The following is a 225,774-nucleotide window of genomic DNA, read 5'->3' as shown; positions in this document are numbered from 1 at the left end:
GTCCATCTCTCTCATCTGGGTTGTCCTCGGAACGCTTCTCGGTACAATACTCATCGGTCTGGCCATCACTCTGACTGCAGACATCGGCATCGAACATGGCTTGTCTTTTCCCGTATACATGCGGGCTCCCTTCGGTATCGTCGGCACCCATTTTCCATCCGTCATCCGCGGTGTGGCTGCATCGATGTGGTTTGGAATCAATACCTACTTCGGATCCACAGCCATTAACGGCATTTTAAACATTTTATTCAGCTTTGATAACTGGTTTATTTGCTATATTCTGTTTGCTTTATTCCAGCTTTTTAATACCGCACTTGGAATCAAGGCTGTTGAAAAATTTGCGGATCTTGCCGCGCCGATCATTATTTTGATCGGGGTATGGATGTACTTCAACCTTACAGGTACTGCAGGGGAACAGGGCAAGGATATCTGGGCATGGGTGGAAAGCCCGGTGACCGGTGGGGCGGCTTTCACGGCTTTTGTCATCGTTGTGGTCAGTAATATGGGATATTGGGCGACGCTGGCGGCGGATATTTCTTCCATATCCAGGTTCATCAAAGCTCCAAAATATGAGAGGAACTGGTTCAAGCGGAATAAAGGGGCCATGGTCGGAAGTCTCGTCGGTCTGCCTCTAACCCAGACGTTTATCGTTGTGCTGGGTGCTGTCTCGTACATTGCGGTTTCCAATTTTGACCCGGTCGTTGCCCTGCAGGAATCAGCGAGCGGACTTGTCCTTGGGATTCTCCTTCTCATGATCGTACTGGCTCAGTGGTCGACAAACGTGAGTGCGAATATTGTTCCGGCTGCAACGATCTTTTCCAACGTCGGCGGCCCGAAACTGCCTTTCTGGGCAGGGGTGTTCTTAGCGGGGCTTGTCGGAACGGTCATACAGCCGTGGAGTATTTTTAATTTGCTGATTCCCGTCCTCTTAATAGCGGCGGCGATTCTATCTGTGATTGTCGGGATCATCTTTGCTGATTACTATCTACTAAGAAGACGCCGGATGAATGTCACGGATCTGTATAAGAGCGGCGGTCAGTATACCTACGACGGCGGGGTGAACTGGGCTGGTATGATTTCCTGGATCATTGGCAGCGTATTCGCCTATCTATTCAGTACATGGTCCTTCTTCGTAGGATTTGGGATCGGAGCGCTCTGTTACTACCTGCTTGCCAAGCACTGGTATTTTAAAAAGCATCCGCAGGCTGAGATCGAGAACCCGAGTGATGATGAGTACTTGGGAATCACAGTTGGACGAGACTGGATCATTGGGGAAGGATTTGTAGAAGAGAAGCTTGGAAAACGAACAGGGACAGAGGATTTAACACAAAAAGCAGATGTTTAAAGGAGGAATACTATGTCAGACCATCGTGAATTTCATGCAGAAAGGGAAAAAATCGACTTTTTATTGGAACAGGGGTATGTCATAAAAGCTGTAACAGAAAATTTAAGCGGAGCTTTCCTCGAGTTTATGTACAAAGGCAGTGATCCGGACCAGCCTGAGGTGGAGAGGCTTCATATTCTTCATCCGGATTCAAGAAAATATTTTTCAACGATATTATTTCAACAGCAGAAGAAACAGGAAATGAAGTAGGGGGCAGGCTCCCTGCTTTTTTTTCTGTCTTTTTTATTCGTTCCTGTTAAAATAGAGGGAGACGGTTTTTTTATGAAGAATAATGACAGCGCTTACAGAATCGATCAGGGAAGATTTTCTGACCGACGGGGGAATGTAAGTGTGTTCAAACCCTTACTATCCAATGATTCAGCCTCTATGTGAGATTATCTTACAAGATGTTCGATTATCACGGCCTTTTGGTATACGTTAAAAAGAGGGGGGCGTTGTATGAAAGATTCCATGTCTATTGAAAACATTCTGAAACGAGACCATTTTTCATCGGCAAGAGTCATATCGGGACATGCTGGACTTTCGAAATCAGTGAAATGGGTGCATGTCTTTGAAATGACGGAAGTAAGAGAAAACCTCAAGGGTGGAGAGCTTATTCTTTCTACAGGATTTGGATGGAAAAATGATGACCGATTGCTGCTGGGTCTGCTTCAGCAGCTGGTTGAACGGAACGTCGCCGGCATCTGCATCGAACTCGGTACGTTTATTCAGGAGTTGTCAGAGGATGCTCTGGCTTTTGCAGATGCGCACGACTTCCCTGTCATCGTTTTCGAGAAAGAGGTTTCCTTTATTGAAATCACCCGGGAGATCCATGCCGATTTGATCAACCATCAGTATGAACGGATTTCCAGCCTCGAGGATTACGCCCAGCGCCTGAATAAACGCCTGCTGTCCATTGATAACTATTTTGATATTCTTAAGAATCTCCAGCAGTATGTGAACTGCCAATTGATCTATGTCACGAAAGATCACACGGTGGTCACGGTGCCACAGCTTAGAAATAAGGAGAGGGAGGAGGCGCTTGCTGAATTGAATGCCCCGCCCGCTCAGCGGAAACGGTGGCTGCTGCAGCAGCCTGTCCAAGTGCTGGAACGGGAGTTTGCTGTCATTTATTTATTATGTGGAAGACGGGAGCTCGGAGAATTCGAATCGCTCCTTCTCGACCGCACAGCCACGGCTCTTGCTCAGTACCTTCTCCGGGAATTGTATACAGAGGAGAAACGAAAGGCGAAGGAAACTGAATGGCTGATGGGCTGGCTGGAAGGAGAACATACCAAAGAGGAAATCGAAAGCCGTCTTCCCCGCTACAAAATTCAGCTGCCTTCATCCGGGGCTGCGGCTGTGACCATTCAAATGAACATGGCCGACGAACGGCGCACCAATCCGGATGTTACGTACTTGAACATGCTTGTGCAGAATATTTTTGATCAGAATGGGTTTTACGTTTTTCCAGTGCAGCGCCGTCAGCTGGTTACGTACATCCTCTTGAACCGAAAAAAGGAGGAGGACTGGAAGATCCGCATGAAGTCGGGTGTGGACAGATTGAAAAAAATCAGCATGCTGAATGATCCGTCGGTGGCTTCTTTCCAAATTGCGGTCGGAAAATATATACGACGCCTGGATCAGGTCAGTGAAAGTTACCAGACCGCACTGGAAACGCTGACGCTGCAAAGCAATCTTCCACCTGAACAGCACAGATATTTTTATGATGATATGCACATGTACCGGCTCATCTCCCTTGTACATAAACACAGCAACCTCAACGGGCTGGTCGATGAATATTTAGAGCCGATTATACAGTATGACCAAAAACATAATACGAAGCTTCTGGAAACCTTACGGGTGTATCTTGCCTGCAATGGTTCCAAGAAAGAAACGGCAGACAAAGTTTTTGTTGTCCGACAGACGCTTTATCACCGGCTCGAGAAGCTGGAAATGCTGCTCGGAGCGGACTTCATGGACTGTGAAAAACGTCAGGTGATCGAATTTGCGCTTGTCGCTCATGAATACCAGCAGGCTCTCCATGCCTGACCTCCATACAAGCGTGTTGTCATTATGTGTAAGCGTTCGGAGGACGGTTTAACACAATGTCTAATGAAACCTGTTCTTTAATGTTGGATAATTAAGATAATTCAAATAATTATCCAGGAATGGGGAGGTTTTTCCATGACAAAAGCGGATGTGCAGAATGATATGTTCGTAAAGGACGAAAAGTATGTATGGCACTCCATGAAGCCTTACAAGCCTGAAAATACAATGATCGCGAAAAGTGCCAAAGGTTCATGGATTACGGATGTGCAAGGCAGTCGCTTTCTGGATGCGATGTCAGGTTTGTGGTGTGTGAACATCGGATATGGCCGTGAAGAACTGGCAGAGGCCGCCTATAATCAGATGAAGGAATTGTCCTACATGCCGATGACCGAAAGCCACGAGCCTGCCGTAAATCTGGCTGAAAAAATCAATGACATGCTCGGGGGAGACTATGTCGTCTTCTTTTCCAATAGTGGGTCCGAAGCGAATGAAATGGCGTTCAAAATGACACGGCAGTATCACCAGCAGAAGGGAGATCATTACCGGTCCAAATTCATCTCCCGTTACCGCGCGTATCATGGGAACTCGACAAGCTCTCTCTCTGCTACAGGTCAGGCGCAGCGGAAATATAAATATGAACCGCTGGGATCAGGTTTTCTTCATGTAGCTCCGCCTGATGAATACCGCAGTCAGCATAGTGAAGCGGACCGCTGGGGAGCGGAGGATATCGATAAGGTTATGACCTGGGAGTACAACGAAACCATTGCCGGAGTGATTATGGAACCGATTATCACAGGGGGAGGCGTCATCGTTCCGCCGGAAAATTATATGAAGGAAGTAAAGTCCATCTGCGAAAAACACGGGGCTTTAATGATTGTGGATGAAGTCATCTGCGGCTTTGGACGGACCGGTCAGCCGTTCGGATTTATGAATTACGGGGTGCAGCCTGATATCGTCACGATGGCCAAGGGCATGACCAGTGCCTACCTGCCCTTGTCAGCAACCGCTGTGAAAAGAGAAATCTATGAAGCCTTCTGCGGAGAGGAGACTTACGACTTCTTCCGGCATATCAATACATTTGGAGGCAGCCCTGCTTCCTGCGCCGTTGCCCTGAAAAACATTGAAATAATGGAGAGGGAACAGCTTTTCCAACGTTCCAGACAGCTGGGGGATCACTTGAAAAACGAATTGCAAACACGTCTGCAGGGGCATAAGTATGTAGGAGATGTCAGAGGCAGAGGGCTGCTGATTGGAATCGAGCTCGTCACCGATAAAAAAACGAAAGAGCCGCTGGCTGTGGAAAAAGTCAATACCGTCATCCGCCGGTGTAAGGACAAAGGCATCATTATCGGGAAGAATGGGATGACGGTAGCCGGTTACAATAACATATTAACACTGGCACCGCCGTTATCGATTGAAGAGGAGGATGTCACCTTCCTGATCCATACACTGGTCGAGGCTATCTACACCCTTTAGAGAATGACAGGAGGTTTTCAGCGTGCGTATTGGAATCCCGAAGGAAATGAAAAATAATGAAAACCGGGTCGCTATGACACCGGCAGGGGCCGTTACACTGATTCAGCAGGGCCATGAGGTATTTGTGGAAACAAAAGCCGGGGAAGGTTCCGGTTTTTCGGATGCTGATTATAAGCAGGTCGGTGCGACGATTGTCGGTTCAGCTTCAGAAGCCTGGGGGCAGCAGATGGTTTTGAAAGTAAAAGAACCGCTGGCGGAGGAGTATGGGTTTTTTTATGAAGGACTCATTCTTTTTACCTACCTGCACCTGGCTGCGGATGAAGAATTGACAAAAGCGCTGGCCGATAAGAAAGTGACGGCTATCGCCTATGAAACGGTGCAGACCGATAACGGCTCCCTGCCGCTTTTGACGCCGATGAGTGAAGTGGCAGGGAGGATGGCAGCTCAAAAAGGCGCACAATTTTTAGAGCGTCCGCTCGGGGGGACCGGAATCCTTCTTGGTGGCGTGCCCGGGGTGAAACGTGGAAAAGTGACCATCATCGGCGGCGGGGTCGTCGGTACAAATGCGGCTAAAATTGCCGTCGGTCTCGGAGCGGAAGTCACCATCATCGATTTAAGTCCTGAGCGTCTCCGGCAGCTGGATGATATTTTTGGATGGCAGATCAATACACTCGTTTCCAATCCGTTGAATATCAGCGAAGCCGTAGAGGAATCCGATCTTGTGATCGGTGCCGTCCTTATTCCGGGAGCAAAGGCGCCGAAACTCGTTACAGAAGCGATGGTGAAAACGATGAAGAAAGGCAGCGTGCTTGTGGATGTAGCTGTCGATCAAGGGGGGATCGTCGAAACGGTGGATCATGTAACCACTCATGATGATCCCGTCTATATCAAACATGGCGTCGTCCATTATGCAGTAGGAAACATGCCGGGGGCTGTGCCTCAGACCTCTACCGTCGCACTTACAAATGTGACGATTCCGTATGCTCTGCAGATCGCTGGTCAAGGGTGGCGGAAAGCCTGTCTGGACAGTCCGGCTCTACGTAAAGGCCTGAACGTTGTCAATGGCCTTGTTACTTATAAGCAGGTAGCCGAAGCTCATCAAATGGATTTTACAGACGTCCAGAAAGTCCTGGACGGTAAAACGACCCTGCCTAAATAAGAACCAAAATTTTGGTTCTTTCTGGTTGTCGAGATGATCTCGACAGCCTTTTTGCTTTCTGCAGGCTTTTTGTATTTCAGCATCCAGGGTATAGTAAGGGGAGAAAATCAAGGAGGTTATTTGTATGAAAGCAGCATGGTTTGAAGCATTCGGTGCACCGGAAGAGGTGCTGCAGACAGGGGAGTACGCTGCTCCTGAACCCGGACATGGAGAAGTATTGATACGAATGAAAACTTCAGGAGTGAATCCTTCTGATACAAAAAAACGACAAGGTTCTTTTCAAAACTTACTGGATGGTGGACCAGTCATCCCTAACAGTGACGGGGCGGGTGTAATCGAAGCTGTCGGACCAGGCGTCTCCCACGCGAGGATCGGGGAACGAGTATGGGTGTACCAGGCCCAGTTTCAACGACAGTATGGAACAGCAGCGGAATATTGTGCGGTGGAAAGCCGGAGAGCTGTAAAACTGCCGGAAGAGGTCAGCTTTGAAACAGGGGCCTGCCTCGGTATTCCTGTCATGACCGCCCACCGCAGCGTTTTTGCTGATGGACCGGTAGAAGGAGAAGTCCTGTTCATTACGGGGGGAGCCGGTCGTGTCGGCTACTATGCGATCCAATGGGCCAAGCTTGCCGGCGCGGTCGTCATTACGACGGCGAGTAATGAAGAATCCAGCCACTACTGCCGTGAAGCAGGAGCGGATTTTATTGTCAATCATACGTCTGATGATATGGTTGAACAGGTGCTGGACTTTACCGGAGGCCGGAAAGTGGACCGTGTCATTGATGTGGAATTTGGAGCGAATCTGGAGAGCGTGCTGGACATCATCCGAGTCGGAGGTGTAATTGCCACATATTCCTCAACGGTCGTCCCGGAGCCTGTTCTTCCGTTCAAGCGTATGATGTTCATGAACTTAACGATCCGTATGATCATCGTTTATGACATGCCGGAAGAAGCGAAGCAGGAGGCCATTGAGGATATTGATGAAGCACTGCGGTCCGATCTGCTTCTCCACCGTATTGATAAAATCTACCCGTTGGAAGACATTGCAGAAGCCAATGCGGTTATTGACAGTGGAGAAGGTTACGGCTGTGTCATCGTCAACATAGAAGATTAACGGGTCATGTCTACCTCTGGTTCTTCGTGAATAGGCTGATAACAGGAAGCCCCATTTCACTTGAAGGAGACATGCACGATGGAAATCATGATGGATTTCACCCCCTATATTGGTCTGGCCGTCGTTTTGTACGCCATCCGTCAGACCCGCCGGGTGTCCAATCGATTTATTCCGATAATTGCCGTCCTTCTCGGTATCGGTTTTTCGCTTTGGGAAAATGGTCTGAATCCTGATGCTGTCATTACAGGGCTGAAGTATGCACTGCTCGGTATTGGTACTGTGGCAGGAATTAAATACTTTCTGGAAAAGAAAGAAAAGGACACGGCTCAGAAATAAGGATAGAAGCAGACGCAGGAGCGCGTCTGCTTCTTTTTACGGCATAAAAAAGACAGGCAGGAGAGCCTGTCTGCATGAGGGGAGAGGGTGTCATTCGTTTTATTGTTCCCTGCGGCGCACGACTAAAGCGGTTCCACCAAGTACAGAAAGAGTCATCCCCAACAACGCATATGTAGCGTACGGTGCTGAAGTGTCAGGCAGTTCCCCGCCTTCCTCTTCACTGGACATCGTTTCTTCTTCTTCTTCGGCTGCATCCTCATCTCCGGAGGACATGTCATCGGAAGATTCCTCTGAACTGTCGGAGGAACTATAATCGGAGTCCTCACATGGAACACCATCACCGTCTCCATCTAAACGCTCTGGATCATTTTCGGCGGAGTAGCCTTTTTCATCCCAGTATTCTTTTGCTTCTTCTTCAGAAGCAAAATCAGGGCAGTCTTTATCACCGTCATGATTATCGGCACTTACGGCTCCAAAACTACTGAAAATCAAACCTATGGCAAACAGACCTGCAAGCAGCTTTTTCAATAGAAAAACCCCTTTTAGATAGATTCACCATCTCCCTGTAATTTTTTTCTCTCTATATAGAGGTCATTCCTCAAAAAACGCAGAGGTAAACCATTATTTAACAATATTGTAAATGAATCTTCACACTAATGAAAAAAATTGGACGTGAATTAGATAAAGTTACCAGATATGAGTCCTTTGATTGATTGAGGGGTATGATAAACTATACTAAGATTTTAATAGGAATGAGAATTCATTCCTTGGTTAAGGAGAGAAACACCGATGCCCACAAACAGAACGAAGAGAGAAGATATTTTAGACAGCGCCTTGAAATTGTTTGCTGAACGCGGCTTCGATGCTACGACGATTCCGATGATTGCCGGGGATGCTCGTGTAGGCGCAGGAACGATTTACCGTTATTTTGAGAACAAGGAAGTTCTTGTGAATACGCTTTTCCAGCATTATGTCCAGGCATTCAAAGGAATGCTGGAGGAGGAATATCCTCAAGAAAGCTCGAGCAGGGAGCAGTTTCATCATTTGTTTCAACGGATGGTCCAATTCACAAATGAGCACGAACATGCGCTTTATTTTATTAAGACGCACAACGGAGCTTATTTCCTGAATGAGTCCAGCCGGAAACAGTTCAGCTGTCTTTGGAAGATTCTCCGGGATTTTCTGGACAAGGGAAAAGAGCGGGGAGAAATCCGCCAGCTGCCGTCGCTCGCTTTGATTGCTATTATTTTCGGCGGCTTTTTAGAACTTGAACAATTGATCAGATCCGAAGAGTTGGAAGCCAGCCGGGATTTACTTCATGGAGTTGAAGAAAGCTGCTGGGATGCTGTGCGTCATCATCATTGATGGGGCATTTCTTTCACACAAAACGGAATGAATGTTCATTCCGTAATTTTAACAAGAGGTGAATCATTGTGAATAAAACAAATACAATACCACGACCGAAGGAATACGGGCCGCTTGGAAACCTGCCATTGCTGAATAAAGACAAACCCATCCAGTCGTTCATGAGTATGGCGGAGGAGTACGGGTCCATTTTTCAGTTTCAATTTCCAGGAAGAGTGAGCACATTTATCTCCAGTGCGTCTTTAGCGGATGAGATCCTTGACGAAAACCGGTTCGACAAGCATGTGGGTCCTGCCCTGCAAAAAGTGAGGGCTTTTGGCGGGGATGGATTGTTTACGAGTGGAACCGGCGAGCCCAACTGGAAAAAAGCGCATAACATCCTCCTTCCGAGCTTCAGTCAGCAGGCCATGAAAGGTTACCACGATAAAATGGTCGACATCGCTGTTCAGCTGGTACAGAAGTGGTCACGGCTGAATGCAGGGGAAGCGGTTCAAGTTCCTGATGATATGACGAGACTGACGCTTGATACCATCGGCCTGTGTGGATTCAACTTCCGATTCAACAGTTTCTACAGGGAAGATATGCATCCGTTCGTGGAGAAAATGGTCCGCGCTCTGGATGAATCGATGAGTCAGTCCCAGCGTCTTGGCATTCAGGATAAGCTGATGGTCCGGTCGAAACGCCAGTATAAAGAAGATATTGATTATATGTTCCAGCTGGTAGACGGTTTAATTGCTGAGCGGAAAGAGGCAGGTGATCAGGGAGAAGATGATCTTCTATCCCATATGCTCAAAGGGGTGGATCCTGAAACAGGTGAGGGTCTTTCCGATGAAAACATCCGTTTCCAGATCATTACGTTCCTCATCGCCGGACACGAAACGACGAGCGGGCTTTTGTCGTTTGCCCTCTACTTTTTAATGAAGCACCCTGAGAAAAGGAAGAAAGCTCAGGCGGAAGTAGATGAAGTGCTTGGTCAGGATACGCCATCCTTTAAACAGGTGAAACAGCTGAAATATGTACGGATGGTACTGAATGAAGCGCTTCGTCTCTGGCCCACCGCGCCCGCATTTTCTGTCTACGCCAAGGAAGATACAACACTTGGCGGTCAATATGAAGTGGAAAAAGGGGATGCCTTCACCCTGCTGATTCCTGAGCTGCATAGGGATAAAGCGGCGTGGGGGGAAGATGTAGAAGCCTTCCGACCGGAGCGTTTTGAAGATCCATCGGCGGTGCCGGCCCATGCTTTCAAGCCGTTCGGAAACGGACAGAGAGCCTGCATCGGTCAACAGTTCGCCCTTCATGAAGCTGTCCTTGTCCTCGGCATGGTGCTTCAGCATTTTGATCTTGTGGATAATACAAATTATGAACTCGATGTAAAAGAAACACTGACACTGAAGCCTGACGGACTAACATTGCAAGTGAAGACCAGAAAAGAGGCGTCCATCTTCCAAAAGCCGGCAGAGGAAGCTCCGAAGTCCCAGGTGGAGGATCCGGAATTGGTCTCAAATGCGCATGGCACTCCTTTGTATATCCTGTATGGATCGAACCTTGGAACTGCAGAGGGAACAGCACGGGAAATCGCCGAAAAAGGAGCTTCTCTTGGATTCAAAACCGTTACAGCACCATTGGATGACTATGTGGGTGCCGTTCCGAAGGACGGGGCCGTGTTATTTATCTCCGCTTCTTATAACGGCCACCCGCCTGATAATGCCCGTCAGTTCATGGAATGGATTCCAACACTTGAATCAGAAGATTTGTCCGGTGTCACGTATGCGGTCTTCGGCTGTGGGGATCGAAACTGGGCGGCTACGTATCAGCGGATCCCTCAGCGGATCGACGAAGAAATGAAAGCCAAAGGTGCAGGACGTCTTCTTTCCCGCGGAGAAGGAGATGCCAGTGAAGATTTTGACGGTGATTTGGAAATGTGGCAGGAAACCCTTTGGAATGAACTCGCTTCCTTCTATGAATTGGAAGTGAAAGAGACTTCCGAGCAGTCCAGTTCTATTGCTATGGACTATGTGAGCGGGACGAGTTATACGCCGATTGGTCAGTCTTACGGGGCATTTACGGCGGAAGTATTGGAGAACCGTGAGCTTCACCAGGCTGGGGCCCGGAGTACAAGACACGTGGAACTTCTGCTTCCAGAAGGGACTGTGTATCAAGAAGGAGACCACATCGGTGTTGTCCCAGAGAACCATGAAGACCTCGTGGACAGAGTAGTGGACCGTTTTTCACTGAAAAAAGAAGCCTTTGTCGTTCTGAAGGAAGGGGCGGGAAAAGCGAAGCATCTGCCATCAGGTCAGCCGGTCCAGCTTAGAGAATTGTTATCTTCGTACGTTGAACTTCAGGAACCGGCGACTCGGGCCCAGCTGCGTGCCCTTGCGGCAAGTAATCCGTGTCCTCCTCATAAACAGGAACTCGAGCGCCTGACAGAAGGAGAGGCCTATAAAAAAGAAATCCTTGCCAAGCGACGGACGATGCTCGAACTGTTGGAGGAATATGATTCCTGCCTCATGGAATTTGAGCAGTTCCTGGCTCTTCTCCCACCGCTTCGGGTGCGCTATTATTCCATTTCAAGCTCACCGACGGCAGGGAAAGAGCGCGTAAGCTTGACTGTCAGTGTCGTGAAGGGAGCAGCCTGGAGTGGTAAAGGAGAGTACAAAGGTGTGGCGTCCAATTACCTGGCTTCCCTTGACACTGCTGATAAGATCGCCTGCTTTATCCGGACGCCGGAAACAGCTTTCCACCTTCCAGAGGACAGCCGGACTCCAGTCATTATGGTCGGACCTGGAACAGGAATTGCTCCTTTCCGAGGGTTCATTCAGCAGAGAACACACCTGCAGAATGAAGGAAAAGAACTGGGAGAAGCCCATGTTTACTTTGGGTGCCGCCATCCGAAGCAGGACTTCCTTTATGAAGACGAGCTGAAGGAAGCGGAAGCACTGAATTTGATTACGTTAAACACCGCTTTTTCCCGCTGTGAAGAACTGCCGAAGAGGTATGTTCAGCACGTCATGGATGAGGATAAGGACAAGCTGATTCCCCTGTTGGAACAGGGCGCCCATCTCTATATTTGTGGGGATGGAAGCCGTATGGCTCCTGAAGTACTGGAAACCCTGAAGAACAGCTTTCAGGAAGTCAAAGACGCAGATGAAAAGGCTGCAGCTGACTGGATCGATCAACTCGAGAAAGAGGGCAGACTGGCTAAAGATGTATGGGCGGGAGCCTGAAAATAAAAAAAGGATGAGGCTGGAAAGCCTCATCCTTTTTAGTTTGTCTGCATCTGTTTCTTTTTACGTGCTTTTTCTTTTTCAATCTGCTTACTGCGTAGCTGACCGCAGGCCGCATCGATATCTGTTCCGTGTTCCGTACGAACCCCGCATTTGATCCCGCGGTCCATCAATGTCTGATAGAACGTCAGAATAGCTTCCTTTTCACTTCGCTCGTAAGGGTGGTCGGCGACCGGGTTGTAGGGGATTAAGTTGACATAGGACAAGTGACGCTTATCCTTCAACAGAGCGGCAAGTTCTTCGGCTTCTTTTTTATGATCGTTCACATCACGAAGCAGAATATATTCGAACGTAATTCTGCGGTTGGTTTTCTCCAGATAGTAATCAATGGCCGGCATCAGCTTTTCAAGCGGATAGGCCCGGTTGATTTTCATAATCTGTGTGCGCAGTTCATTGTTCGGTGCATGAATGGATAAGGCAAGGTTGACTTGAATGCCTTCATCCGCAAACTCGTACATTTTTGGTGCGATTCCACTGGTGGATACCGTAATATGGCGGGCACCGATGGAAAGTCCTTTTTTATCATTCACGACGTTCAGGAAATCCATCAGGTTGTCATAGTTATCAAACGGTTCTCCGATTCCCATGACTACGATGTGGCTGACGCGCTCATCTTTACCCTGCTTATCAAGATGATGCTGGACCTGCATAATCTGCTCCACAATCTCTCCGCTTGTCAGGTCACGGCTTTTACGAAGAATACCACTGGCGCAGAACGAACAGCCGATGTTACAGCCGACTTGTGTCGTTACACAGACGGATAGGCCGTAGTTGAACCGCATCAATACGGTTTCAATAACGTTTCCATCATCCAGTTTGAATAGGAATTTAATTGTACCGTCCTGAGACTCCTGTTTTATTTCCTCGGTCAAAGTTTCGATCGTAAAATGCTCAGCCAAAAGGTCGATACAGGACTGGTTGACGTTTTTCATCTGCGAGAATTCTGTTACACGCTTTTGGTACAGCCAGTCCCACACCTGCTTGGAACGGAACTTCTTTTCCCCATGCTCCTCAAGCCAGCTGGTCAGCTGTTCAAACGTCAATCCGTAAATGGATTGTTTCATATATACGCTCCTCTTTAAAAAAAATCACTATTTCCATCATAAGCGATTTTAACAGGAAGGACAACATCCAAGCCAATGTTATAATTTTGCAAAAATCCCGGCTTCTTCAGGTGTACACGCCACAGCTTTTCTGCGGACATTCATGAGCATCGGTTTATTCTCTTCTGTTAACCGAACGTCTGGATTGCAGGGTTGGAAGAAAAGGACCGCTCGTGTTTATTCGTCTACGTCGATCAGGAGGGTGCGGTTTTTAAATCCGCCTTTTTCCGTGCGGCGGTGCTGACGGATATGTTCGATTTCTTCGATGGTCGCTCCATGTGAATAGGTTAATTCATGAATGACCTCCATCATGTCTGCAAGTTTCGTGAGGGATTTACGGTTTTCTTTTGCGTGGGCATAGTCATCGACGACTTCGAGAAGCTTCTTTTTCAATGTTTCCTTATATTCTTGATCGGCCAGCTGCCTCGTTCGAATCGTTTTTCCTGAACCCTTCAGTTCCTGAGGGGTATGATCGCGGACGAGTCTGTTTTTCTTTTCCACGTCTTCCACTCTCCTTTCACCTATACCTGTCCATACCTTTTTTTCTGGACAGAGAAACAACCGGCGCTTCTTTTGTTATGACCATAAAGGAATCAGAGGCCCCAATGATGGCTCTGGAAGGGTTTGAATGATTGTGATGTCAGGACGGTTTTCTTCTATATAAGCTCTGTTAAAGTCTGTTGTTGATATTTTAAACGAGTACTAAATCGTCTCCGTCTGGAATTAGGGGTCCGGTCCGTTATTTACTCAGAGCATGGGATGGCAGGGAAAACCGTCCGCTTTCCGCGGGGAACGATGAGCCTCCTCGAACTTCGTTCTCCGGGGTCTCCCCTTGTTCCTTTTTCCCGCAGGAGTCTACCTGTTTTCCCTGCCATCCCTTTCGTAGTGGTGTAACGGACTTCGGTTATGTCCTTTCTAACTCCCCTTCTTTGAAGAGGCGGCCTTGGAATGGCGGGACTCCTGTGGGATGAAGGTACATCGTGAGACCCCGGAAGGCGCAGCCTGAGGAGGCTCACGGTACCCCACGGAAAGGGAGTCATTCCCAAGGCCGCCTCCTACAAATCCCATGACAGAAAGGGGTGATCTGAGCTCACATGTTACATAACAACACCAAGCAATAACAGAGTCTCTTTATAAAGAAAGGGCTGAGCAGGAGACACACGTTTTTAGAAAAGCTGTGGTAGAGTAGAAGGTGTTTCTGAATAAACCCCGGGTTGTATAAGGGGAATCAGAAAGTGCATGATAAAACAAACCCCTTCTTATTAAAGGAGATGAAGCTGATGGAATTTAAAGTTCAATGGAATGGAGATATGGCGTTCTCAGGAGATACTCCCTCCGGCCACACGGTCGACATGGATGCTGGAGAGGACTCCGGCGGGAAGAACGGCGGTGCCAGACCGACCGAATTATTAATGAACGCAGTCGCTGGCTGCACGGGTATTGATATCATTTCCATCTTAAAGAAAATGCGTCTTCCAATTGAAGATTTCCATATGGATGTCAGTGGTGACAGAGCCGATGAACACCCACGTAAATTTACGAGCATGCACATCCATTATGATTTGAAAGGCGACCTTCCTGAGGAAAAAGTCGTCCGCGCGATTCAATTGTCCAAAGATAAATACTGCTCAGTTTCCCACTCCATCAGTGCGGAATTGACGGCAAGCTATTCGATCAATGGCGTCAAAGGTACGAAGGAATTATAAAATGGAAAAACCTCTCAGGACAGCTTCCTGAGAGGTTTTTCTATGAGGACGCCTTCAGTAGGCGGAGGACGGACTGATGACAATGGAACTTATAACTCGCGTGCTTGGCATCATCCTGACTCATCAGCCATTGGATAAGGGTTCCGTCAATCATACTGCGGATACTGATGGCGGACTGTTCGACATCCTCGACGTGAAAGACGCCTTCTTCCAGTCCCTGCGTAATGATTTCACGTCCGATGGACCAGCAGTTTTCATAAAATTGCTGGTTGATCTGCCTGTAGCGTTCCTGGTGCTTCATTTGAGACAGATAATCGAGGTAGACGCTGTAAAACGTTTTATTTTCTTCAGGACTGACAAACACCTGATCTATATAAGCTTCGAGTTTTTCCAAGGCTGTTTCTTTTCGTTCAATAGAAGCGGCTTCTTTTTCATAGATGCGTGTTGTAATCCACTCCAACAAGTGGGAAAAGACATCCACTTTATTTTTAAAGTAATAATTGGTCACGCCTTTACTCACTTCCGCATAATCCGCGATATCCTGTAGCGTAACAGAATCATAGCCTTTGGCAGCCACTGCTTCAAAAGCGGCCTTCAAAATCTGTTGTCGTCGCTGCTCTGCTTTCTTAGCCATAAGCTTACCTCCTATACTAACCATCTATTATACAAGAAGAAGGCAGGACATGAAAATATTTTTTCTGACCGGATAGAATAATTTGACCAGTCAGTATAAAATGCCTTACGATAGAGTTGGATCACATGAAAAGGTGAAAGGAGAGGTTACACATGAGCGAAGCATTTAAGGCTTTTGTAGTGAATAAAACAGAAGATGATTTTACAGCGGACATTCAGTCACTGACATTGAATGACCTGCCTGAAGGGGACGTCACCATTCAGGTGCATTACTCAAGCGTCAACTATAAGGACGGGCTGGCAAGTACTCCGAACGGGAAGATCGTCCAGTCTTATCCGTTTGTTCCCGGAATCGACTTGGCCGGGACGGTCGTATCATCTGCTGATTCCCGCTATGAGGAAGGACAGAAAGTCATCGTAACCAGCTATGAACTTGGAGTATCTCATTATGGTGGATACAGTGAATATGCGCGTGTTCCTGGGGACTGGATCATTCCGCTTCCGGAAAATTTAAGCCTGTCAGAAGCCATGGTCTTCGGTACGGCTGGATTTACAGCAGCCTTGTCCGTTCATAAGCTTGAAGAAGCAGGTGTGAAACCGGAAGATGGTTCCATTCTTGTATCTGGAGCGACCGGCGGTGTGGGCAGTATGGCTGTCGCTATGCTGAAAAAACGTGGGTATCATGTGACCGCAAGCACAGGAAAAGCCTCCGAGCATGATTATTTGAAGCACCTCGGTGCAGAGGATATCATTCCACGCGAAGAGCTTTCCCCGGAAAAAGTACGGGCATTGAGCAAACAGCGCTGGGCCGGGGCCGTCGATCCTGTCGGTGGTAAGACGCTTGCGACCATTTTAAGTGAAACAAAATACGGTGGTGCTGTTGCGGTGAGTGGTTTGACAGCGGGTACAAGCGTTCCGACGACTGTATTCCCGTTCATTCTGCGCAGTGTCAATCTTCTGGGTATCGATTCTGTGTATTGCCCGATTGAAACACGAAAAACCATCTGGAACCGGATCGCTGATGATCTGAAGCCGGAGGGCCTTGATGAAATGAAAAATGAGATCACATTCGATCAGCTGCCACAGACGCTTTCTGATATCCTTGAAGGAAAAACACGTGGACGTACGATTGTGAAGGTAACAGAAGAATAAACGAAGGAGAGCCCGGTTCATGAACCGGGCTTTTTTTATCTGGAGGAAATGAAAGTATATAGTTCACTTCTTATTAAAAACTAAGGTTTCGAGCTTAAACGTGACAGGTTTTTAAGAAACGATGATACTGGAATGGATGACAGGCGTACCTCAGTAGGATCTGCATACATGTATTGAGCGTCATTTCAGAAAAGGTGAAACCTTTGAAGCATAGGGGGAGAGCTGTACGGCTTATGTACACTTTCAGTTTGTAGAGATAACCCGGCATTCCTGGATTTGTCACGGGCCGGGACGGGTACAGGATTACAAGTGAACAGCTTCCGGAGTGTGCATATCATCAGGCTGACAAAGGGCAGACGAAAGGGAGAGAAGCTGTCATGTCTGAACCCGGGTAGGGCGTTGACTATCGGGAAGCTGTAAAGAACGATCCGTATGAAAGGAGGAGGTCGTCTGCTTTTTCTTTTACTCTGTGTTTATGCAGCGGTCATATGGATCAGTTTCGAAAAAACAGTGAGAAAAGGTAAAAAGCGCAGGTGGATAGGGGCAGGAATTGCTCTTCTATTCCTGCTTGTGTTTCCTCTTGCTCCACTGTTCGCTGAAGCGCGTCCGTCGGAGCATGGACTCTCGACGGCGTTTACTGTATTCCTCGTTCATCTGGTTCCAGCCCTTGGAGGCACAGCCTTAACCATTACGGGATTTTTTACGTCCGATGACAACTAAGGGAGGATGTATGCCTGAAATCATTCACTACCAATTCATAAAGGCTCCGGTTTCGCAGGTGTTTGACGCGGCACGGAGCGTTGATCTGCATACGAAGAGCATGACGCAGACAAAAGAAAAAGCGGTCGGAGGTGTAACCGCAGGGTTGATGAAGGAAGGGGACACCGTCACCTGGGAAGCCATTCACTTCGGCGTCCGGCAGCGTTTGACGGCACGGATTGTTTCCATGCAGACGCCCCATCGGTTTGTCGATGTGATGGATAAAGGTGTTTTCCATTCCTTCACCCATACCCATGATTTCATTGAAAAAGGTGAAGGGACGCTGATGGTGGATACGTTTGTTTATCAATCGCCCCTTGGTATCCTGGGACGGCTCGCTGACCGGCTGTTTTTGGAGAAGTATATGACAAGGATGCTGAAAAATCGGGCAGTGGTTTTAAAAAATGAGCTTGAAAAAGACGGATGACATGAGGTCATCCGTCTTTTTCAGGCTGTAGAGAAAGAGAATATATGGTATCTGCTTCGCTTCCGAATGAAACATTTACGGCCACGTTCCGCTTATCGGCTCGTGCCGTTCCCGCAGGCGTCACCACCGAACACTCCTCGTGACCTAACCAAGTGAATGTTAAAATTAGTTCCCAGGGTGTCTGGGTGGAAGGGAGTCTTTTTTTGGTTCCGGAACAAGCGCCGTTCATTTTCTCCTCCGAAAACGGTCGGCCGAGGCCGCGTAGAGTTTGTCCCGAGGAGTCTTGGATGTTCGTCCGCAGAAAGTGAAGGTGCGGAACTCCTGCAGATACTGGAAAAACAAAAGGGCTCTCTACAAGCTGAGACGGATGACTCCAAGTCATCCGTCTTTATTTTGAATAAAACCCCGTGGGTGACAGCGGATGGTTGTTAGTATTTCCTCTTTTCCCATTCTTCGCTGGAAAAGGAGAGGGGAGTTCCATTCATTTCAGCCCCATGGATATACCATCCGCGGTTGTTGACGGAGGTATCCGTTTCGTAGGTGAACCGGACATATTTCGTTTCTGCCGGAATGGTAAGAGATTTTTCCTCCCATGCCTGGCTTCGGCCTGTAAGGGACAACACTTCTTCCCAGCTGCTACCGTCTGTGGAGGTTTCTATTTTTCCGAAATCGTAACCGCTCTCGATTTGGTGCCATGTGGAGAACGAAAGGGTCCGGTCTTTATAGAGGTTGACTTCAGCGGTCATGGAACGGGATAACTGGTCACCATAGCCGGCGAACCACGTCTCCTTCTTCGATTTTGGTGCTGTTACCGGGATAGCATCGGCAACGGTGCGGGCGAAGATCCGGCGGGTAGGAGAGGTGGAAACCGTCTCCCTGGTCGGATGGACCCGGTTGGTTAATAGAATCGCAATCGTCTCGTTTTCTGGATTTACAACGATGGATGTTCCTGTATATCCGGTGTGGCCATAGCTGGATGGAGAAGAGAGAGCATCCATAAACCATCCCTGCTGGAGTTCCCAGCCAAGTCCGTGATCATCGCCGGGGAACTGTGGAATCCGGTTCTCTGTCAGCAGATCAACGGTTTCAGGTTCAAGAATCCGTGTGCCCCCGTACTTGCCGTCGTTTAAAAACATATGGGCAAAAACTGCTAAATCGGAAGCGGTTGAAAAGACTCCGGCATGGCCGGCAACGCCGTCCAGAGACCATGCACTTTCATCATGGACCTCCCCCCATACCAGTCCCCGGTTTGTCCATGGCTGGTATTCCGTTGCAGCAATACGGTTCTTCAACTGTTCCGGTGGATTGTACATGGTGTCACTCATTCCAAGCGGGGCTGTAATTTCCTGTTGGACATAGGCATCCAGTTTCATGCCGGACAGCCGCTCCACGAGCGCGCCGAGGGTAATCATGTTGAGGTCACTGTAGGTGTATGTAGAGCCCGGAGTATTTTCCAACGGGTATTGAAAAACATGCTGGAGGCGGTCGTTACGATCACCTTCTACTTGATAGAGGGGGATCCATGGCTTAAATCCAGAGGTATGGGTCATGAGCTGTTCGATGGTAACTTCTTCTTTTCCATTGGCTGCGAATTCAGGGATGTGTTTGGCCACAGGGTCATCCAGATTGAATTTTCCCTGCTCGTAAAGCTTCATTGCTGCTGTTGTCGTGAAGATTTTGCTGATGGAAGCCAGGTCAAAAATAGTGTCTTTGGTCATGGTGATGGGGTGGTTTGTTTCTGTCCGGTCTGCATCTACATAGCGGACCGCATACCCGTAAGAGCTTTCTTTGACGATGTGTCCGCGTCTGGCAACGAAGGCTACGGCTCCGGGCATGACATCATTGTCGACAGCGGTCTGCAAAACGTTATCCATATGCTTTAGTGGTTCTGTTCTCATTCCTGCACCTCGAATCGATCCTGGATGTAATACGGGAAGCGACGGAAATTGGCGGTCCCATGAGTGGTTATTGGACGGAGATTTTCCCTGCTGATACGGGTTGGCTTTTGGCGGATTTTCTATACTCGCTCCCGGGGCGGCACCGACAGCCCCGGAACATAATGAAGCACCGAGGACGGTTGTGAGCAGAATTGATAGCGTTTTCTTTTTCATTGCATACCTCCTTAATTTTCCATTGTCTCTTTCATCATAAAAGACATTCATATAGATGTCTATACCACTTTCGGCATGATTGTTGAAAATATTGGCAGATAGAACAGACTATAGGCCTCTTTGCAACAGGGGGTCTTTTCAGCTAATTATCAGAAAAATCATCATTTTAGGAAAGTATGAAAAACCCTTTTATGGCAGTCTTTATGAAAGAAATATAGGACTAATTGATAATGATAATGGTTATCAATTAGTGTTGACAATGAAAATCATTATCAACTAAGATGGCATTGGATCAACAACACGACGTTAAAGGAGTTGGAAACATGAGTGTACATACAGAAATTTCAAATCATCAGCTGTTGGAACAGCAGGAGAAGAGAGAATCGAACGCCCGGTCCTATCCGCGACGCATTCCACTGGCGATCAAGGAAGCGGAAGGCATTCATATCACAGATGTGGAAGGACGGAGATACATCGATTGTCTGGCCGGCGCGGGAACGCTTGCTCTCGGTCACAATCACCCTGTGGTGACTGCGGCGATGGAGAAAGTCCTTCATGACCGCCTGCCTTTACATACATTGGACATTACCACCGAAGTTAAAGAAAGCTTTGTCGATGAGCTGTTTATGAGTCTGCCGGAATCTTTCCGTGAAAGGGCGAAAGTGCAGTTCTGCGGTCCGACAGGAGGAGACGCGGTTGAAGCAGCGCTCAAGCTTGCTAAGACCGTGACAGGAAGGCAGAGTATTTTAACCTTCCAGGGAGGATACCATGGCTCCACACACGGGACGATGTCCATCAGCGGCAATCTCGCTCCGAAGCAGCGGGTGCAGGGACTTGTTCCTGATACCCATTTCCTTCCTTACCCCTATGATTACCGCTGTCCATTCGGCAGAGGTGGCGAAGAGGGAGCTGAGCTGAGTGCTGCCTATATCGAACAACTCCTGGATGACCCGGAAAGTGGAATCCTTCCTCCAGCTGCAATGATTTTTGAAACAGTTCAGGGGGAAGGAGGATCGATCCCGGCCCCGGTTGAATGGATCCAGGAGATGAGGAGGATTACGAAGGAACGGGGAATTCCGCTGATTATCGATGAAGTTCAAACAGGCATCGGCCGTACGGGAAAACTGTTCTCGTTTGAACATGCAGGGATTGTTCCGGATGCTTTCGTCCTGTCCAAAGCGATTGGAGGGAGCCTTCCTCTTTCTGTTCTCATCTATGACCGTGATTTGGATGCTTGGGAACCGGGCGCACACATTGGAACCTTCCGGGGCAACCAAATGGCGATGGCGGCAGGGACCGCAACTTTGAAATATGTGAAAAATCATCGGATTCCAGATCATGCCGAGCAGATGGGAAGGATTTTGATGCAGGCTTTATATGATATCCAAAAGGAATACCCTCAGCTGGGGGATGTCCGAGGCCGCGGGTTGATGATCGGAGCTGAAATCGTAGACCCAGCAGGTAAGGAATCTAAGCGGGGCAGCTTCCCGGGGGATGGCAGGCTTGCCAGCCGTATTCAAAAGGAATGTTTTGATCGAGGACTCATTTTAGAGGTAGGAGGTCGTCACGGCGCTGTCGTCCGTTTTCTGCCGCCGCTGATTATTACGAAAGAACAGGTGGAGGAAGTTACGGATATCTTCCGTAAAGCTGTTGAGGCAGCAGTGAAAGGATATGTCCATGAGGGCTGAATCGAGGAAACAGACTGATCTTTTTGAATCCTTTTTCCTTCACCAGGAGGAAGAGAGTCTCCAGGCATTTCAAAGTCAGGTGGAGACGGTCATGCAAACATTTACGGAAACATTCAAGCAGGCGGATCATCCCTTCTCCGGCGCACAACCGGAGGAAATCCGCAGGCAGATCGAGGCCGTCATGGATATAACAGAAGAAGCACGCCCTTTCCAGGATGTGCTGAAGGAAGCAGTTCAGCCTGTCATCCGCGACAGCCTGCATGTCTCCCATGAAAAAAGTATGGCACACCTGCACTGTCCCCCACTCCTTACGGGAATTGCCGGTGAACTGCTGATCGGAGCTTTGAATCAATCGATGGACTCGTGGGACCAGAGCCCTGCCGCTACTTATGTAGAGGAGGCCATGATCCGGTATTGGACATCCAGGGCAGGCTACGGCAATCAGGCGGATGGCGTTTTTACCAGTGGAGGAACTCAATCCAATTACATGGGACTGCTGCTGGCGCGTGATGCTTTCTGCAGGAAACAGTGGAACCATAACGTTCAAAAACAGGGGCTGCCGGAAGGCTTTAAGAAGCTGAGGATCCTTTGTTCAGAGGAAGCTCACTTTTCCGTGAAAAAGTCTGCGGCACAGCTTGGTCTTGGAGAGAACGCTGTCGTTTCCGTACCAGTCGACGGAGAGCACCGGATGAACGGTTCTGCTCTACGGCAGATCATAATGGAAATGGAAGAACAGGAACTGCTTCCTTTTGCCGTTTTTGCTACTTCCGGAACAACAGATTTTGGAAGCCTTGACCCATTGGAGGAACTGGCAGACATCTGCAGGGAAAATGACATCTGGTTTCACGTTGATGCCGCTTATGGAGGAGGGCTCCTTCTCAGCAGTCACCGTCATAAACTGGCCGGTCTGGAGCAGGCGGATTCCATGACCCTCGATTTTCATAAATGGTTATACCAGCCAATAAGCAGCGGTGTGTTTCTACTGAAGGATTCCAATCATTTCAAATGGATTTCCCATCATGCCGATTATTTGAACCCGGAACAGGATGAACAGGAAGGCGTTCTGAACCTCGTCAACAAGAGTGTCCAGACGACCCGGCGCTTTGATGCATTGAAAATTTTTCTGACGTTAAAAACGCTCGGCACAGATTTGATCGGCAGTATGATCGACCAGACGATTGAAACAGCCCGGCTGGCGGCGCAGGAAATGACAAGGCGGTCCGCTTTTTATCCGGCAAATCCAGAACCACAGTTGTCGGCCGTCGTCTTTCAGTACAGACCGGATGATGGTGATGGGGACGTGGATCGCTTGAACCGGAAACTGCAGCAGGCGTTATTTCAGGACGGAAGAGCGGTGGTGGCGAAAACGAAGGTCCATGGAGAAACCCATCTTAAGCTTACAATTTTAAATCCGAGAACGTCGATTGATGATGTGAAGGACGTCCTTGATCGTGTCGAACAAACAGCAGCACAGCAGATGACAGGAGGGATCCACCTTGATAAGAGCTGAAGAAAAAGCAGAGCAGGCTTCGATGCAGAGTTTTCTCAATTGTTATTTAAGAGAAACACAGGAATATGAACGAATCGATACAGAAGATCATCCATTCCGGGAAGAGGGGCAGACCGTGCTTCGTCTGTCTCTTGGCAGACAGGACATTCACCTATACGTAAACGTGGACTACTGGTCCTTGACAGGCCGACACCTTTTCCGATTTCCGGCTTTTTACAAAACAGGCCGAACCGGAGAATACCAAACACTGGATTACGTGACGATGACGACACTGATTGTCAAGGAATGGCTCATCGGCAACGGCCGGGAATGGTCTGAGGACGAACTGGTGCTGAGGGTTCTGCTCAGCTGCAAAAAAATTAAAGGCTATATCAAAAAGCGTGAGGGGGATCGGGAACAGCTTTCTGATGAGTTCTTTACATTTATAGAAGCCGAACAGTCGCTCCTTTTTGGTCATCTTCTGCACCCCACTCCAAAAAGTAAGCAGGGGTTGACAGATGGAGAGGATGACCTTTATACCCCGGAATTGAAAGGCCGCTTCCGGCTTCACTATTTCAGCGCAGACCCATCCATCGTCACCCAGGATTCCAGTCTTTCCAAACCGGCTGTCGAGTGGATCAAAATAGATGCCCTCAAAGGGGAGCAGGCAGAAAGAATGACAGAAGAATGGGAGAAAGGGCGGTACCTGATTCCGCTTCATCCGCTGCAGGCTGCTAAGGTTCTCCAAGAAAAAGAGGTTGAGGAACTGCTGAATAAAGGGCTGTTAACGGACCTCGGGCCGGCAGGTGAACCGTTCACGGCTACTTCTTCCTTCCGGACGCTGTACAATGAATCCTCCCGGTTTATGTATAAGTTCTCGGTACCTGTGAAAATTACAAACTCCCTCCGTGTCAATCAACCGAAGGAACTGGCGCGTGGCGTGGAAGTATCGAGACTGCTGGATACAGAGCTTGGAAGCTGGATGAGGGAGAAGTACCCGGATTTTCATATTATTAAAGACCCTGCCTCTGTGAACGTGGTGACAGGCTCAGAGGTTTCCGGTTTTGAAGTAGTCCTCAGGGAAAATCCGTTTTACGACGATGAGGCTCAGGTTACAGCGGCTGCTGCTCTCGTTCAAGATCATGCCTATGGTGAAAAAGCAAGGCTGGCGTCGATCATTCACGGTCTCGCAGAAAAGGAAAAGCGGACACTGGAAGAAGTCAGTATGGATTGGTTTGACCGTTATTTATCCATGAGCCTTGATCCGGTGCTGTGGCTGCTGTCCAATTACGGGATTGCACTCGAAGCCCACCAGCAGAATTCCCTTGTACGTCTGAAGGAGGGGTATCCTTCTCAGTTCTATTACAGGGACAATCAGGGGTATTACTTCAGTCGTTCTTATGGTGCAAAACTGTCCAACCTGCTTCCATCCCTGAATGAGGAAAGTGACACCATTTGTGACGATGAGGTGGCTGAAGAGCGGCTCCGCTATTACTTTTTCTTTAATCATTTATATGGAATCATTAACGGATTCGGGGTGAACGGTCTTGTAGAGGAGGAAAAGCTGATAGATCTGCTGCAAAGCCGTTTGGCCGCATGGCTGCCGATGAACGTTGTTCGAACCCTGCTGGAAGAAGAGCAGCTTCCATGTAAGGCCAACCTGTTAACACGTTTGTATGATATGGACGAGCTTGTTGGTCCGATGGAATCCCAGTCTGTGTATACGAACGTGCATAACCCATTGGCTGCAAAGGTGGGCGCGCATCATGAGGTTTGATTATGAATTCTATGATCCTGCCATCGCGCGCTCGCTGGCATTCAGACAGGTGCAGGAAGAGGACGGCCCGCTCATTCATACATGGATGAACGAGGAGCATGTGCATCCATTCTGGCAGCTGAACCTCCCTTGGCCGGAATTTTACACCCATTTTCAGAAGGCAGGGAATGATCCTCACCAAACGCTTTATATCGGATGTATGAACGGTACTCCTATGAGTTACTGGGAAGCTTACTGGGTGAAGGGAGACGTGGTGGAGGGCTGTTATAATCCATCTCCCTATGATCAGGGCATCCACCTTCTGATCGGCGAAAAGGATTTTCTTGGCCGGGGGTACGCCCTGCCGTTATTAAAAGCCATGGTGCAGTTTCAATTCAGGCACCAGAATACAACAAAGGTCGTGGCTGAGCCGGACATCCGCAATGAAAAAATGATTCATGTTTTTAAGGCGTGTGGATTCAGGCCGGTGGCACCGATTACGCTCCCTGATAAAGAAGCCCTCTTGATGTTTTGTGAGCGGGAAGAGTTCGAAAGGAGATGGAAAGATGAAGCCTTCCTACGTATATGATGTGATCGGAGTGGGTCTTGGCCCGTTCAATTTAGGGATGGCGGCGCTGCTTGACCCTGTTGAGGACGTCTCTGCCCTCTTTTTCGAAAAGGAAGAGGAATTCAACTGGCATCCGAACATGCTGATTGAAGGCACGACCCTTCAAGTCCCTTTCTTTGCCGATCTTGTCAGCATGGCGGATGTCCGGAGTGAGTACAGCTTCCTTCATTACCTGCAGGAGCATCAGCGGCTCTACCATTTTTATTTTTTGGAGAAATTCCATATCCCCCGGAAAGAATACAACGCCTACTGCCGCTGGGTAAGTGGATGCCTCACGTCCTGCCGCTTCGGCCGAACCGTTACCCGTGTGGACGTAGTAGAAAAGGAATCCGGCGCTGTATATGAAGTAGGCGTCCTTCAAGAGCAGACGGGGGCGGAGGAGGTGTACTACGCAGAGAATGTGGTGATCGGAATTGGTACACAGCCATACATCCCGCCTGCTTTTCAGGAAACTCTCGGAGATACGGTTTTTCACACGTCCAAGTATTTAGAGAAAAACATCCGTCCGGATCAGTCGATCGCTGTCCTTGGATCCGGTCAGAGCTCCGCAGAGGTGTTTCTTGATCTGGCCCGCAGCCAGCAGGATTCAGAAGGAAGTCTGCAGTGGTATACAAGATCGAACGGCTTCTTTCCTATGGAATACTCCAAGCTCGGTCTTGAATACTTCTCCCCCGATTATATCGATTTTTTCTATGAACTGCCGCAGGAAAAGAAGGATGCGCTTCTGAAGGATCAAGGGCTGTTGTATAAAGGAATCAGTGCTGAAACCATTGCGGATATTTATGATCATTTATATGAACGGACGATTGGAGGAGCGTCCCCGGACATCCACCTTCAGGCGATGACAGAACTAACATCCATCCATTGGGAAAACGGACGGTGGACACTGAGTGGTGTTCATAGGCTTAAGGAAGACACGGTAGAGGCAGAAGCTGATGTGGTCGTGTTAGGCACGGGTTATCAGCCGGCGGTACCTACTTTTCTCCAGTCGATTCAAGACAAGGTCTTATGGGATGAACAGGGGCGTTTTCAGATTGAGAAAACCTATGAATTGAAAACGACGATCAAGACACAGGGGAGTCTTTTTGTTCAGAATGGTGAACTTCACTCCCACGGGGTGGGGGCTCCTGATCTTGGTCTTGGCGCGCATCGGAATGCAGTCATTATCAACAGAATTGCCGGCCGGGACGTGTATCCGGTACAGGTCGAAAATGTGTTCCAGACGTTTGGAGCAGTCAGGAAGCCGGAACATTCAAGCATGAAGAAATGAGGGATGAACATGTATAAACAAGCGGAAGTTTCCAATAGTTTCAACGAAGCGGACTGGAAAGCGGTCAATCGGAAGCTGATGGCCAAGATGCTGGCCGAATATATGTATGAAGATATGATCCGTCCGGAATTGATTGCGGAGAATGGGAAGACGAAGAAATTTGATCTCCACGCTTTGGGCGGAAAAGTGTATACGTTTGAAGCCGTCAGCCGTCTGTTTGACAGCTGGGACGTGAAGGACGCATCCATAACCGTCAGACACGGCCTAGAAGTAGAAGAACCGGACGATGCAGTTCAGCTTCTGATTGACCTTAAAGATGCGATTGGCATGAAGCCGGAAACGACCGGGCATTTGATCAAGGAACTACAGGCGACATTAATGGCGGACGTTTACTTGAAAAGAAAGACGGACCGGACATCCCGTGATCTGATCGATCTCGATTATGCGGAACTGGAAGGATATATGGAAGGCCACCCGTGGATTACCTACAATAAAGGCCGGATTGGCTTTGGCTATGATGACTACTTGAGGTATGCGCCGGAACATCAGGAAGAAATCCTTCTATCCTGGATTGCTGTGCATCACAGTCTCGCTGAATTCCAGGCTGTGGATGGACTTTCCTACAAAGATCTGCTGGAAAAAGAATTGAGCCAGGAAGAAAGAGAGCGGTTTGCCGCCGTTGTGAAACAAGAAGGGAAGAATCCAGACGAATATTATTTTCTCCCTGTCCATGAATGGCAGTGGAAAAACACCATTGTCCTGCATTTCCCAGGCGAGCTGGCACGAAAGACCATGATCCCGCTCGGTGATGGTCAGGACAAATACCTTCCACAGCAGTCCATCCGTACGTTCGTCAACCGAAGCGAAAAGGATAAGCACCACGTGAAGCTTCCAATGAGTATTTTGAACACACTGGTCTACCGTGGTCTTCCTGCCGAACGGACACGGATTGCCCCGAAGGTGACGGCCCTTATCAAGGGGATGTATGAGAAGGATGATTTTCTTAAGCGGGAGTGCCGGGTGATTCTTCCTGGAGAGAACGCCAGTATCAATGTAGACCAGCCCCACTTCGCGTCTGTGAAAAACGCCCCGTATCAATACCTGGAAATGCTCGGGACAATCTGGCGTGAAAGTATTTATACATATGTGGAAGAGGGGGAGCAGCCCATTACACTTGCAGCGCTGCTTCATAAAGACCATCAAGGCACCCCTTACGTGCAGGCGCTGATTGAAGCGTCAGGCATGGATCCGGAAGCATGGATGCGTCAATTTTATAAAGTGATCATGGATCCACTGCTTCACTTCCTATATCAATACGGGACGGTTTTCAGTCCGCACGGGCAGAATACCATTCTTGTCCTGAAAGACTACAAGCCTCACCGCCTGGCGGTCAAGGATTTTGTCGATGATGTCAATGTGACGGATCAGCCGTTCGAAGAATTGAAGGACCTCTCTGAGGAAATGAAGGAAGTGCTCCGCAGTGAACCGCCCGAAGGATTGACGCAATTTATTTTTACAGGATTGTTTATCTGTCACCTCCGCTACTTAAGCGACGTGCTGGAAACGCATGAGCTGTTGACAGAGGATGTGTTCTGGGGCCTTCTGGCAGAGGCGATCCAGGATTATCAACGGAAGTTTCCGCAGCTGGAGGATCGGTTTGCATTGTTTGATTTCTTCAAGCCGACGATGACCAAGCTGTGCCTGAATCGAAACCGTATGGTTGATTACGGATATGAAGATGGTGAAGACCGTCCTCATGCATCGGAATTCGGTCAGGTAACGAACGCCCTGGCAGCCTTCAAGAATGAAATGGAACAGATAACCTGACGGAAAGAGGGATCATGGTGGAACTTGTCGTACAAAAATATGGAGGCACATCCCTGCAGACAACGAAGCGGATGACTGATGCGGCAGATCGGATTATCAAGGAAGTGAAAAGAGGCCGTCAAGTCGTTGTCGTTGTTTCTGCTATGGGCAGAACGACAGACAACTTGACCGCTCTTGCCGGACAAGTTTCCTCCCGTCCTGCAGCAAGAGAAATGGATCTTCTCCTTTCTACAGGGGAGCAGGTGTCGTGTGCATTAATGGCGATGGCACTGAAGGCCGGGGGAGTGGAGGTCGAAGCGCTGACTGGAGCACAGGCCGGAATTAAAACGGATTCCAGCTACGGTGAAGCCCTTGTGAAAGACGTCGACCCTGAACCCATAAGGCATAGACTCAGGGAAGGAAAGGTGGTCATTGTCAGCGGTTTTCAAGGCTGTCCCGGAGGCCATGAAGTGGCAACCCTCGGGCGTGGAGGATCGGATACGACAGCAGCGGTGCTGGCTGGTGTCCTGAAAGCGGACCGCTGTGAAATTTTCACGGATGTGGACGGCGTTTATACCGCAGATCCAGGAACAATCACAGGAGCGCAGAAATATGAACAGTTGGATTACGAAAGCTTGTCTGCCCTTGCAGAGCTCGGCGCATCCGTTGTCCACCCGAGAGCTGCGGCTGCAGCGGAAGCCTGGCAGATCCCTTTGGTTGTCCGTTCAAGCTTTACGGAGCAGGAAGGGACGACCATTCTTCCAAGGACCTTGAGTCCCCATTCTTTTCCTGTGATAGGAGTGACTTATGAAACAGGACTATCCCACTTCTCTATCCATAGTGGGATAGATGTGAGGGAATTGCAGAGAGAATGGAAGAAAGATTTGCGTCCTTGCAAAGCGGTTCAAAAAATAAAAAACCGTCTATACAGAATTCTTGTACGTGATGAAGATGCATATGATACAAAATCCTGGCTCAACCAATTCGGTGGAAGACCGGAGGGGATAGTTCCTGAATATTATGACGGGAGGGCCCTCGTGCATGTCATTTTCAGATCCGAGGAAGACAAGCAGAAAGTACGCTCGCTTATGAGGAATCTTCCATGTCTTCAAGATGGTTTTGTTGTAGAAATTCAGCCGCATGTCTGGACGATTGATGTTCCTGAGAGTCACAGGATAGAAGTCTGTCAGGTCCTTCACGATCGTTGTATGGAAAAGGAGACAGCACGTACATCAGCTGTTCATTAAAAAAATCCGGTCTCCGTGGTGAGACCGGATTTTTTAGGACAGGCTTTCACAGACCCGTCCATCCTTGTCGGACCCATCCAGACGATGGGGATCCTGTTCAGGTCCGCCGGCGTCTTCATAAAAGGTCTGGGCTTCTTCTTGTGTATGAAAGTCCGAGCAGTCCTTGTCGTCCCCTTCGGGCGGGGCTTTGTGGCTGGAAGAGCTGCTTTCATTCTGTCCGTCTTCAAAACCTTCTGCAAATCCGTCCTCTGTCACGTATCCTGGGAGACTCCAAATCCCCTTTTTATGGTCGGAGGCTTCCTGCTCCGCATCCTTCAACTTCCCGGCATGCGTATAAGGAGGGTCATAGACATAGGCATAACGGGCAAGGCCTTTTTCCAGCAGAAGTTGATTAAAAGAGGTATCCTCGACCCATATGTAGGCAAGCAGCCGGTCGTACTTGTCACGCTCGGGGCCGTCAAACTCCAGCTGAACTTCTTTTCCCGACAATGTTTCCTTCGCGAATTGACTCGCTTCTTTTCCATAGGGCTGCACAGGTTTGCCGGGATGGACGGTCTCAGGTGTGTCCACCAGCAGCAGGCGCACCGTTTCTTCTTTGCCGTTCCACTCTATATGCAGCGTGTCCCCGTCGACAACGCGGGTGACGACGGCCGTTTCAAGCTCGCCGGACGTCGTTTCTACCGCCTGGCATCCAGCAAGGAAAAGAAAAGTGACAACGAGCATGAGAGGTTTGATCCATGAATGTTTATCGAGCATAAGATGTTCTCCTTCCCCGGTCATCCTCTGGTTTTTTTCTACTTTTCTTTAGACGCTCCTTCAATGGACGGGAAGACCTGAATGTGGACGGCCGGGATTCGTACATAAAGAAAAAAAACCGAGGGAGACGTTAGTGACGCCTCCGTCCGTTTTCTTTATGCTTGATTCTTTCTTCTGCATGCTCCTCGTTCATTTCTGTAAGAAGAAATACGAGGCGGTCGCGTTCCTTGTTGGATAGTTCATCATAACGGTCGAGTTCCGATTGGATATAGCGGATCGTGTGGTGTCCATCCTTCGGTTTCTTGACGAAATAGGTGGTAATGGAACCGGTAAGCATCCCGATCAAACCGATCCCTATGACCATCAGGAAAATGGCGACGAGCCTGCCGGAAAGTGTGGAAGGGGCGATGTCTCCGTAGCCGACGGTGGTGACTGTCACAATCGACCACCACAAACCGTCGGCATAAGAGTCAATATTTTCCTCCGCATGCCGGATAATGACGGAAGAGGCAAACAGCATGACGGATGAGAACAGGAGGACACGGTCCAGTCCGTTTGTCCTTAGGATTTTAAGCAGGTGGGGGAAGTGCCGCCGGACAATGAGCAGCATTCGCAAAAGACGGAACAGCCTTGCCACACGGGCAAGCTGAAAAATGCTCTCTAAAGGAATGGCGGCAATGACTTCAAGCGGATGCTTTTTTATGTAATGCAGTTTATCCTTTGAACGCAGGATCCGGATGGTAACGTCGACGAAAAACAGCAGCCAGACAAACCGGTCCAGAAAGATGGCAGCCGGATGGTCCGACCATAAATACATGACGGATAGTAGTGCAAGTGTGAGTAAAACGGTTTCGTAGATGACGGCCCATTTTTTTACCATCAGTAGAATCCCTCCCTGAATGCGTGTACGTCCTCCTATCTATTATAAATCGGTCTGCCGAGTTGACAACCTGCCTGTTTCTTCGAGAAACTGGGACTATATGAAAAGAAGGAGAGATACATATGGCATTTGTCATTACACAGCCCTGTGAAGGCGAACAGGCAGGAGAGTGTGTCAGTGTCTGCCCGGTCGACTGTATTGAACAGGGGGAGGACCAGTACTATATCAATCCCGATATCTGCATCGACTGCGGAGCCTGCGTGTCGGTGTGCCCGGTGGATGCGATCGTTGAAGAGTATGAGATGAGGCCGGAGGAAGAACCATATCTTGCAAAGGCCGAAGCCTTCTTCGGTGTCGACTGACGCAGGGAAGCTGGTAAAATAAGTATTGTTAGTAAGCAGGAAAACCGGGTAGACAAAGAGAAGTAATGATATAATCTTTTAATCTTTGTACAGGAGTTGATTGGATGCTGATGTCGGCTTATCCGCCCGAAAAATCATTCGAGGACAGGTATGCTTTAATTGACCACCTGAGAAATCTCGGCTACACCGAAGACCTGCTTGGAAAGAAAACGGTGGAGATGACGCTGCCTGAACTGCAGCAGATCTACATCAATCTGGAGTATCAAAGAGAAGAGCGTGCGTAGGAAAAGCTGAGGGACCTGTGCAGGGTCTGTCGTTGCGTTTTGGTTTTAAGTTATATTGAAATAGAAAAACCGGAGCGGGGAGCTCCGGTTTCAGGGGAGACATATACAGGTAGAGTTCGTTTTATGCCTCGATGCCATTATAACCTTTTCTATATTAAAAAAACAAATATCCACTGTCAGTCAGTGATGAACGAACCAGAAGGTGGTGAATACCTCTGGTTCTTTTTTGTAGAGTGGAGAACAGACGTCCGTTCTCCATCATCGATTAATAATAAAACGATGCACCTACGATAATCAACAGGATGAACAATACGACGATTAGAACGAACGTGCTGCCATATCCGCCACCGCCGTAACCGTAGCCACCATAACCACAGCCCATGCTTTTCACCACCTTTTTTTCAGCTATATCACAAACTATGTAGAAAAGGGGCAGGAGGGCAGGGCGGATGTCCGGGGGCGGCCGGGTTAAAGGTCAGGCAGCCGTCTGTTCACCAGCCGTAAAAGCCTCAGCGCTAGCGGAAGACCTAAGGCATAGACCGTGCAGATTTTTATGAAGTTAAAAGGGAGAACGACAAAAACGACAGCCGTGCGAAAGTCACGGGCAAACGGATTGAAGGCGGTAAACCCCTCTACATAAACAGACTCACTCACACCGATAAGGCTCATCACCACAGGCAGAATGAAATAATAATGAAGATACATCCAACATAGGAAAAGAAGGACCGATACCATCAGGCTGAACGGGTCGACCTTCTTCTTTTTTTTTGAAAAAAGCCCCCATCAATCCGACAATCAGCGATCCGGAAAGGAAATTGGCGAGCTGTCCGACGGGAAGTCCGGCGTAACTTCCATGAAGGAGGTAGTCGGCAGCGTTTTTCAACAGCTGTATGATGATCCCCGCCCCTGAACCGAAGACCAGCGCACCAATAAGGGCTGGAATGTCACTGAAATCCATCGTCAGAAATACGGGAAAAAAGGGGAGCGGGAATTTCAAGTAGTAGAGCACAATACGGATGGAAGCGAGCATTGCTGTGCCGCTCATTTTTGACAATGACATAAGGGAATTCCTTTCTATACAGATGTTTATTCATATCGGGATTTCATACCCCGGGTCACATGAAATAAACATGCGGTTTCTTTTCTTTTTTCTCTCTTCAGGCCCGCCATGGAGATAAAAAAGAAAAAAAGAAAGTCTTTCTAATCGGGCGAAGTCAATCATCTCAACGGTGTAAGCGCTTTACGAATTCATTGAATAATTGGAGTGTTCAGAAAATTTAACGAAAACCTGTTGACCTTCTGTGAAAATCCGTTTAGAGTAGTCCTCAATCAACCACATCGATTACACCCAATCGTCCGGTTGGTTCATGTGGAAGCCCTGAACTTGGACCCTGTATAAGTGGAATATTCACCTTCTTAGAGGGTCCACATTTTCTTTATCATTCTTTAACTATTTCAAACATTAAATAATAAAAGAAAGGAGTGCTGAGGATGAGCAGCCAATGGATTTATATGAGCGGCGAGTACGTGAAGAAAGAAGAGGCCGTCGTTTCTGTCTATGATCATGGTTTCTTATATGGAGATGGGGTGTTCGAAGGCATTCGCGTTTATGAAGGCAACATTTTCAAGCTCGATGAGCATTTAAACCGCCTTTATGATTCAGCGAAATCGATCATGCTCCAAATTCCATATGAAAAGGAGGAGCTTGAGGAAATTATCGCAGAGACGGTCCGCCGCAACCAGCTGGAAACGGCTTATATCCGGGTTGTCGTTTCAAGAGGATCAGGCAATCTTGGTCTTGACCCATCCAGCTGTGCAAATCCGCGTCTGGTTGTCATTGCTGAAGCACTCGCTTTATTTCCAAAAGAACTTTACGAGCGGGGAGTCCGGCTTGCTTCCGTATCAAGCAGAAGAAACCGGCCGGATGTCCTTCCACCGCAGGTGAAGTCTTTAAACTACTTAAATAACATTCTTGTAAAAATGGAAGCGAATCAGGCGGGCGTGGATGAAGCGCTCATGCTGAATGATCAGGGGTATGTAACGGAAGGCTCCGCCGATAACATTTTTATTGTTAAGAACGGGACCATCTTTACACCACCAACCTATCTTGGTGCTCTCGAAGGAATTACAAGAAATGCCATCATGGATCTCGCAGAAGCGAAGGGGTATACCGTGAAGGAGCAGCCTTTTACACGCCACGACGTGTATGTCGCGGATGAGGTGTTCCTCACTGGAACCGCTGCAGAAGTCATCGCCGTCGTCGAAGTTGATCAGAGGCAGGTAGGAAATGGGAAACCGGGTGTTGTGACCAACCATCTCTTGTCCGAGTTCAGACAGGTAACAACAACAGATGGTTACAAGGTATACGGCAAGAATCAGGCGCACGTAAGCTGATGCAGCGCATTTTGACAACTGAATCAACCTAAAACAATGATAGGAAAAAGGGATAAGGCCTTGTATTCACAGAGAGCCGGGGTTGCTGGAAGCCCGGAAATACATCTTATTCTGACATCATCCTTGAGTGTCCCCGCTGAACGGTATGCTTAGTAGGCCGGACCAGGTGTATCACTGCACCTGTTACCAAAAGGAGTTATGACGACTCCATGAGGTGAAGCTTTTGAGAGCTTCATGAACGAGGGTGGTACCGTGGAAGTAAAGAGAGACCTTTTCACCCCTCACGTTCCTGCATCATTCTGGTGGTGCATGAACTTGAGGAGGAGAAGGTCTCTTTTTTATTCGACAAAGAGCAGGTGGAACAGCGGAAAATCCGCTTTATTCTTCACAACTACTGCAGGAGGGATGAAAAAAATGAAAGCACAGGCAAGTGCGGAACAAAAGACCGCAGTGAAAACAGGGGCCGATTTACTTGTAGAGGCATTGATTGGCCAGAGTGTTGATACGTTGTTCGGTTATCCAGGAGGAGCTGTGCTGCCGATTTACGATGCCATTTACCGGGCGGAAGGCAGCTTTGATCACGTGCTTCCAAGGCATGAACAAGGGGCCATCCATGCAGCTGAAGGCTACGCCCGTGTTTCCGGCCGTGCTGGAGTTGTTATCGGCACATCAGGACCAGGGGCAACGAACCTTGTGACCGGTATTGCCGATGCCATGATGGATTCGATCCCACTCGTCATCTTCACCGGACAGGTGGCGAAAGGGGTCATTGGTACAGATGCCTTCCAGGAATCGGACATCATGGGAATCACTACACCAATCACGAAGCATAACTACCAAGTTCAGAATATTGAAGATCTTCCGAGAATTGTGAATGAGGCCTTCCACATAGCTACGACTGGACGACCGGGTCCTGTCGTCGTGGATATTCCGAAAGACATCAGTTCAACCGTCTTTGAGAAAGACATCAACAAGGAGTTTCATCTTCCGGGATATCAGCCGACGACGAAACCGAATCCGATGCAGATCAATAAGCTGCATGAAGCCCTTCTTGCAGCTGAAAAGCCGGTCGTTCTGGCCGGATCCGGCGTTATCCACGCCAAGGCTTCTGAAGAGCTCAGGACATTTGTAAGAAATTACGAGCTTCCGGTCACCTCGACTCTGCTGGGTCTTGGAAGTTATCCCGGCAGCGACCGTCTTTCCCTTGGCATGGCCGGGATGCACGGAACTTATGCAGCAAATATGGCCCTGTACGAATGCGATCTGCTCATCAACTTCGGCTCACGCTTTGATGACAGACTGACAGGTAATCTGAAACATTTTGCACCACATGCCAAAGTGGCGCATATCGATATCGACCCTGCAGAAATCGGTAAAAACGTGGAAACCCATATCCCGATCGTATCGGACGCGAAAGCGGCCCTTACATCGCTGAATGAAAAAGCCGTGCAGAACCTGGATCACCATGATTGGATGATGAAAGCAGAAAAGAACAAACAGGATTTCCCTTTGTGGCATGACCAGCCGGAGGCAGAGATCGTCCCCCAGTGGCTGCTCCAGAAAGTCTATGAATATACCAAAGGGGAAGCGGTTGTAACGACAGATGTCGGGCAGCATCAAATGTGGGCGGCCCAGTATTACCAGTTCGACGAGCCGAACCGCTGGGTTACTTCCGGGGGGCTTGGAACGATGGGGTACGGTTTTCCAGCGGCGATCGGTGCTCAGCTGGCAGATCGGAAATCCACCTGTGTGGCGGTTGTCGGCGATGGCGGTTTCCAAATGACGCTGCAGGAACTGTCTGTTCTCCAGGAGCGGCGGCTTCCAGTCAAAGTTTTGATCGTCAACAATCAGGCGCTCGGAATGGTAAGGCAGTGGCAGGAGAAGTTTTACAGTGGACGCTACTCCGAGTCGATCATGGATGTCCAGCCTGATTTTGTAAAACTGGCGGAGAGCTACCAAGTACCTGGATATAAAATTGAAACCCAGGGACAGCTGGAGGATGTACTTCCGGAAGTTCTGAACAATGATCAGCCGGCCCTTATCGACTGCCGGGTTCTGCAGAAAGAGAACGTCTATCCAATGATTGCACCTGGAAAAGGAATCCACGAGATGATTGGGGTGAAACGATGAAACGCATCGTGACAGCAACGGTTCATAACCGGAGCGGTGTCCTGAACCGGGTCACCGGCCTCCTCGCTAAGCGGCAGTTCAATATTGAAAGCATATCTGTCGGCCGCACAGAAACCGAAGGAGTATCCAAAATGACCTTCGTCGTCGAGGTGGAGGATGAGAGGAAGCTGGAGCAGCTGACGAAACAGTTGAACAAACAAATCGATGTCCTGAAAGTATCGGACATCACGGATAAAGCCATCGTAGCGAGAGAACTGGCGATGGTGAAGGTCATCAGCAACCCTCAGATCCGCAATGAAATCCAAAGCATTATTGAGCCATTCCGGGCGTCGATCATTGATGTGAGCAAGGAAAGTGTCACGGTTCAGGTGACTGGTAAATCCGACAAGGTTGATGCTCTTATCGATCTGCTCCGCCCTTATGGAATAAAAGAATCAGCAAGAACCGGGCTGACCGCCTTTACACGAGGCCACCAGCCCCAGGTAGCAGAATTCAAATCTTACTCCCTATTAAAATGATGAAAGGATGGATGAAACATGGCACATGTATACTACCACAATGATATTAAAGATGAGGTTCTAAAAAATAAGAAAGTAGCTGTCATCGGATACGGCTCCCAGGGTCATGCCCACGCATTAAACCTGAAAGAGAGCGGTCATGATGTCGTTGTTGGTCTTCGTAAAGGGAAATCATGGGATAAAGCAGTGGAAGACGGTGTGGAAGTGAAGACCGTTCCGGAGGCTGTAGAAGGTGCTGATGTCGTTATGATCCTTCTTCCGGATGAGTATCAGCCGAAAGTGTACGAAGAACAGATCAAACCGAATCTGAAATCCGGTGCAGCGCTTGCTTTCGCTCACGGATTCAACGTTCATTTCAATCAGGTTGTCCCTCCATCCGATGTGGATGTATTCCTCGTAGCTCCGAAAGGTCCGGGACATCTTGTCCGCCGTACATTTGAAGAAGGAGCAGGGGTGCCGGCCCTGATCGGTGTAGAGCAGGATGTAACAGGGGAAGCCAAAGAGGTTGCTCTCGCCTATGCGAAAGGAATCGGCGGCGGCCGTGCAGGTGTATTGGAAACATCCTTCCAGGAAGAAACCGAAACAGACTTGTTCGGTGAGCAGGCTGTCCTGTGCGGTGGTTTGACCAGCCTTGTTAAGGCAGGCTTTGAAACATTGACAGAAGCTGGTTACCAGCCGGAAGTGGCCTACTTCGAATGTCTTCACGAATTGAAACTGATTGTAGACCTTATGTATGAAGGCGGTCTGGAAGGCATGCGTTATTCCATTTCTGATACCGCTCAGTGGGGTGACTTCGTCTCCGGTCCACGCGTCGTTGATGAAACTACGAAAGCCCGCATGAAAGAAGTGCTGACAGATATTCAGACTGGTAAATTTGCGAAAGGCTGGATTCTTGAAAACCAAGTGAACCGTCCTGAGTTCACGGCGATCAACGCGAAGGAAAGTCAGCATCAAATCGAAAAGGTGGGTAGAGAGCTCCGCGAATTAATGCCGTTCGTCAAGAAGTCCCAGTCCAAAGAAAAGGATGTGGTCACTCATGGCTCACGTTAATGTCTTTGACACGACCCTGCGTGATGGAGAGCAGTCCGCCGGGGTCAACTTGAACCGTTTGGAAAAAGTGGAAATTGCCAAGCAGCTGGAGAGACTTGGTGTAGACATTATGGAAGCAGGATTCCCTGCTTCCTCCCAGGCGGATTTTGATGCAGTCAAAGAGATTGCCGATACGGTACGCGGTTGTTCAGTAACAGGACTGGCGCGGGCGAATAAGCGCGATATCGATATCGCGTGGGAAGCATTGAAAGGCGGAGCGGAACCGAGACTCCACGTCTTTCTTGCCACCTCCCCGATTCATATGACACATAAATTGAAAAAAACGCCGGATGAGGTTGTAGAAACCGCCGTCAGCATGGTCCGCTACGCCCGTGAGAAATTCCCTTATGTTCAGTTCTCCGCAGAGGATGCGCTGCGCTCGGACCGGGATTTTCTCGTTCACATCATTGAACAAGTCATTGATGCGGGGGCTTCAGTAATCAATCTGCCGGATACGGTCGGTTTCACGACACCGGATGAAATCGGCAGCCTTTTCCGGTATGTAAGGGAGCAGGTGCCGAACATTGATCAAGCGGTCCTCTCTACGCATAACCACGATGATTTGGGGATGGCTGTCAGCAACTCCCTGGCAGCCGTCGAAAACGGGGCCGGCCAGATCGAAGGCACCATTAACGGTATCGGAGAACGTGCCGGAAACGCCGCTTTAGAGGAGATTGCCGTCGCCTTTCAGATCAGGCAGGACCGCTACGATTTCCAAACGGGTCTGGTTCTTAAGGAAATTAAGCGGACGAGTGATCTTGTCAGCCGCTTGACCGGGATGCAGGTGCCGGGGAACAAGGCGGTTGTCGGACGTAATGCCTTTGCCCATGAGTCCGGTATTCACCAAGACGGTGTCCTGAAAGAAGCTACGACGTACGAAATCATTACACCGGCTATGGTGGGTATTGATTCCAACCGGATGGTTCTTGGCAAACACTCCGGCCGGCACGCGTTCAAGCAGAAAGCGGAAGAGCTGGGCTTTGAATTGAACGAAACGAAGCTGAAAGAAGCGTTCGCATCTTTCAAAGATTTGACCGGCAAGAAAAAAGAGGTCACCGATGATGATCTTTTTGCGATTCTTACCGATACGCAGACCGAAAACGAAGACCAGCCGAAGTACGAATTGAAAGCCTTCCAGGTCCAGTACGGCAGCATCAACCGCCCGACCGCTACGGTTCTTTTAACGAAACCGGATGGAGAAGAAGCGGAAAAAGCCAATACCGGCGAAGGAAGTGTCGAAGCGATTTACAACACACTGGATGATTTGATTGATGCAGATGTTCATCTACAGGATTATCAACTCAGCTCCATTGGAAGAGGACGCGATGCACTGGCAGAGGTTCACGTCCAGCTGACCGTCAACGGGGTAAAAGCCTCCGGCCGTGGATCGGCGCAGGATGTGCTGGAAGCTTCCGCCCACGCATTTTTAAACGCGGTCAATCGTACACTTTATCAGCATAAACGTCATGAAGGCTACGAAAAAGTGCAGGTATAACAAAAGGGGGATGTACATGGAGAAACATATCGTTTTACTGCCGGGCGACGGCATCGGTCCGGAAGTAACAAAAGCAGCCAGACAGGTGCTGCAGGCGGTCGCCGACCGTTACCAGCATACCTTTACATTTGAAAGTCATGACATTGGAGGAGCAGCCATCGACCAGCACGGGACGCCGCTCCCGGATGATACGGTCCAGGCGGCTAAAAAAGCCGACGCCATTTTCCTTGGAGCTGTCGGAGGTCCGAAATGGGATCAGCTGCCCGGTCATATGCGGCCGGAAAAAGGGCTGCTGGGTATCCGCAAACAGCTTGGATTGTTTGCCAACCTCCGTCCTGTCCAGGCATTTCATCAGCTGCTCCATGCTTCCCCTTTGAAAAAGGAAGTCGTTGAAAACAGTGACCTGTTGATTGTCCGGGAGCTGACCGGCGGTTTGTATTTCGGACAGCCGAGTGAGCGCAGGAACAACGGACAGGAAGTCGTGGATACGCTGGCTTATGAGCGCCATGAAATTGAAAGAATCGTCGATCAGGCGTTTCAAAGCGCGCGGGTCAGAAGAAAACACCTGACATCGGTGGATAAAGCCAATGTCCTGGAATCCAGCCGGATGTGGCGGGAAATCGTCGAAGAGAAAAAAGCGGATTATCCGGACGTGACTGTTGAGCATATGCTCGTGGATGCCGCAGCGATGAAGCTTGTGACGAACCCCTCGTATTTTGATGTGATCGTTACGGAGAACATGTTCGGAGACATCTTAAGCGACGAAGCCTCTGTCTTAACCGGATCTCTGGGTATGCTTCCATCAGCAAGCTTGAACGAAAAGAGTGTCGGTCTTTACGAACCTGTCCACGGTTCAGCTCCGGACATTGCCGGGCAGAATAAAGCTAATCCGATTGCAAGCATTCTCTCCACAGCCATGATGCTGAAACACTCCTTTGGTATGGAAGAGGAAGCCGAACAAGTGGAAGCCGCTGTTGCCGGGGTGCTGCAGGAAGGGTATCACACCGCAGACATCGATTTGAAAAGTGGTGTGAAAGTCAGCGGAAGTGAACTGGCAGCTAAAATTGTCGACCAGATCAGCACGAGTGATGCAACAGAAAATATTATGCGCTGCTATGTATGAGCGGTACAACAAAGAAAAGAAGGGAGCGGAACGGAATGAGTCAACCAAAAACCATAGTTGAAAAAATTTGGGATCAGCATGTCGTCCACGAAGAAGAAGGGAAGCCGAATCTTCTCTATATCGACCTGCATCTGGTTCATGAAGTGACCTCTCCCCAGGCGTTTGAAGGGCTCCGCATGAGCGGAAGGAAGGTGAGGCGGCCGGATCGTACGTTTGCAACGATGGATCACAACGTGCCGACCATCCACCGCAATGTCATCAAGGATGAAGTTTCCAAGAAACAGATGGAAACACTCGAGACAAATTGTAAGGAATTTGGAGTCCGGCTGGCGGATATCAACCACCCGGACCAGGGCATTGTCCATGTCATTGGTCCGGAGCTTGGGTTAACCCAGCCGGGAAAAACAATCGTCTGTGGAGATAGTCATACCTCTACACACGGGGCTTTTGGCGCCCTCGCATTTGGAATCGGCACGAGTGAAGTGGAGCACGTGCTGGCCACTCAATCTCTCTGGCAGGCCAAGCCGAAAACCCTTCAGGTTCATGTGGAGGGAGTATTGGGAACAGGAGTGACAGCCAAGGACTTGATTCTGGCGATCATCGGTAAATACGGCGTCCGTTTCGGTACCGGCCATGTCATTGAATACACGGGCGAAGCGGTCCGTAACCTGACGATGGAAGAACGGATGACGGTCTGTAACATGTCGATTGAAGCGGGCGCACGTGCCGGTTTGATTTCACCGGACGAGACCACTGTCGAGTATCTCCGCGGGAAGCGTTACGTGCCTGAGGGAGAAGATTTTGAAGAAGTCAAGGAGCAGTGGCTGTCGCTGGCATCGGATGAAGGGGCGGAATACGACCAGACCCTTACCATCCATGCAGATGAAATTGAGCCTCAGGTGACATGGGGGACCAACCCTTCTCAGTGTGTTCCTGTCGGTGGACGTGTCCCCGATCCGGAGCAGGTGGAGGATGACCGTGACGGCATTGAACGGGCGATCGATTATATGGGCCTTGAAGCGAATCAGGCGATTGAGTCCATACCTGTTGAACACGTGTTTATCGGATCTTGTACAAACTCCCGTTTGAGCGATCTGCGCCGGGCGGCTGAAATCGTCCGTGGCGGCCGTGTCCATGATGGGGTCAGAGCTCTCGTTGTACCGGGGTCCAAGTCAGTGAAAGATGCAGCAGAAGCCGAAGGTCTGGACACGATCTTCCTGACTGCCGGATTTGAATGGCGCGATGCCGGCTGCAGCATGTGTCTGGCGATGAACGATGATATCGTTCCGCCGGGTGAGCGCTGTGCCTCAACGTCCAACCGTAACTTTGAAGGGCGTCAGGGGAATGGGGCGCGCACCCATCTTGTCAGTCCGGAAATGGCAGCGGCAGCAGCTCTTGAAGGCCGTTTTGTAGACGTCAGAAAATATGCCAGTACGGTAGGAGGGTGAACAGATGGAACCATTAAAACAGCACAAAGGTCTGGTCTACCCATTGAATCGATCGAATGTCGATACCGATCAGATCATTCCAAAACAGTTCTTGAAACGGATTGAACGGCAGGGGTTTGGTCAGTTCCTCTTCTACAACTGGCGGTTTGATGAAGACGGGGCTCCGCGGGAGGACTTTTCCCTGAACAAGCCGAAGTATGACGGTGCTTCGGTTTTAGCAGGAGGAGAGAACTTCGGATGCGGCTCCTCCAGGGAACACGCCCCATGGGCGATCCAGGATTATGGTTTCCGTGTCGTCATCGCTCCGAGCTTTGCTGATATCTTTTATAACAACTGCTTCAAAAACGGGATCCTTCCTATTCAACTGCCGAAGCCTGTCGTTGATCAGTTGATGGAAAAGGCGGAAACCGAGGCTTATGAAGTGGCCGTGGATCTGGAAGCGCAGACGATTGATGGCGGCGGTTTCGAAGTGGCATTCGATATTCAGCCCTATCATAAGGAAATGTTGTTGAACGGCTGGGATGAAATTGCCGTTACACTGACGTACGAAGACAAAATCGACCAATTTGAGGAAAAACAAAAAGGAGTGAAGACGTTGGGGATTTCTTAACGCTGGCTAAAGTAATGGATGCACAGGAACAGCTGCAGGAGGTTGTGCACCGCACGCCACTGCAGACGTCAACGACCTTTAATGAACGGACAGGGCAGCACGTCTATTTGAAGATGGAAAATCAGCAGAAAACCGGCGCGTTTAAAGTCAGGGGAGCTTCCTATAAGGTCGCCTGCCTGACGGAAGAGGAAGCCGCATGCGGAGTCATTGCTGCCTCAGCAGGCAACCATGCCCAGGGAGTGGCGGTTGCTGCAGCGAAGCGGGGAATTACGGCGCAAATCTTCATGCCGGAAGGAACACCACAGGCGAAGGTGGAAGCAACAGAAGGCTACGGGGCAACCGTTGTCCTCACAGGGGAATCCTTTCAGGAAGCTTATCAGGCCGCACGGATCGAGCAGGAACGATCCGGCGCGACGTTCCTTCATCCCTTTGATGATTATGAAGTGATGGCTGGGCAAGCTACGGTGGCTGTGGAAATGCTTCAGCAGCAGCCGGATCTTGAACGCCTTTTCGTACCAATTGGAGGCGGCGGTTTGATCAGCGGTGTTGCTTTTGCTGCGAAACAGCTGAAGCCGGATATTACGGTGATCGGCGTTCAGTCAGCCAAAGCACCGTCCACCTACAATGCACTTTATAAGAAAGGACCGGCAAAACTGACGTCTGTTTCCACAATCGCAGATGGCATTGCCGTGAAAGAGCATGGAAGGTTAACGTTTACGTGTATCCAGAAATACGTGGACCAGGTCATCACCGTGGAAGAACATGAAATCGCCCAGGCGATGCTTCTGCTGCTTGAACGAGAGAAAACCCTTGTAGAGGGGGCTGGTGCCACAGCACTGGCAGGCCTTCTAAAGACATGTCACTCCTTTGAACAGCAGCAGTGCGGCGTTGTTTTGAGCGGCGGGAACATGGATCTCTCCCGGCTGCCACTGGTCCGAAAGCTGGCCAACCCAAAAAAGGTTGTCATCGCATAAGGTGACAGGATTAAACCAGAAGAAAACCGGCAGCGGTTTCTTCTGGTTTTTGTATGTTGAGTAAAGAAGCAGAGGCGGATGGTTCGTGTGAGGGGGGAGGGGATGGTACAATACTCGTGAATCCATTACATAAGAGGTGAAAATGATGAATCAATTTTTACAATATAACCCGACGCGACTGTACTTCGGGAAGGGGCAGATTGAGCAGATGGCTCAGGAAATCACAAAAGGTTCGAAAGTCCTTGTCGTTTACGGCGGTGGGAGCATTAAGCGGAACGGTGTGTACGATGAAGCTGTCGGCATGTTGAAATCTCTTGATGCGGACATGTATGAACTGTCCGGTGTGGAGCCCAATCCGCGTTTAACGACAGTGAAGAAAGGTGTAGAGATCTGTAAGCAGGAAGGCATCGATTTCCTTCTCGCTGTCGGCGGTGGCAGTGTGATTGACTGTACAAAAGCGATTGCCGCGGGTGCGAAATACGAAGGAGACGCCTGGGATCTCATTACCGGCAGTGCTGCTGTCGAAAAGGCCCTTCCGTTTGGTACCGTCCTTACGCTGGCAGCAACTGGATCGGAGATGAATGCGGTATCTGTCATCACAAACTGGCAGACAAGAGATAAACTTGGCTGGGGATCCCCGCACGTATTCCCGACGTTCTCGATCCTTGATCCTTCCTATACGTTTTCTGTACCGGAACACCAGACTGTGTACGGCATTGTCGATAGTATGTCTCACGCGTTGGAGCACTATTTCCACCGCACTCCCAATACACCGATGATCGACGGGTTTATCGAATCGCTGCTCCGAACAGCTGTTGAATATGGACCTAAACTGATGGAAAATCAGCAGTCCTATGAGTACCGCGAAACAATGATGTATATAAGTACGACAGCTTTCAATGGTACGCTGTCCAATGGAACCGACGGCGGCGACTGGGCCACACACCGCATCGAGCACGCGCTCTCTGCGGTATATGATATTCCCCATGGCGGCGGTCTCGCCATCCTGTTCCCGAACTGGCTGGAACACGTCCTCGATGAAGATCCAAGCCGCGTGAAGCAGCTGGCCGTCAACGTTTTTGGTATTGATCCTGAAGGTAAAGACGATAAGCAGACAGCCCAAGAAGGAGCGGCTGCCTTAAGAGGTTTCTGGAACTCTCTAGGCGCCCCGTCCACCTTGAAAGATTACGATATTGATGGTCAGGATTTCGACTCCATTGTTGAAAAAACGTTCATCAAGCCGGGTGTCGGCACGTATAAGGAATTGGACAAGGAAAGTGTCCGCGACATCTTGAACCGATCCCTGTAAATAGAAAAGCCCTGAGAGGAATGCAAACCTCTCAGGGCTTTTTTTGATAGAGGGAGAAACCGTTGTCAGTTTTTACCTCATATTCATAGATTAGTTAGAAAATTTACATGCCGGTTACATTTCAATTAAATCTACGTATTTTGTCTGGGTATTCAATGATTTCAAGATATAATTGTAAGCAATTGCAGAAAAATGTCGAAATTAATCAACTGAACAAGGAGACATTCGATTGAAAAAGCTTACAATTATACTGACACTTATCCTTCTAGCTGCCAATTTCTCTAGTACCCCCGTGTATGGGGAGGCTAAACCCGATTCTCCTGATATTCTTAGTGAATCAGCCATTGTTATGGAAGCAAACACCGGGAAGGTCATTTACGAGAAGGACGCTGACCGTAAGATGTATCCCGCTAGTCTGACTAAAATCGCCACTGCGATTTATGCGTTGGAAAACGGAGACCCGGAAGATCTGGTGACGGTAAGTGAAGAAGCGGGAAACACAGGCGGATCGAGTGTTTTCCTGATGGAAGGGGAGCAGGTTTCTCTGAAAAAGCTTGTACAAGGACTGCTGATCAACTCAGGGAATGATGCCGGGACGGCTATAGCTGAGCATATGAGCGGCAGTGTAGACAGCTTTTCTGAAGATTTGAGTGTCTTCCTACAAGAAAAAGTCGGAACGGAGAAAACCCATTTCACCAATCCGCACGGTCTTTATGATGGACAGCATATGACAACAGCAAGAGATCTCGCTTTAATCACTCAGTATGCGATGCAGAATGAAACGTTCATGGAGATTTTCGGTACAAAAACCATGGACTGGACGGGAGAATCATGGGAGACCACCTTGTATACCCATCACAAATTGTTCCGGGAAGATCCTTACGAAGGCATCACGGGTGGGAAAACCGGTTTTGTTCCACAGGCCGGATTTACGCTGGCAACCACGGCGGCCCGTGAGGATACGAACCTCATTGCCATAACCATGAAAACGCCGAATCAGGACCAGGTCTATACCGATACTAAAGAACTACTGGACTACGGATTCGAAAACTATGAAACGTCCTTCGTTCAAAAAGAGGAAATTCTTGGCGGCAGAGCGGATGAGTATATGCTACCTGAAGAGATTCCTTATACTCATTTAAAAGAAGAGGAAGCAGAAGTCTCTGTAAATGATAACGGGAAAGTGACGATCAACAGTGAGGATGGGACTCCACTGACTTCCTATCAGCTGGAAGAGAAGGCAGAAGTAACGAACGTTCCGAAACCTGCCGCTGTTGAGGAAGAAGAGGATTCATGGACAGATTACCTGAACTATTTGATCATCCCTCCGAAATTCTGGGCGTTGGAAGTCCTTCATTTCTAAGGCTGATGAATACGAAGGATATCCTATTTCAGGGAAACTAAAAAGAAGGGTGACAGGAACATTCCTGTCACCCTTCTTTTTAGTTTTTATAGCGGTCGATGGTTTCCTGAAGCCGGCGGGCGATGGTCTGCGTGGAGCCCGTTAACTCCTCTTTTTTTAGGGTCAGCGAAGCCCGGCTTTCATCCATTTCGAGCGCTTCTGCGAATAATCCCCCAAGTCCGCGGGCGCGGCGGTCCACTTCAAGCATCACCTCGACATGGGTTTCCTGAAGAAAGAAAACGGCCTCCAGTTCATCTAAGTAGGAGCGGTAGTTTCCACCAGGTGCGAATTCGAACTCCTGGACATATCCGTGCCGCTTGGAATACTCCATTTCGACTTTTCTTAAGCGGAAGCCGAGCTGGTTTTCCAATGCATCCAGAATGGTTCCAATGTAAGGGTGCGGAGCGATAGTGACTGGATCACGGTCTTCCGGATCAAGTGCTCTTGGAATATCCAGTCCGGTTTCAAACCATATCGGAAGCCGTCGTCCCAGAGAAGCCGGTACATGAAAAGGGATGGTGATGGAAAAAGGAATTTCCTTTTTCTCTCCCTCTTGAATCGTGATGGGTCCGGATACTGCGTATTTCTGCAGGGACACGTTTTCTTTCACTTTACGGTCATCCACCTCGCGGACAGCCTCCGTCATTAAAAAGATATGAATGGCATCAATGGACTGTTCCACGTCTCCCCCTTGGATAACAACCTTCCCGTGAACGTCTTCCCCCGGGATGAATTGATCCTTTTCCAACTGTGTATCCACTTTGGCGGCTCCGACACCGACACTTGCTAAAAACTTCTTGAACATACGATCTCCTCCTTTTTTAATGTATACGGATGAAAAGAAGAAATGGGTTCAAAAAATATGAATCCTTCTTTTTATAGGTGTAAAGGCTCCTTTATGAGGGGGATGATGAACGCTTTACTAGGATAATAGTTTCAGGTTGGTGCCGGGAGGGAATGATGTTCTTTCAGAGGCTTTTATTCTTCATCAGGGTAAAATGTTTTTGTGCAAAAAGGTGAAGAATTTCTATATTTGGCCGATAGTAGAGTATAAGGACCAGGTAGAAAGGGAGAGGTTAGTGTTACATAAAAAAAATCGAACGATGTTGTTGTTTTCAGCAGTAGGCTTGGCTTTGATGTTTTTGATTCATCTCATTCACAGAAACAGGATGCACCATTGGTCAGCTGCGGATTTCAGTGCCTATACGCCGTATTTGTATACGTACATGGTGGTGCCGTTGCTGCTGTTTATATTATCTTCCGTATTCTATTACAAAAATAAAACCCATCAGGCGCTGCCGTGGATAAACGCGCTGCTTTTCACGTTTATCAGCATCGGCATGATCACGAATGGGGAAGGTATGGTCGTCTACCATTTTTCCATCTTTTTAGTTGTTGCTCTTGCTGCTTTTTATGACCGGGTGGAGCTGCTTGGATTGATGACGATCATTTTTGCTTTGTTTCACTTCGGGGCTATGTTTACAGGGACGGAGTTTTTCTATGGAACATCGAATTATACGTGGTTTATGTTTGCGCTGCATGGGGTTTACCTCCTGCTGACAAGCGCAGGGACAAGCTATCAGATTGTGTTGAAAAACCGGCATGTCAAAGAATTGAAAACATTGTCGGATGACAAGCAGGAAGAAACCAAACGATTAATGGAACAGCTTCAAACCGTTGGCGCCGCCCTCCAGGAAACCGTTCAGCTGTTAAACCGTTCTTCAGAAAGCTCCACCCATTCGTATCAAGAGTTGGAAGATTTGATGGAACGACGCCATGAAAACACCGATCTTCAGGTCAAAGAAGCAGTGAAGAATGCTGACGACCTTTCGCATATGCATAAGGCGGTAGGAAATATGAACCAGAACCTCCATATGGTTCTCGACCAAGCAGGACAGACGGCCCGGGTTACCGAAGTAGGTGAACAGTCGCTGGAGCAGATTGTTGGTCAATTGCATCAGACCGAATCAAGCATTCATCAAACGAATGAGACCGTCCAGTTATTAAGCACATCGTCAGAGAATATTTCACAGGTTACGAAAGACATCGCATCCATTACAGAAAATACAAGGATGCTTGCCTTGAATGCTTCCATTGAAGCTGCGCGGGCCGGCGAACATGGGAAGGGCTTCAGTGTAGTGGCAGCCGAGGTACAACGCTTGTCTCAACAGTCGGAAGCATCGACAAGGAAGATCTTTGCAATCGTGGAAACGATCCAGCATTACGTTGATCAAGCTGATCAGCATTCCAGTGAAGGTATGGATCGCATGGCTGCGAGCAGGAAGCATCTGGAAGAGATGGAGACGAACTTCAAAGATATTCTGAATCAGTCGCAGCACGTAAAGAGTGAAGCAGAGGAAATACAAGTTTTTGGTGAAAACTTGACCAAAACCGCGGATGGTTTATCCCATTCGTTTGAAGATCTCTTATCCTTTATAAAAGAAGGGAAAGTTCAGAATGATCATATCAGAGAGGTTTCAAAAGGACAGCTGAAAACCATCCAAACCATGGGACAGGAAGTCCAGCAGCTCTCAGGTATGATCCTGGACATTCAGCACATTACCGAAGAGATGGATGTCAGCCGGTTGGCAGGTTACAAAAAACGTCTGCCTGCGTTGAAAGATGTCAGCTGACTGGTTTGCTCGGACCCGGCACATGGATGCCGGGTTTTTTTCGTCGATCGTCACGGGTCAGCGGTTAGTTTACCGTGCTCTGCTTTTGATTTGTAAGCCGGTCGAGAGAAGGTGGGGCAGCAGAAAGTCATGGGTAACCGTATAAAGCAGCAGCCGGATTATGATTTCTTCTTTTTCATAGGACCATCATGAATAACGCGGTGTTTTTTCTGAAAGGTGAGAGAGGATTTCCGGAAACGGGCGTGGAAATAAAGGAAGCAGAAGAGAGGAGTGAAAATCCATGGGATATGAATTGAAAACAAAGCAGAATGACCGCAGTGTCATTGAATTTATTGAAGAGGTGGAGTCAGAGAAGAGGAAAGAAGATGCCTATCGTCTCCTCGATATCTTCACAGAAACCAGCGGATATGAAGCAAAGATGTGGGGGACAAGCATCATTGGTTTCGGGTCTTACCATTATAAGTACCCCACCGGCCATGAAGGAGATGCGCCGCTCGTCGGTTTTTCTCCCAGAAAAGCGCGGCACAGTCTATATTTCGCTACAGGGGATGAAAAAAGAGCTGAACTGCTTGAACAGTTGGGAAAGCATAAGTCAGGAAAAGCCTGTGTGTATGTCAATAAACTGGATGATATCGATACGGATGTGCTGAAAGAGCTGATCCGTCAATCGATCACGTTCCTGAAACAGACGTATCCGGATGAATAAAAAATGCCTCTCCCATGAAAAGGGAGAGGCATTTTTTTATTGGTGCTTATTATTGAACAGTTCCAGGAAGGCGTGATACATCTCCGTTCCTTGAACCGTTAAGAGTGATACGGCTGTTAAGGAAAACATGCCGATCATAATCATTCTAAACCAGAACATCATTGGTTCCCCCTTTACTTTTTTGAAGTTGGTGCCTCAAAAAGTAAAGGATGATAAGTAGTTGGATTGATAAAAAACCGTGGTCAGCCATGTGGACCTGCTCGTATCCCACGCAGAAACCATAACGGAAGTCGGGTAAATCTTGAGATCCGGCCGGGCAGCTCCGGAGGGAAGGACCCCGTCATTGGCAGCAGGGTCCTCTTCAAACGAAGGGCCTTCCGCCGTTACCGTCTGGCTTTCCTGAATATCTGCTTTTACCGGCATGTGGGACATGTCCGGATGGGAAAGCAGGAGACACAGGCCTGCCATCCATAACAGTGTGAACAACGGCTGTTTCTTCATCAAGAAAGCCCTCCTTTCCGTTTCAGGATAATCCTATTATACAAAAGGCGTTTTTATGTGCAACTGTTTTGTTTAATCATAAAGCTGGTCGAGGCTTTCGTTCATATCTTCGGCTTCATTTCGATAATAAAAGAAGAACCCTGTCCAGATGCCGGCATAGATGATGAGGAACACAGCTGTGAATATAAGAAAGCTTCCTAAGTTCAAGGACAGCCAGCCGGCGTAAATCGCCAGTGGGAAATAGCCGATGGTCACTGTGATAAAGTGAAGAATCGTCTGTTGGAGCAGAGTGAGCGGCTCGATTTCAAAGTACAGGGGACTGACAGCAAACAACCATCCGGCAGCCATGGCGGCCAGGGAATTTTTTACGAAGGCAGCGCTGTCGAGCGTCGGGGTGTTACCAAAAAAGATCAGGGTATAAACGATGATCGTGGATAAGAAAGCTCCGAAGAAAATACCACCTGCACTTCTGATAAGAAATGTTTTCATCTGCTGTCCCTCCTGTTCATATTCAGCATCTCCTTGATTCTCCCCACATAGTGCCTGGATGCGTATTCCTTTTCTCCTGATTTGAAATACACGCAGAGGGTGCCGTTAAAAGAAGGCTCAAAGCGGCTCATTTCATAGATATTGGCGAGAACAGACTTGGAGATCCTTACAAACCGCTGGGATGGGAGGGAGCGTTCCAGTTCATAGAGTTTGTCCTTAACCTTGAAGGATGCGTCTTTGGTATAAGCGAACACGGCCTCATCCTCAGACCGGAAAAATTGAATATGTTCCGGCTTTAAAATGTGCTGGCTTTCCCCGCTTTTCCCGACAACAAACGCCTGCTTTTTTTCGTGGAGGAAATCAAGGATCTCCTTCACGGTGTCATCAACGTGACTGCAGTGAATCGTAATGCTCGTTTCCGGATGGTTTTCATCGACATCAATGTTCACTTTCATGGCTCACCAATCCCTCCTGACGTTTTGGATCTGTTTCTAGTATACGCGTGGTTTCCCAGTTCTGTAATCATCATACGGTCCAGCCGCTGTTTTGGAAAGGTGAGGGGTGGATAGGAAAAGGTGACATGCAAAAAGGTCCGCTCTCAGGAGCGGACCGGGCTTTGTATGTACTGCCACCCGAGAAGAGCCATTTCCAGGGCGATTCGCTGATCGGATCGGAGGAAGTGGGAACCAAGGATTTCTTCGAGTTTCTGAATTCTGTGGTAGAGCGTCTGCCGCACGATGAAAAGACGTTCAGCGGTATCCTTCTTTGATCCATAGCTTTCCAGATAGGCACGGAGTGTCTCAAGAAGATCGGTATCATGCGCCTCGTCATAGGCAAGCACATCCCCCAGTGTATCTTGAATGAATGATTCAAGGCGGCCTCGTTTATCGTCCTCTATGATCAGCCGCCACGGGTGGAGTTTCTCATAGAAGGGAATCTCAAGCTGAAAAGCGGCCTGGATGTGGGCGGCTTCTTGTGCACAGCGCATGGCAGGAGTGATTTCTGATAGATTTGTAAACAAAGGCCCGCAGCTGATGGTATGATACATACTGCGCACTTTTTCCTTCATTGCCTGCAAGGACTTGAACAGACGTTCCGGAACTTGTTCCTTTCGTTCATCCAGAAGCAGGAGGACGAGTTCATCACGATTCTGCACGGTCAGAGGGTGAAAGCCTTCTTGTTGAAAAAAAGATTGGAAAATGTCCCGCTGGTAGGGGATGCTGTCATCATATCCGGTCAACAAACACGGAATGCCCCAGGCCCCGCGGCTTCCCATGGTTTTCTTAAGATAGGGCACCGCCTCTTTTTCAGTCATGGAGCCTTCGAGCCAGCGGCTGACCCAGTTTTCCTGGCGGGGCATGAGCCTTGAGGACTGAAGGATCAGCTGGTTGATATCTTTGGAGATATCGATAAACCGGACCTCCTGATTAAACACGAGAACGGGAAGGTCATGGTCGTCTGCCAGCTGCAGGAGTGGGGATGGAAGATGGGTGATGTAATCGCCGAGTTCTATGCAGAGACAGGTCACTTTTTTTTCGATAAGCTGTTCAAGGAAGGAACGGGCATGCTGCAATTCCTTTCCCCATCCGATTCCTGTCGTCATGACACATTCGCTGCCATGCAGCAGGTGTTTCACTTTCGTCAATTCAAGAATGTGCGCCCAGGAAACGGCCTTCTGGAGCCCGCCGCGGCCGGCCAGGATGGACGCATGCTTGAACTGGGGGCGCTTCAGCATATCGTGAACCGTAAACATCATCGTGGACATAGAAAGAATCAGCCTCCTGTATGTTTTTACATCATGTACATGGGTTGATGCTGAGAATTGCCCTGATGTCTAATGTGTTCCTTACTATTCCATGCTAGGATTAATAATAATCTTCCAATTCAAATATATCTGAAAATTATGGATCGGAAAAGGGTTATATGGCGAAATAGGTTGTAGGTAATAGATAAAGGAGGATCTATATGAAACAAAAAAAACCGTTTGAGGAGGACCCTCGGTACCGGGTGGCGGACAGGGAAGCGCTGATCGGCGTTGGTCTTGTCATCCTCAACTTTCTCATGTGGTTCGGCTCAGCGTACGGACTGGGATCAAAGCCGGTATCCGAGTTCAATTACATTTTCGGTCTTCCGGACTGGTTCTTTTACAGCTGTGTTGTAACCACTGTGGTTATCACTCTTCTCGTTATTCTGGCTGTGAAATATTTTTATAAGGAAGTTCCGCTGGATGAGGAGGATGAATCATGAACTGGGCTGTTGTCGTACCTCTTTTAGTTTTTCTCGTTATTATTTTCTGTATCGGTTTTTACGCTTCGAATCATTTGAAGACGACATCCAATTTCCTGCAGGAATATTTCCTTGGCAGCCGGCAGCTGGGCGGTTTTATCCTTGCGATGACAATGATTGCTACATACGGCAGCGCGAGCAGCTTTATCGGCGGACCTGGAGTTGCCTATACGATGGGACTCGGCTGGGTGCTTCTGTCCATGACACAGCTTGCTACAGGATATTTCGTCTTATCGGTGCTTGGTAAGAAATTCGCCATTATGGCAAGGAAGATCAAAGCTGTCACCCTGATCGATTTCCTGAAGGAACGCTATCAGAATAAGTGGGTCGTCATTTTGTCAGCGATCAGCATTATCCTGTTTCTGTTTTCAGCTATGGCGGCCCAGTGGGTGGGCGGTGCCCGGCTGATTGAATCGCTGACGGGGCTTTCCTATACAGCAGCCTTATTCATTTTTGCGGTATCGGTCCTTGTCTACGTCATTATCGGAGGCTTCCGCGCCGTAGCGATTACCGATACCGTCCAGGGCGTTGTCATGTTCTTCGGGACGCTGGTCATTTTGATAGGTACCATCATTGCAGGAGGCGGAATCGGTCCGATTATATCTGACCTGGCAGCAGAGAATCCGAATCTGATTTCGCCGTATGGTGCTGATCAGTCTCTCACACCGCTCTATGTATCATCCTTCTGGATTTTAGTAGGTGTTGGTGTCGTCGGTCTGCCCCAGGTGGCTGTCCGTGCCATGTCTTATAAAAGTTCAAAAGGGATGCACAGGGCCCTGTTGATCGGAACCGTTGTCGTAGGGTTCATTATGCTCGGCATGCACTTGACGGGGGTATTTGCCCGGTCCGTGCTTCCAGGCATAGAAGTGGGAGATACGGTCATGCCGAGAATTGCGATGGAAGTGCTGCCGGCCTGGCTTGCCGGAATCGTTCTGGCCGCACCGATGGCCGCGATCATGTCAACGGTCGACTCCCTGCTGCTGCTGGTCAGCTCCGCTGTCGTTAAGGATGTGTACTTGAATTATGTGAAGCCGGAGGCAGACGACCGCACGATTAAGAAAATCAGTATCGGTGTCACGACCGTCATCGGTCTGCTCGTATTTGCCATGGCCGTTAACCCGCCCGAACTGCTGATCTGGTTGAATTTATTCTCCTTCGGTGGATTGGAGGCGGCCTTTATCTGGCCGGTGATTATGGGCCTGTATTGGAAAAAAGGCAATGCAGGCGGAGCGATGGCCTCGATTATTACCGGGGTCGGAAGCTATATTATATTCCATTCATTCATGCCGAATGCTTTTGGAATGCATACGGTTGCTATGCCGGTGCTGTTGTCGTTCGCTGCCTATGTCCTTGTCAGTCTCATCACGATGAAACATCATGCCAAGGTTCAGGATGAAGTCATTACCAAACTATGGAGTGCATAGAGGAGTGGATGAAATGATCTTGATTGATGAAAAAGCACGTGTGGAGCGCGATACAAAAGAAGTGGTCGATTTGACGCAGGCGCTTGTAAGGATACCAAGTGTCTACCGTCCGGGGGTAAAGGATGGGAACGAAGAAAAAACCGCTCACTTTGCTGCTGCGTATCTGGAGCGGATGGGACTTGAAGTCCATGTAGAGGAGGCAGCGCCGGGGCGTCCGAATGTCATCGGAATTTATGATACCGGAAAGCCGGGGAAAACCTTGTTGTTTGAGGGTCATACCGACGTCGTTACAGAAGGGGATCCTGCTCGCTGGTCATATGATCCGTTCGGGGCTGAAATCGTCGAAGGCCGGATGTATGGCAGAGGCACCAATGACACAAAAGGCAACCTGGCCTGCGCCATCACCGCAGTTCACTCTTTGATTAAGGACAAAGAAGCGCTGACTGGAAAAATCATTCTCTGTATTCCATGTGATGAAGAAGGCATGATGATCGGCATCAAGCATTTTATTGAAAATGGGTGGGCGAGCGGTGTGGATGGCGCTGTCATTTGTGAACCGGAGGAAAACCAGCTTTGTACCGCTCAAAAAGGAGCGATGAGGATCCAGATTGATGCTTACGGCCGGCAGGCGCATGGAGCGATGCCGCTCTCAGGCTTAAACCCGAATACAAGAATGGCACAAATCATTGTCGCTCTGGACCAGCTTGAGCAGAGAGAAAAGGAGAGAACCGGCAGACATGAACTGCTGGGATGGCCGAGCATTACGCCGACGATCCTGCAGGCACCGGTATCCGGGGAGCCTCAGATCAATGTTGTGCCTGAACAGTGCAGAACAACGCTGGATATCCGCACGATTCCAGGACAGGATCATGAGGCGTTAAAGCAGGATATTCAGCAGATTCTCGACCGGACGATGGAAGGGGATGCCGGGTTTCATGCAGAAATGGAAGTGCTGGAGGAACGTCCGTGGACGAAGACCGACCGGCAGGATCCTGTCGTGACCGCAGTGGCGGAAGCTTACAAAAAAGTAACAGGAAAAGAGCCGGTGTACAACGGCGTGCCCGGGGCCACCGACGGAACGTTTCTACACCTTGCCGGCATCCCGATTTTGACCACGGGTGGAGGAGACCGGGAAGTTCCACACCAAGTGGATGAATACATTGACATCTGTGACCTTGTTGAAACGACCCAGTTGTACCGTCAGACGGCGCTTGAATTTCTTGAGGAGCCGAAAGAGTCATGAAGCTTGCAGTCATGGCGGGGGACGGCATAGGTCCGGAAGTGATGAATGAAGCGCTTAAAGTGTTGAATACCCTGTCTTCTCTGGATTCGGGGTTTCAACTGGAAATGGAAGAGCTGCCATGGAGCAGTGCCTACTATATGGAAACCGGTCGGATGATGCCTGAAGGGGCCCTTGATTATTTACAGCATTTCGATGCGATCTTATTTGGAGCCATCGGAGACGCCCGGGTACCAGATGAAGTGACCATCTGGGATTTGATCATGCCGATCCGTAAGCAGTTTCAGCAGTACGTCAACGTACGGCCGGTGAAACAATTGAAAGGGGTTGCTTCTCCGCTGTACACGAGAGACCCGATTGATTTCGTCGTCTTCCGCGAGAATGCGGAAGGAGAATACTCTCACATGGGCGGCCGTATGTATGATCGGACGGATCAGGAGATGGCGGTACAGACGACGGTCATGACGAAGGCCGGGATTCGGAGACTGAGCGACTATGGTTTTGCCTACGCGAGAAAGCATGGAAAGAAGACCGTTACAAGCGCCACGAAATCCAATGCCATCATTCATACGATGAAGCTGTGGGACGATGTCGTCCGCGAAGTTGGACAGCAGTACCCGGATATTCAGCTCTCCTCTGTTTATATTGATGCGCTGGCGGCCTACTTTATTAACCGTCCGGAATCTTTTGAAGTCGTTATTGCATCCAATCTATTCGGGGATATATTAACAGATCTCGGGGCAGGACTTGTGGGCGGCCTCGGCTTATCACCTTCAGCAAACTTGAATCCGGAAGGCCGTTTCCCATCCATGTTTGAACCCATCCACGGGTCAGCCCCGGATATATCAGGAAAAGGCATGGCCAACCCAGTTGCCCAGATCTGGTCGGCGGCATTAATGCTGGAACATAACGGACGGCCTGATTTAAGCGATATGGTAATGAATGGGATGGAGTCTGTTCTTGCGGAACAGGACATACGTACACCCGACCTTGGTGGAAAATCAAGTACGGCAGATATGGGGGATGCCATCATTCGTGCCATTCATGCCCAAACCTAAAGGAGGAATGTTGAGGTGAGAGTCAAAGATAGACATTTCATTGTAACCGGTGCTTCCGGAGGAATGGGAAAGGCGGTCATTTCCAGATTGATGGACGAAGGGGCGTCTGTAACCGCTGTGGACCTCCGCTGTCGGGACATGGAAGATTTGAAGGATAGGGCCTTTCAGTTTGTTGAGGCGGATTTGACGAAGGAAGAAGACGTGAAGCGTGTGGTGGATTCGGCAGCTGCATATTCTGAGCGGATCGATGGCATCGTCAACGCTGCCGGGATGGCCCAGGCTGCAGCTCCTCTTGAGGAAGTCACGACGGAATTCTGGGATGCCATTATGAATGTCAATGCCAAAGCGGCCTTTCTCATGTGCCGGGCCGCTGTTCCTTATCTGAAAAAACAGCAGGGCGGAGTTATTGTGAATGTTGCCTCCATTGCCGTTGAACGGGTGAGACCCGGCCTCAGTGCCTACATTGCTTCCAAAGGAGCTGTGACGGCTTTTTCGAAAGCGCTTGCTATTGAGCTTGCTCCTCACAGCATCCGGGTCAACGTCATTCACCCCGGTCCGTCTGATACCGGCATGCTCGGGGAATTTGTCCAGCCCGGAGAGAATATGGATGATACAAAGAGGGAGGTGTTTCAGCAGTCTGTCCCACTCGGGAAGCTGATCGACCCTGATGATATTGCCCATGCCGTCGTATACCTCGTTTCTGATGAAGCACGTATGACGACCGGCGGTGTTTTTTCCATTGATGGCGGCCGCGGATTATAAAGGGGGAAATGAATGTGCGCATACTTAAGAACTTAATCAATGGTGTCTGGTCAGAACCTTCTGCCGGTGCACGGATGGATATACATAATCCTTCGACTGGAGAAGTGATCGCCGATGCTCCCGCAAGCAGCAAAGAGGATATTGATCTGGCCGTATCGGCAGCAAGAAATGCTTTTAGTGCAGGAGACTGGCCGTTGGTCAAGCCCTATGAACGTGGACAGATGCTTATGAGAGTGGCTGAAGTAATCAGGGAGAATAAAGAGTCGCTCGCCCGTCTAGAGACGATTGATACGGGAAAGCCGATTTCACAGGGAAGGGCGGATGTGGAGGCAGCGGCCCGTTATTTTGAGTTTTATGGGGGAGCCGCCGACAAAATCCACGGGGAAACGATTCCGATTGAACCGGGGGTGCTTGACTACACCCTTCGTGAGCCTGTGGGCGTCACGGCTCACATCATTCCTTGGAACTATCCGCTTCAAGTGGCCTCGAGAAGCTGCGCAGCCGCTTTAGCTGCAGGCAATACGGTCGTCATGAAGCCGGCGGAACAGACGCCTCTGACTGCTGTAGAGCTTGGGATGATTCTCCAGCAGGCAGGCTTTCCTGAAGGAGTCGTGAATATCGTCCTTGGAGAAGGACACACCGCAGGGGCGTCCCTTGCTTCTCATAATGATATCAACCACGTGACTTTCACAGGATCGGTGCCGACGGGGACGAAGGTGATGAAAGCTGCCGCAGAAAATATCGTCCCTGTGACCCTTGAGCTTGGAGGGAAATCTCCGAACATCGTATTTCCGGATGCCCCGCTGGACGAAGCGGTCGAATGGGTGGTCAAATCGATCATTCAAAATGCCGGCCAGACATGCTCCGCAGGTTCCCGCCTGCTCGTTCATGCGGACTGCAGAGCTTCGTTCGTAGAGAAGGTGATCCATCGAATGAACCATTTGAGCTTGGGACCTGGAGAAAGCGACCCGGATATCGGTCCGATTTTATCCGAGCAGCAGTGCAGGCGGATTGAGGATTTTATGAAGAAGGTGGAGGCAGATGGGGGGACGTTTCTGCTTGGTGGTACACGTGCGCACGTCTCAGAGGCACCTGGAGGCTGTTATTTCAAGCCGACGATTATCGACGGTCTGCGGCCTGAAAGTGAGATAGCCCGAGAGGAAGTGTTCGGCCCTGTCCTCTCTGTGTTCACCTTTGAAACGGATGAGGAAGCGGCTGATCTTGCCAACAGCACCGAGTATGGACTTGTCACGGGTATTTGGACGAAAGATGTATCCCGTGCCCATAAGCTGGCGGAAAAAGTGAAGGCTGGTCAGATTTTCATTAATAATTACGGTGCCGGCGGTGGGATACAGATGCCTTTTGGGGGTTACGGCAAGAGTGGTTTTGGCAGAGAGAAGGGGCTGGAAGCTTTAAGAAACTATACACAACTGAAAAACATCGCCTTGAAAATGTAAGGGCTCTGTATAGCCCGCTCTTCAAGCACGCATGCTAACAAAAATGCAGAGGAGGCGTGCCGCATGAAGGATACACCTTATCATTACGATGGAAGTGTTCAATCAAAGGAAAAGTATGAGCAGCCGGAGGAAGTTGTGATTCCAAAGGACGTCAGCCGTCATCTCTCCGGTAATCCATATGTGAATCAAGAGGACGAATCGTTGTAAGAAGAAACTTCATAAAGCTGGCCCCAGCCTGTAGAAAGCTTCTGTTTTCCTACAGGCTGTTTTTTTATGCCTTGGAGTGATCATTCCGCTCTTCTTTCCATAATTTATTGCTTCTCGGTTGTAGTAAGTTTCCTTCTTTGCTGCACACTAATGAGCATCAGAGAATGGAAAGGAACGATGAACCATGGCTGAAGTGCTGTATATCACCGCCCACCCTCATGATGAAACTGCTTCTTACAGCATGAGTGTCGGCAAGGCATTTATCGAGCAGTATAAAACCGCAAACCCAGAAGATACGGTTACCCCGATTGATTTGTACAAGGAGTCCATCCCTCACATCGATGCGGATATTTTCAGTGGCTGGGGGAAGCTGCAGTCCGGAGGTGAACTCACCCCGGATGAGGAGAGAAAAGTGTCCCGCTTGAAGGAATTAAGTGATCAGTTTACGAGCGCTGATAAATATGTCTTTGTAACACCGATGTGGAATTTCTTTTTTCCACCGGTTATGAAAGCTTATATTGATTCCGTAGCAGTGGCAGGGAAAGCTTTCCAATACACAGAGGAAGGTCCTGTTGGTCTGCTGACGGATAAGAAAGCCTTCCATATCCAGGCGTGTGGTGGTATTTATTCTGAAGGCCCGGCTGCAGGAATGGAAATGGGGCATCGGTACCTCAAGACTGTCATGCAGTTTTTCGGTATTCCCTCGATTGAAGGGTTGTTCGTTGAAGGGCATGCGGCTATGCCTGACAAAGCCGGGGAAATAAAGTCGACAGCTGAAGCGAAAGCCAAGGATGCCGCAGAAACATTCTAAACCTTCAAGATCCGCTTGACAGGCGGGTCTTTTTTTGTGAAAAAATGACAGAATATTGTTTTAATTATGGGTGAAATGGGAAAATAATACATGTTATATCTTTAAATCATGTCACGAAGCTCAGCAGCCGACGCTTAAGGGAGTTTATTATTTTGAGGAGGAACGCAATGGCTACAAACAACCGGGCGGTAGCGTACACCGGAAATGGCGGCGTAACGGTCAAGGAAATCGAATTCCCCGAACTTGTCCTGAAAGATGGACCGGGTGTGAATCCGAAGAATGTCGGGCGCAAGTGTGAACATGGAGTCATTTTAAAAGTCGTCTCCACCAACATCTGTGGAAGTGACCAGCATATGGTCCGCGGACGGACGACGGCACCGGAAGGACTCGTGCTCGGCCACGAGATTACAGGAGAAGTCATTGAAACAGGAAGAGATGTCGAGTTTGTCAAAAAAGGGGATTTGGTATCTGTACCTTTTAACATTGCGTGCGGAAGGTGCCGCAATTGTATTGAAGGGAAAACCCACATCTGCCTGCATGTGAATCCCGACCGACCTGGTTCGGCGTACGGTTATGTCGACATGGGGGGATGGGTAGGCGGCCAGGCGGAATATGTGATGGTGCCTTACGCAGATTTTCAGGTTCTCAAGTTTCCGGATAAAGACGAAGCGATGGAGAAAATCCTTGATTTAACGATGCTCTCGGACATTTTTCCGACGGGATTTCACGGCGCCTATAAAGCGGGTGTGAAAATGGGTTCCACTGTATATATCGCCGGCGCGGGTCCTGTCGGCCTGGCTGCTGCTCACTCCGCCCAGCTTCTCGGTGCGTCCGCTGTCATCGTCGGTGACTTGATTGACGAACGGCTGGCGCAGGCGGAGAGCTTCGGCTGTGAAACGATCAACGTTGGTAATCATGACAATATCTCTGAACAAATCGAACAGATCCTCGGTGTCCCTGAAGTGGATGCGGCTGTAGACTGTGTCGGTTTTGAAGCTCACGGCCACAACCATCAGGAAGCACCGGCAGCGGTCTTGAACTCCATTATGGACGCAACAAAAGCAGGGGGCGGACTCGGGATTCCCGGTCTTTATGTAACAGAGGATCCCGGGGCCTCTGAGGAAGATGCACGGCGTGGACTGCTTAAGCTCGATTTCGGGCTAGGTTGGGCCAAAGCGCAGTCGTTTGCGACCGGGCAGACGCCTGTCATGCAGTATCATCACGGATTGATGATGTCGATATTGAAAGGAAAAGCCGACATTGCGAAAGCGGTCAATGCCACCGTCATTGGTCTGGATGAAGCCCCGCGCGGCTATGAGGAGTTTGATGGGGGAGCCGCTAAGAAATTCGTACTGGATCCCCATAATCTGATCCGTACGTAAAAATGAAAACGCATCCCTCAGTGGAGAGGGATGCGTTTTTTTTGAGAGAAAAAAGCTGGACATCTGTTCTGCAGCTGTCAGGATCCGACTTTGCGGTACTCTTCCGCCATCGGAAGCTCCTTTCCTTGTGTGAATCCGCTGATGATGACGACAAGACCGATGTTGCAGATCAGGCCGAGGATGCCTGGGTTAATATCCAGCGGTGTAGTCGGTGCGACGAGCTGGAAATAATAGTTCACGACTGTACCGGTGATCAACCCTGTAATGACCGCGGGTTCTGTGACTTTTTTCGAATAGAGCGCTCCGTATACGCCCGGGGCGAACTGGACGATCGATCCATATGCACCGAGCAGGAGGGCAATCAATCCCTGGCCTCCAAAAACAGTAATCACATAGGCGAGTCCACCAATGACAAACACACCGATCCGCATGATTAAAAGGGTGGTTTTGGAGGAAAGATCACGCTTGATATTCTTTACAAACCCGTCGGTAAATTCGAGGGAAGCACTGTGAGTGATGGCATCGGCTGTACTCATGGCTGCTGCCAGGGCACCGGCTCCGACAAGGCCGTACACCCAGCCTGGCAGGGTAAGGACCGTCGTGATCAAATAAGGGAGAATTTCGTCGGGTGATCCGATTTGGGACGGATCAATGACATTGACAGCTGAAAATCCGACAAACAACAAAGGAATCAAGAACAGGGCGAATACAGGATAGACGAGTACCGTCTTCTTTATCGTCCGCGCTTTTGTGGCATAGGATTTAGAAAATAAATGCGGCCACATAAGAAAGCCGATGGTGGAAACGAGAATCGTCGTCGTATAAGCCATCGCATTCATCGTCGATCCTTCGGCACCGATCTGAAGGAAGCCCGGAGCGGTCTCTGTTAAATTCCTGAACATATCAGGAACACTGCTGTGCAGCTGATTCACAATCGTCAATCCGACCGTCCAGGAAATGACGATCATGAGCATGCCCTGGAAAACATCTGACCAGGCGGCAGCCCGCAGACCGCCGGTCGCCACATAGACGACGACAATGCCGTAGGACAGCAAGGCACCGAGCCAGAAAGGAATACGGCCCTCAGTCATAATGCTGAAGATATAGGCCATGCCTTTCATCTGAGTCGCCAGATACTGGATCGAAGCGAGCAGAGCGATGATTCCGATCATCATGGCCAGTATGCGGCTGGAATAACGCAGCTGCATGAAGCCGGCGACGGTATAAATGTTATGTTTCCGTCCGATCCGGCCGATTTTCGGACCGATAATATACCACGGTAAAATAGCAAAAGCGGTGTAGGTGATGATATAAAGCGCTGGAGCCCCCCGGGAGAAAGCCCACCCTGGAGCCCCGAGGAAGGAGAAGGCACTGAAAACGGCTCCTCCCATTAAGAACCACATGACGAAAAGACCGAGATTTCCTTTAGCTGTCGTGAATTCTTCCAGAGACTGCTTATCCTGATTGCGGCCGGCAAGCACACCGATCAATAAAGCGATCACGAGATAAGCAATCATCATAATCATTGCAATCTGCCACTGAGCCATTTACTGGACCCCCTTTTCGTCTTTGTCCGGATCCAGACGGTAAAGGAATAGTACAATGACAAAGGTGATCAAGATCCAGAAAATCACCCAGAATACCGAGAAGGGGAGGCCCATAATGAAGGGGGTCTCCCGGTTCCCGATGGTGAAAAGCGGGAAAACCATCAACAGGAAAGGAATGCTTAATGAAAGGCAGTAAATTTTTATAAAACGTTGTTTACTCAATAGACGTCCTCCTTTTGCAATGTATATACGGTTTTTCCATTCAGGATGGTGTTTTCCACCTGTATGCCGGGAAGCTCGTAAACAGGACAATTCATAATGGAACGATCGAGGATAATAAGGTCGGCCGCTTTTCCTGGTTCCAACGTTCCTTTCCTGTGTTCTTCATGCGAGGCGTAAGCGCCGCCCCACGTATAAGCCCGGATCACTTCCTCAAGTGGAGAGGCCTGGTTTTCTCCTATGATCCGGCCGCTTTTACTGCGCCTGGTAACCGCTGCATACAGACCGTAAAAAGGATTTGGAGTGGTAATCGGACTGTCGGAACCAACGGCGTATGGAATGTGCTGATCCGTATAGCTTTTTAATGGGAACATATGGTTGATGCGTTCTCCGTAATCATGCTCATAGCCGTCGCCGAATTCATAGAGGAACGAAGGATTCGGAATTGGAACCGCTCTGGTATTTCGAATCCGTCCGACGAGGTCGGAAGGTGCAATTCCTGCATGCTCGATCCGGTGGCGCGGGGAGGATGCTGGTGCATGATCGAGCGCTCGCTCAATGGTGTGCAGCATCATATCCACGGCTTCATCGCCCATCGCATGAGCGGTGATCTGCCAGCCGCGATGGTGGGCCTCCAGAAGTGGTCCGTCCAGTTGATCCTGGGAGAGGTATAACATTCCTCTGTCTTCGGGGTCGCTGTTATAGGGGTCTCTTGTTCGGCAGGTAGGACCGCTGCTGCTCCCATCGATAAACAGTTTCGCGGGTCCAATTTTGAACCATTCATCCCCAAGGCCTGTTGAAATGCCGCTTTCCAGTCCTGCGCGGACCATTTCCGGAGCGTTGGACAGGGAACCGTACAGTGCATAGATGCGCTGCTTCACGATGCCTTTCTGGACAGCCTGCTGTAAATAGCGGATATGCTTCGTCCCATAACCGCCGGCGTCATGAACACTTGTAATGCCGTAGGATAAAAAGTCCTGAGAAGCAAGCGCCAGTCCGTGAAGTACCTCTTCTTCGCTGTAATCGGCGTGCTGAAAGACAGTCATATGAGCGGCTTCCAGCAGCAGGCCGCTCAACTGTCCGTCGATTTTGTGGTAAGACCCGCCCGCCGGGTCTGGAGTGGAATCCTCGATTCCTGCCATCTCCAGGGCTTTGCTATTTACGCAGGAGATATGCCCGCACGTCCGCACGACTATGATCGGATGGGAGGTGGACACTTTGTCCAAGTCCCACCTCGTTAGATGCCGGTTCTCAGCCAGTTCGTTTTGATTGTAGCCCCATCCCCGCACCCAGTGACCATCCGGGGTGTTTCCAGCCCTTTCTTTCAGTGCCTTCAGAACGTCAGGAATCGTCGGGGGTTTTTTACAATTGACACCGAGAGCATTTGTTCCGTAAAGCTCGAGGTGGGCATGAGCGTCAATGAATCCGGGCATGAGCGTTCTGCCCTTCAGGTCGACAACCTCTGTATGGGCGCCGGCGGTTTTCATGATTTCGTCGTTCGTTCCCGTTGTGAGGATGCTATCCCCCTGGACGGCCAGGGCCTCATACACTTGGAAATGTTCGTCCGCTGTGACAATTTCTCCGTTCATAAAAATTTTGTCTGCCTGCATACGTGCCACCTTTCTAAGCTCCGGAAATTTCCACCGCTGTATGATAAAGCAGCTCCACACCTTTTTGTAAATCTTCCATTTCTGCGTATTCCAGCGGGTTGTGGCTGATCCCTTTTTCACAGCGGACGAAGATCATGCCGTAATCACTGATATAGGACATAAACAAGGCGTCGTGAAACGGACCGCTCATGAGGGTTGGAGATTGATAACCAAGCTCATCATCGTGTTTTTTCATAATCTCTTTAATCCAGTCCGCGCAGTAACGGGGATCACTCTTGGTATCTTCTGTAATGGAGTACTCGAGGTTGTGTTCTTTACTCGTTTTCTCAATTAATTGATAGAGTTTTTCTTCCAGGCGGTTTCTCGCGTCCAGGTCGATGTCCCTCAAATCAATGGTGAACTCGACCTTTTCGGCAATGATGTTTCTTGAATTCGGGAAATTCTGGATGCTTCCGACCGTTCCTACGGTATTTGGTGTTCCTTCCCTGCGGACAAGTTCATTGAATTCTTTTGTAATGATGGCAGCCCCGAGCATGGCATCCTGTCGTAAATGCATCGGTACAGATCCGGCATGTCCGGCGAAGCCTTCCAGAGTCACCGTAAGCCAGATCGGCCCGGAGATGGCTGACACGATGCCTACAGGCTTATCCTTTGATTCAAGGACAGGCCCCTGTTCAATATGAAGCTCTAAAAAGGCTTCAATATCGCCCGGCTTGTAGACGGGACTTTCCGATACATCCGGTTCGACACCGAATTCCCTTAAAGCTTCGAGCCGGGTCATCCCGGTTTTATCTTTCCGGAGTATCTCCCCTTCCTCGAGCTGGCCGATGAGGCCGCGTACACCAAATACACCTTTGTTGAATCGGGAACCTTCTTCATCAGCAAAGCAGATCACTTCTATCGTGCGAACCGGCTTTATGTTTTGCTCTTTCATTGTATGTACAACTTCAATGGCCCCAAGAGCTCCGGCGGTCCCGTCAAAACGGCCCCCGTACGGCTGGGAATCAATGTGGGACCCCATCATGAGAATAGGCTGATCAGGCTCGGTGCCCTCCATACGACCGATCAGATTGCCGAAACCATCAATCCTTGTCGTCAGCCCGGCTTCTTCCATCCATCCTTGTACGACATCAACCGCTTTCCGGTCATCCTTGGAATGGGCGAGCCGGTTGACGCCCGTTTCTCCAATTTTTCCGATCTCCGCAAGTGTCATGAGATGGTCTTTATACCTGTCCTGATTGATCTGCAACAATCATCGCCTCCTTTGTTTTTATCACTATATCAACATCTGAATTGTCTGACAATTAACATAACGTAAAACGATGTTGGATAATGGTGGAAGTTGTGGCTGTTCTTTTTGTCAGGCATAAAAAAACCCTCCGGCAGGTCCGGAGGGGAAAGGATCAAAAGGTGAGCGTCTCGCCATCCTCAGGGATGTGAATAGACGGATAACCGCTCGTATAAGACTTCAACTCTTCTCTCGTTAACAGGCAGTGGTTCAGGGATTCCATGTGCACAGCGAGAATCTCAGACTCCGGTGCCGCCTGGGCGGCAGCTGTGACATCTTCTTTCGTCATCGTTATCGGCCCGCCCTCTAAAAATTGAGCGGCACCCGCGTTCACGACGATCACATCAGGACGGCGGGAGGACAGCGTCTGTTCGACTTCTTCATACCAGACCGTGTCCCCGGCAATATAAAGACTTTTTTCACCTTCTGCTTCAAAAAGGAGACCGGACACCTTTCCTGTCATAGCTGTCATTTCTTCCGACCCGTGCCGTCCCGGGGTACAGGTAATGCGGATCCCTTCCATATCCACGCCATTTTGGAAGGAGTGGACGTGGGTGAATCCGGCGTCCTGCACCGCACTCACATCTTCTTCATTTTGAGCGAACAGGGGCGTTTGCTTGGGGAGAACGTCCTTTGCTTCCTCATCAAAATGATCAGGATGAAGATGAGTGATGAAGACAGCGTCCACATCGGTCAGACTTTGGGCATCGACAGGCAGGGGGGCGGTCGGGTTCCTTAAATCCTGATGGGGCGTATCCGGGAAAGCCGGCATGGCTCCCTGTGAGGAAAGGAATGGATCGATTAAAAAGGTTTTTCCTCCATAGCTCACCAGTAATGTTGCATTTCGAATCAGCTTGATTTTCATAAAGGCTTCCTCCTTTTATCTCTGTTGACAATAGCGTACTATGAAGGGAAATAGGAGTACACCTTATTAATCAAGTGTTTGGCTGAAAAGAGTTGAAATATGAAAGGAAGGCAGAAGTCATGGACAAAACGGATGAGAAAATTATAGAAGAGCTGAAGAAAGATGGCCGGATGACGATGAAGGAGCTGGGCGCACATGTCCATCTCACAGGACAGGCCGCAGCATCAAGAGTCTTGAAATTAGAAGACGAAGGGCTGATTGAATCCTATACCGTCCGCGTGAACGAAAAGAAGATGGGCTATCCTGTCCACTGCTTTTTGAATATCTACACAGACAGCCTGAATCATCAGCCTTATTTTACATTTCTCGAGAACCATCCATCATTCGTCAGGAATAATTATAAAATCAGCGGGGAGGGGTGCTATTTATTGGAATGCCGTTTTCCTTCCAATGAGGTCCTGGATGAATGGCTGGTAGAACTCAATCAACGGGTGAGCTATAAATTATCCATTGTCATCCGTAGCTAGAGGAGCATTCAATGGAGAACCCCCTGTCTTTCAACTCCCTGCAGATAAGGGAAAGGAAGTCTTGATCCAGTCCCATCTCAGCAGCCTGACGGTAGGTCAGAAGGAGAAGGGGATCCGACAAGGTCTTGATCGACGAAGCGTTCAGGTGAACGAAGTGGTTTTTGTTATCGTCGCTGCTTTCCATAGGACGCGGGGGTGTTTTACTCATGGTTATGCCTCCTGAGCGGAGCCGGTTGCACTACTCACTCCCTGTGATTCAAGTGCCCACATTAAAAATCACAGTTCATCGTGTCTCGTTTATTTTATTTTGATACGTATACCCTTCCTTTCACAAAAGGAAACGACCTGAACCGCAGAATCTGTTTCTTATAATCGTCGTTGTTTATACTCTATTATTACCACAAAATGACTGATTTTGTAATAGGAAGAAAGACCATAATGTACAGGTTTGTACATGTTTTGTACATCTTCTTTTACATAGGGGTGACAATTTTCATAGACAAATCTGTTAGGAAATGTCGATAATAGAACAAAGGGATGCAAGAAGGAAAAGAGGGATAAGAGTGTTTGTGATCATTCAGGAATTTTTTATTAATATCTGCATCGTCATTGCCCTCGTTTTTATGTATCTGCAGTTTCGATGGACGAAGCTGCTGCCTGCGGTTTCAAAACAGAACAGTCAGTGGATCGACGGGGTGGCAGGCGGATTGCTTGGCATGCTGCTGATGTACTTTTCCATACAAGTGACTGAGCAGACGATTATCGATCTTCGTCACCTCCCGGTCATCCTTCTGATTCTATACATAGGCATCCGCCCGGCTTTGTTGAGTGCTGTCATTATTGCTTCCGGACGTTTGTTATACGGGGTCAATCTTTCTTCAATGGCCGCTGTCATCTTAATGATTTTCTTGTTCATCGGTTATATGTGGCTGTACCGGAAGCTTCATCACAGGGAGAGTCCGCTCAAATCCTCCTTTCAAATGCTGCTCTGGTCGAACATCGTCTTTTCGATTGTCATTTCCTTGGTGGTCAGAGACTGGGGCACACTGCAGTTTCTCATTCCCATCTACTGGCTGATTTCATTTATCGGTGGGATGCTGGCTTCCTACCTCGTCCATTACCTGCGGAGGTCTCATTATCTTTTTAAAACGTATGAAGAGCAGTCATCCGTCGATTATTTGACGGGATTATATAATGTAAGGGAGTTTGACCGCCTCTGGAACGATAGTGTGAGGAACGCCGTGGAAAAAGAGGAAGCGTTGACCCTGCTTGCCATCGACATTGATTTCTTTAAGCGCGTGAACGACACCTATGGGCACGCGGCGGGTGATGAAGTGCTGCGCCAGCTGGGGAGCACCTTGAATGAAATAACCCGATCCTTTGATATCGTATCCAGAAACGGTGGAGAAGAGTTCACCGTTATCCTTTTGGACTGCAGCAACGAAGCCGGCAGGGCGAAAGCAGAGAAAATTCGGCGGACGGTGGAACATCAAGCGTTTCTCCTGCCTGATGGAGAAAAGATTTCCATTACGGTCTCTATTGGGGTGAGTACATATCCTGACCATGTGTCGACAGCGAAGGAACTATTGGAAAAAGCGGATGAGTCCTTATATGAGGCGAAACACTCGGGGAGAAATAAAGTCATATCTGCATGAAAAAGGATGCCTGTGAGTCAGGCATCCTTTGGCTGTAGAAAAAGCCTGTGTCAACCTGTTAGAGTTGACCATTTGTCATGTAAAGGGTCACATTCCGCTTATCGGTGGATGAATGCCGCGGGCACGCCCTCAGCTGACTTGGTCAGGAAGGTCGCCTCCCCAAGTGGATCTTCGGCCCGTGCTGTTCCCGCAGGCATCACCACTGAACGCTCCTCGTTCCGACGCTAGAATAGAGAGAAGAGAGACTGTGCCCTATGCAGGTTCGCAGATTCAAAAGAACGGCATGGGCTGCGCTATGGCCGCTTGCGTGGAAAACAAAAAGGGAAAGAACAGGCGCCGATGATGGCTGCCTGCTGGAATATGAAAAAGATTGTCCTCCATCCAACAAGGGTGAGCGGGGTAAAGGAGAGTCTTTATCGATGTTAAAGAACTCCCAAGGAGCGGTGCCCCTTCCACTCCTGCGGAAGAACGAGTGGTCCGAGATCGCCGAGCGTGGGTTTTGCGAGGAAGCTCGGGCCCTCGTCCGCGGAAAGGGAAGGGGCTTTCGCTCCTGGCGGTAAGAAAGAAAAAAGCTTGTAAAGAAACAGGGGTTTCTCTACAAGCTGAGGATGCCTGTGAGTCAGGCATCCTTTTTATTTTGTTATTTGTTCTAAACGATTTAACAGGTCATCAAGCTCCTGGGAGATTTTGAGGAGTTCTTCATAGCTGCGTCCATCTTCATAGGCTTCATACATTTCAGCCCGGATGCCTTCGATCTTTTCATTCAGGTTTGACAAAAACGTTGTATTCAGCATATGACACCTGCCCAAAGAGACCTTCCACTATAGTGGAAGGTCTGATTCATAGTGATAGATTATACAGAAGGTTACAAACTTCTACAAATTTTATGTCCCTTTGATCTGTTTTTTATCGGCTTTATACATCAGCCAAAGGGCGGCGGTTAGAAGGGCGAATGCTGTGATACGCTCTCCGTCCAGGGGAATTCGAAGCCCGCCGAACCATCCGAAGTGATCGATCAGCATTCCGGTGCCGAGCTGTCCGATGATGGTGGCAATGTTGGTGGCCATGACACCGATCTGTGGAACAGCGAGGACGGTCAGAAACATGTAACCGACACCGAACCACACGGCGCTCAGCTGCCAGGCGGGAGCCTCCAGAATTTTCATAACGTCGCCGCCGCCAAAGAAAAGGACGAGCAGAGCAAGCATGAGAGCCCCTGTTATAAAAGTGAAAAAGGTCGTTTCATACGTGCCGGATTTTCTGCTTAATGCTCCATTGATGGAGCTTTGTGAACTGAGTAGTGTGCCTCCCGCCACGGAGGCTGCGAGAATGAACAGGCCCATAAGAACCCTCCTTTAATAAATGAGAAACAGTGAAATGGTCATCAGGACGACAGCAAAGATTTTTTCTTTAGGAACAGGAGCAGCCCGGCTTCCGAGCCATCCTCTCGATTCAATCAGCAGACTCATAAGCAGCTGTCCGACAATGACGCTGATCATGGCCGCGCCGACACCTACAACGGGGATGGCAAAAATTAAAACCGTCAGATAGATGATACCCAGCAGTCCACCGGTCATCTGCCACCGGGGTGCTTCGGCTGCGGCAGAAAGTCTTCCTTTACCAAAAAAGAGTACAATAAGTCCAAGAATGATGGAGCCGGCGGCGAAATTATAAAAGCTGCTTTCCAGCTTTCCGATGGTTTGTCCCAGTTCTCCATAAACAGCTCCTTCGATACTGAGGAAAATGCCTGCCATCAGAGCAATGAAATAAATCCAGATTTTCATAGGAAAAGTTCCTCCTTTGAACTCATATCTACATATCTAAAATTATCGATATATCGGTGGTAAAAAAAGAGCTTACAGCTCTCTTTTTATAAATTCCGCGACTTCCTCAATTTTTTCCTCACGTCTCCGGTAATAGGTCCATTTGCCATGGCGTTCGGATTCCAGCAGGCCGGCATGCTGCATCATCGCCAGGTAGTGGGAGACGGTTGACTGCGAAAGGGCGGCTTTTTCCTGAATATCTCCGACGCAGACGCCGCCTTTTTCATTGATGTTCTTAGATAGATGAGCGGTCGGCTTATCAAAGTGTTTTTCAGGATTTTTCAACCACATAAGCATATCCAATCTTGTCTGGTTGGCTAATACTTTGAAGATATCGATGTAATTTTTCATAGGCCTATATTAATCGAGGATTATCGATATGTCAACGACCGTGCCTTTCAACAGATCTCTTATCATAGAGAAGTGGCATGTTTCTATTTCTTCTACATACCCTACTAGTAACAAGACTAGACGAGGAGTGATCACAAATGGGTTTCACATATGGGAAAACAGAACTGATCCACGAGCTGCAGGAGCTTTTTGCAAGGCATAACGTTCGTTCCGTTGAGGTGAAAGAACCGGGAACCTTATTTTTAGTAGAGGCCGATGGCTCCCTTTCCATCGGTGTGAGGGCCGCCATCACGTCATTTGAAGAGAAACCAGGCGCCAAAGGCAGTCGGTTTAAAGTGATCCAGGGGAAGAAAAAAACCTGAACCCAGTTATGAAAGGGGTTCAGGTTTCTTTTTATTTGGCTTTTTTCCAATAGGCTGCTTCCTTACTTGAACGAAGAGGTGGGAATGTATCACCGCTGCTGAGTTCGATATGTTTTTCATCTTCTGTAACGTTATTGTTCTTGCGGCCATCGGCTAAACCATCAAATTCATACGTACCTGCTTCCGGAGCTTTTTCGCCTGTCTTATAACGATCTGCCATGTGTATACATCCTTTCCATTTAATGATTTCCTGTGCGCACATTAGCTCTATAGCCGGGTTTTCTTCCTGTTAAACTAACTTGGATAAAAATGGGTATTATGTCGTATGTGCATCATTGAGTGCGTGATGATTGACATATTCAACGAAGACGATTAGTATGATGATTGTTATATAGTATGTATAGCAACATTATGAATTCAAATTAAATAGGCAGAAGGCCTGAATAGATGCTGGAGGGATTTTAATGACAAAAGTATTGTTTGTTAAAGCGAATTCTAGACCAATTGAACAATCCGTGAGTGTGAAGCTTTATCACACGTTCCTGGACCATTATAAAGAGAATCATCCGGATCACGAAATTGAAGAGCTGGATCTGTTTGAAGAAAATCTCGGGTACTACAATACCGATAAAATCAACGGTATGTTCAAACTGTCTCAAGGGATGGAACTGACTCCGAACGAAGAAGCCGCCACGAAGACGGTCAATGGGTATTTAAACCAGTTCCTGGAAGCGGACAAAGTCGTTTTCGCTTTCCCATTGTGGAACTTTACGATACCGGCTGTTCTTCACACGTACTTTGATTATCTGGCTCAGGCAGGTAAAACGTTCCGTTATACAGCGGAAGGACCTGTTGGGCTGCTTCCTGATAAAAAAGTGGCTGTTTTGAACGCCCGGGGCGGTGTTTATTCCGAAGGACCCGCTCAATCCGCTGAGATGGCCGTTAACTACGTGGAAAACATTCTTGGTTTCTGGGGCATTTCAGACATTACGACGCTCGTCATTGAAGGGCATAACCAATTCCCGGACAAGGCGGAAAGCATCATTGAAGAAGGGCTGGAGAAAGCAGAAAAAGTGGCTGTCTCCTTTTAATTCTCCCACGCATCCCATAAATTGGGGTGCGTTTTTTCAAGCATAATGGTTGCTAAAGATGAGGATAACCTCTAATCTTAGCGTAGACTTTTTAAAAGGGAGGGTACACCATGAATATCCAGAAAGGAATTCATATCAGCGGCATTCTTCAGTTGAATGAATTTAAGCAGTGCCACGCTTTTCATTTTAAACGGATGAAGATATGGACGCTGTTCAGCACATTGGTACTGTTTACCGTTTTGTTTTATGGATCCGTAGAAGGAGCCTGGTGGCAGAAGGGACTGGTCTCTATGGGATATGCTTTGATCCCGGCTGCTTTTGTCTTTCTGATCATGATGTTTGTCCTCCATCTCCGCTCTACAGGTGTTTACAAAGCTGATTATTATGCCAAAAATGCATGGACCTATACCATTGATGATAGAGGGATTACCGAAAAGATTAAAAAACAGAGTCACTGCTATTTATGGAAAGAAATTGCGACGTTGAATGAAGTGTCCACAATGTTTGTTCTTTATACAAAGGATAAGCAGACCATCATTCTGCCGAAGCGCTATTTCGCTTCCGAAGAACAGCAGCAGGAATTTAAGGAACTCGCAGCTCATCATCTCAGCAAACAGCCCTATAAACGCTGGATTCCAGCTTCTACGTAAACGCAGAGCCTTTGCTCTGCGTTTTTTTATAGTAATGGATGGCCTGTTTGTTGAAAAACGTGTAGAGGGTGGAACATCTGTATACATTCGAGGGATATTCCGTAAGCTCCTGGTTCCTGTGCTAAACTGGAGAAAGCAGGAAAACAGGGAGGAGTTGAAAGAGATGGAGGAAATCCGCAACATTTATTGTGTAGGGCGCAATTATAAAAAGCATGCAGAAGAGCTTGGCAATCAGGTGCCGTCCGTGCCGCTCATTTTCATGAAGCCGACCCACGCGTTACATACAACGGAGGGAGAAATCCACCTTCCATTTGAGCAGGGGGAGATCCACTTTGAAGGAGAGCTGGTTGTAAAAATGAGAGAGGACTACCATCCGGATAAACCGCTCGATGCTATGCTCGACGGCATCGCCCTCGGCATTGATTTCACAGCGAGGGATGTACAGTCGAAACTGAAGGAAAAAGGGCATCCGTGGACAATGGCGAAAGGCTTTCCTGGATCAGCTGTAGTCAGCCGGTTTGTGCCTTTCCCAGGGGAAGAGGCGTTTCGTAAGGCGGCCTTCTCCCTTTTTAAAAACGGAAGAATCGTTCAGAATGGGGAGCCGGAACGAATGATTTTTTCCCTGCGGGAGCTTATTGACGTGATCGGAGGTCGTCTCGGGCTCGGCAGGGGAGATATCATTTTCACGGGTACACCGGAAGGAGTGGGGCCTGCTGCGCGTGGGGATGTTTTCACATTTGAGATGGAGTCCGGCAGTCAATCGTATGCCTTTGGACCTCTTCATATCCAGTAAAGAACAGAGAAAAGTATAGGTCTTTTCTGGGAGCGACCCCCGTTTATATGAAAAGAATCTCTTGGACATGTTCTTACATACATGGGAAACAAGAAGAAAAAGAAACGATCAAAAAAGCTGCCGATCAATGACCCGGCAGCTTGGAAAGCGGAGCCATCAGGCTCCGCTTATTTTTATTCATTCTTTGAAGCTGCTTTCCTGTCCAATCACTCAGTCGCATTGGATTTGGTTTAGTTTTTCCGTCAACTTCATATTTTCACCGTAATCGACAGGGCAGTCAATCAGTACAGGCCTGTTTAAAGAAATGGCATGTTGAAGGGTTTCTGTAAGAGCATCACCTTTCTCTACTGTTAGAGACTCAAAACCGAATGCTTCTGCCAGTTTGGAGAAATCCGGGTTTCCGAAACCGATATGGGAAGAGCGGTCGAATTTCTTCTTCTGATGCCATTCAATCAATCCGTAGCCTTCATCACGCCATAACAGAATGATGATAGGGAGCTGGAGTCTAACTGCCGTTTCCATTTCTGCTTCTGTCATCAAAAGAGAGCCATCCCCGCACACGGCCACTACTGTTTTGTTCGGGTGAGCCAGCTTCGCACCGACAGCACCGGGAACAGCTACCCCCATGGAAGCAAGTCCGTTGGAGATGAGACACGTGTTCGGAAGGGCGGCCGGATAGAGGCGGGACATCCACATTTTATGGGCGCCCACGTCGGAAATAACGATGTCCTCATCGTTCAAAGTCCGGCGCAGATCGGAGATGATTTTCTGCGGTTTCAAGGGATAGGAGTCATCATCTTTATGAGCGTTCATATCTTCAAGCATCTGACTGCGCACATGTTCGGCCCATGAAAGGTCCCGTTCCTGACTTGAGAGGGATGTATTCAGCTGAGCCAGGTTTTTACGGATGTCCCCAACGACATTCACCTTGACCGGATAGTGGGAATCGATTTCAGCCGTTGCCGTATCGATATGGAGGACGGGAGTACGGCCGGAAGGGTTCCAGCTTTCCGGAGGAGTCTCTGCCATATCAAAGCCGATCGTGATAATTAAATCAGCTTTGCTGAATCCGCACGTAATGTAATCAGTTCCGCTACCTGCTGCAAAGAGGTTGTGTTCATGCTTCCAAGAGAGTGCTCCTTTGCCCATAAAGGAATGGACAACAGGAATAGAGGCTTTTTCGGCCAACTCTTGGAGTTCTTCAGATGCTCCTGCCCTGGTCACTCCATTTCCGGCTAAGATGAGTGGAAACCGTGCTTCTTTTATGATTTCCGCTGCTTCCTGGATCACGGACGTTTCTGCTACCGGCAGAGTGGAGCGGCTGATTGACAGGGGAGCTCCCTCTACTTCGGTTTCGGCAATATCTTCGGGAAGATCGATGTGGGTCGCGCCCGGTTTTTCCTCCGCTGCCACTTTGTACGCTTTCCGTACGGCCTCCGGAATCATTTCACCTGTTTTGACCTGGGCATTCCATTTGGTCACAGGTTCATAAATATCGACAAGGTCATAGTACTGATGGGACTCTTTATGCTGACGATCAAGGCCCGCCTGACCGGTAATCGCAATCAGTGGGCAGCGGTCCATGTTTGCGTTGGCCACTCCTGTTAATAGATTGGCAGCACCTGGCCCGAGCGTGGCGAGGCAGACACCAGGTTTTCCAGTCAAACGTCCATACGTACTTGCCATAAAAGCGGAACTCGTTTCGTGTCTTGCTGTGACGAATTGAATGGATGAGTCTAAAACAGCATCCATCACATCAATATTTTCTTCCCCCGGGACGCCGAACATGTACTCGACGCCTTCCTTTTCCAAGCATTGAATCAGTAGTTGAGCTGCATTCATCGTCCTATTCCTCCTGTCCTTATTATCTTGTGTAAACGTTCCCTGTGAGCAGAAACTCAAACAAGAACTGGGATCACATTCCAGTTTTGATGAACGTGGAGGGCTGGTAAACCGCGCCATGACAGGTTTTTTAATCCTGTCATGACATCTGTGACAAACATGCGTTTAGATTGTCTTGAGATATGGGTTGTAACCGCTTTATCATAAGGTTACAGAAGAAACACACGAAAGAGACGAGGAGGAAACAAAATGAGTGAAAAGCAGCAAGCTGGTTTCCGTGCCCGGGTACAGAAGTTTGGCAGCTTTCTAAGTAGTATGATCATGCCGAACATCGGCGCATTTATTGCATGGGGACTTATTACCGCTTTATTTATACCAGATGGATGGTTTCCAAATGAAGATTTAGCCGAAATGGTCGGCCCGATGATTACGTATCTCCTTCCATTATTGATCGGTTTCACAGGTGGACGTCTTGTCCACGGTCTGCGCGGAGGAGTGGTCGGTGCGACAGCGACGATGGGGGTTATCGTCGGAGCAGACATTCCGATGTTCCTTGGTGCCATGGTGATTGGTCCATTCAGTGGCCTTGTCATCAAATATGTAGACAAACTGTTTGAAGGAAAAGTGAAATCCGGTTTTGAAATGTTGATCAACAACTTTACGGCCGGTATTGCCGCAGGTATTCTTGCTATCATTGGTTATTATGTGGTCGGTCCGGTAATGGCAGGACTGACAAATATTCTCGGAAGTGCGGTAGAGTTCCTGATTGGTGCCGGACTGCTTCCACTGGTCAACGTCTTTATTGAACCAGCGAAGATTTTGTTCCTGAACAACGCCATCAACCACGGCATCCTGAGTCCGATTGCAGTGGATCAAACGCAGGATCTTGGAAAATCGATTCTCTTCCTGCTTGAGTCCAACCCAGGACCTGGACTTGGTGTCTTGTTAGCCTTTACGATCTTTGGAAAAGGGGTTTCCCGCCAGACAGCACCTGGTGCTGCGATCATCCACTTCTTCGGTGGGATCCATGAAATCTACTTCCCGTACATTCTGTCCAAGCCGGCTCTGCTTCTAGCCGTTATTGCTGGTGGTGTATCAGGTACAGCAACCTTTGCCGCTCTTGGTGTCGGACTGACAGCTACACCGTCTCCGGGTAGTATCATCGCCATCGGGACGTTGACAGCACGTGGAGATCTGCTGGGAGTAATTGCAGGTGTATTGATTGCCGCTCTTGCTTCCTTCCTTGTCGCTTCCTTGATTCTGAAGCTGAGCAAGAAAGAGGAGGAAGACGATTTGAACCAGGCGACTGCGCAGATGGAACAGATGAAAGGGAAGAAGAGTTCTGTTTCCGGCCAGTTGACGAAGGACGAAGAAGCAAATGAAGCTTTTACAGAGGAAGCTCCTTCTGGAAATACAGAAGAAGTTCCATCTGTACGTGAAGGGGATATTGACCGGATCATCTTTGCCTGTGACGCCGGCATGGGATCCAGTGCAATGGGAGCTTCCCTTCTTAAGAACAAATTCAAAAAAGCAGGAATTAACATTGATGTGACAAACATGGCAATCAATGACCTGCCATCGGATGTGGATATTGTCATCACGCACAAAGATTTGACAGAACGCGCCATGCAGCGTGTTCCGGGAGCGCACCACATTTCCGTGGATAACTTCCTGAACAGCCCGCGCTATGATGAGCTTGTCAATGAACTGCAAAATGATGAGAAGCCTGAAGAATCCCAGGAAAAAGCGCAGCCTGCGCCATCTGGAAATACCGGAGAAGTCCCAGCCGTGGATGAAAAGGAAATTGACCGGATCATCTTCGCCTGTGACGCCGGTATGGGGTCCAGTGCAATGGGAGCTTCCCTTCTTAAGAACAAATTCAAAAAAGCAGGGATTAACATTGATGTGACAAACATGGCGATCAATGACCTGCCATCGGATGTGGATATCGTCATCACACACAAAGATTTGACGGAGCGTGCGATGCAGCGTGTACCAGGAGCCCACCACATTTCCGTGGACAACTTCCTGAACAGCCCGCGCTATGATGAATTGGTCAATGAATTGAAAGAAGACGAATAAGCACGAAAAAAAGGAAGCCCATGAGGCTTCCTTTTTTGTTTGGTCAAAATATATTATATCTCGTGCCTTTATGTGATAGACCATTTCCGTCCTACCGCAGGCATTCACCGATAAGCGGCAAGCGCCTGATCCAACTGTCGGAGTTTTGGGAGAATGTTTTCTTTTTTAATTTTGTCACAGCCATCGTGACGAGAGTGGGTTTACTTTCTGTTGAAAACCCTTACGAACCTGGCTAAGATGGAAATATAGCAAATAAACTAATTAAATGTTGTCAATGAGGGAGGTGAGGCAGATGTATGTGACAGCCCGCGAAAGAAAGATTTTAGAGCAGCTTTTTTCAGAGCAAGAGACCGTGACGATCAAACAGGTGGCTGAGGATCTCGGTATAAGCACCAGAACCGTCCATCGTGACTTAAAGGGAATTGAAAGTGTTCTTGAGGAGTACGGGCTCCGTTTATCCAAACAATCTGGAGGATTACTTATTCTTGAAGGCCCATTTGAAAACAGGCAGCAGTTTAAACGGGAACTGCATCAGCAGGAAACGGTCGACTATACGCCTGAAGAACGTCAGGTGCTCATTTTATCCAAACTGCTGGAATCAAGAGAGCCTGTAAAATTGTCCGCGCTGGCCACTGACCTTGGAGTGACGGTGGCAACCGCCAGTCATGATTTAGATAAAGTGGAAAGCTATTTAGCGGATTTTGAATTGACGCTCGTCCGCAGGCGGGGCTATGGAGTGGAAGTGAGCGGCCCTGAATCGGGTATCCGTAAAGCCATCAGTTCGCTGCTTATGAAGCATTTGAATGAACTGGATTTGTTTTCGCTCCTTCAGCAGAATATGCAGGCCGATAAAAAGCCGGTATCCTCTATATCCGGTCAGCTGCTGGATTTTGTGCAGCCGGACAAGCTGACTCGAATTGAAACCCATGTGGAACAATTGAGGAATAACCTGCATTACCCGCTGGCAGACAGCGCCTATATCGCTCTCGTTATCCACCTTGGTCTTGCGATCGAGCGGATTCAATACGGAGAAATGATTCATATGGAAGAAGAACAGTTGGATAAGCTTCGTCATTCCAAAGAGTTCGGATTTGCGAGGGAGCTGACACGGTTGCTGGCGGATGCGTTTCAACTGGACATTCCGGAAGCGGAGACAGGTTTCATTACGATGCACTTGATGGGAGCCAAAGCGCGTTACGACCGTCATTCTGTACTTGAGGAGTCAAGTATGAGCATTGCTGTACAAACGAAACAGCTGATTACAGAAGTTACAAATCGAACCGGCATCCATTTTCACGAGTCCGACCGCCTGCTGCATGACCTTGTAGCTCACTTGAAGCCGAGCTTATACAGGCTGAAGCACCAAATGGGGATTGAGAATACGTTTACCGAACAGATGGTGGAAGATTACCCGGAGCTTTTCGTCCATATCGAAGAAAGTCTTGCTGAAGTTTTTCCTGATCTTTTCTTTCCGAAAGAAGAAGTGGCCTTTGTTGTCATGCATTTCGCCTCCGCTCTCTTAAAGCTGGAAGGCAGAAGGGGACTGGATGTCCTTGTTGTCTGCTCAAGCGGAATCGGGACGGCTAAGATCCTCGCCGCTAAGCTTCAAAAGCGGTTCAATGAAATCGAATCCGTTGAGCATCGCTCGCTTTTTGAATTGAAGGATATGATGAAGGAAGATTATGACCTGATCGTTTCTACGATTGAGCTTCCGGATATAGACGATTATGTAAGGGTAAGTCCTGTTCTGCCGCAGAAGGATGTTCATAAGCTGGAGCACACCATCCGTCGTATCCAGGTGTTTCGTCATTTGAAAGAAGCGAAAAAGGATCCGAAACCCTCGGTGACCCGGGTGGACTTCCGACAGGTGAAACACAGGCTGAAAAGCTGGAGGAGCTTTGCCGATGTGATTGATCATCTGCTGAACAGGCTCCGCGTCCTGGAGGCAGATGGTTATGGTATGCCCCGTGTATTGACAGCGATGACGGAACGCCTGGCCGCAGACGGTTTCATTCCAAACGGTCCTGATGTTCTTGAAGCCTTGCTGGATCGGGAGCAGAAAGGCGGGCTCGCCATCCCCGGCACAGCTCTTGCATTGTACCATACACGCAGTGAGTCGGTGAAAGAGCCTTCCTTTACAATCCACTTCACTCATGAGCCGGTGAAGGCTGTCGATATGGGTGGGGAACCCGCTGACGTACACACCATTCTGCTTATGCTCGCACCGGCGGATATGAGCAGAGAGGGTCTCGAAACATTGAGTTACTTAAGTTCGCTGATTGTTGAGGAGGAAGAATGTGTGGCTGTTCTGGAATCCAGAGAGGAAGACACCATCGTCAATTACCTCAGCACAAAGCTTTATGAATATTTACAAACTAAACAATAAGAGGAGAATGAATCATGTCTAACAACATTTTGACAAAAGAAAACATTGAACTGAACCAAACACTGGCGACAAAGGAAGAAGCGATCCGTTATGTAGGCGGTATTTTAAATGGCCAGGGGTATGTAGAGGCGTCCTATATTGATGAAATGCTGAAACGTGAAGAGCTGACTTCCACTTACATGGGTAACTTTGTAGCGATCCCCCATGGTACGGAGGATGCGAAGAAAGTGGTACTTGAAACAGGCATCAGTGTGGTGACGGTACCAGAAGGGGTGGATTTCGGAGGCGGAAACATCGTGAAGCTGTTGATCGGTATTGCTGGTAAAGGCGATGAGCACCTTGAAATTCTTTCTCAAATTGCGATTGTATGTTCGGAAGAAGAAAACGTACAAAAGTTAATTGAAGCGGAAAGCAAGGAAGAAGTCATTCAAATGTTCAGCGAGGTGGAATAACATGAAGGCCGTTCATTTTGGAGCAGGAAACATCGGCAGAGGATTTATCGGAGCTCTGCTGGACCAGTCAGGATTTGAAACGATTTTCGTCGATGTCAATGAAACGCTGATCAATCAGTTGAATGAACGCCGGAGTTACACGGTGGAGCTTGCCGGATCAGCTGAATCCCTGGAAGTGCAACACGTTTCCGGTTTGAACAGTATCCAGCAGGAAGCGGCCGTTATTGAAGCGATTGCTGAAGCGGATCTGGTTACGACAGCGGTCGGCCCCCACATTCTCTCTGTCATCGCAGGCCTCTTAGCTAAAGGCTTGAAGCAGCGCAGCCAGAACAACGGTGGTCCCGTAAATGTGATCGCCTGTGAGAACATGATTGGTGGTAGTGAATCATTGAAAGCCTCGGTTCTGGAGCATTTAGAGGGGGATGAAGCGGACGCTGTTCTTGCAGAAACAGGTTTCCCGAACGCAGCGGTCGACCGTATCGTTCCTGATCAGGCCAACGAAGATCCGCTTGCCGTCAAAGTAGAACCCTACTATGAGTGGGTTGTGGAAACGCCGGCAATCAAAGGGGAGCGCCCGGCTGTCGAAGGCATTACGTATGTGAGTGATCTAACGCCGTATATTGAACGGAAATTGTTCACCGTTAACACAGGGCATGCGGTTCCTGCTTATCTCGGCTATTATTATGGTCATAAGACGATTATGGAAGCGATGAATGATCCAAAAGTGAAGGATGTTCTTCGTGGTACGCTCGCTGAAACAGGGGCCGTTCTCATAGAGAAGTACGGTTTTGACAAAGAAACACATCAAGCATATGCCGATAAAATCATCGAGCGCTTCGAAAACCCGGATCTATCTGATGAAGTGACCCGCGTCGGGCGTGCGCCGAAAAGGAAGCTTGGACCGAAAGACCGTTTGATTCGTCCAGCCTTTGAGTATGCTGAACGTATGAACGAAGAGCCGTCCCACCTGGCAGAAGTCATTGCTGCGGCCCTCTTGTATGATTATAAGGAGGATCCGGAAGCAGCTGAAATCCAGGAAGAATTGAAAAACGAAGGACTTCAAGCCACATTGGTCCGCGTTTCAGGTCTGGACGCCGGTCATCCGCTCGTCCAGCTCGTAGAAGAGAAATACAATCAAATGAAAGCATAAAACCAACCCCCGTCCAGTACGAAAGCCTGGCGGGGGTTTTCCTTATATCCGGTCCCTGCGCTCCTCATCAGTAATGAGCGGGCAGGTCGGACAACATTTGCTTTTATCCGCATCATGGAGCATATATTTCATGCAGCAGTGCCGGCGGACATAGGTTTGTTTTCCCTCTTCAGAGGTGTACCAGCGGAATTTGAAGTAGAGCGGATTGCGCTCATTTTCATGAAAAAGCTCGTTTGATGTGAACCATCGGAATACTTTTTCCAGCTGATCCGGATCCACCCCTTCTTTTTCAAGCGCACACATGCGTTGATGCAGGTTGTGGGAAACGATGGAACGCATATGGGCCGCCTTGCACTTGGAAACGTGGGCGGCTGTCTGGAACAACGGCTGCAGATGATGTACGATGAACGTACGAATCTGTGCTTTCACATACGCCTCGGATACATCTGCGACTTTATGGACGCAGTCTTCCGCAAGGATGTAATTCATGACGTTCTTTTCTTTCTGTTGAATCCCATAATGCTCCGGGTGTCCATCAAACAAAATGCCATGACGGACGATGGATTCAAACAGGCCCATCGTAAGAACCGAGTACATTTTTCCAAATAACAGCCCGGCAACAGACAGATTCGGGGCTTCAAGATTGTCCGCCTGAGCGGTCAACAGACGCTCAAGGTTTTCTTTATTTTCAATCAGGTCGGTGACGTTATGTGAGACATGTCCGGCATGCCGGCTCCCGATATAGATGCGATGGTTATTTTGAATATTTTGGAATGCAGTCTTCATAAATATGACTCCTACATGTGATTTTATAGTGATAATCATTATCAAGTATAAAATATTTTCTGTCTTTGGACAACAGGTAGAGCATAACCAGAGGGGGAAGTAGAGTATTCTAACGTTACAGGCAGTATGGGGAGATTATTCCCTATTGTTTGAGGGAATAGACCCCGGTACATAAAATGAACCCCGGCAAGAGGTGACAGAAATGAGAAAAATGCGTAAACTTCAACATCAAGAAAAAGCGTCGTTATCTGTGCTCCATCAGCTTCTTCAAGCCATCATACGTGAGCATGTTTTTGCTTATGAATGGAAGAATGGGGACAGAGAAATCCGCTTGAAAGCCAACAGAGGAATAATCCATGTGATCGTGGAAAAAACATACATGCTCGGCCAATTAGATATCAGCCGTGTCTTTCATATAGACGATAAGGGGGCGGAGTCTGCGGTCACAACGCCGGAACAGCTGCTGGATTTCCTGTATGCCCCTGATGAAAAAGGGTCCGTCCAGCGGTTTTATGATGAAATGGTCAACAGTGCTTCCAACTATGCCCTGGCCCTTGAGGCGGCATCTGTCAGGAAAGCGATAGCCGTTAAAGAAGCCCGCAGAAGGGGAGCGGAAACGATGCTTTCCTATGTGGAACATAAAAAACGGGCGGATGCTTCTTTCAGTCCACTCGTCTATTTTGAACAGTGGGTCATTCAGGGGCATACGATCCATCCCGGATCACGCACACGAATGGGTTTGAGTACGGAGGACATCCGCACGTTTGCGCCGGAATGGGCGGGGAAGCCAGGTGTCATTCCGGCAGCGGTACATAAAGACGTCGTGCGGCAGACGACGATGGGAGGGGAAACAGCTTCATCCATTTTATTCAAAGAATATCAAGGACTGGAGCATGCTTTTGAAGCGGCCTGCAGACAGAAGGAAGTCAACAGGGAGGACTATGAACTTCTTCCTGTCCATCCGTGGCAGTGGGAGCATACGATAGAACCGGACTATAAGGAAGAACTGGACAGCGGTCTGGTATTTCCGGTCCCAGCGTACACCCTGCCTATGACAGCCTTGATTTCTTTTCGCACCCTTGCTCCCGAAGGAAGCGTCACCCGTCATCATATAAAAACGGCTGTGAACGTACAAATGACGAGTGCAGTCAGGACCGTGTCCGCCGCTTCAACAAAGAACGGTCCTGCCTTATCCCGTCTTTTTGAAACCTTGTTAAGTCAGGACCGCGATTTGGCCGGACGGCTGTCTGCGATGAAGGAACCCGCCGGTCTATATTATGAACCCAAAGGTCTGTTATCTGCTGATGTCAGACATGAAAAGCAGAAGAATCTGGCAGCCATTCTTCGGGAAAATCCGGAACAGAATCTGAATGAAGACGAAGTCGCTGTCCCGGCGGCTGCTCTTGTGGCTGACTCCCCAATCAGCGGTATGTTAATTGCCCGGGAAATGATGGAGTCGATGGAACATTCAACGGCAGCGTCGTTTATCAAAGCCTATGCAGAGGCTGTCCTCCCTCCCATTCTGACGCTTTTGACGAAATATGGTATTGCAATGGAAGCGCATCTGCAGAATTGTGTGGTCGTCTTCTCAAAAGGACGGCCTGAGCGTATCATTTTGAGAGATTATGGCGGTATCCGGATAATGAGCGGGCGGCTCGAACGCTTCTTTGATCAACTGCCGATTGATCCGGCTACGAACCTGCTGACCGAGCAACCGGATGATCTCCTGCATGTCTTTTCTCATGCACTGCTTCATAATCACTTCGGCGAAATCATTACGGCTCTCGCAAGATCTCTTGGCTGTGGAGAGGATGAGATGTGGGAGGAAGTCCGAAGGGTTATTCATGATCAATATGAAGAGTTGAGGAAGCTTCCTTCCATTCAACAAGATGCGGAAGAAGACGAGAGGGCCTTATGTTCCGGCCCGTCTAAGATGAAAGCCCTCGTTCAAATGAGACTCACAGATCAATATACAGACTATCTTTATGTGGATGCTCCCAATCCACTGACAAAGGAGGTGACGAAGAAATGATTCCTACAGAACTTCACACGATGCCCCGACCGATTTTTGAAGAGGAGAAGTGTCTGGAGTTCCTGACCACATCGTATCCGGAACTCGTACCCTATTTCCATAAACATAGAAACAACGGGAGAAAGGGAATTCTGCATAAACTGGCCGATTCGATTCTTCGCGAGAACATTCAGGGGATGTATCAAACCGCCCGGAAGATTGAAGTGGAGCGTGGGACGCTGCTGGCAGATGGAGTCCCCGTCTCGGAAGAGCGTCTGTATAAGGGGCTGAAAAACCATCCTCTCGAAGAAGGCAGGGACTATTTGTTCATCTGCCGGGGTGACTATGGTGTCTTATTTCCGATCCGCCGGGTTTCGGCCTTCCAAATGATTGAAACAGCAGAGGGGATCCTGTTTGTCTCCAGCGAAGGCTGCCGGCGTGTGGAATCAGCGGCTGACCTTCTTCATCTATTATTTTCCGTGGAGGATTTTCCGAACCTCTTCCCATTTACACGGGAACTGAATAATGGAACGGCGAATTTAACAATGGCTCTTGCTTTTGATGAGGTATGGAAGGATGGAGTGAAGAAGGAAGCCTATAATCTTGGAGCGGATACACTTTTTTCTTATCTGGCCTTTAAAAAAAGAGGGTCCGGATTTTCACCAGGGTTGTTTTTCGAACAACTTGTCGTCGAGGGGCATCATTTACATCCGGGAGCTAAGACGAAACTCGGTCTTTCCTATCCGGATGTGCTCCGGTTTTCACCTGAATTTCATCAGCCGTTTATCATCCGGTTTGCAGCTGTGAAGCGGAGTGCGCTTGTTATGACAGAGACCGGTCTGGAGAAGTATTTTACGGATCAGACATCGGCTGCCCGCCGGGAGCTTTCAGATAAAGGGTATGACGCGGAGGAGTATGAGATGATCCCTGTCCATCCGTGGCAGATGGAAAACGCTCTACCTATTATTTATGAAGAGGAGATAAAAAGCGGGATGGTTGTTCTATTAGATCAGCCATACTTGGATGCAGAAGCTACCTCATCCTTTCGAACTGTGGCCCCGAAAGGGAATCAACCGGTCATAAAATTGGCGGTCAACAGTCAGATGACATCCACAATCCGGTCGATTTCGATGCAGACGGCTATGAATTCCACGGTTTTCTCCCGTCTGATCAAGGACATTTACGAAAAAGAATCAGATATGGAGAGCTTCGTTCCTCTGATGGAGCTTTCCGGTGCGGCCTTCCAATCGGACGACCGCCTTAAAAGCAGGAATTTAACAATGCTGCTGCGGGAAGACATCGACCATCATTTGGAGGATGGGGAATGGGCGGTGGCTGGAATGGCCCTCTATGCCGAATCTCCGATCAGCGGCCGGACCGTTTTGAGAGATATAATCGAAGAACTGAGCCGCTGTGAAAACCTTACGATAGCAGAAGCATCGGAAAGCTTTTTCAAGACCTATGTTGAGAAAGTTCTTCCTGGATATTTGAAACTGATGGTGAAATACGGCATCGCCCTGGAGGGGCATTTGCAGAACAGTATTCCCGTCTTTAAAAACGGCCGTCTTTCCCTTTTCTTCTTTCGTGACTGGGGCGGATCGCGTATTTATACAGACCGTCTCCGCAGTCGCGGTCATACCCCGGCGTTTGCCGCTGATTCTGTCAGTGTAACGAACAACTTGTCCGACATGCACCATAAGCTGTATTACACGGTCTTCCAAAATCACCTCGGGGAAATCATCCGCCAGCTGAGTGAGTGGACAAATGCCGGAGAGCCGTGGTTCTGGGACGTTGTGAAACAGCAGTGTGAACAGATATTGGACGATTTGGCAGTTGATGAAGCATCGGAGAAGGCTGTGAAGGAAGATCGTGATTTCCTCTATCAGCCTGTGGTCATGCACAAATCGTTGACAAAAATGCGTCTTACGAACAGTCAAGGGTATGGATACAATGAAGTGCCGAATCCGTTGGGGCGTCAGGTTGTGGAGGAATAAGGAATGGATATCGAGAAGATCATCAATGAAAAGCATCAAGGAAAAGATCCCATCTGTGCGTATGTTTATGACCTACAGCAGCTGAAAAGCCATGCGGAATCACTGAAGTCGAGCCTGCCGGATTTTTGTGACCTGTATTATGCTGTAAAAGCCAACCCGGACCCTCACATTTTAGCAGCGCTTACTCCTATCGTAGACGGTTTTGACACGGCATCAGAGGAGGAGATGAATAAAGCAGCGGGAGAACGGCCGCTGCTTTTCGGTGCTCCTGCTAAAAAAGACAGGGAAATCGCAGCCGCTGTAGAAAAAGAGGTGCGTTACATCAATGTAGAAAGCCTTCATGATCTATACCGGATCAATGAAGCGGCAGGAAAAGCTGGGAAAGTCATGCCTGTCCTGCTGCGTGTCAACCTTCGGAAGGATGTGCCGGAAAGTCATCATATGATGTCTGGAACACCCACCCAGTTCGGTATCGATGAATATCAGATGCCGGATATTCTGAAGGCTGCGGCCGGACTGGATCATGTTGATGTGAAAGGTTTCCATTTTCATGCTATGTCCAACAACCTCGATGCGGACAAGCACGTCGCTTTTACCGGTCTCTGCATCCAGAAAGCTAAGGACTGGGCCGGCACGTTCCACCTGGATCTGGAAACCGTCGATGTCGGGGGAGGCATCGGTATCAATTACTGGGACCCGGACACACCTTTTGACTGGATGACGTTCGTTGGAGGTATCCAAAAATTGGAAAAAGAAGTCGGGGACATGACAGTGATTTTGGAACTGGGACGCTATATGACAGCCGGATGTGGTTATTATGTAACAGAGGTTCTGGATGTGAAGGAAAACCATGAGCAGGCCTTTGCCCTTGTGCGCGGCGGCTCCCATCATCTACGTCTGCCGGCGGCGTGGAAAATGAGTCATCCGTTCCAGGTCATTCCTGTAGATAGGTGGGAGAAAAACTGGCCGCGTCCGGGTGTTTTAAATCAGGATGTAACAATTACTGGAGAACTATGTACGCCGAATGACGTCCTCGTCCGCGGGGAGCAGGTGGATAAGCTTCGTGCCGGAGACCTCGTTGTTTTTGAATATGCCGGAGCTTATGCCTGGACGATTTCACACCATGACTTTTTAAGTCATCCTAAACCTCAGATGATTTATTTGAATGAATAATGTAAGCCGTCCATAATAGGAGGCTTCAAGGCTGTCGAGAAAGCTTTCGATAGCTTTTTTAAGTTTGGATACTATTAAAGCTTGTTGATGATATCCGAAGAATGCGAATGAGCGTTCTATTATAATAACTTTAGATTTTCTACTTTCATGATGTAACCAGTGTATCTTGTTCCCTGATTTGGATATATACCTTGAAACTGAGTCTTCAAGAAACGGGCAGGTTACTTGAAGACTCAGCTTCGAGATAGTAGGTGGGAATGAATGATTTTTGAAACTTTAAAGTGGGCTGTTCGTTATTTATATTAGGGGGTTTTTAAGGTGAGTAATAAATATGTAAAATATTCAATCCTTGCTGGTTTGGTTACTTTTACTTTATGTTTAATCATTTTCTTTGCGATTGACTCTCCCTCCCCATATATTGCAGGACTTATTATAGGCTTTATGATATTTGAAATAAGCTTTCATCACTTATTCGGTAATGAAAAGAAGAAACGAGAGTTGATGTGACGAGTAATAAGCTGCTTTCTTACGGATAAGGGGGCGAGAACTGAAATTCAATTTCCTATCCGACGTATTGGGTAGAGGGAAATTATTATGGAAGGGGAAATAAAAGTGATTATTAAGGTGGTACTTCCAATTCTTCTTCTTTTGCAAGTCATATATTTACTGATGAAAATTAAAAACGGTAAAGAAAAGAAATATTACATGCCTGCCTTGTTTGTAAGTATTATTACAGCCTGGATTATTTATAAGACCCTTACTCTGAGTGGGTTTGCAGCTATTAACTCCACCATTTTTTCTGCTTTTGGGCTATTTCTCTTATTTGTTATTATAAAACATCCTCCATTTTTAAAAGAAAAGGAATAAAAAAATTAGCCAAAAATAAGTGAAGGTATGTATTTAACGTAATGTGCGATTTAATTAAAGATTTACTCGAAGATATCTCGAAACCAAGTCTTCCGCAATAGGGGGCGTTTATATAATAAAGAATCCCCACTAATAGAAGGAGCAAACCAATAATTGGTTTGCTCTTTTTGTATATCTGATTTTATTATAACATTTTTGTTTTTAAAATTTCAGGCTATATTTTTCAGAATAAATTGATAACCTTGTTATAGACTTATTAGGAGGTTTTTGGATGATTGACTATAGAATAAAGAGCGTTGAAAATTTTTCAGGAAAAATAGGGGAACTAGTGTCTATGTTAGAACACACAAGAGCAGTTACGTTACAAGAAGTTAAGGGTTTAAGCCAGGATGCCTTAGATTTTTTTGTGGATGAGAGTTCAAATACAATAGGGAGCCTTTTATTACATATAGCTTCTATCGAGTTTGTCCATCAAATAATTTCATTTGAAGAACGTGATATAAACAATGATGAACTACAAAAGTGGCAAGCTGCCTTAGAACTTGGACCAACAGCTAGAAAACAAATAAGAAAAAAGGATCTAGAGTATTATCTTAATGAGCTAGCTGGAGTTAGAGAACGGTCTCTATATAAATTAAGGGGTTATCCAGATGAGTGGTTATTTGAAGAAAAACAGTGGGACAACGGTACACTTTACAATAATTACTACCTTTGGTTCCATGTCTTAGAGGACGAAATTAATCATCGAGGACAAATTAGGTTATTAAAGAGATTAATTTCTGATAATAGAAATAATAATTCCCCCAATCTTAGATAATCTATAGGTAACAATTTTAAGCCAACATATCCATTGATATTATCTTGATATCGAGTCTTACGTTAACGGGGGCGATTCTCCAATAGAGGTTTTTGTCCTTTATTACATATGCACAAGGAATATCGGGGCATTTAGCTATTTAACTGACGGACCAGAAGAGTTTTAGAAGACACACAAGTTATTAAGAGGAGGTTTTTGATATGAAGAAGGTAAAGACCAAAAGTTTTTTTATAGTATCAGCCATTGCTTTTCTACTACTGACAGTCGCTGTTTTTTTGAACTATAACTCCCTCGAATACACCAAGAAAGCCTGTTTTGATAACAATAAAACTCCAAAGATTGAGCAAGATTTTCTAGCATTTAATTGGTCTGTTTCTTGTGAATGATTGATTTTTGCATGTTCCATTAACGGGGGCGTTTGCTCAATAGAGTGTTTACCCTAAAATATAAATTTAGTTGTATTTAGATTTATAACTAAAGGAGCAGTGGGGTTACTAAATTTTATCAATTAAATTTTTTTCTTTATGAATGAACTAGGGGAAACTAGAGAGGGTGGTTCTCTTGAATATTAAATTACGCAAAGCTATATTTTTTACTGGAGCAATTTTAATGGCAATTGGCATAGTATTGAACTTTGTTAAAGATGTACCAGTGTCTTTTTCCTACTCAACACTAATACTCATAGTTGGAGGGATTTTAGTGACTGGCGCAAGAGTTTATAAGTCAAGTGAGAATAAATAATTGGTTTTATTCATTATATATGTTCTATAGCTCATGGGTGAGTTTGTTAATTAATAACACAAAATATCTCGAAATCAAGTTTTGTAGAAACGGGGGCGATTGTTCAATTAGAACAATCGCTTCTTTTTGGTTAACGGGCAGATTAATAGAAGAATTGGAGTCGATATAATACCAAATCTTTTATGCTAAAACTATTAGATATTCCATACGTCTCTGGTCCTATACATTTTTATGTCCAGGGTCAGACGAAATATCATTCCAACCTATGTTACATTCTTATCAGCAATAAATCATGATTATATGGAGTTGAAAGATAATGAGAAAGAGTTTATACATTCTAATAGGAATTATCGTCCTGCTAGGAGCATTGATTGCATGGTTCAGCCGTGGAGGAAGTGATACAGTATATAAAGAAGCCCCTGTGTCAAAACAATCAGCCGCCTATGAACCGGAAGTTCTCTGGCCAAAGAGTGACGAAGATAAAAAGATTGCCGGGGAGGCGAGTGGCGTCGCAGTAAGCAGTAAAGGAGATATCTACTACTTACATCGCGGCAGTTCTGAATATGGCGGTGAAAGTCTAATCAAGGAACCAGCACTTATCGTCATAGATGGAGATACAAAAAAAGTTAAAGCCCGCTGGGGAAAGAATATATTTGCATCTCCTCATGGCCTCGAGATTGATCATGAAGACAATGTGTGGATTACGGATATCATCCAAAACAAAGTGTACAAGTTTACAGCAGACGGTCGTTTACAGGCTACATTTGGTGATGATTATCCATTTTATATGGAACCTGCTTTACGAATACGGAATGTGCTGCACAATTTTCCGACCGGAATCACGAAATATACGTTTGCGAGGCCGACGGATGTAACTGTCATGAATGATGGGTCTTTTGTTGTCAGCGATGGTTACCGTAATCGACGGATTGTAAAATTTGGTGCTAATGGACAATTCTTGTGGGAAAAGAATAACTTGGGGGACCGTCCTGGTGAATTTAATCTTCCCCATGGAATTTCTCACGATCAGAAAGGGAACTTATATGTAGCGGACAGAAACAATGCACGAATTCAGGTGTTTTCACAGGATGGTGAATTCCTGAATGAGTGGGGTCAGCAGGAGCTGGGACGCCCTTTCGGTGTAGAAGTTGGGGATAACGGTAACGTCTATGTAGCAGATGGCGGAAATGCTCTTTATCCAAAAGGTGGAATAGGTTCTCATCAAATATTGGTCGTGAATCAAAGCGGTAAGATTATCAATCGGTTTGGTAGTTGGGGTTCCAAGGATGGAGAATTGAAAATCCCTCATGATATCGCCGTGAATCAAGAGGGGGATATCTTTGTGGCAGAACTCGAGAATCATCGGTTGCAGATGTATAAGGAAAAATAGATAAACATGAAGAAGGTCGTGTGCTTAGCAGGCCTTCTTTTTTTAAAGGTAATAAAAAGGCTAGCAATATTTTTAGAGTGATTAAAAAGATGCTTTTATTTTGAAATCGAGTATTAAACAAACGGGGACAATTCTTAAATAGATTAAATAAAGCTAAGGAGGAAGGTTCTCTCTTGGAATTCGCTACTGAAAGGTTAACAATCAGACCATTTAAAATGACTGACTTACAAGATGTATTTAACATCTACAATAACGAGGAGACATGCAGGTATCTACTGCACGAAAAATGGACATGTGAAAACATGCAGGAGTTATTTCAGAAGAAATTGGAGAACTGTTCTCTTACTAAAGAAACTGGCTTAAGTCTGGCAGTAGTGGACAGTACAAGCGTGATCGGTGATTTATCTATATGGTTTACAGGGGTTAAAGATACGGTTGAAATTGGCTATAGCTTTTCTGATCAAAATTCAGGTAAGGGATATGCAACAGAGGCAGTTAGTCAATTAGTGAAGTATTTATTCGAAGAAGTGAAAGTGCATCGGATCCAAGCCACCTTGGATGCAAGGAATTTAGCCTCTCAAAAGCTGTGTGAACGAATAGGCATGAGAAAAGAAGCGCACTTCAAACAGGATTACTGGAGCAAAGGTGAGTGGACAGACAGTATAGTATATGGAATGCTGGTTGAGGATTTGGAAAAGGAAGACAACAATTGAACTTCAAAGAACGGGGGCTTTTCCGCAATAACTTTTTGACAGTATAAAAAACAACCAAAAAATGGTTGTTTTTTTACGGTTTAAATTAGTAGATTCCATATGTATTTTATTCCATCCCACAATGCTATACCTAAAATTACTGCGAATATAAGTTTGAAAATATCTTTCATCATGCACCTCCAGATAAGATTACATGTATTACGGGAAATTACTACTCTACGTTTCATTATATGGATTGATAATTTCAATTCACGAAAAAATAGCTACTTTTTTCATGTAAAGGGACAGTTAAATTAAGATAACGAACTAAAGAATATCTCGAAATCAAGTATCCAAGGAAAGGGGGCGTTTCTTGAACATTGGGGATCGCTTCCTTCTTATGTTAATTAGGATAGTTGAAGGCTTAAATTTGAGATGAAACATTATGTTACTATCCAAATTAGTAAGGTCTTGTATGGTGAGATAAAAGATTACTTGTCAGGAGGTATTGCAAAATGAAATTAACTCTAAGTCTAATAGGCTTATTTTTGATAGTGGTTATATCAATCTATAATATTTTTAACAGAGATCTTCCTAGTGCCCAGATATCTGCTTTTACCGTATTTGCTTTTACAGTAGGTGGATTAATTGGCATATATATAAGTTATATAAGAAAACAGTAAAACAAAACTTTACAATAAGAGCAGACGGTCCAATAAGGAGGCTGCTTATTTTAGATAGCTTTGATTCACTTTTATAATAAGGCTGTGGTGGCTTGAATATTGAATCGTTAAGTTTTAATTCAATCTTAAGTTATCTCAGTATTAAGTCTTATAAAAACGGGAACTTTAGTTGAATAATTACTTTCGTATATTGCCTTGACGGAGCAGGTTTGTTCAACAATAATAGCCTGCTTTTGTACTAATTAGGCGGGGAAGTGGAGAAATAAATATTGCAAGCTGTACTCTGAAGATATGGTACAGTTTTTTTGTTTGAAAAAAGGAGTTTTGATGTTCGGGAAGTAAAATGAACTTTACAAAAAGAATAATTGACTTTACAATAACAGAGGGAAAATTTAGGAGTGATGTTGATTGTTGATTAATCGCGTGAAAGAGTTAAGAGCAAGATACAACCTAACACAAGGAAATTTGGCTGAAAAGATTGGTGTAACCAGGCAAACGGTTGTTTCATTGGAAAAGGGAAGTTACGTTCCTTCATTACTTCTAGCTATGAATATTGCAGAAGTTTTCAATGAGCCGATAGAAAATATCTTTTATAAAGAAGGAGAAGAGTAATGAGGTTATATTTGACAATTATTATAAGGTCTTTACTTTATGTTTCACTAGGGATTATGGTTTATGAATCTGTTAGAGTTGAACAACAATTTGAGTTATTAGGAAGAGGATATATCGATGGGTTTTCCGTAAATATAGATAATATGGTGGGCCAAGTATTTATTGGCATCACGATAATAGTAGTCATTATGAATGTGATTCATTTACTTTTTATGGGGAAAAATAAACAAGCAAGAATGGAAGACTATATCTTACCTGAATATGATGCCTCAGATGAACGGTCGGTGGAGATAACTGGAAAAGCAGTACGTTTTGCATTTGCTTTTATATTGTTGTATTCATTTTTAATCCTCGGTTCATATATGTTCGTTCCAAACTATTTTCTAGATTTTGTTTGGTATCCTATGTTCACGACAGCTTCGATACCAATAGTAGGTCTAATCTTCTATTTAATCTCATTCAAAATTCTATATTCTCGTTAATGGGAGCCGATTGTACAATAGCCCTTTATTACATAAGCACAAGAATTAACAAGGCATTAAGCTATTTATCTGATAAAGCAGGTGAATTTTTGATGGTACGGTTTTTTTAACTTCTGCCACTACACACCAAATTGTTTTAAATGGTGGTCAAGATGCTTGTAGGTTCCTTTTCCCCATTGTTCGGAAGTGAGTTTTCCGAAAAAAGGATGTGGATGATCTGTGCAAGCCTCTGGTCCATTTTTTTGAAATATGATTATTTTTTGTTTCAGTTTTTCTTTTTCCATTTCAAAATCTTTTTTAGATGTAATTAAAATGGTTGGAATAGTCGACATATTGTGATCTAAAGGTTTGTCATTATAAAAGATAGGTTTTGCAAATCTACCTACTAATAACCCTAACCAACCACGTGGGGGAAAAGTATTTCCCATTGCGATATCTTGGAAAGAAGAGCAATGAGCTAACATTTGAGACACATTCATTTCTCCCCATTTTGGTTGTGAATTTACATTTAGTCGTTCGATACGATTTAATATATCCTCTGTATACGTGATTTCAAAAATATTTTTCATTAGAATACTCCTTTAGTTTTTATTTTAATCCAAAACTGCCCTCGAATATTTAATATATAATACAACGTCAACGTTATTTAATCCTTTTATCTAATGGATGACTTAGTTAGAAATCTGCTTCAAGATATCCGGAATCACATCTTCACGTAAAAAGGATTTAGTTGAATAAGTCAAATACAAAAAGGACCTTTCATTAAATTGGAAGTTCCTTTTTGTACTAAAATCAACAGTGAACGTTAACAGTTCCTTCGTTTAAAAGTTAGAGAACATTCTGTTGGTCTGTATGGCTGTATAGGGGAGTAGAACAGGACTTTTGGAATACTTTACAAGCTCTTCAGTGTACGGTTTCTTGAGCATTTATTCTATCAATCTCTTCATCCTATTGTATGATAAAGAGAGAAGAAAAGGAGGAAAGGCAATGGCATCCAGTAAACGTAACGCATCCGGCCCGTGGAGACCTTTTCTTTTTCTCCTTTTAGCGGCCGGTCTTGTTTATCTCATCGTACAGGAAGCTGGTGGTGGTGGAGTGATGAGCAGTATCGTCGAAGAGGAGACGGACCCGCTCTCAGACAGTGTCCGGCAGTATGAAGAGGAAGTGGAGAACTACGCAGCGGAAGAGGGGATTGCAGACCAGTCGGATGTGCTGCTTGCCCTTATGATGCAGGAATCCGGCGGCCGAGGAGATGATCCGATGCAGGCGTCTGAGTCCTACTGCGGGGAAGTCGGGTGTATTGAGGATCCGGAAGTATCGATCCGGCAGGGCGTTTCCTACTTTGCCACAACGTTGGAAAAGGCAGATGGCGATGTCAAGCTTGCCCTGCAGGCCTACAACTTCGGGGCTGGTTTCATCGATTATGTCATGAACCGTGGCGGTGAATATACACAGGAACTGGCCATTTCTTTTTCAGCGGAAAAATATGAAGAGTTGAAGGATACGGGGGAATACAGCTGTATCCGGGAAGAAGCGGAGCAGTATGATGCCTGTTATGGGGATATCTATTATGTAGATGCTGTTCTCGATTATTATGAAGAAGAAGGTGGCGTATCATGAGTGCTTTTACAGCGATCACCTATGATGTCTGTCCGCACGAATCATTATTTGAAGCTATGAACCGTTATGAAATTGAAAAGGAAGAGGATATAGAGGCTGCTGCAGCCAGAGCGGCCGCGCAGGATGTGGCTCCTCTTGTCGAAGTCTATCAGACGCCGGCGGAAAAGGGAGCCGTTCCGCTGCTTTATCAGACATATACCTTCGAAGCCTACACATGCCGCTGTGGAGAACCCCGGGAATGAGAACGCATCCCGGGGTTTTTTGTGTGGAATATGATTGAAAATATTCAATTATTTTGAAATAATAAACGAAGTTTCATAGAAAGGGTGACGGTGGATGAAGGCAGCCGGATTGAACCATCTTCTTTATTCAGTCTCCGACCTGGAGCGCTCCATCCATTTTTATCAGGACATTTTCGGTGCGCGTCTGCTTGCGAAGGGGAGAACGACCGCTTACTTTGATCTTGCAGGGATATGGCTGGCCCTTAACGAAGAAAAGGATATACCGAGGCCTGAGCAGGCGTCCTACACCCATACCGCTTTTTCCATAGAGGAAAACGAACTCCCATCAATGGTCTTGATGCTGGAGGACCGGGGTGTAAACATTTTGAGCGGAAGGGAAAGGGAAACCGGCGATCGGTCATCGGTCTATTTTACAGATCCTGATGGGCATAAATTCGAGTTTCATACCGGGACATTGGCGGACAGGATGGATCATTACAAAAAGACGAAGCCGCATATGGAATTCTATGAGGACTGATCAGGAGGGGCAGGATGGGATACAAAGGTTCATCTATTTATGACGAAAATGAATTTTTTAATGCTTTTTTACACCGGCGCAACCGCCGTGAAAGTCCGAATAATGCGATGGAAAAGCCGGCTTTTCTAAACATGGTGGGAGAGGTTCATGACCAGCGGGTGCTGGACCTCGGCTGTGGGGATGGCTCCTTTGGATTGGACCTTTGCAGGGCCGGCTGCCGGATCTATGAGGGAGTAGAAGGATCAGCAAACATGTTTAAGGCCGCACAGGAAAACTTGAAAGCCGCCCGGGCCCGTCTTCACCATACAATGGTGGAAGATTTTAGAATGGAACCGGAAGCCTATGATCTGATTACTTCAAGGATGGTGCTCCATTATATAGAAGAGGTGTCCGTTGTCTTCCGAAGCGTCTATCAAGGCCTGAAGCCCGGCGGCCGCTTTGTATTCAGTGTGCAGCATCCGCTTCTGACATCGACTACAGCGCCGTCTGATCAGCCTGGGGGGCGTACCAACTGGGTGGTGGATGATTATTTTCATAGAGGAGAGCGGAAGGAACATTGGATCGATCATGAGGTCATCAAATATCACCGTCCTGTAGAAGCATACGTTCAGGAACTTCTGCAGGCGGGGTTCCGGATAACAGGACTGAAAGAAGGCTGCCCGGAGCCGGACGCTTTTCTTGAGAAAAAGGAATATGAACGGCGCATGAGGATTCCTCTGTTTCTTATTTTAGGTGGTGAAAAAGGGTGGATGTGACCTTTGTCCGACATGCGGAAGCTTGGCATACGGTGAATCCGCCGGAAAGTCTGCACCGCCGGCATCCCGCTTTAACTGGAGAAGGAAAGCAGCAGGCAGCAGAACTGCATAAGACACTTCCCCTCAGGAGCGGGGACTTTGTCTACATCAGTCCGACGGTCCGTACACTTGAGACGTTTCATTACTGGAATCACTCAGGAGAGGCAGAGGGTATGGTCACTCCTTGGGCAGGACCACGGATTTTTCCGCAGAGACCGGGATGTAAAACGCTCCCTTGTGACGAAATAATATCTATCGAAGAAGTATCCGCTTCCTGTCTCCATGTGGATGAGAAATGTGAGCCCGAATTATGGGACCACGGCATCAATCATATGAATGATGAGGTATTCTTCGATTATGGTCGGCGGTTTCTCCATCGGTGCCGAAAATGGAAAAAAGGGAGAGTGTTTTTATTGTCCCATGATGGAACTATCACCTCGTACAGGGAGATCCTGGAATCCCGTTCCCTTACAAGGAAAGATTTTTTGTTGGATGCTGGCTGGGTACATGTGCATGGATAAGGAGAATCTGCATGCTGATCAAATTAATCAAATGTAAAGTGAGTCCTGAAAAGAAACAGGCCTTTTCCGAAGCGCAGGCTTCATGGAGCCGGCTCAGGGATATACCCGGATTTTTAGGACAGGCCGGCGGCTGGAGCAAAAAGCATCCCTGCCGTGCTTTTATTCTTGCTTTCTGGGAGGACCGTCACTTTTACGACACCTTTATGAAGAACAACCATGATGAGGTATTTCATCAGTCAGGGCAGGATCAAATGTACGAGAAGCTGGACGTACAATTGTATGAACCGCTGTTTAACATCAAGGGCTCTGAGCCTGCCGGAATTTTTGGAGAGGGAGCCTTTCTGCGTCTGGCATTCACTCATGTGAAAAAGGAAAGAGTTCAAAGTTTCCTTAAGGTGCAGGAAAATGTTTGGAATCCTGGAATGGCTTCATCTCCGGGAATGACCGGCGGATTTTTCGCCGGGCATACAGAGAGTGAGAGCTGTTACCTTATTTTATCGAGCTGGGCGGATGAATCGTTTCATAGACGTTATCAATCGGATGTGTTTCCGAAACTTCTGACAAACGCTAAACCTGGAGATCTTGTGTCTACACTGACAGGAGACGGATGTGTCATCGAGGAAAGCTGGCGGGTGATGCCGGCTTTAATGGGGCGGCATTCTTGAATGGAGGAGAATGAGGATGACTGATAGAAAAGGAAAAGTCGTAGGGTTTGAACTAAGCAGTCAACAGCCGGAAAAAGCGGCAGCCTTTTATAAGGGAGTGTTCGGCTGGGATGTCGGAGAGTCTTCCTGGGGGTATGCCCCGGTGTCAACCGGTCAGCAAAACGGGGTCTATAGCGGCATTTCAAAAGGAGGCGCTGATTTCCCGCACGGCGCCCGCATCCAGGTCGAAGTGGCCTCCATTGATGAAACGATGGCCGAGGCGGAGCAGAGAGGCGCTCTCGTCGTAAAGGAGAAGTTGGAATACGAGGATTTTTACCTCGCCTATCTCGTCGATCCGACTGGTATCGGCTTCGGACTTATTGAACAAAAGGTGCGCTCATCATGAGCCTGCATGCCCATCTATATCAGCAGGAAACAGAGCTGTTGACGGCCGGGGTGAGGTCTTCGAGAGAAGAACTCGACCGGCGGCTCGCCGATGACTTCCAGGAAATCTCCAGTACTGGTGCTGTCTTTGGAAAAGACCATGTGCTCGAACGTCTGCCGCAGGAAGAGGACCGCGGTCTGTCATGTGAACAGTTTCAAGTACAGCAGCTCGCCGAAGATGCTGCATTGACCACCTTCCTGCTTCATATCAAAGAGACAGGGAAAACGTCATGGCGGAGCTCCATTTGGAAAAAGTATGGAGACACGTGGAAGATGGTTCATCACCAGGGGACCCCGACTCCGAAGTGAACGCACGCACAGGATTTGTTCCTGTGCTTTTTTTGTGCGTTTTTCCATGAACATATGGTTTGATCAATGATTTTCTGGAGGCAGCCAATCGTTTAGGAGTATCTCAACGAAATGGCAGATCTATCAACGAACAGGCTGATCCAGACATTTTCAGTTGTTTGCGCAGGGTGTGGGGAGGGGTAAGAGAAGAGTAGTTGAACTTGGGTGAAAGGAGATCATCATTATGCTATTCCGTGGTATTCATCCTTCCGAGCCCTCCAAAGCCTCTGTCGTTACAGTCATCATCGGCTTCTTTTTGATGGGTGCGGCGTTTTACGGCTTTATTGAGCTGGCGGAAGATGTGATGGAAGACGAAAAATTTGCGGTCGATCAGGCCGTGTCGAATATAACAGCATCGCTGTCCACCCCTGGACTTGATCAGTTCATGGGAACGGTGACGGAGCTTGGATCTGTCTGGTGGATCACGGCTGCTTCTGCTGTGACGCTGATTTATCTGGCTTTCTTTTCTAAAACGAGCCGGTGGCTGTGGGTGTTCTTCCTCGTCAATATGATCGGCATCAGTGCGTTAACAAAGGGCCTCAAACTGCTGTTTGAACGGCAGCGTCCGGAAGTGCTGGAGCAGTATGACGGTGTGGGCTACAGTTTTCCGAGTGGTCATTCGTCAGGAGCGATGGCTTTTTATGGGTTTTTGATTTATCTGGTCGTCATCAGCCCCCTTCATAAAAAATGGAAATGGACGATCAATGTTTTTTTATCAGCGGTCATCGTTCTTATCGCTGTAAGCCGGACGTTTATCGGGGTGCACTATTTCACTGATATCGCTGCAGGTCTCGCGCTTGGTCTCGGCTGGCTGCTGATCTGTATGGCCGCGCTGGAAATGATGATGTGGCGCCGGCGCAGAAACCATCAAGCCTCTGAAAAACAAACGATGTCGTCCTGATGGAAACGTCCGGCTCTTCAAAAGAAGGGGCGGACGTTTTTTTATTCGCGACCCAAATAATGCCATGCTGGTGTTACAATGGATGGGATAGGAGGGAGAGCGATGGGGAAATATGCCGATCAGCTGAAAGATGAATACTTCCACGAGAGGCTGAACCGATTGCGAAGCGAAGGCTACATCGATGAAGCGACTTATACATATGTGAAAAAACAAGATCAACACTATAAGGAAGCCGTGGCCGCAAGGATCGAGCGTCAGGAAGCTTCCGAACCCGTTAAAAAGGAAAGTCCCATGCCGGCTGAACCGGTAAAGAAGGTGAAAAAGCAGAAGTCACCGGAAGAGGTAAGGGAGCGGAACATTACGTGGTCCTTGATCCTCGGAGTAGCCCTGCTGCTTATGACAGGGGTGATTCTTGCAACGAGTCAATGGGATCAGATGGGGCCCGGGGCGAAGCTCACGGCCATCATTGGAGTATCCCTCTTCTTCTTTGCGCTCAGTTACGGGACGAAAAGGGTGCTTGGCATTGAAAAAACGGCTTTCGCCTTTTTGACACTCGGCAGTTTATTGATTCCGGTAGCCATTCTTGCCGCCGGTTATTTTGAACTGTTTGGCAGCTATTTTTCGTTGGACGGAGAAGGGCGCTACATCCTGGGGGTGTCAGGAACGCTGATCCCACTGCCTTTGTATATCCGCCATGCCATGGTTTACCGCTCGCGGCTGTATGTGTGGATTTCGCTGGTTTTCATGAGCATGACCACGTCATTTGGGGCCGGGGCACTGCCTGTCGGTACAGATGGGTTTTACCTCATCGTCATGGTCTACAACGCTGCTCTGCTTGGAGGATATATCCGTTTTAGAAAACAAAAGCGCTGGCAGCTGTTTACGAAAGAACTGCCGTTATATACCCAGCTGCATCTTGTCTTATCGACTCTGTTCATGCTCTTCTTTTTTGAAGAGGAGGTCTTTTACAGCTTTAACCTGCTGCTTACAGCGGCCATGTATATGGCGATGGTATTTATCTACGGGGCGAAGGAATATCAATTCGTCTTTTCCGCTATGCTCGCCTATGCTGTCTATCAGCTTGTCGAACACTCGCCGCTGCAGCACATTGAAGAGGTGATATTTCCTGCGGCAGGTCTGCTTTATGTAGGTTTTGCCTATGCCGTGAAGCAGCAGGGATTTGTCAAAAAGATGTTCCACTATACGAGTGGTGTCGTTTCTATTTGTGCTTTTATCTATATTACGTTCCAGAGTCTGCAGCTCCGTGCTGAACAGGATTCCTGGCTGCTTCTGGCTGCGTATCTGATCATCATGATCAACTATCTGCTGCTTGCTGTTGTTTCAGGACGGTCCATTTTCAAGTATATGGCTCCGGTTTTTTATATAATCAGTGCCGCTCAGCTCTGGTCACTGCTTGGCAGTGGACCGATGTATCTGTTTGTCTATACTGCCGCTGCGCTTCTCTGCCTGTACCCGGGTCTTTGGGGAGAAGGACGGTGGCTGCAGCCAGTTAAGTTCAGCAGCTTTTACATAAGCCTGCTGGCCATGGCTGCTTGTATTACGCTGGCTTGGACGATGGAGGCCTATGGTCATCTATCGCTTTAGTTTCTCGTGAGCTCAGCGCTCGCCGTGGCCGTCTATAAAAAGGGAGCTGAACAGGATTGGCGATGGACGGCCCAGTGGTTTCATCCCGCAGCCCTCTTGACTTCCATGATTCTCATCTACCAGCCGATGACAGACCAGCTTCCGGCATATGGAGAAGGGTTTGGCTATTCGTTTCATTTGGCGTGTTCCGGGCTGATCCTGTTAGCCGGAGCAGGCGGTTGGCGGCTCTTGAAGGAAAAACCATTGGAGATCAAGACGTTCTACATCGGGCAGGGCACCTATATCGCAGCCATGGCTCTGTTGCTTGTCGATCCGCTCGTGGATCAGATATTTGTCCGCCCGCTGTTATTGTTTATCGGTTTATTCGTCACGTACGGTTTGACAGTTTATGGATCGAAGGCGTCCCTTTGGATTTTTCCGGCCTTAACGACAGCGGGTTTTTACTTGTCGCTCATCAAACCCCTGCCGCTTCCCGGATTTGAAGGAGCGCTCGTCTACAGTCTGTTTGCACCGGTATGGCTGCTTGTCCTAGCAGAAAAAGGGAAAGCGCTCGGGCTCCGTCCGTCCTTTTACGTGCTGGCTCATGGTATGCTTCCGGTCATCATCGGGTTGATGTGGCTGACGACGCTTGGAACAGAGGGCGTTCATCCCCTGTTTTTCCTTGTCCCTCTTGGTGTGTACAGCTGGAGCTCCTGGCGGGAAGAACGAGAGATTGGCCGGCGGTTGATGCTTTATGCCGCTGCCTTCCTTGTCTATGTTTTGATTTACACGCTTTCAGAGGAGTGGGGTCTTTGGACGCTGATTCCGGGCGAATATGCGTTTATGATGACTACGGTTATTCTCGGGTTCGTCTGGACCTTTTTGTCTCATCCATGGAAAAAACGCCTGGACTGGTTTTTGATCCCATTTTCCATTCTTGGTCTTGCGCTGATCATGAGCCGGAGCGGCCTTATGGCTTCCTGGGAAATTGCACCTATGTGTGCATACGTCATCATCACGCTTGTGTTGATTCATCTCCGCTGCTGGTGGTATGTCCTGTTCCTGCCGCTGCTTCTCACGCTGTTGATGTGGGAGAACATCGGACAGATTTGGGGCAGGGACGTATGGATTCCAGTTCTTGCATCTGCGGCTGTGCTCGTGTACGGGGCAGGTTGGTACCTGTTCCGTTCTCTCATCGCTTCCAGACAGAAAGTCGATGCCTATGCGTTCACCGCCCTGCTTTATATCGGTTTTCTTACGATCTATACGGCAGCCTACGGGAACGCATGGGTGGAAGTCCTGCCGCTGCTTCTCACAGGCTCGTGGATGATGGTATCCGCTTCAAGATGGAACCGTCCCTTGTTTGATAAGGTGTCCTACACGATCGGGAGCGTCTGTTTTTACATGGCTTATCTTTGGATCCTTGTTGATTATAATGCCTATATTCCTGATCTATTGGAAGCTGAACTGTATACCCTGCCGCTGCTGTTCGTCCTTTATCTGTTACGAAAACGAACGTGGCACGAGTACAGGGGGGCTATGAGTCACGTGCAGTCCGCGCTCCTTCTTTTCATTGCGGCCTATCTTGTGAGTGATGCGATCATCAGTCATACGCTCTGGGATGCGTGGATCATTGGCGGTTTATCCGTTGTGTCCATGTTGGCGGGGATGCAGCTGAAGATTAAATCGTACTTTTTTACAGGAATGGGTGTGCTCATTTTCAATGTCTTCTACCAGACGAATCCCTACTGGGGCAGGGCGCCGTGGTGGGTGTACCTGTTGACGGCAGGGCTGTTATTGATCGCGACGGCCAGTTACAACGAATGGCAGAAGCAGCAGTCCGGAAGAGGAAAGCCTGTGGAACGGAAACTGAAAAAATTGTGGCTCTCGCTTAAACAATGGGATTAGCACGCTTTTAGGCTTCTGTCATACGATGGGGAGAAAAAGGAGGGTCTCGATGATGCATCATCCGTCTCATAGGTCTCCCCGAACCAGAGGACAGAAGCAGGGAGCGAAGGATTTCTGCCATCAGCACCTTTATCAAATGATCCAGATCGAAAATCATGATGGTTCCGTTCATGCCGGCATTCTGCACAGCTTCGACGACGAACAGCTGTATTTGCTCAAGCCTGCCGGTCAGCAGCAGGTGCCGCAGAGCCAGGGCAGTGCTGACAGCCGTTTGTTCTTTCCGTTTTTCGGTCCTTTCGGTTTATTCGGCTTTCCGTTCTGGGGCATCCGCCGTTTCGATCCCTTTTACCCTTACTACTGGTATTGAACGGGCCGCCTCGTTTACGTATATCATTTAACCCGTCCCAGGATAAGAGGAGAGGACGGGTTTTTGTGTGAGTGCTTCTGGATGCACATCCATCATCCGGCCATCCTGTCTGGTTCATCCATGGAATAGATGGTCAGGCGGTTTGTCTGAATGAATGCACCGATGATCAGGAGGATTCCAAGCGTGGAAAACAACCATCCTCCACCGAAAAAGGAAAGCATGAGGCCGCCTGTGAATGGACCAGCGGACCGGGAGAAATCCCAGTGCAGGCCGAACAAGGCGAAATATCTTCCTTTATGAGCCTGCGGGGCGATTGTGCTGATGAACGTCTGCATCGGATTGAGCACCAGAACAGCCCCAATACACAACAACAGCTGTGATACAATAAGTCCAACGAAATGAGTGGAAAACGCAAAACCAAAAGCAGCCGCTGTATAAAACAGCCATCCGGTCTGGATGACCCGTATCCGCGGCCATTTTTCCGCCCAATGGACAAGCAGGACTTCAAAGCAGATAAAGAAGAGCGTGCCGGACATCTGCAGGACTGAAAACGTCCAGAGATAATGTTCCATATTCTCTTTCAAGTAAATCGGCCAGTTCGTTTCCATCTGGGCATGAAACAGACTGATCGGCAGCATGCTGCAGGCAAGGAAGGCTGGTTTTTTATAGGGGACAGGCTTCCGCTCTGAAACTTCTGTAAGGACACCGGTCCATGACTCCGGCAGCCACAGCCAGACGATCAAGGCATAGATGGAGGTGAGCACGGCCAGCAGAGCGAACAATAACGGTGGATGCCAGCTGAAAAGCACCGCTCCAACCGCAGGTCCGGCCAGGGCGCCGATATTTGAACCTGTCTCCAGCAGCGCAAACGTCCGTGTTTGTTTCTCCAAAGGAACCGTTTCTGATATCTGCGCCCTGGCCGCAGGGATGTAGACAAACCGCCCAAGGCCATTCAAAAAAGCACAGACGGCAAACGTCCATACATCTTGAGCCACGATAAATCCAACCATCGCCGCTAGTTGAAACACCAGAGAACCTAAAAGCACTGGTCTTCGGCCGAAGCGGTCGATCCACCTGCTGAAAAGCAGTGTGAAAAGAATTTCCGTGAAGGGCTGGATGCCAATGACCAAAGCAGTCAGACTGAGGTTTTCGTCGAATCGGTCATACATATACAGAGTTAAAAACGGAAGTAAAAGGATGGAGATAAAGGATAGGAGCGCATGCCCGCCGGTCTGAATCATTATCGTCCGTGTTTCCATTACTAAGACCCCTTTCCTTAGGAAGTAAACCTATTGTATTGGAAAGAAGGAAGGGCGGACGTGGCGGTTCTTGCGGTTATATCAGCAAATCTTGCTCAATAAAGGAAGATGCAGCATGGAAATGAGGCTCGATCTCGAGCATACCGGAGTGTTACTATTCGATTTACAGCAGGGGGAGGCGGATGAAGCGCACCCTCACGACCATTACCAGATCAGTATTCCCATGTCCCGGAGCATCGCCGTCCGCCATAACGGTACGCATCTGCATCTGGATGCGGAAAAAGCACTGATTGTGCCTCCTGGTGATGTCCATCAGCATGAAGCTTCAGGGGGAGGGATGATTATGCTGATCAGCTTTAACGAGACTGTTGTCCGGAAGGTCCTGGAGGGGCGGCTTGGACAAAGTGTCTCCCCCGTAGATTTTTCAGCACTCCAGACCGTTCCCGCTGCAGTCGTGAAGGAAGCAGAAAAACAGATGCAGACAGCGGCTTTTCAAGGAATCGATCAGGTACTGTCCAACGAGGAAGCTTTTACAGAAACCATCCTCACCCATATAGAGGGCTCTCACACAAACTTATGGCAGCAGGCAGCAGCCGATCATCTTCACAGTCCAGAAGGGATTGCTGCCCAGGTACAGGCCTTTGTAAATGAACATTTCAGGGAGGATCTGACGCTGGATGTGATCGCCTTTCAAATGAATATGAGCAAATACCATCTTCACCGGGTGTTCGTGAAACAGACGGGTCGGACGCCAAGAGCGTACATTCATGGGATCCGGCTGGAGGAAGCGGCAAGACAGCTGATGAATCCGGGACGTGATATTATGACAACGGCCTTTGATGTGGGGTATCAGTCCCTCAGTACGTTTTCCAGGGCCTTTAAAGCCCGTTTTGGTGTAACGGCAAAGGTGTATGCCGATCAACATCGGTGAAGGGGAGCTGTTCTTTTTCAATGGCGAACGAACGTTTTCCGTCCAAAGTTGTAGAAAAAGTTCCGTCATTTCCCGGAGTCCGATTTTTCCTTTCAGAGATAAGATAAGAGCAAGGAGGAATCGAAATGAACATAACAGTGATTAGTGGAACACCAAGAAAGCAGGGACGGACAAGGCAGGCAGCCACAAAGGTGGCGGAGAAGCTTCAGGCTTCGCTGATTGATTTGAGTGAAGAGCAGCTGCCTTTATTTGATGGTACAAAACAGCAGGAGCATCACCCGGCTGTCATGAAATTCAAAAAAACCGCAGCGGAAACGGAGGCGTTTGTCTGGGTATCGCCGGAATATCATAACGGGATGAGCGGAGCCTTGAAAAACGCACTCGAATTTCTGGATGGTTCGCATTTCAAAGGGAAACCAACCCTTCTGTTTTCTGTCTGTGGCGGAGGAAAAGGCGGTATAAATGCGGTCAACCAGATGAGGACGGTCGGCCGGGGCCTGTATGCCATGATACTTCCGCAGCAGATGGTCTTCGATCCGGAGGATTTCGATGCGGAGGGCGGATTAAAGAAAGGAACGGAGGACCGGCTGGACAGCGTCCTTGCTGAGTTTCACCAATCCTTTCCTGTAACAAACTGATGGAAACGGAGGAAAAGGATGCGTGCGTTTGACCGTGTGGAAGAATTAACAATCATGAAAGGGATCGCGGAAACTTTGAATCTTTGTAACGACATGCATGAAATGCTCCAGGCTGTCCTTGAGAAGCTGTTGGAGCTGACCCATTTGGAAGCGGGCTGGATCTTTCTCGTTGATGAGGAGCCGCATTATACGCTGATCGCCGATTACGGTCTGCCGCCGGCGCTTTCCAGAGAGGAAAAAGCGCCGATGTGTTCGGGTGACTGCCACTGCCTGCACCGCTATTGGAACAACAAACTGACAGAGCCGGTCAATATCATTGAATGCAAGCGGATTACAGAAGCTGTGAAAAACAAACGTGGAGACACGGAGGGAATCTCCCACCATGCAACGATTCCCCTTGGCGACGGGACGGAATTCTTCGGGATATTGAATATCGCAGCCCCTTATAAGGAACATTTTTCAGAGGAAGAACTGACCTTGATGCAGTCCGTCGCCTATCAGATCGGAACCGCCATCAAGCGGACGAGGCTGTATCATGAGGAACAGAAAAGAGCAGAGCTTTATGAAAAGCTGAATAAGGTGGTTCGTTCCATCAACAAGGAAGAAGACATCCCTGGCATATGTCAGACCACAGTCACGAAAGGAATGGCTCATTTTGGCTGGCAGGCGGCAGCCATGTACGTGAAGAACAACCATGTGTACATAAAACAAGCGTCAAGCGGCGGGGAATTTTCGGAAGAGATTAAGCAGGTTCCAGAAAAAAACGGAGAATCAGAGGCCATCCATCACATCACAATGAAGGACGAGACCGTTGGGCTGCTTCATACGGTCTCAGGCAGCAGACAGCCTTTTCAGCGCAGAGATACTGAAGTCCAACAGGCCCTCGTCCGGAACATGGCTCTTGCAGCTGAGAGCCTGAACCTTCAGAAAGAACGCCGGGAGCTTTTGCTGCATGAAGAAAGGAAGCGCCTTGCCAGAGATCTGCACGATTCAGTCAATCAAAAGCTTTTTTCCCTTTCTTTAACTGCCCGTGGAGTAAAAGAAATGATTCCAGATGACCGGCAGGACCTCCGGGAGATGCTGGAGGACATGCTGCTGCTTTCTCAGGAGTCCCAGAAGGAAATGCGGTCGCTGATCTGGCAGCTCCGTCCGGTCGGGATTGAAGAAGGGTTGAGTGCAGCTTTGAAAAAATATGCCGTCCATCTCGGCATCACGCTGGATATCGATATGGAGCAGGTCCCGGACTGGTCGGGGAATGCGGAGGAGACATTATGGCGGATCGGCCAGGAAGCCCTTAATAATATCAAGAAACACACCAACGAGACGAGCGCTGCCGTCCACTTTTATGAAACAAAAACAGGGGCAGGTATGGTGCTATCCGATTGTGGTCCTGGAATCGATGATCATGAAGATGCTGAGGCCCGCACCCTTGGATTGACAAGTATGAAAGAGCGGGCCGAACTGGCCGGCGGTTCGTTTTCCATTCAAAGTGTGAAGGGACGGGGGACAGAAGTACGAGTATTTCTCCCTCATAAGGGAAACCGAAAGGAGCGGATGGAATGAGTATACGGGTGATGCTCGTCGATGATCATTTAATCGTTCTGCGCGGACTGAAGTTCTTTTTGAATACCCAGCAGGATATCGAAGTGGTGGGAGAAGCGGAAAATGGCCGGACGGCATTGGAAAAAATGGAGGAGTGTTCTCCTGATGTCATCCTGATGGATTTGATGATGCCGGTGATGGATGGGGTAGAGGCGTCTAAGGAGATTCTTCAACGGTATCCAGAATCGAAAATCGTCGTTCTGACCAGTTATTCCGATCAGGACCACGTTATCCCCGCCCTTCAGGCAGGTGCGTCCGGATATCAGCTGAAGGACGTAGACCCGGATGAGCTCGTCCGGACCATCCGCGCCGCTCACCGAGGTGAAAAACTGCTCCACCCGAAAGCGACCCAGCTGCTTTTAACGGAAATGAACCAGAATCAAACAGGACGGGCTCCTGATGCTCCGTTCAAGCTGACGAAACGGGAAAAAGATGTACTCTATCAAATTACCCTTGGAAAGAGCAATAAGGAAATAGCTGCTGCTTTGTTCATCACAGAGAAAACGGTGAAAACGCATGTGAGTCATCTATTAAGCAAGCTCGACGTCCATGACCGCACCCAGGCGGCCATCTATGCGATGAAGGAAAAAATGTTCGAAGAATCCAGCAGCTGATTCAACGGTTCTCGTTGGAAAGGAGGAATCTTCTTTTTGGAGTCGAATGTAAATAAATAGCATATCCAAAAGGAGGAGAAGCCTTTGAGCCGTCTGGTACATTTTGAAATTCATGTGGATGATATGGAGAGGGCGAAGGAATTTTACAGCCGTGTCTTTGGCTGGACGTACGAGGATTACAGTGAATATGCAGGGATGCCTTATTTCGGAGCTGTGACCGGGGATGCTTCTACTCCGGGCATCAACGGGGCACTTATGCAGCGTCAGGGACCGGCCCCTGAAAAAGGGCAGGCAGTCAACAGCTTTGTCTGTACGATGAGTGTCGAGAATTTCGACCGCACCGAAGCTTTGATCAAAGAGCAGGGGGGCACCGTCGCTATGCCGAAATATGCACTGCCTGGTATGGCCTGGCAGGGATATTTCCATGACACGGAGGGCAACCTTATCGGCATTCACGAATCGGACGAAAAAGCGCAGTGAAAAAAGCCCGCCCTTATGTACCAATAAGGGCGGGCTTTCTTCCTGCATTATTTCCGGCGTTTTAGGATTAAAACGAAGGCGGTAAGGATGGGGATCCCGAATTGGAAGGGAATATGAAGGGCATAAGGGACGACCTTCAGTCCGATCTGCAAGTGCTGGATCAGGTTTTCAGAAGCAATCATCGACATGACGCCAATCAGTAAGATGAGAACAAAGCTGTGCCAGAGCTTTGTTTTTTTCATAGGAAACGATTCCTTGAAAAGGCTGAAGGCTGCATAGGCAAAGATAAATACTTTGATAAATACGCCGCTCAGAAGTAAAAGAGTGGTGAAAATCTCAAGGTGTTCAATAAAGGAAAAATAAGTGACAAGCTCCATCGCCTTAGCAAAAGGAAAGAAATACTGTTCTGCCATCGGTGCATGCAGGATGCCGATGACAAGCTCCATCGTGATGATAATGATAAAGCCAGCTGCTGAAATAGGGACCCAGGCGTAGCGTTTCACTGTTTCTTTATTTTTTACCAAGGAAAACAGAACGGTGAATACGATCAACTCTCCATAGGGAAAGCTGATACCCGTAGGGAAAATCATGGAGAGCAGGACAGACCAATCCTGATCGAATAACGGAAGCAGGTAGATGGGATCGAATTCTTCGGATAAGAACCCAAGGCCCCATAACATAACCAAAAGCATTATCGTAAAGAAAACAAGAATTTCTGCACTACGGGCGACAGCTTCGATCCCTAAGACCGTCGAGTAACCGATGACCATCAGAAACGGGATCATAATGACCCACGGGGGAGTGTCCTGAAAAATAATGTGCGTCACGAAAAAGGAAAAGTCTGTGGTTACGCGGCCGGCAATATAGAGAAAGTACAAGCTGTAGAACAGAATGATTACTTTGGCTGTTGTTTTTCCGTACGCTTGGGTTAAGATTCCACCGAGATTCTGCCACCCTCTTTTTTCAGAGAGGTACATATAAAAATAGAACATGAAAGTACCGGCGGCCATCTCAAAGAGTACAGCAAATCCACTATCCTGCAGCGCTGTGAAGTTCAAGCCTACAATAATGGTGGTTCCTGTCAGGAATAAAAGCATGAGTGAGAAAAACTGAGTGGGGGTAATGATTGTCCGTTCCATGTTATCGTCCTCATCATAAAGGTAATTTAGAGGTTTTCCCTATTTTAGTAAGCGAAACCTGAACATCGATCGTTACAGGGACCTTTGAAAGGTCTTCGTTTTTCTCCTTCTTCATCTTTTTCCAATAGGCAGGTGAATGGCGGTACAAGTGATCTTTTAAACCGAGAAAGTCTGCCCCCTCTTCCTCTTGTTTTTGAACCATGACTGTCAGTTCTTTTTTTATCGTTTCTTCTAGCCATTCCTCAAGCTTTTGAATACCCCGCTGCCCATTCATTTCCTCTTTACACCCGTATTCCTCTACATAAGCTTTCACGTGAACCTGTATGTTGAAGGACAATGGATCTACAGATGCTTTCGTTGAAGCATTGGTGTTTGTAGTTCTGATGGTCATATAATGATTGTCTTCCCTGCACGGGAAGGTGAGGCTTTCTTTTTGATTCACTCCCCTCAGTAAGGCCAGCAGGCGGCTCTCTTCAGAGGTGAAGTAGGTTTTCAGCCTCCCGTTCGATAATAAGGCCAGCCCGGTCAGCGAAAAGTAGGCCGCCGGCGTGAATCTCTCCGTGCTGGCTTTGGAGAGCCCTTCCATTCTATCGCCTTTCAGTTCCAGGTAGGGGATAACGATGTCACTTGTTTTGTCCTCCAAGAGGCTTTTGATACGTTCAGCAGATATGTCTTGAAACGTACCCCACCGCTGTTCTGAATGACTCAGCAATTTTCTTATATGGCTGCTGGTTACTTTATCGTCCGCCGGGAACATTTGAAACACGAATTCGGGCGATGATCCCCTGGCAATCACCATTTGGATGTTTCCCGGAATTTCAGGAGCGCGGACCAAATAGTCAAGAACAGGATCCACCCCTTCCTCTTTGACCATCTGCTCTCCCAGGACAACGATTTGAAGCGTTTCCGTGAATATGCGTTTGGAAATATCGTTTCTTAAGGCTGCTATGGCATCAGCAATGGTCACACCAGTGGCTGTATAGGTTTTCCCGCCAATTTCACCGGAGGATTCTTTAGCATTGGCTTCCGGGTTATATAATTGGAGGGTAACTGAATAAATGCCTTGTTCTTTTTCGATGCCCATTCCAGTGACAAGCGAAAGCGTGTGCAGCCGTGTGGTTTGAATAGAACTGATGAAAAGGGCTCCCATGAAAATGAGAAGGATCAGTAGAAGCCTCAAACGGATTTGTTTCATGCGTACGTCCCTCCACCATCAACGTTTTGAGGATGGATCCTCTTCTTTCGTAAAATTCACTTCTGTCGGGTTAAGTTCAGGCATGGCTTCCCTGATGATGGTATCTTTTTGATCTTTCCACGTAAAAGGGGCGATCGGTGAAAGATAAGGAACTTGGAAACTTTTCAGGGAACATAAATGGATAAGCAGCATTAAAGTAGCCAGAGCCAATCCATACAGCCCGAGAAGGGCGCTGATTAAGATTAGGCTGAGACGTAAAAAACGTGTCGCATAGTTCAGTGCGGCTACCGGGACGATACTCGATAATATAAACGATCCACTTAGAACGACGAGGGTGATCGGCTGAATCAATTGGGCTTCAACGGCCGACTGTCCGAATACAATCGCTCCAAATATTGAAATCGTAAGGACAACACTCTGCGGCAGCCGGTTGGAGCCTTCATAAATGGCATCTATCAGCCAGTTGACAATCACCACTTCCAAAAACGTAGGCAGAGGGACCACCTGCCTCTGAGCCATGAATCCGACAAGGAGGTTATCCGGCAGTATTCCTGCATGAAATGTAGTAAAGGCAACATAAAGAGCAGGAATATAAAGCGACAGCCAAAAAAACAAGATACGGAGCGGCCGGAGGAGGGGATTGAAGCGGCTTTGAATATAATAATCCTCGGCTGTATGAAAAAACTGCACCAATTCTGCAGGGGCAATCAGTGCATAGGGAGAACCATCCACGAGGATGCACACTCTTCCCCCAATGATCTGCGCTGCGGCTGCGTCAGGTCTTTCGGTGTTGATGATTAATGGGAAAATTGATTTGGATTCTTTTGTCAGGTACTCTGATATGAAGTTCGAGTCCAAGATATAATCCATGGATACGTGGGAGAGTTTTTCCCTGACGTCCTTCAGAATCGCTTCATCCACCTTGGATTCAATGTACACAAGGGAAACAGACGTTTGAGTGATGCTTCCATACGTTTCAGTTTCGACACGCAGCATCGGATTTTTCACAATGCTTCTCACCAGTGCCACATTACTTTTTCTACTCTCGTTAAATCCGATATCCGGCCCCTCGACCGCCCGCTGCCCTTTAGGAGTAGTAAGAGCGCGTTCTTTCCACTTAGCAGTATCTGCCGCAATCACCTGGTCACGATCCTTAAGCAGAATAAGGGTCCATCCATTGATCAGCTTGTCCTTATAGGAGGAAAAGGGGACAACTTCCACACCTGCCGTTTCCAATGCTTTTTCTATATCCAAATCCCCTGTTTTCCTGTTTCGATTTCGTTCATCCAACAGAGGATGCAGGATATGTTTTTCAATCACCGACGTATCTACAATCCCGTCTATGTATACCAGCACTCCACTGATCGAAAAACGTGGATGTTGAAAAGGTCGGATATTAATATCTGAGCTGTTCCCAAACGACTGTTGTATTTCAGATAGGCGTCCATCTTCTGTATAATCTTTCATAAGCATCCCCTTCATCCGTAACCTGCCCATAAGTGGAAAATTCATGAATGGAAAAACTGTAATAGTGAATATAAGAGGAGGGGTTTCATGTGGTCTACAAAGCGTATTCAATTTCTATCCTATAGAAAAGAGGATTTCTCTTTCCTGTTTGGAATGCTGTCAGATTCTGAAATGATGAATTATATCGGTGATGGGGGAGTGAAAACAAAACAGGAAGCCCGTGAATTCCTGCATTGGATTCATACACATGAGGAATCAGATCCTGATCTCGGACTAAAGGTTCTGATCGAAAAGGAGAGCGGAGAGCGTATCGGGCATGCCGGCTTGGTACCCCAACAGGTTGACGGAAAAGAAGAGGTGGAAATCGGTTATTGGATCATCAACGAGTTCCAAGGACGGGGATATGCAAAGGAAGCGGCTGGATTATTGCTGAGCTATGGCAGGAAGCACAGGAGTGAGAAAAGGTATATCTCCCTTATACAGCCGGGCAATACAGCATCCGCACATATCGCCCGTTCGATCGGCATGCATAAGTCTAAAGAGATGTTTATGAAAGAGGGAGAGGTAGACGTGTATATGATCACTATAAAATAAAGGAGAGAACCAGTCTCCTTTTTATAATGTCAATACTCGCTCTACTTAGATATAGTATAACTACACTGTCAAAAGTATTTGACATTATGATTGGGTTTTATTACCATTTAAGTGTAAAATACTTTTGACAGTCAGCTGAAGAAAAAAGGTGGGAACGATTTGAAAAACAAGATTAAGCCGTTAAGAGAAAAGCTTGGGGTTTCCCAGGGAAGACTTGCCGATCTGTGTAATGTCAGCCGTCAAACGATCAATGCGATAGAAAATAACAAGTATGACCCCACCTTGAAACTGGCATTTAATATCGCAAAACAGCTAGGAACCACTGTTGATCAGGTATTTAAACCATAACCGTAGAAGGGGACGTGTAAGATGAGTGTATTTTTAACAAACTTAGTTATTCCGTTTATCTGGCTTGGTATTGTTGGGGTGTTGTCCGGCAGTCGAGAATTTATCTTCAAGCCTAAAGAAGATGAACGAAAACAGTGGATTAAACAAAAAGCAGTGATACAAAGCTGGTCAACAATCATTCTGTTCATGCTTGCAAATTTTCTCTTTGAATTCTTTAATGTGGGAGATCCCCGCTTGGAGGGCATAAAAACAAATTATCCTGAGTTGTTTTATTTAACGATATTATTCCTGAGTTATTGTGTATTTTATTTTATCAACAGCAGGAAGGTAAGTGCATAGAAGTCTGCCGGCAACGAACGATGTATTTAAATGAGGTGATTTTATAAAAAACATCATTGAATTTTTGTCCAGCTTTTTATTTGTTACAGGATGGTTCATCACAGCTGCTGCTGTCTGTTACCTCATTCCAGCCCTGATTCTAGGAGGATCTTTCCTGCTCCTCTCTATTTCGACTATTTTATTGGGAATGCTCTTCGTTTGGGCTTCTAAACAGGTATAGATAATGATCGACACTTACATAAGGTTGAGGAACAAAAGGCTGATGCCGAACAAACCATTTACCGCAAATCCATCAATCCCACCCGATAATCTCACTCCAGAAAAAAATGACTGGCGACAGATACATCAAGGATTGATCACGGTGACTATGCTGGATTTTTATCCGCTGATCTATCAGTGGAAATAACAGCAATATGAGGAAAGAGCCCACATTGGTTTAGTAATTCAAATACATAGGTTTGACTCAAAGGGGGGGCGTTTCGTGAAGGGAATCGTTAGAGCAATAGATGGGAATATCGAGCAAGTGGATAAAAGAATGGACAACCTCTTAACTTTTATCGGGATCTTTGTAGTATTTATCGTTTCTAAAGTGTTTGATACGTCACTGATTTTCTTCATGTTCCTTATTATGGGTTTACTCTTCCTAAGGCTGGTCTGGGATATCATTCACTTAAATTTAAGAGAACAAAAGCGTTACAGGCAGACGTTGAGTATCGCTGTGATGTTCCTGTTTTTGGCCGTTATTATATGGTTTGTTGTAAGGATACTACTGCCTTACCCATTGGGAATTCTTTATTCATGAAGAAAAAAGGGTATCAGCTTGGTCCGTGTTTAACGACTCTCATCATAACGATGACGCTTATTCAATAATTGATGTGATAGAGGAGAGATGTTGTTCCAGATGTTGTTATATCCTTCCCATTAGATGAAAACGACAAAGAAGGGCGCCTGGTTAAGGCTGCCCTTCCTTTTCGTTAAACCACCCAGCTGCGTTCGATTTAATATGTAAATCGCGCTGGGGAAATGGAATTTCAATATCTTCACGGCTGAACGCTGCGTAAATGCTGAAGTTCAGCTCACTTTTGATCGGGATCAAATCCTCCGGTTTAGATATCCAGACGAACAGCTCAAAGTCGAGCGAGGAATCGCCAAAGCCTTTAAAGTTTACGAAAGGCTTCGGATCATTGAGGACATACGCATTCGCTTCGTGAGCGTCCGCGGCTACCTGAAGAAGAGCGGCCTTCACTTTTTCTACATCTGAACCATAGGCGACACCAACTGGAATGGTTAACCGAAGGCGTGGGTCGGAAAAGGAACGGTTGACTACTTTTTCTTCTAGAAAATACGAGTTCGGAATGATGATGTGCTCATTTTCTAACGTGCGTACGATCGTCGCCCGCATGCTGATCCGCTGGACATCACCAACCACATCATCAATGAGGACCCGGTCTCCTACTTTGATCGGCCGTTCGAAAAGAAGAATCAGTCCGGAAATAAAGTTGGAGGCAATGTTCTGCATCCCGAAACCAATCCCGACGCCGAGCACTCCGGCAAAAACGGCAAGGGCGCTGAGATCAATACCGACCGTTGTCAAACTGATATAAAACGCAATCACCATGATGATATAATGAATGACGCGTTCCATAGTGAAACGGGTGCCTTTATCCAGTTGATGCCGGTCATAAAAGAACGGAAAGATGTACCTGTTCAAAATCCGGGAAATCCGGAAGGCGAACGTCAGAATCAGAAGCGCTACGATAATGAGAAAAAGGGTGACATCCACACTTTCTATAGGGATGAGCTCGTAGAACAGCCATTTGGAATCGGCAAAATAAAAAATGATAAAGACGAGAATCCCGTTGTAGGAAAACCAGTTGATTAAAGATAGAAAAGCTTTTTCTGCCCGTGGACGGCTTGAAAACAGACGTTTCACAAGTCCTGTTAATATCCATCGAAGCAGGATAACGGCGGTTAGGAAAAGGATGACGGCTAAAATATCCTCCCACGACCAACTTCTCCAAGAGTCCAAAAAACCACCTCACTTGTCACGTGTGTTTGTTCATCCTACTATGTCTTTTACCCTCCGTCAAAAAAGCTAAGCTCAGGCGTGATTCTTTTCCAGAATTCTCTCTAATTTGACATCCGGCCGCCGATATAAGAAAGAGCTAAAAAGAAGAGAGGGAAAAGACGAGTGGAAATGACAGGTTCCTATCATACATGGTTTGTAATTTTATCGATTGTTGCAGCTGTGGCGGCATCATTTGCTTCGTTGACGATGGTGGAACGGTTGAAGAAAGCTTCCGGCCTGACGAAGTGGAAATGGATAGCAGCTGGAGCGCTTACGCTGGGCGGCGGCATCTGGTCGATGCACTTTGTAGCGATGCTCGCCTATGACATGGGCATGCCGGTCCGGTATGATTCATGGCTTTTGACGTTGAGCATCCTTTCCTCAGCGGGAGCCAGTTTTCTAGCTTTTTATTTAATGAGCCGTGGATTGAAAAAGCGGATCGACGCAGCGGTCGGTTCGATTGTAATCGGCCTCGGCATCATTTCGATGCATTATATCGGCATGGAAGCGATGATCATGGAAGCCGCGATCCAGTATGATGCGCAGCTTGTTGCCGCTTCGGCAGCCATTGCTTTCGCGGCTTCTTTTACCGCTTTGATTGTATTGAAGAGTTTTATGAATTACCCAAGAAGGATGAAGCGTTTTAAAATAGGAGCCTCCTTGGTGCTCGGGGCCGGGATCAGCGGAATGCATTATACCGGAATGGCATCAGCAAGCTTTTATCATGTGGAAACGTCCGCTCATACCGATCCTTTTATAGACCCGACGCCGCTCGGATACATCGTGACGTTCGGAGTGTTTGTGTTAATCGGACTGTTTATTTTAGTGAACCGGTACGATACGAAAATGGAAGAGCACAGCGATCATATCCTTTTCATGGATACCCTGTACCAGACCATTGTGGAATCGGCGAACGATGCCGTAATCACCATGAACCAGGAAGGAAAGATTCTCGCCTGGAACCAGGCAGCTGTCGATACCTTCGGGTTCAGCCAGAAGGAAGCGGTCGGTCAGCTTATCAATATCGTCGTTCCGCCTTCGTTTTATGAAGCACACCCTGAAGGGGCAGCTCTGTTTTTGAAAAATGGAGCAGCGCGTGTGATTGGACAGACGGTGGAACTCGAGGGAATGCATGCCACAGGAAGGGTATTCCCCTTGGAGTTATCCTTATCCTCGACCTCCAACGACGAGCAGACGTATTATACCGGAATCATCCGTGATATATCGGAGCGGGTTCAACAGCAGGAGCGGATCAATGAGCTCGTGTATAAAGATGAACTGACCCATCTTCCGAACCGGAGAATGCTGAACGATCACTTGGAGACCGTGCTCATGCAGGCGCACAAAAACAACGAGGAAGCCGGCGTCTTGTTCTTGGATCTGGATCGATTTAAACAAATCAATGATGTGTATGGACACAAGACAGGGGATGCCTTGCTGAAGCAGGTAACAGAGAGGCTGCAGGCTGGATTGGGGGACAACGATTTTGCTGCCCGGCAGAGCGGGGATGAGTTTATTCTGGTGTTGAGAGAAACAAGTTCCTATAAAGCCGGCATGGCTGCCAGTCAGCTGCTTGATGCTCTGCGTGAGCCTTTTTTCATTGATGAGGTGGAACTGTTCGTGACGCCGTCGATCGGAATCAGTCTTTATCCGGAGGACGGCCTGGAGGCGGATGATCTTATTAAATTTGCCGATACGGCGATGTATCAGGCAAAACAGGAGGGCGGCAACCAGTATCAATTCTTTACGATGGAGATTAATGAAATGATTTCCAGGAAAATGATGCTGGAAACCGGTCTGAGAAAAGCGGCCGGACACGGGGAGATCGAGATTTACTATCAACCTCAGGTCGTTATTGGTACGGGGGATGTGAAGAGCTTCGAAGCGCTCGTTCGTTGGAATCACCGTGAACTGGGACTTGTTTCTCCTCTGGATTTCATTCCACTTGCCGAGGAGACGAAGCTGATCATTCCACTGGGGAAATGGATTTTAAAAAAAGCCTGTACTCAGTTCAAAACATGGCTTGACGAAGGGCATGAGCTTTGCCATATCTCTGTCAACATTTCAGCCGTCCAGTTCAACGATCCAGGATTTGTGGATTCCGTTAAAGAGATCCTGGACGAAACCGGTCTGGATCCGAAGTACCTGGATCTCGAGTTGACGGAGAGTGTCGTACAAAATCCGCAAACAGCGATTCCTTTTATGCATGAGCTGAAAGCGATGGGGATCAAAATTTCCCTCGATGATTTCGGGACCGGATATTCCTCCTTGAATTATTTGAAGGACTTCCCGCTTGATACCCTTAAAATTGATAAATCGTTCATTCAGACGATCCACAAAAGTTCCAAAGACAGGGCTGTTGTAGATACGATTATTCATATGGCTCTCAATTTGAACTTGAACGTCATCGCAGAAGGTGTAGAAACGCCGTCCCAGCTGGATTACTTGATTTCAAGGAAATGCCACCAGTACCAGGGATACCTGTGCAGTGCTCCGGTGCCGCATGACCAGATTTCCACCCGGTTTTTTCAGCCGATGAAAGGAGCACCCCTGACATAAAATAAGGCTGTCGAGAACGATCCCGACAGCCTGGAACTCTCTTTCCTTTTGGAAAGGGGGTTTTTAGTTTTCTTTTAAAGCTTCAACCATTTTCTCCGCAGCTTTTTCACTGGACATCGGGTTCTGGCCGGTTACCAGATTACCATCGCGGACCGCGTAGGCGCTCCAGTCATCCCCTTTGGAAAATTCGCCGCCTTTGTTACGCAGTTCTGTTTCCAGCATGAATGGCATATGCACATCCAGCCCCATGCCGATTTCTTCGGAGTCCGTGAATCCGGTCACTTTTTTGCCGCTTACAATCGGAGTGCCGTTTTCATACGTCGCATGGACGAGACCACTTGGTCCGTGACAGACCGAACCGATAACGTTGTTCTGCTCCGCGTGCTGCTGCAGGACATACTGAAGCGTTTCGTTTTCCGGGAAGTCGAACATTGTCCCGTGTCCGCCTGGAAGGAAAATACCGTCAAATCCATTGGCATCTTCTTTGGAAAGCTTGGCTGTATCCTTCAGCTGTGCTTGAGCTTCCGCCCATTCTTTCACTTCTTCTTCAGGAATACTGTTGGGATCCAGTGGAACTTCGCCACCCTGGATGCTTGTTACTTTTACCTCATAGCCCTGCTCTTTGAAGGCATTATAAGGAACAGCATACTCCTCAAGCCACAGGCCTGTTTTATGATCATCTGTGATTTTAGTGTGATTGGTTACGACCATTAGAACTTTTTTGCTCATGATGGTACCTCCTAAATAAGTGATGTTACACGATAAGTTATACACGATGAAGGACAGGAACGAAAATAGTTTGCTCAAACGGGACACATTTACTCATCTGCTATACTTGAATGTGGATAATGAGGAAAATAAAGGGGGGGTCGGATGAGGAAGGTGGAGGTTGTCCCTTATGACACGGGCTGGTCATTTTTATTTCAACAGGAAAAGCGGATATTGGAAAAGATCTTTGGATCAGCGCTCGTCGATGTTCATCACATCGGCAGTACAGCAGTTCCCGGACTTGCGGCCAAGCCGGTGATTGATATACTTCCTGTCGTCAGTGATTTGTAAGCGGTCGATGCAATGGAGGAGGCAGGATATGAAGCGAAAGGTGAGAACGGATTGCCCGGCCGTCGTTTTTTTCAAAAAGGAGGACAGGATAGAACCCACCATGTGCACGTATTTGAAGTGGAAAGTCCTGAAATAGAGTGTCATCTCGTGTTCCGTGATTATCTTCGGACGCATGACGCGGAGCGGAACGCTTATGCGCGGTTGATAAAGCAGCTGGCGCAGGCCCACCGTTTTAATATCGACGCGTACATCGAGGGAAAGGGCGGGTTAGTCCAACAACTCCAACAAGACGCATGGGACTGGTCACGCAGCTGAGAGGATAGATAGGTTGATACTCTATCCAAAGAACTGCTTCCTTGGGGCTGTTTTGTGGAAAATTTCTGTTAATTATTATAATATTCTGTAATTTTTGGTAAGGTGTAGAAGACCCCATATTGGAGGAGGAAGACGTATACATATGCGGAAATTATCCAATGCTGCAGTCCTGACGTTGACGAGTCTTGTTTTGTTTTTTCCTTTTCAGCCTGTCCAGACAGAAGTAACGGCTTCTTTGGAACATGAAGAATTGGTGGATCAACTCAACCTTCTATTAAGTGATGAGAAGCTGGACGGAGCGTTGAGCGGTGTGAGTGTCCGCTCAGCCGACACGGGGGAGGTCTTATATGAACATGATGCCCATGACCGGTTGAAGCCGGCCTCCAACATGAAACTGCTGACGGGAGCGGCTGCGATGGATACGCTTGGCCCCCGCTACACGTTTGATACGGAAGTGTATTCAGAAGGGAAAATAAGAGGAGGTCAGCTTCACGGGGACCTTTACCTAAAGGGCAAAGGAGATCCGACCCTTCTCTATGAGGATTTTCAGGAGCTTGCCCAACAAGTTAAGGACCAAGGGATCAGGGCAGTCAAAGGAAGCCTGGTTGCGGATGACACATGGTACGATGATATCCGTTTGTCTGAGGACATTTCCTGGAATGATGAATCCCGTTATTATGCTTCTCAGATTTCTGCCCTTACAGCTGCGCCTAATGAAGATTACGATGCAGGAACGGTGATCGTCGCTGCCTATCCAGCGGCGGAGGAAGGGGAAGAGGCCGTTGTCGAAGTGACACCGGAAACAGACCACGTAAAAATCATCAATCAAACGAAGACGGTTGCTGAAGATGGAGAGAAAGATGTCACGATTGAACGGAAACACGGAACAAACGAGATTATTGTGGAAGGGACTCTTCCACTTGAAGGCAGCCGGTCCCGCTCCTGGGTGGCGGTCGATGAGCCGTCTGGACTTGCGCTCGACCTTTTCCAAAGGGCGTTGGAGGAAGCCGGCATAAAGGTGAAAGGAAAGATGACGTACGCGGAAACGCCGGAGAAATCCGACCTTGTTGCATCTCATACATCGATGCCGCTTGAAGACTTGTTCATCCCATTCATGAAGCTGAGTAATAACGGACACGCTGAGGTGTTAATCAAGGAAATGGGGCGGACCGTTTACGATGAGGGCAGCTGGGATAAAGGGTTGGATGTCGTAGAAGAGTATGTGCAGACGATTGATGTGGATGCAGATACGATGCGCCTGCGGGACGGGTCAGGCATGTCGCATGTCAATATGGTTCCGGCCGATGAAATCTCAGAACTCTTATATAAAGTTCGCCAGGAACCGTGGTATGACGCGTTCTACACATCCCTTCCCGTGGCAGGAAAGGAAGAACGTTTTGTTGGGGGTACATTGAGGAATCGGATGCAGGACACAGCGGCTGAAGGGAATGTCCATGCCAAGACAGGTTCCTTGACTGGTGTGACCTCGCTTTCCGGCTATGTTACGACGAAAGACGGGGAGGAGTTGATTTTCTCCATCCTTTTGAATAACTATTTAGGTTCCGTTCAGGAGATTGAGGATGAGCTCGCAGTAACTCTTGCTGAATATGAGGGATAAGATACCAAAAAGGCGGCCGGGAAAGTTTCCGGCCGCCTTTTTGATTGTTGTGGCAGACAGAAAATGATTGCAGCGGGTCTTGATCTCCATCGAAAGACGTAGAAAACATCGGTCTGTCCCCTGATGTGATTCCTTTCCCCTCTCTTTACCATGAAGGTACCGCTGTGAAGGAGGAATGAGAAATGTTTATTGAAAAAGTCATGCTGGATACACGGCCGCTCAAGGATATGAAACATTTTTACGAAGAGGTCCTCGGTTTTAAGGAGAGAGAATCGGGAGAAGGTCAGCTGACCATTGAAGCTGGGAGAAGCACCATCACTTTTCTAAAAGTAGAGGAAGGACATCCTTTTTATCTTTTCGCCTTTGATATCCCGGCAGACCAGTTTCAGGAGGCGAAAGAGTGGGTGAAGGCCCGTACCCCGCTCCTAAAAGAAGAGGATCAGGATGAGGCGGCCTTCCAGCATCTTCAGGCCCGTGCCTTTTCCTTTCAGGATCCCGCCGGTAATATTGTCGAGTGTATCGCAAGGCGTACGGCTCCAAAGAGTGATGGACAGCCGTTCTCCATAGAGAGCCTGCAGAAGGTCAATGAAATGAGCTTTGTGGCGGTGGACGCCGGGCAGGGGGCTGAAGTTCTTGAACGGTTGAATCTCATCGAAAGAGAAAAGCGCCCAATCCGGCCGCACCTCCTGAATTTTATAGGGGAAAAGGAAGACGAAAGCTTTCTTTTGCTCCTCGAACCGGGTAGAAAGTGGCTGTTTTCTGATCAGATGGCGGAGGTTTATCCTGTAACGGTTCTCCTAAAGGGGAGAGGGACCGCGTACGTGGGTGAGGGCGGTCTCGTTTCTGTCGAAGAGTGGGAGGGGGGTGTGTAAATGGAGAAGATGCTGGGTTTGTGGCTGGATGAAAAGGGCAGGTACGGGATTGCTAAAATGACTCATCCGGTCTTTGGTGTTTCCTACCATCCGCTCCGCTTTGCAGGTCATGGAACGTATACCATTATCAACCAGCTGTGGTATACGACGTATAACGGAGCGAGGCAGTATTTCCGTCAATTCACAAACAATGATTTTGCATCAGGACGGATGAGGAAAGCAGGTCATGGGAATGTGCAGGTGAATAATGGAAGCATCCGATTTCCTGCCTGATTTTTGAAACGTTTCTCCTTGTTGACCGTACTAGAGGTGAACGGCTCAGCAGAGAGAGGGAGGAATGACTTGTTTACAGCTGAACGCATACGTCTGCGGAAAGTAGAGGAAAAAGCCCCACCCATCTACCATCAATGGAGAAATGATATGGAAGTAATGAAGACGACCCAGCCCCACCTCGATGTCCCCACCTATGAAAGCACCGAACAATTCATCAAGAGGATCACCACCTCAGACACATCGAATAGTTACAGGATTGAAGAACTAGAAACATCAGAGGAAAGTCTGTGCGTTTAATAAATGCGCCGTCCGATTGTATGAGCATACAGGTTTTACAACAGAGGGGCGTCTGAAGGAAGAGCTTTTCCGAAACGGATCGTGGCACGACCTGCTTGTCATGGCCCCTTTTCAAACCGATCACCTAAAAAGGAGTGGAACCCAGTGCCCAAAACATGGATTCATCTGGAAGGATTACTCGTCCTCATTATGTCGTCTTATTTTTACACAACGACCGGCTATTCGCTCTGGCTGTTTCTTCTTCTCCTTCTTGCACCTGATGTATTCATGCTCGGCTATATCATAAATGCCAAGGCGGGAGCCGTCCTATACAATATCGGCCACACCTATGTAGTGCCGGGACTTGTTCTCCTCACCGGTCTATATTACCAGTGGGGGCTTGTAACCGCGCTGGCGCTGATCTGGACGGCTCATATCGGGATGGATCGGACCATCGGCTACGGTTTAAAGTATGGCACAGATTTCAAACATACCCACCAGCAGAGAATATAGGAGGGAAACGATGATTATAGTCAGAAATGCTGTTATGAGTGATGCTCCCGGCATCCGGGAGGTCTGTATCAAAGGGAATCAGGACACGTACGCAGCGATTTACAGCAAAGAATACTTACAGACCGTCATCGATGAATTTTATAACCTGGCCCGCATCCAAAAAGAGATTGTTCCTGCAGGGAGAGACTGGAGCGGCTACATAACCGCTCTTGAACAGGACAGGATTGTTGGTGCAATTGGCGGCGGGATGATCGATCAGAAGGCCGGCGAAATCTATGTCCTTTATCTAGATCCGGATTACAGAGGCCGGGGGATCGGTACGAAGCTGCTGGAAGCCTTGACGAAGCAGCAGAAGGATCTTTATGGAGCGGAAGAACAATGGGCTTCGGTTCAGAAAGGCAATGATAAGGGCATTCCTTTTTACGAAGCCAGAGGTTTTGTTTTTCAAAAGGAACAGCCGGGTTATGGGGAGAGTAAGGAAGCATCTTCTTACATTTCTCTCCGTTACAGGCGGAGACTGCTGCCTTGAATAAAAGGCTTCGTTTAAGTTTGGTGTTGATATTTATCTCGATACTGAGTCTTTAGCTAATGGGCAGGTTAGTGGAAGACTCAGTTTCGAGATATTAGAGTAATTTGATGGCAAAAGTAAAGTTGAGCTTATGGGGATTTTTTGAAATAATTGGTGCTAGTTGGGGCTTTAAAGAACAGGGGATGTAAATGAGAAAAGTAAAAGTTTATTTGGTTATTATGGTTAGCATATTTTTAATAGGATGTACGGAGGAAAGGCCTTTTGAAGAGCAATTCAAAGAGATAATGAATGATAAAAATAACACTTACAACCTGTTTCACCACGAATTGAATGTTCTTGAAGAAGGTGATGCTTTTGCCTTCTTTAAGGGAGAAGGAAAGGTCTGGACCTCTTACTTTGAAAAGATAGACAAAAAATTAATACGTAGGTCAGGACATGGTTTAAACTGCAGTACTCCTGTTAATTGGACAGTGAATCAAGGACGAATCGTATCTGGGTTAGTCTGTGATAGCAGTATTTCAAAAGTTATTGTAAATGGAGACCAAGCAAACTTTATTGAAATAGATGATGGCAGAAGGTATTGGTATCATGTTATTCCTACATATAAGGAAGTTAGAGACATTAAAGTGAAAACTGTAAATAGAGATGGGACTGAAAAATTCGTTGGAAATACTCAATGACCCTTATTAAAGATAAGGGGGCGATTGCTTAAAAGAGTACTCCCCCTTAATTTCACTTGCATAGTGGTTCTGATGAATATAAATTATAAATTTAAAAAGCGAACAAAGTTTAATCAGGGAGGGGTTTTGTGCAGAAGTTAAACTGGAAACATATGAGTTGGAGTTTGCTTTTATGTATTTTTATACCATATTTCATACCTAGTAATTATTCTAATGAAGGGATAGGCAACCATAATTTTGGATTTCCATTAAAGTATATAACGATACACCAGAAAGAACCTTACAGTGTCTGGCTTTTTGATAACTTATTTAGCGGAAATGATGGAATGGCCATTAATCCTGCGACTTTTCTGTTAAATGTACTTATCCTTTATTTAATAATTAGATTCGCGGTAAATATAGTGAAGAAGAGAAAAGACGTTAATTTAAATGTCCAATAACAAACACTATAGTATTAAATATTGTTTTTGGTGTGATTTTATACTACATAATTTGGGAGTTATCTCAGTTTCAAGTCTTATAAAAACGGGGGCTTATCTATAAAAGATAGGTCCTTTATTGTTATCCAGAAAATAATTGAGAAAAATTCGTTTTTTTGGAATAATTAGTGTTGTCTAAAACTATATAATTAATTCTTATAAAATTTGGGAGTGTTTGTGTTGGCTGTAGTAGGTATCTTAGGGATGACACATGATGAAGAAATGCAGAAGAAGTATAATTACACCTTATCTCTGGTCGAGGAGTTAATTACGGAATTTAATCCTGATGTGATTTGCGGGGAAGTACATCCGGAAAGTTGGAAACTTTATTTAAATGAAGGTGAACCTTTTGGAATCTTGGGAGAAACGCAAAATGAATATCCTGATTTGATTTATCCATTATGTGAAGAGCGGGGCATTGAATTCGTCCCAATAAATTGGTTTGAAGAGGATGTCTTCGAAGAAGAACCGTTTGATAAATTCGATTACGAAACTAGGGAAAAGTTAGAGAATGAATTAAGTCAATGGAATGATAATCAACTTTCCACTTGGGATAACGGTAATATCCCCTTGAACTCACATGATTACGATACTATAACTAACGATATGTACACGTGGCTACATACTATTAATCCCGATGTTCAGAATATCGTGTGGAACTCCAGGCATTATATTATGCTTGCTAGGGTGAAGAATACAATTGAAGAGTATCCAGATAAGAGAATTCTTTGTATTCATGGTGCTGATCATAATTATTGGTATCATCAATCACTAAAGAAAATTGATGATATTGAGTTAGTATACCCATTGAGGTAATTTAAGGTTTAAGCACTTTGTATGATTTAGCATTGAGTTATCTTGAAACTGAGTCTTCAAGAATAGGCGGCGATTGTTGAGAAGAGTGCTAATTCTATAAGCATAGCCATATTTAGCTTTTTTACTAACTGATCATTTATTTAATATTTGAAATTTGGATGGCTTGGATTTAGCACAACAGTTTTTACACCTGCCTATGGAATTAAGAGGAATGTTAAACAAAGCAGCACCTTATATCCTTAGAGGTAATGAGGCATAACAAAAGTAATTAAGCTTGAATTCGAGCCTTCCTTTATCGTCGGCTTTCGCGGTATACAGAAAGCGCTTATTATTTTTTCTGAAATAACATTCAGAATAATATGTTGGTGACAAAAAAATAGAATGTAACTCAGAAATTAATGTTACATAAATTTTGCTATGGGGGTACTTATGAAAACTCACTATTATTTAGGTTGGTTTAGAAACTATTTCCCAGAAAATCTTGGGAGGGTTTTACAGGAGGATATAACTGATAGAAAATCCATGGTTATGATTAGCTCGAATCCATCTAATTATGAAGATGATGGGGCTACTGAACGTTCATGGCTCGATCAATCAGGCATTCTGTTTGATGAATATCATTTAATTAATTATCGTGTCCAGAAAGAAAATGCCCACACGTTAATTCGCAATGCATCAGTTATTTTCTTGTTGGGTGGCAATATTCTTAAACAAAATGTTTTTTTGATGGAATATGAATTGTCGGATTGTATTAAAAAAAGCAGCGCAGTTGTGATGGGGGCAAGTGCTGGTGCAATCAACATGTCCGCTAAATGGTTATGCTCAAAAAACTTTGGAGACCAAGTTGAAGTAAGCGCTGTTCACGAAGGAATCGGCCTTGACGAGTTTTCTGTCTTATCTCATTTTGATCTAGAAAATAACATGGAGCTTGTTCAAAGAGAACTGTCTCCCTTGTCAGAAGAAATAAATATTTATGCCTCGAACAAAGATTGCGTTGTTCGTACAAAGGGAGACAAAATTGACATTATTGGCGATGTATATTTAATGTCTCAATCAAAAATTGAGAAATTGACTGAGACGATCTAGTTATTATGAGTGGCTAAAAACGCAAATGTATTACATATGCTATGCTAACTGATTAGTAGGTTGAAGATATAAGGTTATCTCGAATTCAAGTCTTAAAGAAACGGGGGCAATTGCTTAAAAGACTACTCCCCCTTAATTTCACTTGCATAGTGGTTCTGATGAATATAAATTTTAAATTTAAAAAGCGAACAAAGTTTAATCAGGGAGGGGTTTTGTGCAGAGGTTAAACTGGAAACATATGAGTTGGAGTTTGCTTTTATGTATTTTTATACCATATTTCATACCCAGTAATTATTCTAATGAAGGGATAGGCAACCATAATTTTGGATTTCCATTAAAGTATATAACGATACACCAGAAAGAACCTTACAGTGTCTGGCTTTTTGATAACTTATTTAGCGGTAATGATGGAATGGCCATTAATCCTGCGACTTTCCTGTTAAATGTACTTATCATTTATTTAATAATTAGATTCGCGGTAAATAAAGTGAAGAAGAGAAAAGACGTTAATTTTAATGTCCAATAACAAACACTTTAGTATTGAATATTGGTCTTGGTGTGATTTTATACTACATAATCTGGGAGTTATCTCAGTTTCAAGTCTTATAAAAACGGGGGCGATTCTATAAGAGAGAATTGCCCCTTTGTTTGGTTTGGGTATGATACTAGAAGATTTAGATTCGCGGTAATAATATTTGAAACTTTAATAATTCTGAATCGTATGTGAAATATGAGACCTTTTGCATGTATTTGCTGTAGACTACACTTTTAACATGCAATCAACAACATGTTCTTAGAAGGGGAGATAGTATGAAAAAATTATTACTAATAATAACTTTACCATTGATTTTAGTGGCATGTAGTTCAACAAGTGGATTACATAAATTCAATAATGATGAGCTGAGCAAAAAAACGGAAGATTTGGTTTTTAACCCTCAACTTCCCACAGAACTTCCATTTGAAGTAGAACGAGCTGACTTTAGTCATCCTCCTAAGGTGCAGCAACCATATAAAACTTTAACTTTTGATTTCTATGGAGAAAATAAGGAGCACCTTAGTTTATTAACTGTAAACGGAGGTGACGTTTCTTCTACTTCTCAAGAAGAATATCATGATGTACAAGTAGGGGATGAATCTGGAAAATATTTTGTCGATAGTTCAGGAACTAAGACTTTGAGATGGGCAGAAGGAAAGATTCATTATGTTTTAAAATATTTTGCTAAACAGTCGGAAACTAAAGTTGAAAAAAATGATTTAATTGAGGCAGCAGAGTCTTTTCAATAATATCAAGAAGGAAATTATTTTACCTGGGCCTACAAATTATATCTTAAAAAATTAATTCTTGAAGAATTGGGGGCGATTGCTTAATAAGAGCAATCGCTTTTCTACTAGTGGGTAGGACTTTGTAAGACTCAGTTTCAAAATACTCACTGCCTTGAAACTAAAGAGACCTAATTTCGTATGTAATAGACAAGGCGACATTATTGAGGCATTATTGGGTGCTATATTAACGTTAACTATTATTTAAAGAAAGTTGTGTTTTTGAATGAAGTTTTTACAAAAACAGACTTTAATTCGATCCTTGATTTGGAGATCAAACAGTGGATTTATTCGTCTTGAAATCAAGTCTTCCACAATAGGGGGCAATTGCATAAAAGACTACTCCCCTCAATTTCACTTGCATAGTGGTTATGATGAATGTAAATTTTAAATTTAAAAAGCAAATAAAGTTTAATCAGGGAGGGGTTTTGTGCAGAGGTTAAACTGGAAATATATGAGATGGAGTTTGCTCCTATGTATTTTTATACCATATTTCATACCTAGTAATTATTTTAATGAAGGAATAGGCAACCATACTTTTGGATTTCCATTAAAGTATATAACGATATACCAGAGAGTAGAACCTTACAGTGTCTGGCTTTTTGATAACTTATTTAGCGGTAATGATGGAATGCACATTAATCCTGCGACTTTTCTGTTAAATGTACTTATCATTTATTTAATAATTAGATTCGCGGTAAATAAAATGAAGAAGAGAAAAGACGTTAATTTAAATGTCCAATAACAAACACTATATTATTGAATATTGTTTTTGGTGTGATTTTACACTACATAATCTGGGAGTTATCTCAGTATCAAGTCTTATAAAAACGGGTGCGATTGTTCAATTAACGATCGCTTATTTTAACTAATCGAGATACATGGATCAAAGCCTAGCTTTAAACAATTAAATTTACTCATAAGGAGGTTTCTTTTGAAAAAAAGACATTAGCGCAAATATTAATATTCATTATAGCTGGATTACTATTTATTTTTTCAATTGACTTACCAGTGTTAGGTTTTAAAAAATTAGAGTATATAAAGGAATCCTCCACTTATCGAATTATTAGTTATAACTGGTATGGTAAGGAAATCAATGAACAACCTTTTAAAGGTGCCCCTTCAGAAATGGTTGACATTGTTCAGAAGCAGGATAGATTACAAAAATTACAGGGTTCCATAGTTGTTTTTGCACTTTTAACCTTAGCTGCTTGGATATTCAAGGAAAAAAAGGTTTATCTATATGGGAGCGCTCTAACCTTCTTAATATTAATTCTTATCGATGTAACCCTGGTCCATATGTATAATTAGGCATCAAACTTAAATATGTGGTTAAAAAAGTATCTAAATATGTCTCAATATCGAGTCTTCCTGAAAATGGCACAGTTATTTATGAAGAATCATCGTTTGTCTGAGCATTCAGGTATTATTTAATAAACACTAGTGTATGATAATGGAATTTTATAAATCTGCACTTATTACTAGATTAGTAGTCCAATCTATTTCTCTACTTCATCATAAATTATAATAATGCACTATATCTTTTATGAGAGGAAGAGTTATTTTGGCTGAATGTCTTTCAAGTAATATCCCGCGTACGGTTAAAGTTAACAAACAGCAAGCATTCAATGTTTGTGCTTTAACTACAGGCGACCCCGAATTAGAATCCAGAGTTATTGTTACTTTAGGGAACCCGTCACAAAAAGAAGGTTTTGATTTAGTTATTTTTATTGGGGGAGCCTTTTTACCAGTAGAGTTTAATGAATATGGAGTTTTTATTTTCGAAGAACCTATGTTAAACAGCTGTGCCTTGTTATTCATCACGTTTAAAGAAAAAGGAGAGTATCTTTTTGAACTAGATTTAGTTCAAGACGAAGGGAATTTACCTCTTGCTAATCTATCTCTGGAAGTTACAGCTGTTAAGGGAGAGTAATATTCTTAGATAAATTCAATGATTTATTTCCAAGCTTTTCAATATCGTGATAAGCAATAGGCATCTTGAATGCGAGTTTAAACGGGAGCGATTATTCATCATGAATAATCGCTCTTTTTCAGTTGCTGTGTTATTTTATTTTGAGGCAAACGTCCTTATCAAAGAAGAGGATTTGAATACTCCTTCGATCAATCGACAGTACCACCCAAGCTAATGAATACACCAAGTGGGGAGCACAGAGACCTCCGAAAAGATGATGCCATCACAGATTACCGTTGGGAATAATGGAATACCTGGTTTCTCTAACAATCTAATGACCGTATGATGACTCATTTGAATTAAATCCTGTACAGTTGACGGACATCATTGGTATCGAAGTTTTCAAAAGCTGAATTTGACTTCTAAACATTATCAATCATTTAACCATAGTCACTGGACATGAAGCTACATGTAAGACGTTAAAACTTACACTTCCCAGTATTTTACTCTTTATAGCACCTAAACCTCGTGAACCCATTACGATACTATATACTTTCGATTCTTTTGCTTCTTTCGCAATTTCATAGTCTGGTGAACCAATTCTTATTTTTGTGTGTTCAGTTACCTCTTGATTCTCAATGACATTTAGTGCTTCATCCATTACTTCTTTCGCATTTTCTTGCTGGTACCTACGCACTTGTTCTTTGCTTACAAAGCGGTTAATGTTAGGAGAATTGTAATTATATTGAACATTTAAAAGAAGAAGTTCAGCATCAATTGCTTTAGCTATCTCAATTGCATGTTTCAAAGCTCTTAACGAAAAATCTGAACCATCAATTGGAACTAAATTTTTTTTGACATTAACATTCGCTCCTTTAGAGGAATTTATTAACAATATCATTTACCAACCCGGAGAAAGCGCTTTCAGTTATTCTAATGAAATAGCTTCATCCATACGGCTATTCATTGAACCTTTGACTAATTCGATTTGCTAATGTATCCCTTAAGTTTATTTTATCAGATTTTTTCTTACATAATAACTTTTATATTGGAGGGAGCAGGAAACAAAACTAAGCTAAAAGGTGCGATAATAGAAGGTCTACTGAGCTGCCGAATTAGGCTGATCCAATTCATGATTTTCACAGCTTTCTCTTCAATATCTCGATTTTAAGTCTACGGAAATGGGGACAACTCCTTAACAAAAGAATTGTCCCTTTATTACGTGAAAGATTCTTTCCTAAAAGCATAGAGCTACATGCAATATTTTCAAATCATTCACGTCATGAGGAGGGGGAAGTGTGAGAAGGAAGTTAGGAATAATTTCTCCTGTTTTATTTTTGGTAAGCCTAGCTGCATACATAACGACGCTGTCAGGGAATGACGCTTTTCTTTTTGCTGGTGTAGTGATTGCTGTATTAGGGTTGGTATTTGCCATGTTCTCTGAAAAAGGAACATACAGAAAGATCGGAATCTTTGGCAATGGATTAATTATCTTAGCGACAATAATTATCCCCTTTATAGTTACTACATTTTTTTGGAACACGCCCTGAATCTGAATGGAGAAGGAAACTATCTTGAAATCAAGTCTACCATAATGGGGGGGGCATTTCTTTAATAGAAGAATTGCCTCTTTCTTAATGTTTTGGGCAGGTTTGTGTAAGGGTCAGTTTCTAAATAGTTTCGTTGTGTTTGATTGAAACTTCTAATAAAAAGAATCGTATAGATATGTAAATGAGCACTGTTTAGTAGTTTTATTATTAGGAGGACAAAGAATGAAGCAATTTGTGTATAGAGTGGAAGATATCAAAGTGCAGTTAAAAGCAAATAAGGAATTCAGTGAAGTGATGGAAGAAAAGTTGAATTCCCTGGGGGAGGATGGTTGGGAACTAGCTGGAGTCAATGGAACAGTTTTTTATTTTAAGAAAGAAAAGTGAGTGTATAAACATTTTATGGCGATTGTTGTATGATAACTAGCGGTTTTTAAATGAAAAATTTTCAGGAGGAATATTTAATGGATGTACTTATGCCAACATTATTGCTGTTTTTCCCTATTATAGTACTGGCGTTCTTAATTAGGTGGGTACGTTTAATAAAGGAAAATAGTGATATGCTGGTTGAACAAAATAAAAGGATCATATCACTCTTAGATAAAGCAGAAAATGAAAAGTGATTGTGGCTTCACGAATGAATGAGGAAGGATTTGCATTTAGTGAGATCTTAAGAATTGAAGGTACGCCAAATTTTTTAATCTGCATCCATCCCAATGTTAGGAATAGGATTATTGATGTTAATCATATCAAATTCCTTTATTGAGGAACGTTTAGATATATCTAAATTCAGGATAGCAAAAGACGGCAGATCTCGAAAATGAGTGTTCAAGTATGAGGGAGTTGCTGAGTAACGTGCCCTCCTTATTACATAATGCGTAATTTATTGAGTTCATGTTTCTCGTTAATGGGGTCAATTTTGAAAGAAAGGAGTTATTCGAAATGTCTTTTATAGTGCCTGGAGCTATATCCGCAATCATTATTGCAGTCTTATCTTCTCGGTATAAAAATAAAGACAAACAAGACAAAGGCTTTAAACTGAATTATTTTGCACTTTCTTACAGAAGGAAATTGATAAGAACCGCCATTATTACTCCAGTGGTCATTTTCTCAGCCTTTATTCTTTATTACTCTTCAACATTTACGACAATGGCGAAAATGCTGTTTATCCTAATATTGCTTATGGTTTTGGTCCTTCAACTGATCTATAACTTTTATATGTGGAAGAAAAAAGAAGCGTGAGGATTTATAATTGATCAATAGGCTCTGGAAAAGCTTATTCGTAGTATTTGGGTATTTAACTGGCATTTGGAGGTGAATGATGGACTTTTTTGGTTGGAAGATAGAGGTGAAAGAAAGTTTGAAAACGTACGTAGACCTTGAGAACAAAAGAATTGCTATTCTTACAGCTGAAGATGATGACATTCATATGGCTTTGGAATTTGATGATAATGATCATTTAGTTTTGAACCCAAGGTGGAATATCAGCATTACTATCTTAGGGGAAAAGCATTTAAAAATAACTACAAATTCATAATGAAATATTTCATGTATCGGGTGTGTTCATTGCAAGATGCCAGAATTCTCTCGAACTTGAGTCTTAAACAATTCATAAAGAAAGCACGTCCGGGAATATCGGGCGTGCTTTCTTTTATAAGAACATGGAGACGAATACAGCTGTGATGAAGCTGGCAAGCGTCCCGCCTATGATCGCTTTCAAGCCTAGGCGGGCAACCTGAGACTGCTTCTCCGGAGCCAGCGACCCGAGCCCGACAATCAGCTGGCCGATCGAGGATAAGTTGGCAAAGTTACAGAGAGCCACAGACATGACGGCCATCGTCATCGGAGAAAGATCCCCGGACATCTGCTTCAGGTTGGAGTAGGCGAGAAACTCATTGGCCGCAAGCTTCGTTCCAATCAGGGAAGCCGCCTGGAAGGCATCGGAAAAAGGGATGCCGATAATGACTGCGAATGGATAAAAGAGATAGCCGAAAATGGTGGACAGATCTGTTCCGATCAATCCTAACCCACCATTGACCAACGCAATGACGCTGATAAAAGCGATCATCAATCCTCCGATGCTGGCTGCAAGCTTTACTCCATTGACGGCGCCGTCTGAGATCGCTTCAAAGACGTTCGCCTGTCCGGACTTTTCGAGCGACACGGTTTCGTTCAGCTCAGAGGTTTCTGTTTCCGGCTCCAACAGCTTGGCCATGACAAGAGAAACGAAGGGAACGCTGAAAATGGCAATCAATAGATACGTTAAATCAATGCCCATTTCTACATAGCCGACGAGGATCGCCCCGCTGGCAGAGGCTGTTCCGCCCACCATAATCGCAAACGTTTCAGACTTTGTCATACGGCTCAAGTACGGCTTCACCAGGAGAGGTGCCTCTGCTACTCCTAAAAAAGTATTCCCAACCGCGCTGAACGATTCCACCTTTGAGGTTTTCAACAGTTTTCCAACGATCGTGCCGAGGAACTTCACAATGACCGGCAGGATGCGGAGGTAATATAAACCGGAAATCAAGGCGGAAATAAAGATCAGAGCCCCTAAGACATGGATGGCAAACACGAAGGTAACGCCTGTTTCCACAAGCAGTGGTCCAAAGACGAAATCAATGCCGGCCGAGCTGTAATCAATGATGTGCTGGATGAAAAGAGCGGCCTTTTTCAAAGCGGTTTGACCGAAAGAAATGTTCAGCATCGTGTAAACGAACAGCCCTTCGATCAATAAGCCGGTTAGGATAGTGCGCCACTTAATGTTTTTTCTGGTGCTGCTCAACAGCCACCCGAGTCCAATAAGGGCAGCGAGCGAGAGCAGTCCGGTGATGATCTGCATGATGAAATCCTCCCTGAAAATGACGGATCCCTTAAGGAGATTAGACGTCAGACAACAAAAAAAGGCCTCTTTCCTATATAAAGAAGGAAAGAGGCCTGGGAATCCAGCTGTGCATAGATGATCCCCGTCTGTTCTTTCCTTATAGTCCGGCTCTTTACGGCAGCCGGGTAGAAACTTGCGGACCATATTTCCGCATGTATATAAGGAATCCGTTTGAAATGATATGTCTCGCATTCTAGCAGAATCAGAGAATGCGAACAATGGATATCCGGGAAGTTGTAAAATTGAAAACTTTCAATCCGTCGTCCTAAAGCAAGAGTGCAGCTACAGGTGCAGCCGCGGCTGCGAGGACAGGGATGACGGATGTCAAAGAAAAGCTCGGGCGGGCCGGGGCGAGAAAATCAACCGGGTTATCCGCTGGTGAGGCGAGGTAGTGGACGAGGCGGCTCCAGCGGCTCTTTTTTCGTGGGATATCTGGAACATCGACGTCGTATTCGGCCAGCTTTCGGGCAAGTTCCGTGTGATCATGCGTGTTATTTTTCACAGGTCTTCCACCTCCAGATGCGTTTTTAGAGTTTGAATGGCTTGGTGAAGTCTTGATTTTACCGTCCCTAAGGGGATGTGAAGGATGGCGGCGATCTCTTTTTGAGGAAGGTCATGGTAGTAGTAAAGGAGAATCACAGCCCTCTGCAGATCTGGAAGTTCGCTGACTGCCTGCTGGACCGTAAGCTTTTCGGCATGGTGCAGTGAACTTTCCTGTGAGGGAACTAAAAAGGGCAGCAGGCTCCGCCACTTTTTTCTCCGGTTCAATTTATTAACCATCAAACGGTAGGCGATCTGAAACAAGTAGGACTTCAAGGCTCCCTTGGAAGAATCATACTGGTGCTTATGTGTCTGCAGGCGGAGAAACGTATCCTGGACGATATCGACGCTGAATGGTTCATCTCTCGTATAACGGTAAATAAACGAATACAATGGCCCGTGAAAGGCGGTATAAATCTGTTCGAAGGCTTCTTCATTCCCACGCTGCCAGGCTTCCATGACGGCTTCCACCTGGTTCACGAAGCTTCACCCATCCGGGCACGGACAGACTTCAACGTCCGGCTGAGGCGGCTGAATAAATAAAGGAAAACGACAATCGTCCACGCCTGTGCCTGATTCGTAAAAAACTGCACATAAGGATTTTCAACGGTCGCGCCTGAACTGATCATCACGTTGAGAACCTGTACACAGATGATCGTATAAACCGCCAAAACGACAGTTAAGGTATCAAAAACATTCCAGCGTAAAAAGAGCTCCGTTTTTTTGTAATCAATTTTCCCGTTGCTGCGGACGATGTACTTCTTTTCCATCGGAATCGTGACAGACAGTATGACCACCAACCAGACAAACATGATACCCATCGAAATGATAAAACCGATGCCCATTCCAAATCCTCCTTTGATCTCTTCTAACAACTATACCAATGAGGAAGGAGAAAAGTTCGCGCGAAAAGGAAAAAATTGTTTTATTTTTCGCCTTCTGAAATAATGGAAGAAATATCGAGAGGGGGGAAGGAAATGAGAGAATGCAGACAGGCTTTTTTCAAGCAGGACTTTGTGATGTCCTATGAAACAACCAAATCCATGGAATTTGAAAAACGAAGCACAGGTGAAGTCATCTATTTATTGATGAATAAGGAGATCACGATTGTGAGGGACCCGGACAGGGTGGAGGAAAGGGCCGATTGGCTGCCCGTCCATAATACATCGCTCCGCCGGTTCCGGAAAAAAACGAACCAGGGAGAGACACCGATATCCTATGGATACCCGGTCACATTCAGCAGTGCAGAGGATTTGAGTACATACTTGGAAACAGAGATTCATCAGCCGGTGCGGTAAAAATCCTGCGATTTAATACTTCCGTAAACCACAAAGGGCCTTCATCCATGTATAATAGAGGAAGAGAGAAAACGGGAACAGTGCCTTTGTTTCCGGTCGTTCTTGGACAATACTGGAGAAGAAAAGGAGGCCCTGCATGCGACACGATATACAACCGAATGAGCGCGCTTTTTCAACGAAAGAAGTGGCTGAAGAAGTAGGGATCGCAACTACTACTGTTCGTCGTTATGGGCAGATTCTTGAACGGAACGGATACGAGTTCTTTAAAGATGGTGACAGGCGGATCTTCGTCGCCTCGGATATAGAAGCCTTAAAGGAAATCCGCGATACGGACCTGCCACAGGATGAACAGGCAAGAATCGTCGTGGAGGAACAGAAGGAGAAATTGAAGGGATACACAGAAACGGCGCTGACTGTATCGGATACATATTCCTCTGCTCTTGGAAATCCCGGTCAAACTGAGGAGCTCCTCAAACTGCTGGCAGGAGAGCTTGCCGCCTCAAGGGAAATGAATGTCCAATTGAAGCAGGACATGGCCGAGCTGAAAAACACGGTCTCCCGTCTGCAGCAGGATCACCACGTCATCAGTTCAGGTGTCGGTAACTTTTCACAGAAAACCCATACGAAGCTTGACCGGATGATGGAGGATCAGAAGCAGCAGTATGAAGAGATGCTGGAGAGAGAAAAGGAAAAAAGCGATCTGTTGAAAGAAGAGCTTCAGACGATGCGTGCGGAACAAAAGCAGGAATGGCAGGCGCAGAATGATTTCAACCGTCGTCTGGAAGTCACCGTAAAAAATACCAAAGGTCCTTGGGAAAAGCTGTTTTCCCTGTTTCGAAAATAAATCGAGCGGGAACGCTCTTTAACGTAAAGAAGGCGCAGCAGTTTTTTGTAAAGGATAGCAATGCCGGGCTGCACGTAACAGGTTTTGGACAATAAAAGGGGGATCTCATTGATTGAAAATCTTCTTTGGGGCGGTACGCTGCTCCTCGTCGTGATGTTGATGGTGTTTGTGGACATTAAAAGGGAAGGGCACCACAGAAGCCATCCCAGCCGCCTGCAGATTCCCGAAGACCCGCCGGAACAGAGTCCGATTAGAAAAGGAAGGACCCGGAACTGACAAGAAAACCTGTTGAAAAAAGATGCATCTCCAGCTGAGGTGTTTCTTTTTTTATGGTCAAGCCCGTTCGAAAGGTTCGCATGTCAACAAAAAGGATGGTTGTCGAATGGAAGTGTTCACGGAGAAAGTGCTCTACATAGCTTTGTTCATTTTAGTCATCCATACCATTGAAACGCTGGCCTACGCAGTGCGGATGTCAGGGGCAAGAGTGGGGCGGATCGCCTCGGCTCTTGCCTTGTTTAATTTGATGGTCATCGTTTCCAGGATGGCCAACATGATGCAGCAGCCGTTTACCGGCAGTTTGATTGATGCTGCGCCGGTTGAGAATACGCTGGCTTTTGTTGAAGATCAATATCGAATCATCATCGGAGCGTCGACGGTGGGGACACTGGCCGGCATTGTGCTGTTACCTACGTTTATTGCTTTATTTTCACGGGCCATCGTCCATTTATCCAACAATGGCGGATCTGTTCCGGTGCTGTTAAAGACGTTTACAACGAAGGATTATTTCAAGCGGGGCCTGCATCTGTTCGCGCTTCCAAAGCGGAGTTACTTAAAGGGCTTTTCGTTATCCAACATTCCGAAGCGCTTGTTTTTCGTCAATATGCTGGTGACCTCCATTTATACGATTGGAGTCCTTTCTGCGCTTTATGCCGCGCTTCTGGCTCCGGACAGAGCTTCAACAGCAATCATGGCATCCGGTTTGATCAACGGTGTGGCGACCATTCTGCTTGTCGTGTTTGTGGATCCGAAAATTTCAGTGATGGCGGATGATGTCATCCAAAAGCGCGGAAGCTACAGCCAGCTGAAGAACGTATCTCTGCTTATGATTACATCCCGGCTGCTTGGAACACTGCTTGCCCAGCTGCTGTTTATTCCGGGAGCTCATTACATTGCCTGGTTTACGAAGTTTATCGTTTAATATAAAGGAGAGAATGGAATGATGTTTACATTTGTCCCTCTGACTATGGACCTGGTGGATGAGATTGACACCTGGGATTACGAAGGGTTCGTCGAGCAAGTAATGATGATCCCGTATTATGAATCGTACAACAGAGACGGAATACTGAAGGGCCCTGGCGGCTGTGATGGTTATGCCGCTCTTTTCGATGGAAAAACGGTGGGGTTGTTCGAGTTTACTCAAAAGAAAGAGTTCCTGGAAATCGGACTCGCCCTGAAGCCTGAGTGGATCGGGCGGGGATTTGGAGAGACCTTTGTCCGTGAAGGCATCGCTTTTGGTGTTCGACAGTATGAGGGGATTCGTTCAATTATCCTCACTGTTTCCGTGGAAAATGAACCCGCAGTGACGGTCTATAAGAAAGCGGGTTTTTCCATTGTACGTGAACAGGCCGGGGAAGTGGAGATGGAGAAGGTCAGGAATTAAACACCCACCCTTATGTACTGGTTGTACCTTCAGGTGCTCCGACGATTCCCTTTCCGCGGACGAACGTCCGAGCCTCCTCGGGAAAACCACCCTGTGGGGTCTCGTCCGTCCGTTTTTCCGCAGGAGTGGAATCGTCTGCGCACCTTCTGGAATACAAATAGACTCCCTTGCACTCACTCTCAGCCGTAAGAACCTTGAGGAATGCCCCTTTGTTTAATAGATGTCATCCCTCAAGGTCTCTTTATATGGCGGTCACGGGGAGTGTTCGGTGGTGACGCCTGCGGGAACAGCACGAGCTGAAGATCCACTTGGACAGGTGCTTTTCCTGACCAAGTTAGCTGAAGCCGTGCCCGCGGCACGCATCCACCGATAAGCGGAACGTGACCACTTCAACAACCTGATGGCAGCTGCAGCTATTGATATGACATTGCGTTTAGTATGTCGTTAGCATTTTCCTTTGTTAACACTGTTTTCTTAACTTTTCAACATCAAACGCTTTCATGTGAATAGTGGGTATAACCTTATGCTAAGATAGTATAAAAGAGTGAAAACGTAGAGAGGAGAATGTCTGTGTCATCCATGTCTGAACGTTTCTATCAGTTTGCTGAGGAGGAGTGTGACGGGTCAAGTCCACTGTACCAGCACCTGGCTGAACAGATTGCTGAAGACAAAGAAATCCTTCAGCTGGCAGCACAGGCTCCGGCTGGGCAACCTGTGCCAAACCTGCTGCTGGGGGCTGTACATTACCTTTTAATGATAAGGAATGAGCATCCGCTGCACTCCTTTTATCCGACTTTTACAAATGTTCCCAAGCCGAAAGAGCAGGCGTATCCGGTTTTTCGGGAATTTGTTTTTTTATATGAACATGACATACAAAAGCTCATTCGGGAGAAGCGTGTGCAGACGAATGAAGTACGCCGGTGTGCCTACCTTTACCCTGTCTTCTGCCACATCGCAGCCCGTACGAACCGTCCGCTCGGCCTGATCGAAATCGGCACGAGTGCCGGCCTTCAGCTGCTTGTTGACCGGTATTCGTACAGTTATGGCAGGGATACGATCTATGGCTGTGCCCGCTCCCAGCTGCATCTTAATTCAGAGGTCCGTCACGGGAAGCTGCCGGGTTTTATGCATCAGCCGCCGGTCATTAAGGAAAAGATCGGAGTGGATCTGCACGTTTGTGATGTGACCCATGAAGAGACGATGCTGTGGTTGAAGGCGCTCATCTGGCCGGAACATAACCAAAGGCGGGAGCATCTGGAGCAGGCCGTGCAGGAACTGCGCCTGAACCCGCCGGATTTCTACGAGGGGGATGGGGTGGAGGTTCTCCCTGAACTGGCTCGACGGATACCGGAAGATCAGGCGTTGTGCATCTTCCACACCCATGTGGCCAATCAGATGCCGGTTGAAGTCAAGACACGACTTCATGAACGCCTCGTGGAAATCAGCGGAACCCGACAGGTGTTTCATATCTATAACCATATGAATGACTCCGATCTTCATATGGATGTGTATGAGGACGGGAGAATTGAAACCCATACGATTGGAGCGACGGACGGCCACGGCCGCTGGTTCGACTGGTATCTTGAAGAACCCGTTCCAGAGAGGACAGAACAATGACAACGACCTTTGAAAAACTAACCGTTCCCACCGAGGAACACGTCGCAGCCTTCAACCGTTGGAACAACGATGATCAGCTGATTCCGCTGATCCGTCCCAACAAAAATGCCGAAGAGCTGTCCGGCCGAAGCTCTATGACACTGGCGGACTTGGAAAAACGCTTGAGCGACCATACGATTTTTCTGATCTATGAGGATGGAAAGCTTGTCGGCGAGGTGAATTACATGATTGACCCTCCACACCTTTTCAAAAAAACACCCCGGTCGGCGTGGATCGGCATTACAATCGGTGAACCTGAAGGGCGTGGGAAGGGGATTGGTGTTCTCGCCATGGCTCATATAGAGGAAAAAATCAAGGAAGCCGGGTTGGAGAGGATTGAACTCGGCGTATTTGAATACAATACAAGAGCCCGGCGGCTGTACGAAAAAATGGGGTACAGCGAACTGGCACAGCAGGCTGATTTCACGTACTGGCAGGGCCGGATGTGGGCAGACGTGCGCATGGAGAAGCAGATCTTTCATCTATAGGGGAAGTTGAGAAAGGAGCGGCCTGTCGGCAGCTCCTTTTCTATATCTCACTCTTCTGTTTCTTTGAAAAAAACGTGTACACAACGTAAGCAATAACAGCCACAACCCCGATGTCTTTGAACGTCGTATATCCAATGTCACCTTGAACGATTTCAAAAACAATAAACCCAAGCATAACCAAGCCTCCGAGAGCTATAAGGATGGCTTTCGTTTTCTTTTTCATAACATCCTCCCCTTCCTTTTCTTCTCATCTACCCTTTCTGGTGAGTGGTAAACAGAAATTGGAAAGCGGGGAATATCTGTTCTTATGGGATCCTTTTCTAATAATTTGCGATTTTTCTGAAAAAAAGGATTGCCAGGATGTGAAGAATTTGGCATAATTATTCTCGTCATTACATTTCAGGGGGTGGAAGGGTGGAACAGATAGTAGCCATTTGGAAAGATGAGAAGAATGGGCTCGGCATTATTGAGGTGAAAGATCAAGTGTTTGGTTCATCATTTCACCCGGTCTGTTATCAGAAAGAAAGCGAAGGAAAGTATTCCATTATCAATGGTTTGTGGTATACGACCTATCACGGTGCCCGCCAGTATTTCCGTGCGAAAACAAACCCTTATAGTGGGTACGGACGTATGCGCAAAATCCAGTAGCTCTTCCTTTAGGGAAGCAAAGCTGTAAAGGGAAACATAGATGAGGAAGCACGTCCGGAAGAATAGCTGGACGCAGCCGGTGCACGCTTGGGATTACATAGGTAAGTCCGGCTGAAAGAGCTTCTTTTTCTTCCTGAAAGCTGGAACACGTCATGTGCAGCTCAAATCATCCGCTTCATCAGCAGTCCTTGATCATCCGTGAAAACGAAGGGCTGAGACGAAGGCTGATGACCTCTGCTTTTTTGTCAGACCTATGGAAGGAACCTGGCCTTATAGGATTGTATTTTAGTTATGAACGAACCCCGGTGGATGCACCGGGGTATTTTTTATGCATCAAAAGAATTAGTTCGTTTGTTCTAAATACGTGAAATTAGTTAAAAATGGGAGGGAAATTGAAAAAAACATTGGTTTTTTGTTCGTTATAAAGGAATACCCGTGAATATAGAACTTTTCTATTTGAAAAAAGCATTTTATAATGAACACAATCATTCGTTAAAACGAACGAAAAAGAACGAGACGTTCTGCTGAGAGTGTCCTACAGGACTGCGGAGCGAACCAATGGAGGTAATCGAATGGAAAATGTGGTATCCATCCCGTCTGTTCAGGATGACCGGCCGACGCTGAATATCCACGGCGTCAAACATACGTACATGAAACCGAGAATTACAGCATTCATTCCCGCCCACAATGAAGAAAAGTCCATCCGCGACTGCCTGGCCGGCCTCGGTGATCAGACGCTGCCAAAGGACGTGGAGCTTGATGTTATTGTCATCGCCGACAACTGTACAGACCGGACAGAGGAAGTTGCGCTCGCTGCAGGGGAAGAATTCAACCTGAACTTGAAAGTGTTGACGACCGTCAATAACAAGCAGCGCAAAGTAGGCGCCTTAAACGCTGCCTGGAAGAGCATCTACGGTGATCCTCTGGACCTCTACGATAAGAAACCAAGCGTTTATGAGGAGTTTTACAAAACCTCGGTCAAGGCGATCCTCGGGATGGATGCCGACAGCCGCCTTGCCCCGGATGCTTTGACGCAGCTCTGGGAAGGCTTGATGAGCGCCCGGAACATCGGCGGGGTGATGGCGAAGTATACGATGCGGATGCCGAAAAAGAAAAGCCTGATTTCTAAAGATGATGTTCATTATGAAGAAATGATTGCAAGCGGCCAATATGGCGGTCCGATCACGCGTTGGTGGACCCATCAGCAGAAGCAGGATATGGCGAGCTGGCTGCTCGATCTTCAGTACCGTGGTGGGAGCACCTATGTTCTCGGAGGACAGGCGACACTGTTCCGCCCGGAAGCTCTCCAGGATATTATTGAGGAAAACAAACTCGATGGCCCGTGGCAGGATGAAAGTGATGTGGAGGATATGCTGTTAACCTGGCAGATCCAGAAAAAATGGAAAACACTTATCAGCCCTAAAGCCCGCTGCTTCGTAGACTCGATGCGTTCCTACCACACCTTCCGTCAGCAGCGGAACAAATGGCAGGGGGGGACGGTCGAACTTCTGACCAACAGCGACATCGGCGTGAAATCGAAACACCGTTCGAAAATCTGGCGTTCCCAGATTAAAACCTTCATCGATTTGATGATCCGTCTGTTGTTCATCAGCCTTCTGACCGTATCGGTGGCAACCGATCAATTCTTCTGGGCGTGGATCTGGCTGACCCCGATCATCCTTGCTTCTGTCCTGAATACGATTCTTGCCTTGAAAACACCGATGCACCGACCCATTGACGTGATTCTCGCCGGGTTATTGATCAGTCCTGAGATGTATTTGTGGGTCAACTTTGTGACCTTTTCCCATGTCTGGCTCGGCAAGCTTTCCGCCCATAAAAAAGATGGGTGGGCGATCCAGTACAGTGCGGAAAGAGGAACAACACGGAGTAAACTGGCGGAAGGTCTGGTCGGCATCGCAGCCGCTGTCGGAGTGCTCGTTTATCTCGCCTTCCATTACCGTGACTTCCTGACAAGTACCCCTGTACAGGAAGCGGTATACCCTTATCTCGACACAGGCTGGGTGATCTTAACCGTACTTACCATCTATACCTCATTGTTGATGGCGTACCAAATCTGGACGCTTCGTGGAAGACATACAGCATAACCACTTGAAATAAAGGAGGACATTAGGATGAAAGTGAAAAAAGCGATTATTCCAGCCGCGGGTTTTGGAACGAGGTTTCTTCCAGCTACGAAAGCGCAGCCGAAGGAAATGCTGCCGATTGTCGACAAGCCGACCATCCAATACATTGTAGAAGAAGCCATTCAAGCGGGTATCGAAGAAATCATTATTGTGACAGGAAAAGGGAAGCGGTCGATCGAGGATCATTTTGACACGGCCTTCGAATTGGAAAAAACGCTGCTGGATAAAGGCAAGCAGAAACTGCTGGATCAAGTCCGTTACACGACCAACCTCGCTGATATCCATTACATTCGGCAGAAAGAGCAGAAGGGACTGGGTCATGCGGTCTGGTGTGCCCGCCACTTCATCGGGGACGAGCCGTTCGCTGTGCTTCTCGGTGACGATATTATGCGCAGTGCAAGACCGGGCATCCGCCAGCTGATGGATATTTATGAAGAAACACAGTCCCCTGTTATCGGTGTGAAAGCTGTACCTATGGAAGAGACCCATAAATACGGGATCATCCAGCCGGCTGCCCAGCAAGGACGGTGGTATGACGTGGAAGGCTTTGTTGAAAAGCCGAAACCGGGAACGGCTCCGTCCAATATGGCGATCATCGGCCGCTACGTCCTGACACCTGAAATATTCGCCTTCCTGGACCGCCACGAAATCGGAGCGGGTGGGGAAATCCAACTGACGGACGCCATTGACCGGCTGAATACCATCCACTCTGTCCATGCCTGGGAGATGGAAGGGCGCCGCTATGATGTAGGGGAGAAACTGGGGTTTGTCCAGACCACGATTGATCTTGCTCTTGAACGTGAGGAGCTTCAAGAAGACCTGTATGAGTATATGAAAAAAGTGGTCGAAAACTATGAAACCATGCGGATGAAAACACAGATTTCGTAAATAAGAACCGTTTCTGTCTGTTCACAGACAGAGACGGTTTTTTAGATGGTCGCTTAACATGCGTATGGAAATGACGCCCCGGACCATGGCTGATCCATGTTACGATGGAAACAGGCTGGAAAATGTAGATGATTCTTATAAGGAGAGAGGGAACATGGACAACTCATACGCCGTCGGGTGGGGAACACTCGCCTTGATCAACGCCGGCCTCGCTCAGGGGAAAAATCGGACAGGATTGAACTGGTTTTTGTTATCGCTCCTCTTAGGTCCGCTGGCGACATTGGTTCTTTTATTCGTGGAAAAAAGGGGCGGGTGATCTTAAAAAGGCAGGTCGGCTTCTGTTCGGAATGGACGACATACATACAAAGAAAGATAACCTGATGATGAAAAGAAAGATGGAGGGACATATGTTGTGATTGTCGGACGGATTGTATTTGTTTTAGGATTGTTTTTTGTGTTTTTTAGTGCGGTCGCTGCGATTGTGATGCTTTTTTCAGGCGGGGGAGGATCCGTCCTTCCATGGTTTGGTCTGTTGAATGGATTCACGGCCATGGGCGTCGGCGACCTTGTGATCAAAGCGAATCAGACGGTGGAGTAGGTGATGATGATGGGTGGATTTTTGGTCCTTGCAGGCTTAGTTTTGTTGTTATATGTCGTCTTTACGGTAAGTTATATGGATAAAAAGATGAGCAAGCAGGAGAGGGATATAGAGGAAGTGAAATCTCTTTTAAAAGTAGTGATAAAGGAGCAGCAGAGTAAGGAGAATACAGGAAAGGAATGAATGCTGTGAATCTATGGATTTTTATCGTTAGCGGGATTGTACTCGTCATTGCCATGGATTTTGTGTTGAAAAAGCTGTTGGGGTTAAAGAAGACCCGGTATGTGCATGAAACATCAGGAAAAAAAGCTTATCAATGGGTGAGAGGTGGGGCGGCCGTTGTTTTTGTAAGTCTGCTCTGGCTTGTGCTCTCCTTGGATTCCACCTTTTATCTAAGGGTATTCTGGGTCAGCTTTCTTGTTATCATGACAGCGATTGAGGTCTGGTTTGAATACCGATACATCAAAGCATCCAGGCAGTTTATCAAAACACTCGCCCTCGGGTCGGTGTTGATCTCTTTTGCCCTGTTCATCCATTAAATAGGAAAGGCGGGAAAGAAGATGAAGCTTGAAAATGCTGTTTTTTTGAATGCGGAAGGGTATTTAGAAAGGGGCGGTTTTCGCATTGTGAACGGGAAAATCACCTTTCAACCTGACGCTCAGGAGGAAGAAGTAATGGATTGTGAGGAGTATATCATTGTGCCTGGATTAGTGAATGCCCACTTTCACAGCTATTCCCCTTTAGCAGCCGGGTTAATGAAAGAGATGGCTATTCAGGACTGGGCTGGGGATTCTGACCAGGGCCGCATCCAGCAGCTGTTTTTTGATTATCTGGATCATTATATGTCCCGGGAGCTTTTCTATAAGGTGGCGCAGAAGAGTTACATCGAAATGGTGAAAAGCGGGATAACCTTCGTGAGCGACTCGGATCCAGGCCCATCTCCGTGGCAGCTGAGTGAAGCGGTGAACGGCCTCGGGATCAGGGGAATCGTAGATACATATGAAGAAATCGGAGAGTATCATAACAACATCAACGGACGAGTGATGTTCGGAACGCACTTGCTGGAAGAGGAAGACCTGACCCAAGAGGAACTGCTGAAGCTGCAAGATGAGAACGAAGCGTACAAGGCGGTCCGGATGACCCACTGCATGGAAAACAAGTGGCGCCACGACCTTGTTTACGAGGCGTTCGGCCGGTCCAGCGTCGAGCTCTATCAGGAGCGCGGCCTGCTGGATGAGGAGACCGTCCTTTTTCACGGCGTCTATCTATCAGAAAAAGATATTGAAATCATTGCAGATCAGGAAAGTTCCGTTGTGCACTGTCCGTTATCCAACCTCGACACCGGGGCAGGGGTGGCGGATGTTCCTCTTATGATTGAAAAAGGGGTGAACGTCTCTCTCGGCACCGATTTCGTCCACACGAATATGTGGGATCTTATGAAGATGGTGTATTACGGATTGAAAATCCACCAGCCGGTCGACCGCTTTTCCGCCGTAGACGTGTGGAAGATGGCAACAGAGAACGGCGCGGCCGCGTATGGAATGCAGGACAGGCTGGGCCGGATCGAAGAAGGCTTTGAAGCGGATCTTGTGTTCATCAGAAAAAATGAATATACAAACACTTTTTTTGAGAACGAACAATTTTCCACTGCTCTGCACAACCTGCTGTTCCAAGTGAGGGACGAGGATGTGGCGCACGTCATGGTCGAGGGGGACTGGGTGATGAAAGATAGAAGGATGATGAACATCGATGAAAAGGAAATCAACGAGGCGTTCTCCAAAGCGTTGAAGGGGTTTCAGGAATATGTGAACGAGCGGAGGGATGGCTGATGCAGGCAGTCCTGTTTGATCTGGATGGCACGCTGCTTGACCGGGACGCTTCTGTACGGACGTTTATCACCGGGCAGTATGAGAGATGGCAGGAGGCGCTCAGCATCATTCCTAAAGAAACCTACGTGCAGCGGTTTATCGAACTGGATGACCACGGATACGTTTGGAAAGATGTTGTCTATCAGCAGCTGATCGAGGAATTTGATATCAAAGGTGCAGCGTGGGAAGAACTGCTGGACGACTATTTGAAACATTTTCAAGATTCTTGTGTACCCTTTCCTTTTCTCATCGAACTGTTAGATGGGCTGCAAGGCAATGGGTGGAAGCTCGGAATCCTGACAAATGGACGCCATCCCTTTCAAATGGACAACATCCAGGCACTCGGAATCGATACTTATATAAAGGACATTCTTATCTCCGAATCTGAAGGCGTAAAAAAGCCTGATGCAGCCATTTTTCAAAGGGCAGCCCGCCGTCTGGGAGTGCCGGTGGAAGCCTGTGTATTTGTTGGCGATCATCCGGAAAAAGATGTCCAGGCAGCAGCAAAAGCCGGCATGAAAACCGTTTGGAAGAAAAACCCGCTTTGGAAAACAGCAGAAGCTGATGCTGTGATTACCGGATTAGAGGAAATTCCTGTAGTGCTGCGTAACTTACAGAAAAAAGAGAAAGCGGACATCATTCACCAGCACTGTCCTGGTTTGTTTGTGCATGTTATGGAAAGATATGAGCATGGTCAGAACAATGATGTCTACGTCATCAATGGGAAGTATGTGTTCCGCTTTCCGAAATACAAGGAAGGGGTTCAGAAGCTCATTCGGGAAACGCACGTCCTTGATCATATCCAAGGGAAGCTCCCTCTTCCTATTCCTGAACCTGCATACAGGTTTTTGGATGATCAGGCGCCGGAGAATATTTTTTCGGGCGTCCGGTGGATCGAAGGAGAGCCGTTGTGGCCTGCGGATATGGAAAGACTGGAGGAGTCGTTGCAGAAACACATCGCAGGACAGTTGTCCTCGTTCCTCTATAGACTTCACAACATACCGACCGATCGTAGGACAGTGGAGAAGACGACAGCGGCACAGATAAAAGCTGGCCTTGAAACGTTATATGCAGACATCCAGCACCGATTGTTTCCTTTCATGTGCGGCTCTTCCAGGATAGAGGTGAAAGATACGTTCGAAACTTTTTTTGAGCAGGAACGGTTTACGTTTTCCACGACGCTTATTCACGGAGATTTCGGTCCGTCCAACCTGCTCTGGGATAAAGAGGGCAGGCAGGTCACAGGTGTGATAGACTTCGGCGAAACAGGCATCGGCGATCCTGCCTATGATTTTGCAGGTCTTCTGGCCGGCTACGGCGAATCTTTTGTTAAAGAGGCATGGTCTCTGTATCCAGGCGGGGCGCAGATGTTTGAGCGTGCCCATTTCTATAAACAGACATTTGCTTTGCAGGAGGCGCTCTACGGTCTGAACTATGGGGACAGGGCGGCTTTTGAAAGCGGAATGAGCAGGTATCAGTGATGGGAAAAGGAGGGGAATGCATTGGTCAACTATCATAACCGTACGTTTGTATCCGTTGAAAACAGCCCAGGTGGAGAAGTTTCGTCCAAAACGCAGTTTACGTATTACCAGGAGGGCCGCATCCTTTATGCGGATTATGCAGGTGGAGATATTATCAAAGGGCGCCTGATTGGCCTTGTCCATGACGATGATACGCTTGAATTCAGATACAACCATATCAACACCGATCATGAAATCAGGGGAGGAAAGTGCCGGTCTGTGCCGCACATCAACGAAGACGGACAGCTGGAGCTGCATGAACAATGGCAGTGGATGGACGAGGAACAGACAACGGGCTCGTCCATCATTAAAGAGGTCGAGTCACGGGAACTGCACCGCACATTTAAAGAGAAGAACCTGTAAATGCACCATCCAGAGTAAGAAAGAAGGCACGATCACCGACAGATCGGGATCGTGCCTTTTTTTATTCCTTTACATACTTTTCAAAGTGCCGGCCCCAGTGCGGCTGAGTGCCGTCCGCATCCTTAAATCCATAAACGTCCGTGAGGCCCCATGTACTCAGTGCCTGTCCGTTAAACCGGGCGGCATCCGGATCGAGTACGAGATGTTTCAACGCTTCTCCAATGTAAGCCGGCGATTCTGAGGCGATGAAGTGGGGGTCTACCTCGGCGCCCTCCTTCCAGTTTTCCTCTGTCACACCAAAGTGTTCCAGCATCGCTTCGGAACGGAGGAATCCCGGTGTCAACGAAACAGCGGTAATGCCAAAGCCTTTCAAGTCCTCCGCCATCGCTGCGGCCATGTGGATGTTCGAGACTTTGGCAAGGCTGTAATAGAAACTGCCGCGGTAATTGTAGTCGGTGCCATCCGTTATTTCTACAATCAAACCGGAGCGGTTCTTTTTCATCAGCGGTACAGCATGATGTGCCGTAATGATGTGAGCCTTCACAGCCTGATTCAGGAGCTGCAGCCCTTTGGTCATATCATGTTCCGCGATATCTTTGCCCCATTCAGTCAGCGGGTCACCGCCCCAGATATCATTGACGAGGATGTCGAGTTTTCCGTCTTGTTCCTCTTCAATCTTTTGAAAAAGTTTTTGAACATCTTCTTCTTTCGTGTGGTCGACTTTGACCGGGATGCCTGTCCCGCCGGCTTTTGTAACAAGTTCCGCAGTTTCTTCAATCGTTTCCTTCCGTTCCATCGGGGACTGTTCTTCTCTTGTCGTCCGTCCGGTGACGTAAACGACAGCCCCGGTTTCTCCGAGCTTGACGGCCATGGCTCTGCCAGCGCCTCTTGTGGCTCCTGCGACAACTGCGATTGTATTGTTCAGGGTCATGGAATCATCCTTTCTTTTGCGTTATCTTTATCCTATCTTTAAAGTATGACAAAGAGTGTCATATTTTAAAAAAGGGAGGGATTTTTTTATGAGAGCAGAACGTTTGATGAAAATCCTTCTGCTTCTCCAACATGGACAGACGGTGACGACGCGACGGATGGCTGAGGAGTTGGAAGTATCAGAACGGACCATCCACCGTGATATGGAATCCTTGAGTGCTGCCGGACTTCCGGTGTATGCAGAGAAAGGAAGAGCGGGGGGATGGAGACTCGTCGATCATTGGAAACAGAAGCTCAGCTGGCTGAAGGAGCAGGAGATGCTGGCTTTATTTCTTCCACCAGCAGATAAAATCATACAGGATCTCCACATGGATGATGGCGGGGACGACCGGATGCAGAAGCTGCTTTTATCACTGCCGGAACATTCCAGAGAGATGGCGCGGAATGTATGGTCCCGGATATATGTAGATATGGGAACATGGAAAGAACGGGGCGAGGAGACAGGTCCTTCTCTGGATATGTTGAAAAAAGCGGTCATGGAGGAGAAAAGGGTTCAAATGATTTACGAAAAAGCTGATGGAACGGTGACAGAGGGAACCATCTGCCCGCTCGGTCTGATTGCCAAGGCGAACCAATGGTACGTGGCTGCGCTGAATGATCAGGGAGAGTACCGGAACTATAAACACGCGCGGATCCGAACGGTAACTGAAACAGAAGAAACGTTCGAAAGACCTGTGGACTTTCATCTGGCTTCCTATTGGGAAGAGTCTAAAAAACAGTTCACACGCAACCTCCCCAAGTATCCTGTTACACTCCGCGTTTCACCGGAGGCCTACCGCCGCATCTTTTTTACTCCGCGTTTTGCCACACCGGATGGAGAAGGACGTTTAGAGGCTGATGGCTGGGTGGAGCAGTCCCTGCTGTTCAACACAGAAGAAGAAGCGGTCGGTTTTGGCACAGGCTTCGGCAGTCAAGTGAAGGTGATAGAGCCTAAAGCGCTCATTGAAAAGATTAAAGCAAGAGCACAGGGGCTTCTGGACCTTTATCAATGAATCTCAGGAAAGTCATGAACCCTCCCGTTTTTTTGATATGATAAAGAAGAAGGAAATGTCAGGAAAAGGGAGGACGAAAATCATGGGAAAAATAAAAGTAGGCCTGTTGTTCGGCGGGAAATCCTCGGAGCATGAAGTGTCGCTTCAGTCCGCGAAAAACATCATGGAAGCCGTGGACCATGAACGGTATGAAGTGACGTTGATCGGTATTGATAAGCAGGGAGAGTGGCATTTAAGCAGTCCGGAGGAATACTTAATGAATGAAGACCATCCGGATAAAATCGCGCTCCATAAATCCAACAAAAACGTCGCAGTCGTCCCGGGGCGGGAGAGGGATCAAATGATTCCGGTAACAGGATCAGAAGCATTAGAACAGCTGGATGTCATCTTTCCGATTCTCCACGGTCCGCTCGGAGAAGACGGCAGTGTACAGGGAATGCTACGGATGGCCAATCTTCCTTACGTCGGCCCCAATGTACTAAGCTCCGCGGTGTGCATGGATAAAGACATTACAAAAAAGCTGCTGCAATCGGCCGGATTTCTAGTCGCTGACTGGTTTACCGTGAAGCGGTCGGCATCAAGCGCCCCATCCTTTGAAGAAGTCGAGAACAACCTTGGTGTTCCTTTCTTCATTAAACCGGCGAATCAAGGATCATCCGTCGGCGTCAGCAAAATCAGGACAGAAGCAGAGTATAAAGAAGGCCTGGACAAAGCGCTCCAGTATGACCACAAGGTGATGATCGAAGCGTGTATCGAAGGCAGGGAAATCGAGTGTGCTGTACTCGGAAATGAGCAGCCCGCCGCTTCTACAGCCGGGGAAGTGCTGCCCAACAGCGACTTCTACTCCTATGAGACGAAGTATATAGATGAAAACGGGGCATCACTGAAAATCCCGGCCGACTTGGATGAGACCGTTATGGAAGATATCCGGATCCAGTCCATCCAGGCATTTGAAGCTCTGGAATGTCAGGGGCTTGCACGGGTGGACTTCTTCCTGAAAGAAAATGGGGAGCTGATCATCAATGAGGTGAACACGCTGCCCGGTTTTACTAAAATCAGTATGTATCCAAAACTGTGGGAAGCGAGCGGTATTTCTTATTCGAAGCTGATTGAGAAGCTGCTGGATCTCGCCATCGAACGCCATCATCAGGATCAAGCATTGAAGAATACCGTTGACTAATCGACGGCAGAACGCTTCATAAGCGAGGCTTCCCGTGTAAGCAGAATCGCTGCGATAAGATGAAAGAACCAGTCCCATGGTGTGTAGAAAATCATAAGAGAAGCGGCTATCCCGACAAGGTTTCCTGCGATAGGGAGGCCGCTTTTTTTTGCGAGTAGAAGGACAAGCAAATGAACGGCTGCCATTACCGTGAACGAATAAGGAATAAAGATTAAAACCAATCCGTAAACGGGGACAATGGCCATAAACTCTATACTGCCGGTGATCCATTTTAGGACCTTGATCGTATTCATAGTCGTGCTCCCCCTTTCTCTTTCATTTAAAGGGTGGGAGGAAAAATCGTCAAGGGAATGGACTGATATATTGGGGGTTTCATCGATATATTTGGATTTTGATTGATATATCTCAGAAAAAATTGATATATCTCAAAAAAAATTGATATATCTCAGAAAAAATTGATATATCTCAAAAAAAATTGATATATCTCAGAAAAAATTGATACATCCACTATTTAATTGATATCCTTCCATAACGCCATAAAAAAGAAAGCCGTCTTTCAACCGCTTTCTCAGACAAACCTGCTTTCCTTTACCTTCCACTGCTTATCTGAATCGATGACCCGGTTCAGTTTAGTACAGAACGTTTCCGCTTCCAAGAGGGTCGCGAAGGTCTTAGTCAGATGGCTGCTTGAATCTTTTAATGTTTCTACTTTCCCATTCCGTGTGCGTTCTATAAGGAACATCTTTGCTCAGCCTTTCAATATCAACAGGTTTATTTACTATATTTATATAACATTGTCTCATGGATCTGGATAGAAAGGAACAGCTCGATGTGTTTTGAAATATTCCTTTAATATTGTAAAGGATTCTGTAATAAAAACCATAAGAAAACCCTCCAGTCAAATCTGGAGGGTTTTCTTATGGTTTACTTGGCTTTCTTCCAATAAGCAGCGTCCTTATTGGAGCGCGTTGGCGGGAATGTATCTCCGTTGCTCAGTTCAATATGTTTTTCATCTTCCGTTACATCCGCATCGTTCCCGCCGTTTACCAATCCGTCAAATTCGTATGTGCCGTTTTCAGGTGCTTTTTCTCCAGTCTTATAACGATCTGCCATTTCAAAAAACCCCTTTTCATTTATTTTTGTTACATAGAGAATATACCCATCTCGATTTCCTATAAACGTAAAAAGCACATAGAAATGGAAGTTATTTATTATTTAGGAAAAATGATCGGTGTAATAAAATGGAAGGTGTGTATAAAGGGGGGGGAATAAAGATTCCGCTCTCCTGGTTTAGTTATATGGTGGTGGTCGGTATGATTCAGCTTCTATGTGATCGTTTTCACTAATTTCCAAGGTATAAAAAAGGGTACCATGCCACAAAAATGTGCATACTTACGTGGCCTTGAGTGCTGTGCTATGCTAGGTCTGCATCACCGAAACCAACCAGATTCAAGGAGGGAAGCGTGCGGGTGAAACCATCATAGGGACGATCGAAAGTTCGGAGGGAACGGACAGCGGGACGCCTGTGAAGCCTTGGTATTGGAATGGGCCTCGGAAAGAGAGAAAGCAGAGACCCTCTGTATCCAATGGGCGGATGTTGATGACAGCTCTACTTTGAATGAGCTCTATAGGCGGAAGCCGTTTTACCTTTTCAGCCGGATTTATTGTGAACGATATATACCGGCTGTAACAAATCCCGGTCTGCATGAAATTTTCAGGTGCTTTAAACAAACCATAGAGAGAGTAATAAAATCATTATATTCAAAGGAGACGATTGGAATGGAACCGATTCAAGCATTAAATCAAAGATACTCAACAAAGGAATTCGATCAGTCGAAAAAAATCTCAACTGAAGATATAGAAAAAATCAAAGGGATGCTGCAGCTGGCCCCATCTTCTACAAATGTCCAGCCGTGGCATTTCATCCTGGCAGCGACAGAAGAAGGAAAAAAGCGTGTAGCTAAAGGGGCAGAAGGAATGTTCAGCTTCAACGAACCAAAAGTACTGGACGCTTCAGCTGTTGTCGTTTTCGCAACAAGAACAGAGATTACCGATGAATTCCTGCATCATATCAGTGAAAAAGAGGACCAGGACGGCCGATTTGCTGAACAGAAATTCAAAGAGATGAACCATAACGTAAGAAAAATGTTTGTGGATACCCACAAATATGATGTGAAGGATCTTTATCACTGGTCTGAAAAGCAAACCTATTTGAATGTAGGAAGCTTCCTGCTTGGTGTGGCTGAGCTTGGCATCGATGCTGTTCCGATGGAAGGCATGGATATGAAGGCATTGGATGAGGAGTTCAATCTCCGTGAAAAAGGATTCACGTCCAGCGTAGTTGTATCTCTCGGCTACCGTACATCCACAGACTTTAACGCGGATCTGCCGAAATCAAGACTGGATCAGGCGGAAATCATTGAGGAAGTGTAACGGTATAGAGGAACAACGAAAACAGGTGGGGCTGCAGCCTCACCTGTTTTTTATTTACCGCTGTTTTTAATGGCTTTTTCCATCAAGAACTGTACGCCGTATATGATGATGGATAGATGAACGCAGATGACATACCAGATCGTATGATTGATTTTTTTCAATTTGAATAACCCGAGCCGCTCCCAGATCTCTGCTAATGCATAAGCATTGATGATATTTAAAAGCGCATTCAGCAGTACATACTTTTTGAATGTCCCATAGGTGAATTTGAAAATCCAAATGGTTGCCAGGAAGAACGGACCGATTTTATACGTGTAATCCACAGGTCCGGGGGAGAGGGGGTTTTTGTTCTCCCACCATTTCCTCTGATTCGACACGACGCTGAGGACGCTGATGATCAAACTCGTAAAGCTGGCGATCGGTAAATACCTGAAAAAGGTACGTCTGCCAAGCAGGAAAGCCGACAGCCAGGAAAGGATGAACAGAGTAACGGGGAAGATGGTCTTCCATTTAGATTTAGCCATTGTTCCGCTCCTTACATACAATCATTGCGGTTAGGATACCCTTACTTTCATATATCCATGCTGATTATGTATGCACGCAGCTTAAATGAAAGTAACCAGAGCCTTTTCAAAACAGGTGCTGTATAAGTGGTGGCCTTACCCATCCCCTTTCACCATGAGATTTCGGAATATATAATCTGTTATAAAGGGGGGGAGACACGGAAACACCCGCGGGAACGGTTATTCCATAAAAAAAGCCCTTGGTTGAAGTCCAAAGGGCTTTTACTATATAGGAAACGGTTGTAAAAACAGGATAACGATGTTTCTGATAAAATCATCAAATGTTCAGGAGTGAATTTTTTGTAATAAAGTCTCTTCCAGTCTGGAGTAATTTTCCGAATGCTGGGTCTGAGCAGCTAGAGCTTTAAGATTTTTTAAAATGAAATGGGCATCGGCTTCATACAGAGGGTGTGGATACCCTTTTATCGTTTGTTCAGCAAATGACCAGATTTCTTTCTGAACATTCGGTTCCATCGATTGGGCCAGAAGATGAAGCATTTCCAATATTGTGATGATTACGGTTGAATTTTGGCCTGCATATTCTCGTATATATCCAAAACTTTTAAATAAGAAATAGTCGAATCCGTCGTATTTTAACTTTAATCGAACATGCTGGGTATCATCCACAAGAATAGGGGAAAAGCTTGTCGCGTTTCCAATCTCTTTTAGCAGGTCTGTGATTTGGTACAGCGTATTATTCACAGTTAGTGGATCGTTGTTTCCCAATCCTTTCACTGATACCTCTACTAATTTCTCCAAACCGAATTCCAAGTCCTGGATCTCGGTTTTTTTCTCCTCCACACGAACAAGCTCCTTATACTTTTCTACATCCAAGTGCTCTCCGTGGTGCCAATACTCTAGTAAAGGGGTGTTCTCTAAAATGTATTGACCTATAGAGGCTCTTAGTGCAATGACTGCATCATCTTTCCGGGCCTCTTCGATTATTTTTGGGAAGTTGGCGGATTGTAAATGACCGGACTTCGCAGCAAGTACGACAGTGGGTTCGGATGTGTCGGTGATTTCATCCCGATAATTATCTCCTTTAATTCTGTGTTCACCAATCTCTTCCACTAAGGATGTTCGAATGGTAGAGGTTGTGGTCTGTTTCATATTCGACGTTATGTTATGTACCTGAAGCCACGTAGACGTATGGTTGACAAAGTATATAAATGTAACGGCCGCCGTGAAGGTTACGAGTACGGAAAGGAATGGAATGACAAAGTATGCTTCATTGCTGCTGTTGCTTAAATACATAATATTCAATAAAACATAAATGAAGCTGCCATTGAAAATACCAAGGACATGCTGAGTGGCGGAATCACTAATGAAGTTCAAAATCATACGGGAAGAGAACTGCCCGCTGAGAGTGGTCAAAGCCACAAGCAAGGAGTTAATGGTGAAGGCACTCAGAGTAAGCACACCGCCTATGAGTGTTGTGACCAGAAGCCTGACGGTGGTCCCGTTAAACGTCATGGCGTGTGGAAGGTATTGATGAACATCTAAAAATGTATCCAAAAACACACTGACCGCTGATAGAACAATGGCTATTCCTATGTAACGGGCCGGCATCAGCCATAATGTTTGATTCAATTCGTTTCTTCTTTCCCTTTTCGTCATCGAAAAGTATGTGAAAATGTTTCTTTTAGACATCGATTCAACCCCTTTTTATTTGATGAATTCTTGACTTAACCTCCTGCTGCTTTCCATCCCCTTTTTCAGGTTGAAGTAATCGTAATAAAGGACAGTATGGGGATAAAAAAAGAAAGGGGTATGCAGTAAACGCCTTTCTTCAGAGTGGTCTGAGCTATTACTTGAATAAATTCAAATCGGATAATGCCTGATGAAGACTGTTCTTGACCGCTGTGTGATCCAGCTTTATCCCTAGTTCCACGAGCGAGAGGGATATCGATGGGCTCAAACCGGTCAAAATCACTTGAACACCCATCAGTTTCAAGGATTCAATTGTATGATTCAACTGCTGAGCTACAAATGTATTGATGGATGTGACTCCTGATAAATCGATAATAAGATGTGTAAGGTCTTTATTCTTTGTTTCAGCCAGGGAGGTTTCCCTCATGAGGTGCGCTCTTTCTTCATCTATTTCCCCGATAATGGGAGAGACACCTATGTGTTCATATACTTGTATGATAGGGATGGAAAGCTCATTTAATTTGTTATTGATCGTTTCCCTTTGTTCTTCATTCTGTTCTACATACGTCGAAACGAAGTTATAAATGAAGGAACCGATTAATGGATTTAACGATTGGTTCAACTGAATGACTTCGGATGCGGTGAAATTTAATTGGTTGCATTCATCGTCCAGGAATGTCCATAACGTTCTCTCGAAATACGGGAGGGAGCTTAATACGGTAGTAATCAGCTGGTGATTCTCTACAGCTGCACCGGCTTCAATTTCACTTAAAAATTTTAATTCTTTACGCTCGTCCTTCTCCGCTAAATGGATTCCGATTTGCTGGATCAAAGAAGAAACGGTCTTTATAGATACTTGAAATTGTTCTTCTCTTCCTTTTAAATCATAAGTATCTTCGAAGTTTTGAGAGGATAGAGACACCTGAGCGATTTTTGTGCTGTTCTCAGATAAAAATATCCCTATGCGTTTGATTTTATCGTTCGTGTTTTTCATTTGGCTATTCATCTTCCTGCCCCCTGATCATCAACATTAGGCCGTACTTGGAATTACGACGTTCTTTTTACGGCATCCTATATTATAGTAGTAAAAAGAACAGGGTTTCAATGAGGATGGCTGAAAGGTAAGGGTCAGACGAGGGGCTTCCTTATGGTGGAGGGCTTCTATTGGATTTACAAGTGGAGATTCATGGGAGGATGAAATGAACAGGGGCTGCCGTCATGTCCTCATGAGTGATGGGACTTATTTTGAATATATAAAAAAAGAAGCTTCCAGATGGAAGCTTCTTTTTATGAAATCGCGATTACTTTTGAACGTTAGCCGCTTGTGGTCCGCGGTCGCCTTCAACGATTTCGAATGTTACTGTTTGGTTTTCTTCTAGTGTTTTGAAACCTTCGCCTTGAATAGCAGAGAAGTGTACGAATACATCGTCTTGTCCTTCTACTTCAATAAAACCGAAACCTTTGCTTTCGTTAAACCATTTCACATTACCTTGTAACATAAATTGTTACCTCCTGCGTGGAACTGATCCACAATGTATTACTATAATTGCTCTGCATATTCATTCCAGACGAAAGTCACTCAATAGTTCCTTCTGCTTTCATTCCTAAACGAACAAGAATAATTAATTACTACTATATCAGCGTAAAGACGAAACGTCAACCTTCCGTGAAAAAGAAATTCACTTTCCTGACTTTGCACGAATCATCACTAGGAAAATCACTAATTATTTTCAGAATAGAGCTAATATTGATTATTGTTGGAAGCGTCTTCATTTTTAAAATCATTGCATATATACTGAAAGCGGCAGGAATATATAAAAGCGGCGGAAAGGTTTCTCAGCCGTTTTTTTATTTTGCAACAAGAGAGGAGAAATGTGTTTTGGAAAACAAACGTAAAGGATTGTTTCAAAAAGGGTTGGATGTCATTGAGCGTGTCGGGAATAAACTTCCGCATCCAATCACATTGTTTGCTGTCCTGGCTCTGTTGGTTGTTCTTATATCGGCTGTCGTCTCAAGCTTTGGAGTCAGTGTGGAGCATCCCGGGGAAGAAGGGGAAAGGGTTGAAGTTAAGAACCTGCTCAGCGCCGATGGGATCGAGTACATTTTTTCCAGTATGACAGAAAACTTTATCGGGTTCGCTCCGCTTGGAGTTGTACTCGTGACGATGATCGGAATCGGGCTCGCAGAACGGACAGGGCTGATCAGCGCGTGTCTCCGCGGTTTCGTCTTATCTGTTCCTCGAGCATTGATTACATATGGACTCGTATTCGCTGGTGTCATGTCCAGTGTAGCGTCTGACGCCGGGTATGTAGTGCTTCCGCCACTGGGAGCCGTGATTTTTGCTGCTCTCGGACGCCACCCGCTTGCAGGTCTGGCTGCGGCTTTTGCCGGTGTTTCCGCCGGGTTCAGTGCCAACTTGTTTTTATCAGCGACCGATCCCCTGCTGGGAGAGCTGACGATTGACGCGGCAGCGATCATTGATCCTGCTTATGCAGATGGCATGAACATTGCGATGAACTATTACTTTATCATCGTATCCGTGTTTCTTCTGACCTTCGTAGGCGGGCTTGTAACTGAAAAAGTTGTGGAGCCGCGTCTTGGTGAGTACAAGGGGCAGTTCCGCGAAGAGTTGAAAGGTCTTGAGGCTGTTGAAAAGAAAGGGTTGAAATGGGCAGGTATTTCCATTGCCATTGCTGCTGTATTGACGGCTCTGTTGATTCTTCCGCCGGGCGCACCGCTGAAAGGGGAAGATGGAGCGATTATCCAGTCGCCGTTCATGAGCTCTCTTGTACCAATCATAACGAATCTGTTCTTTATTCCAGGGTTGTTTTACGGCATCGCCACGAAGGAAATTAAAAATGACAAGGATGTAGCCGAACAGCTTTCAGATACGATGGCATCAATGGGGATGTTCATTGTGCTCGCTTTCACAGCTGGTCAGTTTGTCGCGTACTTTTCAGAGACCAATATGGGGCTTGTGATCGGCGTGTACGGAGCTGAACTGCTCGAATCCGCCAATCTTTCAGGCATCCCATTGATATTAGGGTTCATCCTTGTGGCTGCTGTGATTAACTTATTCATCGGCAGCGCCTCTGCAAAATGGGCGATGATGGCCCCGGTGTTCGTACCGATCATGATGCAGCTCGGCTATTCCCCGGAGCTGACACAAATGGCGTACCGGGTAGCCGATTCAACGACGAACATCATTACACCACTGATGACTTATTTTGCGATCATCATCGCCTTCGCTCAGAAGTACGATAAGAAAATGGGAATTGGAACACTCATATCCGTCATGTTCCCGTACACCGTCTTCTTCCTGATTTCCTGGACGATCATGCTGATCATCTGGATGATGACAGGAGCGGATTTAGGGCCGGGATCACCGATTCATTATTAAAAAATCAAAAGGACGTCCGCTGTTACGGCGGGCGTCCTTTTGTATTCTTCTTTAAAAAAATAATTGTGTTACAATACAGATAATTACAAAAAATAGGAGGTGCCATACTTGGAGAAAGGTCGAAAGAAACGGTTGTATGGGATAGAAGAGCACCGGAGTGCCAACCTGAAAAAAGCTGACAGATCACGGGCTTTATGAGCCGGTGGAAAGGGGAAGGGTTCTGATCGATTCGGAGCATCCCCATCAGCGTAAAATATGGGATATCGGTAACGAATACATCTGTATTATGAAAGCGAACAAACACCGCAGGCAGCAGAATGACACCCTTCATCCACGAGTTTGCTACCTACATAACACCTCTTTAAAACTTCAAAGCTGTACACGAGAGATCTTTCCCACCAGGCTGCGGTCGTCCGTTCTAAGTTTTGTGATTAAAAAATCAAAAGGTGGGGTTGTCGTGAAGCACTATGCCGTCTTTCAAATGCCTGAAACGATCCACTATGGGCGTGGAGCCTTTCAAACGATCGGAAAAGAAGCCTCTCTCAGGGGAAGGAGAGCGTTGATGATCAGCGATCCTGTCATGGACGAGCTGGGATATGTCAACGAAGGCCGGAAGTACTTAACTGAATCGAATATGGAAAGCGTGGTTTATTCAGGAGTTGAATCTGAACCGACAGATGTTTATGTAGCCGAAGCCCTCGAATTGTTCCGGACGAAGCAGTGTGATGTAGTGATCTCTCTGGGAGGCGGAAGCTGTATAGATACAGCTAAAGCCGTTGCTGTCCTTGCGTCGAATGAAGGGTATATCGGTGATTACCGGGGCGGGAAGAAAACAGTGGGTGTAAAGCCGGCGCCTCATCTGGCGGTGCCGACGACAGCGGGAACCGGTTCAGAAGCAACCGATGTAACCGTCATTACGAACACCACGGATGACGTGAAAATGATGATCAAACAGCCGGCCTTTTTGCCGGATGTGGCGATTGTTGATCCGAACCTCACTCTTTCTTCACCGAAACATGTGACAGCGGCTACAGGAATTGATGCCTTAAGCCATGCGATTGAAGCCTATGTATCGAAAAAGTCCCATCCAATGGCCGATGTTATGGCTCTTTCCGCAATGAATTTAATTGTCCAGCATTTGAAAACGGCTTATCATGATGGAGATAACATGGATGCGAGAGAAGCGATGTCCCTGGCTGCGATGCAGGCAGGGGTTGCATTTTCCAATGCCTCTGTCTGCCTGGTTCACGGCATGTCGAGACCGGTTGGTGCATTATTTCATGTTCCCCACGGTTACTCAAACGCGATGCTGCTTCCCGCTGTTCTGGAGTTCAGCAGAAAGGAGGCGGTTGATCGACTGGCCGATGTAGGAAGGATTTTTTCTCCGGACGGGCTGTCTTCCAATGAACAAGCAGCGGATCATGCGGTGTCTTCCGTCAAAGAATTATGCCGGGAGCTGAACATCCCTAATTTAAACGAATGGGGCATCGATAGACAGGAATTTGAAAGCGTTATCAGTAAAATGTCTGCGGATGCATGGGACAGTGGAAGTCCAGCCAGCAATCCGAGAGTACCGACGCTTTATGAAATCGAAGAGCTTTACCGTGTCTGCTTTGATTATGATTTTTCCAAGGCGTCTCTTGTGGAAGGAAACAACATTCCGTAATAATCAAGGAAAATCCCTCACAGGTTGTGGGGGATTTTTTTGTGAGTTTGGATCCGGCAAGATAGGGAGAAGCTTCCTATAATACGGAAAAGTTGGGATTGGTGAAGTGGTGCGCCCGAATCGATTACCTGCCTGCGACTGCTCCGCGTTTTTCAGGAGCCGCGGCTTTGTACCAGTGCAGGCAGAGGATGAAAATAATCGCAGCGTCGATCACATCCCCGCCGTAATACATAAGCTTGGCTCCTTCTTCAGCCTGAAGCTGTGGGACGCCATCCGGAGGAGAAGCATAAATGTATTTGGAAAGGATCCCGTGTCCGGCAAGGGCGATGATGAATACCACCGTCCTGTACAAAAAGCTGAAGCGGTGGGCTGCAGGGTCGATATAAATCATAGCGCTGGTAAAAAGGACGCCTGCTAGAAAAACATGCAGGTGAACAGCGGCATGGATCCAGGAATTTTCATGCATCATGGTGTAAAGGGGGGTCGTGTAAAGCAGCCATAACCCGCCGATATTTAATAGAGAGGCGGTAACCGGGTGGCTGATGAACCCCGCATAAGAGCTCCTGAGTAGACGGGAAACGTTCCGTGCAGCTGCAACGGGCAGTGTTCGAAGAAGAAGAGTCACAGGGGCGGCAAGGACAAGCAGGAGAGGTCCGAGCATTCCTAAAAGGAGGTGGCCCAGCATATGGGCACGGAAGTCATGGTGCGCCTGGTCGGCGATGGGGCTGCCTGTGGCTGCCCACACGCAGAAAATCCCTGCCGCCCAGCAGACATAACGAAACCAAGGCCAGCGGTGAAGGTGGCGGATACGGCTGGAATGGATACCGCCTCCTATGTATAAGCCGATGAGAAGAAGAGAAAGAACGATAATCCCCACATCCATCAGTCCTCCTCCCATCCCTCCATGATAGTCAGGCATGGAAAATGTCCCCCTTTCCACTGCTGCGTTTGAGGAGAAACACCCCTGTCAGGATCATGAGGACCGCCGATATATTCCATACGAGGTCATAGGGAAGAATATTTTCCACATAACGGATTTGATGCAGTCTCATCAGCTTGTGCTGGATGATCCCATCATACAATTGAAAAGCTCCTGCGCCTGTCAGTACACCCCCCCACCAGCGGGTGAGGGATAATCCGTTTCTGCGCCGGACATCCGCAAATAAAAACAAACCTCCAATCGTGGCAAACCAGCTGAAGGCATGAAACAATCCGTCAGAGATCAGCCCCACGTCTGTGGTGGATTGATCGTAAAAGTGATGCCATCTTAACAACTGGTGAAAGATGGTTTCATCTATAAAAGCGGCCAGCCCGATTCCAAATAGCAGGCCGGACCATAACGTCCGCTTTGTATAATGGTGGCGGTTGGGCTGGATATGTTTGGCGCTCATCTATAAACCTCCTGTTCTCCTAAATCCTTCCTATTTTGTACCCAGACCACTGGTGATACAAACGTATTTGCGTAAAAATCTGCTGGTCTGAGCGGGATGGGTTTGGATGTCCTGGTTTGTGAAAGATAAATAGAGAAGGGAAAGGATTGTCCTGCAGTTTTGAAAAAGGAGGGGGGAACGTATGAGGCGCCGGACAGAAGCGCGAACGAGGAAGGAAAAGAATAGAGACATCGCGGGCTTTGTTTTTATGATTTTATTAATTGCGGCTCTTCCGTATCTGTATGAAACCTTCCGTATTCTTGTAATTTTCATTCTTGTATCGTTTGCTTATGGAGTGCTGATGCTGCTGGTTTCTTTTTTTACACGGGATTAATCTATCGTTTTAAAAATATAACCATGTCTACCCCAGATAGGAGGGAGGACGTTGAAACAGATTCCATCATATGGAATGATAGAAAGGTCTTTTTGTAAAGCGTGAAGGGGATACCATGAGTCCATTCTTCTACCTCCTTTTCGCTGGTCAGCAATTGAAGAGGTGCCGGTAACACCGGTTGAGCACAATGGTGCTGATGCCGCTGTACCCTCCGATATGCCGCTTTCGAAGAGGGGAGGGGGAAGCTTGAAGCCTTTATTGGTGGTCGGATTCCTAGCTCTGTCTTCGTCCACGTTTATGAAAAGGATGAATAAAGAGAAGGAGTTTTTTAGTGAGGCGTACATACATTGTATGGTCAGCAGGTTTGAGTGCATCCGCGGTTCTGCTGATCGTCATGTCCTATGGGGGGCTCCGGCTGACCCTGAGGGCTTTGGCAAAATCATGATCCAAATCTGCTTTTTCAGTGCGCTGGGTACAGCAGTGGGAAGTCTCGTGCTGGCTTTTCTCGCATGGAAGAACAAAGAGAGAGGATTCTTGAAATGGACAGCTCCATGTATCGTTTTAGGTACTCTTCTGTTTTTTCTCGCTCTATTTGTTTTCATGGTTATCAGTTTTTTGTAGTCGGAAGGAGAAGGGAAAATGGAAAAAGAAAAATTATACAGGAGGACAGCTGCGTCCAGTCTGGTCATCAGCCTGCTCATGTGGGTGCCGAATCTCGTTTTTCAGACTGCCAGCCCATTATGGATGCTGATTTTTATTATCGCCCCCATCGGGACTGTCTTTGCCGTGCTTGCGAAAAATTACTGGCTCGTAGCTGCGAATACGGTGATGTTTTTCAGCTTTTTCATTCTTATGGCGGGTGGCTACTGGATTCAGTCCATCACAAACGGGCGCCCATGAGCCTGGAAACAGAGGCTGCCTGAACGACTTGTTTCCATACACGCAGCAGTGTAACAGCAGGGATAAGGGGTGGAATACCATAATGGGGAGGTCGTACCTTTCTTGTAAATATCATCTATCCATCTGAAATGAAGGTTCCTGCTGGATTGTAAAAGGAAGGATCTCTGAGCAGTACATAAAGAATACAGGGAGGTGAGTGGATGTTGATGCAGTTGTTTTTCATATGTGCTGCGTTCTCCATACCTGTCTCGATTTTGTTCGATCAGGAGGCATTAGGCGTGCTGGCGTCGTTGTTTTTCATGCTGGTGGCTGCTTTTTTTAGTAAGCCGAGGTTCAATAAGTAAAGAGAGTCCGGTCTTGAAATGCAGAAATAGTTATTGATGAGAAAAGCATCTTTTGATTCGTAAGGATGCTTTTTTTGGTAGAATGACTTAGTCTGAAAGTATGAGAGGGGGTGGAAGATATGCTTAGGTCTTCTATAAAAGATGGTTTTCGAATTCTTGATGGGAACTGGCTTCGGATTATCGGGGTCGTATTTCTCTGTTACATGATTAAAGTAATTGCAAGCACCCTGCCTGTTCAGGGGACGGTCATTATCAATTTTGACCCATTGGCTGTGTTGAACTCAGAGACGTTGTTATCTATAGTCTTAGCTTCTGTGCTGAACAGCTTTCTCTTTTTTATCATGGTTGATTACATAACAAATACCGCTTATACGATGCGGCGTCGTTTTGCTAAGGCATGTGCTTATCCTTTTCAAAATTGGCAGCTGCTTTATAAAGGGGCTGTTGTCTTTTTCTTATTTAATCTGCTTTTAACAATGATTGGGATGATGACGATCTATGCAGCGCTTGGAGGCTTGGTTTCCATAGCAGGTGGAAGTCTCACGGTACTGGCTTTGTATGGAGCACTGCTTCTTCTGTTTGCCGGCATCGTCTGGCTGTTTTTAAGTATTTCCCAAGTCGCCTATATTCTGTACGATGACCCCGATATAGGAATGATGGCCGGTTTGAAGCAGAGCTTTTCAATGATGAAAGGCTCCAGATGGCCGCTGCTCGGACTGTTCCTGCTCATGATGGTCGCAACAATGTTTGGAGCGTTGCTTATAGGGCTCGGTGCTTTCGTGAGTATCGCTATTTTCGAAGTCGTGCGGCTGGCTTTTTACAAAGAACTTCTGCAGAAAAGGCGCCGGGATGAATGGCACGCAAAAGTGAATGGATAACCGATTTTATGCCTGCCCGTTTCGAGCAGGCATTTTTTTATGAAACGGTTGATTGACTGTAGGAGGAGCGGTGGCGTGTTATCTGCCGGCAGGTCCAGCGCCCGCTTCCTTTTTCTTCCTGCTGAATTTCTTAAGAAGAGAATCACTTGTATATTCCAATAGTAACTCGTGATTGAAGATGGGATAATTATCCATGAAAACCTTTGTAGTTAAGCTGTTTGATTTATGTGGAACCCGGGTAATGCTATTCCAGAAAACTAAATGGAATACAAAGGATGGTTTTATGGCAAAACGAATGGAAATACCTAAGATATCAATCATTGGTTTACTGGCTTTATCTATTATATTTGGTTGGTTCAGGTATGGCTACGGCTTATTGTTCACTGAATTCAGGAGTTCCTTCGATCTTTCGGCATCACTGCTCGGAGTGATTTCGAGCCTAACGTTTATTACGTTTTTGGCCGGGGCTCTTATGGTGATTCTTCTTGTATCAAAATTCGGAGCCCGGCCGATGATTCTGGGAGGGATCTTCGCGGCCTCCACGGGTCTTTTAACTGCAGCGCTGACGGACAGCTGGCTCATTTTTGCGGCTTCCTGTCTGCTGGCCGGCTTCAGTCCCGGGTTGACCTGGTCGTCCTTTTCAAAGAGTGTGACCCAGCACGTTGAAGAAAGGGTGCAGGAGCGGACACTTGCGATTATCAGTACAGGTTCTTCTGTTGGCTTGATTTTCATATCCCTTTTATATTTACTTCTGAACGGGGATTGGCGGATCATCTGGGGCGGGGGCGCCGTGTTCGGTTATTTCATTCTTCTATGGGCCTGGCGTTCTGTTCCCGAAAAAAATGCGGAGACGATTGGGGCTCCGATTAAGATGGCGGACCTGCGTCCTCTTTTTACAAAAGAGGCCAATCCCTTTTATATCGCTTCTTTTCTGTTTGGAGTAACAGAAGCAACCTACTGGACGTATGCGGCAGATTTCGTCCAGGAAAACTTCTCGATCACGAATGCCAATGCCGTCTTCTTTTTGATTACAGGAATCGCCGGTCTTGCCGGTTTGTGTGCCGGAGACATGATCAGCAGACTGGGCATGAGGATGAGCTTTATCGTGACCATCCTTGTTTATTCGCTGAGTATTGCCATCCTGTATCTATTCCAGAGCTGGATTCTGGTATGCATTTCCGGTGCTTTGTTCGGAGCTTCCTTTATGCTGTATGCGGCTTACCTGCCGATATGGAGCGCGAAAGTTTTTCCGAAGATACCAGCTCAAGGTTTCAGTATCTGTATTGTCATTTTGAATGTCGGAGCGATTATCGGTCCGGCGGTCTTCGGCTGGATGCTGGCCTATTCCCCGTATGAGCTCATTTTTCTGTTGCTTGGAATCATCGGCTGCCTGAAAGTTTTTGCTCTTCCTGTCACAGAAAAAGCATAGAAGAAGCCCGCACGGGAGGCTGGCGTTCAGTCTGTAGAAAACGTTCGTCCTATCCAGTTAGAGTAGTCCGCATGTCGTGTTGAGACGGTACGTTCCGCTTTTCGGCGGATGCCTGCCGCGGGCACGGCCTCAGCTAACTTGGTCAAGAAACCATTGGACCAAGTGGATCTTCGGCTCGTGCTGTTGCCGCAGGCGTCACCACCGAACGCTCCTCGTGCCGGTGCCTGTGGAAAACAACTTTACGCTATATGATAAAAGGGAAAGGTGAGCATAGATCCTTCGCCGTTTCAATAGAACAGTACAGGCTGCGTTACTGCTGCTTGCGTGGGAAAGATCCTACCATGACCAAGTATGGATGCCCGTTCCTTTGGAGTCGCTAGAAAAAAAGTTTTTTCCAAGCAGGAAGCCCGCCCGGGAGGCGGGCTTTTTTTCGTGAAAAACGTACCTGCTGACCATACATAGACGACCTCCTTCGTGATACAATTAAATTCCAGTTATTGGAGGGAGGTAGGGTCATGGATTGGATCGATATCATAGGGTTGTCTGTCTTTACGGTTTTCTTTTTATCCATCTATAATTACTTGTTCGAGTCAGGGAAGTGAAACGAATAGATACATATGCAAAGGCTCCAGACCATCGACCCGGAGCCTTCCTTTTATGCTTCTGCTTTTATAAGTTCATAGTATTTGTATAACGCCTGTGTTCCGTTATTTTCACCACCGGCCTCTGCCAGTTGATCATACAGCTGCTTGGCAAGCTTCAGACCCGGAACGGGGATGTCCAGTTTTTCTGCGGACTCGATGGCAATCTGCATATCTTTAATGAAGTGTTTGACGTAAAACCCGGGGTCGAAGTTCCCATCAATCATCCGCGGACCGAGGTTGGAAAGGGACCAGCTGCCGGCTGCACCGAATTCGATGCTTTTCAAAACGGTTTTCGGGTCGAGCCCGGCTTTTTCAGCATACAGGATCGCTTCTGTTACACCCATCATCCCGGAAGCAATGGCAATCTGGTTGGACATTTTTGTATGCTGACCGGCACCGGCTTCTCCTTGAAGGACGATGTTCTCACCCATGGCTTCGAACACGGGCTTTATTTCGTCAAAAGACTCTTGTCCGCCGCCGACCATAATCGTCAGCTTTCCGTTACGCGCACCAACATCACCGCCGGAAACAGGGGCGTCAAAAGCGTGAATATCCTTTTCCTTCGCTTTGTTGGCAATCGTCTTTGCTAAGTCAGGAGAGGAAGTCGTCATATCGATGACGGTTGAACCCGGGCCAGCATTATGTAGAACCCCGGCTTCCCCGAAATATACCTCTTCGACATCCTTGGGATAGCCGACAATCGTAATGATGATGTCGGATGCTGCTGCGAGGGAAGGGATATCCTCATACCAGTGGGCACCGTCCTCGATAAGTTCGACTGCTTTTTCTTTTGTGCGGGTGAAAAGCTGCAGCGGGTATCCGGCCTGCATCAGATTGCGGGCCATGCTTTTTCCCATCACTCCGGTACCGATAAATCCAATCGCCGGTTTGTTCATGAATAACCACCCTTTCCAATAGATTTACATGTAGTATAACAATTCTGAAAACGAAGAGATAGGTAAAGGCTTGGAAGATTTTCTAAAAAAGGAGGGGGGAGAAACAATGAAGAAAATATTCTTTATCAGTTCAGCGATCATTATTTTGGCAGCGACGGCTTTTCTATTGATATACCAAAGTCATGCAGAAGTGATGGAGAAGACGAATGGCTGCTATGATAACGGAGGACTGCCTGAAATGGAGAAGTCCGGGATCGTGTTGGAGCATTTTGAGTGTCATATGGAAAAGCAATAAACGTCAAGCAGGAATTCCTGCAGGGGAACGGGAAGTTAAATAGGGTAGACCATTATGAATGGAGGCTGACCATGAACTCTACTGTCAAAGGGAATATGCTTGTCTTGGAACGTGTCTTTCAGGCGCCTGTGGAACTTGTTTTTCAAGCCTATTCGGAACCGGAACGTCTGGAAAAATGGTGGGGTCCGGAAGGCTGGGAGACGAAAGTGAAAACCTTCGAGTTTATGCCGAACGGAGTCTGGCATTATGGAATGACGTGTGTGGATGAAGGCATGGGTGAGTTTTATGGGATGCAGTCCTGGGGGCTTGGAATCTTTCAGTCCATCGAACCGATGAAAAGGATTCAGTATAAAGATATGTTTTCAGACGCGGAAGGCATGGTGAATGAACAGCTTCCGATGATTGATATTGACCTGCGTTTTATTCCAGAGGGTAAGGAGACGAAGCTGATCATTGAGAGTCAATTTGAATCTGAAGCAGAGCTCCAGAAATTACTGGAGATGCAGGTCATTGACGGGATGACCTCCCAGTTCAACTGTCTGGATCAGTATTTGGCAAAAGTGAAGATGCATTAAATGAAAAAGCTTAGAGGGAAACGGCACGTTTTCCTCTAAGCTTTTCTTTGTTCTGTGCATCTCTATTAAAATTCCTGATAAACGGCTGGATCCTGATTCTGAATCCGGCCATCTTCCTTGGTGAGGGAGGCGATATCGTTCATCTGATTTTCACTCAGGGAGAAATCAAAAATGGAAAGGTTCTCTTTCTGACGCACCGGATTGGCCGATTTTGGAATCGATACCGCACCGATTTGATAATGCCAGCGTAGGATCACCTGGGAAACCGTACGATTCTGTTCATCTGCGATTTTCTGGATCACATCGTTATTGAGAATATCCTGTACGCGGGCGAGAGGACTCCACGATTCCGTTGCGATGTTGTGCTCTTCATGGAAGCGTCGCTGTTCTTCCTGATGAAAGTAGGGATGAAGTTCAATCTGGTTGATGCTCGGCAGGACGCCGGTCTCATTTTTCAAACGCTCCAAGTGTTCAGGAAGGAAGTTACAGACACCGATCGAGCGGATGAGTCCCCATTTCTTCGCGTCGATCAAAGCCTGCCAAGCTTCCACAAAGCGATCTTCTTCCGGATTCGGCCAGTGGATTAAGTATAGGTCATAGTAATCAAGACCGCCTCTATACAAGGATTCCTGAATGGCTTCCACCGCTTTATCATACTCGTGGTAGCGCCCGGGCAGCTTGGATGTTATCAATAATTCTTCTCTGGAAACAGCGCTGCGCTTGACCGCTTCGCCGATGGTTCCTTCATTTTCATAGTTGTAGGCACTGTCGATCAAACGATAACCTGTCCGAATGGCACTCTCGACAGCTGCAGCCCCTTCATTTCCTTTCAATCCGGATGTTCCGAATCCCATAACAGGGAGGCGCAGTCCGTCATTCAATACAATTTCCGGGATGGATGATTCCATAAATCGTCACTCCTTGATCAAAGTATAGGTCTTCCTCTATCTTCCACTCCCTTTTTATAATAAACTGAATTTTTCAGAAAATAAAAGATTCTGTTTGAAAGACGCTTTTCTGAGGACATGTTAGAATAAGAGAAGAAGCAGCATCATAGAGACCTCCCATTTTCATCTGGTTGGATCGACAGACAGGACCCTGTCTGACTGCAAGGAGGACGAAACATGATTGAAAGCATCGTTGACGTGGATTACAAAGAAGTGATGGAGTATTCGCTCGATCCATTGATCATTCACACAGATTACAAGATTATCTACATAAACAAGGCAGCTGAAAAGCTGTTTCAAACAACGAAAGAAGAGGTGACGGGGAGCAGTCCGCTGGATATTTTCCAGGAAACGTCCAAAGGGGCCATCCAGAACCGGATTCTTTCGGCTTATGAGAAACCGGCCGATGTGATTGAGGAGACAGTGTACCGGATGGACGGAACGCCTGTACCTGTCGAATTATACTGCCACCCTGTCAAAATGGGAGAGCGCAGAGCCATTCAATCCTATATCCGTGATATTACCGAAAGAAAGGCTATCGAGGAGAAGCATCAGGCAGTCGTGAAGGAAATTAACGAATTATCCGCCACCATCGTACCGATAATGAATGAGACAGCTGTGCTTCCCCTGACAGGGAAAATCGATCAGGAAAAAGCCGGACAGATTCTGGCTGTCATTCCTGAGAAGGTGCAGATGCAGAAACTGAATCATTTAATCATTGATTTTTCCGGAATATATACGTTCGATCGTGTTGTCATCGATTCATTGTTTAAAATCAACCGCGTGCTTTCGCTTCTCGGTGTCAAAACGATTGTTACAGGACTGCGTCCCGAAATGGCCATAGAAGCCGCTCGCATGCACATGGATTTATCGGAAATTCCGGCCATGGCGGATGTGAAAGGAGCCCTTTCCCATCTCGGTATCCATTCCACACAATCATCATGAATGTGGGTGAAAAGTGAAGGACCTTGGTACCATCGGGGTCCTTTTTTTATTGTAATGTGGAAGGAGGACATACAGTGGAAAACCGAAAACGAACGAACCAACCACCTAAAGGAGTTGTGCGTGGCGTTCTTCTGTTAGGCACCGCTCTCCTATTATCCATAATTCGTGGAGTGACAGGGCTGGATTCAGCTGGACTTGGAGAGGGTTACATGCCTTTGCTGATCGGGGGATTCCTTCTGTTTCTATCATTCAGCCTGTTTCTGCTTTGGAAGATCTACGACGGCAGGGAATGGGCCAGAATCACTCATCTCGGATTGTTTACCTTCAGTCTAATCAGCAGCATGGGAGAGACCGTTACGTGGTTCGACTCCGCTCCTTCCTTCTTCTGGCTGTACGTTATGGAGACGCTTCTCATCATTGGGGGCTTTGTGCTGTTGTTTCAGCGGAGGTCGTCCCATTGGTTTATGAAGGAATAAGGTGAGTCCATCGGCTCATGTTTACCGGTCTCAAAACGTATCGCTTTTGTTTGTCCTTTTCCTCTGCAATAATAACTAGCAGAGAAAAAGGAGGAGGAAAGATAATGACAAACAATGTTCCAACATCTGTCCAACCATTATTCGAAAAATTCAATAGTGATCAGCTTGAACTTGCAAACCGGACCGTAATGGCGCCAATGACTCGCGGGTTTTCCCCGGGTGGTGTACCGAATGAGGAAGTCGCCGCCTATTACCGCCGTCGTGCGGAAAACCATGTCGGTTTGATTGTCACAGAAGGTACAGGGATCGGTCATCCGGCCTCTGTATCCGGAGAAAACATTCCTCTTTTCTACGGCGAAGAAGCGCTGGAAGGCTGGGAAAATGTCGTGAAGGAAGTGCACGAAGCCGGCGGTAAAATCGCACCGCAGCTCTGGCATGTGGGCATGACCCGTAATGAAGGCGACCTTCCGAATCCGGAAGCCGCTGCTGTCGGCCCGTCCGGTCTGAATCTGGATGGGGAGAAAATCAACGAACCCCTCACAACGGAAGAAGTGGAAGATCTTGTAGAAGCCTATGCGGCCGCTGCCGGCCATGCGAAACGTATCGGCTTTGATGCGATTGAAATCCACGGCGCCCACGGCTATTTGATTGACCAGTTTTTCTGGGAACAGACCAATAAGCGTTCAGACCGCTTCGGTGGAGATCTTGTGGGACGCACCCAGTTCGCGGTGGAAATCGTAGAAGCCTGCCGACGTGAAGTCGGTCCGGATTTCCCGATCATTTTCCGCTTCTCCCAATGGAAGATGAATGATTTCCAAGCGAAACTTGTAGAAACACCGGAGGAGCTGGAGCAGTTCTTGAACCCGCTCGTTGAAGCCGGCGTGGATATTTTCCACTGCTCCACCCGCCGTTTCTGGGAGCCGGAATTTGAAGGCTCTGATTTGAACCTTGCTGGATGGACGAAGAAAATCACAGGCAAACCGGTTATTTCCGTCGGTTCTGTCGGACTTGATGGTGTGTTCACATCCTTCACCAGCACAGAGACTTCAAGCCTTGATGGATTGATGGAGAAACTGCAGAACGATGAATTCGATCTTGTAGCGATCGGCCGTTCCCTGCTTCATGACCCGGCATGGGTGAAGAAGGTAGAAGAAGGTCGTTCCGATGAACTGAAGCCGTTCGATAAAGAAGCCCTTGGTAAACTCTATTAATATCGTAGAAAAGCAGGCACGGAATTTCCGTGCCTGCTTTTTTTGATGGTCTAAATAGGAATGATCATCCAGTGGAACGGCCCCGATGGGTGATCACGTGCCGCTTATCGGTGGATGCTCCCTCGTGACTTCATTCAATGAGGAGTTTAAGAAAAAGGATTGTTTATTAAATAAGGCCCTGATTTTTCTCTTGCAAAATTATAGGCACATCCATTGTTATCCTCCCTGCCCCCCCTGGGTAGAGAAGGATAATAGAGGTGGAGAGGCGAATGGTTTGTATAGGCGTTTTCTATACTTTCCCTTTGAAGGAGGAAGATCAATGGAAGTGAAGACAGCAGATTTATGTGATGACTATCCGGACAAGCTTCGCATAGCCTCCCCCGGATTAAAAAGCTTTGGCAGGAAGAAAAGCTTTCATGGCCCAATTTCCACAGTTCAGGTGAAGGATGACAATGTGCTCGTGAGAAAGGCGCTTGAAACCATCCCTTCAGGAAATGTATTGGTCGTCGACGGCATGGGCTCGCAGAACTGCGCCCTTATGGGAGGGAATCTAGCCGCTATCGCTGAGAAGAGGAACCTTGCTGGTGTCATTATTCACGGGTACATAAGGGATTCGCTCGAAGTGGCAGACACAGATGTCGGCGTTCTTGCTCTCGGAACTTTTCCGTTGAAAAGCAAAAAGGAAGGCAAGGGAGAGGAGAATATTCCATTAACTTTTGGGAACGTCGTCTGGCATCCGGGGGAGTATGCGTACGTGGATGAAGACGGAGTCGTTCTTGCAGAAGAAAAGCTCCATGATTGATTCATAGGGTTGTCCATGTATAAAAAGCTATCATTCTGTCTAACCTTCTAGTAGAAAGGGTGATGGTGATGCAGTATATGGAGAAAACGAATCAAGTAATGCTCGAGCTGATTTCCGGCGAACGCCTGTCATTTGGAAACTTTTCCTACGAAGAAGGCGGATTTACAGACGGAAGAAATACAATTCCTGAATGGGAAGTCCGTCAATTTGTTCTTAACTATTTTCTGACACTGGAAAACTTAAAAATTAACGCGTAAAGCTGCTGAAGAGACGAAGAGACGAAGAGTTTCCAGTTGGAGAGATCCTCCGTGTTATTCCTGGAAAAAGTAGTCTGAGTCCGTATCCGCAGCATACATTCTCGTATGAGCGGAATGTGACCATGAATACAGTGATACTTTTGAAAAAACTTCTGACAGGGTTAGAAGTTTTTTTGTTTTCTAAGAGTTTCCATGTTTGGAAAAGAGAGAGATAGGTTAATGGTTCCCATAAAAAGGAAGGGGGCTCACTTATGAAAAAAGTGAAGCTTGGCCGCAGTGAAGTGGAAGCTACCCGCATCGCTCTTGGAACATGGGCCATCGGCGGCACCGGATGGGGCGGTACGAACGAGGACGAATCCATCCAGACGATCCAGGCCGCTTTGAGTAAGGGCATCACGACGATAGATACGGCACCGGCTTATGGGAAAGGGTTGGCGGAAGAGCTTGTAGGAAAAGCCATCGCCTGTTCACACGTTCCGAGAGATGAACTGGTCCTTGCTACAAAAGGCGGGGTGGATTGGACGAGGGAAGGCAGCTGGCGGGACAGCCGTCCGGATCAACTGGAGCAGGAACTTGAAAACAGCATGAAGCGGCTGCAGACGGATTATCTTGATATCTATCAGGTCCACTGGCCGGATCCGGATTTTCCTATCAAGGAAACAGCGGAAAAGATGCGGTCGTTTTATGAATCCGGCTTGATCAGAGCGATTGGTGTGAGCAATTTCAGTCCGGAGCAGATGGACGAGTGGCAGAATTACGCTCCCATCCATACCGCCCAGATGCATTTGAATCTGCTGCAGCGCTATCTTATCGACTGGTTCGAATACAGTCACAATCATGAAATTGCCACCCTTTCCTGGGGATCGCTTGCTCATGGAATGTTGACAGGAAAGTTTGGCGAAAATGCTTCTTTTCCGCGAAGTGACCTAAGGAGTCATATTGAGCTCTTTCAAGGGGACCGTTTTCCACAGCTGATTGAAGCTGTAGAGTCCTTAGGGGCATTTGCATCTAAACGCGGGCACAGCCTCATTGCATTAGCGGTCCGCTGGCTGCTGGATCATAAGCCTGGTGCCGATGTAGTCTTGTGGGGAGCGCGGAAACCGTCCCAGCTGGAAAGAGTAGAAGAGGTGGATGACTTCCAGCTTTCCCGGGAAGAATTGTTGATGATAGACGAAATGTTGTCCAGCTATACGAATGATCTGCGAAATGGATCACTGAAAGAGTATGGTCCGCCTGTACGGTCTGAAATATAAGTGGCCATGGATAGAGCAGGGAATTTTATAGTTCTTCCTGCTCTTATTCGTGTATACCGAACGGTTTAACTGGATAATTTTTTTCAGATTGCTTATCCTGTACATAGAGAACAAAAGAGTTGAAGGAGGTCATTCATAGATGAAAGCCATGCAGGTCACAGGTTATGGTGGTATTGAAATGCTTGAAGAAAAAGAGGTGGCTGTTCCAGAACCGAAATCTGGTGAAGTTCTTATAAAGGTGAAAGCGTGTGCCATTAACAATACGGAAATCTGGATGAGGGAAGGGGCATACGGACAGGGCAGCCAATCCGGCTGGCGCCCGGAAGGTGTTCAGTTCCCGAGGACTCCAGGATCGGACATTACGGGTACGGTCGTAAAAACGGGAGATGGGGTGAAAGCTTCCCTTGAAGGAGAGAATGTCGTATTATTCCCGTTCACATCGAGCGGAAAAGAAGGACTGGAGCACATCTCAGAGGATATGTCCTTTATCGGCTCTGAATATGACGGGGGATATGCGGAGTATGTCACCTGGCCGGCTGAACTTTGTATGCCGATGCCGTTGGAGGATTTCACGGAGAGTGCGGTCTTCTCCGTCAGTGGATTAACGGCTTGGCATATGGTTGAACAGATTCAAATCAAGCCCGGTGAAAAAGTGATGGTGACGGGAGCCAATGGCGGCGTTGGATCTTTGAATGTCCAGATTGCTGCCCAGGTATTTGGAGCAGAGGTGATCGCTGTTGTGGGAAACCTTGATAAAGCAGACCAATTGAAAGAACTGGGTGCTTCTCATGTCGTTTCCTATAAATCTGCTAACCTTGATGAGGATATCCTTGAAGCCGCCGGCGGTCCGATCGATGCTGTGCTTGATGTGGTTGGAGATGCCTTATTCTCGACTTCGCTCCAAGTGTTGAAAAAGGGCGGACGCTTCTGCATATCCGGTTCTGCAGGCGGTCAAAAGACAGAGCTCGATTTCCGTACGCTTTATTTGAAACACATTACAATGTATGGCTCTGTGCTCGGAACAAGAGAGGAATTCAAGAAGATGCTGAAAGCGATATCGGAAGGTAAATTAAAACCCGTGATCGAGCGCACCTTCCCGCTTACAGAGGCGAAGGAAGCCCAGCAATTCTTTAAGGAAGCTGGAAAGCTCGGAAAAATCGTCCTGCTGCCGGAAGATAAATAAGCGTAGAAAGCCGGAACCTTAAGTGGTCCGGCTTTTTCTTTTGTTACACAGGGAATTTCACCCATATATGATAAAATGAGTCATAAACATGGCAAGGAGGAGAGCGGATTGAAACAGGTGTATACGATCATGCTCCTCGTTCTGCTCTTCAGTATTTCAGCAGGATGCAGCAAAGGGGAGCCCGTCCAGGAGGGGAAAGAAAAGTCTTTTTCGTCTGAGAAAGAAGCGGTTGAACATTTTCTTGATGAACACCCTGGAAGTGATGTGGAATCCATTGTGACGACGGTCGGTGAAAAATTGTGGGTCACACGTTCAGCTAATCACGCGTACAGCATCTTCGGTATGAAAGAAGAAAGGGGAAACTATGCAGTCGTACGGATTTCCGCCCAATTATCCCTTCATAATACAATCGGTGGAAAAGCGGAAGTCACGTCTCCTCAAGGAACAGATTATACGGTGTCGTTCGTGAAAAAAGGAAAAAGGGATGAACTCGCAGGAGCGGTGACAGCTTCATATTTTACCATCTTTAATGGCGGGGCAGAGGCCGCTGTACATGAGGGACACGTTCTGGATACGCAGGATCCTCATAGAGGAGAGAGTGCGGTGCAGTCGTCTGTGGCCATACAAATGAAGGAATCTGCAAAATGAGTGAGGGAAACGGCTTCCGGTGAGGAGGCTTTTTTTATGACTCCAAAAACCGATTCAGATACGTGGGCTGCCGATAAATAGTAGAGAATTGTCGAAAGATGTGATTAGATGATAGGTAGAAGGATGCAAAGTTGCTTAAAGGACATGTTCAGGAGTTTGAGAAGCAGACAGAAAGGCAATAGATTCCCAGACCGTTAATGGGCAAGTTCAGCACTTAGAGGAAAGGAGGCATCATGAACGGCTTCTGCTGATTACTCTATACATCATGACGGACCCCTGTCGAAGTGAGTCGGCACATCTTTAACAGCAGTTTACAAAATCTGCTTCTCTTCAAGGGGAATGCAGGTTTTTTGTATGTAAATATGACTATTATTTCCTTATATTTCCTTGAAAGCGTCTAACTTGTGTCGATTTATTAACAATGTCTTGACTCTTCTTTGACAAAATCGTGAACGGTTGTTTGCATTTTTGTAATTTCTGATATAATTTATCAAGCGTTATGATCTATAAGAACAATATAGATTCTTAGTTTCATACTTATATAGGTTGGTTGATAGGAGGGTGAAAACTAATGAAAGCTAAGCATCTTCGTAAAAGATGGTTTGGGCTGCTTCCACTTGGATTGATTTTGTTCCTTAGTGGGTGTGGGCAGCTTGAGATGACAGTGCTCGATCCCAAGGGGCCTGCAGCAGAAAGTCAATATGAACTGATTAAATATTCTCTTTGGTTTATGTTAGGCATCATCGTTGTCGTATTCGCTCTTTTTGCGTTCATGGTCATTAAATATCGTGAGAATCGTCCCGGACGTAAAGAAAGCGATTATGCTCCGAATCTGCACGGCAATACCACGATTGAGATTATCTGGACTGTCATTCCGTTAATCATCGTTATTCTACTGTCGATTCCGACAGTGACAACATTGTTTGACCTGGAGAAACCTGCAGAGCCTGCAGAAGGGGAAGAGGCTAAAGAGCCGCTTGTCATTCATGCAACCACAGCCGACTGGAAATGGTTCTTCAGCTACCCTGAAGAAGACATTGAGACAGTCAACTATCTGCACATTCCAGTGGATCGTCCGATCGAATTCCATTTGACATCCGCGGATTCCATGACAGCCTTGTGGATTCCTGCTCTAGGCGGGCAGAAATACAACATGGCGGGCATGATGAACATTCTTTATCTGGAAGCTGACGAAGAAGGCGTCTATGACGGACGTAACTCCAACTTCAACGGCGAAGGGTTCGCTGCTCAGACGTTCAAAGTCCACGCAGAACCTGAAGAAGACTTTAATACCTGGGTCAGTGGCATCCAGAATGAAGCCCCTGAGCTGTCCAAAGAACAGTATGAGGAGCTTCTGAAGCCGGGCTTGACGGAAAAAGATGCTTATTCATCCACTCACCTGGAGTACTATGATCATGGTACTCATGAGGGAATGGGCTTTGTAGCCGAAAACTATGCAGAACTCTTTAAAGAGAAACTGCACCTGGATGAAATTGAAAAACAGGAAGAATTTCAATAGAACGTTAAGAAAGCAGGTGAAAACATGGGCATTACAGATATATTAGTCACCGGTGAGCCGATTATATATGCCGCCATGGTCTCCATAGCGCTTGTATCCATCGCCATTCCTGTCCTATTAACTTACTTTAAGAAGTGGGGCTGGCTCTGGCGTGAATGGCTGACGACCGTTGACCACAAAAAAATCGGTGTCATGTACATTCTCAGTGCATTGCTGATGTTATTCCGCGGCGGTATGGACGCCCTGATGATGCGTGTCCAGCTCGCTTTTCCAGACTTGGGATTCCTCGATTCCCAGCACTATAACGAAATTTTCACAACGCACGGAACGGTCATGATCATTTTCATGGCGATGCCGTTCCTGATCGGTTTGATGAACATTGTTGTTCCATTGCAGATCGGAGCCCGTGACTTCGCGTTTCCTTGGTTGAACGCCATGAGTTTCTGGTCCTTCTTCATTGGAGCGATGCTCTTTAACATTTCCTTCGTCATCGGTGGATCACCAGATGCCGGTTGGACAAGCTACACACCACTTTCCGGTGCGGCATTAAGCCCGGGACCGGGTCAGAACTTCTACCTGATGGGACTACAGCTATCCGGTATTGGTACACTGGCAACGGGAATTAACTTGATGGTAACCATCCTTAAGATGCGTGCTCCTGGAATGAAGCTGTTCCATATGCCGATCTTTACATGGTCCACTCTTGTCACATGTTTCATTATCGTATTTGCGTTTCCGATCCTGACCGTTGCGCTTGCACTTCTTACGATCGATCGTATCTTCGGAGCTCACTTCTTCACGCTGACAGCGGAAGGACTTCCGATGATGTGGGCCAACTTGTTCTGGATGTGGGGCCACCCTGAGGTTTATATCGTTATCCTTCCGGCTTTCGGTATCTTCTCAGAAATCATTGCCACATTCGCGAAGAAGCGTTTGTTCGGTTATCACGCGATGGTCTGGTCGATGATCATCATTGCTCTGTTAAGTTTCCTTGTATGGGTGCACCACTTCTTTACAATGGGAGCCGGAGCCTTTGTTAACTCTGTATTCTCTGTATCTACGATGCTGATCGCAGTGCCGACAGGGGTTAAAATCTTTAACTGGCTTGCGACGCTGTATAAATCGAAAATCGAGTTTACGGTTCCGATGCTTTGGTCTCTGGCCTTTATTCCGAGTTTCATTCTCGGCGGGGTTACAGGGGTTATGCTCGGAATGGCCGCAGCGGACTATCAGTTCCATAACTCGTACTTCCTTGTTGCGCACTTCCACTATGTACTGATCGCGGGTACAGTCTTTGCCTGCTTCGCGGGTCTTGTATTCTGGTATCCGAAGATGTTCGGTCACAAGATGAACGAACGACTTGGAAAATGGGCATTCTGGATCTTCTTCTTCGGGTTCCACGTCTGCTTCTTCCCGCAGTACTTCCTTGGTCTTGACGGAATGCCGCGCCGCCTGTTCATTACGAACGTCGTCGAGTGGCTGCCATTGAACGTCATTTCCACCGTCGGAGCATTCGGAATGGGACTTGGGTTCATCGTCTTTGTCTACAACGTTTACTACAGCTTCCGTCATGCGGAACGCGAAAAAACAGGAGATTCCTGGAACGGGAACGGCCGTACGCTCGAATGGGCGACAACGACGCCGGTACCATTCTACAACTTCGCTACCGTGCCTTACGTGGATGAAATCGATCCTTACGTACGCATGAAAGAAGAAGGTAAGACAACATTTGACGAATCACAGCTGAAGCCGATTCACATGCCGAGCTACAAAGCAACGCCGATCATTATGATGGCGTTCCTCGGACTTGCAAGCTTTGGTCTTGTATTCGAATGGATGCCAGTAGCCATCTTTGGTCTGATCGGTGGAGTCGCTGTTATGATTCTCCGCTCCTTCGACTATGATGACGGCTATTACGTATCTGTAGAAGAAATCAAACGCATTGAGCGAAAAGCAAGGGGGTTATGATATGGCTGCTGAAGAACTGAAAACCGGACCATTGGAATACCGGACTCAGGAAGGACGCATGACCATTCTTGGCTTCTGGATATTCCTTGCCGCAGAAGTTGTCCTGTTTGCGACACTTTTTGCGACGTATGCCGTGTTGTTCGGCCGTACAGGTGATGCGCCGACACCCATGGAACTATTTGAGCCGGGCATTGTCCTTGTCATGACCTTCCTGCTTCTAACGAGTAGTTTTACCTGCGGTCTGGCCATTCACCAGATGCGCAGAGGGAATGTCAAAGGCCTGATGACGTGGATGATCGTCACACTCGCACTTGGCTTTGGATTCCTCGGCTTTGAAATATACGAGTTTGTACACTATGTGCATGAAGGAGCCAGCTTAACGTCCAGTGCTTACTGGTCTGGATTCTTCGTCCTTGCCGGAACACACGGGCTTCACGTAACGCTTGGTACCGGCTGGGCCATCCTGCTGCTTATACAGATTGCAAGACGCGGTCTGACGAATGTAACGAGCCGCAAATTCTTTATCATCAGTCTTTACTGGCACTTCCTTGATGTTATCTGGATCTTCATTTTCACATGCGTATACCTCATAGGGATGGTGATCTAAGATGGCAAAAACAGATAAGAAAGTACCTATGAATCACGTTATCGGTTTTGCATTGTCCCTCATTATGACACTGCTTGCTGCCTGGGCGGTCATTCAATCCGACCTGCCTGTCACTTGGGTGATCGTGTTCATCATGGTTCTCGCGTTACTACAAGCGGGCGTCCAGTTGTTCATGTTCATGCACATGACTGAAAAGGAAAGCGGCGGTGGGGCGGTTCCATGGAACATGATGTTCCACGGATTCGCTCTTGCGGCTATCCTTGTAGCCGGCTCCCTCTTTACGATGTCATTCGGGTTTGACCACGGCGATCATGGCGATCACGGGGGAGAGCACGAAGAACACATGGAGATGGATGATAGTGAAGGAGACCACAGCGGTCACTAAAATACACATACGGGGGTGAGAAGGAATGGAAAAGAGAGATGAGATCAATCAGGAAGAAGCCAGGGTCAGCCATTGGCCCTGGAAGGACCTGGTTGGGTTTATCCTATGTATTGCACTAACAGCATTTTCGCTGACAGCGGTCTTGTATTCCTCTTACCAGCCCACGTATGTATTTATGATTCTGACCGGACTGGCGTTTACACAGGCGATGATTCAGCTTGTGAAACTCCAGCCCGGGCATTAAAAAAAAGACACGCCTCTTCCTGACGTATCAGGAAGGGAGCGTGTCTTTTTCTTTGGCGAGATTTGCCTGATATCCGGGGCTTTGTTCAACCGTAGCAATGATGAACAGGATCCAGGCGATTTGTGATCCGATCAGACCCGCGTAAAACATGGACCACGTAACGGAAAAGGCTGCGGGAGCCGTGTATAGGATGATTTGGAAGTAGTACACCCACATCCCGACGAGCAGGACGGATTGGGCAACTGCAAGAGCCGGCTTTTTCAACTGTAAGAATAAAAATGGCGTAACGGTAGACAATAGAAGGAACATGACTAATACACCCACGATATTCATCTCCTTTTCATTCTGTAGATGTTGAAAACGTTTTCTTTATATTTATATTGTAACAGAAAGTTCTCATTTTGGACACAAAATGTTCGAATTTATTTCAAAAAAAGGCTTGCGCCCTTATTATACGGCGGTTGGGGAGGATTTATACATGGAGAATCTGTGACAAAAAGCAGAAAAGCCGCCGGGAATATCCACGGCAGCCTTGTTATCCGGTGGCATTCACCGAAAAGATTTTAGTCAAACAGATCCCAAATATCGTCTTCCACATGTTCACTGACCGCACCTGTACCCCCGAGAATGGTGAACATCAATGTATCATTCTGCTTCACATAAGCTTTGACGGTGGGATCCAGCTTCGTTTTTGGAGTAAGCAGAAGAGGGGTGCCATAAGAAAGGACAGAGCCCGATAACGCATCAGCGAAGTGGTCCCCTGTAGCGATCGTCACTTGGAACGGATCAAGGTCAAAATAGTCAGCAATGGCGACGGAAGTATCGTAGCGGTTTTTACCGGATATACGATCTGGATCAGGAAGCTGCTTGAACACGTTTGAACCGACTGCACCTGTGCCACCGACGACAAAAGAAGTGTCATAAGACTTCAACGCCTCAGCGGTCGCCTTCGGAAGACGGTCTTTTTCCGTTAATAGAATCGGCATCATGTACATGGAAGCGACAGGCCCCATAGCTAAAGCATCCGGGAAGTTGCGTCCATAGGCAACAATGACTTCATCTGTTGGAGGAAGTTCATCAGCGATAGCCGCCGCTGTCGCATACCGGTCTTTGCCCGCGATACGGTCGACGTCCATACCAAGCTGCTTCAAGGATTTTTCTACTTGTTTAGAAACCGCTCCCGTTCCTCCAAGAATGGTCACAGATTTCGTATTCAGTAATTGGAGCGTGGATTTCGTAATGTCAGGAAGGCTGTTCTGCTTTGTTAACAGAATCGGAGCCGCATACATAGAAGCCAGAGGCGATCCGGCCAAAGCGTCCGGGAAATCCTGTCCAGTCGCAAGGATAACGTGTTCGACCGGGTAGCCGCCGCTGCTTCGGGCTGCGATGAACGCAGAGGTTTCATATCGGTCCTTTCCGGCAATGCGCTCGATGTAAGGCTCTTCTTCATACACGTAAGAGTAAAGGTAATACATGTCCCCGCTGTTCACATTTTTCAGGTCGGAAGCCTCCAGATAATAGGTGCCTGGCTGCAGGTAATAATCTCCGAAGTATCCGAATTCATCCGTCCATTCATCGAAAGCGTCCATTTTCTTTTGTTTTTCATCGTAAACAGTGATGTTCAAGTCCATCTTTGTTTCTTCCTCTGTATGAATAGAAAGGCCGATGTTTACTTCTTCATCGCCGTCAATGGTCAGCTTATAAAGGTCTTTGTCTTTGTTTGTGAATGTCCCGGTGACAAGATCATCTGTGGAGATCTTATTGGCCTGGGTAAAGGTATTATTGGGTTCCTTTTCTTCGATAAAACCCCAATCCTCATCATTTGTACCCAGAAGCCGGATTTCATTAAGGTTCGGTTTTTCAACCTCCGTCCCCTTTTTCGATGTATCCACCGCTGCCTCTGCGGAAGGTGCGAATAGTGTGGCTGCAAGTAATAGTGCTGCTGACAATCCCCATGTTTTTTTCAATTCGTTCGTTTCTCCTCTGCCCCATTTTATTTGTGCTTTTTGTACAAGTCACTCAAGGTCCATCGTTCCAGGCTTCACCTTCCATTTCTTAACACTAAGAGGATTATATAGGAATAGATGAGAAAAGGGTATCTATTTTATTTGCCAGAATTCGACAAGGACATGAACTTGACAGATCTTTTATTGAACAATGCGGTTTAGTTTGAAATAATAAGGAAGAAGACAATCCTAAGTAAAACACTGGTACGGACATGGAAAGGAAGCGTAATTTTTTGACACAGACAAACGAAGAAACCCTGTATCTCGCTAAAGCAACGAAACAAGATATAGCTGACTTATACTACTGGTCATTCATTGAGGAGCGGCAGGAAGCGAAGGAATGGAATGCTCCCTATATAGAGGAGAAGAAAATGAACCTGGATGAATATGAAGTGCTCTGGCAGAAAGAGCTTGCTCCAGGAATACCGGACGGCCTCGTTCTAAGGATGGACGACCACGTCATCGGCTATGTGGGGTCCTACTGGCTGGACCGCCAGTCCGGCTGGCTGGAGACAGGTATCGTTATCTTTGACTCGCGGTATTGGAACGGTGGGTACGGTTCCTTCGCCTATGAGAAGTGGATCGAATACATCTTTGAAAATACATCCATCCACCGCCTCGGCATGTCGACATGGTCGGGGAATACACGGATGATCCGGGTGGCTGAGAAAACCGGGATGATTGAGGAAGCCAGAGTGAGACAGGCCCGTCTCGTTGATGGAGAATATTACGATGCAGTGAAAATGGGGATGCTCCGCTCGGAATGGGAAGCCTTCCGCCGTAAGCCGTAAATAATAAAGGGGGAGACCAATGAAACATCGTATCCATACATGCTTTATTCATCTGTTATATTTTGATCGGACGAAGGAATGGTATAAACGTGTGCTGCCTTTTGACATTCAGGAAGAAGGAGATGGGTACTTGACGTTTGATTTGGAAGGAACCGGCCTTGTCCTGCTCCAGGCACAGACAGACGCAATACGGCCGCTGCCTTATGCTCCTTTTTTTCTGGAAACGGAAAATATTGAAGAGACGTACCGGGAGTTAAAAGCAAAAGGAGTCAAAGTCGATGAAGTGGAGTCCTTCGGAGGTTCCATCTATGGCTGTCACTTTTACGATCCGGAAGGGAATCAGCTTTTAACCTGTTCGGTCGAATAAAAAAGAACCGGGACTGAGGACAGTCCCGGTTTATTGTTATCCCTTATCCTCAGCTTTCTGCAGGCATTAGGGAATGGTCGTTGTTTCCGCATTCCGGACATTGTGTCCAGACGACGTAGGTTACTTTTTCGTCAAAGTTTTTCTGTACGACTTTAATAACTTTCAGCTGGTGATGGAAGCAGCTTGTGCAGCGATCTTTAACCAACTGTCCGACTTTCGTTTTCATCATGTGTATCACTCCTGAACTCTTAAAGATTAGTACCGAAGCTTCAAGAGTTTTTCCAGTATAACGTATCAGAAGGAGCAGCGTCAAAGAAAGTTCGGCTTATGCTGTCTATTTCCGTTGACTTGTTTATGTTCACTGGTTTGTACTACACGGTCCATGGTCAGCTGTGGAGGCTGTCTCGCATTTTTTAAACCATAAAAAGACCGCCCCGGTACAGGGGCGGTCTTTTACGTTTGGACTCGGGTCTGTGTGTTTAACCCTTTTTTCAAAGCTTGGATATATTCATCTTTCGCCCGGACGGCCAGATCTGCATCCGGGTTAACTCCTTCAAAACCGTGATAGGCTCCTGGGAACAGGTGGAATTCTACATCTACACCAGCTTCGGCGAGCTTTGTCACATAGGCGATCGTCTCACTTCGGAATGGATCGAGCTGACCGACGCAGGTATACGTATAAGGCAGGCGGCTGTAATCCGTTTCTCTTGCAGGGGCGGCGTTGTCCCATGCAGGTTATGTAACAGCACAGGGTGGAAGATATGGAGGTTATCAAATGGCCAAGTCTCCCGGTGAAATTACAGTGAAGGAAGTCTATCAAGCGCTGGGAGATACCCGGATCACACCGTTTTACACCGTGCCGTCGACAGGCGTCGAGTATTTCATTGCTCAGATGATCAGTCATGCAGAAGCACGCTTTCAGGAAGAGTTGGAACAGTTTACGATCCAGCACCTTCTCGATCAGAAAGATGGACGGAGGAAATCTTAAGGTTTTCTCCATTTTTTTGTGGAAATTTCAAAAAGATAGACACCAACTCCCATCCTGGTTTCGATTATCGTGTATACCGGATTTTTTGGGAGGCGGAACAAATGATTGGGATGAACATAAAGGAACAGCAGCGTTTCCAGACAAAGCAGGAGCTCGACCGGCATGTACGGAGTTACTTATACCAGCGTAAAGCCTTTTTATCGGAAGGAACGATGGAAGTCCTCCGCTATGTATGGCGGCACGCTGTCAAATTTCCAGGCGTCGCTTTCCCGAAACGGTCGACCATCGTTTCGGCCGTCTCCTGTAGTGAAAGCACGGTCGTCCGCGCTCTCCGTACTCTCGAAAAAGAAGGCCTGATAGAGAGAGTGAAAACAAAGAAGCCGAACGGCCGGCAGGGAGTGAATTTGATCGTATTTCTTCCACAGCCGGATGTTTTTTTACCTTCCGATGACACCCCTGATGATCCCCTTCGTGACACCCCTCTACCCTCTGCTGAGTCAAGCGGCTCTAGGTCCCATCCCTCCAAAACCCTTCAGGAAACAGAGACGAACCTGAGAAAAGCTTCTTTTAGTAAGGTTGACCCCCTCGATCATTCCCACCTGCCATCGTTCATTGCCATTCCATTTATTGAAGCCGCGCGCCCTTTTCTATCTCCCTCTGATGTTCTTAAAGCCTGGCGTACGGTTGAACGTGCGTGCCGCCGGTTGGAGGTCGAGGTGATGGATTACATATCAGAAGTTGTATTAACATTTAAGCAGGCGGTTTTCGCCTGGAAGCATGGATGGGTGAAAAAAGAATTATTCCCTTATTTTTATGGAGGACTCGTCAAACAACTACATGCAGCAGTGAAGAAAGAAACAAGGAAAAGATTGGTGGGATATGACTGGGTGGATAGCTGAGAAGTTTTTTGTCGAAGGAAAGGAGGTATAGAACCGAAGAGTCTGAAAAATTCCAACAACCGGCATTGACAGGTGCGGGGGAGTGGGGTAGCATATGAAATGTAATGAGATTGAGAATCTTTATCATTTAGTTGATTTAAGGGTATAAAGAGAACTGGATGATGGATTCCGAATTGAATAAAAGAGAGGATGCTACATATGAAGAAATTTTGGCTGTTTGCACTTATACTCGGCCTCGTTCTGCTGGCTGCCTGCGGCGGAGGAGAGGAAGAATCAGCAGAGGAGTCCTCCGGAGAGGAAAGCACAGAAGAATCCTCTTCTGATGAGAGCCGCTCTGTAACGATTGAGGACGCTTCAGGAGAAAAGACGATTGAAGGCACTCCTGAGAAAGTGGTCGTATTAGAGTGGACCTATGCAGAGGATCTACAGGCGCTTGGCATGGAACCTGTTGGTGTTGCTGAACTGGACGCCTACGGGGACTGGGTGAACGTCGGGATTCCATTCAGCGACTCTGTTGAGAATGTAGGGACACGTCAGGAGCCGAATCTGGAAGCGATTTCCCGTTTGGAGCCTGATTTGATCATCGGTGTCCAGTTCCGTCACGAAGCGATTAAAGAAGAACTTGAGAAAATCGCTCCAACGGTCATGTTCGCTCCTTATTCTGAGGAAGCGGCCCAGGATCAATTTGCCAACATGAAGGAAGAATTCAATACGGTTGCAGAAATCGTTGGTAAACAGGATAAGGCTGAAGAAGTCCTCACTAATATGGAGGATACGTTCTCCGAGCAGCAGTCCCGTTTAGAAGAAGCTGGTAAAGAGGGCATGAACTACGTGCTCAGCCAGTCCTTCACCCTGCAGGATACGCCGACACTGCGTTTGTTTACAGACAATTCCATGGCCGCCCAAGTGATGAACAATATGGGCATGACGAATGATCATGAATCAGAAGAACTGGAAGTGTACGGGTACACGGAAACAACGGTGGAAACCCTGCAGAACTATCAGGACACGAACTTCTTCTACATCGTGCAGGAAGAAGACAACATCTTCGAAAACCAGCTGGCCGGCAACCCGGTATGGGAAGAACTGGCCTTCGTAAAAGAAGACCGCACCTATCAAATGCCGGGGGATGCCTGGACATTCGGTGGACCGCTGTCTGCGGAAGTGCTGGCTGAACAGGTCGTGAATGCGGCACTGGAAGAAGAATAAAGTGAGTGTGTGCACATGAACACAACGATGAAGAACACAATAATGGCGGTCTCCACCTTCGGGGGTGGAGCCGCATTGTTGTGTCTTTTAACTTTTATACATATCAATCAAGGAAACGTGGATCTTCTGTTTGCGACGGTGATGGATGCACTTTTCCGCCCGGAAAATACGTTGGAGCACCATACGGTAAGGACGCTTCGATTACCCCGGGCCGTTATGGGGATTCTTGCCGGTGGAGCTCTTGCTGTATCCGGTGTCATCCTGCAGACGGTCACGAAAAATCCGCTTTCTTCATCAAGTACGCTCGGCATCCACTCCGGTACGTACTTTGCTGTAGTCGTCACAACGATTTTTCTGCCGGCTGCATTGGTCGGTAATGGCATTCTCACGGCCTTTCTGGGCGGGATATTGACATTCGGTTTTGTCTACGTTCTATCCGGAGGTGGAGATGCGACTCCGGTGCGTATGGTACTGGCGGGGATGATTGTCACCTTCTTGTTTTCCTCCCTGACATCGGTCCTTCAAATCTTTTATGAGAATGAAACGCGTGGTCTCTTCTTGTGGGGATCAGGGACTCTCGTTCAGAACGACTGGGGCGGAGTGGTCTTTTCGCTTCCGCTTATAGCCGTGTGTGTGCTGATTGTTCTCGCTTTTTCAGGGAAATTAGACACACTGACTCTCGGAGATGACGTGGCGACGGCGTTAGGGCAGAATGTGAGAAACGTGAAGCTCATCACCATCCTGGCTGCGGTGCTGCTGACGAGTGTGACCGTCAGCATTGTCGGGCCGATTGGATTTGTCGGTCTGATCGCCCCCCATTTAATGAAGCTGATCGGCTACAGGTCACATCTGCTGCTTATTCTCGGCTCCTTTTTGTGGGGAGGAAATGTGCTGCTGCTTGCAGATGTTCTCGCCCGTATCATCGATCCCTCTTTTTCTGAGCTTCCTGTTGGGGCGATCACGGCGCTTGTCGGTTCGCCATGGCTCATCTGGCTTGTCCTGCGGATGAAGCGCAGCAATTCTCAGGACAGCGGAGCGGTGATGGCCGGCCGGAACTCCATCAGCATGCCTCTTGGAAAAGTGCTTCCTGTTCTGGCAGCCATTATCCTGGTGACTGTTGGTGTCAGTCTCGTATCAGGGAACTACGGATTTGAGCCGCTCGTCGGTTTTCAGGCTTTCTTCGGGGAAGGCAGCACGTTTATGCAGGACATGATCGTGAACTTGAGGCTGCCGAGGGCCCTCGTGGCCTTGTTCAGTGGAGCGGTCCTTGCATTGAGCGGACTCATTTTTCAAGGGGTGCTGAGAAATCCACTCGCCGACCCGTCCGTCATCGGTATAACCTCTGGTGCCGGAGTAGGGGCGCTTATGACGATGTATTGGTTCAGTGTATCTGCCATCTGGATCCCTGTCGGAGCTATGGCCGGAGCGGTGGTCTTTTTCATCATCGTGATGGTTCTCGGCGCCAAAGCTGAGTTCCAACCGACGGTGCTCGCCCTGCTCGGCATCGGTATTTCTGCTTTCGGGTCTGCGCTTATCCAGATCATGGTCGTGCAGGCTGATCTTGGTGTGGCCTCTGCGCTTACGTGGCTGTCCGGGACAACCTATGCAAAAGGGTGGGACGAGCTTATCCAGTATTTGATCTGGCCGATGCTGCTCCTAGTCCCTGTTCTTGCCTTTTCCATTAAAACGCTTGATGTTTTAGGTCTTGGGGATGATACAGCCAAAGGGCTGGGGCTGCGCGTAGTGAATGTGAGGTTCCAAATGGCACTGATGGCTACGCTTCTCGCAGCTTCCAGTGTGGCGGCTGTTGGTTCCATAGGTTTCGTAGGATTGATTGCCCCGCACCTGGCCCGGCTGCTCGTGGGTAGTGCCAATCAGAAGCTCCTGCCGGTCACCATGCTGATTGGCGGCGTGCTCCTGGTGACGGCGGACTTATTCAGCCGGACGCTTTTGGCACCTAACGAAATTCCATCAGGAATCCTGGTGGCCATCATCGGGGCCCCATACTTCCTTTGGTTGATGAAAAGAAGGTCTGCATGAGGGTATCATGCCTTCAATCAATCGTGAAGGATGGGTGGTTGAACAGCAGGAAGACAGGGGATCAGCGCCCCTGTCTTCTTTGTTACGTTCACCTCGGACTTTTTACAAAATTCAAACGCTCACGCTTCATTTCCGAATGAAATATGCTAAGATAGGGAGAAAAAAGAACGTGAAAGGGAGAGGTTTATGAAGCTGCCATACATCAAATGCCACGGGTCAGGGAACGATTTCATCCTCATCGATGAAATTGAGCATGATTTTACATTTACCGAGGAAGAAAGAAGAGAGCTGTCGCTTTTGTTATGTGATCGAACGAATGGCATCGGCTCCGATGGCATTTTATTTGTCATGCCGAGTGAGAAAGCGGAAGGCCGGATGCGGATGTTCAACTCCGACGGATCGGAAGCGGAAATGTGCGGCAACGGTCTCCGTTGTGTAGCCCGCCATATGATCGAAAAGCTCGGACATACATCGATTGCGATCGAAACGCAGGAAGCGGTCCTGCCTGTAAGCCAGGTCGCTGAAATTTTCCCGGATATCGATACGTTTTCGGTTCAGATCGAGCCGGTATCGTTTGCCCCTGCTTCCCTTCCTATGATTCATGATGGAGAGCAGGCGGTGGACAGTGCTATCCCTGAACTTTCTGATAAGCGGACATTCACTGCCCTCAGTGTGCCGAATCCCCATATCGTCAGCCTGATGGATAACGTGGATCAGGTTGAGCTTGAACGAATCGGCCGCCGCGCCAACGAACTGCCTGAGGTTTTTCCGAAAGGGGTGAACGTCAGCTTTGTCCAGGTGCTGGAGAAAAATAAAATCTTCGTCCGCACGTATGAACGAGGCGTAGGACTGACGAATGCCTGCGGTACAGCCATGTCCGCCTCGTCGCTCGTATCCACCATCCTGGGTCCGAACGATCTTGATACACCGATTGTCGTCATTAATAAAGGTGGTCTCGTCAACTGTGTTGTTGAAAAGAACGACGGACGTTTCTCTATCCAGCTGCGCGGGAATGGAACAAATGTATACGAAGCTGTGGCTGATGTTGATCTTGAAAACAGCCGCTTCGGGGTAACAGGACAAACGTTTTTTGATAAGGAAAACGAAACGTATGAAAAACTGGAAGCTTATGCTGCTTCCGAAATTGGAGGGTAACCGATGTTGAAGACGTTTCATGTACGCACAGACCATCATGACCAAATGATTGATGTGACCAGCCAGGTGCAGGACTGGATCCGTGAAGAAGGTGTGAAGGACGGCGTCGTCATCGTCTCTTCCATGCATACCACCGCCGGGCTCACGGTAAATGAAAATGCCGATCCTGATGTGAAAACCGATATGCTCCGCCGTTTCCGCGAAGTGTACCCGTGGGATCAGGCCGAAGATAAACATGCAGAAGGCAACACAGCTGCGCATATGAAAACGAGCACCGTCGGTCATGCACAGACGTTGATTGTAGAAGACGGCCACCTTGTACTCGGCACGTGGCAGGGGCTGTATTTCTGCGAGTTTGACGGCCCGCGCAGCCGTAAATTCGTAGCTAAAGTGTTATAAGTGAAAGAGCAGGCACTGCGCCTGCTCTTTTTTTAGGTAGAAAAGCCTGTCACATTCGGCCAGCAGGCCATGCTATAATTTAGAAAGGATAGTGGTTCCTGCCAGTTGAATAGGGTGTCGGCTGATCCCCATGTCTCAAAGATGGAGGGGGTGATGCCTCTGAGTATGTATGAATCGCTGATGGTGATGATCGCGTTCAGTTCCCTGATCGTGTCTTTGCTTGGTTTGATTGTAGCGATTTTACGCATAAAAAAATAGACTCCCTATTCTGACGTGAATGCGGGTGAGTCTATTTTTCATGTAGGCTGCGCCCTTTGGCAGACCAGCTATCCGTAGAGGGGATCACAGTGCCAGCTGTGGTCCCTTTTCTTATGTGTATCCTTTATCTGCTTTTATCATACCACATTTTCCGGAAAAAGAAACCTGAACGAGCGTTCCTGTCCTTTGCCAGTCTGCGGGATATCGGTCTTTTTTCGGTTATATCAGCCGAAACGGCGCTGATATCGGTCTTTTTGTGGATATATCGGTCAAACCCGCAGCATATCAGTCAAACCGCGGATATATCGATTTCACCTCTGACGCAGCCATATAAAAATATCCAGCACGCCTGAACAAAGGCATGCTGGATAATCGATCAGCAGATCGAATCTTTCGGGTTCGGGTTTTTCAATCCGAACAATGGCCGCAGGAAGAGGGCGAGATACGTTCCGATCAGCGCCATAATCATCCATACCCAGCCGTGCAGGCTGAAGGAGGCAATACCGCCGAAATACGCGCCGATGTTACAGCCGAAGGCCAGGCGGGCGCCGTATCCCATGAGGATTCCACCGATGATGGAAGCGAAACCGATCCCCGGTTTGATTTTACCCGGCTTGAAGTTCCCCTGCGCACTGGCAGCGATAAAGGCACCAAGGATGATGCCGAAGTTCATGACACTTGTAGAGTCTGCAAGCACCGTCTGATTAAGGGGCGCTGGGTTCTCAGACCAGTACTGCCAGCTCGCCACATCGACACCGAACATCTGGATGAACTGGGATCCCCAAAGCGCAAACGCAGATGTAATGCCCCACGGGTTTCCGCGGACAGCAAGGGTGATGGCGTTCAATACACCGAGGGCGACAGCGGCGGCGAGAAGCGGCCACGCGCCACGCCATAGACGTTTAAGCCCGGTGGTCGTTTTCAATGGTTCCATCCGCGGCGGGTTCTTTTTCCTGGCGAACTTCACCGTCACACCGTAAATGCCGAGGAAGATGAGAAGCTGGAGAATCCACCCTCCGAAGTAGCCGAGTCCTGTGGATTCAGCAAGAGAAATCGCAGGAAGGGCCGGAGTTTCCCGCCAGAATCCGATGTGATAGGCACCGAGGACAGACCCTGCGATAAAGCCGAGCAGAGTCAGAACCATGGAAGACTTTCCGCCACCGACCGTGTAAAGAGTACCAGATGCACAGCCGGAACCCAGCTGCATCCCGATACCGAAGATGAAGGAACCGAATACAACACTCACGCCGACAGGGAAAACGTACCCTTGCGGAGTGGTTCCGGTAAAGCTGAAGCCTGTACCTAAAATGATGGCAAAGCCTGTCGTTGCGACAGCGAGCATCAGCATGTGTGACTGCAGTCCCTGGACGTTACCGACAGAAAGCAGCCGCCGGAAGGCTGATGTAAAGCCGAATCGTGCGTGAAGCAGCACGAGACCGAAGGCGAGTCCGATGATAAACAGAACCCCCTGCGTAACATTGGTCATGCTGATAATTGTTATGAATAAAAGCAGGGAAGCGATGATGCCAGCCCACATGAACGGCTTTTGGACCGGATCAAGCTGGGCAGGAATCGTAGACCGGCTGGACGCCGTCTGATGAACTGCTTGTTGCTGCATGTGCTATTCCTCCTAATTCCGATTTGTTTAATGAGCTTTAAACATTCTAACCGACCAGTCTTCTATTTGTAAACCAGTTTGCATACAATGGTTGTACAAAGAGAACACAGATCATTCTTTACGGAGATTTAACACTATATGGCAGATACAAGTGGTACACTCAAAGTGTGGACAGGAAGGTTGAATACAATTATTGGAGGGATGTCTTATACCTGTCGTTCGCTCATATGTCACTCGCTGGTTTTTCTTTGTTTGTATCAACTCAAACCGAAGAACTTCTTGGCGTACATCAGGCGCACCTCCCCCTACATAAAATATAATGAAAAGCGGCGCGTTACGCGTGGCTTTTTTTGCTTGATCTGCATAATTTTCATGCAGGAAAGGGAATTCTACGATTAGCAGACAAAAAAGCCGGGTATGGGTACATTAATAAGCCTACATAGGAAGGAATGAATGCAATGCCGAAGAAGAAGGAATGGCACGTAATTTTCCTGTTGGACAGCAAGAGGGTCGTCACCCACGATCTTGAATTGAGTGAGGAAATGGACGAAAAAGAAACCTCCGAATTTATTGTCAAACAGCTGGACCGTGGCACATGGTGGTTCCTTGAGGATGGCGTAGCGCTTCACACAAGCGGAGTGGAAAGCTTCTATCTTGACCGCTGTGCCCGACGCACACGTTTCAGCAGAGATTGACGCCCACCTTTCTAAATTATGGGGAACGATTGAGAAGTATGATAAAAAGACCGGATGATGTTCATCCGGTCTTTTTCATGTTTACAGAAAAGGCTGGGAATAATGGACAGTGCCGTTGATGTCTTTCAGGACGCCGGGCTGCAGTTCAAGAGCCATGAACGACTCTCCCGGTACTTCAAATGGCGCTTCAATACCCCAGTGGGAGGCGGGGTGGAAACCGAACTTCGGATAGTAATCCGGGTGGCCGAGGACGATGACGGAAGAAAAGCCGAGCGCTCCGGCTTTTTCCAGGCCGTGTTGAATGAGCGATGAACCGATTCCCTCGCGCTGCCTCTCCGGGTCGACGGCTGCCGGTGCAAGGGCGAGGGATACGTTATCTCCAATCGTGATTTTGGTGAGCAGGAGATAACCGATGATTTCACCGTCATCAACGGCTGTTAAGGCCAGTTCAGGAATAAAAGCTTCAGAGGTGCGCAGTCTTTCGACCAGCAGGTGCTCGGTATGATCGCTGTGCTCTTCCAGCGCAAATGCACGTTGAATAAGTTTTCCGACGGACGTTACGTCAGACGGCTGTTCCTGTTGAATGAGTACAGGCATAAAAAAACTCCCTTCGTTATCTAAAAGGGAGTTTCTCACAATCGGTGTCTATTTAAAAGGATTATTCCAGAATTTCCACTTCGATCTGACGTCGGCCGTAATCAAAGGCATCTCTTTCCTCTGCCATAAATAAGTCGATCCGGTGACCTTCGATATCTCCCCCGATGTCTCCGGCTGTGGCTGTTCCGTAGCCGGGAACCCGGACGGTCGAGCCGAGCGGGATGACGGAAGGATCGACAGCAATGACTTTCTTGTCAGGATTGGCGCGAAGATCGATGCCGGTGTAGGTCGTTCCACTGCAGCCTTCACAGAAAGCGGTATAGGCTGTCGCTTCAACGGCTACCGTCCGTTTCACATCATCCTTTTTGTTTTGCGAAGCAAAGGAGGCTTCTTTTTCTTCTTTATCTTCAAAGCGGTTGTGCTGGTCTTCTTTTTCATCGAGGATGGTTGCTTTTTTATCAACAGGCTGGGCCGTCTTATCGGTTTCCTCAGCACTTGAAATATGGTCGATTCCGGAAAACAGGGTAAGCATGACAGCAAAGGATAGGAAAAATTTCATCATGTCATCCACCTCTTTCGCATTAGATCTGAGAGCAGTATAACAGGTGTGTCTGTAGATAAACAAATACAAAATACCTACAGATTGATTACAGTTCCATGACATTCGACGGACGCGGGTTTTCTTTTGGAAGACGGGACCGGGACGCAGGGAGCATTCGTGAAAAAAACGAAAAAAGGGACGATAGACGTTTACGAATCTATCAATGGTCATGCTATAATAGTTGAGGATTATGTACGATTCTGGATCACAAGAAAGCTGTGAAAAAAGGAGGACCAGACCATGATCACATGTCCTCAATGTAACCATGAAAACGCCGAGGGATCGCGTTACTGTTCCCAGTGTGGAGCATCCTTATCAGAAGAATCCCCGGCTGATGCTGAGAAGAAACGATCGTGGCTGCCCATTCTTACACCTGCGATAGTCCTTGTTGTGGTGGGGGCGGCCCTTTATTTTGTCTATGACCAGGAAACAGGGATAAATGAAGATGCAGCCTCGTGGAAGACGGAAGCAGAGGAAGCAGCCCTTGCCGGAGATTACCGGGAAGCAGAGAAGCTGCTTACGCGTGCCATCCAGGAACGTCCGGATGCAGAGGCGCTGCAGGAGGAGTTGACCCACGTACAAAGTGTGCTCCGTATGGAAAAGGAACTGGAAGAAGTGTCCAAGCTGCTCGAAGAAGGCAGCCTTTCAAAAGCGGATGACCAGCTGTCTGAAGTCCAAACAGCCTTAAGACAGGAAAACGGGCGGATCTATCAGACACTTGTACCAACAGTGAATGAGATGGATTCCAGATTCACTCTACAGGAAGTGAACGAGGAACTTTCCAAAATTACAGATGTGGATGAGCTGGCTGCCAAACTGAATACCCTTTCGGATTTGAATTTGGAAGAAGCAGCCAAGGTCCGGGAAAAGATTTATGAAAAAATCGTCAACCGTTCCACGAAAACGGCAGAGGCAGCGGCTGAGAACAAACGATACACTGAAGCCATCGCTCTGATTGATGAAGGTCTTCAGTACGTCTCGAACGATGAAAAGCTGATCCAGCTGAAAGAACGGGTGCAGCAGGAGAAGCAGGCGTTTGAACAGGCCGCTCAGGAACGTTTGGAAAGTGCGATGCAGCAGGCCGCCAAGGATGAGCTTCGTAATGAAACCGAAGCCTTGGAAGTAGTGGATATCCAAATGGAAAAAGATGAATTCGGTGATTATAAAATCAGTGGCGAATTGAAAAGTCTGGCCACCCAGGTGATCAGCACAATCAGTGTGAAATATGACATCAAAACACAGGACGGAGAAGTCGTCCGGTCAGAATCCGCCAAGGTGTACCCCAACTACTTAAATCCAGGCAGTACAGGCAAGTTTGAGAAAATGTACTACAACCTGGAAGAAGGGGAATACATGGTGGAAATGACAGAGCTGGAATGGTTAGTAGAATAGGAGGATGCGGCAATGAAACGCTCCTGGATGATCAGCCTGATCGTCTCTTTACTTATCGTCGGAGGCGGTACGGCGGGCGTTTTCTATATTCTGGACACGGTGCCGGAACAATTGGCGGTGTCGGCTGTACTCAATCAGCCTCCTGAAGAAGATGAGAAAAACGCAGAAGTGCCAAAAGAAACACAGGACATTATCTATGAATCTCAAAAGCTTGTCGTCCAGATTGAACTTCCGGACGGCACGATCGGCTCCGGGTTTTTATACAATGACAAGGGTGATGTGATTACGAATGCCCACGTCGTGGCCAACGCCGAAGAAGTCTCTGTTATTACGACGGACAGTAAAAAGATGCCGGGGGATGTTATCGGGGTGAGCCGCGATACAGATGTTGCGGTTGTCCGTGTACCCGGCCTTGAGGGGCGCGATCCGCTCCCGATCCGGACAGAGGGCTATGCCGAGCTGCTGGACGAAGTGCTGGCGCTTGGAAGTCCACTTGGTCTGCAGAATACGGTGACACGCGGTGAAATCAGCGGCGTGGACCGGACGCTGGATATCGAGCCGTTCCATTACGAAAACATGTATCAGATTTCTGCGCCGATTTCCCCGGGGAACAGCGGTGGTCCGCTGCTTGACCGGAACACGGGCGAAGTAGTCGGAATCAATTCAGCCAAGCTGGATGAGGAAACGATCGGTTTCAGTATCCCGATTGCGGATGTGCTGCCGATGATGGAGCGCTGGAGCGAAACGCCGATGGAATCGCTGCCTGAATTCCCTGAGCTGAATGAACAGGTGCAGTCTCCGGTTACCGGTACAGATGCAGAACAGGCGACGTACATGGTGCAGTATTTTTATGACAGCATCAACCAAGGCGACTTTGTGACGGCCTATTCCCTGATCAGTTCAAGCTGGCAGGAGAAGACGTCGTTTGAAGAGTTCCGTTCAGGCTATTACAATACGCTGAGTGTATCCGTCGATAACCTTGTCGCTGATCCGAAGGACGATCAGGTTGTCGTGACCGCCTTCATCACTGCTGAAGAAACCGTGGATGGAGAAGTCAAGGTTAAGAAATATAAAGTGGTGTATCCGATTCAGAAGGAAAACCAGTCGGTGAAGATCATGCAGGGATCCGGCGAGGAAATCAGTAACGAATCCAAAGAAGAAGAATGACGAAACCACCGCTCATGATAAGAGCGGTGGTTTTTTTATCGGTTATGGATTTCTACAGCGCCCCGGATGCCTGATTCAATAGCCCCTTCAATCCATCCGTGGTAGGAGGAGGTGTGTTCGCCGGCGAAATGGATGCGGCCTTCCGGCAGAGGGATGATGTCCTCCAAATCCCTGCTCTGACCCGGAGTGAAAAGGGTGAAACAGCCCGCAGAGTATGGGTTTCGGCTCCAGTTGTAGACGATGCTGGTCATATACGTATCATAGACGACCCGTCCGTATACCTTGGCAAGGTCGCTCATCACTTCCTCTACGGCCTGCTTTTTACTGAGGCTGTTGAATAACAGCGCATTCTGTCCCCACGTGTAGCTGGCAAGCAGAATTCCCGGCCCAGGTTTTCCACCGTCATGGCTGGGCTGGTAAATGAAGCGGGAGGGATAATCGGTGATGATGTTCCCGACCGGATACTGCTCCCAGAATTTATATGAAAATTCTATGCCTATTTTTACAGCTGGAACATTGATGATTTCGTGGATCGCCGCCCATTTTTTTATGGAAATCGTGTCATACGGACGGACGTCGATCCATTGGAAAGTCGTAAAAGGAATGGTCGTCAGGACATAATCTCCGGTCCAGGTGGAATAGCCTCCGGTTTTTTCATTCTTTGACACGACCTGTACGCCATCTTTGTAATGATTGATTGCAACGGCCCGTTCGCAGAAGTAGATGGCGGAGGAGAGCTCCGGGTAAAAGGCCCATGGCAGCCGGTCATTCCCGCCTTTGATTTCCCTGAATTTCGTATCCCCTTGGAAGATTGGAAACGTAATGTCAGTGAGGATGTTCAGAAATGCGAATTCCGGGAAACCTTCAATTCCAAGCAGGACCTTGATTTTCCTCACAGCATTTAAAGACATGGAGGGGCCGTAGGGGTTGTTCCTTAAATATTCACTCATGGAAAGGTCCGAATAGCGGTCTCTGAGGTGTTCTTTTTCAGCATCACTGCTGTGGTTATAAACATCAAGAAACGGCTGGACGGCTGACAGAAACAGTTCTTTGGCCGTTTTGCCCTGCTCCTCCGAATCTACAGGAAAATCAAGAATGGCAGGGTTTTGTTCATAAATGCGGTGATACACTTTTTTTCCATTAATCAACAAGAGGTCATTTTTCCGCGTGTTTTGAAAAGGATTGGTTTCCAGTCCGAATTTGTCGACATACGCATATACAAGCTTATGATTGGTCGGTATCCGCATCGCTCCGACATCGAGGTAATTGCCATTCGTGAACGGGGCACGGACCGTATAGACTCTTCCACCCAGACGGCTGTCAGCTTCAAGGATGGTCACCTTATGACCGGCATCCTTTAATAAACCAGCTGCCGACAGTCCGGCCATGCCGGCACCGATAATGATCACCCGCTTCTTTTGAGCAGACGGCGAAAGACCTTTATGGATGATACGGAGAAAATCATCTGGATATGTAAAGTTCTCCGATTGATAATTCGTCATGGAAAACACCCCCTTTTATGGTTATTCAGTCCATTTAATGAACAGTACGGTTCTATGGATGTAATTTCCAACGTGCATATTCATAGTGAGCCGCACATGAATTAGTAAAGGGGGGAATGGCCGATGTATCAATTATTCCGACAGGACGGATCTGACAGGCAGATCCGAGTCCAGGGATCAGGAAGTGTTAAAGTGAAGCCGGATACAGCCGTTGTTCAGCTCGGTGTTGTGACGGAAGGGACCGATCTCACCTCGGTTCAGAATGAAAATGCAGCGGTCACCAGCATGGTGAAAAATCAGCTGATGGCTGCAGGTGTGGACGAGACGAATATTCAAACATCCGATTATTCCGTGTTTCCGCAGTACGATTATGTGGATGGGAAACAGGAGTTCCGAGGGTATCAGGTTTCCCATATGTTGACCGTGACCGTAGATGATATTGAACAGACAGGCGCAGTCATTGATGCTGCCGTCCAAAGTGGTGCCAACCGGGTGACGAACATCGAGTTTACGGTGAGTCAGTCTTATTACTATTATCAAAAAGCCCTTCAAATCGCCCTCGGGCAGGCTCTTGCCACAGCACAGACGATCGCGAATACGATGAATGTGAGGCTTGACCAGCAGCCGGTCCGTATTGTCGAGGAAAAAAGTCCGGACGTTTCTCCTCTTCAGCCTTATGCCAAAACACAGGCGCTCAGTGAGAGTGCTGTACCGATCGAGCCGGGGATGATGGAGATTACAGCCCGGGTGGATGTCTGGTTTCCATTTTATCCTTAAAACACAGGGACTTTGACTGTGTTTTTTTATATGGAGAAAAAGGTCTTGGTTTAAAATGTTGTGCCGAGGAAAAACATCCATTACAATGGGCAGTAACAGATGTTCGCAGGTAAGGAGAGGTCACATGGAAAACTTACTGCTCGCTTTCGGTCTCACCCTGTTTGCAGGGCTTGCTACCGGAGTAGGGAGCATACTCGCATTTTTCACATCAACAACAAACACACGATTTTTATCTTTGTCACTCGGTTTTTCGGCCGGAGTGATGATTTACGTATCCATGATCGAAATTTTCTTCAAGGCCCAGGACTCCCTCATAAGTGCGCTCGGAAATGAAATGGGCCAGTGGATTACAGTGGTGTCCTTTTTCGGAGGCATGCTGCTTATTGCTCTCATCGATAAAGTGATCCCGAAAGCAGGCAACCCTCACGAAGTGAAAAAGGTCGAGGATATGACACAGGACAAGCAGAAGGACCGCGATCTTTTGAAGATGGGAACGTTCACAGCCCTCGCCATTGCGATCCACAACTTTCCGGAAGGGATTGCCACCTTCACAGCGGCATTGAATGACCCGGCACTTGGCATTGCCATTGCCACCGCTATTGCGATCCATAACATCCCGGAGGGAATTGCGGTCTCTGTACCGATTTATTTCGCCACAGGGGATAAGAAAAAGGCGTTCAACCTGTCCTTTTTAAGCGGGTTATCCGAGCCGATCGGGGCCATTCTTGCCTATCTTGTGCTTATGCCGTTTTTGAATGATATGGTTTTCGGAATCCTCTTCGCCGGAGTTGCCGGCATTATGGTATTTATATCCCTTGATGAACTGCTTCCGGCCTCAAGAAGGTACGGGGAGCCGCACTTATCTATTTACGGCGTTGTCGCCGGAATGGCAGTCATGGCCCTGAGCCTGCTGTTGTTTATTTAATGCCTTTCTGTCATGGGATTTGTAGGAGGCGGCCTTGGGAATGACTCCCTTTCCGTGCCATCCCTTGCTCTGAATAAATAGCAGACCGGACCCCTGATTCCAGACGGAAACGATTTAGTAAGCGTATGAAATATCAACAACAGACTTTAACAGAGCTTATTTAATAAAAATCCCCCGGCTGCCTGATGGCGTCCGGGGGATTTTTTAATACGTCTTTCCTGTATAAAGATCTTCGATGACGCTTTGGATGGCCGCTTTTTTCCGCTGGATCAGCCGCCAGTTGATGGTGATGGATTCCTCCTGCCTGCTTCCAAGGCGGGTGAGGTCATCCTCGATTTCAACCGGGTGCGTGCTCAGTGCCTTGAATTTTTCAGCGGCTTTATCCTTGAGCCAGGCGGTCATGTGCTCATTCAATTGAGCAGTCTGCTCATCTTTAGAAGCGGGGGAGGTGCAGAATTTAAACTTTCCCTGCTGGAATGAAAGGGTCGTCTTTTCTGAGTCTGTCTGCTCAAATAACAGCTTATAGGAGCGGCCGAGATAGGTGATTTTCTGTCCTTCTTCCAATAAGAAAGGTCCAAGGTAGAGGTCTTCGTGCGTTTTCTGCCAATGATTGATGATCCAGTCGGCTTTCTTTTCTACAAACGCATGGACTTTCTCATCCGATTTCTCCTCAGGCGCCGTCACCTGGACCCCGTTCAGATCATCCAGGTAAATTTTCGTGAACTGCAGCTGCGGCTGTTTATGGACGGTATATTGGATCGTTGTCTGATTATGCTGTAGGAGCGGCATATCAAGACCTCCTTTACATGTCGGTGATGTTGTAAAAAAACAGTGCCCCTGAATAGAGGAGCACTGCTTGGAGATTACAGGGTGATTTTCGCTTCCCGCTTCTGAAAATCGACGTCCTGGTAATACGAGTTCTTCACAAGAACGTTTGGACCGAGGCATTCCACCGCCGGGCAGTGACAGTTGAGGCTTTTCGCCGTGTCGGTCTGCATCCACTGTTGGTATGCGTCTTCCAGGGAAGTGTCCTGAATGTTGCCAAGACCAGGCTCGTCCCCGAAGTCGGTGACGATAATGTCGCCGCTGAATATGTTGACATTCAAGCGGGAGCGCCCATCCGGGTCGTTCCTTACCGTCACATTTTTCGCGCTGTACAGGCGCTTCAGCATGTCCAGATCCTCATCATTGGTGCTGCATGGATAATAAGGCAGGGTGCCGAACAGCATCCACGTATCTTCATCGCGGTGATCAAGCAGACGGTTGATTCCTGTACGCATATCCTCAAGGCTCAGCGTTTCAAGAGCACTGGCGAAGTCCACCGGGTACATCGGATGGATTTCATGCCTTGCACACTTCATTTCCTTCACATGATCGTGGATCGCTTCCAGGTAAGGGAAGGTGCGTCGGTTCAGCATCGTTTCCGCGGATACCATCACGCCTTCATCCGCGAGACGCTGGGAGTTCTCCACCATCCGGTCGAAGAATTTCTTCCGGTTTTCCTCGGAAGGCTTGCGCTCCATGCGGGCGAATCCGGTGTGGATGAATTCTTCAAGCGTTCCCCAGTTATGCGAAATATGTAAAACATCAAGATAGGGGATGATCGGGATATAGCGCTCATAAGGAAGCGTCAAGTTGGAATTGATCTGTGTGCGTACGCCGCGTTCATGAGCGTATTTCAACAGGGGCAGCACATAGTTTTCTACGGATTTTTTCGACATCATCGGCTCCCCGCCGGTAATGCTCAAAGTCCTCAGATGAGGAATCTCGTCCAGTCGCTTCCGGATCAAATCCATCGGCAGCGCTTCGGGGTCCCTCTGCTGCAGGGTATATCCGACCGCACAGTGCTCGCAGCGCATATTGCACAGCGTCGTCGTCGTAAATTCAATATTGGATAACGTCATATGCCCGTGTTCCTTTACGTCCATGTAGGCTTCCCACGGGTCAAACTCAGGTGTAAGCTTCTGAAGCTTCATGTTGGTACTCATAAAATATGAAACTTCCTTTCTATTTAATTGATTCGGTCTTAACCTTTCCTATTCTAACATTATTCAAGCTCGAACTATACCATTCCTTCTTGACGAACGTGAAAAAGAAGCAGGAAACGTCTGCATATCGAAAAAGGAGTTTCCCCGTGTGACAACGAAAGGAAAAGGGTAGACGAATAGATAAAGGAGGACACCATCGATGCAGCCAACCGTTATGATTACCGGATCCTCCAGCGGATTCGGACAGCAGACCGCTGTGAAATGTGCAGAGAAAGGCTTCCGTGTCATTGCAACAATGCGGAATATGGAAAAAGCGTCGGTTTTCCAAAACGCAGACCTGACGGAAGACGTGAAGCAGAAGATTGAAGTGTGGCAGCTGGATGTCACGGATGATACCTCGATTGAACGTTTTAAGGAAAAAGCAGAACAACTGGAGCGGGTGGATGTGCTCGTGAACAACGCGGGCTATGCGGTAGGAGGGTTCCTGGAACAGGTCCCACTTGAGGAATACCGCCGGCAGTTCGATACGAACGTCTTTGGTGTTATAGCCGTCACGAAGGCTGTTCTGCCCGTCATGAGGCGCCAAGGGTCCGGAAAAATACTAAATGTCAGCAGTGTCAGTGGATTGATCGGTTTTCCGGGGCTATCGGCGTATGTATCGTCCAAGCATGCGCTGGAAGGACTTTCTGAAAGCCTGCGCTTTGAACTGCAGCCATTCGGCATTGATGTCGCGTTGATTGAACCAGGCTCTTTTCAGACGAATATCTGGTCGTCCGGTATGAAGCTTCCAGAGGAAGTACACAATCCTTCGTCGCCTTATGCTTCCTACATAAAAGGACTGTGGAGCGCTTTGAACGAAGAGTCACGGGCCCAGCCGGCTTCCGTCGCCGACCTCATGACAGGACTGATCCAAAAAGACAAGCTGAAAAAACTGCGTTATCCAGTCGGAGCGGGCGTCCGGACCAACGTGCTTTTGAAAAGGCTTCTTCCATGGGCATGGCTCGAAAAGGCGGTATTGAAACGGATATTAGGTTCCACCAAAACAAAAGGAGGAAAACCAGATGGCCGAGTACAGCATTCTTGATGGGGCAGAGGAAATCAAATACGAGGGCAATGAGGTGGGGATACTCGTCTCCCACGGGTTCACAGGGACGACCCAGAGCATGCGTCCGCTCGCAGAAGCATACGCACGCGAAGGCTATACCGTTTACTGTCCACGGTTGAAAGGACACGGCACAGCACCGGAGGATATGGAGACGACGTCCTATAAGGACTGGATCGAATCAGTGGAGAGCGCCTATCAATGGCTGAATGAACGGTGCAGTTCTATATTCGTCGTCGGTTTATCCATGGGAGGAACGCTTGCCCTTTATATGGCCGGTGAGCATAAGGACATCCAGGGGGTTATTCCGATCAATGCAGCAATCGACATCCCGGTGATGGAGGAGAGTGCGGCGACAGACGAACGTTTTCTTGATGCCATCGGCTCCGATATTAAAGACCCCGGCCAGGATGAACTGGCCTACGACAAAACACCGGTCAAATCCATTACCGAAATCACGGTCTTAATGGATCAGGTGAAAAAGCGGCTTGATACGATTCACTGCCCGATTCTGGTTTTCGTCTCGGATGAGGATCACGTCGTGCCGCCCAATAATTCAGAAGTGATCTTTGATTCGGTCTTTTCGGAGCACAAGGAGCTTGTCCATTTGGAAAACAGCTACCATGTCGCAACACTGGATCATGACCAGGATTTGATTGTTGAGCGCAGTCTGGAATTCTTCCAGATGTATACGAATACAAAATAGACTCCATTGCCCGGGAAATAAGTTTTGTCATCGGAGAGAAGTTTGATATAATAGAAATATAGCAAGAAGAGTAATCGGTACAAAGCCTACAAGGGGAGCCTAGCGGCTGAGAGTGAACCTCGTTCAGACCCTTCGAACCTGTCAGTTAGTACTGGCGCAGGGATGGCGGCTTTTTTGATGGTGCAATGCATTCGGGATCCCTCCATCAGGAAGCGTCCCTGTCTGCATTGCTTTTTTTGTGTCTTTTTTTAAAGGAGGAATGCTGGAATGAGAAACCGCAGAGTCCTATTTTTAGTAGAAATTGCGATCTTTTCCGCATTAGCACTACTACTGGATATCCTTCCGTTTTTATCATTTAAATTATGGGCCCAGGGCGGTTCCGTTTCGTTTGCAATGGTGCCGGTCTTCATTATGGCCTTCCGCTGGGGCGTGAAGGGAGGCGCGGCGACTGGACTGCTGCTCGGCATCTATCAGATTTTGACCGGTGCCTATATCATCACCCCTTTGCAGACGCTGTTGGACTACATTGTGGCGTTTGCGGTGATCGGTGCGGCAGGAATCGTGGCGAAACCGCTTTGGAATGCGATCCGCTCCAAGGAAACGAAAGCTCTCGTCGGGTGGATCATCGCGGGGTGCTTTATCGGCAGTGTACTCCGCTTCTTCGGTCACTTCGCAGCAGGGATCATCTTTTACGGTGAGTTTGCGCCGGAAGGACAGCCGGTCTGGCTGTACTCCCTCGTTTATAATGGCGGATACATGCTGCCTGCGTTTATCTTAAGCGCCATCGTAATCAGCCTTTTGTTCATACAGCGTCCAAAGCTGCTGCTTCATTAAATGAGAAAAGTCTTCTGCCCCTGCGGTAGAAGGCTTTTTTTTCCATGTTTGAAACACCCCCGGGTAGTGAAAAGACAGGCAGAGACCAGGGGGGATAAGAATGAAAAAAATAAAGGGGTTATTAAAGAAGAAATGGGTCTGGCTGCTGCTTTTGATCGTGCTGATCCTTTCGGTCATGATTGCCTATCATACCTCATGGAAAGCGCTCCCGGAAGGCGTTTCCTACGAGGGCGGTGTCCATCAGATGGAGGATATCGAGTTTTTCCGTGACCTCTCCTATGAGAATCAAGAGGGGGATACGGTTCATGATCTTCAGGTTTTTGAGGAGATGTATGCCACTATAGGGGAAGCGGATGATTTTATTGTCGCTGATATGTTTCTTTTCAACGGCTACACGAACGGGAAAAATGAATTTCCCGAAATCAGCAGTCGTCTCGTGGACGCTGTATTAGAAAGAAAAGAAGAAGTGCCTGAGCTTGAAGTCGTGTTTATTACAGACCAAATCAATACCATTTACGGCTCCTATGAATCGGAAACAATCCGCCGCCTGGAAGATGGCGGGGTGAACGTCGTCTTAACCAATCTGGACAAACTGAGAGATTCCAATCCGTTATACTCGAGTGCGTGGCGTCTGATGTTTTCCTGGATGGGTAACGGAGGAGAAGGGTGGATCGGCAATCCGATTGCCAAGGAGGCCCCTGACGTGACGCTTCGATCCTACATGAAGCTGTTGAATATTAAGGCGAACCACCGGAAGCTGCTTGTGACTGAGGATTCAGCCGTTGTATCCACGGCTAACCCTCATGATGCCAGTGGGTACCATGAGAACGTCGCTTTCAAAATGGACGGTCCGATTATAGAGGATATTTTGGAAGCAGAAGAAGCGGTGGCCCGCTATTCCGGCGGGGAATTCATCGACTACAGCAGCTATGAATGGGAAGAGCAGGAAGGACCGCTTCAGACACAGTTCGTGACCGAAGGAAAGATCTATGACGCCGTGCTGGAAGAGCTGGAGGACGCTGGTAAAGGGGATGACGTATGGATCGGGATGTATTATTTAGCGGATAAAAAGGTGACCGCCCGGATCGATGAAGCGGCCAACCGCGGGGCTGAAGTACGCATCATTATGGATCCCAATAAAACCGCGTTCGGCCATGAGAAGCCGGGGCTCCCCAATTTGCCGGTGGCTGCCGAGCTGAAGAACCTCGGAAATGAGAACATCAAGCTGCGCTGGTATGACACGAACGTCGAGCAGTATCATACGAAAATGCTGTATATAGATGGGCCGGATGATGACGCCATCGTCGCCGGTTCCGCCAACTATACGAGAAGAAACCTGTCCAACCTTAACCTGGAAGCGGATGTCGTCATCCACGGGCCCGGGGAGGAGGAGGTCTTCCAGGAGGTCAACGATTACTTCACGAGGATCTGGTCCAATGAAGACGGCCATTATACAACCGACTATGAAACCTACCAGGACAATCTGACGTCCATCCGCTATGCTACGTATTATCTGCAGAAGTGGACATGGTTTACAACTTATTAAACAGAAGCCCCTGACGCATGTTTTGCGTCAGGGGCTTTTTTATCAGGAGAGAATTGCCTGAGCTTTTGCAGGATTGGTTATGATAAGAAGTACTTTTCCTTCATCCAGGTCTTCTTCATATTGTCCAGCTTCTTCTTTGGAGAATCCGATTTCCTGCATCTTTGTGCGGAGCTCATCGCCTTTTTTACTGAAGATATTCGTGATGACGCTTTTCGCATCCTGCTCGGAAGCACCAATCGTATTCGCATTCACACTCTTCGAAATCCGTTCGGTCCGGTCATCATCATGGGACAGGATGTAAATCTCTTCGTTATCAATGCCTTCGTTCTTCAGTTTTTCTACCATATCCTTCAACTGTTCATCATTTGTGTATTCACGTACAAGTGGTTTCATTTTTTCACCGCTCCTTTTTTTATATCATGTTCTACAGTAAAATTACCCGTTATTTTCTATTGTTAATCGGAATATGGGAAGAGAAGGAAATCTGAATGTGTTGTCGAATGGTAAGGATATTGGAGGGAAAAGAGATGAACAATCAGATCATTGCTACATTTTCGATCGCCGCCTGTGACCCCGGCCGTGAGGAATGGGGCGTGGCCGTACAGTCCAAGTTTTTAGGCGTCGGCTCCGTCGTTCCATGGGCGAAAGCAGGTGTGGGAGCGGTGGCCACCCAGGCTTTTGCCAACCCTGCCTACGGTCCGGAAGGGTTGAAACTCCTTGAGGCAGGGTTGTCTGCGGAGGAAGTCATCGAAAAGTTAACGGACGAAGACCTTCAAAAGGAAGACCGTCAAGTCGGAGTTGTCGACCGTTCCGGTCAGGCAGCGACTTTTACCGGGAAAGACTGTTATGACTGGGCTGGGGGAATCACAGGGAAGCATTATGCGGCTCAAGGAAACATATTAGTAAATGAAGAAACGGTGACCCATATGGGACATGCGTTTGAACAATCGGAAGGCCCCCTGGCCGAACGTCTCATTAGAGCCATCCAAGCGGCGCAGGAAGCAGGGGGAGACAGCCGAGGAAAGCAGTCGGCGGCCGTGCTCGTCGTTCGTGATCAAGCAGGCTACGGCGGACTAAGCGATGTCGCTGTAGATCTCAGAGTGGACGATCATCCTGAGCCGATCAAGGAACTGGAGCGGATTTACCAGCTGCACCAATTGTACTTTGGTGAAACGAAGGAAGAGGATGTCCAGCTGATCGATGAAGATGTAAAAAGGGAAATGGTAGGCCATTTAGTCCGTCTTGGCTGCCTTGAAAGTAAGGAAGTTGATGACGAGGTGTTCTATGAATCCTGGACGACGTACCTGCATACCGAAAACTTCGAAGGTCGTGAGCTGGACCAGGGGAAAGTCGATCGGAAGGTGCTGGATTTTATGAAGAGTCAGCCAGGTAAAAGCGAAAGAAGATAAAGGAAGAGGGGATGGGGCATGGAGGTCGCAGCGATTACATCGGCCGTTTTATTTTGTTTCGTGGCTGTGTTTCAAGTGTTACTCGCGTCCGGTTTTCCGCTCGGGGAAGCGGCCATGGGGGGGTCCCACCGCGTCCTGCCGGCGAATTTGAGAGTCGCCAGCGCACTGAATGCCCTGCTGTTGGTTTTTATGGCCGGTATCGTTCTTCAGCATGCATTTCAATTATCTGATCTGCTCCGTTTTTTACCCACTACGATTCTCATGTGGGTAATCATCATTTTCATGGGCATCAACACATTGATGAACTTAATCTCAAGGAGTAAAAAAGAACGTCTGATCATGACTCCTGTTTCAGGCCTGTTGTTCATCCTATGTTTATGGGTGGTGTGATTCAAGGCGTCTCTTTGAGATAGGGAGAATGATCAACATAAGGGTTCCGGTTATTCTTACCAGTGCCGGAACCCTTATTTTAAGAGAAATCTACATAGCGATTCTTCGGGGGATCAAATCAGGACGTCTCTTTGCGGATGTTTACGTATTTTTTTACATAGATCAACAAACTTAAAATAAACAAGGCTTGAATCAATCTAGTCAGCAGTCCGACCGAAATATGGGTGTTTATCGAGAATAGTATGAGGGGTTTTTCTATATGAAAGCCTAAAAAAATATGGAGAAAGGTGTAGATTCCTGTCAGCCATATGAATACAAGCAGTGTTTTTTTCATAGTGGTCACCTTCCATCATGGTTTTATAAAAGAAAATTTTCCCTGTTTATATGGTAACATTACCCATTTTCTGTATACTAGAGGAACGGCTGAAGGAAGCTCTGGATGATATTCATAACCTTTGGGAGGTGATTGAATGGGCTTTTATTACTTTATTTTATTTGGCGTGGGGGTCGCGCTGGGAGTTTTGGGAGGAAAGAAACTCTTCCATTCCTCCACGAATCCTGCTGCTTGGGCTCAACTGGTCATTGGAGTCGTGTTCGCCGCTTCGTCTATCGTTTTGTTTCAGCCGGGCAGCTCAGATGTTATTTCACAGATGCTGCTGAAGCTGCAGGACTTTTTCTTTTGAAATACATGAAAAAAGAGAGGTTTTTCTTTGGAACTCATTGTATTTGGAGTTATCGCACTAACCAGTGTGTTCGTTATTATCCTTGGTCTTTTAAGCCTCAAGAATGAAAAGGACACAAAGATCATCCGGACGAGAACAATGGATATGGAAAATACCCGTGTAATAAGAAGCTTCAATAAAATCTGTAAAGGATGATGATATGCCTTTCAGCCTTGATAAAGCAAGCTTCGGCATGAGGGTACTGGCTGAAGTCATCGATGTCCTGCTTATCTATATTCCAATTGGAGTCTTTATACCTTTCTTTTTTGGTATCCATAATGGTCCATATCAAGACATTTTGACAAGTGTCTTCTATATGATTTACTGCATCCTTTTACCAGTAGCGTGGCAGGGGTATGGTGTTGGCAGAAGGATGATGTCGATAAAAGTGAAAAAAGAGAACGGGAATAAGCTGAACCTTCTTGACATGGTTTTTCGAGAGCTTTTAGGGAAGTATCTGCTTGGGGTGATAACGGGAGGACTCTCGATTATCATCAGTGCTCTGATGGTTGTGTTTCGTAAGGATAAAAAAGCTGTACATGACATGATCGCAGGAACTTATGTATCGAATGAGGGGTAGAAGCTGTTCCCAAGGGAGGGGTGCTTTTGAAATACACGTGGTGGTTTGTCATGGGAATTGTAGTTGGAGGGACCATTTCTTACATAGTAGGTCTTGAAAGTTTGGAGAGCATACAGGAAGCGCTCAAATCGTGGTGAATAGAGCAAAGAAGAAAAGCAGCGTCCTTCCGACGCTGCTTGGATTTTATTTTTTTATATGAACTTCTTAATTTCTGCACTGAATTCTTTCGGTGCTTCCTGAGGAACCCAGTGAGCGGACTCGTCAAATCTTACGAGTGTGCTGTCAGGCAGATCTTTAATGAGTTTTTCTGCTGTTTCCACCGGCTGCCACTCATCTTTTGTTCCCCATAGTAAAAGAACGGGCTGCTTGATGGTGGAAAGCTTCGACGTAATCGCAGTCGTTTCATTTGTATTCAATGCTGCGGCGTTACGTACGAGACTCAGTTTGCCTTCCTCGTGCAGGTAAGGGGCCATGATTCCCTGTAAAAAGGTTTCAGTCAGCTGTTCCGGATGAGCGAACACTTCTTTGTACGCTTTGGATAGAAAAGCTTCGAATTCCTGCGTGGACTCGTTCTTCTTGGAAGGGTGCCCCATCACGAGCATATCTTGAATCGGCCAGGAATCATAAGCGACGGAATTAGAAAGCACGAGCTTGTTAATACGTTCCGGTGCTTGAAGAGCAAGAAGCAAACCAACGCCTCCACCGATATCATGAGCAACAAGATTCACTTGATCCAATGCCAATTCATCCATAAGCTTGAGTACCATATCCGCCTGTACATGAAGAGAGCGGTCGAACTGGTCACGCTGATCGGACTGTCCATAGCCAAGCAGGTCAGGTGCAATGACACGGTAATCCTCTTCAAGCTCCGGAATGACGCTCTGGTATAAGTAGGACCAGGTCGGGATGCCGTGTAAAAGCATTACAGGCGTACCTGAGCCCACATCCGTGTAATTGACTTTAACCGGTTCCTCGACGATGCCTTCCAACATAACCGATTGTTGTCTTTGCTTAAACGTTTCTTCATTCATAGTTGCAGGTTGGTTCATTCTTATACCTCCCAGGATAATCGTATGATTGAGTTATTTATTTACGCATGTTTCTCGGCGATGCTGACAATTTCTTCTTTCGGTTTGAAGCCGACTGCCTGCTCGACAAGTTCTCCATCTTTGAAAAATAAGAGGGTTGGAACGCTCATCACACCATATTTCTGAGCAGTTTCCATATTTTCATCAATATCTACTTTTACAATGTTCATGTGATCTCCCTGTTCTTCATCAATTTCTTCCAGAACAGGAGCGATCATTTTACAAGGACCACACCATGGGGCGCCAAGGTCTGCGATAACGAGTCCGCTGCTTGTCTCCTGTGCAAATGTTTCATCTGTGGCGTTTCGAATAGCCATATTCCATTCCTCCTTGCATCTGTATAACCACTAAATAAATATTTAGTAGTTAGAAGGTTACATGATGCTGAAACTGACGTCAACTGATGAGGCATGGAGGGTGTTCGGTACTAATGGAATTATCAGGGGAAAGACATGTCAGAATAGGAGGATGGAAATGGCTTAAGGCACAATTGTAGCCGCTTCGGTCTTTTTATTATAGATTTTGAGAAGGAGTAATCATTAGATGTGTTCTTTATAGGCTTATCATCAGTATTTTTAGGCTCTTGTTTTACTTACAACCGATGTATTTATATTTATGTCTTTAATAGCAGACAGAAAAGAAGAGGAAAGACAGCACCATAGAGAGTTTCTTATGCAGCATTCGCCCTTTTAATCTTCCATTGGTTATATTTCATAAGTGGTGGTTCCGCATGGCTGCCAAAGGATAGGGCTAACGTTCTCTTTAAGTTGGTTAAGATTATTCTATCTCTCTCAGGATTATTTGCTGGTGACCGTTATGGATAGCAACTTCACCGTACTTATTTTCAAAGGCGGGCGTGATGGTATGATTTGTTATAATTGTATTGGGATTTATGACATACGTGAATATGGATGGAAATCACGTATACAGGCAGTTGTGTTCTAGGGAAGCTCCTTTATAGTGGTTTTATTTATTTTAACTGGATTCATCCAATGGGCAGTAACCTCTATGTCTTTAATAATGATTGATTAAATCGTATATAAACATGATTAACGATCCTTGATGAGGAGGAAAATATGAAAACATACCGCTTCAGGCTAAGCACCATGATTATTGTTTTTGTGCTTTTAGTCGTCTTTCTTTCTTTATTGATTACAGATCTTCTCATCACATCAAGCACGAGTGATGATATTCGTGATCAACTGGAAGAGAAAGCATTAATCGTATCTCGTTCGGTAGCAGAGTCGCAGGTCGTTCAAAATGAGTTGCAGAACCCTTCCGGAAGTTTATCCATTCAGGAGTATGCCATGAGTATTCAGCACGCATCTGATGTTTTGTTTGTGGTGGTCATGGATATGGAGGGCATCCGTCAATCTCATCCTAATCCGGATTTAATCGGAAAGAGGTTCGTCGGCGGAGATGAGGAGAGGGTGCTGAATGGGAAAGAATACATATCAAATTCTGAAGGGACACTAGGTCCATCTGTACGTGCCTTTGTCCCTGTAATGTCGAAGAATAATCAGCAAATAGGTGCTGTAGCGGTTGGAATCTCTTTGGATGCCGTCGAAGCTTCCCTTCATAGAAGTCACAGGAACGTTCTGATTGGTTCGTTAATAGGGGTGCTCGTGGGGATAATTGGCGCGTTTCTTCTGGCTAAGTATATTAAGAAAAGTTTGTTTGGTTTAGAGCCGGTAGCAATTGCACGTATCCATGAGGAGCGGAATCGTATGCTGCAGTCCGTAAGGGAAGGAATTATTGCGGTCGATGCAGATGAGCGGATTACACTTGTTAATAAATCGGCCCAAAGCATTTTTTCCAGGGCGGGGATCAATGAAGAAGATCCAGTGGGGAGACCTGTATCAGAGTATATCCCTCACTCCATGCTTGGAAGAGTGCTCAAGACTGGAAAGGCTGAACTGGATGAGGAGCAGCTGATTAATGGTTCGTCTATTATCGTAAATCGGATGCCGCTCATTGTGAATGATGAGGTGGTCGGTGCTATATCTACATTTCGTGATAAAACGGAAGTTAATCAACTGGCTGAGCAGCTGACAGGGGTTCGTTTATATGCAGATTCGCTTCGTGCCCAGTCCCACGAATTTAAGAATAAGCTTCATGTCCTGCTCGGGATGATTGAGTTGGAATCCCTGCAGGAGATGAAGACGTTCATTAAACAGATTGTTGATCACCAGGTTTATGAAGCGGATATAATAACGAGTAAGATTAAAGATCCAGTACTCGCTGGGTTTTTGATTGGTAAACTTAGTTTTGCCCGGGAACAGAATGTACATTTATTCGTAAAGTGTAAGACTGAAATTCCGTCATCCAACGAAAAACAGGTCACCCACAAGATCATTACCGTCATTGGAAATTTGATTGATAATGCTGTTGAGAGTATGAAAGGCAGGGAAAAAAAGCATATTTCTCTGGTCTTTTCTTATGTAGACGAATTGCTTGAAGTCGAAGTCAGGGATACAGGGATGGGGATTCCATCAGAACACCTCAACGATATTTTTCTAAAAGGAATATCAGCCAAGGGGAAAGACAGAGGTTACGGTCTACACTTGGTACAGACGAGTGTAGATGCACTAGGAGGATCCTTAGAGGTGAATTCGAAAGTAAATGAGGGAACGGTGTTTACCGTTATCATTCCTTATGAAGCGGAGGCTGATACGTTATGATTCAAGTTTTAATTGTAGAAGATGATCCGATGGTTGCCAACCTAAACAAAACATATATAGAACAGGTTGAAGGGTTTCATGTTGCTGCCGTGGCTGCCGATGTAGAAGAGGCTTTCCTCTGCATGGAGAAAAATAAGGTGAACCTGATTCTTCTTGATGTATATATGCCGGGCAGAAATGGAATAGAGTACCTTAAAGAGCTGCGAAAAGCAGATGTTCAGGCGGATGTGATTCTGATTACCGCTGCGTCAGAAAAAGAACACATTCAGCAGTCTCTGCGACTTGGGGCCATTGATTATTTAATTAAGCCCTTTGAATTTAACCGACTGAAGGCAGCATTAGAAAGATATAAAGAAAATCAAGGGATATTCCAAAAGAACAAGAAGGTAGGTCAAAGTGAATTGGACCACCTTTTCATAAGAAAAGCGCCTGAGCCAAGACAACATCGGACCCAAATTCCGAAAGGCATGACAGAAACGACCCTGAATCACATTATAGAGATTATTCAAACACAGGAAAGGGAAAACTTTTCTACAGAACAAATTGCGGACTTGGCCAATATCTCCCGTGTATCAGTGCGGAAATATTTAAAGTTTCTCAAGGAAATTGAGTTTCTTGAGGAGAATCTGATCTACGGGGTCGGACGGCCGGTTTATCAATACCGATTGAAGAATAAACAGAACGTCAATATGAAGTTCTACCAGTGAAAAAGCAGCCTTTATCGGCTGCTTTTTTTAATTACAATACGTTTTTTATTTTCAAATGGTATATAAATAAAGCGTTTACATTTAAGGTTAAACCCATAGATGAAGGCGATTACTAGAGAGGTGGCTTATAAAGTGGGCAGAGAAGATCTCAGCACAGAAACGATTAATTTACATCGAGCGTTCAGAGGAAAAATAGAGGTAGCCAGTAAAGTACCCGTGAATACGTCTCTGGATTTAAGTCTGGCGTATACACCGGGGGTGGCGGACATCTGTAGGGCTATTGCGGAAAATCCGGACGAGGCGGATCTACTGACATCCAAAGGGAATATGGTGGCTGTTGTAACGGACGGAACAGCTGTATTAGGACTTGGAGATCTCGGACCGAAAGCCGCTCTACCGGTTATGGAAGGGAAGAGCATTCTATTCAAAAGATTTGCAGGTATCGATGCATTTCCATTATGTCTGGATACGAAGAACACCGAAGAAATTATCTCGATCATCAAAGGTCTGGCACCTACGTTCTCAGGTGTAAATCTTGAAGATATATCTGCACCTAGGTGCTTTGAAATTGAAGAACGGTTAAAAGAAGATTTGGATATCCCCGTATTCCATGATGATCAGCACGGGACGGCGATTGTAGTGTTGGCAGCTTTAATTAATTCATTAAAAATCGTAAACAAGTGTAAAGAATCGGTGAAAGTTGTAATTAGTGGAGCCGGTGCGGCTGGGATCGCATGTGCTGAACTCCTTTTATATGCAGGCTGTAAAGATGTCACTCTGGTTAGTAAGGAAGGTGTTGTAGAGAAAGAAGCCTCTTGGATGAATACAAGACAAAGGGCCATAGCGGATAAAACGAACCTAAGCAGTGTAAGTGGCGGCTTGGAAGATGTTATTGAAAGAGCTGATGTTTTTATTGGCGTTTCCGCAGCCGGTGTCTTAAATGAAACTCAAGTGAAGCGGATGAGTCGTGATTCGATCATTTTTGCTTTAGCAAACCCGGAACCGGAAATTTATCCGGAAGAAGCCTTAAAGGCAGGCGCTGCCATTGTAGGTACAGGAAGGTCGGATTACCCCAATCAAATTAATAACCTTCTGGCTTTTCCCGGTATTTTTAAAGGAGCACTAAACAAAAAGGTCAGAAATATTACTCCTGATATGAAAGTAGCTGCAGCTGAGGGAATAGCCGGAGCTGTTCCGGATGAAGAACGTTGTGAGGAATATGTCATCCCAAGCGCGCTCAATGAAGTGGTTGTACAGAATGTAGCAAAAGCTGTAGAGGAAACGGTTGATGAGGGTATCACTCAAGTCGTTTAAAGAAAGTCATTATACTAAAAAAGGAGAGGTCCCATGTCCAGTTCTGCTGAAAGAGCTCAAATCAATGTATCAAAATCTGATAATGTCACGGTTTTGAGCAGTGAAAAGAAAGGAATTACCATCTTTGGACTGCCGATATTGTGGTTTTCAGTCATTACCGTCCTTACCCTTGTTGCTATGTATACAGAAAATCTGCCCGGAGGAATGATCGGCAGTCTTCTTGTCATGATGGTGTTCGGTGAACTTTTTGGATGGATTGGGGATCACACGCCGGTTCTAAAAACCTACTTAGGAGGTGGAGCTATCCTGGCCATTTTTGGTGCTGCTTACATGGTTTATGCAGGACTTATCCCGGATGGTACGACCACCATGATCAATGATTTTATGAAAGATGGAGGCTTCTTAAATTTCTATATCGCGGCATTAATAACTGGCAGCATTTTAGGAATGAATAAAAAGATCCTCATCAAAGTAGGTCTCCGCTACTTTTTGCCGATCTTTGGTGCAGTAGCTGGTGCAGTAGCGGTAGCGGGGGTTTTGGGCGCACTGGTAGGTTTCTCCTTACGAGATGCGGTTCTTGTTATTACTCTTCCCATTATGGGTGGCGGAATGGGGGCGGGGGCCGTTCCTATGAGTCAGATTTATAGTGAGCTAATGGGCAATGACCCAAGTTATTATATATCCATGCTTGTGCCGGCTCTGGCTTTAGGTAACGTATTTGCGATTATATTAGCCAGTATCCTCAACATGATCGGTAAAAAAATCCCCGGTTTGTCCGGAAATGGCCAGTTATTAAAAGGGTTTGAGTACAAGGAAGAAAAACCATCGTTTGATATCCAAAAGATGGGGATTGGTCTGATGACTGCTGTATTGTTCTTTTCAGTAGGGTCCTTGCTTGATGGCTTTATTCCCATTCATGCTTATGCCATCATGATAATTATAGTAGCTGCAGCTAAGGTTGCAGGAGTTATTCCTGAAAAGATATTGGATGGAGCGAACCAGTGGTATAAATTTGTAGCTAAAAATTGGACACTGGCCCTGTTATTTGGAATCGGGATTGCCTATACGGATTTAGGTACTGTACTTGAAGCCTTAACGCTACAATACATTGTTACCGTTCTAGGTGTTGTATTAGGTGCTGTCATCGGTGCGGGGCTATTAGGGAAGCTGGTAGGATTCTATCCTATTGAATCTGCCATTACGGCCGGGCTTTGCATGGCAAACATGGGAGGCACCGGAGATGTAGCTGTACTTTCTTCTTCCAAGAGAATGGAACTTATGCCTTTTGCGCAGATCTCCTCCCGTTTGGGCGGGGCGATCATCCTCCTTTTAGCCGGTTTGATCATACCATTTCTTATGTAGGGATAGAAGTCTTTACTGTTACAAGATGATATAATTCACTTCAGGGCCCCGGTATTGACCAGGGCCCTTTTTTATAAGAGGAAATAAAGAAAAAGAAGGTTATTTACTAAGTCCAAGACCCTACTAGACATATTCATAACAAGGAATGCTGTCGTACACCTACGAAAATCAATAAATTATCCCTTGAGATATATAAGTATTTAATTATATAATGATGCTGTAATCTTTAAATGGTGATAACGAACGGAAGAGGTAAGATCTAAAAGAGCCACCGGCAGCATGCGTGGTTTAACATTTACGAACATCCCTAAGGAGGATTTACATATGAAAAAGGTAGAAATATTCGACCCGGCCATGTGCTGTTCCACAGGCGTCTGCGGACCGAGTGTCGACCCGAACCTGACACGAGTGGCTTCAGCCGTTTATTCATTGGAGCAAAAAGGTGTGAACATTACAAGATTCAACCTGGGCAATGAACCAGAAGCTTTTGCTGAGAATGGAGCAGTGAACGAAGTACTGCAGGAAAAAGGAGCAGATGCTCTTCCTGTTACTCTTCTGGACGGTCAGGTTGTCAAAGCAGGCGAATACCCGACGAATGAAGAGTTCAGTGAATGGCTTGAAATCAAAGGAGAAGAATTGACGCAGAAACCGAAAGTCCGTGTTTCTATCAATATGGACAAATAAAGGAGCCGTAGTTATGCAGACATCCTACCATCCACGTACACATGTTCAAACGCCGTACCTGTTTTTCACTGGAAAAGGCGGAGTTGGAAAAACATCCGTCGCCTGTGCCACAGCGATAAGCCTGGCGGATCAGGGGAAGAAAGTTCTGTTGGTGAGTACGGATCCAGCTTCCAATCTCCAGGATATCTTTAATATGGAACTGAACCGTGAACCTGTGGCGATTCCAAGTGTGAACAATCTGTACGCCAGTAACATTGATCCGGAAGAAGCAGCAAGAGCCTACCGGGAAAAGACGGTGGGCCCGTATCGGGACAAGCTGCCTGAATCGGTCGTCAACCAGATGGAAGAGCAGCTTTCCGGAGCGTGTACCGTTGAAATAGCAGCCTTTGATGAATTTTCCCATCTGCTCGCAGATGATGAGATATTCAAAGACTTTGATCATGTCTTGTTTGATACAGCACCTACGGGGCACACGTTAAGGCTTTTGACCCTTCCAACAGCATGGTCCGGATATTTGGAAGAATCCACACACGGAGCGTCCTGTCTGGGGCCATTGTCCGGACTCGGCGACAAAAAGAATATGTACCAAAAAGCCATGGATTCCCTTTCGGATAGAGAGAAGACGACATTGGTCATGGTAGCAAGGCCGGAGGAATCCACGATTTTTGAAGCTGAGCGGGCAGCCGTCGAGCTTGGCAAAATCGGGATTGAACATCAAATGCTGGTGATCAATGGTGTATTCCAGTCGTATGATGCCGGGGATGAAGTAGCTTCTGCGTTCTACAGTGAGCAGCAGGAAGCCCTGAAGGAGATCCCTCAAGCCCTGCAGAATATCGATACGTATGCTTTACCTTATGTTCCTTATTCCTTAACGGATATTCAGCACATGCGTCAGATTGTGAGTGAGTCTCCGTATGCTGAGGTGGAGAGCGCGGACGAAGGCATGGATCTGTCACCGCTCCCATCATTAAAAGAGGTCGTGGATGACTTCTCAGCGAAAAACACGCGTGTCATTTTCACAATGGGTAAAGGCGGCGTCGGAAAAACATCCACTGCGGCTGCGATCGCCGTTGGGTTGACTGAAAAAGGTCACCGCGTCCACTTAACGACGACAGACCCGGCTTCTCACGTAGCGGATATGTTCAAGGACAGCCGGGTCCATAGTAACCTCACCATCAGCAGCATCGATCCGGAAGTCGAAGTGGAAAAATACAAGGAAGAAGTCATAACGAAGGCTGGTGAGCTGAATGAAGAGGAGCTCGCCTATCTGAAAGAAGACTTGGATTCGCCCTGCACCGAAGAAATCGCCGTTTTCCGAGCCTTTGCCGATGTTGTAGATTCCGAGGAGGAAATCGTAGTCATTGATACGGCTCCTACCGGTCACACCCTGCTTTTACTCGACTCTTCTGAGGCCTATCACAAGGAAATGAGCCGCTCCACAGGTGACATTCCTGAGAGCGTAACGAAATTACTGCCAAGACTGCGGAACCCGGAAGAGACAGGTGTAGTCGTCGTAACTCTGCCGGAAGCGACTCCTGTATTTGAAGCAGGGCGTCTGCAGGAAGACTTGAAGCGGGCGGAAATTACTCCGAAATGGTGGGTCATCAACCGAAGCTTCTATGCAGCTGGAACGAAGGACCCTGTTTTAGAGGCCCGCGCAGCAACGGAAAAACAATGGATCAGAAAGGTACAGGAAGAATTATCCACACGAAGTGCGCTGATTCCATGGGGAGCCGGAAAACATGCGGCCTATGAACAATGGAAAGCTTACATTCAATCCTAATGAAGAGGTGATGAACATGAAAATTACAGAAAATGCAAAAAGTACACTACAGGGCATGATTGAAGAAAATGGAGCAGAAGGGGTCCGTTTTTATTCCATGGGGGACGGATGCTGTGGTCCACAACTCGGTATTTCTCTGGATGCACCAGAAGAAAACGACCTTGTTAAAGATATGGACGGCCTGAAGGTTTCCATTGATCAGGATGTCAAAGATACAGTGGATAGCTTAACGTTAGATCAGGAAGATACACCAGAAGGAGCACAGTTTGTCCTGCTCGGCATGGATCAGTGCTGCTAAGAAAAACATCAAGAGAAACCTGGAGGGTTGCACCCAAATGAAGATCATTATTATTGGATCCGTTGCAGCAGGTACATCTGTCGCTGCAAAGGCACGAAGAAACGATGAGAACGCAGACATTACATTATACAATGCCGATTACGATATCTCCTATTCCATCTGCGGGATTCCTTACTTTTTAGGAGGCGAAGTGGACGAACTTGAAACACTCACTCCTAGGAGTTCCGGATGGTTCAAAAAGCGCTACAACGTGGACATTCACACCCGTCATGAAGTTGTAGAGATTAACCCGGATCAAAAAGTGGTCACAGTGAAGAATCTGAACAACAATGAAATCATCGAAGATCATTACGATACACTGGTCTTTGCTACCGGGGCGGCTCCAACGACGCCGCAGGTGGACGGAGTGGAGATGGAGCATGTGTTCCATGTCCGAAATATCCAGAACACAGCATCCATCCATTCTTATATGGAAGCGAACCACCCGGAAAAAGTGACGATTATCGGTGCGGGCTTCATCGGACTAGAGATGGCTGAGCAGTTGAAGCATAGAGGACTGGATGTAACGATTGTCCAGCGCAGCAACCAAATTATGCCGCACTTGGATAAGGATATGGCCTTCCGGGTGGAAGAGCATTTGAGAGCAAACGGGGTCAACCTACTCCTCCATGAAGAAGTGGCAGCCATTACAGAGACTTCCGTAGAAACAACCAAGGGAAGCGTCATCGATGCGGATATGGTCATTTTAGCGACAGGTGTACGTCCGAATACGAAGCTGGCGGAACAGATCGGTGTAGATTTAGGCGTAACCGGGGCCGTCCAGGTCAATGAAAAGATGCAGACGAATCTCCCGGATGTTTATGCCGTTGGGGACGTTGCGGAAAGTTATTCCATCGTAACTGGAAACCCGCTTTATCGTCCGCTCGGGTCGACAGCGAATAAGATGGGCAGGATCGCTGGAGATGTCATCACCGGCGGAGATCTGGCCCACCGCGGTATTTTAGGGACAGGAATTTTAAGAGTGTTTGACTTAGCTGTCGGCTATACCGGCTTAAGTGAAAAAGATGCGGTCAAAGAAGGCTATGACATTGAAGTTCTTCACAACATTAAACCGGCAAGAGCCGAATACCTTGGTGGGAAGGAAATGGTGATCAAAGCGGTCGCCGATCGTAAAACAAACCGGATTCTAGGTGTACAGATTGTCGGGGAAGACGGCGTCGATAAGCGCATCGATGTGTTTGTGACGGCGATTTCCTTAAAAGCGAGTGCCGAAGATCTATTCCACTTGGACTTAGCCTATGCGCCACCATTCAGTACCACTAAAGATCCGGTTATGTATACAGGTATGGCTCTTCAGAATGCGATGGACAAAAAGAACCGGATCATCACGCCTCAGGAACTGACGAATCGAATCCAGAACGGGGAGAAGATTCAAGTCATTGATACACGATCGCCGAAGCAGTACGAAGTATCCAATGTAGAAGGAGCGGTCAACATTCCATTGGCTGAATTGCGCGCGGAAGCGAAACAGCTGGACCCGAGCATCCCGACAGTGACTTACTGCAATAAGGGTGTAACGGGAAATGCTGCCCAGAACGTGCTGATCAACATGGGATTTGAGGAAGTTTATAACCTTTCCGGGGGAAATAAGAATTACCAAAGTTTCTCTAAATCCAATCAATAATGAGAGCATTCACGAGATTACAAGGTTCGTTCACGATACTATGATCACTTATCAAGGAGCAGCTGTTTGCATGCAAGCAGCTGCTCCTTTTGTTGTGCTTTTATCCATTAAATGGTTTTATTTGAAACCAATTTCATTCTTGACCGTATAGGATGGAGGGTGATTTCTCAACCGCACTTCATGAAAACTCGCAGAGGAGAGAGGAGGACGTTTTATAGTGAAAAAGCTGATTAGTGTGGTATCTATTCTGATCCCAACCGTTTTAACGACTTTGATTGTAAACTTTTTGTTCGGTATCGTTCCTTTGAACATACAGGGACTGCCTCTCGTCCTTCCATTTGTCATCTGTCCAATAGGAGCAGCCCTTGGTTTGATCGGCTATAAAATGAACCATGACAACCTGGCACGGGCAGGAATGATTTTTAACATTGGTCTCTTCTTGTTCCCGATTGCTTTTAACATCATCGGGACACTGAGCGGAGGCGTTTGAAGCACCAACAGCCGGCAAAGAAAGGGTTTCTTTATCTTGTATGCGTCCATATTCAAGATGAAAGAACAGAAAGATTATGTGGATGATACGCGACTTGGATCAAGCGGATATATGGAGTGGGAAAGTCTGATGAAACTCCTGAACAAGCTTCCTTATCCTCTGGCAAAGAGTGTTGTCATGACTATAGGAAGTGGATTCATTCTGCTGGGTGCCTGGGTCATGTAGGAAGGTACTTTTCTATTTCAGCAGCACGATACGAGGTTTTGGGTGAATAATCTAAGCATTGATAAAGGAGGATCCTTATGGACGTTAGGGAGTCATTCAAGGAGAAAAGCTGATGTACAATCCGGACTTGCATTTTCACATTGGATATTATGAAGGGTATGACTTGGAGGTTGTCGCATACAAAAGAATCTGGGAACCTCTCTGGGATGTTTATGTTGATGATTCCGGACCTGGGAACTTATATTCTCAGGTAATGAATAAAGGACTTGGGGTTTCTGTTGACCATTATGGCATCCTCATTTTTTCCATTGATGATACAAAGAATTTTGAAAATCAAGCTTATCATTCGTTCGAAAAGTAGTTAAGACACTATAAATTGATAGAGGCGGATGCTTAAGAATTTGTTCAGCTTGGAGGTGCAGGAAATGGAAGCGGTCCTTACGTTTATATCTCTTATCGCAGTTATCATCGCAAAGGTCTTAAAAAACAAAAAACGCTTAGCGCAGCTGACGGTCTACCAAATGATCGGTGTAGGTGCGGCTTTTGTGGTCAGCGTTTTTATCGGATTTATAATGATTTATTACGGAGGAAATTGGATAGCAGGAAAGATGCCGTATGAGATTTTAAGTACTATCGTATTTATTCTGATCGTGATTGCGGCGCTATCAATATGTGTTTCTCTAATGAATAAGACTATACATAAAGTCACGAACGGTCTTCTTCCACGTGGTGAGCATGAATAAATAGGTGAGAGGGGGATCTAGGGTGGAAACAGCTGTCCAGCATCGATCTACTCGTGTATGATCCCTTCCATTCTGACATGAATGAAGCTGAGTTGATTTCACTAATAAAAAGAGAAGCGGCTTCTTATCAAGCGGGCAGCTCCTGATTTACATTGTTCAAGGGATTGGTCCCTTTCCAGCGTCGTTCTGATGAGGAAAAAGTTTTTCATTCCGTACGGCTTTCCATGCGCGTTCAGCAAGTTTGTTTCAGGGTGTGATACCTGTAGTTACTAACATTAAACCGATAAGGAAGAGTGGGAAAATGGATCCTTTAATGAAAAAGAAAGTGGAGTCCTTGAGCGGAGAAGAAGTTCGTTCAATCGTTTTACAATCATGGTTGATGCTGGAATATGCGGGTAGCGGACATTTATCGGCAGATGAATATGTAGAACGGATAAAATCCGTAAAAAACAGTGTGGATCAGACGTATAAACAGCGAATGAATCCTTTATACGGCGATCAGACAGACGTGAAAGAGGTCCATATCGTGTTTGGCCACTCCGCATATGGGGCGCTCAAAAATACGCTTG

General features: G+C 47.1%; 247 protein-coding genes, 3 pseudogenes and 3 riboswitches (2 of these 253 cut by a window edge). Of the genes and pseudogenes, 184 read left to right on the top strand and 66 right to left on the bottom strand.

The window, feature by feature from the left end:
- From ACXADP_RS14790 to ACXADP_RS14760, 7 genes are all read left to right on the top strand, one after another.
- Positions 1-1,345, top strand: partial view of an NCS1 family transporter gene (locus tag ACXADP_RS14790; RefSeq protein WP_474967901.1) — the 3' portion only. The gene continues 149 nt to the left of window position 1, outside the view; 1,345 of the gene's 1,494 nt are visible here — the last part of the coding sequence; its start codon lies beyond the left edge, outside the window; its stop codon occupies positions 1,343-1,345.
- Between the two features lie 12 nt (positions 1,346-1,357).
- A complete protein-coding gene (locus ACXADP_RS14785; protein WP_474967902.1) occupies positions 1,358-1,594 on the top strand; it encodes a hypothetical protein in 237 nt (78 codons plus the stop codon).
- Positions 1,595-1,843: 249 nt separating this feature from the next.
- The gene (locus tag ACXADP_RS14780) at positions 1,844-3,436 is read left to right on the top strand and encodes a PucR family transcriptional regulator (RefSeq protein ID WP_474971828.1); all 1,593 of its coding nucleotides are present in this window, start codon (positions 1,844-1,846) and stop codon (positions 3,434-3,436) included.
- Positions 3,437-3,571: 135 nt separating this feature from the next.
- Entirely contained in the window at positions 3,572-4,912 is a 1,341-nt protein-coding gene (locus ACXADP_RS14775; protein ID WP_474971827.1) for an aminotransferase, read from the top strand.
- Between the two features lie 22 nt (positions 4,913-4,934).
- Positions 4,935-6,071, top strand: coding sequence for an alanine dehydrogenase (gene ald / locus ACXADP_RS14770; RefSeq protein WP_474971826.1), 1,137 nt, complete (start codon positions 4,935-4,937; stop codon positions 6,069-6,071).
- 124 nt (positions 6,072-6,195) lie between these two features.
- A complete protein-coding gene (locus tag ACXADP_RS14765) occupies positions 6,196-7,185 on the top strand; it encodes an NADPH:quinone reductase (RefSeq protein WP_474971825.1) in 990 nt (329 codons plus the stop codon).
- Positions 7,186-7,263: 78 nt separating this feature from the next.
- Positions 7,264-7,521: a phage holin family protein gene (locus ACXADP_RS14760; protein WP_027953582.1), complete on the top strand. Its 258-nt coding sequence runs from the start codon at positions 7,264-7,266 to the stop codon at positions 7,519-7,521.
- 99 nt (positions 7,522-7,620) lie between these two features.
- Here ACXADP_RS14760 and ACXADP_RS14755 read toward each other — a convergent pair whose 3' ends face one another.
- Positions 7,621-8,049: an excalibur calcium-binding domain-containing protein gene (locus ACXADP_RS14755; RefSeq protein ID WP_474971824.1), complete on the bottom strand. Its 429-nt coding sequence runs from the start codon at positions 8,047-8,049 to the stop codon at positions 7,621-7,623.
- Positions 8,050-8,310: 261 nt separating this feature from the next.
- Between ACXADP_RS14755 and ACXADP_RS14750 the strand changes: the two genes are divergently transcribed.
- On the top strand, positions 8,311-8,886 hold the full coding sequence (locus ACXADP_RS14750) for a TetR/AcrR family transcriptional regulator (RefSeq protein ID WP_027953584.1): 576 nt from the start codon (positions 8,311-8,313) through the stop codon (positions 8,884-8,886).
- A 68-nt stretch (positions 8,887-8,954) separates the two neighbouring features.
- A complete protein-coding gene (locus tag ACXADP_RS14745) occupies positions 8,955-12,116 on the top strand; it encodes a bifunctional cytochrome P450/NADPH--P450 reductase (RefSeq protein ID WP_474971823.1) in 3,162 nt (1,053 codons plus the stop codon).
- Between the two features lie 38 nt (positions 12,117-12,154).
- Here the strand turns inward: ACXADP_RS14745 and rlmN are convergent, their stop codons facing one another.
- The gene (rlmN, locus tag ACXADP_RS14740; RefSeq protein WP_027953586.1) at positions 12,155-13,240 is read right to left on the bottom strand and encodes a dual-specificity RNA methyltransferase RlmN; all 1,086 of its coding nucleotides are present in this window, start codon (positions 13,238-13,240) and stop codon (positions 12,155-12,157) included.
- 216 nt (positions 13,241-13,456) lie between these two features.
- A complete protein-coding gene (locus ACXADP_RS14735; protein ID WP_474967909.1) occupies positions 13,457-13,780 on the bottom strand; it encodes a nucleoside triphosphate pyrophosphohydrolase in 324 nt (107 codons plus the stop codon).
- A gap of 779 nt (positions 13,781-14,559) precedes the next feature.
- Between ACXADP_RS14735 and ACXADP_RS14730 the strand changes: the two genes are divergently transcribed.
- Complete coding sequence (locus ACXADP_RS14730; protein WP_027953588.1) at positions 14,560-14,985, top strand: OsmC family protein; 426 nt, start codon at positions 14,560-14,562, stop codon at positions 14,983-14,985.
- A 40-nt stretch (positions 14,986-15,025) separates the two neighbouring features.
- On the opposite strand, the gene ACXADP_RS14725 is transcribed toward ACXADP_RS14730, so the two are convergent.
- Positions 15,026-15,619, bottom strand: coding sequence for a TetR/AcrR family transcriptional regulator (locus ACXADP_RS14725; protein ID WP_474967910.1), 594 nt, complete (start codon positions 15,617-15,619; stop codon positions 15,026-15,028).
- A 152-nt stretch (positions 15,620-15,771) separates the two neighbouring features.
- Here ACXADP_RS14725 and ACXADP_RS14720 point away from each other — a divergent pair, with 152 nt between their 5' ends.
- The 3 genes from ACXADP_RS14720 (at position 15,772) to ACXADP_RS14710 (ending at position 17,956) form a co-directional block, all read left to right on the top strand.
- Complete coding sequence (locus ACXADP_RS14720; protein ID WP_474967911.1) at positions 15,772-16,770, top strand: NADPH:quinone oxidoreductase family protein; 999 nt, start codon at positions 15,772-15,774, stop codon at positions 16,768-16,770.
- Positions 16,771-17,202: 432 nt separating this feature from the next.
- Positions 17,203-17,490: a hypothetical protein gene (locus ACXADP_RS14715; RefSeq protein WP_474967912.1), complete on the top strand. Its 288-nt coding sequence runs from the start codon at positions 17,203-17,205 to the stop codon at positions 17,488-17,490.
- A 10-nt stretch (positions 17,491-17,500) separates the two neighbouring features.
- Positions 17,501-17,956 (top strand): SRPBCC family protein, encoded by a 456-nt coding sequence (locus ACXADP_RS14710; RefSeq protein WP_474967913.1) that lies wholly within the window; start codon positions 17,501-17,503, stop codon positions 17,954-17,956.
- Positions 17,957-18,384: 428 nt separating this feature from the next.
- On the opposite strand, the gene ACXADP_RS14705 is transcribed toward ACXADP_RS14710, so the two are convergent.
- Positions 18,385-20,067 (bottom strand): serine hydrolase domain-containing protein, encoded by a 1,683-nt coding sequence (locus ACXADP_RS14705; RefSeq protein ID WP_474971822.1) that lies wholly within the window; start codon positions 20,065-20,067, stop codon positions 18,385-18,387.
- A gap of 281 nt (positions 20,068-20,348) precedes the next feature.
- Between ACXADP_RS14705 and ACXADP_RS14700 the strand changes: the two genes are divergently transcribed.
- The 7 genes from ACXADP_RS14700 (at position 20,349) to ACXADP_RS14670 (ending at position 29,951) form a co-directional block, all read left to right on the top strand.
- Positions 20,349-21,755 carry a diaminobutyrate--2-oxoglutarate transaminase gene (locus ACXADP_RS14700; protein WP_474971821.1) on the top strand — a complete coding sequence of 469 codons (1,407 nt, stop codon included), beginning with the start codon at positions 20,349-20,351 and terminating at the stop codon, positions 21,753-21,755.
- A gap of 91 nt (positions 21,756-21,846) precedes the next feature.
- Positions 21,847-23,265, top strand: coding sequence for a pyridoxal phosphate-dependent decarboxylase family protein (locus tag ACXADP_RS14695; RefSeq protein ID WP_474971820.1), 1,419 nt, complete (start codon positions 21,847-21,849; stop codon positions 23,263-23,265).
- Positions 23,252-25,021 carry an IucA/IucC family protein gene (locus ACXADP_RS14690; protein ID WP_474971819.1) on the top strand — a complete coding sequence of 590 codons (1,770 nt, stop codon included), beginning with the start codon at positions 23,252-23,254 and terminating at the stop codon, positions 25,019-25,021. Before ACXADP_RS14695 ends, ACXADP_RS14690 begins: the two co-directional genes overlap by 14 nt.
- Positions 25,011-25,589 (top strand): GNAT family N-acetyltransferase, encoded by a 579-nt coding sequence (locus ACXADP_RS14685; RefSeq protein WP_474967918.1) that lies wholly within the window; start codon positions 25,011-25,013, stop codon positions 25,587-25,589. The genes ACXADP_RS14690 and ACXADP_RS14685 overlap by 11 nt, the downstream gene beginning before the upstream one ends.
- Positions 25,567-26,898 (top strand): lysine N(6)-hydroxylase/L-ornithine N(5)-oxygenase family protein, encoded by a 1,332-nt coding sequence (locus tag ACXADP_RS14680; protein WP_474971818.1) that lies wholly within the window; start codon positions 25,567-25,569, stop codon positions 26,896-26,898. Before ACXADP_RS14685 ends, ACXADP_RS14680 begins: the two co-directional genes overlap by 23 nt.
- Before the next feature lie 9 nt (positions 26,899-26,907).
- Positions 26,908-28,725: an IucA/IucC family protein gene (locus ACXADP_RS14675; protein WP_474971817.1), complete on the top strand. Its 1,818-nt coding sequence runs from the start codon at positions 26,908-26,910 to the stop codon at positions 28,723-28,725.
- A 17-nt stretch (positions 28,726-28,742) separates the two neighbouring features.
- On the top strand, positions 28,743-29,951 hold the full coding sequence (locus ACXADP_RS14670; RefSeq protein ID WP_474971816.1) for an aspartate kinase: 1,209 nt from the start codon (positions 28,743-28,745) through the stop codon (positions 29,949-29,951).
- A 33-nt stretch (positions 29,952-29,984) separates the two neighbouring features.
- On the opposite strand, the gene ACXADP_RS14665 is transcribed toward ACXADP_RS14670, so the two are convergent.
- Positions 29,985-30,707, bottom strand: a complete 723-nt coding sequence (locus ACXADP_RS14665; protein WP_474967922.1) for a thermonuclease family protein — start codon at positions 30,705-30,707, stop codon at positions 29,985-29,987.
- A gap of 130 nt (positions 30,708-30,837) precedes the next feature.
- On the bottom strand, positions 30,838-31,587 hold the full coding sequence (locus ACXADP_RS14660; protein WP_474971815.1) for a potassium channel family protein: 750 nt from the start codon (positions 31,585-31,587) through the stop codon (positions 30,838-30,840).
- 122 nt (positions 31,588-31,709) lie between these two features.
- Here ACXADP_RS14660 and ACXADP_RS14655 point away from each other — a divergent pair, with 122 nt between their 5' ends.
- On the top strand, positions 31,710-31,949 hold the full coding sequence (locus ACXADP_RS14655) for an indolepyruvate ferredoxin oxidoreductase subunit alpha (RefSeq protein ID WP_474967924.1): 240 nt from the start codon (positions 31,710-31,712) through the stop codon (positions 31,947-31,949).
- 104 nt (positions 31,950-32,053) lie between these two features.
- Positions 32,054-32,233 carry a hypothetical protein gene (locus tag ACXADP_RS14650; protein ID WP_027953604.1) on the top strand — a complete coding sequence of 60 codons (180 nt, stop codon included), beginning with the start codon at positions 32,054-32,056 and terminating at the stop codon, positions 32,231-32,233.
- 265 nt (positions 32,234-32,498) lie between these two features.
- On the opposite strand, the gene ACXADP_RS14645 is transcribed toward ACXADP_RS14650, so the two are convergent.
- The 3 genes from ACXADP_RS14645 to ACXADP_RS14635 form a co-directional block, all read right to left on the bottom strand.
- On the bottom strand, positions 32,499-32,615 hold the full coding sequence (locus tag ACXADP_RS14645; protein WP_160834986.1) for a YjcZ family sporulation protein: 117 nt from the start codon (positions 32,613-32,615) through the stop codon (positions 32,499-32,501).
- An 86-nt stretch (positions 32,616-32,701) separates the two neighbouring features.
- A complete protein-coding gene (locus tag ACXADP_RS14640) occupies positions 32,702-32,887 on the bottom strand; it encodes a hypothetical protein (protein ID WP_474971814.1) in 186 nt (61 codons plus the stop codon).
- Positions 32,880-33,293 carry an ECF transporter S component gene (locus tag ACXADP_RS14635; RefSeq protein WP_474971813.1) on the bottom strand — a complete coding sequence of 138 codons (414 nt, stop codon included), beginning with the start codon at positions 33,291-33,293 and terminating at the stop codon, positions 32,880-32,882. The genes ACXADP_RS14640 and ACXADP_RS14635 overlap by 8 nt, the downstream gene beginning before the upstream one ends.
- Positions 33,294-33,724: 431 nt before the next feature.
- On the opposite strand from ACXADP_RS14635, the gene ilvE reads away from it, so the two are divergent.
- The 11 genes from ilvE to ACXADP_RS14580 all read left to right on the top strand — a co-directional run bounded on the left by ilvE (position 33,725) and on the right by ACXADP_RS14580 (position 46,686).
- A complete protein-coding gene (gene ilvE, locus ACXADP_RS14630; RefSeq protein ID WP_474967926.1) occupies positions 33,725-34,627 on the top strand; it encodes a branched-chain-amino-acid transaminase in 903 nt (300 codons plus the stop codon).
- 414 nt (positions 34,628-35,041) lie between these two features.
- Entirely contained in the window at positions 35,042-36,757 is a 1,716-nt protein-coding gene (ilvB, locus tag ACXADP_RS14625; protein WP_474967927.1) for a biosynthetic-type acetolactate synthase large subunit, read from the top strand.
- Positions 36,754-37,275 (top strand): acetolactate synthase small subunit, encoded by a 522-nt coding sequence (gene ilvN / locus ACXADP_RS14620; RefSeq protein WP_027953607.1) that lies wholly within the window; start codon positions 36,754-36,756, stop codon positions 37,273-37,275. Before ilvB ends, ilvN begins: the two co-directional genes overlap by 4 nt.
- An 18-nt stretch (positions 37,276-37,293) precedes the next feature.
- The gene (ilvC, locus tag ACXADP_RS14615; RefSeq protein ID WP_206931791.1) at positions 37,294-38,325 is read left to right on the top strand and encodes a ketol-acid reductoisomerase; all 1,032 of its coding nucleotides are present in this window, start codon (positions 37,294-37,296) and stop codon (positions 38,323-38,325) included.
- A complete protein-coding gene (locus tag ACXADP_RS14610; RefSeq protein WP_474967929.1) occupies positions 38,312-39,859 on the top strand; it encodes a 2-isopropylmalate synthase in 1,548 nt (515 codons plus the stop codon). Before ilvC ends, ACXADP_RS14610 begins: the two co-directional genes overlap by 14 nt.
- 16 nt (positions 39,860-39,875) lie before the next feature.
- Complete coding sequence (gene leuB / locus ACXADP_RS14605; RefSeq protein WP_474967930.1) at positions 39,876-40,982, top strand: 3-isopropylmalate dehydrogenase; 1,107 nt, start codon at positions 39,876-39,878, stop codon at positions 40,980-40,982.
- 35 nt (positions 40,983-41,017) lie between these two features.
- A complete protein-coding gene (gene leuC, locus ACXADP_RS14600; protein WP_474971812.1) occupies positions 41,018-42,430 on the top strand; it encodes a 3-isopropylmalate dehydratase large subunit in 1,413 nt (470 codons plus the stop codon).
- A 4-nt stretch (positions 42,431-42,434) separates the two neighbouring features.
- On the top strand, positions 42,435-43,040 hold the full coding sequence (gene leuD / locus ACXADP_RS14595) for a 3-isopropylmalate dehydratase small subunit (RefSeq protein ID WP_474971811.1): 606 nt from the start codon (positions 42,435-42,437) through the stop codon (positions 43,038-43,040).
- Between the two features lie 14 nt (positions 43,041-43,054).
- The gene (gene ilvA, locus ACXADP_RS14590) at positions 43,055-44,014 is read left to right on the top strand and encodes a threonine ammonia-lyase (RefSeq protein ID WP_474971810.1); all 960 of its coding nucleotides are present in this window, start codon (positions 43,055-43,057) and stop codon (positions 44,012-44,014) included.
- Positions 44,015-44,159: 145 nt separating this feature from the next.
- A complete protein-coding gene (locus tag ACXADP_RS14585; RefSeq protein WP_474971809.1) occupies positions 44,160-45,323 on the top strand; it encodes an iron-containing alcohol dehydrogenase in 1,164 nt (387 codons plus the stop codon).
- Positions 45,324-45,552: 229 nt separating this feature from the next.
- Positions 45,553-46,686: a D-alanyl-D-alanine carboxypeptidase family protein gene (locus ACXADP_RS14580; RefSeq protein WP_474967935.1), complete on the top strand. Its 1,134-nt coding sequence runs from the start codon at positions 45,553-45,555 to the stop codon at positions 46,684-46,686.
- Positions 46,687-46,765: 79 nt separating this feature from the next.
- On the opposite strand, the gene ACXADP_RS14575 is transcribed toward ACXADP_RS14580, so the two are convergent.
- Positions 46,766-47,530, bottom strand: a complete 765-nt coding sequence (locus ACXADP_RS14575) for a sporulation protein (RefSeq protein WP_474971808.1) — start codon at positions 47,528-47,530, stop codon at positions 46,766-46,768.
- A 274-nt stretch (positions 47,531-47,804) separates the two neighbouring features.
- Between ACXADP_RS14575 and ACXADP_RS14570 the strand changes: the two genes are divergently transcribed.
- On the top strand, positions 47,805-49,358 hold the full coding sequence (locus tag ACXADP_RS14570; protein ID WP_474971807.1) for a methyl-accepting chemotaxis protein: 1,554 nt from the start codon (positions 47,805-47,807) through the stop codon (positions 49,356-49,358).
- Positions 49,359-49,638: 280 nt separating this feature from the next.
- The gene (locus tag ACXADP_RS14565; RefSeq protein WP_474967938.1) at positions 49,639-50,064 is read left to right on the top strand and encodes a DUF1801 domain-containing protein; all 426 of its coding nucleotides are present in this window, start codon (positions 49,639-49,641) and stop codon (positions 50,062-50,064) included.
- 36 nt (positions 50,065-50,100) lie between these two features.
- Here the strand turns inward: ACXADP_RS14565 and ACXADP_RS14560 are convergent, their stop codons facing one another.
- From ACXADP_RS14560 to ACXADP_RS14540, 5 genes are all read right to left on the bottom strand, one after another.
- A complete protein-coding gene (locus tag ACXADP_RS14560; protein ID WP_474970475.1) occupies positions 50,101-50,223 on the bottom strand; it encodes a hypothetical protein in 123 nt (40 codons plus the stop codon).
- A gap of 36 nt (positions 50,224-50,259) precedes the next feature.
- Entirely contained in the window at positions 50,260-50,565 is a 306-nt protein-coding gene (locus tag ACXADP_RS14555) for a hypothetical protein (RefSeq protein ID WP_474967939.1), read from the bottom strand.
- Positions 50,566-50,637: 72 nt separating this feature from the next.
- Entirely contained in the window at positions 50,638-51,054 is a 417-nt protein-coding gene (locus tag ACXADP_RS14550; protein WP_474971806.1) for a DUF3021 domain-containing protein, read from the bottom strand.
- Positions 51,051-51,509 (bottom strand): LytTR family DNA-binding domain-containing protein, encoded by a 459-nt coding sequence (locus ACXADP_RS14545; RefSeq protein ID WP_474967941.1) that lies wholly within the window; start codon positions 51,507-51,509, stop codon positions 51,051-51,053. The genes ACXADP_RS14550 and ACXADP_RS14545 overlap by 4 nt, the downstream gene beginning before the upstream one ends.
- A gap of 143 nt (positions 51,510-51,652) precedes the next feature.
- Positions 51,653-52,819, bottom strand: coding sequence for a PucR family transcriptional regulator (locus ACXADP_RS14540; protein WP_474971805.1), 1,167 nt, complete (start codon positions 52,817-52,819; stop codon positions 51,653-51,655).
- Positions 52,820-53,019: 200 nt separating this feature from the next.
- Here ACXADP_RS14540 and ACXADP_RS14535 point away from each other — a divergent pair, with 200 nt between their 5' ends.
- The 9 genes from ACXADP_RS14535 to fdhA all read left to right on the top strand — a co-directional run bounded on the left by ACXADP_RS14535 (position 53,020) and on the right by fdhA (position 61,681).
- Entirely contained in the window at positions 53,020-53,301 is a 282-nt protein-coding gene (locus ACXADP_RS14535; RefSeq protein ID WP_474971804.1) for a YhdT family protein, read from the top strand.
- Complete coding sequence (panF, locus tag ACXADP_RS14530) at positions 53,298-54,764, top strand: sodium/pantothenate symporter (protein WP_474967944.1); 1,467 nt, start codon at positions 53,298-53,300, stop codon at positions 54,762-54,764. Before ACXADP_RS14535 ends, panF begins: the two co-directional genes overlap by 4 nt.
- Positions 54,765-54,777: 13 nt before the next feature.
- Positions 54,778-56,007: a M20 family metallopeptidase gene (locus ACXADP_RS14525; protein ID WP_474971803.1), complete on the top strand. Its 1,230-nt coding sequence runs from the start codon at positions 54,778-54,780 to the stop codon at positions 56,005-56,007.
- Complete coding sequence (locus ACXADP_RS14520) at positions 56,004-57,062, top strand: tartrate dehydrogenase (RefSeq protein WP_474971802.1); 1,059 nt, start codon at positions 56,004-56,006, stop codon at positions 57,060-57,062. Before ACXADP_RS14525 ends, ACXADP_RS14520 begins: the two co-directional genes overlap by 4 nt.
- A gap of 15 nt (positions 57,063-57,077) precedes the next feature.
- Complete coding sequence (locus ACXADP_RS14515; protein WP_474967947.1) at positions 57,078-57,824, top strand: SDR family NAD(P)-dependent oxidoreductase; 747 nt, start codon at positions 57,078-57,080, stop codon at positions 57,822-57,824.
- An 8-nt stretch (positions 57,825-57,832) separates the two neighbouring features.
- Positions 57,833-59,281 carry an aldehyde dehydrogenase family protein gene (locus tag ACXADP_RS14510; RefSeq protein WP_474971801.1) on the top strand — a complete coding sequence of 483 codons (1,449 nt, stop codon included), beginning with the start codon at positions 57,833-57,835 and terminating at the stop codon, positions 59,279-59,281.
- A 63-nt stretch (positions 59,282-59,344) separates the two neighbouring features.
- On the top strand, positions 59,345-59,488 hold the full coding sequence (locus tag ACXADP_RS14505) for a hypothetical protein (RefSeq protein WP_474971800.1): 144 nt from the start codon (positions 59,345-59,347) through the stop codon (positions 59,486-59,488).
- 184 nt (positions 59,489-59,672) lie between these two features.
- Positions 59,673-60,299 (top strand): FMN-dependent NADH-azoreductase, encoded by a 627-nt coding sequence (locus ACXADP_RS14500; RefSeq protein WP_474967950.1) that lies wholly within the window; start codon positions 59,673-59,675, stop codon positions 60,297-60,299.
- A gap of 167 nt (positions 60,300-60,466) precedes the next feature.
- Positions 60,467-61,681 carry a formaldehyde dehydrogenase, glutathione-independent gene (fdhA, locus tag ACXADP_RS14495; protein ID WP_281657660.1) on the top strand — a complete coding sequence of 405 codons (1,215 nt, stop codon included), beginning with the start codon at positions 60,467-60,469 and terminating at the stop codon, positions 61,679-61,681.
- A gap of 77 nt (positions 61,682-61,758) precedes the next feature.
- Here fdhA and ACXADP_RS14490 read toward each other — a convergent pair whose 3' ends face one another.
- From ACXADP_RS14490 to ACXADP_RS14470, 5 genes are all read right to left on the bottom strand, one after another.
- A complete protein-coding gene (locus ACXADP_RS14490) occupies positions 61,759-63,228 on the bottom strand; it encodes a sodium:solute symporter family protein (RefSeq protein WP_474971799.1) in 1,470 nt (489 codons plus the stop codon).
- Entirely contained in the window at positions 63,229-63,450 is a 222-nt protein-coding gene (locus ACXADP_RS14485; RefSeq protein WP_474967952.1) for a DUF3311 domain-containing protein, read from the bottom strand.
- Positions 63,447-65,057 (bottom strand): amidohydrolase, encoded by a 1,611-nt coding sequence (locus tag ACXADP_RS14480; RefSeq protein WP_474971798.1) that lies wholly within the window; start codon positions 65,055-65,057, stop codon positions 63,447-63,449. The genes ACXADP_RS14485 and ACXADP_RS14480 overlap by 4 nt, the downstream gene beginning before the upstream one ends.
- 13 nt (positions 65,058-65,070) lie before the next feature.
- Positions 65,071-66,306 (bottom strand): hydantoinase/carbamoylase family amidase, encoded by a 1,236-nt coding sequence (locus ACXADP_RS14475; protein WP_474971797.1) that lies wholly within the window; start codon positions 66,304-66,306, stop codon positions 65,071-65,073.
- 154 nt (positions 66,307-66,460) lie between these two features.
- Positions 66,461-67,210, bottom strand: a complete 750-nt coding sequence (locus tag ACXADP_RS14470) for an MBL fold metallo-hydrolase (RefSeq protein WP_474971796.1) — start codon at positions 67,208-67,210, stop codon at positions 66,461-66,463.
- Between the two features lie 119 nt (positions 67,211-67,329).
- Here ACXADP_RS14470 and ACXADP_RS14465 point away from each other — a divergent pair, with 119 nt between their 5' ends.
- Positions 67,330-67,737, top strand: coding sequence for an Lrp/AsnC family transcriptional regulator (locus ACXADP_RS14465; RefSeq protein ID WP_474967956.1), 408 nt, complete (start codon positions 67,330-67,332; stop codon positions 67,735-67,737).
- Here the strand turns inward: ACXADP_RS14465 and sda are convergent.
- The gene (sda, locus tag ACXADP_RS14460; RefSeq protein ID WP_474967957.1) at positions 67,724-67,945 is read right to left on the bottom strand and encodes a sporulation histidine kinase inhibitor Sda; all 222 of its coding nucleotides are present in this window, start codon (positions 67,943-67,945) and stop codon (positions 67,724-67,726) included. The two genes, ACXADP_RS14465 and sda, sit on opposite strands and share 14 nt — an antisense overlap.
- A 10-nt stretch (positions 67,946-67,955) precedes the next feature.
- Positions 67,956-68,039: riboswitch (cyclic di-GMP riboswitch) on the bottom strand.
- A gap of 261 nt (positions 68,040-68,300) precedes the next feature.
- Here sda and ACXADP_RS14455 point away from each other — a divergent pair.
- Positions 68,301-69,392, top strand: coding sequence for a GGDEF domain-containing protein (locus tag ACXADP_RS14455; protein WP_474967958.1), 1,092 nt, complete (start codon positions 68,301-68,303; stop codon positions 69,390-69,392).
- 261 nt (positions 69,393-69,653) lie between these two features.
- A pseudogene (locus ACXADP_RS14450) lies at positions 69,654-69,818 on the top strand (IS5/IS1182 family transposase); the annotation flags it as partial.
- A gap of 206 nt (positions 69,819-70,024) precedes the next feature.
- Here ACXADP_RS14450 and ACXADP_RS14445 read toward each other — a convergent pair.
- From ACXADP_RS14445 to ACXADP_RS14430, 4 genes are all read right to left on the bottom strand, one after another.
- On the bottom strand, positions 70,025-70,186 hold the full coding sequence (locus tag ACXADP_RS14445; protein WP_474967959.1) for a Spo0E family sporulation regulatory protein-aspartic acid phosphatase: 162 nt from the start codon (positions 70,184-70,186) through the stop codon (positions 70,025-70,027).
- 90 nt (positions 70,187-70,276) lie between these two features.
- The gene (locus tag ACXADP_RS14440; protein WP_474971795.1) at positions 70,277-70,735 is read right to left on the bottom strand and encodes a DMT family transporter; all 459 of its coding nucleotides are present in this window, start codon (positions 70,733-70,735) and stop codon (positions 70,277-70,279) included.
- A 12-nt stretch (positions 70,736-70,747) separates the two neighbouring features.
- Complete coding sequence (locus ACXADP_RS14435; protein ID WP_474971794.1) at positions 70,748-71,176, bottom strand: DMT family transporter; 429 nt, start codon at positions 71,174-71,176, stop codon at positions 70,748-70,750.
- A 72-nt stretch (positions 71,177-71,248) separates the two neighbouring features.
- A complete protein-coding gene (locus tag ACXADP_RS14430; protein WP_474967962.1) occupies positions 71,249-71,566 on the bottom strand; it encodes an ArsR/SmtB family transcription factor in 318 nt (105 codons plus the stop codon).
- Positions 71,567-71,703: 137 nt separating this feature from the next.
- On the opposite strand from ACXADP_RS14430, the gene ACXADP_RS14425 reads away from it, so the two are divergent.
- Positions 71,704-71,928: a hypothetical protein gene (locus ACXADP_RS14425; protein ID WP_474967963.1), complete on the top strand. Its 225-nt coding sequence runs from the start codon at positions 71,704-71,706 to the stop codon at positions 71,926-71,928.
- A gap of 31 nt (positions 71,929-71,959) precedes the next feature.
- Here the strand turns inward: ACXADP_RS14425 and ACXADP_RS14420 are convergent, their stop codons facing one another.
- Positions 71,960-72,148 (bottom strand): YjzC family protein, encoded by a 189-nt coding sequence (locus ACXADP_RS14420; RefSeq protein ID WP_474967964.1) that lies wholly within the window; start codon positions 72,146-72,148, stop codon positions 71,960-71,962.
- 244 nt (positions 72,149-72,392) lie between these two features.
- On the opposite strand from ACXADP_RS14420, the gene ACXADP_RS14415 reads away from it, so the two are divergent.
- From ACXADP_RS14415 to ACXADP_RS14405, 3 genes are all read left to right on the top strand, one after another.
- Positions 72,393-73,019: an FMN-dependent NADH-azoreductase gene (locus tag ACXADP_RS14415; protein WP_474967965.1), complete on the top strand. Its 627-nt coding sequence runs from the start codon at positions 72,393-72,395 to the stop codon at positions 73,017-73,019.
- Positions 73,020-73,129: 110 nt separating this feature from the next.
- Positions 73,130-73,669 carry a YcxB family protein gene (locus ACXADP_RS14410; protein WP_474967966.1) on the top strand — a complete coding sequence of 180 codons (540 nt, stop codon included), beginning with the start codon at positions 73,130-73,132 and terminating at the stop codon, positions 73,667-73,669.
- A 163-nt stretch (positions 73,670-73,832) separates the two neighbouring features.
- Entirely contained in the window at positions 73,833-74,462 is a 630-nt protein-coding gene (locus tag ACXADP_RS14405; protein ID WP_474971793.1) for a fumarylacetoacetate hydrolase family protein, read from the top strand.
- Positions 74,463-74,672: 210 nt separating this feature from the next.
- Here ACXADP_RS14405 and ACXADP_RS14400 read toward each other — a convergent pair whose 3' ends face one another.
- Positions 74,673-76,304, bottom strand: a complete 1,632-nt coding sequence (locus tag ACXADP_RS14400; protein ID WP_474971792.1) for an acetolactate synthase large subunit — start codon at positions 76,302-76,304, stop codon at positions 74,673-74,675.
- Positions 76,305-76,553: 249 nt separating this feature from the next.
- On the opposite strand from ACXADP_RS14400, the gene ACXADP_RS14395 reads away from it, so the two are divergent.
- The 4 genes from ACXADP_RS14395 (at position 76,554) to ACXADP_RS14380 (ending at position 82,374) form a co-directional block, all read left to right on the top strand.
- Positions 76,554-78,386, top strand: coding sequence for a PTS mannitol transporter subunit IIBC (locus tag ACXADP_RS14395; RefSeq protein ID WP_474967968.1), 1,833 nt, complete (start codon positions 76,554-76,556; stop codon positions 78,384-78,386).
- Between the two features lie 265 nt (positions 78,387-78,651).
- Positions 78,652-80,772 carry a BglG family transcription antiterminator gene (locus ACXADP_RS14390; RefSeq protein ID WP_474971791.1) on the top strand — a complete coding sequence of 707 codons (2,121 nt, stop codon included), beginning with the start codon at positions 78,652-78,654 and terminating at the stop codon, positions 80,770-80,772.
- A 14-nt stretch (positions 80,773-80,786) separates the two neighbouring features.
- Positions 80,787-81,224, top strand: a complete 438-nt coding sequence (locus ACXADP_RS14385) for a PTS mannitol transporter subunit IIA (RefSeq protein WP_474967969.1) — start codon at positions 80,787-80,789, stop codon at positions 81,222-81,224.
- Between the two features lies 1 nt (position 81,225).
- A complete protein-coding gene (locus tag ACXADP_RS14380) occupies positions 81,226-82,374 on the top strand; it encodes a mannitol-1-phosphate 5-dehydrogenase (RefSeq protein WP_474971790.1) in 1,149 nt (382 codons plus the stop codon).
- A 42-nt stretch (positions 82,375-82,416) separates the two neighbouring features.
- On the opposite strand, the gene ACXADP_RS14375 is transcribed toward ACXADP_RS14380, so the two are convergent.
- Positions 82,417-83,160, bottom strand: coding sequence for a hypothetical protein (locus ACXADP_RS14375; protein WP_474971789.1), 744 nt, complete (start codon positions 83,158-83,160; stop codon positions 82,417-82,419).
- A gap of 202 nt (positions 83,161-83,362) precedes the next feature.
- Between ACXADP_RS14375 and ACXADP_RS14370 the strand changes: the two genes are divergently transcribed.
- The 12 genes from ACXADP_RS14370 to ACXADP_RS14315 all read left to right on the top strand — a co-directional run bounded on the left by ACXADP_RS14370 (position 83,363) and on the right by ACXADP_RS14315 (position 94,622).
- On the top strand, positions 83,363-85,192 hold the full coding sequence (locus ACXADP_RS14370; RefSeq protein ID WP_474971788.1) for an IucA/IucC family protein: 1,830 nt from the start codon (positions 83,363-83,365) through the stop codon (positions 85,190-85,192).
- Positions 85,189-87,165, top strand: a complete 1,977-nt coding sequence (locus ACXADP_RS14365; RefSeq protein ID WP_474971787.1) for an IucA/IucC family protein — start codon at positions 85,189-85,191, stop codon at positions 87,163-87,165. Before ACXADP_RS14370 ends, ACXADP_RS14365 begins: the two co-directional genes overlap by 4 nt.
- 3 nt (positions 87,166-87,168) lie before the next feature.
- A complete protein-coding gene (locus ACXADP_RS14360; protein WP_474971786.1) occupies positions 87,169-88,338 on the top strand; it encodes a type III PLP-dependent enzyme in 1,170 nt (389 codons plus the stop codon).
- 318 nt (positions 88,339-88,656) lie between these two features.
- Positions 88,657-88,845: a hypothetical protein gene (locus ACXADP_RS14355; RefSeq protein ID WP_474971785.1), complete on the top strand. Its 189-nt coding sequence runs from the start codon at positions 88,657-88,659 to the stop codon at positions 88,843-88,845.
- 87 nt (positions 88,846-88,932) lie between these two features.
- Complete coding sequence (locus ACXADP_RS14350; protein WP_474971784.1) at positions 88,933-89,205, top strand: hypothetical protein; 273 nt, start codon at positions 88,933-88,935, stop codon at positions 89,203-89,205.
- 271 nt (positions 89,206-89,476) lie between these two features.
- Positions 89,477-90,022, top strand: coding sequence for a DinB family protein (locus tag ACXADP_RS14345; protein ID WP_160890395.1), 546 nt, complete (start codon positions 89,477-89,479; stop codon positions 90,020-90,022).
- Between the two features lie 200 nt (positions 90,023-90,222).
- Positions 90,223-90,408 (top strand): hypothetical protein, encoded by a 186-nt coding sequence (locus ACXADP_RS14340; protein WP_474967978.1) that lies wholly within the window; start codon positions 90,223-90,225, stop codon positions 90,406-90,408.
- Between the two features lie 175 nt (positions 90,409-90,583).
- Positions 90,584-90,763 carry a hypothetical protein gene (locus ACXADP_RS14335; protein WP_474967979.1) on the top strand — a complete coding sequence of 60 codons (180 nt, stop codon included), beginning with the start codon at positions 90,584-90,586 and terminating at the stop codon, positions 90,761-90,763.
- 316 nt (positions 90,764-91,079) lie between these two features.
- The gene (locus ACXADP_RS14330) at positions 91,080-92,153 is read left to right on the top strand and encodes a peptidyl-alpha-hydroxyglycine alpha-amidating lyase family protein (RefSeq protein WP_160842210.1); all 1,074 of its coding nucleotides are present in this window, start codon (positions 91,080-91,082) and stop codon (positions 92,151-92,153) included.
- 173 nt (positions 92,154-92,326) lie between these two features.
- Positions 92,327-92,866, top strand: a complete 540-nt coding sequence (locus ACXADP_RS14325; RefSeq protein WP_474967980.1) for a GNAT family N-acetyltransferase — start codon at positions 92,327-92,329, stop codon at positions 92,864-92,866.
- A gap of 1,070 nt (positions 92,867-93,936) precedes the next feature.
- The gene (locus tag ACXADP_RS14320) at positions 93,937-94,140 is read left to right on the top strand and encodes a helix-turn-helix transcriptional regulator (RefSeq protein WP_160835229.1); all 204 of its coding nucleotides are present in this window, start codon (positions 93,937-93,939) and stop codon (positions 94,138-94,140) included.
- Positions 94,140-94,622: a hypothetical protein gene (locus ACXADP_RS14315; protein WP_474967981.1), complete on the top strand. Its 483-nt coding sequence runs from the start codon at positions 94,140-94,142 to the stop codon at positions 94,620-94,622. Before ACXADP_RS14320 ends, ACXADP_RS14315 begins: the two co-directional genes overlap by 1 nt.
- Positions 94,623-94,741: 119 nt before the next feature.
- Here ACXADP_RS14315 and ACXADP_RS14310 read toward each other — a convergent pair whose 3' ends face one another.
- Entirely contained in the window at positions 94,742-95,191 is a 450-nt protein-coding gene (locus ACXADP_RS14310) for a DUF1569 domain-containing protein (RefSeq protein ID WP_474971783.1), read from the bottom strand.
- A gap of 418 nt (positions 95,192-95,609) precedes the next feature.
- On the opposite strand from ACXADP_RS14310, the gene ACXADP_RS14305 reads away from it, so the two are divergent.
- The 12 genes from ACXADP_RS14305 (at position 95,610) to ACXADP_RS14250 (ending at position 104,512) form a co-directional block, all read left to right on the top strand.
- Positions 95,610-96,242: a lysozyme family protein gene (locus tag ACXADP_RS14305; protein WP_474971782.1), complete on the top strand. Its 633-nt coding sequence runs from the start codon at positions 95,610-95,612 to the stop codon at positions 96,240-96,242.
- A complete protein-coding gene (locus ACXADP_RS14300) occupies positions 96,239-96,484 on the top strand; it encodes a hypothetical protein (RefSeq protein WP_474967984.1) in 246 nt (81 codons plus the stop codon). Before ACXADP_RS14305 ends, ACXADP_RS14300 begins: the two co-directional genes overlap by 4 nt.
- 94 nt (positions 96,485-96,578) lie before the next feature.
- Positions 96,579-97,001: a metallothiol transferase FosB gene (gene fosB / locus ACXADP_RS14295; protein WP_474971781.1), complete on the top strand. Its 423-nt coding sequence runs from the start codon at positions 96,579-96,581 to the stop codon at positions 96,999-97,001.
- A 14-nt stretch (positions 97,002-97,015) separates the two neighbouring features.
- Positions 97,016-97,756: a class I SAM-dependent DNA methyltransferase gene (locus tag ACXADP_RS14290; RefSeq protein WP_474971780.1), complete on the top strand. Its 741-nt coding sequence runs from the start codon at positions 97,016-97,018 to the stop codon at positions 97,754-97,756.
- Complete coding sequence (locus tag ACXADP_RS14285) at positions 97,747-98,316, top strand: histidine phosphatase family protein (RefSeq protein ID WP_474971779.1); 570 nt, start codon at positions 97,747-97,749, stop codon at positions 98,314-98,316. Before ACXADP_RS14290 ends, ACXADP_RS14285 begins: the two co-directional genes overlap by 10 nt.
- 11 nt (positions 98,317-98,327) lie before the next feature.
- On the top strand, positions 98,328-98,981 hold the full coding sequence (locus ACXADP_RS14280; RefSeq protein ID WP_474971778.1) for a YdbC family protein: 654 nt from the start codon (positions 98,328-98,330) through the stop codon (positions 98,979-98,981).
- Positions 98,982-98,997: 16 nt separating this feature from the next.
- Positions 98,998-99,366 carry a VOC family protein gene (locus ACXADP_RS14275; RefSeq protein WP_474971777.1) on the top strand — a complete coding sequence of 123 codons (369 nt, stop codon included), beginning with the start codon at positions 98,998-99,000 and terminating at the stop codon, positions 99,364-99,366.
- Entirely contained in the window at positions 99,363-99,713 is a 351-nt protein-coding gene (locus ACXADP_RS14270) for a nuclear transport factor 2 family protein (protein WP_474967990.1), read from the top strand. Before ACXADP_RS14275 ends, ACXADP_RS14270 begins: the two co-directional genes overlap by 4 nt.
- Before the next feature lie 223 nt (positions 99,714-99,936).
- A complete protein-coding gene (locus ACXADP_RS14265) occupies positions 99,937-100,653 on the top strand; it encodes a phosphatase PAP2 family protein (protein WP_474967991.1) in 717 nt (238 codons plus the stop codon).
- A 102-nt stretch (positions 100,654-100,755) separates the two neighbouring features.
- Positions 100,756-102,258, top strand: a complete 1,503-nt coding sequence (locus ACXADP_RS14260; protein ID WP_474971776.1) for a hypothetical protein — start codon at positions 100,756-100,758, stop codon at positions 102,256-102,258.
- A gap of 24 nt (positions 102,259-102,282) precedes the next feature.
- Positions 102,283-104,145: an SCO7613 C-terminal domain-containing membrane protein gene (locus ACXADP_RS14255; protein WP_474971775.1), complete on the top strand. Its 1,863-nt coding sequence runs from the start codon at positions 102,283-102,285 to the stop codon at positions 104,143-104,145.
- A 49-nt stretch (positions 104,146-104,194) separates the two neighbouring features.
- The gene (locus tag ACXADP_RS14250; protein ID WP_474971774.1) at positions 104,195-104,512 is read left to right on the top strand and encodes a hypothetical protein; all 318 of its coding nucleotides are present in this window, start codon (positions 104,195-104,197) and stop codon (positions 104,510-104,512) included.
- A 92-nt stretch (positions 104,513-104,604) separates the two neighbouring features.
- On the opposite strand, the gene ACXADP_RS14245 is transcribed toward ACXADP_RS14250, so the two are convergent.
- Positions 104,605-105,771, bottom strand: coding sequence for an MDR family MFS transporter (locus ACXADP_RS14245; protein WP_474971773.1), 1,167 nt, complete (start codon positions 105,769-105,771; stop codon positions 104,605-104,607).
- Between the two features lie 115 nt (positions 105,772-105,886).
- Between ACXADP_RS14245 and ACXADP_RS14240 the strand changes: the two genes are divergently transcribed.
- The 5 genes from ACXADP_RS14240 to ACXADP_RS14220 all read left to right on the top strand — a co-directional run bounded on the left by ACXADP_RS14240 (position 105,887) and on the right by ACXADP_RS14220 (position 110,036).
- On the top strand, positions 105,887-106,702 hold the full coding sequence (locus ACXADP_RS14240) for a helix-turn-helix domain-containing protein (RefSeq protein ID WP_474971772.1): 816 nt from the start codon (positions 105,887-105,889) through the stop codon (positions 106,700-106,702).
- A 125-nt stretch (positions 106,703-106,827) separates the two neighbouring features.
- Positions 106,828-107,340, top strand: coding sequence for an NADPH-dependent FMN reductase (locus ACXADP_RS14235; protein ID WP_474971771.1), 513 nt, complete (start codon positions 106,828-106,830; stop codon positions 107,338-107,340).
- Between the two features lie 18 nt (positions 107,341-107,358).
- On the top strand, positions 107,359-108,903 hold the full coding sequence (locus tag ACXADP_RS14230) for a GAF domain-containing sensor histidine kinase (RefSeq protein WP_474971770.1): 1,545 nt from the start codon (positions 107,359-107,361) through the stop codon (positions 108,901-108,903).
- On the top strand, positions 108,900-109,556 hold the full coding sequence (locus ACXADP_RS14225; protein WP_474971769.1) for a response regulator: 657 nt from the start codon (positions 108,900-108,902) through the stop codon (positions 109,554-109,556). Before ACXADP_RS14230 ends, ACXADP_RS14225 begins: the two co-directional genes overlap by 4 nt.
- An 84-nt stretch (positions 109,557-109,640) precedes the next feature.
- Positions 109,641-110,036: a VOC family protein gene (locus ACXADP_RS14220; RefSeq protein ID WP_474971768.1), complete on the top strand. Its 396-nt coding sequence runs from the start codon at positions 109,641-109,643 to the stop codon at positions 110,034-110,036.
- A gap of 47 nt (positions 110,037-110,083) precedes the next feature.
- Here ACXADP_RS14220 and ACXADP_RS14215 read toward each other — a convergent pair whose 3' ends face one another.
- From ACXADP_RS14215 to ACXADP_RS14205, 3 genes are read right to left on the bottom strand one after another with little or no spacing between them, the layout of a single operon-like run.
- Positions 110,084-111,175, bottom strand: a complete 1,092-nt coding sequence (locus ACXADP_RS14215; protein WP_474971767.1) for a GerAB/ArcD/ProY family transporter — start codon at positions 111,173-111,175, stop codon at positions 110,084-110,086.
- Between the two features lie 13 nt (positions 111,176-111,188).
- Positions 111,189-112,370, bottom strand: coding sequence for a Ger(x)C family spore germination protein (locus ACXADP_RS14210; protein WP_474971766.1), 1,182 nt, complete (start codon positions 112,368-112,370; stop codon positions 111,189-111,191).
- 18 nt (positions 112,371-112,388) lie between these two features.
- A complete protein-coding gene (locus ACXADP_RS14205) occupies positions 112,389-113,837 on the bottom strand; it encodes a spore germination protein (protein ID WP_474971765.1) in 1,449 nt (482 codons plus the stop codon).
- Positions 113,838-113,924: 87 nt separating this feature from the next.
- Here ACXADP_RS14205 and ACXADP_RS14200 point away from each other — a divergent pair, with 87 nt between their 5' ends.
- The 4 genes from ACXADP_RS14200 (at position 113,925) to ACXADP_RS14185 (ending at position 115,920) form a co-directional block, all read left to right on the top strand.
- The gene (locus ACXADP_RS14200; protein WP_474971764.1) at positions 113,925-114,431 is read left to right on the top strand and encodes a GNAT family N-acetyltransferase; all 507 of its coding nucleotides are present in this window, start codon (positions 113,925-113,927) and stop codon (positions 114,429-114,431) included.
- A 159-nt stretch (positions 114,432-114,590) separates the two neighbouring features.
- Positions 114,591-114,779, top strand: coding sequence for a helix-turn-helix transcriptional regulator (locus ACXADP_RS14195; protein ID WP_027953680.1), 189 nt, complete (start codon positions 114,591-114,593; stop codon positions 114,777-114,779).
- A gap of 21 nt (positions 114,780-114,800) precedes the next feature.
- Positions 114,801-115,118: a hypothetical protein gene (locus ACXADP_RS14190; RefSeq protein WP_474968001.1), complete on the top strand. Its 318-nt coding sequence runs from the start codon at positions 114,801-114,803 to the stop codon at positions 115,116-115,118.
- A gap of 481 nt (positions 115,119-115,599) precedes the next feature.
- Positions 115,600-115,920, top strand: coding sequence for a hypothetical protein (locus ACXADP_RS14185; RefSeq protein WP_474968002.1), 321 nt, complete (start codon positions 115,600-115,602; stop codon positions 115,918-115,920).
- A 150-nt stretch (positions 115,921-116,070) separates the two neighbouring features.
- Here ACXADP_RS14185 and ACXADP_RS14180 read toward each other — a convergent pair whose 3' ends face one another.
- Positions 116,071-117,147: a mechanosensitive ion channel family protein gene (locus ACXADP_RS14180; protein ID WP_474971763.1), complete on the bottom strand. Its 1,077-nt coding sequence runs from the start codon at positions 117,145-117,147 to the stop codon at positions 116,071-116,073.
- A 168-nt stretch (positions 117,148-117,315) separates the two neighbouring features.
- Between ACXADP_RS14180 and ACXADP_RS14175 the strand changes: the two genes are divergently transcribed.
- Positions 117,316-119,745: an EAL domain-containing protein gene (locus ACXADP_RS14175; protein WP_474972319.1), complete on the top strand. Its 2,430-nt coding sequence runs from the start codon at positions 117,316-117,318 to the stop codon at positions 119,743-119,745.
- 63 nt (positions 119,746-119,808) lie between these two features.
- Here ACXADP_RS14175 and ACXADP_RS14170 read toward each other — a convergent pair whose 3' ends face one another.
- On the bottom strand, positions 119,809-120,474 hold the full coding sequence (locus ACXADP_RS14170) for a type 1 glutamine amidotransferase domain-containing protein (RefSeq protein ID WP_027953684.1): 666 nt from the start codon (positions 120,472-120,474) through the stop codon (positions 119,809-119,811).
- Positions 120,475-120,618: 144 nt separating this feature from the next.
- Here ACXADP_RS14170 and ACXADP_RS14165 point away from each other — a divergent pair.
- From ACXADP_RS14165 to ACXADP_RS14110, 12 genes and pseudogenes are all read left to right on the top strand, one after another.
- Positions 120,619-121,119 (top strand): annotated as a pseudogene (locus tag ACXADP_RS14165) (GrpB family protein).
- Between the two features lie 142 nt (positions 121,120-121,261).
- Positions 121,262-122,737 carry a D-alanyl-D-alanine carboxypeptidase/D-alanyl-D-alanine endopeptidase gene (dacB, locus tag ACXADP_RS14160; RefSeq protein WP_474971762.1) on the top strand — a complete coding sequence of 492 codons (1,476 nt, stop codon included), beginning with the start codon at positions 121,262-121,264 and terminating at the stop codon, positions 122,735-122,737.
- Positions 122,738-122,919: 182 nt separating this feature from the next.
- Positions 122,920-123,609: a VOC family protein gene (locus ACXADP_RS14155; protein ID WP_474971761.1), complete on the top strand. Its 690-nt coding sequence runs from the start codon at positions 122,920-122,922 to the stop codon at positions 123,607-123,609.
- Positions 123,610-123,882: a hypothetical protein gene (locus ACXADP_RS14150; protein ID WP_206931909.1), complete on the top strand. Its 273-nt coding sequence runs from the start codon at positions 123,610-123,612 to the stop codon at positions 123,880-123,882.
- Positions 123,883-123,951: 69 nt separating this feature from the next.
- The gene (locus ACXADP_RS14145; RefSeq protein WP_474968008.1) at positions 123,952-124,179 is read left to right on the top strand and encodes a hypothetical protein; all 228 of its coding nucleotides are present in this window, start codon (positions 123,952-123,954) and stop codon (positions 124,177-124,179) included.
- Between the two features lie 144 nt (positions 124,180-124,323).
- Positions 124,324-124,671 (top strand): DUF4260 domain-containing protein, encoded by a 348-nt coding sequence (locus ACXADP_RS14140; RefSeq protein WP_474968009.1) that lies wholly within the window; start codon positions 124,324-124,326, stop codon positions 124,669-124,671.
- A gap of 10 nt (positions 124,672-124,681) precedes the next feature.
- Positions 124,682-125,200 carry a GNAT family N-acetyltransferase gene (locus tag ACXADP_RS14135; RefSeq protein WP_474971760.1) on the top strand — a complete coding sequence of 173 codons (519 nt, stop codon included), beginning with the start codon at positions 124,682-124,684 and terminating at the stop codon, positions 125,198-125,200.
- Between the two features lie 188 nt (positions 125,201-125,388).
- Complete coding sequence (locus ACXADP_RS14130) at positions 125,389-125,880, top strand: hypothetical protein (RefSeq protein ID WP_474971759.1); 492 nt, start codon at positions 125,389-125,391, stop codon at positions 125,878-125,880.
- A gap of 656 nt (positions 125,881-126,536) precedes the next feature.
- Positions 126,537-127,175, top strand: a complete 639-nt coding sequence (locus ACXADP_RS14125; RefSeq protein WP_474971758.1) for a hypothetical protein — start codon at positions 126,537-126,539, stop codon at positions 127,173-127,175.
- 429 nt (positions 127,176-127,604) lie between these two features.
- Positions 127,605-128,261: a Type 1 glutamine amidotransferase-like domain-containing protein gene (locus ACXADP_RS14120; protein ID WP_474971757.1), complete on the top strand. Its 657-nt coding sequence runs from the start codon at positions 127,605-127,607 to the stop codon at positions 128,259-128,261.
- Positions 128,262-129,071: 810 nt separating this feature from the next.
- Positions 129,072-129,545, top strand: a complete 474-nt coding sequence (locus tag ACXADP_RS14115; RefSeq protein ID WP_474971756.1) for a hypothetical protein — start codon at positions 129,072-129,074, stop codon at positions 129,543-129,545.
- 1,600 nt (positions 129,546-131,145) lie between these two features.
- The gene (locus ACXADP_RS14110; RefSeq protein WP_474971755.1) at positions 131,146-131,514 is read left to right on the top strand and encodes a hypothetical protein; all 369 of its coding nucleotides are present in this window, start codon (positions 131,146-131,148) and stop codon (positions 131,512-131,514) included.
- 415 nt (positions 131,515-131,929) lie between these two features.
- Here the strand turns inward: ACXADP_RS14110 and ACXADP_RS14105 are convergent, their stop codons facing one another.
- Positions 131,930-132,394 carry a universal stress protein gene (locus ACXADP_RS14105; RefSeq protein WP_474971754.1) on the bottom strand — a complete coding sequence of 155 codons (465 nt, stop codon included), beginning with the start codon at positions 132,392-132,394 and terminating at the stop codon, positions 131,930-131,932.
- A gap of 397 nt (positions 132,395-132,791) precedes the next feature.
- On the opposite strand from ACXADP_RS14105, the gene ACXADP_RS14100 reads away from it, so the two are divergent.
- From ACXADP_RS14100 to ACXADP_RS14080, 5 genes are all read left to right on the top strand, one after another.
- Positions 132,792-133,043, top strand: coding sequence for a hypothetical protein (locus tag ACXADP_RS14100; RefSeq protein WP_474971753.1), 252 nt, complete (start codon positions 132,792-132,794; stop codon positions 133,041-133,043).
- A gap of 222 nt (positions 133,044-133,265) precedes the next feature.
- A complete protein-coding gene (locus tag ACXADP_RS14095) occupies positions 133,266-133,427 on the top strand; it encodes a hypothetical protein (RefSeq protein WP_474971752.1) in 162 nt (53 codons plus the stop codon).
- Between the two features lie 77 nt (positions 133,428-133,504).
- Positions 133,505-133,663 carry a hypothetical protein gene (locus ACXADP_RS14090; RefSeq protein ID WP_474971751.1) on the top strand — a complete coding sequence of 53 codons (159 nt, stop codon included), beginning with the start codon at positions 133,505-133,507 and terminating at the stop codon, positions 133,661-133,663.
- Between the two features lie 319 nt (positions 133,664-133,982).
- Entirely contained in the window at positions 133,983-134,282 is a 300-nt protein-coding gene (locus ACXADP_RS14085; protein WP_474971750.1) for an ATPase, read from the top strand.
- 79 nt (positions 134,283-134,361) lie between these two features.
- Positions 134,362-134,577 carry a hypothetical protein gene (locus ACXADP_RS14080; RefSeq protein ID WP_474971749.1) on the top strand — a complete coding sequence of 72 codons (216 nt, stop codon included), beginning with the start codon at positions 134,362-134,364 and terminating at the stop codon, positions 134,575-134,577.
- A 114-nt stretch (positions 134,578-134,691) separates the two neighbouring features.
- Here ACXADP_RS14080 and ACXADP_RS14075 read toward each other — a convergent pair whose 3' ends face one another.
- The 4 genes from ACXADP_RS14075 to ACXADP_RS14060 all read right to left on the bottom strand — a co-directional run bounded on the left by ACXADP_RS14075 (position 134,692) and on the right by ACXADP_RS14060 (position 137,309).
- Entirely contained in the window at positions 134,692-135,882 is a 1,191-nt protein-coding gene (locus tag ACXADP_RS14075) for a NupC/NupG family nucleoside CNT transporter (RefSeq protein ID WP_474971748.1), read from the bottom strand.
- A 122-nt stretch (positions 135,883-136,004) separates the two neighbouring features.
- Positions 136,005-136,106: riboswitch (purine riboswitch) on the bottom strand.
- Positions 136,107-136,189: 83 nt separating this feature from the next.
- Positions 136,190-136,426, bottom strand: coding sequence for a hypothetical protein (locus ACXADP_RS14070; RefSeq protein ID WP_474971747.1), 237 nt, complete (start codon positions 136,424-136,426; stop codon positions 136,190-136,192).
- Positions 136,423-136,923, bottom strand: coding sequence for an RNA polymerase sigma factor (locus ACXADP_RS14065; RefSeq protein ID WP_474971746.1), 501 nt, complete (start codon positions 136,921-136,923; stop codon positions 136,423-136,425). The genes ACXADP_RS14070 and ACXADP_RS14065 overlap by 4 nt, the downstream gene beginning before the upstream one ends.
- Before the next feature lie 17 nt (positions 136,924-136,940).
- Entirely contained in the window at positions 136,941-137,309 is a 369-nt protein-coding gene (locus tag ACXADP_RS14060; protein ID WP_206931945.1) for a group-specific protein, read from the bottom strand.
- Between the two features lie 132 nt (positions 137,310-137,441).
- On the opposite strand from ACXADP_RS14060, the gene ACXADP_RS14055 reads away from it, so the two are divergent.
- The 7 genes from ACXADP_RS14055 to ACXADP_RS14025 all read left to right on the top strand — a co-directional run bounded on the left by ACXADP_RS14055 (position 137,442) and on the right by ACXADP_RS14025 (position 142,410).
- Positions 137,442-137,762 (top strand): hypothetical protein, encoded by a 321-nt coding sequence (locus ACXADP_RS14055; protein WP_474971745.1) that lies wholly within the window; start codon positions 137,442-137,444, stop codon positions 137,760-137,762.
- Positions 137,763-137,898: 136 nt separating this feature from the next.
- Complete coding sequence (locus tag ACXADP_RS14050) at positions 137,899-138,606, top strand: MerR family transcriptional regulator (RefSeq protein ID WP_027953701.1); 708 nt, start codon at positions 137,899-137,901, stop codon at positions 138,604-138,606.
- 108 nt (positions 138,607-138,714) lie between these two features.
- Complete coding sequence (locus ACXADP_RS14045; RefSeq protein ID WP_474968028.1) at positions 138,715-138,882, top strand: hypothetical protein; 168 nt, start codon at positions 138,715-138,717, stop codon at positions 138,880-138,882.
- Between the two features lie 106 nt (positions 138,883-138,988).
- On the top strand, positions 138,989-139,804 hold the full coding sequence (locus tag ACXADP_RS14040) for a lipid II flippase Amj family protein (RefSeq protein ID WP_027953702.1): 816 nt from the start codon (positions 138,989-138,991) through the stop codon (positions 139,802-139,804).
- Between the two features lie 18 nt (positions 139,805-139,822).
- On the top strand, positions 139,823-140,266 hold the full coding sequence (locus tag ACXADP_RS14035) for a GNAT family N-acetyltransferase (protein WP_474971744.1): 444 nt from the start codon (positions 139,823-139,825) through the stop codon (positions 140,264-140,266).
- A 564-nt stretch (positions 140,267-140,830) separates the two neighbouring features.
- A complete protein-coding gene (locus ACXADP_RS14030) occupies positions 140,831-141,883 on the top strand; it encodes a DUF2332 domain-containing protein (RefSeq protein WP_474971743.1) in 1,053 nt (350 codons plus the stop codon).
- Complete coding sequence (locus ACXADP_RS14025) at positions 141,880-142,410, top strand: GNAT family N-acetyltransferase (RefSeq protein ID WP_474971742.1); 531 nt, start codon at positions 141,880-141,882, stop codon at positions 142,408-142,410. Before ACXADP_RS14030 ends, ACXADP_RS14025 begins: the two co-directional genes overlap by 4 nt.
- 40 nt (positions 142,411-142,450) lie before the next feature.
- Here the strand turns inward: ACXADP_RS14025 and ACXADP_RS14020 are convergent, their stop codons facing one another.
- Positions 142,451-142,633 (bottom strand): hypothetical protein, encoded by a 183-nt coding sequence (locus ACXADP_RS14020; protein WP_160835093.1) that lies wholly within the window; start codon positions 142,631-142,633, stop codon positions 142,451-142,453.
- 191 nt (positions 142,634-142,824) lie between these two features.
- Here ACXADP_RS14020 and ACXADP_RS14015 point away from each other — a divergent pair, with 191 nt between their 5' ends.
- The 10 genes from ACXADP_RS14015 to ACXADP_RS13970 all read left to right on the top strand — a co-directional run bounded on the left by ACXADP_RS14015 (position 142,825) and on the right by ACXADP_RS13970 (position 150,439).
- A complete protein-coding gene (locus ACXADP_RS14015) occupies positions 142,825-143,058 on the top strand; it encodes a hypothetical protein (protein WP_474968034.1) in 234 nt (77 codons plus the stop codon).
- A gap of 572 nt (positions 143,059-143,630) precedes the next feature.
- Positions 143,631-145,163, top strand: a complete 1,533-nt coding sequence (locus tag ACXADP_RS14010; RefSeq protein WP_474968035.1) for a glycosyltransferase family 2 protein — start codon at positions 143,631-143,633, stop codon at positions 145,161-145,163.
- Between the two features lie 27 nt (positions 145,164-145,190).
- Complete coding sequence (gene galU, locus ACXADP_RS14005; protein ID WP_474968036.1) at positions 145,191-146,090, top strand: UTP--glucose-1-phosphate uridylyltransferase GalU; 900 nt, start codon at positions 145,191-145,193, stop codon at positions 146,088-146,090.
- 154 nt (positions 146,091-146,244) lie between these two features.
- Complete coding sequence (locus ACXADP_RS14000) at positions 146,245-146,406, top strand: hypothetical protein (protein WP_474968037.1); 162 nt, start codon at positions 146,245-146,247, stop codon at positions 146,404-146,406.
- Between the two features lie 96 nt (positions 146,407-146,502).
- A complete protein-coding gene (locus tag ACXADP_RS13995; protein WP_474968038.1) occupies positions 146,503-146,688 on the top strand; it encodes a hypothetical protein in 186 nt (61 codons plus the stop codon).
- A gap of 9 nt (positions 146,689-146,697) precedes the next feature.
- Positions 146,698-146,871, top strand: a complete 174-nt coding sequence (locus ACXADP_RS13990; RefSeq protein WP_474968039.1) for a hypothetical protein — start codon at positions 146,698-146,700, stop codon at positions 146,869-146,871.
- Complete coding sequence (locus tag ACXADP_RS13985; RefSeq protein ID WP_474971741.1) at positions 146,868-147,227, top strand: DUF4181 domain-containing protein; 360 nt, start codon at positions 146,868-146,870, stop codon at positions 147,225-147,227. Before ACXADP_RS13990 ends, ACXADP_RS13985 begins: the two co-directional genes overlap by 4 nt.
- A gap of 21 nt (positions 147,228-147,248) precedes the next feature.
- The gene (locus tag ACXADP_RS13980) at positions 147,249-148,517 is read left to right on the top strand and encodes an amidohydrolase family protein (RefSeq protein ID WP_474971740.1); all 1,269 of its coding nucleotides are present in this window, start codon (positions 147,249-147,251) and stop codon (positions 148,515-148,517) included.
- Positions 148,517-150,037, top strand: a complete 1,521-nt coding sequence (locus ACXADP_RS13975) for an HAD-IA family hydrolase (RefSeq protein ID WP_474971739.1) — start codon at positions 148,517-148,519, stop codon at positions 150,035-150,037. The genes ACXADP_RS13980 and ACXADP_RS13975 overlap by 1 nt, the downstream gene beginning before the upstream one ends.
- A gap of 21 nt (positions 150,038-150,058) precedes the next feature.
- Entirely contained in the window at positions 150,059-150,439 is a 381-nt protein-coding gene (locus ACXADP_RS13970; protein ID WP_474968043.1) for an avidin-fold protein, read from the top strand.
- Positions 150,440-150,500: 61 nt separating this feature from the next.
- Here the strand turns inward: ACXADP_RS13970 and ACXADP_RS13965 are convergent, their stop codons facing one another.
- Positions 150,501-151,370 carry an SDR family oxidoreductase gene (locus ACXADP_RS13965; RefSeq protein ID WP_474968044.1) on the bottom strand — a complete coding sequence of 290 codons (870 nt, stop codon included), beginning with the start codon at positions 151,368-151,370 and terminating at the stop codon, positions 150,501-150,503.
- An 88-nt stretch (positions 151,371-151,458) separates the two neighbouring features.
- On the opposite strand from ACXADP_RS13965, the gene ACXADP_RS13960 reads away from it, so the two are divergent.
- The gene (locus ACXADP_RS13960) at positions 151,459-152,421 is read left to right on the top strand and encodes a helix-turn-helix transcriptional regulator (RefSeq protein WP_474971738.1); all 963 of its coding nucleotides are present in this window, start codon (positions 151,459-151,461) and stop codon (positions 152,419-152,421) included.
- Between the two features lie 82 nt (positions 152,422-152,503).
- Positions 152,504-153,601 carry a D-alanine--D-alanine ligase gene (gene ddlA / locus ACXADP_RS13955; protein WP_474968046.1) on the top strand — a complete coding sequence of 366 codons (1,098 nt, stop codon included), beginning with the start codon at positions 152,504-152,506 and terminating at the stop codon, positions 153,599-153,601.
- On the opposite strand, the gene ACXADP_RS13950 is transcribed toward ddlA, so the two are convergent.
- Both ACXADP_RS13950 and ACXADP_RS13945 read right to left on the bottom strand, forming a co-directional pair.
- Positions 153,598-153,894, bottom strand: a complete 297-nt coding sequence (locus ACXADP_RS13950; protein ID WP_474971737.1) for a hypothetical protein — start codon at positions 153,892-153,894, stop codon at positions 153,598-153,600. The genes ddlA and ACXADP_RS13950 overlap by 4 nt on opposite strands.
- Before the next feature lie 631 nt (positions 153,895-154,525).
- Positions 154,526-154,714, bottom strand: coding sequence for a YjzC family protein (locus tag ACXADP_RS13945; protein ID WP_027953719.1), 189 nt, complete (start codon positions 154,712-154,714; stop codon positions 154,526-154,528).
- A 666-nt stretch (positions 154,715-155,380) separates the two neighbouring features.
- Here ACXADP_RS13945 and nfsB point away from each other — a divergent pair.
- Positions 155,381-156,034 (top strand): oxygen-insensitive NAD(P)H nitroreductase, encoded by a 654-nt coding sequence (gene nfsB, locus ACXADP_RS13940; RefSeq protein ID WP_474968048.1) that lies wholly within the window; start codon positions 155,381-155,383, stop codon positions 156,032-156,034.
- 50 nt (positions 156,035-156,084) lie between these two features.
- Here the strand turns inward: nfsB and ACXADP_RS13935 are convergent, their stop codons facing one another.
- The 4 genes from ACXADP_RS13935 to ACXADP_RS13920 all read right to left on the bottom strand — a co-directional run bounded on the left by ACXADP_RS13935 (position 156,085) and on the right by ACXADP_RS13920 (position 159,746).
- A complete protein-coding gene (locus ACXADP_RS13935; RefSeq protein WP_474968049.1) occupies positions 156,085-156,558 on the bottom strand; it encodes a hypothetical protein in 474 nt (157 codons plus the stop codon).
- 324 nt (positions 156,559-156,882) lie between these two features.
- The gene (locus tag ACXADP_RS13930; protein WP_474971736.1) at positions 156,883-158,247 is read right to left on the bottom strand and encodes a DUF2254 domain-containing protein; all 1,365 of its coding nucleotides are present in this window, start codon (positions 158,245-158,247) and stop codon (positions 156,883-156,885) included.
- 157 nt (positions 158,248-158,404) lie between these two features.
- Positions 158,405-159,253 carry an STAS domain-containing protein gene (locus ACXADP_RS13925; RefSeq protein WP_474968051.1) on the bottom strand — a complete coding sequence of 283 codons (849 nt, stop codon included), beginning with the start codon at positions 159,251-159,253 and terminating at the stop codon, positions 158,405-158,407.
- 295 nt (positions 159,254-159,548) lie between these two features.
- Positions 159,549-159,746: a cold-shock protein gene (locus ACXADP_RS13920; RefSeq protein ID WP_027953723.1), complete on the bottom strand. Its 198-nt coding sequence runs from the start codon at positions 159,744-159,746 to the stop codon at positions 159,549-159,551.
- Between the two features lie 380 nt (positions 159,747-160,126).
- Between ACXADP_RS13920 and ACXADP_RS13915 the strand changes: the two genes are divergently transcribed.
- Positions 160,127-161,647 carry an AbgT family transporter gene (locus tag ACXADP_RS13915; protein WP_474971735.1) on the top strand — a complete coding sequence of 507 codons (1,521 nt, stop codon included), beginning with the start codon at positions 160,127-160,129 and terminating at the stop codon, positions 161,645-161,647.
- A 457-nt stretch (positions 161,648-162,104) separates the two neighbouring features.
- A complete protein-coding gene (locus tag ACXADP_RS13910) occupies positions 162,105-163,313 on the top strand; it encodes an iron-containing alcohol dehydrogenase (protein WP_474971734.1) in 1,209 nt (402 codons plus the stop codon).
- A gap of 124 nt (positions 163,314-163,437) precedes the next feature.
- On the opposite strand, the gene ACXADP_RS13905 is transcribed toward ACXADP_RS13910, so the two are convergent.
- Both ACXADP_RS13905 and ACXADP_RS13900 read right to left on the bottom strand, forming a co-directional pair.
- Positions 163,438-164,232: a cytochrome c oxidase assembly protein gene (locus tag ACXADP_RS13905; protein ID WP_474968055.1), complete on the bottom strand. Its 795-nt coding sequence runs from the start codon at positions 164,230-164,232 to the stop codon at positions 163,438-163,440.
- Entirely contained in the window at positions 164,225-164,704 is a 480-nt protein-coding gene (locus ACXADP_RS13900) for a DUF2243 domain-containing protein (RefSeq protein ID WP_474968056.1), read from the bottom strand. Before ACXADP_RS13900 ends, ACXADP_RS13905 begins: the two co-directional genes overlap by 8 nt.
- A 181-nt stretch (positions 164,705-164,885) precedes the next feature.
- On the opposite strand from ACXADP_RS13900, the gene ACXADP_RS13895 reads away from it, so the two are divergent.
- The 6 genes from ACXADP_RS13895 (at position 164,886) to ACXADP_RS13870 (ending at position 168,628) form a co-directional block, all read left to right on the top strand.
- Positions 164,886-165,077, top strand: a complete 192-nt coding sequence (locus ACXADP_RS13895; RefSeq protein WP_474971733.1) for a hypothetical protein — start codon at positions 164,886-164,888, stop codon at positions 165,075-165,077.
- 246 nt (positions 165,078-165,323) lie between these two features.
- Positions 165,324-165,698 (top strand): hypothetical protein, encoded by a 375-nt coding sequence (locus ACXADP_RS13890; RefSeq protein WP_474971732.1) that lies wholly within the window; start codon positions 165,324-165,326, stop codon positions 165,696-165,698.
- Positions 165,699-165,716: 18 nt separating this feature from the next.
- Entirely contained in the window at positions 165,717-165,977 is a 261-nt protein-coding gene (locus ACXADP_RS13885) for a hypothetical protein (RefSeq protein ID WP_474971731.1), read from the top strand.
- Between the two features lie 200 nt (positions 165,978-166,177).
- Positions 166,178-166,321 (top strand): hypothetical protein, encoded by a 144-nt coding sequence (locus ACXADP_RS13880; protein ID WP_474971730.1) that lies wholly within the window; start codon positions 166,178-166,180, stop codon positions 166,319-166,321.
- 119 nt (positions 166,322-166,440) lie between these two features.
- Positions 166,441-167,199: a DUF975 family protein gene (locus tag ACXADP_RS13875; RefSeq protein WP_474971729.1), complete on the top strand. Its 759-nt coding sequence runs from the start codon at positions 166,441-166,443 to the stop codon at positions 167,197-167,199.
- 283 nt (positions 167,200-167,482) lie between these two features.
- Complete coding sequence (locus ACXADP_RS13870) at positions 167,483-168,628, top strand: MFS transporter (protein ID WP_474971728.1); 1,146 nt, start codon at positions 167,483-167,485, stop codon at positions 168,626-168,628.
- A gap of 655 nt (positions 168,629-169,283) precedes the next feature.
- On the opposite strand, the gene ACXADP_RS13865 is transcribed toward ACXADP_RS13870, so the two are convergent.
- Complete coding sequence (locus tag ACXADP_RS13865) at positions 169,284-170,168, bottom strand: NAD(P)-dependent oxidoreductase (RefSeq protein ID WP_474971727.1); 885 nt, start codon at positions 170,166-170,168, stop codon at positions 169,284-169,286.
- Positions 170,169-170,274: 106 nt separating this feature from the next.
- Between ACXADP_RS13865 and ACXADP_RS13860 the strand changes: the two genes are divergently transcribed.
- Both ACXADP_RS13860 and ACXADP_RS13855 read left to right on the top strand, forming a co-directional pair.
- Positions 170,275-170,463, top strand: coding sequence for a hypothetical protein (locus tag ACXADP_RS13860; RefSeq protein WP_474971726.1), 189 nt, complete (start codon positions 170,275-170,277; stop codon positions 170,461-170,463).
- Positions 170,464-170,534: 71 nt separating this feature from the next.
- Positions 170,535-171,038, top strand: a complete 504-nt coding sequence (locus ACXADP_RS13855) for an SRPBCC family protein (protein ID WP_474971725.1) — start codon at positions 170,535-170,537, stop codon at positions 171,036-171,038.
- Between the two features lie 65 nt (positions 171,039-171,103).
- Here ACXADP_RS13855 and ACXADP_RS13850 read toward each other — a convergent pair whose 3' ends face one another.
- On the bottom strand, positions 171,104-171,946 hold the full coding sequence (locus tag ACXADP_RS13850) for an aldo/keto reductase (RefSeq protein WP_474971724.1): 843 nt from the start codon (positions 171,944-171,946) through the stop codon (positions 171,104-171,106).
- Positions 171,947-172,162: 216 nt separating this feature from the next.
- Here ACXADP_RS13850 and ACXADP_RS13845 point away from each other — a divergent pair, with 216 nt between their 5' ends.
- From ACXADP_RS13845 to ACXADP_RS13785, 13 genes are all read left to right on the top strand, one after another.
- Positions 172,163-172,930, top strand: coding sequence for a PAS domain S-box protein (locus ACXADP_RS13845; protein WP_474968067.1), 768 nt, complete (start codon positions 172,163-172,165; stop codon positions 172,928-172,930).
- A 74-nt stretch (positions 172,931-173,004) separates the two neighbouring features.
- Positions 173,005-173,406: a hypothetical protein gene (locus tag ACXADP_RS13840; RefSeq protein WP_474971723.1), complete on the top strand. Its 402-nt coding sequence runs from the start codon at positions 173,005-173,007 to the stop codon at positions 173,404-173,406.
- Positions 173,407-173,510: 104 nt separating this feature from the next.
- Positions 173,511-174,617, top strand: coding sequence for an NADH:flavin oxidoreductase (locus ACXADP_RS13835; protein ID WP_474971722.1), 1,107 nt, complete (start codon positions 173,511-173,513; stop codon positions 174,615-174,617).
- Between the two features lie 319 nt (positions 174,618-174,936).
- Positions 174,937-175,419 (top strand): ribonuclease E activity regulator RraA, encoded by a 483-nt coding sequence (gene rraA / locus ACXADP_RS13830; RefSeq protein WP_474971721.1) that lies wholly within the window; start codon positions 174,937-174,939, stop codon positions 175,417-175,419.
- A 68-nt stretch (positions 175,420-175,487) separates the two neighbouring features.
- On the top strand, positions 175,488-175,676 hold the full coding sequence (locus tag ACXADP_RS13825; protein ID WP_027953742.1) for a hypothetical protein: 189 nt from the start codon (positions 175,488-175,490) through the stop codon (positions 175,674-175,676).
- A 251-nt stretch (positions 175,677-175,927) separates the two neighbouring features.
- Positions 175,928-176,929, top strand: a complete 1,002-nt coding sequence (locus ACXADP_RS13820; RefSeq protein WP_474971720.1) for an aldo/keto reductase — start codon at positions 175,928-175,930, stop codon at positions 176,927-176,929.
- A gap of 139 nt (positions 176,930-177,068) precedes the next feature.
- The gene (locus ACXADP_RS13815) at positions 177,069-178,112 is read left to right on the top strand and encodes a zinc-binding dehydrogenase (RefSeq protein WP_474971719.1); all 1,044 of its coding nucleotides are present in this window, start codon (positions 177,069-177,071) and stop codon (positions 178,110-178,112) included.
- A 108-nt stretch (positions 178,113-178,220) separates the two neighbouring features.
- The gene (locus ACXADP_RS13810) at positions 178,221-178,760 is read left to right on the top strand and encodes a hypothetical protein (RefSeq protein WP_474971718.1); all 540 of its coding nucleotides are present in this window, start codon (positions 178,221-178,223) and stop codon (positions 178,758-178,760) included.
- 571 nt (positions 178,761-179,331) lie between these two features.
- Complete coding sequence (qoxA, locus tag ACXADP_RS13805; protein WP_474971717.1) at positions 179,332-180,279, top strand: cytochrome aa3 quinol oxidase subunit II; 948 nt, start codon at positions 179,332-179,334, stop codon at positions 180,277-180,279.
- Between the two features lie 24 nt (positions 180,280-180,303).
- Positions 180,304-182,247, top strand: a complete 1,944-nt coding sequence (qoxB, locus tag ACXADP_RS13800) for a cytochrome aa3 quinol oxidase subunit I (RefSeq protein WP_474971716.1) — start codon at positions 180,304-180,306, stop codon at positions 182,245-182,247.
- Between the two features lies 1 nt (position 182,248).
- A complete protein-coding gene (qoxC, locus tag ACXADP_RS13795) occupies positions 182,249-182,854 on the top strand; it encodes a cytochrome aa3 quinol oxidase subunit III (RefSeq protein ID WP_474968077.1) in 606 nt (201 codons plus the stop codon).
- Between the two features lies 1 nt (position 182,855).
- Complete coding sequence (gene qoxD / locus ACXADP_RS13790; RefSeq protein ID WP_474968078.1) at positions 182,856-183,239, top strand: cytochrome aa3 quinol oxidase subunit IV; 384 nt, start codon at positions 182,856-182,858, stop codon at positions 183,237-183,239.
- A gap of 25 nt (positions 183,240-183,264) precedes the next feature.
- Positions 183,265-183,483: a cytochrome C oxidase subunit IV family protein gene (locus ACXADP_RS13785; protein ID WP_474968079.1), complete on the top strand. Its 219-nt coding sequence runs from the start codon at positions 183,265-183,267 to the stop codon at positions 183,481-183,483.
- Positions 183,484-183,510: 27 nt separating this feature from the next.
- Here ACXADP_RS13785 and ACXADP_RS13780 read toward each other — a convergent pair whose 3' ends face one another.
- Together ACXADP_RS13780 and ACXADP_RS13775 are read right to left on the bottom strand one after the other, a co-directional pair.
- Complete coding sequence (locus ACXADP_RS13780; protein WP_027953750.1) at positions 183,511-183,807, bottom strand: hypothetical protein; 297 nt, start codon at positions 183,805-183,807, stop codon at positions 183,511-183,513.
- A gap of 239 nt (positions 183,808-184,046) precedes the next feature.
- Positions 184,047-185,450 carry a cell wall-binding repeat-containing protein gene (locus tag ACXADP_RS13775; RefSeq protein ID WP_474971715.1) on the bottom strand — a complete coding sequence of 468 codons (1,404 nt, stop codon included), beginning with the start codon at positions 185,448-185,450 and terminating at the stop codon, positions 184,047-184,049.
- A gap of 272 nt (positions 185,451-185,722) precedes the next feature.
- Here ACXADP_RS13775 and ACXADP_RS13770 point away from each other — a divergent pair, with 272 nt between their 5' ends.
- Both ACXADP_RS13770 and ACXADP_RS13765 read left to right on the top strand, forming a co-directional pair.
- The gene (locus tag ACXADP_RS13770) at positions 185,723-186,280 is read left to right on the top strand and encodes a GNAT family N-acetyltransferase (protein ID WP_027953751.1); all 558 of its coding nucleotides are present in this window, start codon (positions 185,723-185,725) and stop codon (positions 186,278-186,280) included.
- A 19-nt stretch (positions 186,281-186,299) separates the two neighbouring features.
- Positions 186,300-186,647 (top strand): VOC family protein, encoded by a 348-nt coding sequence (locus ACXADP_RS13765; RefSeq protein WP_474971714.1) that lies wholly within the window; start codon positions 186,300-186,302, stop codon positions 186,645-186,647.
- Positions 186,648-186,696: 49 nt separating this feature from the next.
- Here the strand turns inward: ACXADP_RS13765 and ACXADP_RS13760 are convergent, their stop codons facing one another.
- Positions 186,697-186,876 carry a hypothetical protein gene (locus ACXADP_RS13760; RefSeq protein WP_474968082.1) on the bottom strand — a complete coding sequence of 60 codons (180 nt, stop codon included), beginning with the start codon at positions 186,874-186,876 and terminating at the stop codon, positions 186,697-186,699.
- Between the two features lie 224 nt (positions 186,877-187,100).
- Positions 187,101-187,367: pseudogene (locus tag ACXADP_RS13755) on the bottom strand (alpha/beta hydrolase); the annotation flags it as partial.
- A gap of 55 nt (positions 187,368-187,422) precedes the next feature.
- Here ACXADP_RS13755 and ACXADP_RS13750 point away from each other — a divergent pair.
- From ACXADP_RS13750 to ACXADP_RS13720, 7 genes are all read left to right on the top strand, one after another.
- On the top strand, positions 187,423-187,635 hold the full coding sequence (locus ACXADP_RS13750; protein ID WP_474971713.1) for a hypothetical protein: 213 nt from the start codon (positions 187,423-187,425) through the stop codon (positions 187,633-187,635).
- Positions 187,636-187,736: 101 nt separating this feature from the next.
- The gene (locus ACXADP_RS13745) at positions 187,737-188,534 is read left to right on the top strand and encodes a helix-turn-helix domain-containing protein (RefSeq protein WP_474971712.1); all 798 of its coding nucleotides are present in this window, start codon (positions 187,737-187,739) and stop codon (positions 188,532-188,534) included.
- 198 nt (positions 188,535-188,732) lie between these two features.
- The gene (locus tag ACXADP_RS13740) at positions 188,733-189,743 is read left to right on the top strand and encodes an ABC transporter substrate-binding protein (protein WP_474968086.1); all 1,011 of its coding nucleotides are present in this window, start codon (positions 188,733-188,735) and stop codon (positions 189,741-189,743) included.
- A gap of 15 nt (positions 189,744-189,758) precedes the next feature.
- Complete coding sequence (locus ACXADP_RS13735) at positions 189,759-191,783, top strand: iron ABC transporter permease (protein WP_474971711.1); 2,025 nt, start codon at positions 189,759-189,761, stop codon at positions 191,781-191,783.
- A 186-nt stretch (positions 191,784-191,969) separates the two neighbouring features.
- Positions 191,970-192,938: a diaminopimelate epimerase gene (gene dapF / locus ACXADP_RS13730; RefSeq protein WP_474971710.1), complete on the top strand. Its 969-nt coding sequence runs from the start codon at positions 191,970-191,972 to the stop codon at positions 192,936-192,938.
- Between the two features lie 3 nt (positions 192,939-192,941).
- Entirely contained in the window at positions 192,942-193,337 is a 396-nt protein-coding gene (locus ACXADP_RS13725; protein ID WP_474968089.1) for a secondary thiamine-phosphate synthase enzyme YjbQ, read from the top strand.
- 141 nt (positions 193,338-193,478) lie between these two features.
- A complete protein-coding gene (locus ACXADP_RS13720; protein WP_412098073.1) occupies positions 193,479-193,595 on the top strand; it encodes a putative holin-like toxin in 117 nt (38 codons plus the stop codon).
- A 376-nt stretch (positions 193,596-193,971) separates the two neighbouring features.
- On the opposite strand, the gene ACXADP_RS13715 is transcribed toward ACXADP_RS13720, so the two are convergent.
- Positions 193,972-195,213, bottom strand: a complete 1,242-nt coding sequence (locus ACXADP_RS13715) for a YeeE/YedE family protein (RefSeq protein ID WP_474968090.1) — start codon at positions 195,211-195,213, stop codon at positions 193,972-193,974.
- 458 nt (positions 195,214-195,671) lie between these two features.
- On the opposite strand from ACXADP_RS13715, the gene ACXADP_RS13710 reads away from it, so the two are divergent.
- The gene (locus tag ACXADP_RS13710; protein ID WP_027953760.1) at positions 195,672-195,908 is read left to right on the top strand and encodes a hypothetical protein; all 237 of its coding nucleotides are present in this window, start codon (positions 195,672-195,674) and stop codon (positions 195,906-195,908) included.
- A gap of 81 nt (positions 195,909-195,989) precedes the next feature.
- Here the strand turns inward: ACXADP_RS13710 and ACXADP_RS13705 are convergent, their stop codons facing one another.
- Positions 195,990-196,505 (bottom strand): GNAT family N-acetyltransferase, encoded by a 516-nt coding sequence (locus tag ACXADP_RS13705; RefSeq protein ID WP_474971709.1) that lies wholly within the window; start codon positions 196,503-196,505, stop codon positions 195,990-195,992.
- 61 nt (positions 196,506-196,566) lie between these two features.
- The gene (locus ACXADP_RS13700) at positions 196,567-197,067 is read right to left on the bottom strand and encodes a 3D domain-containing protein (protein ID WP_474968092.1); all 501 of its coding nucleotides are present in this window, start codon (positions 197,065-197,067) and stop codon (positions 196,567-196,569) included.
- 279 nt (positions 197,068-197,346) lie between these two features.
- On the opposite strand from ACXADP_RS13700, the gene ACXADP_RS13695 reads away from it, so the two are divergent.
- On the top strand, positions 197,347-198,498 hold the full coding sequence (locus ACXADP_RS13695; RefSeq protein ID WP_474968093.1) for a zinc ribbon domain-containing protein: 1,152 nt from the start codon (positions 197,347-197,349) through the stop codon (positions 198,496-198,498).
- A gap of 12 nt (positions 198,499-198,510) precedes the next feature.
- Positions 198,511-199,665, top strand: a complete 1,155-nt coding sequence (locus tag ACXADP_RS13690) for a S1C family serine protease (protein WP_474971708.1) — start codon at positions 198,511-198,513, stop codon at positions 199,663-199,665.
- Positions 199,666-199,700: 35 nt separating this feature from the next.
- Here ACXADP_RS13690 and ACXADP_RS13685 read toward each other — a convergent pair whose 3' ends face one another.
- On the bottom strand, positions 199,701-201,167 hold the full coding sequence (locus tag ACXADP_RS13685) for a flavin monoamine oxidase family protein (RefSeq protein WP_474971707.1): 1,467 nt from the start codon (positions 201,165-201,167) through the stop codon (positions 199,701-199,703).
- Between the two features lie 123 nt (positions 201,168-201,290).
- Here ACXADP_RS13685 and ACXADP_RS13680 point away from each other — a divergent pair, with 123 nt between their 5' ends.
- Both ACXADP_RS13680 and zupT read left to right on the top strand, forming a co-directional pair.
- Positions 201,291-201,944 (top strand): SIMPL domain-containing protein, encoded by a 654-nt coding sequence (locus ACXADP_RS13680; protein ID WP_474971706.1) that lies wholly within the window; start codon positions 201,291-201,293, stop codon positions 201,942-201,944.
- Positions 201,945-202,068: 124 nt separating this feature from the next.
- Complete coding sequence (zupT, locus tag ACXADP_RS13675) at positions 202,069-202,869, top strand: zinc transporter ZupT (protein ID WP_474968098.1); 801 nt, start codon at positions 202,069-202,071, stop codon at positions 202,867-202,869.
- A 204-nt stretch (positions 202,870-203,073) separates the two neighbouring features.
- Here the strand turns inward: zupT and ACXADP_RS13670 are convergent, their stop codons facing one another.
- Both ACXADP_RS13670 and yfkAB read right to left on the bottom strand, forming a co-directional pair.
- A complete protein-coding gene (locus tag ACXADP_RS13670) occupies positions 203,074-203,658 on the bottom strand; it encodes a YgjP-like metallopeptidase domain-containing protein (protein WP_474971705.1) in 585 nt (194 codons plus the stop codon).
- Positions 203,659-203,732: 74 nt separating this feature from the next.
- Positions 203,733-204,857, bottom strand: coding sequence for a radical SAM/CxCxxxxC motif protein YfkAB (gene yfkAB / locus ACXADP_RS13665; RefSeq protein WP_474968100.1), 1,125 nt, complete (start codon positions 204,855-204,857; stop codon positions 203,733-203,735).
- Positions 204,858-205,056: 199 nt separating this feature from the next.
- Between yfkAB and ACXADP_RS13660 the strand changes: the two genes are divergently transcribed.
- From ACXADP_RS13660 to ACXADP_RS13645, 4 genes are all read left to right on the top strand, one after another.
- Positions 205,057-205,941, top strand: a complete 885-nt coding sequence (locus ACXADP_RS13660) for an SDR family oxidoreductase (protein ID WP_474968101.1) — start codon at positions 205,057-205,059, stop codon at positions 205,939-205,941.
- The gene (locus ACXADP_RS13655) at positions 205,919-206,665 is read left to right on the top strand and encodes an alpha/beta hydrolase (RefSeq protein ID WP_474968102.1); all 747 of its coding nucleotides are present in this window, start codon (positions 205,919-205,921) and stop codon (positions 206,663-206,665) included. Before ACXADP_RS13660 ends, ACXADP_RS13655 begins: the two co-directional genes overlap by 23 nt.
- 81 nt (positions 206,666-206,746) lie before the next feature.
- A riboswitch (TPP riboswitch) is annotated at positions 206,747-206,845 on the top strand.
- An 87-nt stretch (positions 206,846-206,932) separates the two neighbouring features.
- Positions 206,933-207,499, top strand: a complete 567-nt coding sequence (gene thiT, locus ACXADP_RS13650) for an energy-coupled thiamine transporter ThiT (RefSeq protein WP_474968103.1) — start codon at positions 206,933-206,935, stop codon at positions 207,497-207,499.
- A gap of 100 nt (positions 207,500-207,599) precedes the next feature.
- The gene (locus tag ACXADP_RS13645; RefSeq protein ID WP_474971704.1) at positions 207,600-209,045 is read left to right on the top strand and encodes a phospholipase D family protein; all 1,446 of its coding nucleotides are present in this window, start codon (positions 207,600-207,602) and stop codon (positions 209,043-209,045) included.
- A 42-nt stretch (positions 209,046-209,087) separates the two neighbouring features.
- On the opposite strand, the gene ACXADP_RS13640 is transcribed toward ACXADP_RS13645, so the two are convergent.
- Positions 209,088-209,438 carry a YflT domain-containing protein gene (locus ACXADP_RS13640; RefSeq protein ID WP_474968105.1) on the bottom strand — a complete coding sequence of 117 codons (351 nt, stop codon included), beginning with the start codon at positions 209,436-209,438 and terminating at the stop codon, positions 209,088-209,090.
- 134 nt (positions 209,439-209,572) lie between these two features.
- Between ACXADP_RS13640 and ACXADP_RS13635 the strand changes: the two genes are divergently transcribed.
- The 4 genes from ACXADP_RS13635 (at position 209,573) to ACXADP_RS13620 (ending at position 212,146) form a co-directional block, all read left to right on the top strand.
- On the top strand, positions 209,573-210,454 hold the full coding sequence (locus ACXADP_RS13635) for a DUF1028 domain-containing protein (RefSeq protein WP_474968106.1): 882 nt from the start codon (positions 209,573-209,575) through the stop codon (positions 210,452-210,454).
- Positions 210,455-210,472: 18 nt separating this feature from the next.
- Positions 210,473-210,844 carry a hypothetical protein gene (locus tag ACXADP_RS13630; RefSeq protein WP_474971703.1) on the top strand — a complete coding sequence of 124 codons (372 nt, stop codon included), beginning with the start codon at positions 210,473-210,475 and terminating at the stop codon, positions 210,842-210,844.
- Positions 210,845-211,314: 470 nt separating this feature from the next.
- The gene (locus tag ACXADP_RS13625) at positions 211,315-211,527 is read left to right on the top strand and encodes a hypothetical protein (RefSeq protein ID WP_474968109.1); all 213 of its coding nucleotides are present in this window, start codon (positions 211,315-211,317) and stop codon (positions 211,525-211,527) included.
- 199 nt (positions 211,528-211,726) lie between these two features.
- A complete protein-coding gene (locus ACXADP_RS13620) occupies positions 211,727-212,146 on the top strand; it encodes an RDD family protein (protein ID WP_474971702.1) in 420 nt (139 codons plus the stop codon).
- 191 nt (positions 212,147-212,337) lie between these two features.
- Here ACXADP_RS13620 and ACXADP_RS13615 read toward each other — a convergent pair whose 3' ends face one another.
- Complete coding sequence (locus ACXADP_RS13615) at positions 212,338-213,195, bottom strand: alpha/beta fold hydrolase (RefSeq protein ID WP_474971701.1); 858 nt, start codon at positions 213,193-213,195, stop codon at positions 212,338-212,340.
- A gap of 41 nt (positions 213,196-213,236) precedes the next feature.
- Positions 213,237-213,551 (bottom strand): thioredoxin, encoded by a 315-nt coding sequence (gene trxA / locus ACXADP_RS13610; RefSeq protein ID WP_474971700.1) that lies wholly within the window; start codon positions 213,549-213,551, stop codon positions 213,237-213,239.
- Between the two features lie 759 nt (positions 213,552-214,310).
- Here trxA and dcuS point away from each other — a divergent pair.
- The 13 genes from dcuS to ACXADP_RS13545 all read left to right on the top strand — a co-directional run.
- Positions 214,311-215,915 (top strand): DcuS/MalK family sensor histidine kinase, encoded by a 1,605-nt coding sequence (dcuS, locus tag ACXADP_RS13605; RefSeq protein ID WP_474971699.1) that lies wholly within the window; start codon positions 214,311-214,313, stop codon positions 215,913-215,915.
- The gene (locus tag ACXADP_RS13600; RefSeq protein ID WP_474971698.1) at positions 215,912-216,622 is read left to right on the top strand and encodes a response regulator; all 711 of its coding nucleotides are present in this window, start codon (positions 215,912-215,914) and stop codon (positions 216,620-216,622) included. The genes dcuS and ACXADP_RS13600 overlap by 4 nt, the downstream gene beginning before the upstream one ends.
- A gap of 132 nt (positions 216,623-216,754) precedes the next feature.
- Complete coding sequence (locus ACXADP_RS13595) at positions 216,755-217,936, top strand: NAD(P)-dependent malic enzyme (RefSeq protein WP_474971697.1); 1,182 nt, start codon at positions 216,755-216,757, stop codon at positions 217,934-217,936.
- Positions 217,937-217,969: 33 nt separating this feature from the next.
- The gene (locus ACXADP_RS13590; protein ID WP_474971696.1) at positions 217,970-219,298 is read left to right on the top strand and encodes a 2-hydroxycarboxylate transporter family protein; all 1,329 of its coding nucleotides are present in this window, start codon (positions 217,970-217,972) and stop codon (positions 219,296-219,298) included.
- A gap of 324 nt (positions 219,299-219,622) precedes the next feature.
- Complete coding sequence (gene arsD, locus ACXADP_RS13585) at positions 219,623-219,982, top strand: arsenite efflux transporter metallochaperone ArsD (protein ID WP_474971695.1); 360 nt, start codon at positions 219,623-219,625, stop codon at positions 219,980-219,982.
- 13 nt (positions 219,983-219,995) lie between these two features.
- Positions 219,996-221,765: an arsenical pump-driving ATPase gene (arsA, locus tag ACXADP_RS13580; protein WP_474971694.1), complete on the top strand. Its 1,770-nt coding sequence runs from the start codon at positions 219,996-219,998 to the stop codon at positions 221,763-221,765.
- A gap of 16 nt (positions 221,766-221,781) precedes the next feature.
- The gene (locus ACXADP_RS13575; protein ID WP_474968117.1) at positions 221,782-222,063 is read left to right on the top strand and encodes an adhesin; all 282 of its coding nucleotides are present in this window, start codon (positions 221,782-221,784) and stop codon (positions 222,061-222,063) included.
- Positions 222,064-222,100: 37 nt separating this feature from the next.
- Positions 222,101-223,747 carry an FAD-dependent oxidoreductase gene (locus tag ACXADP_RS13570; RefSeq protein ID WP_474971693.1) on the top strand — a complete coding sequence of 549 codons (1,647 nt, stop codon included), beginning with the start codon at positions 222,101-222,103 and terminating at the stop codon, positions 223,745-223,747.
- A gap of 217 nt (positions 223,748-223,964) precedes the next feature.
- Positions 223,965-224,237, top strand: a complete 273-nt coding sequence (locus ACXADP_RS13565; RefSeq protein ID WP_474971692.1) for a hypothetical protein — start codon at positions 223,965-223,967, stop codon at positions 224,235-224,237.
- Between the two features lie 36 nt (positions 224,238-224,273).
- Positions 224,274-224,462: a hypothetical protein gene (locus ACXADP_RS13560; RefSeq protein WP_474971691.1), complete on the top strand. Its 189-nt coding sequence runs from the start codon at positions 224,274-224,276 to the stop codon at positions 224,460-224,462.
- 112 nt (positions 224,463-224,574) lie between these two features.
- On the top strand, positions 224,575-224,823 hold the full coding sequence (locus ACXADP_RS13555; RefSeq protein WP_474971690.1) for a DUF3986 family protein: 249 nt from the start codon (positions 224,575-224,577) through the stop codon (positions 224,821-224,823).
- Between the two features lie 64 nt (positions 224,824-224,887).
- Entirely contained in the window at positions 224,888-225,205 is a 318-nt protein-coding gene (locus tag ACXADP_RS13550) for a hypothetical protein (protein ID WP_474971689.1), read from the top strand.
- 301 nt (positions 225,206-225,506) lie between these two features.
- Positions 225,507-225,774, top strand: partial view of a DUF1835 domain-containing protein gene (locus ACXADP_RS13545; RefSeq protein WP_474971688.1) — the 5' end (the start) only. It continues 776 nt past the right edge of the window; the window shows 268 of its 1,044 coding nt (coding positions 1-268); the start codon lies at positions 225,507-225,509; the stop codon falls past the right edge of the window.

The sequence above is a fragment of the Halobacillus sp. AWH4_228 genome, assembly GCF_056158365.1.
Note: the sequence above shows the minus strand (reverse complement) of the source record. Positions and strands in the feature narration are given on the sequence as shown.

What these genes read in the sequence shown, in the direction of transcription:
- ACXADP_RS14785 (WP_474967902.1), top strand. Translation starts at nt 1,358, where the DNA reads ATGTCAGACCATCGTGAATTTCATGCAGAAAGGGAAAAAATCGACTTT.
- ACXADP_RS14780 (WP_474971828.1), top strand. Translation starts at nt 1,844, where the DNA reads ATGAAAGATTCCATGTCTATTGAAAACATTCTGAAACGAGACCATTTT.
- ACXADP_RS14775 (WP_474971827.1), top strand. Translation starts at nt 3,572, where the DNA reads ATGACAAAAGCGGATGTGCAGAATGATATGTTCGTAAAGGACGAAAAG.
- ACXADP_RS14765 (WP_474971825.1), top strand. Translation starts at nt 6,196, where the DNA reads ATGAAAGCAGCATGGTTTGAAGCATTCGGTGCACCGGAAGAGGTGCTG.
- ACXADP_RS14760 (WP_027953582.1), top strand. Translation starts at nt 7,264, where the DNA reads ATGGAAATCATGATGGATTTCACCCCCTATATTGGTCTGGCCGTCGTT.
- ACXADP_RS14750 (WP_027953584.1), top strand. Translation starts at nt 8,311, where the DNA reads ATGCCCACAAACAGAACGAAGAGAGAAGATATTTTAGACAGCGCCTTG.
- rlmN (WP_027953586.1), bottom strand. Translation starts at nt 13,240, where the DNA reads ATGAAACAATCCATTTACGGATTGACGTTTGAACAGCTGACCAGCTGG.
- ACXADP_RS14730 (WP_027953588.1), top strand. Translation starts at nt 14,560, where the DNA reads ATGGAATTTAAAGTTCAATGGAATGGAGATATGGCGTTCTCAGGAGAT.
- ACXADP_RS14725 (WP_474967910.1), bottom strand. Translation starts at nt 15,619, where the DNA reads ATGGCTAAGAAAGCAGAGCAGCGACGACAACAGATTTTGAAGGCCGCT.
- ACXADP_RS14720 (WP_474967911.1), top strand. Translation starts at nt 15,772, where the DNA reads ATGAGCGAAGCATTTAAGGCTTTTGTAGTGAATAAAACAGAAGATGAT.
- ACXADP_RS14715 (WP_474967912.1), top strand. Translation starts at nt 17,203, where the DNA reads ATGAAAGGAGGAGGTCGTCTGCTTTTTCTTTTACTCTGTGTTTATGCA.
- ACXADP_RS14710 (WP_474967913.1), top strand. Translation starts at nt 17,501, where the DNA reads ATGCCTGAAATCATTCACTACCAATTCATAAAGGCTCCGGTTTCGCAG.
- ACXADP_RS14705 (WP_474971822.1), bottom strand. Translation starts at nt 20,067, where the DNA reads ATGAAAAAGAAAACGCTATCAATTCTGCTCACAACCGTCCTCGGTGCT.
- ACXADP_RS14700 (WP_474971821.1), top strand. Translation starts at nt 20,349, where the DNA reads ATGGCATTGGATCAACAACACGACGTTAAAGGAGTTGGAAACATGAGT.
- ACXADP_RS14695 (WP_474971820.1), top strand. Translation starts at nt 21,847, where the DNA reads ATGCAAACATTTACGGAAACATTCAAGCAGGCGGATCATCCCTTCTCC.
- ACXADP_RS14685 (WP_474967918.1), top strand. Translation starts at nt 25,011, where the DNA reads ATGAGGTTTGATTATGAATTCTATGATCCTGCCATCGCGCGCTCGCTG.
- ACXADP_RS14680 (WP_474971818.1), top strand. Translation starts at nt 25,567, where the DNA reads ATGAAGCCTTCCTACGTATATGATGTGATCGGAGTGGGTCTTGGCCCG.
- ACXADP_RS14675 (WP_474971817.1), top strand. Translation starts at nt 26,908, where the DNA reads ATGTATAAACAAGCGGAAGTTTCCAATAGTTTCAACGAAGCGGACTGG.
- ACXADP_RS14665 (WP_474967922.1), bottom strand. Translation starts at nt 30,707, where the DNA reads ATGCTCGATAAACATTCATGGATCAAACCTCTCATGCTCGTTGTCACT.
- ACXADP_RS14660 (WP_474971815.1), bottom strand. Translation starts at nt 31,587, where the DNA reads ATGGTAAAAAAATGGGCCGTCATCTACGAAACCGTTTTACTCACACTT.
- ACXADP_RS14655 (WP_474967924.1), top strand. Translation starts at nt 31,710, where the DNA reads ATGGCATTTGTCATTACACAGCCCTGTGAAGGCGAACAGGCAGGAGAG.
- ACXADP_RS14650 (WP_027953604.1), top strand. Translation starts at nt 32,054, where the DNA reads ATGCTGATGTCGGCTTATCCGCCCGAAAAATCATTCGAGGACAGGTAT.
- ACXADP_RS14645 (WP_160834986.1), bottom strand. Translation starts at nt 32,615, where the DNA reads ATGGGCTGTGGTTATGGTGGCTACGGTTACGGCGGTGGCGGATATGGC.
- ACXADP_RS14635 (WP_474971813.1), bottom strand. Translation starts at nt 33,293, where the DNA reads ATGTCATTGTCAAAAATGAGCGGCACAGCAATGCTCGCTTCCATCCGT.
- ilvE (WP_474967926.1), top strand. Translation starts at nt 33,725, where the DNA reads ATGAGCAGCCAATGGATTTATATGAGCGGCGAGTACGTGAAGAAAGAA.
- ilvB (WP_474967927.1), top strand. Translation starts at nt 35,042, where the DNA reads ATGAAAGCACAGGCAAGTGCGGAACAAAAGACCGCAGTGAAAACAGGG.
- ilvN (WP_027953607.1), top strand. Translation starts at nt 36,754, where the DNA reads ATGAAACGCATCGTGACAGCAACGGTTCATAACCGGAGCGGTGTCCTG.
- ilvC (WP_206931791.1), top strand. Translation starts at nt 37,294, where the DNA reads ATGGCACATGTATACTACCACAATGATATTAAAGATGAGGTTCTAAAA.
- ACXADP_RS14610 (WP_474967929.1), top strand. Translation starts at nt 38,312, where the DNA reads ATGGCTCACGTTAATGTCTTTGACACGACCCTGCGTGATGGAGAGCAG.
- leuB (WP_474967930.1), top strand. Translation starts at nt 39,876, where the DNA reads ATGGAGAAACATATCGTTTTACTGCCGGGCGACGGCATCGGTCCGGAA.
- leuC (WP_474971812.1), top strand. Translation starts at nt 41,018, where the DNA reads ATGAGTCAACCAAAAACCATAGTTGAAAAAATTTGGGATCAGCATGTC.
- leuD (WP_474971811.1), top strand. Translation starts at nt 42,435, where the DNA reads ATGGAACCATTAAAACAGCACAAAGGTCTGGTCTACCCATTGAATCGA.
- ilvA (WP_474971810.1), top strand. Translation starts at nt 43,055, where the DNA reads ATGGATGCACAGGAACAGCTGCAGGAGGTTGTGCACCGCACGCCACTG.
- ACXADP_RS14585 (WP_474971809.1), top strand. Translation starts at nt 44,160, where the DNA reads ATGAATCAATTTTTACAATATAACCCGACGCGACTGTACTTCGGGAAG.
- ACXADP_RS14575 (WP_474971808.1), bottom strand. Translation starts at nt 47,530, where the DNA reads ATGTTCAAGAAGTTTTTAGCAAGTGTCGGTGTCGGAGCCGCCAAAGTG.
- ACXADP_RS14565 (WP_474967938.1), top strand. Translation starts at nt 49,639, where the DNA reads ATGGGATATGAATTGAAAACAAAGCAGAATGACCGCAGTGTCATTGAA.
- ACXADP_RS14560 (WP_474970475.1), bottom strand. Translation starts at nt 50,223, where the DNA reads ATGTTCTGGTTTAGAATGATTATGATCGGCATGTTTTCCTTAACAGCC.
- ACXADP_RS14555 (WP_474967939.1), bottom strand. Translation starts at nt 50,565, where the DNA reads ATGAAGAAACAGCCGTTGTTCACACTGTTATGGATGGCAGGCCTGTGT.
- ACXADP_RS14550 (WP_474971806.1), bottom strand. Translation starts at nt 51,054, where the DNA reads ATGAAAACATTTCTTATCAGAAGTGCAGGTGGTATTTTCTTCGGAGCT.
- ACXADP_RS14545 (WP_474967941.1), bottom strand. Translation starts at nt 51,509, where the DNA reads ATGAAAGTGAACATTGATGTCGATGAAAACCATCCGGAAACGAGCATT.
- ACXADP_RS14540 (WP_474971805.1), bottom strand. Translation starts at nt 52,819, where the DNA reads ATGTCCACGATGATGTTTACGGTTCACGATATGCTGAAGCGCCCCCAG.
- ACXADP_RS14535 (WP_474971804.1), top strand. Translation starts at nt 53,020, where the DNA reads ATGAAACAAAAAAAACCGTTTGAGGAGGACCCTCGGTACCGGGTGGCG.
- panF (WP_474967944.1), top strand. Translation starts at nt 53,298, where the DNA reads ATGAACTGGGCTGTTGTCGTACCTCTTTTAGTTTTTCTCGTTATTATT.
- ACXADP_RS14525 (WP_474971803.1), top strand. Translation starts at nt 54,778, where the DNA reads ATGATCTTGATTGATGAAAAAGCACGTGTGGAGCGCGATACAAAAGAA.
- ACXADP_RS14520 (WP_474971802.1), top strand. Translation starts at nt 56,004, where the DNA reads ATGAAGCTTGCAGTCATGGCGGGGGACGGCATAGGTCCGGAAGTGATG.
- ACXADP_RS14510 (WP_474971801.1), top strand. Translation starts at nt 57,833, where the DNA reads ATGAATGTGCGCATACTTAAGAACTTAATCAATGGTGTCTGGTCAGAA.
- ACXADP_RS14505 (WP_474971800.1), top strand. Translation starts at nt 59,345, where the DNA reads ATGAAGGATACACCTTATCATTACGATGGAAGTGTTCAATCAAAGGAA.
- ACXADP_RS14500 (WP_474967950.1), top strand. Translation starts at nt 59,673, where the DNA reads ATGGCTGAAGTGCTGTATATCACCGCCCACCCTCATGATGAAACTGCT.
- fdhA (WP_281657660.1), top strand. Translation starts at nt 60,467, where the DNA reads ATGGCTACAAACAACCGGGCGGTAGCGTACACCGGAAATGGCGGCGTA.
- ACXADP_RS14490 (WP_474971799.1), bottom strand. Translation starts at nt 63,228, where the DNA reads ATGGCTCAGTGGCAGATTGCAATGATTATGATGATTGCTTATCTCGTG.
- ACXADP_RS14480 (WP_474971798.1), bottom strand. Translation starts at nt 65,057, where the DNA reads ATGCAGGCAGACAAAATTTTTATGAACGGAGAAATTGTCACAGCGGAC.
- ACXADP_RS14470 (WP_474971796.1), bottom strand. Translation starts at nt 67,210, where the DNA reads ATGAAAATCAAGCTGATTCGAAATGCAACATTACTGGTGAGCTATGGA.
- ACXADP_RS14465 (WP_474967956.1), top strand. Translation starts at nt 67,330, where the DNA reads ATGGACAAAACGGATGAGAAAATTATAGAAGAGCTGAAGAAAGATGGC.
- sda (WP_474967957.1), bottom strand. Translation starts at nt 67,945, where the DNA reads ATGAGTAAAACACCCCCGCGTCCTATGGAAAGCAGCGACGATAACAAA.
- ACXADP_RS14445 (WP_474967959.1), bottom strand. Translation starts at nt 70,186, where the DNA reads ATGCTGAATACAACGTTTTTGTCAAACCTGAATGAAAAGATCGAAGGC.
- ACXADP_RS14440 (WP_474971795.1), bottom strand. Translation starts at nt 70,735, where the DNA reads ATGGGCCTGTTCATTCTCGCAGCCTCCGTGGCGGGAGGCACACTACTC.
- ACXADP_RS14435 (WP_474971794.1), bottom strand. Translation starts at nt 71,176, where the DNA reads ATGAAAATCTGGATTTATTTCATTGCTCTGATGGCAGGCATTTTCCTC.
- ACXADP_RS14430 (WP_474967962.1), bottom strand. Translation starts at nt 71,566, where the DNA reads ATGAAAAATTACATCGATATCTTCAAAGTATTAGCCAACCAGACAAGA.
- ACXADP_RS14425 (WP_474967963.1), top strand. Translation starts at nt 71,704, where the DNA reads ATGGGTTTCACATATGGGAAAACAGAACTGATCCACGAGCTGCAGGAG.
- ACXADP_RS14420 (WP_474967964.1), bottom strand. Translation starts at nt 72,148, where the DNA reads ATGGCAGATCGTTATAAGACAGGCGAAAAAGCTCCGGAAGCAGGTACG.
- ACXADP_RS14415 (WP_474967965.1), top strand. Translation starts at nt 72,393, where the DNA reads ATGACAAAAGTATTGTTTGTTAAAGCGAATTCTAGACCAATTGAACAA.
- ACXADP_RS14410 (WP_474967966.1), top strand. Translation starts at nt 73,130, where the DNA reads ATGAATATCCAGAAAGGAATTCATATCAGCGGCATTCTTCAGTTGAAT.
- ACXADP_RS14405 (WP_474971793.1), top strand. Translation starts at nt 73,833, where the DNA reads ATGGAGGAAATCCGCAACATTTATTGTGTAGGGCGCAATTATAAAAAG.
- ACXADP_RS14400 (WP_474971792.1), bottom strand. Translation starts at nt 76,304, where the DNA reads ATGAATGCAGCTCAACTACTGATTCAATGCTTGGAAAAGGAAGGCGTC.
- ACXADP_RS14395 (WP_474967968.1), top strand. Translation starts at nt 76,554, where the DNA reads ATGAGTGAAAAGCAGCAAGCTGGTTTCCGTGCCCGGGTACAGAAGTTT.
- ACXADP_RS14390 (WP_474971791.1), top strand. Translation starts at nt 78,652, where the DNA reads ATGTTGTCAATGAGGGAGGTGAGGCAGATGTATGTGACAGCCCGCGAA.
- ACXADP_RS14385 (WP_474967969.1), top strand. Translation starts at nt 80,787, where the DNA reads ATGTCTAACAACATTTTGACAAAAGAAAACATTGAACTGAACCAAACA.
- ACXADP_RS14380 (WP_474971790.1), top strand. Translation starts at nt 81,226, where the DNA reads ATGAAGGCCGTTCATTTTGGAGCAGGAAACATCGGCAGAGGATTTATC.
- ACXADP_RS14375 (WP_474971789.1), bottom strand. Translation starts at nt 83,160, where the DNA reads ATGAAGACTGCATTCCAAAATATTCAAAATAACCATCGCATCTATATC.
- ACXADP_RS14370 (WP_474971788.1), top strand. Translation starts at nt 83,363, where the DNA reads ATGAGAAAAATGCGTAAACTTCAACATCAAGAAAAAGCGTCGTTATCT.
- ACXADP_RS14365 (WP_474971787.1), top strand. Translation starts at nt 85,189, where the DNA reads ATGATTCCTACAGAACTTCACACGATGCCCCGACCGATTTTTGAAGAG.
- ACXADP_RS14360 (WP_474971786.1), top strand. Translation starts at nt 87,169, where the DNA reads ATGGATATCGAGAAGATCATCAATGAAAAGCATCAAGGAAAAGATCCC.
- ACXADP_RS14350 (WP_474971784.1), top strand. Translation starts at nt 88,933, where the DNA reads ATGGAAGGGGAAATAAAAGTGATTATTAAGGTGGTACTTCCAATTCTT.
- ACXADP_RS14345 (WP_160890395.1), top strand. Translation starts at nt 89,477, where the DNA reads ATGATTGACTATAGAATAAAGAGCGTTGAAAATTTTTCAGGAAAAATA.
- ACXADP_RS14340 (WP_474967978.1), top strand. Translation starts at nt 90,223, where the DNA reads ATGAAGAAGGTAAAGACCAAAAGTTTTTTTATAGTATCAGCCATTGCT.
- ACXADP_RS14330 (WP_160842210.1), top strand. Translation starts at nt 91,080, where the DNA reads ATGAGAAAGAGTTTATACATTCTAATAGGAATTATCGTCCTGCTAGGA.
- ACXADP_RS14315 (WP_474967981.1), top strand. Translation starts at nt 94,140, where the DNA reads ATGAGGTTATATTTGACAATTATTATAAGGTCTTTACTTTATGTTTCA.
- ACXADP_RS14310 (WP_474971783.1), bottom strand. Translation starts at nt 95,191, where the DNA reads ATGAAAAATATTTTTGAAATCACGTATACAGAGGATATATTAAATCGT.
- ACXADP_RS14305 (WP_474971782.1), top strand. Translation starts at nt 95,610, where the DNA reads ATGGCATCCAGTAAACGTAACGCATCCGGCCCGTGGAGACCTTTTCTT.
- ACXADP_RS14300 (WP_474967984.1), top strand. Translation starts at nt 96,239, where the DNA reads ATGAGTGCTTTTACAGCGATCACCTATGATGTCTGTCCGCACGAATCA.
- fosB (WP_474971781.1), top strand. Translation starts at nt 96,579, where the DNA reads ATGAAGGCAGCCGGATTGAACCATCTTCTTTATTCAGTCTCCGACCTG.
- ACXADP_RS14290 (WP_474971780.1), top strand. Translation starts at nt 97,016, where the DNA reads ATGGGATACAAAGGTTCATCTATTTATGACGAAAATGAATTTTTTAAT.
- ACXADP_RS14280 (WP_474971778.1), top strand. Translation starts at nt 98,328, where the DNA reads ATGCTGATCAAATTAATCAAATGTAAAGTGAGTCCTGAAAAGAAACAG.
- ACXADP_RS14275 (WP_474971777.1), top strand. Translation starts at nt 98,998, where the DNA reads ATGACTGATAGAAAAGGAAAAGTCGTAGGGTTTGAACTAAGCAGTCAA.
- ACXADP_RS14270 (WP_474967990.1), top strand. Translation starts at nt 99,363, where the DNA reads ATGAGCCTGCATGCCCATCTATATCAGCAGGAAACAGAGCTGTTGACG.
- ACXADP_RS14265 (WP_474967991.1), top strand. Translation starts at nt 99,937, where the DNA reads ATGCTATTCCGTGGTATTCATCCTTCCGAGCCCTCCAAAGCCTCTGTC.
- ACXADP_RS14260 (WP_474971776.1), top strand. Translation starts at nt 100,756, where the DNA reads ATGGGGAAATATGCCGATCAGCTGAAAGATGAATACTTCCACGAGAGG.
- ACXADP_RS14250 (WP_474971774.1), top strand. Translation starts at nt 104,195, where the DNA reads ATGATGCATCATCCGTCTCATAGGTCTCCCCGAACCAGAGGACAGAAG.
- ACXADP_RS14245 (WP_474971773.1), bottom strand. Translation starts at nt 105,771, where the DNA reads ATGGAAACACGGACGATAATGATTCAGACCGGCGGGCATGCGCTCCTA.
- ACXADP_RS14240 (WP_474971772.1), top strand. Translation starts at nt 105,887, where the DNA reads ATGGAAATGAGGCTCGATCTCGAGCATACCGGAGTGTTACTATTCGAT.
- ACXADP_RS14235 (WP_474971771.1), top strand. Translation starts at nt 106,828, where the DNA reads ATGAACATAACAGTGATTAGTGGAACACCAAGAAAGCAGGGACGGACA.
- ACXADP_RS14230 (WP_474971770.1), top strand. Translation starts at nt 107,359, where the DNA reads ATGCGTGCGTTTGACCGTGTGGAAGAATTAACAATCATGAAAGGGATC.
- ACXADP_RS14225 (WP_474971769.1), top strand. Translation starts at nt 108,900, where the DNA reads ATGAGTATACGGGTGATGCTCGTCGATGATCATTTAATCGTTCTGCGC.
- ACXADP_RS14215 (WP_474971767.1), bottom strand. Translation starts at nt 111,175, where the DNA reads ATGGAACGGACAATCATTACCCCCACTCAGTTTTTCTCACTCATGCTT.
- ACXADP_RS14210 (WP_474971766.1), bottom strand. Translation starts at nt 112,370, where the DNA reads ATGAAACAAATCCGTTTGAGGCTTCTACTGATCCTTCTCATTTTCATG.
- ACXADP_RS14205 (WP_474971765.1), bottom strand. Translation starts at nt 113,837, where the DNA reads ATGAAAGATTATACAGAAGATGGACGCCTATCTGAAATACAACAGTCG.
- ACXADP_RS14200 (WP_474971764.1), top strand. Translation starts at nt 113,925, where the DNA reads ATGTGGTCTACAAAGCGTATTCAATTTCTATCCTATAGAAAAGAGGAT.
- ACXADP_RS14190 (WP_474968001.1), top strand. Translation starts at nt 114,801, where the DNA reads ATGAGTGTATTTTTAACAAACTTAGTTATTCCGTTTATCTGGCTTGGT.
- ACXADP_RS14175 (WP_474972319.1), top strand. Translation starts at nt 117,316, where the DNA reads ATGACAGGTTCCTATCATACATGGTTTGTAATTTTATCGATTGTTGCA.
- ACXADP_RS14170 (WP_027953684.1), bottom strand. Translation starts at nt 120,474, where the DNA reads ATGAGCAAAAAAGTTCTAATGGTCGTAACCAATCACACTAAAATCACA.
- dacB (WP_474971762.1), top strand. Translation starts at nt 121,262, where the DNA reads ATGCGGAAATTATCCAATGCTGCAGTCCTGACGTTGACGAGTCTTGTT.
- ACXADP_RS14155 (WP_474971761.1), top strand. Translation starts at nt 122,920, where the DNA reads ATGTTTATTGAAAAAGTCATGCTGGATACACGGCCGCTCAAGGATATG.
- ACXADP_RS14150 (WP_206931909.1), top strand. Translation starts at nt 123,610, where the DNA reads ATGGAGAAGATGCTGGGTTTGTGGCTGGATGAAAAGGGCAGGTACGGG.
- ACXADP_RS14135 (WP_474971760.1), top strand. Translation starts at nt 124,682, where the DNA reads ATGATTATAGTCAGAAATGCTGTTATGAGTGATGCTCCCGGCATCCGG.
- ACXADP_RS14130 (WP_474971759.1), top strand. Translation starts at nt 125,389, where the DNA reads ATGAGAAAAGTAAAAGTTTATTTGGTTATTATGGTTAGCATATTTTTA.
- ACXADP_RS14120 (WP_474971757.1), top strand. Translation starts at nt 127,605, where the DNA reads ATGAAAACTCACTATTATTTAGGTTGGTTTAGAAACTATTTCCCAGAA.
- ACXADP_RS14115 (WP_474971756.1), top strand. Translation starts at nt 129,072, where the DNA reads ATGAAAAAATTATTACTAATAATAACTTTACCATTGATTTTAGTGGCA.
- ACXADP_RS14105 (WP_474971754.1), bottom strand. Translation starts at nt 132,394, where the DNA reads ATGATATTGTTAATAAATTCCTCTAAAGGAGCGAATGTTAATGTCAAA.
- ACXADP_RS14095 (WP_474971752.1), top strand. Translation starts at nt 133,266, where the DNA reads ATGAAGCAATTTGTGTATAGAGTGGAAGATATCAAAGTGCAGTTAAAA.
- ACXADP_RS14090 (WP_474971751.1), top strand. Translation starts at nt 133,505, where the DNA reads ATGGATGTACTTATGCCAACATTATTGCTGTTTTTCCCTATTATAGTA.
- ACXADP_RS14085 (WP_474971750.1), top strand. Translation starts at nt 133,983, where the DNA reads ATGTCTTTTATAGTGCCTGGAGCTATATCCGCAATCATTATTGCAGTC.
- ACXADP_RS14080 (WP_474971749.1), top strand. Translation starts at nt 134,362, where the DNA reads ATGGACTTTTTTGGTTGGAAGATAGAGGTGAAAGAAAGTTTGAAAACG.
- ACXADP_RS14075 (WP_474971748.1), bottom strand. Translation starts at nt 135,882, where the DNA reads ATGCAGATCATCACCGGACTGCTCTCGCTCGCTGCCCTTATTGGACTC.
- ACXADP_RS14065 (WP_474971746.1), bottom strand. Translation starts at nt 136,923, where the DNA reads ATGGAAGCCTGGCAGCGTGGGAATGAAGAAGCCTTCGAACAGATTTAT.
- ACXADP_RS14060 (WP_206931945.1), bottom strand. Translation starts at nt 137,309, where the DNA reads ATGGGCATCGGTTTTATCATTTCGATGGGTATCATGTTTGTCTGGTTG.
- ACXADP_RS14055 (WP_474971745.1), top strand. Translation starts at nt 137,442, where the DNA reads ATGAGAGAATGCAGACAGGCTTTTTTCAAGCAGGACTTTGTGATGTCC.
- ACXADP_RS14050 (WP_027953701.1), top strand. Translation starts at nt 137,899, where the DNA reads ATGCGACACGATATACAACCGAATGAGCGCGCTTTTTCAACGAAAGAA.
- ACXADP_RS14040 (WP_027953702.1), top strand. Translation starts at nt 138,989, where the DNA reads ATGGAAGTGTTCACGGAGAAAGTGCTCTACATAGCTTTGTTCATTTTA.
- ACXADP_RS14035 (WP_474971744.1), top strand. Translation starts at nt 139,823, where the DNA reads ATGATGTTTACATTTGTCCCTCTGACTATGGACCTGGTGGATGAGATT.
- ACXADP_RS14030 (WP_474971743.1), top strand. Translation starts at nt 140,831, where the DNA reads ATGTCTGTGTCATCCATGTCTGAACGTTTCTATCAGTTTGCTGAGGAG.
- ACXADP_RS14025 (WP_474971742.1), top strand. Translation starts at nt 141,880, where the DNA reads ATGACAACGACCTTTGAAAAACTAACCGTTCCCACCGAGGAACACGTC.
- ACXADP_RS14020 (WP_160835093.1), bottom strand. Translation starts at nt 142,633, where the DNA reads ATGAAAAAGAAAACGAAAGCCATCCTTATAGCTCTCGGAGGCTTGGTT.
- ACXADP_RS14010 (WP_474968035.1), top strand. Translation starts at nt 143,631, where the DNA reads ATGGAAAATGTGGTATCCATCCCGTCTGTTCAGGATGACCGGCCGACG.
- galU (WP_474968036.1), top strand. Translation starts at nt 145,191, where the DNA reads ATGAAAGTGAAAAAAGCGATTATTCCAGCCGCGGGTTTTGGAACGAGG.
- ACXADP_RS14000 (WP_474968037.1), top strand. Translation starts at nt 146,245, where the DNA reads ATGGACAACTCATACGCCGTCGGGTGGGGAACACTCGCCTTGATCAAC.
- ACXADP_RS13990 (WP_474968039.1), top strand. Translation starts at nt 146,698, where the DNA reads ATGGGTGGATTTTTGGTCCTTGCAGGCTTAGTTTTGTTGTTATATGTC.
- ACXADP_RS13985 (WP_474971741.1), top strand. Translation starts at nt 146,868, where the DNA reads ATGAATGCTGTGAATCTATGGATTTTTATCGTTAGCGGGATTGTACTC.
- ACXADP_RS13980 (WP_474971740.1), top strand. Translation starts at nt 147,249, where the DNA reads ATGAAGCTTGAAAATGCTGTTTTTTTGAATGCGGAAGGGTATTTAGAA.
- ACXADP_RS13975 (WP_474971739.1), top strand. Translation starts at nt 148,517, where the DNA reads ATGCAGGCAGTCCTGTTTGATCTGGATGGCACGCTGCTTGACCGGGAC.
- ACXADP_RS13965 (WP_474968044.1), bottom strand. Translation starts at nt 151,370, where the DNA reads ATGACCCTGAACAATACAATCGCAGTTGTCGCAGGAGCCACAAGAGGC.
- ACXADP_RS13960 (WP_474971738.1), top strand. Translation starts at nt 151,459, where the DNA reads ATGAGAGCAGAACGTTTGATGAAAATCCTTCTGCTTCTCCAACATGGA.
- ddlA (WP_474968046.1), top strand. Translation starts at nt 152,504, where the DNA reads ATGGGAAAAATAAAAGTAGGCCTGTTGTTCGGCGGGAAATCCTCGGAG.
- ACXADP_RS13950 (WP_474971737.1), bottom strand. Translation starts at nt 153,894, where the DNA reads ATGAATACGATCAAGGTCCTAAAATGGATCACCGGCAGTATAGAGTTT.
- ACXADP_RS13945 (WP_027953719.1), bottom strand. Translation starts at nt 154,714, where the DNA reads ATGGCAGATCGTTATAAGACTGGAGAAAAAGCACCTGAAAACGGCACA.
- nfsB (WP_474968048.1), top strand. Translation starts at nt 155,381, where the DNA reads ATGGAACCGATTCAAGCATTAAATCAAAGATACTCAACAAAGGAATTC.
- ACXADP_RS13935 (WP_474968049.1), bottom strand. Translation starts at nt 156,558, where the DNA reads ATGGCTAAATCTAAATGGAAGACCATCTTCCCCGTTACTCTGTTCATC.
- ACXADP_RS13930 (WP_474971736.1), bottom strand. Translation starts at nt 158,247, where the DNA reads ATGTCTAAAAGAAACATTTTCACATACTTTTCGATGACGAAAAGGGAA.
- ACXADP_RS13925 (WP_474968051.1), bottom strand. Translation starts at nt 159,253, where the DNA reads ATGAATAGCCAAATGAAAAACACGAACGATAAAATCAAACGCATAGGG.
- ACXADP_RS13920 (WP_027953723.1), bottom strand. Translation starts at nt 159,746, where the DNA reads ATGTTACAAGGTAATGTGAAATGGTTTAACGAAAGCAAAGGTTTCGGT.
- ACXADP_RS13905 (WP_474968055.1), bottom strand. Translation starts at nt 164,232, where the DNA reads ATGCCTGACTATCATGGAGGGATGGGAGGAGGACTGATGGATGTGGGG.
- ACXADP_RS13900 (WP_474968056.1), bottom strand. Translation starts at nt 164,704, where the DNA reads ATGAGCGCCAAACATATCCAGCCCAACCGCCACCATTATACAAAGCGG.
- ACXADP_RS13895 (WP_474971733.1), top strand. Translation starts at nt 164,886, where the DNA reads ATGAGGCGCCGGACAGAAGCGCGAACGAGGAAGGAAAAGAATAGAGAC.
- ACXADP_RS13885 (WP_474971731.1), top strand. Translation starts at nt 165,717, where the DNA reads ATGGAAAAAGAAAAATTATACAGGAGGACAGCTGCGTCCAGTCTGGTC.
- ACXADP_RS13880 (WP_474971730.1), top strand. Translation starts at nt 166,178, where the DNA reads ATGTTGATGCAGTTGTTTTTCATATGTGCTGCGTTCTCCATACCTGTC.
- ACXADP_RS13875 (WP_474971729.1), top strand. Translation starts at nt 166,441, where the DNA reads ATGCTTAGGTCTTCTATAAAAGATGGTTTTCGAATTCTTGATGGGAAC.
- ACXADP_RS13870 (WP_474971728.1), top strand. Translation starts at nt 167,483, where the DNA reads ATGGCAAAACGAATGGAAATACCTAAGATATCAATCATTGGTTTACTG.
- ACXADP_RS13865 (WP_474971727.1), bottom strand. Translation starts at nt 170,168, where the DNA reads ATGAACAAACCGGCGATTGGATTTATCGGTACCGGAGTGATGGGAAAA.
- ACXADP_RS13860 (WP_474971726.1), top strand. Translation starts at nt 170,275, where the DNA reads ATGAAGAAAATATTCTTTATCAGTTCAGCGATCATTATTTTGGCAGCG.
- ACXADP_RS13855 (WP_474971725.1), top strand. Translation starts at nt 170,535, where the DNA reads ATGAACTCTACTGTCAAAGGGAATATGCTTGTCTTGGAACGTGTCTTT.
- ACXADP_RS13850 (WP_474971724.1), bottom strand. Translation starts at nt 171,946, where the DNA reads ATGGAATCATCCATCCCGGAAATTGTATTGAATGACGGACTGCGCCTC.
- ACXADP_RS13845 (WP_474968067.1), top strand. Translation starts at nt 172,163, where the DNA reads ATGATTGAAAGCATCGTTGACGTGGATTACAAAGAAGTGATGGAGTAT.
- ACXADP_RS13835 (WP_474971722.1), top strand. Translation starts at nt 173,511, where the DNA reads ATGACAAACAATGTTCCAACATCTGTCCAACCATTATTCGAAAAATTC.
- rraA (WP_474971721.1), top strand. Translation starts at nt 174,937, where the DNA reads ATGGAAGTGAAGACAGCAGATTTATGTGATGACTATCCGGACAAGCTT.
- ACXADP_RS13825 (WP_027953742.1), top strand. Translation starts at nt 175,488, where the DNA reads ATGCAGTATATGGAGAAAACGAATCAAGTAATGCTCGAGCTGATTTCC.
- ACXADP_RS13820 (WP_474971720.1), top strand. Translation starts at nt 175,928, where the DNA reads ATGAAAAAAGTGAAGCTTGGCCGCAGTGAAGTGGAAGCTACCCGCATC.
- ACXADP_RS13815 (WP_474971719.1), top strand. Translation starts at nt 177,069, where the DNA reads ATGAAAGCCATGCAGGTCACAGGTTATGGTGGTATTGAAATGCTTGAA.
- qoxA (WP_474971717.1), top strand. Translation starts at nt 179,332, where the DNA reads ATGAAAGCTAAGCATCTTCGTAAAAGATGGTTTGGGCTGCTTCCACTT.
- qoxB (WP_474971716.1), top strand. Translation starts at nt 180,304, where the DNA reads ATGGGCATTACAGATATATTAGTCACCGGTGAGCCGATTATATATGCC.
- qoxC (WP_474968077.1), top strand. Translation starts at nt 182,249, where the DNA reads ATGGCTGCTGAAGAACTGAAAACCGGACCATTGGAATACCGGACTCAG.
- qoxD (WP_474968078.1), top strand. Translation starts at nt 182,856, where the DNA reads ATGGCAAAAACAGATAAGAAAGTACCTATGAATCACGTTATCGGTTTT.
- ACXADP_RS13785 (WP_474968079.1), top strand. Translation starts at nt 183,265, where the DNA reads ATGGAAAAGAGAGATGAGATCAATCAGGAAGAAGCCAGGGTCAGCCAT.
- ACXADP_RS13765 (WP_474971714.1), top strand. Translation starts at nt 186,300, where the DNA reads ATGAAACATCGTATCCATACATGCTTTATTCATCTGTTATATTTTGAT.
- ACXADP_RS13760 (WP_474968082.1), bottom strand. Translation starts at nt 186,876, where the DNA reads ATGATGAAAACGAAAGTCGGACAGTTGGTTAAAGATCGCTGCACAAGC.
- ACXADP_RS13750 (WP_474971713.1), top strand. Translation starts at nt 187,423, where the DNA reads ATGGCCAAGTCTCCCGGTGAAATTACAGTGAAGGAAGTCTATCAAGCG.
- ACXADP_RS13745 (WP_474971712.1), top strand. Translation starts at nt 187,737, where the DNA reads ATGATTGGGATGAACATAAAGGAACAGCAGCGTTTCCAGACAAAGCAG.
- ACXADP_RS13740 (WP_474968086.1), top strand. Translation starts at nt 188,733, where the DNA reads ATGAAGAAATTTTGGCTGTTTGCACTTATACTCGGCCTCGTTCTGCTG.
- ACXADP_RS13735 (WP_474971711.1), top strand. Translation starts at nt 189,759, where the DNA reads ATGAACACAACGATGAAGAACACAATAATGGCGGTCTCCACCTTCGGG.
- dapF (WP_474971710.1), top strand. Translation starts at nt 191,970, where the DNA reads ATGAAGCTGCCATACATCAAATGCCACGGGTCAGGGAACGATTTCATC.
- ACXADP_RS13725 (WP_474968089.1), top strand. Translation starts at nt 192,942, where the DNA reads ATGTTGAAGACGTTTCATGTACGCACAGACCATCATGACCAAATGATT.
- ACXADP_RS13720 (WP_412098073.1), top strand. Translation starts at nt 193,479, where the DNA reads ATGGAGGGGGTGATGCCTCTGAGTATGTATGAATCGCTGATGGTGATG.
- ACXADP_RS13715 (WP_474968090.1), bottom strand. Translation starts at nt 195,213, where the DNA reads ATGCAGCAACAAGCAGTTCATCAGACGGCGTCCAGCCGGTCTACGATT.
- ACXADP_RS13710 (WP_027953760.1), top strand. Translation starts at nt 195,672, where the DNA reads ATGCCGAAGAAGAAGGAATGGCACGTAATTTTCCTGTTGGACAGCAAG.
- ACXADP_RS13705 (WP_474971709.1), bottom strand. Translation starts at nt 196,505, where the DNA reads ATGCCTGTACTCATTCAACAGGAACAGCCGTCTGACGTAACGTCCGTC.
- ACXADP_RS13700 (WP_474968092.1), bottom strand. Translation starts at nt 197,067, where the DNA reads ATGATGAAATTTTTCCTATCCTTTGCTGTCATGCTTACCCTGTTTTCC.
- ACXADP_RS13695 (WP_474968093.1), top strand. Translation starts at nt 197,347, where the DNA reads ATGATCACATGTCCTCAATGTAACCATGAAAACGCCGAGGGATCGCGT.
- ACXADP_RS13690 (WP_474971708.1), top strand. Translation starts at nt 198,511, where the DNA reads ATGAAACGCTCCTGGATGATCAGCCTGATCGTCTCTTTACTTATCGTC.
- ACXADP_RS13685 (WP_474971707.1), bottom strand. Translation starts at nt 201,167, where the DNA reads ATGACGAATTATCAATCGGAGAACTTTACATATCCAGATGATTTTCTC.
- ACXADP_RS13680 (WP_474971706.1), top strand. Translation starts at nt 201,291, where the DNA reads ATGTATCAATTATTCCGACAGGACGGATCTGACAGGCAGATCCGAGTC.
- zupT (WP_474968098.1), top strand. Translation starts at nt 202,069, where the DNA reads ATGGAAAACTTACTGCTCGCTTTCGGTCTCACCCTGTTTGCAGGGCTT.
- ACXADP_RS13670 (WP_474971705.1), bottom strand. Translation starts at nt 203,658, where the DNA reads ATGCCGCTCCTACAGCATAATCAGACAACGATCCAATATACCGTCCAT.
- yfkAB (WP_474968100.1), bottom strand. Translation starts at nt 204,857, where the DNA reads ATGAGTACCAACATGAAGCTTCAGAAGCTTACACCTGAGTTTGACCCG.
- ACXADP_RS13660 (WP_474968101.1), top strand. Translation starts at nt 205,057, where the DNA reads ATGCAGCCAACCGTTATGATTACCGGATCCTCCAGCGGATTCGGACAG.
- ACXADP_RS13655 (WP_474968102.1), top strand. Translation starts at nt 205,919, where the DNA reads ATGGCCGAGTACAGCATTCTTGATGGGGCAGAGGAAATCAAATACGAG.
- thiT (WP_474968103.1), top strand. Translation starts at nt 206,933, where the DNA reads ATGAGAAACCGCAGAGTCCTATTTTTAGTAGAAATTGCGATCTTTTCC.
- ACXADP_RS13645 (WP_474971704.1), top strand. Translation starts at nt 207,600, where the DNA reads ATGAAAAAAATAAAGGGGTTATTAAAGAAGAAATGGGTCTGGCTGCTG.
- ACXADP_RS13640 (WP_474968105.1), bottom strand. Translation starts at nt 209,438, where the DNA reads ATGAAACCACTTGTACGTGAATACACAAATGATGAACAGTTGAAGGAT.
- ACXADP_RS13635 (WP_474968106.1), top strand. Translation starts at nt 209,573, where the DNA reads ATGAACAATCAGATCATTGCTACATTTTCGATCGCCGCCTGTGACCCC.
- ACXADP_RS13630 (WP_474971703.1), top strand. Translation starts at nt 210,473, where the DNA reads ATGGAGGTCGCAGCGATTACATCGGCCGTTTTATTTTGTTTCGTGGCT.
- ACXADP_RS13625 (WP_474968109.1), top strand. Translation starts at nt 211,315, where the DNA reads ATGGGCTTTTATTACTTTATTTTATTTGGCGTGGGGGTCGCGCTGGGA.
- ACXADP_RS13620 (WP_474971702.1), top strand. Translation starts at nt 211,727, where the DNA reads ATGCCTTTCAGCCTTGATAAAGCAAGCTTCGGCATGAGGGTACTGGCT.
- ACXADP_RS13615 (WP_474971701.1), bottom strand. Translation starts at nt 213,195, where the DNA reads ATGAACCAACCTGCAACTATGAATGAAGAAACGTTTAAGCAAAGACAA.
- trxA (WP_474971700.1), bottom strand. Translation starts at nt 213,551, where the DNA reads ATGGCTATTCGAAACGCCACAGATGAAACATTTGCACAGGAGACAAGC.
- dcuS (WP_474971699.1), top strand. Translation starts at nt 214,311, where the DNA reads ATGAAAACATACCGCTTCAGGCTAAGCACCATGATTATTGTTTTTGTG.
- ACXADP_RS13600 (WP_474971698.1), top strand. Translation starts at nt 215,912, where the DNA reads ATGATTCAAGTTTTAATTGTAGAAGATGATCCGATGGTTGCCAACCTA.
- ACXADP_RS13590 (WP_474971696.1), top strand. Translation starts at nt 217,970, where the DNA reads ATGTCCAGTTCTGCTGAAAGAGCTCAAATCAATGTATCAAAATCTGAT.
- arsD (WP_474971695.1), top strand. Translation starts at nt 219,623, where the DNA reads ATGAAAAAGGTAGAAATATTCGACCCGGCCATGTGCTGTTCCACAGGC.
- arsA (WP_474971694.1), top strand. Translation starts at nt 219,996, where the DNA reads ATGCAGACATCCTACCATCCACGTACACATGTTCAAACGCCGTACCTG.
- ACXADP_RS13575 (WP_474968117.1), top strand. Translation starts at nt 221,782, where the DNA reads ATGAAAATTACAGAAAATGCAAAAAGTACACTACAGGGCATGATTGAA.
- ACXADP_RS13570 (WP_474971693.1), top strand. Translation starts at nt 222,101, where the DNA reads ATGAAGATCATTATTATTGGATCCGTTGCAGCAGGTACATCTGTCGCT.
- ACXADP_RS13555 (WP_474971690.1), top strand. Translation starts at nt 224,575, where the DNA reads ATGTACAATCCGGACTTGCATTTTCACATTGGATATTATGAAGGGTAT.
- ACXADP_RS13550 (WP_474971689.1), top strand. Translation starts at nt 224,888, where the DNA reads ATGGAAGCGGTCCTTACGTTTATATCTCTTATCGCAGTTATCATCGCA.